This window comes from Paenibacillus humicola, from assembly GCF_028826105.1.
Lineage (GTDB): Bacteria > Bacillota > Bacilli > Paenibacillales > Paenibacillaceae > Paenibacillus_Z > Paenibacillus_Z humicola.
This window is the reverse complement of the sequence record NZ_JAQGPL010000001.1, coordinates 5,621,472-5,852,157: the sequence shown is the minus strand read 5'-3', so window position 1 is coordinate 5,852,157 and position 230,686 is coordinate 5,621,472. Positions and strand designations below refer to the sequence as shown.

General features: G+C 54.8%; 229 protein-coding genes and 7 pseudogenes (2 of these 236 only partly in view). 152 read left to right on the top strand and 84 right to left on the bottom strand.

The features are described 5' to 3' along the window. Both PD282_RS26945 and PD282_RS26940 read left to right on the top strand, forming a co-directional pair. Positions 1–2,188, top strand: partial view of a HigA family addiction module antitoxin gene (locus tag PD282_RS26945; RefSeq protein ID WP_274654881.1) — the 3' portion only. Its footprint begins 1,898 nt before the window's first position; the window shows 2,188 of its 4,086 coding nt (coding positions 1,899–4,086); its start codon lies off the left edge, out of view; it ends in the stop codon at positions 2,186–2,188. Between the two features lie 371 nt (positions 2,189–2,559). Next, a complete protein-coding gene (locus PD282_RS26940; protein WP_274654879.1) occupies positions 2,560–3,501 on the top strand; it encodes an Abi family protein in 942 nt (313 codons plus the stop codon). 510 nt (positions 3,502–4,011) lie between these two features. On the opposite strand, the pseudogene PD282_RS27535 reads toward PD282_RS26940, so the two are convergent. Beyond that, positions 4,012–4,149, bottom strand: a pseudogene (locus PD282_RS27535) (transposase); the annotation flags it as partial. A gap of 238 nt (positions 4,150–4,387) precedes the next feature. On the opposite strand from PD282_RS27535, the gene PD282_RS26930 reads away from it, so the two are divergent. From PD282_RS26930 to PD282_RS26920, 3 genes are all read left to right on the top strand, one after another. Continuing rightward, positions 4,388–4,942 carry a TIR domain-containing protein gene (locus PD282_RS26930; RefSeq protein WP_274654875.1) on the top strand — a complete coding sequence of 185 codons (555 nt, stop codon included), beginning with the start codon at positions 4,388–4,390 and terminating at the stop codon, positions 4,940–4,942. A gap of 14 nt (positions 4,943–4,956) precedes the next feature. Next, positions 4,957–5,787 (top strand): macro domain-containing protein, encoded by an 831-nt coding sequence (locus tag PD282_RS26925; protein WP_274654873.1) that lies wholly within the window; start codon positions 4,957–4,959, stop codon positions 5,785–5,787. Between the two features lie 258 nt (positions 5,788–6,045). Further along, positions 6,046–7,584, top strand: coding sequence for a hypothetical protein (locus PD282_RS26920; protein ID WP_274654871.1), 1,539 nt, complete (start codon positions 6,046–6,048; stop codon positions 7,582–7,584). Positions 7,585–7,784: 200 nt separating this feature from the next. On the opposite strand, the gene PD282_RS26915 is transcribed toward PD282_RS26920, so the two are convergent. Beyond that, positions 7,785–8,711, bottom strand: a complete 927-nt coding sequence (locus PD282_RS26915; protein WP_274654869.1) for an NAD-dependent epimerase/dehydratase family protein — start codon at positions 8,709–8,711, stop codon at positions 7,785–7,787. 116 nt (positions 8,712–8,827) lie between these two features. Here PD282_RS26915 and PD282_RS26910 point away from each other — a divergent pair, with 116 nt between their 5' ends. Further along, positions 8,828–9,658 (top strand): helix-turn-helix transcriptional regulator, encoded by an 831-nt coding sequence (locus PD282_RS26910; RefSeq protein ID WP_274654867.1) that lies wholly within the window; start codon positions 8,828–8,830, stop codon positions 9,656–9,658. A gap of 199 nt (positions 9,659–9,857) precedes the next feature. Here PD282_RS26910 and PD282_RS26905 read toward each other — a convergent pair whose 3' ends face one another. Continuing rightward, positions 9,858–10,172, bottom strand: coding sequence for an EthD family reductase (locus PD282_RS26905; RefSeq protein ID WP_274654865.1), 315 nt, complete (start codon positions 10,170–10,172; stop codon positions 9,858–9,860). 101 nt (positions 10,173–10,273) lie between these two features. On the opposite strand from PD282_RS26905, the gene PD282_RS26900 reads away from it, so the two are divergent. Then, positions 10,274–11,116 carry a LysR family transcriptional regulator gene (locus tag PD282_RS26900; RefSeq protein ID WP_274655478.1) on the top strand — a complete coding sequence of 281 codons (843 nt, stop codon included), beginning with the start codon at positions 10,274–10,276 and terminating at the stop codon, positions 11,114–11,116. Here PD282_RS26900 and PD282_RS26895 read toward each other — a convergent pair. Continuing rightward, positions 11,113–11,769 (bottom strand): NADPH-dependent F420 reductase, encoded by a 657-nt coding sequence (locus PD282_RS26895; RefSeq protein ID WP_274654863.1) that lies wholly within the window; start codon positions 11,767–11,769, stop codon positions 11,113–11,115. The two genes, PD282_RS26900 and PD282_RS26895, sit on opposite strands and share 4 nt — an antisense overlap. 397 nt (positions 11,770–12,166) lie before the next feature. Here PD282_RS26895 and PD282_RS26890 point away from each other — a divergent pair, with 397 nt between their 5' ends. Next, positions 12,167–12,562 carry a VOC family protein gene (locus PD282_RS26890; protein WP_274654861.1) on the top strand — a complete coding sequence of 132 codons (396 nt, stop codon included), beginning with the start codon at positions 12,167–12,169 and terminating at the stop codon, positions 12,560–12,562. A 233-nt stretch (positions 12,563–12,795) separates the two neighbouring features. Here the strand turns inward: PD282_RS26890 and PD282_RS26885 are convergent, their stop codons facing one another. Then, positions 12,796–15,924 (bottom strand): MMPL family transporter, encoded by a 3,129-nt coding sequence (locus PD282_RS26885; protein ID WP_274654859.1) that lies wholly within the window; start codon positions 15,922–15,924, stop codon positions 12,796–12,798. Positions 15,925–16,266: 342 nt separating this feature from the next. Here PD282_RS26885 and PD282_RS26880 point away from each other — a divergent pair, with 342 nt between their 5' ends. Then, entirely contained in the window at positions 16,267–17,433 is a 1,167-nt protein-coding gene (locus tag PD282_RS26880) for an iron-containing alcohol dehydrogenase (protein WP_274654857.1), read from the top strand. A gap of 49 nt (positions 17,434–17,482) precedes the next feature. Here the strand turns inward: PD282_RS26880 and PD282_RS26875 are convergent, their stop codons facing one another. Beyond that, positions 17,483–18,511, bottom strand: a complete 1,029-nt coding sequence (locus PD282_RS26875) for an ABC transporter substrate-binding protein (protein WP_274654855.1) — start codon at positions 18,509–18,511, stop codon at positions 17,483–17,485. Positions 18,512–18,778: 267 nt separating this feature from the next. Here PD282_RS26875 and PD282_RS26870 point away from each other — a divergent pair, with 267 nt between their 5' ends. After that, positions 18,779–19,732 (top strand): aldo/keto reductase, encoded by a 954-nt coding sequence (locus PD282_RS26870; protein ID WP_274654853.1) that lies wholly within the window; start codon positions 18,779–18,781, stop codon positions 19,730–19,732. A 63-nt stretch (positions 19,733–19,795) separates the two neighbouring features. Here PD282_RS26870 and PD282_RS26865 read toward each other — a convergent pair whose 3' ends face one another. Then, positions 19,796–20,404 carry a VC0807 family protein gene (locus PD282_RS26865; RefSeq protein WP_274654852.1) on the bottom strand — a complete coding sequence of 203 codons (609 nt, stop codon included), beginning with the start codon at positions 20,402–20,404 and terminating at the stop codon, positions 19,796–19,798. 276 nt (positions 20,405–20,680) lie between these two features. On the opposite strand from PD282_RS26865, the gene PD282_RS26860 reads away from it, so the two are divergent. Beyond that, entirely contained in the window at positions 20,681–22,126 is a 1,446-nt protein-coding gene (locus PD282_RS26860) for a DEAD/DEAH box helicase (protein WP_274654850.1), read from the top strand. A 177-nt stretch (positions 22,127–22,303) separates the two neighbouring features. On the opposite strand, the gene PD282_RS26855 is transcribed toward PD282_RS26860, so the two are convergent. Continuing rightward, positions 22,304–23,407: a UDP-N-acetylmuramoyl-tripeptide--D-alanyl-D-alanine ligase gene (locus PD282_RS26855; RefSeq protein WP_274654848.1), complete on the bottom strand. Its 1,104-nt coding sequence runs from the start codon at positions 23,405–23,407 to the stop codon at positions 22,304–22,306. Between the two features lie 195 nt (positions 23,408–23,602). Between PD282_RS26855 and PD282_RS26850 the strand changes: the two genes are divergently transcribed. Both PD282_RS26850 and PD282_RS26845 read left to right on the top strand, forming a co-directional pair. After that, positions 23,603–24,724 (top strand): aminotransferase class I/II-fold pyridoxal phosphate-dependent enzyme, encoded by a 1,122-nt coding sequence (locus PD282_RS26850; RefSeq protein WP_274654846.1) that lies wholly within the window; start codon positions 23,603–23,605, stop codon positions 24,722–24,724. After that, positions 24,721–25,671, top strand: coding sequence for a 2-hydroxyacid dehydrogenase (locus PD282_RS26845; RefSeq protein WP_274654844.1), 951 nt, complete (start codon positions 24,721–24,723; stop codon positions 25,669–25,671). The genes PD282_RS26850 and PD282_RS26845 overlap by 4 nt, the downstream gene beginning before the upstream one ends. A 62-nt stretch (positions 25,672–25,733) precedes the next feature. On the opposite strand, the gene PD282_RS26840 is transcribed toward PD282_RS26845, so the two are convergent. The 3 genes from PD282_RS26840 to PD282_RS26830 all read right to left on the bottom strand — a co-directional run bounded on the left by PD282_RS26840 (position 25,734) and on the right by PD282_RS26830 (position 28,512). Continuing rightward, positions 25,734–26,807, bottom strand: coding sequence for an LLM class flavin-dependent oxidoreductase (locus PD282_RS26840; RefSeq protein WP_274654842.1), 1,074 nt, complete (start codon positions 26,805–26,807; stop codon positions 25,734–25,736). Between the two features lie 242 nt (positions 26,808–27,049). After that, on the bottom strand, positions 27,050–27,517 hold the full coding sequence (locus PD282_RS26835; protein WP_274654840.1) for a heme-degrading domain-containing protein: 468 nt from the start codon (positions 27,515–27,517) through the stop codon (positions 27,050–27,052). 164 nt (positions 27,518–27,681) lie between these two features. Beyond that, on the bottom strand, positions 27,682–28,512 hold the full coding sequence (locus tag PD282_RS26830; RefSeq protein ID WP_274654838.1) for an aldo/keto reductase: 831 nt from the start codon (positions 28,510–28,512) through the stop codon (positions 27,682–27,684). Between the two features lie 163 nt (positions 28,513–28,675). Here PD282_RS26830 and PD282_RS26825 point away from each other — a divergent pair, with 163 nt between their 5' ends. The 9 genes from PD282_RS26825 (at position 28,676) to PD282_RS26785 (ending at position 37,128) form a co-directional block, all read left to right on the top strand. After that, positions 28,676–29,437 carry an SDR family NAD(P)-dependent oxidoreductase gene (locus PD282_RS26825; protein ID WP_274654836.1) on the top strand — a complete coding sequence of 254 codons (762 nt, stop codon included), beginning with the start codon at positions 28,676–28,678 and terminating at the stop codon, positions 29,435–29,437. Positions 29,438–29,814: 377 nt separating this feature from the next. Continuing rightward, positions 29,815–30,948, top strand: a complete 1,134-nt coding sequence (locus tag PD282_RS26820; RefSeq protein ID WP_274654835.1) for a PepSY-associated TM helix domain-containing protein — start codon at positions 29,815–29,817, stop codon at positions 30,946–30,948. A gap of 282 nt (positions 30,949–31,230) precedes the next feature. Continuing rightward, positions 31,231–32,247: an ABC transporter substrate-binding protein gene (locus tag PD282_RS26815; RefSeq protein ID WP_274654833.1), complete on the top strand. Its 1,017-nt coding sequence runs from the start codon at positions 31,231–31,233 to the stop codon at positions 32,245–32,247. 30 nt (positions 32,248–32,277) lie between these two features. Next, complete coding sequence (locus PD282_RS26810; protein ID WP_274654831.1) at positions 32,278–33,075, top strand: ABC transporter ATP-binding protein; 798 nt, start codon at positions 32,278–32,280, stop codon at positions 33,073–33,075. After that, complete coding sequence (locus PD282_RS26805) at positions 33,072–34,040, top strand: asparaginase (protein ID WP_274654829.1); 969 nt, start codon at positions 33,072–33,074, stop codon at positions 34,038–34,040. Before PD282_RS26810 ends, PD282_RS26805 begins: the two co-directional genes overlap by 4 nt. Before the next feature lie 23 nt (positions 34,041–34,063). After that, positions 34,064–34,873 carry an ABC transporter permease gene (locus PD282_RS26800; protein WP_274654827.1) on the top strand — a complete coding sequence of 270 codons (810 nt, stop codon included), beginning with the start codon at positions 34,064–34,066 and terminating at the stop codon, positions 34,871–34,873. Positions 34,874–34,905: 32 nt separating this feature from the next. Further along, positions 34,906–35,676, top strand: a complete 771-nt coding sequence (locus PD282_RS26795) for a GntR family transcriptional regulator (protein ID WP_274654825.1) — start codon at positions 34,906–34,908, stop codon at positions 35,674–35,676. Beyond that, positions 35,673–36,419: a sulfite exporter TauE/SafE family protein gene (locus PD282_RS26790; RefSeq protein WP_274654823.1), complete on the top strand. Its 747-nt coding sequence runs from the start codon at positions 35,673–35,675 to the stop codon at positions 36,417–36,419. The genes PD282_RS26795 and PD282_RS26790 overlap by 4 nt, the downstream gene beginning before the upstream one ends. A gap of 109 nt (positions 36,420–36,528) precedes the next feature. After that, positions 36,529–37,128, top strand: a complete 600-nt coding sequence (locus PD282_RS26785; RefSeq protein ID WP_274654822.1) for a uracil-DNA glycosylase — start codon at positions 36,529–36,531, stop codon at positions 37,126–37,128. On the opposite strand, the gene PD282_RS26780 is transcribed toward PD282_RS26785, so the two are convergent. After that, positions 37,121–37,537, bottom strand: coding sequence for a MarR family winged helix-turn-helix transcriptional regulator (locus PD282_RS26780; protein WP_274654820.1), 417 nt, complete (start codon positions 37,535–37,537; stop codon positions 37,121–37,123). The genes PD282_RS26785 and PD282_RS26780 overlap by 8 nt on opposite strands. A 150-nt stretch (positions 37,538–37,687) precedes the next feature. Between PD282_RS26780 and PD282_RS26775 the strand changes: the two genes are divergently transcribed. Further along, the gene (locus tag PD282_RS26775) at positions 37,688–38,143 is read left to right on the top strand and encodes a CBS domain-containing protein (protein WP_274654818.1); all 456 of its coding nucleotides are present in this window, start codon (positions 37,688–37,690) and stop codon (positions 38,141–38,143) included. Between the two features lie 62 nt (positions 38,144–38,205). Continuing rightward, positions 38,206–39,453, top strand: coding sequence for an MFS transporter (locus tag PD282_RS26770; RefSeq protein ID WP_274654816.1), 1,248 nt, complete (start codon positions 38,206–38,208; stop codon positions 39,451–39,453). 73 nt (positions 39,454–39,526) lie between these two features. On the opposite strand, the gene PD282_RS26765 is transcribed toward PD282_RS26770, so the two are convergent. The 6 genes from PD282_RS26765 to PD282_RS26740 all read right to left on the bottom strand — a co-directional run bounded on the left by PD282_RS26765 (position 39,527) and on the right by PD282_RS26740 (position 44,652). Beyond that, positions 39,527–40,318, bottom strand: a complete 792-nt coding sequence (locus PD282_RS26765; protein WP_274654815.1) for an MBL fold metallo-hydrolase — start codon at positions 40,316–40,318, stop codon at positions 39,527–39,529. A 71-nt stretch (positions 40,319–40,389) separates the two neighbouring features. Continuing rightward, on the bottom strand, positions 40,390–41,676 hold the full coding sequence (locus PD282_RS26760) for an MFS transporter (protein WP_274654813.1): 1,287 nt from the start codon (positions 41,674–41,676) through the stop codon (positions 40,390–40,392). A 60-nt stretch (positions 41,677–41,736) separates the two neighbouring features. Further along, positions 41,737–42,165 (bottom strand): MarR family winged helix-turn-helix transcriptional regulator, encoded by a 429-nt coding sequence (locus PD282_RS26755; RefSeq protein WP_274654811.1) that lies wholly within the window; start codon positions 42,163–42,165, stop codon positions 41,737–41,739. A gap of 212 nt (positions 42,166–42,377) precedes the next feature. Beyond that, the gene (locus PD282_RS26750; protein ID WP_274654809.1) at positions 42,378–42,746 is read right to left on the bottom strand and encodes a YciI family protein; all 369 of its coding nucleotides are present in this window, start codon (positions 42,744–42,746) and stop codon (positions 42,378–42,380) included. A gap of 185 nt (positions 42,747–42,931) precedes the next feature. Continuing rightward, the gene (locus tag PD282_RS26745; protein WP_274654807.1) at positions 42,932–44,221 is read right to left on the bottom strand and encodes an RNA polymerase sigma factor; all 1,290 of its coding nucleotides are present in this window, start codon (positions 44,219–44,221) and stop codon (positions 42,932–42,934) included. Next, positions 44,218–44,652: a YciI family protein gene (locus tag PD282_RS26740; protein WP_274654805.1), complete on the bottom strand. Its 435-nt coding sequence runs from the start codon at positions 44,650–44,652 to the stop codon at positions 44,218–44,220. The genes PD282_RS26745 and PD282_RS26740 overlap by 4 nt, the downstream gene beginning before the upstream one ends. A gap of 192 nt (positions 44,653–44,844) precedes the next feature. On the opposite strand from PD282_RS26740, the gene PD282_RS26735 reads away from it, so the two are divergent. Then, positions 44,845–45,303: a MarR family winged helix-turn-helix transcriptional regulator gene (locus PD282_RS26735; protein WP_274654803.1), complete on the top strand. Its 459-nt coding sequence runs from the start codon at positions 44,845–44,847 to the stop codon at positions 45,301–45,303. Positions 45,304–45,510: 207 nt separating this feature from the next. Here PD282_RS26735 and PD282_RS26730 read toward each other — a convergent pair. Next, a pseudogene (locus PD282_RS26730) lies at positions 45,511–46,044 on the bottom strand (cupin domain-containing protein); the annotation flags it as partial. 332 nt (positions 46,045–46,376) lie between these two features. On the opposite strand from PD282_RS26730, the gene PD282_RS26725 reads away from it, so the two are divergent. Further along, complete coding sequence (locus PD282_RS26725; RefSeq protein ID WP_274654801.1) at positions 46,377–46,808, top strand: NUDIX hydrolase; 432 nt, start codon at positions 46,377–46,379, stop codon at positions 46,806–46,808. Positions 46,809–46,881: 73 nt separating this feature from the next. On the opposite strand, the gene PD282_RS26720 is transcribed toward PD282_RS26725, so the two are convergent. Next, on the bottom strand, positions 46,882–48,255 hold the full coding sequence (locus tag PD282_RS26720) for a cytochrome P450 (RefSeq protein WP_274654799.1): 1,374 nt from the start codon (positions 48,253–48,255) through the stop codon (positions 46,882–46,884). A gap of 186 nt (positions 48,256–48,441) precedes the next feature. Next, the gene (locus PD282_RS26715) at positions 48,442–49,674 is read right to left on the bottom strand and encodes an aminopeptidase (protein WP_274654797.1); all 1,233 of its coding nucleotides are present in this window, start codon (positions 49,672–49,674) and stop codon (positions 48,442–48,444) included. A 452-nt stretch (positions 49,675–50,126) separates the two neighbouring features. Between PD282_RS26715 and PD282_RS26710 the strand changes: the two genes are divergently transcribed. From PD282_RS26710 to PD282_RS26690, 5 genes are all read left to right on the top strand, one after another. Further along, positions 50,127–51,341, top strand: coding sequence for a ParM/StbA family protein (locus tag PD282_RS26710; protein ID WP_274654795.1), 1,215 nt, complete (start codon positions 50,127–50,129; stop codon positions 51,339–51,341). Beyond that, complete coding sequence (locus tag PD282_RS26705; protein WP_274654793.1) at positions 51,338–52,021, top strand: hypothetical protein; 684 nt, start codon at positions 51,338–51,340, stop codon at positions 52,019–52,021. The genes PD282_RS26710 and PD282_RS26705 overlap by 4 nt, the downstream gene beginning before the upstream one ends. A 45-nt stretch (positions 52,022–52,066) precedes the next feature. After that, positions 52,067–52,525 (top strand): hypothetical protein, encoded by a 459-nt coding sequence (locus PD282_RS26700; RefSeq protein WP_274654791.1) that lies wholly within the window; start codon positions 52,067–52,069, stop codon positions 52,523–52,525. Positions 52,526–52,716: 191 nt separating this feature from the next. Continuing rightward, the gene (locus tag PD282_RS26695; RefSeq protein ID WP_274654789.1) at positions 52,717–53,406 is read left to right on the top strand and encodes a futalosine hydrolase; all 690 of its coding nucleotides are present in this window, start codon (positions 52,717–52,719) and stop codon (positions 53,404–53,406) included. Position 53,407: 1 nt separating this feature from the next. Next, the gene (locus tag PD282_RS26690) at positions 53,408–54,238 is read left to right on the top strand and encodes a 1,4-dihydroxy-6-naphtoate synthase (protein ID WP_274654787.1); all 831 of its coding nucleotides are present in this window, start codon (positions 53,408–53,410) and stop codon (positions 54,236–54,238) included. A gap of 192 nt (positions 54,239–54,430) precedes the next feature. Here PD282_RS26690 and PD282_RS26685 read toward each other — a convergent pair whose 3' ends face one another. The 4 genes from PD282_RS26685 to PD282_RS26670 all read right to left on the bottom strand — a co-directional run bounded on the left by PD282_RS26685 (position 54,431) and on the right by PD282_RS26670 (position 58,480). Continuing rightward, positions 54,431–55,102: a cyclase family protein gene (locus PD282_RS26685; protein WP_274654785.1), complete on the bottom strand. Its 672-nt coding sequence runs from the start codon at positions 55,100–55,102 to the stop codon at positions 54,431–54,433. Between the two features lie 75 nt (positions 55,103–55,177). Beyond that, positions 55,178–55,975 carry an aldo/keto reductase gene (locus PD282_RS26680; RefSeq protein ID WP_274654783.1) on the bottom strand — a complete coding sequence of 266 codons (798 nt, stop codon included), beginning with the start codon at positions 55,973–55,975 and terminating at the stop codon, positions 55,178–55,180. A gap of 391 nt (positions 55,976–56,366) precedes the next feature. Beyond that, a complete protein-coding gene (locus tag PD282_RS26675; protein ID WP_274654781.1) occupies positions 56,367–57,236 on the bottom strand; it encodes a hypothetical protein in 870 nt (289 codons plus the stop codon). A gap of 281 nt (positions 57,237–57,517) precedes the next feature. Next, entirely contained in the window at positions 57,518–58,480 is a 963-nt protein-coding gene (locus PD282_RS26670) for a ribosome-inactivating family protein (RefSeq protein ID WP_274654779.1), read from the bottom strand. A gap of 431 nt (positions 58,481–58,911) precedes the next feature. Here PD282_RS26670 and PD282_RS26665 point away from each other — a divergent pair, with 431 nt between their 5' ends. From PD282_RS26665 to PD282_RS26630, 8 genes are all read left to right on the top strand, one after another. Then, positions 58,912–59,274 (top strand): carboxymuconolactone decarboxylase family protein, encoded by a 363-nt coding sequence (locus PD282_RS26665; RefSeq protein WP_274654778.1) that lies wholly within the window; start codon positions 58,912–58,914, stop codon positions 59,272–59,274. Positions 59,275–59,424: 150 nt separating this feature from the next. Continuing rightward, on the top strand, positions 59,425–60,228 hold the full coding sequence (gene pdaA / locus PD282_RS26660) for a delta-lactam-biosynthetic de-N-acetylase (protein WP_274654776.1): 804 nt from the start codon (positions 59,425–59,427) through the stop codon (positions 60,226–60,228). Positions 60,229–60,456: 228 nt separating this feature from the next. Then, positions 60,457–61,428 (top strand): ArsR/SmtB family transcription factor, encoded by a 972-nt coding sequence (locus tag PD282_RS26655; RefSeq protein WP_274654775.1) that lies wholly within the window; start codon positions 60,457–60,459, stop codon positions 61,426–61,428. Between the two features lie 21 nt (positions 61,429–61,449). Beyond that, complete coding sequence (locus tag PD282_RS26650; RefSeq protein ID WP_274654773.1) at positions 61,450–62,772, top strand: ABC transporter substrate-binding protein; 1,323 nt, start codon at positions 61,450–61,452, stop codon at positions 62,770–62,772. 67 nt (positions 62,773–62,839) lie between these two features. After that, positions 62,840–63,736 carry a carbohydrate ABC transporter permease gene (locus PD282_RS26645; RefSeq protein WP_274654772.1) on the top strand — a complete coding sequence of 299 codons (897 nt, stop codon included), beginning with the start codon at positions 62,840–62,842 and terminating at the stop codon, positions 63,734–63,736. A gap of 4 nt (positions 63,737–63,740) precedes the next feature. Next, positions 63,741–64,577, top strand: coding sequence for a carbohydrate ABC transporter permease (locus tag PD282_RS26640; RefSeq protein ID WP_274654770.1), 837 nt, complete (start codon positions 63,741–63,743; stop codon positions 64,575–64,577). A 352-nt stretch (positions 64,578–64,929) separates the two neighbouring features. Next, positions 64,930–66,729 (top strand): glycoside hydrolase family 2 protein, encoded by a 1,800-nt coding sequence (locus PD282_RS26635; protein WP_274654768.1) that lies wholly within the window; start codon positions 64,930–64,932, stop codon positions 66,727–66,729. Positions 66,730–66,758: 29 nt separating this feature from the next. Then, the gene (locus PD282_RS26630; protein WP_274654766.1) at positions 66,759–67,700 is read left to right on the top strand and encodes a glycoside hydrolase family 43 protein; all 942 of its coding nucleotides are present in this window, start codon (positions 66,759–66,761) and stop codon (positions 67,698–67,700) included. Positions 67,701–67,960: 260 nt separating this feature from the next. Here PD282_RS26630 and PD282_RS26625 read toward each other — a convergent pair whose 3' ends face one another. Genes PD282_RS26625 through PD282_RS26615 form a run of 3 tightly spaced genes read right to left on the bottom strand, consistent with a single transcriptional unit; the run spans position 67,961 to position 70,780 of the window. After that, entirely contained in the window at positions 67,961–68,776 is an 816-nt protein-coding gene (locus tag PD282_RS26625; RefSeq protein WP_274654764.1) for a sugar phosphate isomerase/epimerase family protein, read from the bottom strand. A 21-nt stretch (positions 68,777–68,797) separates the two neighbouring features. Further along, entirely contained in the window at positions 68,798–69,682 is an 885-nt protein-coding gene (locus PD282_RS26620) for a sugar phosphate isomerase/epimerase family protein (protein ID WP_274654762.1), read from the bottom strand. Positions 69,683–69,700: 18 nt separating this feature from the next. Then, positions 69,701–70,780, bottom strand: coding sequence for a Gfo/Idh/MocA family protein (locus PD282_RS26615; RefSeq protein WP_274654760.1), 1,080 nt, complete (start codon positions 70,778–70,780; stop codon positions 69,701–69,703). Positions 70,781–70,931: 151 nt separating this feature from the next. Here PD282_RS26615 and PD282_RS26610 point away from each other — a divergent pair, with 151 nt between their 5' ends. The 4 genes from PD282_RS26610 (at position 70,932) to PD282_RS26595 (ending at position 74,057) form a co-directional block, all read left to right on the top strand. Then, entirely contained in the window at positions 70,932–71,792 is an 861-nt protein-coding gene (locus PD282_RS26610) for a helix-turn-helix transcriptional regulator (protein ID WP_274654758.1), read from the top strand. Between the two features lie 317 nt (positions 71,793–72,109). Then, positions 72,110–72,478, top strand: coding sequence for a GntR family transcriptional regulator (locus PD282_RS26605; protein ID WP_274654756.1), 369 nt, complete (start codon positions 72,110–72,112; stop codon positions 72,476–72,478). Continuing rightward, complete coding sequence (locus PD282_RS26600) at positions 72,478–73,368, top strand: ABC transporter ATP-binding protein (protein WP_274654754.1); 891 nt, start codon at positions 72,478–72,480, stop codon at positions 73,366–73,368. Before PD282_RS26605 ends, PD282_RS26600 begins: the two co-directional genes overlap by 1 nt. A 2-nt stretch (positions 73,369–73,370) precedes the next feature. Beyond that, positions 73,371–74,057 carry a hypothetical protein gene (locus tag PD282_RS26595; protein ID WP_274654753.1) on the top strand — a complete coding sequence of 229 codons (687 nt, stop codon included), beginning with the start codon at positions 73,371–73,373 and terminating at the stop codon, positions 74,055–74,057. Positions 74,058–74,192: 135 nt separating this feature from the next. On the opposite strand, the gene PD282_RS26590 is transcribed toward PD282_RS26595, so the two are convergent. The 8 genes from PD282_RS26590 to PD282_RS26555 form a co-directional block, all read right to left on the bottom strand. Next, the gene (locus tag PD282_RS26590; RefSeq protein ID WP_274654751.1) at positions 74,193–76,283 is read right to left on the bottom strand and encodes a multicopper oxidase family protein; all 2,091 of its coding nucleotides are present in this window, start codon (positions 76,281–76,283) and stop codon (positions 74,193–74,195) included. A 340-nt stretch (positions 76,284–76,623) separates the two neighbouring features. Continuing rightward, positions 76,624–77,073 carry a MarR family winged helix-turn-helix transcriptional regulator gene (locus tag PD282_RS26585; protein WP_274654750.1) on the bottom strand — a complete coding sequence of 150 codons (450 nt, stop codon included), beginning with the start codon at positions 77,071–77,073 and terminating at the stop codon, positions 76,624–76,626. 89 nt (positions 77,074–77,162) lie between these two features. Next, complete coding sequence (locus PD282_RS26580) at positions 77,163–77,855, bottom strand: class I SAM-dependent methyltransferase (protein ID WP_274654748.1); 693 nt, start codon at positions 77,853–77,855, stop codon at positions 77,163–77,165. A 170-nt stretch (positions 77,856–78,025) separates the two neighbouring features. Then, entirely contained in the window at positions 78,026–78,763 is a 738-nt protein-coding gene (locus tag PD282_RS26575) for a MerR family transcriptional regulator (RefSeq protein WP_274654746.1), read from the bottom strand. 111 nt (positions 78,764–78,874) lie between these two features. After that, positions 78,875–79,579, bottom strand: a complete 705-nt coding sequence (locus PD282_RS26570; RefSeq protein WP_274654744.1) for a response regulator transcription factor — start codon at positions 79,577–79,579, stop codon at positions 78,875–78,877. Continuing rightward, on the bottom strand, positions 79,557–81,140 hold the full coding sequence (locus PD282_RS26565; RefSeq protein ID WP_274654743.1) for a sensor histidine kinase: 1,584 nt from the start codon (positions 81,138–81,140) through the stop codon (positions 79,557–79,559). The genes PD282_RS26570 and PD282_RS26565 overlap by 23 nt, the downstream gene beginning before the upstream one ends. Before the next feature lie 5 nt (positions 81,141–81,145). Continuing rightward, complete coding sequence (locus PD282_RS26560) at positions 81,146–81,655, bottom strand: DUF2269 family protein (RefSeq protein WP_274654742.1); 510 nt, start codon at positions 81,653–81,655, stop codon at positions 81,146–81,148. Positions 81,656–81,764: 109 nt separating this feature from the next. Beyond that, entirely contained in the window at positions 81,765–82,868 is a 1,104-nt protein-coding gene (locus PD282_RS26555) for a helix-turn-helix transcriptional regulator (RefSeq protein WP_274654741.1), read from the bottom strand. Between the two features lie 162 nt (positions 82,869–83,030). Here PD282_RS26555 and PD282_RS26550 point away from each other — a divergent pair, with 162 nt between their 5' ends. After that, on the top strand, positions 83,031–84,827 hold the full coding sequence (locus PD282_RS26550; protein ID WP_274654740.1) for an ABC transporter ATP-binding protein: 1,797 nt from the start codon (positions 83,031–83,033) through the stop codon (positions 84,825–84,827). Positions 84,828–84,901: 74 nt separating this feature from the next. After that, positions 84,902–85,435 (top strand): hypothetical protein, encoded by a 534-nt coding sequence (locus tag PD282_RS26545; RefSeq protein ID WP_274654739.1) that lies wholly within the window; start codon positions 84,902–84,904, stop codon positions 85,433–85,435. A gap of 108 nt (positions 85,436–85,543) precedes the next feature. Here PD282_RS26545 and PD282_RS26540 read toward each other — a convergent pair whose 3' ends face one another. Further along, entirely contained in the window at positions 85,544–86,137 is a 594-nt protein-coding gene (locus PD282_RS26540) for a TetR/AcrR family transcriptional regulator (RefSeq protein ID WP_274654738.1), read from the bottom strand. A 143-nt stretch (positions 86,138–86,280) separates the two neighbouring features. Here PD282_RS26540 and PD282_RS26535 point away from each other — a divergent pair, with 143 nt between their 5' ends. Further along, positions 86,281–87,168 (top strand): ABC transporter ATP-binding protein, encoded by an 888-nt coding sequence (locus PD282_RS26535; RefSeq protein ID WP_274654737.1) that lies wholly within the window; start codon positions 86,281–86,283, stop codon positions 87,166–87,168. Then, entirely contained in the window at positions 87,165–87,971 is an 807-nt protein-coding gene (locus PD282_RS26530; RefSeq protein ID WP_274654736.1) for an ABC transporter permease subunit, read from the top strand. Before PD282_RS26535 ends, PD282_RS26530 begins: the two co-directional genes overlap by 4 nt. Before the next feature lie 130 nt (positions 87,972–88,101). On the opposite strand, the gene PD282_RS26525 is transcribed toward PD282_RS26530, so the two are convergent. The 4 genes from PD282_RS26525 to PD282_RS26510 form a co-directional block, all read right to left on the bottom strand. Then, positions 88,102–89,346: a serine hydrolase domain-containing protein gene (locus tag PD282_RS26525; RefSeq protein WP_274654735.1), complete on the bottom strand. Its 1,245-nt coding sequence runs from the start codon at positions 89,344–89,346 to the stop codon at positions 88,102–88,104. A gap of 196 nt (positions 89,347–89,542) precedes the next feature. Further along, positions 89,543–90,409: a pentapeptide repeat-containing protein gene (locus PD282_RS26520; protein ID WP_274654734.1), complete on the bottom strand. Its 867-nt coding sequence runs from the start codon at positions 90,407–90,409 to the stop codon at positions 89,543–89,545. A gap of 14 nt (positions 90,410–90,423) precedes the next feature. Next, complete coding sequence (locus PD282_RS26515; RefSeq protein ID WP_274654733.1) at positions 90,424–90,753, bottom strand: PadR family transcriptional regulator; 330 nt, start codon at positions 90,751–90,753, stop codon at positions 90,424–90,426. Positions 90,754–91,054: 301 nt separating this feature from the next. Beyond that, entirely contained in the window at positions 91,055–91,963 is a 909-nt protein-coding gene (locus PD282_RS26510) for a helix-turn-helix transcriptional regulator (protein WP_274654732.1), read from the bottom strand. A 138-nt stretch (positions 91,964–92,101) separates the two neighbouring features. Between PD282_RS26510 and fabF the strand changes: the two genes are divergently transcribed. Next, the gene (gene fabF / locus PD282_RS26505; RefSeq protein WP_274654731.1) at positions 92,102–93,346 is read left to right on the top strand and encodes a beta-ketoacyl-ACP synthase II; all 1,245 of its coding nucleotides are present in this window, start codon (positions 92,102–92,104) and stop codon (positions 93,344–93,346) included. 290 nt (positions 93,347–93,636) lie between these two features. Here the strand turns inward: fabF and PD282_RS26500 are convergent, their stop codons facing one another. The 4 genes from PD282_RS26500 to PD282_RS26485 form a co-directional block, all read right to left on the bottom strand. Further along, on the bottom strand, positions 93,637–95,493 hold the full coding sequence (locus PD282_RS26500; protein WP_274654730.1) for an FtsX-like permease family protein: 1,857 nt from the start codon (positions 95,491–95,493) through the stop codon (positions 93,637–93,639). Continuing rightward, positions 95,483–96,238, bottom strand: coding sequence for an ABC transporter ATP-binding protein (locus PD282_RS26495; RefSeq protein ID WP_274654729.1), 756 nt, complete (start codon positions 96,236–96,238; stop codon positions 95,483–95,485). The genes PD282_RS26500 and PD282_RS26495 overlap by 11 nt, the downstream gene beginning before the upstream one ends. Before the next feature lie 157 nt (positions 96,239–96,395). Next, on the bottom strand, positions 96,396–97,400 hold the full coding sequence (locus tag PD282_RS26490; protein ID WP_274654728.1) for a sensor histidine kinase: 1,005 nt from the start codon (positions 97,398–97,400) through the stop codon (positions 96,396–96,398). Then, entirely contained in the window at positions 97,397–98,104 is a 708-nt protein-coding gene (locus PD282_RS26485; RefSeq protein ID WP_274654727.1) for a response regulator transcription factor, read from the bottom strand. The genes PD282_RS26490 and PD282_RS26485 overlap by 4 nt, the downstream gene beginning before the upstream one ends. A 196-nt stretch (positions 98,105–98,300) precedes the next feature. Between PD282_RS26485 and PD282_RS26480 the strand changes: the two genes are divergently transcribed. The 6 genes from PD282_RS26480 to PD282_RS26455 all read left to right on the top strand — a co-directional run bounded on the left by PD282_RS26480 (position 98,301) and on the right by PD282_RS26455 (position 102,352). Then, positions 98,301–98,522 carry a hypothetical protein gene (locus PD282_RS26480; protein WP_274654726.1) on the top strand — a complete coding sequence of 74 codons (222 nt, stop codon included), beginning with the start codon at positions 98,301–98,303 and terminating at the stop codon, positions 98,520–98,522. A gap of 12 nt (positions 98,523–98,534) precedes the next feature. Next, the gene (locus tag PD282_RS26475; protein WP_274654725.1) at positions 98,535–98,783 is read left to right on the top strand and encodes a GNAT family N-acetyltransferase; all 249 of its coding nucleotides are present in this window, start codon (positions 98,535–98,537) and stop codon (positions 98,781–98,783) included. Next, positions 98,780–99,796 carry a S66 family peptidase gene (locus tag PD282_RS26470; RefSeq protein ID WP_274654724.1) on the top strand — a complete coding sequence of 339 codons (1,017 nt, stop codon included), beginning with the start codon at positions 98,780–98,782 and terminating at the stop codon, positions 99,794–99,796. The genes PD282_RS26475 and PD282_RS26470 overlap by 4 nt, the downstream gene beginning before the upstream one ends. Before the next feature lie 24 nt (positions 99,797–99,820). Then, a complete protein-coding gene (locus PD282_RS26465; RefSeq protein ID WP_274654723.1) occupies positions 99,821–100,570 on the top strand; it encodes an MOSC domain-containing protein in 750 nt (249 codons plus the stop codon). A gap of 70 nt (positions 100,571–100,640) precedes the next feature. Next, the gene (nudC, locus tag PD282_RS26460; protein ID WP_274654722.1) at positions 100,641–101,486 is read left to right on the top strand and encodes an NAD(+) diphosphatase; all 846 of its coding nucleotides are present in this window, start codon (positions 100,641–100,643) and stop codon (positions 101,484–101,486) included. Between the two features lie 293 nt (positions 101,487–101,779). Next, the gene (locus PD282_RS26455; protein ID WP_274654721.1) at positions 101,780–102,352 is read left to right on the top strand and encodes a hypothetical protein; all 573 of its coding nucleotides are present in this window, start codon (positions 101,780–101,782) and stop codon (positions 102,350–102,352) included. Positions 102,353–102,595: 243 nt separating this feature from the next. On the opposite strand, the gene PD282_RS26450 is transcribed toward PD282_RS26455, so the two are convergent. Next, the gene (locus PD282_RS26450) at positions 102,596–102,991 is read right to left on the bottom strand and encodes a VOC family protein (RefSeq protein WP_274654720.1); all 396 of its coding nucleotides are present in this window, start codon (positions 102,989–102,991) and stop codon (positions 102,596–102,598) included. A gap of 70 nt (positions 102,992–103,061) precedes the next feature. After that, positions 103,062–103,808, bottom strand: a complete 747-nt coding sequence (locus tag PD282_RS26445; RefSeq protein ID WP_274654719.1) for an RNA polymerase sigma factor — start codon at positions 103,806–103,808, stop codon at positions 103,062–103,064. Positions 103,809–103,995: 187 nt separating this feature from the next. Between PD282_RS26445 and PD282_RS26440 the strand changes: the two genes are divergently transcribed. The 7 genes from PD282_RS26440 (at position 103,996) to PD282_RS26410 (ending at position 111,208) form a co-directional block, all read left to right on the top strand. After that, entirely contained in the window at positions 103,996–106,359 is a 2,364-nt protein-coding gene (locus PD282_RS26440) for an ATP-dependent DNA helicase (protein ID WP_274654718.1), read from the top strand. 103 nt (positions 106,360–106,462) lie between these two features. Further along, complete coding sequence (locus tag PD282_RS26435) at positions 106,463–106,993, top strand: hypothetical protein (protein ID WP_274654717.1); 531 nt, start codon at positions 106,463–106,465, stop codon at positions 106,991–106,993. 223 nt (positions 106,994–107,216) lie between these two features. Continuing rightward, positions 107,217–107,891 (top strand): response regulator transcription factor, encoded by a 675-nt coding sequence (locus tag PD282_RS26430; RefSeq protein WP_274654716.1) that lies wholly within the window; start codon positions 107,217–107,219, stop codon positions 107,889–107,891. Continuing rightward, on the top strand, positions 107,881–109,245 hold the full coding sequence (locus PD282_RS26425) for a sensor histidine kinase (protein WP_274654715.1): 1,365 nt from the start codon (positions 107,881–107,883) through the stop codon (positions 109,243–109,245). Before PD282_RS26430 ends, PD282_RS26425 begins: the two co-directional genes overlap by 11 nt. A 71-nt stretch (positions 109,246–109,316) precedes the next feature. Then, complete coding sequence (locus PD282_RS26420) at positions 109,317–109,595, top strand: DUF2277 domain-containing protein (protein ID WP_274654714.1); 279 nt, start codon at positions 109,317–109,319, stop codon at positions 109,593–109,595. An 18-nt stretch (positions 109,596–109,613) separates the two neighbouring features. Next, positions 109,614–110,801 (top strand): glycosyltransferase family 2 protein, encoded by a 1,188-nt coding sequence (locus tag PD282_RS26415; RefSeq protein WP_274654713.1) that lies wholly within the window; start codon positions 109,614–109,616, stop codon positions 110,799–110,801. A gap of 38 nt (positions 110,802–110,839) precedes the next feature. Then, positions 110,840–111,208, top strand: a complete 369-nt coding sequence (locus PD282_RS26410) for a DUF4180 domain-containing protein (protein WP_274654712.1) — start codon at positions 110,840–110,842, stop codon at positions 111,206–111,208. A gap of 97 nt (positions 111,209–111,305) precedes the next feature. On the opposite strand, the gene PD282_RS26405 is transcribed toward PD282_RS26410, so the two are convergent. The 6 genes from PD282_RS26405 to PD282_RS27530 all read right to left on the bottom strand — a co-directional run bounded on the left by PD282_RS26405 (position 111,306) and on the right by PD282_RS27530 (position 117,170). Then, positions 111,306–112,304 carry an acetamidase/formamidase family protein gene (locus tag PD282_RS26405; RefSeq protein WP_274654711.1) on the bottom strand — a complete coding sequence of 333 codons (999 nt, stop codon included), beginning with the start codon at positions 112,302–112,304 and terminating at the stop codon, positions 111,306–111,308. Positions 112,305–112,619: 315 nt separating this feature from the next. After that, positions 112,620–113,378: an anti-sigma factor gene (locus tag PD282_RS26400; protein ID WP_274654710.1), complete on the bottom strand. Its 759-nt coding sequence runs from the start codon at positions 113,376–113,378 to the stop codon at positions 112,620–112,622. A gap of 2 nt (positions 113,379–113,380) precedes the next feature. Beyond that, positions 113,381–113,950, bottom strand: coding sequence for an RNA polymerase sigma factor (locus tag PD282_RS26395; protein WP_274654708.1), 570 nt, complete (start codon positions 113,948–113,950; stop codon positions 113,381–113,383). A gap of 143 nt (positions 113,951–114,093) precedes the next feature. Continuing rightward, positions 114,094–115,122 carry a cupredoxin domain-containing protein gene (locus PD282_RS26390; RefSeq protein WP_274654706.1) on the bottom strand — a complete coding sequence of 343 codons (1,029 nt, stop codon included), beginning with the start codon at positions 115,120–115,122 and terminating at the stop codon, positions 114,094–114,096. Next, positions 115,119–116,795, bottom strand: a complete 1,677-nt coding sequence (locus PD282_RS26385) for a plastocyanin/azurin family copper-binding protein (RefSeq protein WP_274654704.1) — start codon at positions 116,793–116,795, stop codon at positions 115,119–115,121. The genes PD282_RS26390 and PD282_RS26385 overlap by 4 nt, the downstream gene beginning before the upstream one ends. Positions 116,796–116,924: 129 nt before the next feature. Beyond that, on the bottom strand, positions 116,925–117,170 hold the full coding sequence (locus PD282_RS27530; protein ID WP_420832333.1) for an MmyB family transcriptional regulator: 246 nt from the start codon (positions 117,168–117,170) through the stop codon (positions 116,925–116,927). Here PD282_RS27530 and PD282_RS26380 point away from each other — a divergent pair. Next, a complete protein-coding gene (locus PD282_RS26380) occupies positions 117,141–117,647 on the top strand; it encodes a metallophosphoesterase family protein (protein WP_274654702.1) in 507 nt (168 codons plus the stop codon). The genes PD282_RS27530 and PD282_RS26380 overlap by 30 nt on opposite strands. A gap of 127 nt (positions 117,648–117,774) precedes the next feature. Here PD282_RS26380 and PD282_RS26375 read toward each other — a convergent pair whose 3' ends face one another. Continuing rightward, positions 117,775–118,653, bottom strand: coding sequence for a LysR family transcriptional regulator (locus PD282_RS26375; RefSeq protein ID WP_274654701.1), 879 nt, complete (start codon positions 118,651–118,653; stop codon positions 117,775–117,777). A gap of 151 nt (positions 118,654–118,804) precedes the next feature. Here PD282_RS26375 and PD282_RS26370 point away from each other — a divergent pair, with 151 nt between their 5' ends. After that, on the top strand, positions 118,805–119,686 hold the full coding sequence (locus tag PD282_RS26370) for a DMT family transporter (protein WP_274654699.1): 882 nt from the start codon (positions 118,805–118,807) through the stop codon (positions 119,684–119,686). A 127-nt stretch (positions 119,687–119,813) separates the two neighbouring features. On the opposite strand, the gene PD282_RS26365 is transcribed toward PD282_RS26370, so the two are convergent. Beyond that, positions 119,814–121,430 (bottom strand): PucR family transcriptional regulator, encoded by a 1,617-nt coding sequence (locus tag PD282_RS26365; RefSeq protein ID WP_274654697.1) that lies wholly within the window; start codon positions 121,428–121,430, stop codon positions 119,814–119,816. 212 nt (positions 121,431–121,642) lie between these two features. Between PD282_RS26365 and atzD the strand changes: the two genes are divergently transcribed. The 23 genes and pseudogenes from atzD (at position 121,643) to PD282_RS26250 (ending at position 144,595) form a co-directional block, all read left to right on the top strand. Continuing rightward, a complete protein-coding gene (atzD, locus tag PD282_RS26360) occupies positions 121,643–122,749 on the top strand; it encodes a cyanuric acid amidohydrolase (RefSeq protein WP_274654695.1) in 1,107 nt (368 codons plus the stop codon). Between the two features lie 86 nt (positions 122,750–122,835). Beyond that, positions 122,836–124,302, top strand: coding sequence for an amidase family protein (locus tag PD282_RS26355; protein WP_274654694.1), 1,467 nt, complete (start codon positions 122,836–122,838; stop codon positions 124,300–124,302). Positions 124,303–124,515: 213 nt separating this feature from the next. Continuing rightward, positions 124,516–125,367 carry a hypothetical protein gene (locus PD282_RS26350; protein WP_274654692.1) on the top strand — a complete coding sequence of 284 codons (852 nt, stop codon included), beginning with the start codon at positions 124,516–124,518 and terminating at the stop codon, positions 125,365–125,367. Further along, a complete protein-coding gene (locus PD282_RS26345; RefSeq protein WP_274654690.1) occupies positions 125,364–125,528 on the top strand; it encodes a hypothetical protein in 165 nt (54 codons plus the stop codon). Before PD282_RS26350 ends, PD282_RS26345 begins: the two co-directional genes overlap by 4 nt. Positions 125,529–125,589: 61 nt before the next feature. After that, complete coding sequence (locus PD282_RS26340) at positions 125,590–126,378, top strand: ABC transporter ATP-binding protein (protein WP_274654688.1); 789 nt, start codon at positions 125,590–125,592, stop codon at positions 126,376–126,378. Continuing rightward, complete coding sequence (locus tag PD282_RS26335) at positions 126,359–127,168, top strand: ABC transporter permease (protein ID WP_274654687.1); 810 nt, start codon at positions 126,359–126,361, stop codon at positions 127,166–127,168. The genes PD282_RS26340 and PD282_RS26335 overlap by 20 nt, the downstream gene beginning before the upstream one ends. After that, positions 127,165–127,980 carry an ABC transporter permease gene (locus PD282_RS26330; protein WP_274654685.1) on the top strand — a complete coding sequence of 272 codons (816 nt, stop codon included), beginning with the start codon at positions 127,165–127,167 and terminating at the stop codon, positions 127,978–127,980. Before PD282_RS26335 ends, PD282_RS26330 begins: the two co-directional genes overlap by 4 nt. Before the next feature lie 121 nt (positions 127,981–128,101). Then, complete coding sequence (locus PD282_RS26325) at positions 128,102–129,229, top strand: ABC transporter substrate-binding protein (RefSeq protein WP_274654683.1); 1,128 nt, start codon at positions 128,102–128,104, stop codon at positions 129,227–129,229. A 71-nt stretch (positions 129,230–129,300) separates the two neighbouring features. Next, positions 129,301–130,689, top strand: a complete 1,389-nt coding sequence (gene hydA / locus PD282_RS26320; RefSeq protein WP_274654681.1) for a dihydropyrimidinase — start codon at positions 129,301–129,303, stop codon at positions 130,687–130,689. 27 nt (positions 130,690–130,716) lie between these two features. Beyond that, positions 130,717–131,454: a FadR/GntR family transcriptional regulator gene (locus PD282_RS26315; RefSeq protein ID WP_274654679.1), complete on the top strand. Its 738-nt coding sequence runs from the start codon at positions 130,717–130,719 to the stop codon at positions 131,452–131,454. Further along, positions 131,451–132,422, top strand: coding sequence for a 2-hydroxyacid dehydrogenase (locus PD282_RS26310; RefSeq protein WP_274654677.1), 972 nt, complete (start codon positions 131,451–131,453; stop codon positions 132,420–132,422). Before PD282_RS26315 ends, PD282_RS26310 begins: the two co-directional genes overlap by 4 nt. Before the next feature lie 349 nt (positions 132,423–132,771). Then, positions 132,772–133,353: a TetR/AcrR family transcriptional regulator gene (locus PD282_RS26305; RefSeq protein WP_274654675.1), complete on the top strand. Its 582-nt coding sequence runs from the start codon at positions 132,772–132,774 to the stop codon at positions 133,351–133,353. 181 nt (positions 133,354–133,534) lie between these two features. Beyond that, positions 133,535–134,395, top strand: coding sequence for an NmrA family NAD(P)-binding protein (locus PD282_RS26300; RefSeq protein ID WP_274654673.1), 861 nt, complete (start codon positions 133,535–133,537; stop codon positions 134,393–134,395). Positions 134,396–134,426: 31 nt separating this feature from the next. Continuing rightward, positions 134,427–135,410, top strand: coding sequence for an aldo/keto reductase (locus PD282_RS26295; RefSeq protein WP_274655476.1), 984 nt, complete (start codon positions 134,427–134,429; stop codon positions 135,408–135,410). Between the two features lie 308 nt (positions 135,411–135,718). Further along, positions 135,719–136,447 carry a MerR family transcriptional regulator gene (locus PD282_RS26290; RefSeq protein WP_274654671.1) on the top strand — a complete coding sequence of 243 codons (729 nt, stop codon included), beginning with the start codon at positions 135,719–135,721 and terminating at the stop codon, positions 136,445–136,447. 391 nt (positions 136,448–136,838) lie between these two features. Continuing rightward, a complete protein-coding gene (locus PD282_RS26285) occupies positions 136,839–137,795 on the top strand; it encodes an aldo/keto reductase (protein WP_274654669.1) in 957 nt (318 codons plus the stop codon). Positions 137,796–137,973: 178 nt separating this feature from the next. Next, a complete protein-coding gene (locus PD282_RS26280) occupies positions 137,974–138,450 on the top strand; it encodes an SRPBCC family protein (RefSeq protein WP_274654667.1) in 477 nt (158 codons plus the stop codon). Positions 138,451–138,513: 63 nt separating this feature from the next. Further along, positions 138,514–138,894, top strand: coding sequence for a hypothetical protein (locus PD282_RS26275; protein WP_274654665.1), 381 nt, complete (start codon positions 138,514–138,516; stop codon positions 138,892–138,894). A gap of 23 nt (positions 138,895–138,917) precedes the next feature. Further along, positions 138,918–139,133 (top strand): annotated as a pseudogene (locus PD282_RS26270) (SRPBCC family protein); the annotation flags it as partial. 509 nt (positions 139,134–139,642) lie between these two features. Beyond that, positions 139,643–141,997 carry a hypothetical protein gene (locus tag PD282_RS26265; RefSeq protein WP_274654663.1) on the top strand — a complete coding sequence of 785 codons (2,355 nt, stop codon included), beginning with the start codon at positions 139,643–139,645 and terminating at the stop codon, positions 141,995–141,997. Between the two features lie 333 nt (positions 141,998–142,330). Continuing rightward, positions 142,331–142,876: a CYTH domain-containing protein gene (locus PD282_RS26260; protein ID WP_274654661.1), complete on the top strand. Its 546-nt coding sequence runs from the start codon at positions 142,331–142,333 to the stop codon at positions 142,874–142,876. After that, complete coding sequence (locus PD282_RS26255; RefSeq protein WP_274654659.1) at positions 142,848–143,468, top strand: nucleotidyltransferase family protein; 621 nt, start codon at positions 142,848–142,850, stop codon at positions 143,466–143,468. Before PD282_RS26260 ends, PD282_RS26255 begins: the two co-directional genes overlap by 29 nt. Positions 143,469–144,244: 776 nt before the next feature. Then, positions 144,245–144,595, top strand: coding sequence for a hypothetical protein (locus PD282_RS26250; RefSeq protein WP_274654657.1), 351 nt, complete (start codon positions 144,245–144,247; stop codon positions 144,593–144,595). A gap of 231 nt (positions 144,596–144,826) precedes the next feature. On the opposite strand, the gene PD282_RS26245 is transcribed toward PD282_RS26250, so the two are convergent. Next, on the bottom strand, positions 144,827–145,156 hold the full coding sequence (locus tag PD282_RS26245) for an antibiotic biosynthesis monooxygenase family protein (RefSeq protein WP_274654656.1): 330 nt from the start codon (positions 145,154–145,156) through the stop codon (positions 144,827–144,829). 560 nt (positions 145,157–145,716) lie between these two features. Here PD282_RS26245 and PD282_RS26240 point away from each other — a divergent pair. The 9 genes and pseudogenes from PD282_RS26240 to PD282_RS26195 all read left to right on the top strand — a co-directional run bounded on the left by PD282_RS26240 (position 145,717) and on the right by PD282_RS26195 (position 153,124). Continuing rightward, a complete protein-coding gene (locus tag PD282_RS26240; RefSeq protein ID WP_274654654.1) occupies positions 145,717–146,184 on the top strand; it encodes an alpha/beta fold hydrolase in 468 nt (155 codons plus the stop codon). Between the two features lie 652 nt (positions 146,185–146,836). Next, positions 146,837–147,397, top strand: a complete 561-nt coding sequence (locus tag PD282_RS26235) for a hypothetical protein (RefSeq protein ID WP_274654652.1) — start codon at positions 146,837–146,839, stop codon at positions 147,395–147,397. A 149-nt stretch (positions 147,398–147,546) separates the two neighbouring features. Beyond that, positions 147,547–148,008, top strand: coding sequence for a RidA family protein (locus tag PD282_RS26230; protein WP_274655473.1), 462 nt, complete (start codon positions 147,547–147,549; stop codon positions 148,006–148,008). Positions 148,009–148,713: 705 nt separating this feature from the next. Further along, positions 148,714–150,143, top strand: a pseudogene (locus tag PD282_RS26220) (MATE family efflux transporter). 80 nt (positions 150,144–150,223) lie between these two features. Next, positions 150,224–150,706, top strand: coding sequence for an NUDIX domain-containing protein (locus PD282_RS26215; protein ID WP_274654646.1), 483 nt, complete (start codon positions 150,224–150,226; stop codon positions 150,704–150,706). A 257-nt stretch (positions 150,707–150,963) separates the two neighbouring features. Continuing rightward, on the top strand, positions 150,964–151,413 hold the full coding sequence (locus tag PD282_RS26210) for a GNAT family N-acetyltransferase (RefSeq protein ID WP_274654644.1): 450 nt from the start codon (positions 150,964–150,966) through the stop codon (positions 151,411–151,413). 109 nt (positions 151,414–151,522) lie between these two features. Then, complete coding sequence (locus PD282_RS26205) at positions 151,523–151,936, top strand: DUF5071 domain-containing protein (protein ID WP_274654642.1); 414 nt, start codon at positions 151,523–151,525, stop codon at positions 151,934–151,936. A gap of 69 nt (positions 151,937–152,005) precedes the next feature. Continuing rightward, on the top strand, positions 152,006–152,497 hold the full coding sequence (locus tag PD282_RS26200) for an NUDIX hydrolase (RefSeq protein WP_274654640.1): 492 nt from the start codon (positions 152,006–152,008) through the stop codon (positions 152,495–152,497). A 117-nt stretch (positions 152,498–152,614) separates the two neighbouring features. Beyond that, positions 152,615–153,124 carry an AAA family ATPase gene (locus tag PD282_RS26195; RefSeq protein ID WP_274654639.1) on the top strand — a complete coding sequence of 170 codons (510 nt, stop codon included), beginning with the start codon at positions 152,615–152,617 and terminating at the stop codon, positions 153,122–153,124. Between the two features lie 159 nt (positions 153,125–153,283). Here the strand turns inward: PD282_RS26195 and PD282_RS26190 are convergent, their stop codons facing one another. Together PD282_RS26190 and PD282_RS26185 are read right to left on the bottom strand one after the other, a co-directional pair. Continuing rightward, positions 153,284–153,547, bottom strand: a complete 264-nt coding sequence (locus tag PD282_RS26190) for a RidA family protein (RefSeq protein WP_274654637.1) — start codon at positions 153,545–153,547, stop codon at positions 153,284–153,286. 34 nt (positions 153,548–153,581) lie between these two features. Further along, on the bottom strand, positions 153,582–153,767 hold the full coding sequence (locus PD282_RS26185; RefSeq protein WP_274654636.1) for a RidA family protein: 186 nt from the start codon (positions 153,765–153,767) through the stop codon (positions 153,582–153,584). A gap of 321 nt (positions 153,768–154,088) precedes the next feature. On the opposite strand from PD282_RS26185, the gene PD282_RS26180 reads away from it, so the two are divergent. From PD282_RS26180 to PD282_RS26170, 3 genes are all read left to right on the top strand, one after another. After that, entirely contained in the window at positions 154,089–154,688 is a 600-nt protein-coding gene (locus PD282_RS26180; protein WP_274654634.1) for a hypothetical protein, read from the top strand. Positions 154,689–155,436: 748 nt separating this feature from the next. Beyond that, complete coding sequence (locus PD282_RS26175; protein ID WP_274654632.1) at positions 155,437–156,468, top strand: alpha/beta fold hydrolase; 1,032 nt, start codon at positions 155,437–155,439, stop codon at positions 156,466–156,468. Between the two features lie 80 nt (positions 156,469–156,548). After that, on the top strand, positions 156,549–157,139 hold the full coding sequence (locus PD282_RS26170; RefSeq protein ID WP_274654631.1) for a TetR/AcrR family transcriptional regulator: 591 nt from the start codon (positions 156,549–156,551) through the stop codon (positions 157,137–157,139). A gap of 137 nt (positions 157,140–157,276) precedes the next feature. On the opposite strand, the gene PD282_RS26165 is transcribed toward PD282_RS26170, so the two are convergent. Continuing rightward, entirely contained in the window at positions 157,277–158,188 is a 912-nt protein-coding gene (locus PD282_RS26165) for a LysR family transcriptional regulator (RefSeq protein WP_274654629.1), read from the bottom strand. Between the two features lie 199 nt (positions 158,189–158,387). Between PD282_RS26165 and PD282_RS26160 the strand changes: the two genes are divergently transcribed. The 8 genes and pseudogenes from PD282_RS26160 to PD282_RS27520 all read left to right on the top strand — a co-directional run bounded on the left by PD282_RS26160 (position 158,388) and on the right by PD282_RS27520 (position 164,377). Continuing rightward, positions 158,388–158,852, top strand: a complete 465-nt coding sequence (locus PD282_RS26160) for a DinB family protein (protein ID WP_274654627.1) — start codon at positions 158,388–158,390, stop codon at positions 158,850–158,852. A 274-nt stretch (positions 158,853–159,126) separates the two neighbouring features. Next, positions 159,127–159,567 (top strand): GNAT family N-acetyltransferase, encoded by a 441-nt coding sequence (locus tag PD282_RS26155; protein ID WP_274654625.1) that lies wholly within the window; start codon positions 159,127–159,129, stop codon positions 159,565–159,567. 390 nt (positions 159,568–159,957) lie between these two features. Beyond that, a complete protein-coding gene (locus PD282_RS26150; RefSeq protein WP_274654623.1) occupies positions 159,958–160,146 on the top strand; it encodes a hypothetical protein in 189 nt (62 codons plus the stop codon). A 78-nt stretch (positions 160,147–160,224) separates the two neighbouring features. Further along, complete coding sequence (locus PD282_RS26145; RefSeq protein ID WP_274654621.1) at positions 160,225–162,027, top strand: RCC1 domain-containing protein; 1,803 nt, start codon at positions 160,225–160,227, stop codon at positions 162,025–162,027. 141 nt (positions 162,028–162,168) lie between these two features. Beyond that, entirely contained in the window at positions 162,169–162,489 is a 321-nt protein-coding gene (locus PD282_RS27525; RefSeq protein ID WP_420832332.1) for a helix-turn-helix transcriptional regulator, read from the top strand. Further along, the gene (locus PD282_RS26140; protein ID WP_338045239.1) at positions 162,486–162,812 is read left to right on the top strand and encodes a WCX domain-containing protein; all 327 of its coding nucleotides are present in this window, start codon (positions 162,486–162,488) and stop codon (positions 162,810–162,812) included. Before PD282_RS27525 ends, PD282_RS26140 begins: the two co-directional genes overlap by 4 nt. A 179-nt stretch (positions 162,813–162,991) precedes the next feature. Then, positions 162,992–163,921: pseudogene (locus tag PD282_RS26135) on the top strand (IS256 family transposase); the annotation flags it as partial. 303 nt (positions 163,922–164,224) lie between these two features. Beyond that, on the top strand, positions 164,225–164,377 hold the full coding sequence (locus PD282_RS27520; RefSeq protein ID WP_420832331.1) for an IS3 family transposase: 153 nt from the start codon (positions 164,225–164,227) through the stop codon (positions 164,375–164,377). Here the strand turns inward: PD282_RS27520 and msrA are convergent. Then, entirely contained in the window at positions 164,360–164,887 is a 528-nt protein-coding gene (msrA, locus tag PD282_RS26130; RefSeq protein WP_274654614.1) for a peptide-methionine (S)-S-oxide reductase MsrA, read from the bottom strand. The genes PD282_RS27520 and msrA overlap by 18 nt on opposite strands. Positions 164,888–165,871: 984 nt before the next feature. On the opposite strand from msrA, the gene PD282_RS26120 reads away from it, so the two are divergent. From PD282_RS26120 to PD282_RS26080, 9 genes are all read left to right on the top strand, one after another. Further along, complete coding sequence (locus PD282_RS26120) at positions 165,872–166,447, top strand: cupin domain-containing protein (RefSeq protein WP_274654612.1); 576 nt, start codon at positions 165,872–165,874, stop codon at positions 166,445–166,447. A gap of 476 nt (positions 166,448–166,923) precedes the next feature. Next, positions 166,924–167,727: a stalk domain-containing protein gene (locus PD282_RS26115; RefSeq protein WP_274654610.1), complete on the top strand. Its 804-nt coding sequence runs from the start codon at positions 166,924–166,926 to the stop codon at positions 167,725–167,727. Between the two features lie 296 nt (positions 167,728–168,023). Next, the gene (locus PD282_RS26110) at positions 168,024–168,485 is read left to right on the top strand and encodes a GNAT family N-acetyltransferase (RefSeq protein ID WP_274654608.1); all 462 of its coding nucleotides are present in this window, start codon (positions 168,024–168,026) and stop codon (positions 168,483–168,485) included. Positions 168,486–168,661: 176 nt separating this feature from the next. Further along, a complete protein-coding gene (locus PD282_RS26105) occupies positions 168,662–169,003 on the top strand; it encodes a DUF3221 domain-containing protein (RefSeq protein WP_274654606.1) in 342 nt (113 codons plus the stop codon). Positions 169,004–169,222: 219 nt separating this feature from the next. Continuing rightward, a complete protein-coding gene (locus tag PD282_RS26100; RefSeq protein WP_274654604.1) occupies positions 169,223–169,411 on the top strand; it encodes a hypothetical protein in 189 nt (62 codons plus the stop codon). Between the two features lie 638 nt (positions 169,412–170,049). Beyond that, positions 170,050–171,933, top strand: a complete 1,884-nt coding sequence (locus PD282_RS26095; RefSeq protein ID WP_274654602.1) for a heparinase II/III domain-containing protein — start codon at positions 170,050–170,052, stop codon at positions 171,931–171,933. A gap of 114 nt (positions 171,934–172,047) precedes the next feature. Then, complete coding sequence (locus PD282_RS26090) at positions 172,048–172,539, top strand: P-loop nucleotide/nucleoside kinase family protein (RefSeq protein ID WP_274654600.1); 492 nt, start codon at positions 172,048–172,050, stop codon at positions 172,537–172,539. A gap of 76 nt (positions 172,540–172,615) precedes the next feature. Continuing rightward, on the top strand, positions 172,616–173,254 hold the full coding sequence (locus PD282_RS26085) for an SGNH/GDSL hydrolase family protein (protein WP_274654598.1): 639 nt from the start codon (positions 172,616–172,618) through the stop codon (positions 173,252–173,254). 110 nt (positions 173,255–173,364) lie between these two features. After that, entirely contained in the window at positions 173,365–174,024 is a 660-nt protein-coding gene (locus tag PD282_RS26080; RefSeq protein ID WP_274654596.1) for a MerR family transcriptional regulator, read from the top strand. Positions 174,025–174,274: 250 nt separating this feature from the next. On the opposite strand, the gene PD282_RS26075 is transcribed toward PD282_RS26080, so the two are convergent. After that, positions 174,275–175,039, bottom strand: a complete 765-nt coding sequence (locus PD282_RS26075) for an SDR family oxidoreductase (RefSeq protein WP_274654594.1) — start codon at positions 175,037–175,039, stop codon at positions 174,275–174,277. Positions 175,040–175,596: 557 nt separating this feature from the next. Between PD282_RS26075 and PD282_RS26070 the strand changes: the two genes are divergently transcribed. The 4 genes from PD282_RS26070 (at position 175,597) to PD282_RS26055 (ending at position 178,687) form a co-directional block, all read left to right on the top strand. Continuing rightward, a complete protein-coding gene (locus tag PD282_RS26070) occupies positions 175,597–176,280 on the top strand; it encodes a hypothetical protein (protein ID WP_274654592.1) in 684 nt (227 codons plus the stop codon). Positions 176,281–176,482: 202 nt separating this feature from the next. Then, positions 176,483–177,505: an aminoglycoside phosphotransferase family protein gene (locus PD282_RS26065; RefSeq protein ID WP_274654590.1), complete on the top strand. Its 1,023-nt coding sequence runs from the start codon at positions 176,483–176,485 to the stop codon at positions 177,503–177,505. Between the two features lie 145 nt (positions 177,506–177,650). Beyond that, positions 177,651–178,193: a 2'-5' RNA ligase family protein gene (locus tag PD282_RS26060; protein ID WP_274654588.1), complete on the top strand. Its 543-nt coding sequence runs from the start codon at positions 177,651–177,653 to the stop codon at positions 178,191–178,193. Between the two features lie 200 nt (positions 178,194–178,393). Further along, the gene (locus tag PD282_RS26055; protein ID WP_274654587.1) at positions 178,394–178,687 is read left to right on the top strand and encodes a hypothetical protein; all 294 of its coding nucleotides are present in this window, start codon (positions 178,394–178,396) and stop codon (positions 178,685–178,687) included. Positions 178,688–178,777: 90 nt separating this feature from the next. Here PD282_RS26055 and PD282_RS26050 read toward each other — a convergent pair whose 3' ends face one another. The 5 genes from PD282_RS26050 to PD282_RS26030 form a co-directional block, all read right to left on the bottom strand. Then, positions 178,778–179,002, bottom strand: coding sequence for a hypothetical protein (locus PD282_RS26050; RefSeq protein ID WP_274654585.1), 225 nt, complete (start codon positions 179,000–179,002; stop codon positions 178,778–178,780). Positions 179,003–179,157: 155 nt separating this feature from the next. Next, positions 179,158–180,222: a sensor histidine kinase gene (locus PD282_RS26045; protein WP_274654584.1), complete on the bottom strand. Its 1,065-nt coding sequence runs from the start codon at positions 180,220–180,222 to the stop codon at positions 179,158–179,160. After that, positions 180,219–180,935 (bottom strand): response regulator transcription factor, encoded by a 717-nt coding sequence (locus PD282_RS26040; RefSeq protein WP_274654583.1) that lies wholly within the window; start codon positions 180,933–180,935, stop codon positions 180,219–180,221. The genes PD282_RS26045 and PD282_RS26040 overlap by 4 nt, the downstream gene beginning before the upstream one ends. Positions 180,936–181,026: 91 nt before the next feature. Continuing rightward, on the bottom strand, positions 181,027–181,632 hold the full coding sequence (locus tag PD282_RS26035) for a DUF3995 domain-containing protein (RefSeq protein ID WP_274654581.1): 606 nt from the start codon (positions 181,630–181,632) through the stop codon (positions 181,027–181,029). 33 nt (positions 181,633–181,665) lie between these two features. Further along, positions 181,666–182,205 carry a hypothetical protein gene (locus PD282_RS26030; protein ID WP_274654579.1) on the bottom strand — a complete coding sequence of 180 codons (540 nt, stop codon included), beginning with the start codon at positions 182,203–182,205 and terminating at the stop codon, positions 181,666–181,668. A 276-nt stretch (positions 182,206–182,481) separates the two neighbouring features. On the opposite strand from PD282_RS26030, the gene PD282_RS26025 reads away from it, so the two are divergent. Further along, complete coding sequence (locus PD282_RS26025) at positions 182,482–183,051, top strand: dihydrofolate reductase family protein (RefSeq protein WP_274654577.1); 570 nt, start codon at positions 182,482–182,484, stop codon at positions 183,049–183,051. 289 nt (positions 183,052–183,340) lie between these two features. Here the strand turns inward: PD282_RS26025 and PD282_RS27515 are convergent. Beyond that, a pseudogene (locus PD282_RS27515) lies at positions 183,341–184,062 on the bottom strand (IS3 family transposase); the annotation flags it as partial. Between the two features lie 144 nt (positions 184,063–184,206). Here PD282_RS27515 and PD282_RS26015 point away from each other — a divergent pair. The 5 genes from PD282_RS26015 to PD282_RS26000 all read left to right on the top strand — a co-directional run bounded on the left by PD282_RS26015 (position 184,207) and on the right by PD282_RS26000 (position 188,429). After that, on the top strand, positions 184,207–185,538 hold the full coding sequence (locus PD282_RS26015; RefSeq protein WP_274654573.1) for a spore germination protein: 1,332 nt from the start codon (positions 184,207–184,209) through the stop codon (positions 185,536–185,538). Beyond that, positions 185,426–185,656, top strand: a complete 231-nt coding sequence (locus tag PD282_RS27510; protein ID WP_420832330.1) for a spore germination protein — start codon at positions 185,426–185,428, stop codon at positions 185,654–185,656. The genes PD282_RS26015 and PD282_RS27510 overlap by 113 nt, the downstream gene beginning before the upstream one ends. A gap of 22 nt (positions 185,657–185,678) precedes the next feature. Next, a complete protein-coding gene (locus PD282_RS26010; RefSeq protein ID WP_274654571.1) occupies positions 185,679–186,767 on the top strand; it encodes a GerAB/ArcD/ProY family transporter in 1,089 nt (362 codons plus the stop codon). Continuing rightward, positions 186,764–187,846 (top strand): Ger(x)C family spore germination protein, encoded by a 1,083-nt coding sequence (locus PD282_RS26005; protein WP_274654569.1) that lies wholly within the window; start codon positions 186,764–186,766, stop codon positions 187,844–187,846. The genes PD282_RS26010 and PD282_RS26005 overlap by 4 nt, the downstream gene beginning before the upstream one ends. 70 nt (positions 187,847–187,916) lie before the next feature. Continuing rightward, positions 187,917–188,429, top strand: coding sequence for a CBO0543 family protein (locus PD282_RS26000; RefSeq protein ID WP_274654567.1), 513 nt, complete (start codon positions 187,917–187,919; stop codon positions 188,427–188,429). Between the two features lie 661 nt (positions 188,430–189,090). Here the strand turns inward: PD282_RS26000 and PD282_RS25995 are convergent. Together PD282_RS25995 and PD282_RS25990 are read right to left on the bottom strand one after the other, a co-directional pair. Then, positions 189,091–189,641, bottom strand: a pseudogene (locus PD282_RS25995) (IS66 family transposase); the annotation flags it as partial. Positions 189,642–190,196: 555 nt separating this feature from the next. Continuing rightward, on the bottom strand, positions 190,197–190,730 hold the full coding sequence (locus tag PD282_RS25990) for a dihydrofolate reductase family protein (RefSeq protein WP_274654565.1): 534 nt from the start codon (positions 190,728–190,730) through the stop codon (positions 190,197–190,199). A gap of 192 nt (positions 190,731–190,922) precedes the next feature. On the opposite strand from PD282_RS25990, the gene PD282_RS25985 reads away from it, so the two are divergent. From PD282_RS25985 to PD282_RS25975, 3 genes are read left to right on the top strand one after another with little or no spacing between them, the layout of a single operon-like run. Next, positions 190,923–191,285 (top strand): winged helix-turn-helix transcriptional regulator, encoded by a 363-nt coding sequence (locus tag PD282_RS25985; protein ID WP_274654563.1) that lies wholly within the window; start codon positions 190,923–190,925, stop codon positions 191,283–191,285. Positions 191,286–191,318: 33 nt separating this feature from the next. Next, positions 191,319–191,702: an FUSC family protein gene (locus PD282_RS25980; protein WP_274654561.1), complete on the top strand. Its 384-nt coding sequence runs from the start codon at positions 191,319–191,321 to the stop codon at positions 191,700–191,702. A gap of 26 nt (positions 191,703–191,728) precedes the next feature. Beyond that, on the top strand, positions 191,729–192,544 hold the full coding sequence (locus PD282_RS25975; RefSeq protein ID WP_274654560.1) for a VOC family protein: 816 nt from the start codon (positions 191,729–191,731) through the stop codon (positions 192,542–192,544). Between the two features lie 298 nt (positions 192,545–192,842). Here the strand turns inward: PD282_RS25975 and PD282_RS25970 are convergent, their stop codons facing one another. After that, positions 192,843–194,102 (bottom strand): CynX/NimT family MFS transporter, encoded by a 1,260-nt coding sequence (locus PD282_RS25970; RefSeq protein ID WP_274654559.1) that lies wholly within the window; start codon positions 194,100–194,102, stop codon positions 192,843–192,845. Positions 194,103–194,230: 128 nt separating this feature from the next. Here PD282_RS25970 and PD282_RS25965 point away from each other — a divergent pair, with 128 nt between their 5' ends. After that, entirely contained in the window at positions 194,231–194,812 is a 582-nt protein-coding gene (locus tag PD282_RS25965; RefSeq protein ID WP_274654558.1) for a helix-turn-helix domain-containing protein, read from the top strand. A 36-nt stretch (positions 194,813–194,848) separates the two neighbouring features. Beyond that, positions 194,849–195,208, top strand: a complete 360-nt coding sequence (locus tag PD282_RS27505) for a YrdB family protein (RefSeq protein WP_420832329.1) — start codon at positions 194,849–194,851, stop codon at positions 195,206–195,208. A 149-nt stretch (positions 195,209–195,357) separates the two neighbouring features. Here PD282_RS27505 and PD282_RS25960 read toward each other — a convergent pair whose 3' ends face one another. From PD282_RS25960 to PD282_RS25945, 4 genes are all read right to left on the bottom strand, one after another. Then, the gene (locus PD282_RS25960) at positions 195,358–196,476 is read right to left on the bottom strand and encodes a stalk domain-containing protein (RefSeq protein ID WP_274654557.1); all 1,119 of its coding nucleotides are present in this window, start codon (positions 196,474–196,476) and stop codon (positions 195,358–195,360) included. A 160-nt stretch (positions 196,477–196,636) separates the two neighbouring features. After that, positions 196,637–198,331, bottom strand: coding sequence for a M3 family oligoendopeptidase (locus PD282_RS25955; RefSeq protein ID WP_274654556.1), 1,695 nt, complete (start codon positions 198,329–198,331; stop codon positions 196,637–196,639). A gap of 66 nt (positions 198,332–198,397) precedes the next feature. Continuing rightward, positions 198,398–198,859 (bottom strand): hypothetical protein, encoded by a 462-nt coding sequence (locus PD282_RS25950; RefSeq protein ID WP_274654555.1) that lies wholly within the window; start codon positions 198,857–198,859, stop codon positions 198,398–198,400. A 185-nt stretch (positions 198,860–199,044) separates the two neighbouring features. Then, positions 199,045–199,692, bottom strand: a complete 648-nt coding sequence (locus PD282_RS25945; RefSeq protein WP_274654554.1) for a class I SAM-dependent methyltransferase — start codon at positions 199,690–199,692, stop codon at positions 199,045–199,047. A 351-nt stretch (positions 199,693–200,043) separates the two neighbouring features. Here PD282_RS25945 and PD282_RS25940 point away from each other — a divergent pair, with 351 nt between their 5' ends. The 4 genes from PD282_RS25940 (at position 200,044) to PD282_RS25925 (ending at position 203,330) form a co-directional block, all read left to right on the top strand. Further along, the gene (locus PD282_RS25940) at positions 200,044–201,036 is read left to right on the top strand and encodes a GNAT family N-acetyltransferase (protein ID WP_274654553.1); all 993 of its coding nucleotides are present in this window, start codon (positions 200,044–200,046) and stop codon (positions 201,034–201,036) included. A 25-nt stretch (positions 201,037–201,061) separates the two neighbouring features. After that, a complete protein-coding gene (locus PD282_RS25935; RefSeq protein ID WP_274654552.1) occupies positions 201,062–201,337 on the top strand; it encodes a hypothetical protein in 276 nt (91 codons plus the stop codon). A 283-nt stretch (positions 201,338–201,620) separates the two neighbouring features. After that, entirely contained in the window at positions 201,621–202,079 is a 459-nt protein-coding gene (locus PD282_RS25930; protein ID WP_274654551.1) for an RNA polymerase sigma factor, read from the top strand. 15 nt (positions 202,080–202,094) lie between these two features. Next, positions 202,095–203,330, top strand: a complete 1,236-nt coding sequence (locus PD282_RS25925) for a hypothetical protein (RefSeq protein ID WP_274654550.1) — start codon at positions 202,095–202,097, stop codon at positions 203,328–203,330. Positions 203,331–203,412: 82 nt separating this feature from the next. Here the strand turns inward: PD282_RS25925 and PD282_RS25920 are convergent, their stop codons facing one another. After that, complete coding sequence (locus PD282_RS25920; protein WP_274654549.1) at positions 203,413–203,706, bottom strand: hypothetical protein; 294 nt, start codon at positions 203,704–203,706, stop codon at positions 203,413–203,415. A 210-nt stretch (positions 203,707–203,916) separates the two neighbouring features. Between PD282_RS25920 and PD282_RS25915 the strand changes: the two genes are divergently transcribed. Both PD282_RS25915 and PD282_RS25910 read left to right on the top strand, forming a co-directional pair. Then, complete coding sequence (locus PD282_RS25915) at positions 203,917–205,569, top strand: S-layer homology domain-containing protein (RefSeq protein WP_274654548.1); 1,653 nt, start codon at positions 203,917–203,919, stop codon at positions 205,567–205,569. Between the two features lie 189 nt (positions 205,570–205,758). Continuing rightward, complete coding sequence (locus tag PD282_RS25910) at positions 205,759–207,783, top strand: GTP-binding protein (RefSeq protein WP_274654547.1); 2,025 nt, start codon at positions 205,759–205,761, stop codon at positions 207,781–207,783. Between the two features lie 383 nt (positions 207,784–208,166). Here PD282_RS25910 and PD282_RS25905 read toward each other — a convergent pair whose 3' ends face one another. After that, a complete protein-coding gene (locus tag PD282_RS25905) occupies positions 208,167–208,724 on the bottom strand; it encodes a class I SAM-dependent methyltransferase (RefSeq protein ID WP_274654546.1) in 558 nt (185 codons plus the stop codon). Positions 208,725–208,918: 194 nt separating this feature from the next. Here PD282_RS25905 and PD282_RS25900 point away from each other — a divergent pair, with 194 nt between their 5' ends. Genes PD282_RS25900 through PD282_RS25880 form a run of 5 tightly spaced genes read left to right on the top strand, consistent with a single transcriptional unit; the run spans position 208,919 to position 212,671 of the window. Further along, positions 208,919–209,647, top strand: coding sequence for an amino acid ABC transporter ATP-binding protein (locus PD282_RS25900; RefSeq protein ID WP_274654545.1), 729 nt, complete (start codon positions 208,919–208,921; stop codon positions 209,645–209,647). Between the two features lie 32 nt (positions 209,648–209,679). Beyond that, positions 209,680–210,540 carry a transporter substrate-binding domain-containing protein gene (locus PD282_RS25895; RefSeq protein ID WP_274654544.1) on the top strand — a complete coding sequence of 287 codons (861 nt, stop codon included), beginning with the start codon at positions 209,680–209,682 and terminating at the stop codon, positions 210,538–210,540. Between the two features lie 30 nt (positions 210,541–210,570). Next, the gene (locus tag PD282_RS25890) at positions 210,571–211,224 is read left to right on the top strand and encodes an amino acid ABC transporter permease (RefSeq protein ID WP_274654543.1); all 654 of its coding nucleotides are present in this window, start codon (positions 210,571–210,573) and stop codon (positions 211,222–211,224) included. A 13-nt stretch (positions 211,225–211,237) separates the two neighbouring features. Beyond that, positions 211,238–211,888: an amino acid ABC transporter permease gene (locus PD282_RS25885; RefSeq protein WP_274654542.1), complete on the top strand. Its 651-nt coding sequence runs from the start codon at positions 211,238–211,240 to the stop codon at positions 211,886–211,888. Between the two features lie 18 nt (positions 211,889–211,906). Continuing rightward, on the top strand, positions 211,907–212,671 hold the full coding sequence (locus PD282_RS25880; RefSeq protein ID WP_274654541.1) for a sulfite exporter TauE/SafE family protein: 765 nt from the start codon (positions 211,907–211,909) through the stop codon (positions 212,669–212,671). Here the strand turns inward: PD282_RS25880 and PD282_RS25875 are convergent. Then, positions 212,668–213,963 carry an MFS transporter gene (locus PD282_RS25875; protein ID WP_274654540.1) on the bottom strand — a complete coding sequence of 432 codons (1,296 nt, stop codon included), beginning with the start codon at positions 213,961–213,963 and terminating at the stop codon, positions 212,668–212,670. The genes PD282_RS25880 and PD282_RS25875 overlap by 4 nt on opposite strands. 205 nt (positions 213,964–214,168) lie before the next feature. Here PD282_RS25875 and PD282_RS25870 point away from each other — a divergent pair, with 205 nt between their 5' ends. Further along, on the top strand, positions 214,169–214,930 hold the full coding sequence (locus tag PD282_RS25870) for a nucleotidyltransferase domain-containing protein (protein ID WP_274654539.1): 762 nt from the start codon (positions 214,169–214,171) through the stop codon (positions 214,928–214,930). 279 nt (positions 214,931–215,209) lie between these two features. On the opposite strand, the gene PD282_RS25865 is transcribed toward PD282_RS25870, so the two are convergent. From PD282_RS25865 to PD282_RS25850, 4 genes are all read right to left on the bottom strand, one after another. Further along, positions 215,210–216,034 carry an ABC transporter ATP-binding protein gene (locus PD282_RS25865; RefSeq protein WP_274654537.1) on the bottom strand — a complete coding sequence of 275 codons (825 nt, stop codon included), beginning with the start codon at positions 216,032–216,034 and terminating at the stop codon, positions 215,210–215,212. Positions 216,035–216,197: 163 nt separating this feature from the next. Next, complete coding sequence (locus PD282_RS25860) at positions 216,198–216,893, bottom strand: ferric reductase-like transmembrane domain-containing protein (RefSeq protein WP_274654535.1); 696 nt, start codon at positions 216,891–216,893, stop codon at positions 216,198–216,200. Beyond that, a complete protein-coding gene (locus PD282_RS25855) occupies positions 216,890–217,963 on the bottom strand; it encodes an FAD:protein FMN transferase (protein ID WP_274654533.1) in 1,074 nt (357 codons plus the stop codon). The genes PD282_RS25860 and PD282_RS25855 overlap by 4 nt, the downstream gene beginning before the upstream one ends. Positions 217,964–217,992: 29 nt before the next feature. Further along, a complete protein-coding gene (locus PD282_RS25850) occupies positions 217,993–218,358 on the bottom strand; it encodes a hypothetical protein (protein ID WP_274654531.1) in 366 nt (121 codons plus the stop codon). A 204-nt stretch (positions 218,359–218,562) separates the two neighbouring features. Here PD282_RS25850 and PD282_RS25845 point away from each other — a divergent pair, with 204 nt between their 5' ends. The 3 genes from PD282_RS25845 (at position 218,563) to PD282_RS25835 (ending at position 221,985) form a co-directional block, all read left to right on the top strand. Continuing rightward, positions 218,563–220,488 carry a DEAD/DEAH box helicase gene (locus PD282_RS25845; protein ID WP_338045235.1) on the top strand — a complete coding sequence of 642 codons (1,926 nt, stop codon included), beginning with the start codon at positions 218,563–218,565 and terminating at the stop codon, positions 220,486–220,488. Between the two features lie 159 nt (positions 220,489–220,647). After that, positions 220,648–221,343: a VIT1/CCC1 transporter family protein gene (locus tag PD282_RS25840; RefSeq protein ID WP_274654527.1), complete on the top strand. Its 696-nt coding sequence runs from the start codon at positions 220,648–220,650 to the stop codon at positions 221,341–221,343. 117 nt (positions 221,344–221,460) lie between these two features. Next, complete coding sequence (locus PD282_RS25835; RefSeq protein ID WP_274654525.1) at positions 221,461–221,985, top strand: DUF2231 domain-containing protein; 525 nt, start codon at positions 221,461–221,463, stop codon at positions 221,983–221,985. Between the two features lie 164 nt (positions 221,986–222,149). On the opposite strand, the gene PD282_RS25830 is transcribed toward PD282_RS25835, so the two are convergent. After that, the gene (locus PD282_RS25830) at positions 222,150–222,716 is read right to left on the bottom strand and encodes a pyridoxamine 5'-phosphate oxidase family protein (RefSeq protein WP_274654523.1); all 567 of its coding nucleotides are present in this window, start codon (positions 222,714–222,716) and stop codon (positions 222,150–222,152) included. A 173-nt stretch (positions 222,717–222,889) separates the two neighbouring features. Beyond that, the gene (locus tag PD282_RS25825) at positions 222,890–223,633 is read right to left on the bottom strand and encodes a FadR/GntR family transcriptional regulator (protein WP_274654522.1); all 744 of its coding nucleotides are present in this window, start codon (positions 223,631–223,633) and stop codon (positions 222,890–222,892) included. Positions 223,634–223,769: 136 nt separating this feature from the next. Here PD282_RS25825 and PD282_RS25820 point away from each other — a divergent pair, with 136 nt between their 5' ends. From PD282_RS25820 to PD282_RS25790, 7 genes are all read left to right on the top strand, one after another. Continuing rightward, positions 223,770–225,185, top strand: coding sequence for an FAD-binding oxidoreductase (locus PD282_RS25820; protein ID WP_274654521.1), 1,416 nt, complete (start codon positions 223,770–223,772; stop codon positions 225,183–225,185). Next, positions 225,178–226,554 carry a (Fe-S)-binding protein gene (locus PD282_RS25815; protein ID WP_274654519.1) on the top strand — a complete coding sequence of 459 codons (1,377 nt, stop codon included), beginning with the start codon at positions 225,178–225,180 and terminating at the stop codon, positions 226,552–226,554. The genes PD282_RS25820 and PD282_RS25815 overlap by 8 nt, the downstream gene beginning before the upstream one ends. A 109-nt stretch (positions 226,555–226,663) precedes the next feature. Then, complete coding sequence (locus PD282_RS25810; RefSeq protein WP_274654517.1) at positions 226,664–227,614, top strand: M15 family metallopeptidase; 951 nt, start codon at positions 226,664–226,666, stop codon at positions 227,612–227,614. A 199-nt stretch (positions 227,615–227,813) separates the two neighbouring features. Then, entirely contained in the window at positions 227,814–228,617 is an 804-nt protein-coding gene (locus PD282_RS25805) for an SDR family oxidoreductase (RefSeq protein WP_274654515.1), read from the top strand. Positions 228,618–228,746: 129 nt separating this feature from the next. Continuing rightward, entirely contained in the window at positions 228,747–229,226 is a 480-nt protein-coding gene (locus PD282_RS25800) for a hypothetical protein (RefSeq protein WP_274654513.1), read from the top strand. Then, a complete protein-coding gene (locus PD282_RS25795; RefSeq protein ID WP_274654511.1) occupies positions 229,223–229,744 on the top strand; it encodes a hypothetical protein in 522 nt (173 codons plus the stop codon). Before PD282_RS25800 ends, PD282_RS25795 begins: the two co-directional genes overlap by 4 nt. A 119-nt stretch (positions 229,745–229,863) precedes the next feature. Further along, positions 229,864–230,379 carry a Crp/Fnr family transcriptional regulator gene (locus PD282_RS25790; RefSeq protein ID WP_274654509.1) on the top strand — a complete coding sequence of 172 codons (516 nt, stop codon included), beginning with the start codon at positions 229,864–229,866 and terminating at the stop codon, positions 230,377–230,379. A gap of 134 nt (positions 230,380–230,513) precedes the next feature. On the opposite strand, the gene hmpA is transcribed toward PD282_RS25790, so the two are convergent. Further along, on the bottom strand, positions 230,514–230,686 hold the 3' portion of the coding sequence (gene hmpA / locus PD282_RS25785) for an NO-inducible flavohemoprotein (RefSeq protein ID WP_274654507.1). It continues 1,051 nt past the right edge of the window; the window shows 173 of its 1,224 coding nt (coding positions 1,052–1,224); its start codon lies beyond the right edge, outside the window; it ends in the stop codon at positions 230,514–230,516.

The following is a 230,686-nucleotide window of genomic DNA, read 5'->3' as shown; positions in this document are numbered from 1 at the left end:
AGAAGCTGCGCCAGAGATCTTTCTCCAGATACTTGAAGAGGATTTGAATTCTAGCCAGCCACAGTCTCTTGGCCTCATGAGGTCTGTTCAATCAGGACTTTTTGGGCGCAATCCAAGAACCGGGTTACTCTGGGCTTTAGAGAGTATTGCTTGGTCACCTGAGTATCTTATTAGGACGGTCCGTATTCTCGCTGAACTTGCTCAACCGGTAATTAACGATAATTGGGTGAATAAACCGATCGAAAGCCTTAGCGCCATTTTTCGTTTTTGGATGCCGCAAACTACAGCGCCGCTAAAAGCTCGAATTGCAGTACTTGAATACTTAGTTAGGAAATACCCTAATATTACGTGGTCTCTTTGTTTTGAGCAGTTTAACGCGCACTCAAAAGTTGGTACTTACAGTTATAAGCCCCGTTGGCGAACTGGTGCTCACGGTGCCGGTGATCCGGTGGGGGGAGAAGAACGACAGGAATTTCGCTTAAAGGCACTCGAAATGGCATTGGACTGGAGATGGCATACAGCCGATACGCTCGGAGATCTTGTTTCTTGCATTGAGCAGCACCTCCCAGAGGAATTTGAAGATCGCATCTGGGAACTCATTGAGACCTGGAATCACACAGCAACTGATAGAGAGAGGGCCATTCTCCGGGAGAAAGTCCGTACTAGCGTCTTCACACGTCGTGCCAGGAAGAACAAAAATAAATCGCTTGAGCCTGATTCTCGTGCACATAAAATATATCTTCTTTTGAAACCAAGTGATATTGTCATACGGCACGAGTGGTTATTTAAGAAGCAGTGGGTCGAAGAATCCTATGATGAACTGGAAGAGGAGGTACCCGACTATAAGGCACGTTCTGCAAAGATCGAGGCTTTGAGGCGTAACGCTCTTACTGCGATAATGTCTGAACGAGGACTTGAAGGGGTACTCGATCTCGCATCTCGTGGAGAATGTGCAAACCTTATAGGAGGGCTGCTTTCTACCATTCTTGTTGAACATCATGAAGTGCTTAAACTCGGAGCGGATATTCTCGCACTAGGGCCATTGGCAGACTCACAGGTGCGTCAATCTGTAATTTCAGGGTTGTTGCATGGATTGGTGTATGGGGATAAGGCCGATCTGATTATACGATTAATCAAAGATCGGGAGATGTCTGAAATCCTGTCCCTGCTATTACAGGCACCATTCACTAGGGTCATCTGGGACATTGTTGAGACACTGGATACTGCCGCTCAAGGAAGCTACTGGAAAGCAGTTATTCCCAACTTTTCAAGAGACGAGGAACTTGGACACTTACAATATGCCATTGACCATCTCATTGGTGTGAACCGTCCTAGAGCAGCTTTTATACATGTCCAATACGACTTGGCAGCAATTCCTCCGAAGCTTTTGTTTAAAATGATAACAGCCATAGCCACCAATTCCGATGAGTCTCCGGGAACTTACCAACTTGATCGTTATCATATTGCTGAAGGGTTTAAATTACTAACAGAAAGTGGAGAGATTCCTGTTGATCAAATGGCAGGATTGGAGTTCCAATTTATTGAAGTTCTCTCAGGGGAAGAGACTGGGATTCCTAATCTCGAAAAGCACATTGAGGCGCATCCCGAACTTTTTGTTCAAGCTGTGGCGATGGCGTACAAGCGAACTGATGGTGGAGAGGACCCGAAAGAATTACGTGCACCAAACCAGCAGGTTCAGGAGCAGCGTGCTATAGCAGCATATAACCTTCTGGATAAACTTTCAGCAATCCCAGGCCATGATAAGCAAGGCGAACTGGACCACGAAGAAATAGAAAATTGGGTTCGAAGAGTTCGTGAACTGGCAGAAGAACTATCTCGCAGAGATATATGCGATATTTGTCTCGGTAAGCTATTCTCTAATGCTCCAATCGGTAAGGATGGCATCTGGCCATATGAGCCTGTTCGTGAGGCAATTGAGCAGATCGCGACGGATAAATTTTCAAGCGGTGTATGTACGGGTCTTTACAATGCCCGTGGTGTACAATGGCGTGGTGAAGGCGGGGATGAAGAGAGACAATTAGCTGAAAAGCACGACAACTGGGCTAAATCATTGGAATTCAGCTACCCTCGAGTCTCTGAGATTCATAGACAGATGGGTAAATCTTATCGGCGTGATGCGATGCGGGAGGATAATGAGGCTGAGGTGAGGAGACGTTTGCTGGATTAGGTCGGGAATGCGAGGTTCTGTGCACAGAGTTGTTATCTGGACGAGAGTTCATTAACAACTCTGAGCACAGAAAGCTTTCAACAAATGAGGACTTCCATTATTACGGTGCCCTCAATTTATAGACTTTGGGATGATAAGTAGAGACTTATCACAAATGAGGTGAAATGTTCTTGTTTCTAGGATCATTGTGTGGTTTTATAAAAAGTCCTTCTTAATTTTATAAAAGGTAGTTGTCATATTGCACCAGTATGGTATAATCAACTTAACCGTTGGAAGGCATGGGTAGTGCCTGAATCCAAATATTCCATTTGCGGGATTAAGAATGGTATATCCATTCTTTTTTTTGTTTGAAGGAGGAAAACATAACTTTTATGGAACTTCCGTTGAGTATTGATGATCAAATTTCATTAATGAAAAAATATGTTGTATTCATAAAAAAAGGTAGAATTAAAAATAAACTCCTTGATTCTGGATATTTTAGACTAAGTAGATATGGAAAATATCTACTCTCGTTCACATCTGTTTTAAGAACTAAACCTAACCAAGAGCTCCTATTCGGAATCTACAAATTTGATGTTGAGCTAAGAAAATTATTCTTTACATATACCCAAAATGCAGAGATTCAATTTAAAAGTCATTTATCCAATGCAATATCTCTAAAAACGAACGATTCAAATTTTTATTTGGATGACCAGTATTATACAAAGTCACGTGGTGAACGCGATAGACAAAAAAGAAATCTCCACATTAGGAATTATCCAAAATTCAAAAAGGCTATTGTGGACACTGAAAAGAACCTAAGAACTAATGTCAATAAATATCCTGAATTCACCAAATATAGACGTGGAGGTTCTCGTTATACCAAGAAGATACCTTGTTGGGCTGCATTTTCTTATTTTGAGTTCGGTACAATAACAAATATATATGCGTATCTAAGAGGGGATTTAAGAAAAGAAGTGCTCATATATGGGTATTCGAGAACTAGATATGGGAAAGAAATAACTAAGGAAATGGATACATGGCTAGATGCGATTAGAAATCTTAGAAATGTATGTGCCCATCATAATAAACTAGTAGGTAAAACATCATCAATTGTACTGATAGACAGTGAAGATAATTCTGCTGTGTTACCTAGCTCAACCGACTTATTCTCAAGGGTGTACGCATTAAAAAAAGTCCTGAGTGATAGTGATGGTATAAGTCTACAAAAAGATTTAAAGAAATTAGTTACGGCTTCAAAAATTGATATTTATAAATTGAATATTCTCCCTTCAAACTGGGAGCAACTATATGGACGAATAAAAAAGTTATAAATACATATACTGTAGAAATACCGCGGGAAGGCAAGGGTAATGCCCGAATCCAAATATTCCATTTGCGGGGGGGAGCAAAACACTGGTTTTGCTCCTTTTATTTTTCTGTAAATTAATAAGAAGAATATTCGCCTCCAAGATGATACGCTGAACCTTATCATAAGTGAGGCTAAATTTTTGGACATTAACCACTTTAAGGGAGCGAAAATTTTGCTCCGATCGGCAAGGGGCAGGGACATGAAGAAGATATTATTTTAAAGGTAACTTCTTTATATTGTGAACCATAGTTATATGACTCGTGGATCTCTTACATTGAAGAACTGAGAAAAAAACGAAAAAGAACCGGTCCTTTACCGGAAAGTTCAGTACCAGTAAACTCTGATATTATAAAATCTCATTCTGAATATATAAAAAGAAAACAAATTATGTTAAAAGGATTAGCCTAAAAAAAAGTAAAAGATCCGATAAACCACTGTTTTTCCTTGATCTCAAGGGGCTGTCCCATAAGGTCTAATTCTGGATCTTAGGGATTAGCCCCGTATTATGTAAGCCGCGAAGCAGGAAGCGCCGGAAACCCCGGTTGTTCTTCATTTGACCAAACACACTTTCCATTTCAATCATCCATCGGGGCCGCCTGCAGTTTCTCTTCGAGCTTCCGCACGGCCTTTTCCAATTGCCCACTCGTGACTTCGCCTCGTTTACCCAGCTCGAGCAGATCGTGGCCTTACTGTTCGGGCTCTTCTTGACGCTCGGCTTCTTCATCAGAATGATACGGAGAACTGTATCACAACTAAGAATAGGGGAATTTTTATCAGAGTAAGTAGAGATTTATGGTAAGGTATTTCCATGTTAGGAAGCAAAGGAAGTTTAAAGTGGGGGATGGATAATGGCAAATCGGACTGGAACCTATGTCGCTTTTGATGGTTTAGGAGAGGCAGACCCTACAAAGTCTGACTTCAAATACTATGCTACTCTACAAGCTTGGAGTGCGAGCAAAAACATCCAGTTTTCGCTGATTAATTGTCACGAGAAAACGTATGCCGTACGTGATACAAGTAAACGGGCAACATTGTATGCACGTATTCAGGAACGGCTTAGAGCATCGAAAAACATGCTCGTAATCCTTACGAGTAAAACTCGTTATACCGGAAGCGTGTTATCTTATGAGATCGAGCAGGCCATAGACACGTACAAAATTCCGCTTATTATCGCTTGCCCTGAATTCTCATCAATTTTGTATGTGGACAGCCACAGTGAAATTTGGCCAAAGGTACTTAAAGACTGTATAAATGATACCGGTATAGAAGCAATCCATATTCCCTTCGCTAAAGTGTGTATTTTGGATGCTATCACTCGTTTTTATGTGAACGGAGAGCATCTTAGCAGTGGTAAGAGTTATTACAATCTTGAAACACAAACTAAATGGGGCTTGATTCAATAATGGAGAAGATGCGAATGAATGTCCCTTTGTTCGATAAAAAGATAATACATACTTTCTACGGTTTTCTGAGTGTGATAAGCGTCATCACCTCTATTGTGTTCCTATTTGTTGAAATAGACCCTAAAAGCAAGATGGGCATTGGTGGGGGAACTCTGGCATTTCTGGTTCTTGTCTACACTGCAATTTGGATTCATGCCAACATGCGTCGAAGCATCAAACTAACGATTAACACCTCAGAGATTGAGGTGAAATTCGGTGATATATTTTCTGAGAAGGCTGATTTTAAAGCGATCGCTTTTAATGAATATTTCGATACGCTAGTAGACGAGAAAGTTATCTCAAGCAGTTCACTCAACGGAATATATATTAAGAAATTTTATCAGGGAAATACCTCTGTTCTAGATAACATCATTTCTTCTGACCCCCACTTGCCAGAAATGATCGTCTGTGAAAATGCGGGTAGAACTGTCGGGAAGAAGACTAAATATAGGCTTGGAACAATTTGCATGGTAGACGATTATCTCCTTACGGCGTTGTCACGTTTCGATGATAATAACAAAGCATATCTCGAGATGAACGACTATATTAACTGCCTGTTGAACTTCTGGAATGAGATAGACAGAGTCTATGCTGGGAGAACAGTTGCCTTGCCAGTTTTGGGATCTGGGATAACTCGCTTCAGAGGATACGAAAATATACTGGATCAAGAATTGCTTGAACTAATTATATTGACATTTAAAGTGAGCCGTATAAAATTTGCGTACCCTTCTAAGGTGAAAATCATTGTTTGGCAGAAAAAACAAGAAAAGATAAATCTGTTCGCGCTGAAGGATTTAGAATCGTGAATAGCACGTACCTGGTTAAATTGTAATGAACAGCTTCAGATTTAGAAAAGGGTTTTCTGATCAAAGGAAGTCCCTTCTACCTTTGATTCAGCGGTAAAGGTGCGTCGTCATAATAACACAACTTGATTTAGATCTAGATTGTGTCTGTCTGGTCATTCAAATGATGGTGATTTGTACGTACATCATGAGCGGAATGTGATCGCAATAGGATTCACAAGTTAAGTAATTAGTGATTTGTGAAAACAATGGAGGTTCCAAGTGGAGGCACTTCAGAATGTTTTTAATAATAGGGAGATTGCATTTGGCATTTGGATTATCATAGCAATAATAATCGGTCTCTTCACAAAAGCGGGGAGAAAGTTTTTAATAACTGTTTTGCCGATTATCTTCAGCCGCAAATTCGTTTTGTTTTATATAATCTTTCTTAGCTTCTTTTCTCTGACCGTTCTCTATCTCTTTTATAGTAAATTCTGGGATTTATATCTACTGAAGGATACTATATTTTGGGTAATATTTTTCGAAATTCCATTATTCGTAAAGTCAATAGATACAGCAAAAGATGGACGATTTTTTGCAAAACTGATTAAAGACAATCTTGCACTTATCGTAATAATCGAATTTATACTGAATAATTGGACATTTGATTTGGTAGTTGAGTTGGCAATTATTCCCATTACACTTCTTCTTGGAGGTCTTCTTGCATTTGCATCGAGAGAAGAAAAAACAGTGAGTGTTAAAAAAATCATAAATGGATTATTAGTTGTCTTTGGAATTGTAGTAATACTATTTACTGCGAGCAATTTGATACAAAGACCTGAAGAGTTACTAAATATAGATACTTTGAAAGAGTTTACGCTACCAATTATATTATTGTTTATGAATCTCCCAGTGGTATATGGGCTGGCCTTATATAATACATATGAACAAGTGTTTATTAGGGTAAAAGGTGAACCGAAAGAACAACAAAAAATGAAACGACTACTCTTTCAATTCGCTGGAATTAATTTGACGAGGGTAAGCTCAATAAGAAACAGTTTAATACGTACTATAACTATTAGCAGAACCGCCGAAGATTTAAAGCGCCATTTGGGTGAATTTGAGCAGTATTTGAACACCCGTATAGGAGATAATTATATGAAAAGATCGCGATTTTACATTCTATCTTGTATCCTAATGATTATTATCTGTCTAGCAGGTATTGTTGCATGTAATTCTAAAGTGGGTTTGAGAGACTTATTGACATTTAATTTTGTGTTGGATATACCGAAAATGAAGGAGATAGTCACAAATGTGTTATCAACAGGACTAGCTGGTTCAATATGCTTAATAATTTATTTCATTGGGTTTCGAAGAAGAAAGTATGAAGAGATTTCTCAAATTAAAAAGTTCGCTTTACACGATTTGCTGGTATTGGTTAGGTACCAAAGTAAGACGTTACAAGAGTTTCCACCAATTGAAGATCCTAAAAGGCTATTTATACAATACATAACTATCGCAAATGACATAAATAGAGAATGTAATAAGGCTGTTGTTTCATATGACAACTTATTTACTTATTGGGAACTTGAAGCCCTTAAGCGATTACAGACATACACGGTTTCATTAATATCAACAATTGGAATTGACAATATTGACAGTTACAATGCAGAGGATTTTGCGAAATTTTTCAACGAGAAAAAAAAGAGTGCAATTCAAAATGAAAAGATAAACATTTTCATTGACGACACTGAAAGAGGCATTAAGAAGTATTCAGAACAGATTGAACATTGCATGGAACAATTCAAAGACTGTATTTAGTATTTGCTAAACTCACCGAAGGAGAGTAACAATCATCAAATTGGCCATGGGAATTTAAGAGGGAGGACACAGTGGATTTTGGCTTCTACATATAAAAATCAGAGGTAGACTCTTAATCTAATTTTCCGTACTAACTCTTTTAGGTTTACTGCAATAGATCCCCTCTAATTTCGCGGTGATCCTTACCACAAATAAGAGTCTCAAACCTCATTCCCTGATTTTAACCAGCTAACATACTCGAAGATCCCTTTCTCGACGTCGTATTCGGGCTCGTACGCTATCTCCTGGCGGATCCTTGCGATGTCGAGAAACATGTCTAAGCAAGGCCCTTCGGGGAGTTCTAACTTAGCGCCGGGAATCACGCTCTTGATTGCCGCCACGAACTCCTGATTCTTAACAATTCTTCCAGAGCCGATATTATAGGTGTTGTGGTTCAATTTGTCCGCTACCTGAAGCTGTGCGATAGCTTGGGCGCAATCCTTCACATAACACATATCATAGGCATCCAAAACTTGGCCTGAAAATGTAGGTTGCAGCCCTCCTACCGCAGCATGCACAAGCTGGGAGGCGACGACCAGATTTGCTGCGGACTTTTGCAAAGGACCCCAGGCTCCTGAGATCCGTAGATTCACGATTTCAAAGCCTAAGCGCCCCGCGATATAAGTCGCAATCAACTCGGAGCTCTTCTTGAAAGTCGTGAACGGATTGTCTGCAGTCATAGTCAGCGGCATATCCTCTTGAAAAGGACATTCTCCTACGCCCATGTAGACACCAATTGCGCTTGCGAAGCTGACGCGGGTGACTCCCCATTTGTGAGCCGCTTGAAGAACGCTCTGCAGGCTATCCGTGTTCGCGCGGAAGTAATCGAACGGATCGCTCATTCCTGAGCCAGTCATGGCTAAATGCACGATACCTGTAATCTTATGACGTTCGCCGATGGAAAGAAACGCCGAAGCATCAGTGATGTCAACCTGTTCGATATACGCTCGTCTCCCAATTTCCGATTCGAGAAAAGAGGGGACCTTCGACTTTCGATACCTTGTAAGCACGCAAGACTCTCCCAAATCAAGCAGCGCACGCGCTGTGTGGCTTCCGATGAAGCCCAACCCGCCAGTGACCAGAATCATGAGGCCATCCTCCAACCTTTCATTCGCAAGTGTTATACTCAAATGACAAAACCGAAACCAAGCTGCCGCACTGTCGTTATCATAGGATCGACAGTATTAGCCTGAGGAGGCTTCACGTGAAGGAAAACTCTATGTCGGGACCACGCTCGCTCGGGGATTTTTTGCGGGCACGGAGAGAGCGGCTGACACCTGAGGAAATGGGGTTACCCTCATACGGTCGACGACGGACGCCTGGTCTTCGTCGTGAGGAAGTGGCTCAACTGGCTCATATCGGGGCTTCGTGGTATACCTTGTTGGAGCAAGGCAAAGTGTCCAATCCATCTGATCAGGTACTGGATAGTTTGGCAGTTGCATTACGATTGTCATCGGCGGAGAGACGTCATCTCCATAGGCTGGCAAAGCCGTTCGAACGGGAAACCGGCATTACGCAAGAAGTGTCGGCCGGATTGGAGCGAATGGTACTGGCCCTCGATCCGAATCCAGCGTTTATTCTAGGGAACGGTTGGGATCTCCTCATTTGGAATAAGGCTGCGGAATTGGTTTTTAGATTACCGGGTTTTTCGAAGCCTATGAGGGAGAAGCCGAATTGGCTGCGGAGATTCTTAACGGACCGAGTTATTCGTATGAATAGCACGGATTGGCAGGAGAAGGCGCAAGTCATGATTGCACGGTTCTGTGCGGATTATGCTCATTCTCTGCAAGACTTGAGGTTTAATGAATTAATTGAGGAATTTACTCAAACAAGTGAGATCTTCCGAACTTATTGGCCCAGGCAAGACGTCCAATTCGCTGTCGATTGCCATAAGCGATGGATCAATCCGGTGATTGGAGACATGGAATTCGAATATGTAACTTTACAGCAACCCGATCACCCGACACTTAAGGTCGTCATCTATGCCGCGGCACCGGCAACGGTTCTAACATTGAAGGGTTTGCTGAAAATCTAATAGAAACTTGCCGTTACGGAAAGCGCGGCGAACCGTATCACAAGTAACGGCAGGTTTTGTTGGTATCTCAAGAATCTAAAGGGTTGATGCGTATGCTAGTATAGGCCAAACGGTCTCGGTTACATAAACCAGTATAGTGGAGTCTAGAAAATGGTGTGGTTCGTGCGTCTACTCGACGGCTACCAGCTAGATGCGGCCGTCAAACATTAAGGTCCTCAACGATGTGCACGACGGGTAGCCGATGTAGATACGGGACCATATCCGCAGTATCCTGCTGGGCGGCCCTACCTTCCGCCGACGTGTAGGATAAGTTGAAGCTGGCTTCGTCGGCATACTCGAGCTCGGTAACAAGGTAAGCGGTGTCATCCGTATTCTGCGTGTTCGTCACTCGTTGTACACGATAATCAAGCAAATGGGGCAACTGCTTGATCAGAGGAAGATGCTTGGCGAAGTAATGCGCCTCGAAAAGTTCTATTTCTTTTGGCTCACTGTAGATCACTATCATTTTGAACATAGGGGTTCGCCTCCGTTTGGTCTATTCGATACTGGATTTTATTATATTCCCGGGTTAAGGTGTTCTTGAAACTGGAATTAAGGTGGTGATGGAACTTGAACATGGACTTCTTAATCGGATTTAGGGAAGCTGCTAGAAAGCAAAGCATAGCTAAAGCAAGCGAAGCCCTGCATATCTCGCATACTGCACTAAGCAAACAAATCAAAAGCCTGGAGCAGCGGTTTGACGTACAACTATTCATGCGGACCGCGCAAGGCGTGAAGCTGACGGATGCAGGGCAGATTCTGTACGAACGCTCGGGAGATTTGCTCGATCAAATGGCCGCGATAACGAGTTCCCTCGAGCCCTACAAAGAATGGCGTCACGTTCGGATCGGGACGATGCCCGACATCGCTTCACAGTACTTGCTGCCTTACCTTCAAAAGCTAGAAAAGCAAGGCCATATAGTCGAGCTGGTGTGCCGACAATCGACGAGAGAAGTATACCGAATGTTATTCGATGGAGAGGTGGAACTGCTCGTCGCGGAGCGGGCGTCCATGCATCCTTCGGTATGGATGGGCGACCTGCATCACGAACCTCTGATTGCGGTGATGACTGTTGACCATCCTTTCGCGGTCCAATCCAAGATTACTTTATCCGAGTTGGGCAGCCAGCCACTCATCCTCTACGTCGATGGATGCACGATCCGCGCGAAACTGACCTCGTTATTCGCATCGATGAATCTGCCCATGCGCATCAAGACGGAAGTTCGTTTTCATGAAGTCATCCTCGGGTACGTAGAGCATAGCTCGGAAGGTATTACCGTATTGCCGCAAGCTTCTGTTACCCGGATATCCGATCGATTGGTCACGGTTCCATTGGATCATCCCGATGCCCGCAGAACGATTTCCGTGTTCAGCTTGAGCCGGTCAAAAGGCGAGAAAATATGGCGGCTATTAAGTTAGTCTGCCGACGCTTCATCCTTCATTCCGAATACTCTCATCGATATATAAGGGTAAGTGCCATACCGGACGGCGAGTTCCAATTCGAGCAGCGTAAATCGTTCGATTGTCCGATTGTTGGCAAGCATGCCCGCCTGAATGAACCGAAAAGGGAGCGGACGCAGGAGCGAGATAAGGCGTTCAACGGAGGCCTCATCGTCCCCGGTGACAAGCACATCGCTCTGCTGTTTTTGAAATACCGGATTCTCCATCACTTTGAAGAACGTGTTCTTGAAAGCGCCGATGACGATCGAATCAGGCAGGGCGGCTTGCAACCGTTCTGCAGCGGATTCTCCCCACACTGTCGTAAATCCGCTGAAGTCGTCGTTGAAAGGATTGGAGATATCGACGATCTGTTTATCCTTGAGTTGAGCTTTGTGCTCGGCAGCCCATTCCAGCAATGCGGTGAATGGCAAGGCCGGAATGATGATGTCGGACCGGTAAGCTTCCTCGTAGTCCGAAGTCGCGACGTTGCTCAACTGCATTTTCTCCGCTAGTGATGCGACGCGATCCCTATCGCGGGAGCCCCAACTCACCTCAAGGTTGTTGTTGCTTGCCAATAGTTTGACGAGCGCCTTCCCCATATTGCCCGTTCCCAGAACGCTGATTTTTACCATGTTCATCACTCCCGTTAAGATTTGTTCTCATCTTATCGGAAAGTCGGACAGCTGAGAAGTTCAAGAAAATCGCACCCATGCCACTTTTGGTTTCGGCATGGAGAGATCCCGAAAGCCAGTCCGAAGAAAGAGATCACACTCTATCATGATGTCTCGTCAAACGTTTGTACGAATTAGTTCAAGAGATTACCAAAGAACGAATATCTGAAGTAATTGGTTTAGAACAGTCTGTCATAATTGGATGCCGGAGCGGTTTTCGCCGTTTTGACCGTTAAGATGAACCGTATCTTAAATAACAGCAATATTTTAACCTTTATCCCGCAATCGAAAAGAAATCTCTCCCTTAATATTGGGTTAAAATAACCTCACGAATCCAAAAAGAAAAGAAGGTATAAACATGGACGCACTCGGAGCAAGGAATATCGATGTCATTACCGTGTTTGTTGAAGATTTGCAGGGCTCGAAATCGTTTTATCAGGAGGTATTCGGCCTTGCGGCCATTTTTGAAGACCCCAACTCGGCCGTGTTCAAGTTCGGGAACATGTGCATCAATCTGCTGGATGTTTCCGCGGCGCCGGAGCTGATTGAACCGGAGCAGGTCGCCGTCCGTGAAGCGGGAGCGCGTTTCCAGTTTACGATCAGCGTGGAGGATGTCGATGCCCAATGCGAGGAGCTCCGGGCGCGCGGTATCGCTCTGCTTAACGGTCCCATGGATCGGCCATGGGGCGTACGTACGGCAAGCTTCCAGGATCCGGGCGGACATATTTGGGAGCTTGCGCAGCAGCTCAAGTAAATCGAACGCGGATTGAAGCATGATTTGAAATCCGTATGACCGCCGTTTCATCAACCCGCCGCGAGTGCGGCATTTCAGGTTTATCGAGGAGGTTTGGGGGCAAGGTGCTTTTCGTTGTCCCCACTCCGAGGCGAGCTGCGCGGAACCTTCCTGTTATAAGTACCGTCAGCTGCCTGTGCAGGATTCATTGCAATCCCCAGGGATGTTCCCATGACTATTCTAAAAGTTGCACTTCAGCTTCTGACGGTACTTTCCTCTTCGAGAGTCTCGTCACCCTCATTCTTACGGCTCCCCAAAGCGATCAAAGCCGGCAGAAACAGCGGGAGCAGCACGAGAGCGAGCAGAATCAGCCCGATGATGACGATCGTCGCCAGCTGGATCAGAATCAGGACGCCGGAGGGGTATAAGGCTCCGAACGTGCCGATCAGGATGATAACCGCCGAGGTAATGACGGATCCCATGTGCTTCAATGCCTTTACGATGGCTGCCTTCGGAGGCTCGTCCCGATATTCGCGGAACCGCATCAGCAGGAAAATGCTGTAATCCACGCCGAGCGCGATCAGCAGGATAAACGAGAAGAACGGGACGGCCCAGGACAATCCGGCATGGCTGAATCCGTGCGTATACATCAGCTCGGTCAGATGGATGGACGTAAAATACGCCAGGATCAGCGAGGCGATAACATAAATCGGCAGCAGCAGCGAACGGAACATGACGGCCAGCGCAATCGCGATTCCGCCGAGCATCAACAGCACCGTACGCGAAAAATCCTGCTGCTCGATCACCTGCAAGGAAGCATTTTGTCCGGTGACGCCGGCAGCCCCGTAACGCGCGCTGCTTAACTTCGTGCCGTCCAGCACGTTTTTCACATTCCGGTTGATCCGGTTGATTGTCGCAATGGCGTCCGTCGAATACGGGTCGCTGTCCAGTACAATCGTCCATTTGGCGATCTTCTTGTCGGTAGACAAATAGGCGTTCAAAGCCTTTTTGAACGCGTCGTTTTGCAGCGCGTCGTTTGGTGCAAAAAACGTCGTGGTATCGGAGGCGGCCAGCTGGTTCAGGTAGTGCTGGGCATCGGTCAGCCCGCCCGATACGGAGCCGAGGCCATCCGCGCTTTTTTTCAAGCCGGTTTCTAGATCTTGGAGGGAAGCGTCCAGCGTTCCCAGCCCCGCTTGCAGTTTGGATTGACCTTCATCAATTTGATCGATTCCGTTCTTCAGTGCGGCCATTTGAGTAACGATTTGCTGCTGCGCGCCTGTTCCTTTTTGCAGGCTATTCGATAATGAAGCGGCTCCTTCCTCCAATTGGGCAAGGCCGTCCCCCATCTTCTTCTGGCCGCTGACTAGCTGATTTAAACCCTGGTTTGTTTTGTCCAAGGAAGCGAGCACGCCGCCCAACCGGTCGTTCGCAGCGGTCATAGCGGTATGAAGGTTACCCAGGCTGTCATGCAGCGTCCTGCCCGTCGCCGACAATTTCATATAGTCCGGATCCCGGCTCAGCTCGGGATGCGTCTTGGCGAGCTGTTCCGAAGCCGATTGCACGGCAGCGGCCAGCTGCATGGATGCGTTCAACTGCGACGTAATGGACGCATAACGGTCATGAACCGATTGGAGCCCGCTTCGGATCTCCTGATATCCCGTAAGCAGCCGGGTGGAGGAAGACGAGAGTGCGCGGCTGCTCTGCTCCAGCTTCATCAGCCCGCCTGCGATGCTGTCCGCCCCGTTCGCCCCCTGCTTCATGCCGGATTCGACAGCGGCAAGACCGTCCGATATTTTGCCCAGGTCCGTGCCGATCGTTTTTGTTCCTTGCAGCAGCCGGTCCATGTTTTGCAATTGGGCGGATAGGGAGGCGGAATCCAGCTTGGCGCTTGCATCGGTTAACCCGCTTTGGATCGCCTTGATGCCGTCGTTCGCTTTATCCAAGCCGCCGCTGACTTCCTTGCTTTGATTCGAGACGTAAAATTGATCGAGCTTCTCGCCTTTCGGCCGCGTCGCACTGAACACTTGCTTCACGCCTTCGGTTTCGGCAATCGTCTCCGTAATTTGGTCCACCAGAGATAAATTCTCGGCCGTATCAAGCGAAGAGCCGGATTCCAGCATAAACGCGGTCGGAGCCGCTTGTCCGGGCGTAAAGGCGTCCGATACGAAATGATAGCCTTTGATTGAGTCGTAAGACGGATTTACTTCCGCCACGGAATTGAACGAAACGACGCCTTTGTATAAAAATACGTTCGGCACGGTGACGATCAATACGATCAGCAGCGACACGATCGGGGCGGCCACGGCCTTTTTCCCGAGCAATGTCCAGAGTTTATTTTCTTTGTGGGTATGGAGTTTTTTCGACGGCCAAAAGAGCCCTCCGCCAAAAATCGCCATTAAAACGGGTGTCGCCGTAAAAAGCGCGAGCAGCAGCAGGCAGACGGCAATCGCGACCGCTCCCGCCGATTGAAAGACGGAGAACTGCGACAGCAGCAGGGTGCTGAATCCGATAATGACGACGAGAATGCTGTAGAAGACCGTTTTTCCGGCTGTCCGGTACGTCGCTTGAATGGCCTTTAGAACGGATTCCTGCCGGGTCAGTTCCTCCTTAAAGCGCATGAACAGCAGGATGTTGTAATCCGTCCCGATCCCGAAGAGCACCATAATTAAAAACGACTGGGTGACCGAAGAGAGGGGGAAGCCCCACTTGTCCGCCAAAATCGAGACCAGCGACAGCGAGCCGACGTAGGTGAGGCCGATGACGAACAGGGAGACGAGCGGCGCAGTGGGCGACCGAAAAGTCAGGCCGAGCACAAGCAGCACGAACGCGACCGTAATCCATTCGGTTTTTTTCACGCCTTCGCCGGTCGATTTTAACGTATCCTCTTGGATAGCCGGACCGCCGGTCAAGTAATGCGGCGTCGACACCCGGTCCAAATACTCGTCGAGGTCTACCCGGATATTCTCCAGTTTTTCATTCCGGGTATCGACGGTCAGAGGCGCCAGCAAGGTCGTGCCGTCTTTGGACAGCAATTGTTCTTTCAGCGTCTCGTTCTCGAACGGATTCTCCATGCCGGCCACCGGAATACCGCTCTGCTTCCCTAGCGCGCCGAGGCTTGTCTTGATTTCGCCGAGCTGCGCGTCGCTGAGCGCCGTATCCGCGTGATAGACGACTAGAATATCCTGCAGCGTCGAGTCTTTCGGCTTGTGATTGAACCGGTCGAGTATCTCCTGCGCTTGAACGGACGAGTACGAAGACGGGATGCTCGGCTGCCCTTTTTCGCGAACCAGCTCTTGATAATCGGGGGCGGCTTGTTTGACGAGCATTGCGGCGATCAGCAGTAAGGGAATGATGACCCACTTGAGCTTCAATAGGATGTTCATAAGGGTAAGTTTTCCTACGGAGGAGCAAAATATAAACATGAACAATAATTCATATTCATGTAAAACGAATCCGTCGAGTTTATCGCGAGGTATGGGATGGACAATGCCGATTTGAACCCATTTGACACGGCGTCGATGATGAATAGATGATGAATATAAGTAAAATCAGGATCCGTTTCATTCGTACCGTCGCCGCCGCGGAATAAGAGCAGGGAAAGCGGGAGAAATGCCGAATTTCAATAGAGGCTCGGCATGCGAAGGCTCACTATTTCCTTTCGGATAAAAGGGGACTATGCCAGCCATTTAAAATCAATCATTTCAATAAAATTGGAGACATTGGACATGCTCAATTACAGCTATTATTGCAGTACGCGAATCGAAATGGGGATGGGGAAATCGCGCGAGCTGCCGGAGCTGCTGAAATCGCTGCAGCTCGGCTCGTCCATTCTGCTCGTCAGCGATCCGGGCGTGGTGCAGGCGGGCATCACGGCGCCGGTCGAAGCATCTCTGGAAGCGGCGGGCTTTCGGGTCGTCCGCTTCGATTCGCTCTCGCAAAATCCGCGGGATACGGAATGCTTGGCCGGGGCCCAGCTGTTTGCGGAGCATGGCTCGGACGCGGTAGTGGCCGTCGGCGGCGGCAGCGCGATGGATACGGCGAAAGCGATTGCGCTCCTGGGGCCGAACGGCGGCACGCCGCTCGATTACTGCGAAGGCCGAAGGGCGTATGCCAACATCGCCCCTGTCATTTGCGTGCCGACCACGGCCGGCACCGGTTCGGAAGTGACGCGGGGCGCCGTCATTACGGAGTCCGCGACGCACCGGAAGCTTACGCTGAAGCACGCTTCGATGCGTCCGCTGCTCGCCGTGCTCGATCCGCAGCTGACGTTTACCGTGCCGAAATCCGTTACCGCGGCGACGGGCGTCGATGCGCTGGTGCATGCGATCGAAGGCTATACGTGCAGGGTCACCAATCCGATTTCGCAGGCGCTTGGCGCCCGGGCGATGGAGACGATCGTATCGGCCTTGCCGGCCGCTTTCGCCGACCCGTACAACGGACCGACCCGTTACGCCATGCTCGAAGGCAGCCTGCTCGCGGGCTTATGCTTCGGCTCCGCCGACGTTGCGGCCGTGCACTGTCTGGCGGAAGCGCTCGGCGGGCTGTACGATACGCCGCACGGCGTGGCAAATGCGGTCTTCCTGCCGTACGTGCTGCAGTATAACGCGGAGGAGGAGAGGACGGTCCATGCCCGGCTGTCCCGGATCATGAAGTTTGCCTCCGAATCGGAGCCGGATGACCGGGCGATCGGCCGCCTGATTGACGGCATCCGCACGTTTACGGCAAAGCTCGGGATTCCGAAGCTGAGGGAGCTGCCGGGCGTCAAGCCGGAGGATTTCCCGCGGCTTGCCGAGCTGGCGGTTCAAAACAATTCGACACCGAGCAATATCCGGCCGGTCGGCAGAGAGGATTATTTGCACATCTTGAAGCGGGCATACGATGATGCGATGTGATGCAAGCGGATTAAAATGAAGCAGGCGCCCGAGTGGGCGCCTGATCTTTTTACCGGTATTCCCCGCTCCAAAGGTGATCCTTCAGAAACAAGTCCACATCCGAAATTTGCGTAATCTCGTATTTGTTGAGCATGTCGATGTAGGCCTTCAGCGAGGCGGGATCGGGCTGGATGTTTTTCACGTATACGGCCATCTTGTTCTGCAGCGAATATTCGATGACCGCCGGATCCAGTCCGACCGCTTTGTTCCACATGGCGGGAACCTCGTCCGGATGATCGACGATGTAAGCATTCGCCTTCGCGAGGGCGTCCACCATATCCTGCGTCAGCTCGGGATAATCTTCGGCAAAGCCGCGCTTCACCACCGTTCCTTCACCCAAATAATGCCCGTCCTTCAGCGGCATGATCTGATCGGAGCTGAGCAGTGTTTTTCCAGTCCCGTTCTTCACGGCTGTCGTAATGAAGGGGTCCCAGGCGATGAAGGCCGACAGCTGGCCGTTCTTGAGCGCCTCGGTCATATTGCCCGCATCCATCGAGATCAGGTTGATGTCGGCTTCCTTCATGCCGGCCTGTTCGAGCGCAAGCAGCATGAGGGGATACTGCTGAGACCCTTTGCCGGGAAAACCGACCGTTTTCCCTTTCAGGTCCGCGGCGGAAGCGATGTCCGGAGCGGCGATCAGCGCCGTCTCGTTCAGCACGTCGACGGAAGTCAGCAGACCGTCGGCCTTGTCCATGCCGACGATCGCCGGCGCCATGCCGTATTCCGCCCAGCTGATTTCGCCCGCGGCGAGGGCGTTGTTCTCCGGACCGCCGGATGCGAATTTGACAAATTCGATCGACGTGTTGTATTTTTTCTCGATTTCGTCGAAAAGCCCCAGCTCTTCGGCGATAAACGGGGGCTGCGTCGAGGGCTGGACGCCAAACTTGATGACGGACGGCGCTTTGCTTGCGCTTTCCGTTTTGGCGTCAGTATTTTTAACATCCGAACCGGCTGACGTGCCGGCCTCTTTTTTTGACCCGCACCCCGAAAGGACTGCAACGAAGATCAGAATAATGACCGAAATAAACCCTTTTCTCATGATGTCGACCACGCTCCTTTTTTGTTTCGATTGTAAGTGTTGTCATGACATCTTGTCAACAAGTAATGTTATGAAAAATGACATGAATAGCGAAAATTCGATAAACAATCCGATTCAGCTATAGTAATATGTTATTTATAGTGACATATTGGTGAATGGACGGGCTTTACAGGCTGCAGGGCGGGCGGCTTGGCCTTATTTCGACAGTTTCTTTCAAAGTTCCATGTTATAATACTGGAGAAAACCAAGCATTGGAGGGATTTGGACATGCGCTACCGGAATTTGGGGACAAGCGGTTTGGAAGTGTCGGTGCTCGGACTGGGGACGAATGCGTTCGGCGGACGTGCGGACAAGGAGACGTCGATTCGGGTGCTGCATCACGCGGCGGACAGCGGGATTACGTTCATTGACACCGCCAATATTTATACGGGTACGAAGTCGGAGGAAATTATCGGCGAAGCGTTCGAAGGCCGCCGCCACGAGGTGCTGCTGGCGACCAAGGTCGGCATCAAGCGGGGAGAAGGCCCGAATACGAGAGGCGCTTCGCGGCAGCATATTCTGAAGGAGCTCGAAGGAAGCCTGCGCCGTCTGCGCACGGATTATATCGACTTGTACCAGATTCATGCGTTCGACCCGAAGACGCCGCTGGAGGAGACGCTCCGCGCGCTTGACGATCTGATCACTTCCGGAAAAGTGAGATATGTGGGCGCGTCCAATTATGCCGCCTGGCAACTAATGAAATCGCTGGCTATCAGCGAAAGCCAGCACCTCAATAAATTCGTGTCGGTGCAGCCCGGCTATTCGCTGGCCGACCGGGGCGTGGAGCGGGAGCTCGTTCCGTTCTGCGTCGATCAGGGTATCGGCATCATTCCTTATTTTCCGCTGGCAGGGGGTATTCTGACGGGCAAATATTCGGGCGGCGCCGTGCCGAGCGGGTCGCAGCTCGACATGAACCCGAACTTTTCGAACCGGGTGAACGCCGCGCGGGTAGAGCTAGGCGATCAAGTGGCAAAAATCGCCGCGGAGCTCGGTACGTCGGCTACGGCGCTCTCGCTCGCCTGGCTGATGCATCGTCCTGCGGTCAGCACCGTCATCGCCGGCGCGACTCGCGAGTCGCAGATTGACGAAAATCTGAAGGCGGTCGATCTCGAGCTGTCCGAGGATGTGCTGAGCGCGCTCGACGAAGCCAGCAGCAGCTTCGTTTATTCGCCTCCGTTTTGAATTTCCGGCCTGCGCGCAGCGAAGGGCACCGATGGGTGCCCTTTTTGTTTGAACGGTAACCTGTTAACGACTCCGGGTCCTGCGCCGCAATATGAGGAAGATGAAAGCGACCAGGGCCAGCGAGACGATTTGCGAGGCGACCATGAACGTGCTTGTCGGCAGCGTCAGCGCCATCCCGACGTTTATCGCGGCATCGGCCGCAAGCACGGCACCGAGCCATACATTCTTGGAGCTGATCCTGCGATAAACCTCAGGCTGGTCCAATCGCCGCGGGTCTCCTTGCTTCGATGCTCGAAGCATAGGAATGAGCAAAGGTTTACCGACTGCTGACGAAATGAGAAAGAGAAGCCCTGCCGCTCCGGTTATCAGGGGGTGGGCCAGCTTGATCGGCAGGGAACCGCCGCCGCTGAGCAGTGACACGGCCAAGGAAACGGCGAAGCCTGCGATACCGATGATGCCGATCCAGTCCGCTTTACGCGATTTCGCCATCATGATGATTACCCAGACGACCGGGATGCAGCCGGCAATGGCAAGCGGATATGTATCGGCGACAAAATGACCGCTCAGCAAGTGATACACGATGAACGGAGCGATCCAGTTGACGGCAAGGCTCGGGACCTGTCTTTTCCGTACATCGCGCGAGCGGGGCCGCGATTCGGCTTGAACGAACATGTGATCAGCATCCTTCTTCAAATTTTTTTCGGCTTGAACGTGCATGTGATCGACATCCTTCCTGAAATTCTTTCCGGCTTGATAAGTAAAGCTTACTTCGTTTGCCCCCGGGAAACGACCAGCCCCGGTTATAAATCGGCATGCAAAAAATCTCTATCCACAGATAGAGACCCGTAAACCCCTTCATTTATCCGGCGATTTGTGGTATCCTTATTCGTCATGATGTAACCGGAAAGCGGATAAAATCGAACCCAATTGCAAGCATAAGGAGACGCTATGACCTTTAAAGAACTGAACCTCATTCCGCCTATTCTTAAAGCGCTGGACAAGGAAAACTATACGTCGCCGACCCCGATTCAGGAGCAGGCGATTCCGGCCGTATTGTCCGGCCGGGACCTGCTCGGCTGCGCGCAAACCGGCACGGGCAAAACGGCCGCATTCGCGCTGCCCATTATTCAGCTGTTAACCGCACAGCAGCGGCAGGCGCCGCGCCGCATTCGCTCCCTGATTTTGACGCCGACCCGGGAGCTCGCAATTCAGATCTGGGAGAACATGAAGGCATACAGCCGGTTTACGGAGCTGCGCTGCGTCTCCATCGTCGGCGGCGTATCGCAGAAAGCGCAGGAGCAGTCGCTGGCGCAGGGCACGGATGTGCTGATCGCCACGCCGGGCCGGCTGATGGATCTCGTGAACCAAAAGCTGGTCGACCTGCAGCATGTCCAAATTCTGGTGCTGGACGAGGCCGACCGGATGCTCGACATGGGCTTTATCCATGAAGTGAAGCGCATTATCGCGAAGCTGCCGGTCAAGCGGCAGACGCTGTTTTTCTCCGCCACGATGCCGCCGGAAATTTCCAGCCTCGTCTCGTCGCTGCTGGTCAATCCGGTGAAAGTCGAAATTACACCCGCAGCGACGACGGTGGACCGGATTGAACAGTCGGTTTATTTTGTCGATAAGGAAAACAAGCAGCGTCTGCTGGGTCATCTGCTGCAGGACGCCTCGATCGAGTCGGCGCTGGTATTCACCCGCACGAAACACGGAGCGGACCGCGTCGCCCGCGGGCTGACGAGGATGAACATCTCCGCCCAGGCCATCCACGGGGACAAGTCTCAGAATGCGCGCCAGGCGGCCTTGAACAATTTCAAGAGCGGCGCGACGCGCGTGCTGGTGGCGACGGACATTGCGGCGAGAGGCATTGACATCGACGAGCTGTCGCATGTGATCAACTTCAACCTTCCGAATATCCCGGAAACGTACGTGCACCGCATCGGCCGGACCGGGCGGGCGGGACACAGCGGGGTTGCCGTCTCCTTCTGCGAGAGCGAAGAGCTGCCGTATTTGAAGGATATCGAAAAGGTGACGAGGAAGAAGGTTCCGGTCGTTCAGCATCATCCTTACCCGATGGCGGCATCGGCGCAGCCGTCCATGTCGGAAGCGGCACCGGCTTCAAACTCGAACCGAAATGCGAGCCGGAACGACGGCCGCAGCGCGAATCCGAATCGCAGCGCGAATCGGAATGCAGACGCAAACCGGAATGCCAACGCGGGCCGCAATGAAAGCGCGAGCCGAAATGCAAGCACGGCAAGGAATGCCAATGCAGGCCGTAACGGTAACGCAAACCGAAATGCAAGCGCGGCAAGGAATGCCAACGCGGGCCGCAATGCTAACGCAAACCGGAATGCAAATGAGGGCAAGAAAAACATGAAGCCCGTACGTTCGTAAATGAACGAAGCGGGCTTCCGAACGGGATATACAAGTTGATGGACTGAGTCATCAAGACGTCACTGTGATCTCAGGCAGCAGCGGAAGCCGCGGCATCACCGGCCGATACCGCCTGTCTTTACGCTTACGGACATATAGACTTTTGCGCAAACGTTCGACCGGAGGATGCGGCAGCCGTTATTTTATCTTGGCGGATAAACGCTTTTTCAGAAACGCGACGGTACGCTCGAGCTTTAAGAGGTGCGTTCCTTTCACCAGAATCGCCGCGCCCGGCTTGATATCGGCGATCAAGGCCCGATGCAGCCCTTCCCGGGTTTGAAACAGCCGGATCCGGCCGGCGGGCAATCCGGCCGCACGGGCTCCATGTACGATATAACGGGCATGCTTCCCGATTGCATACAGCCTCGAAACCTTCTTCCGTGCGGCGTACGCGCCGACATCCTTGTGACCTTTGGCCGAATAGCGGCCCAAATCCTTCATATGCCCGACAACCGCATAGGTCCGGCTGCGACCGGCCTGGGCGAGCACGTCCAGCGCCGCCTTGGTCGCCGTCGGGTTGGAGCTGAAGGTGTCGTCGATCAGCGTAATGGCGCGCGGCAGCTCCGTCCGGACCAGCCTTCGGTAGGGGACCGGATACCTCGCCAGCCCCTTTCGGATCTCGCCCGCTTTAAACCCGAGACGGTGCGTGACCGCGATCGCATTCAGCGCATTATAGACATTGTGCTCCCCGAGACAGGGGATCGCAAACGCCTCGTCTTTCCCGTCCAGCTTGACCCGAAAACGCACCCCCCGGCGGCCCGCCGTAATGCCGTGCGCCCGGTAATCGGCCCGGTTGCGGATGCCGACCTTGACGAGCCGGCCTTTAAAATTCCGGTACGCGAGCAGCCGGGAATTCCGGTCGTCCGCGTTCAACACAAGCAGCCCGCTTGGCTTCATGTACCGGATCAGCTCGGATTTCGCCTTCGCGATGCCCTCCACCCGGTTGCCCACGTTCCCGATATGCGCGGTTCCCACATTCGTAATGACGCCGATCGTAGGCTGAAGCGCCTTGCAATGCGCCCGGATTTGGCCGTTCCTCAGCATCCCGTATTCCAGCACCGCGGCGCGGTGATAGGGCTTGATCCGTTTGGCGCTGCGCGCCGTTGCGCGCGGCTGGTTCCAGTTCGATTGCGTTTTGACGATGCGCCACCGCACGCCCAGTACGGAAGCGATCATCTCTTTGGTCGTCGTTTTTCCCGCGCTTCCCGTGACGGCGATAATGGAGCGTTTACGGCTTGTCATGCGAACCCTCCTTTGATAGTTCCGGCTCTGTAAGGTAGTCTATGATAGGCTAACATGCACGGAATGGGCCAAAACCCAAATTCAAGAATATCCGGCCGTGTGAAGTGGCGCCAGGGACAGTTATCGTATAAGGTATGGTAGCTGTGCTTCAGCGGAAACACCATTATCTTATAAGACAGGCGGGGGAATTCGTCTATGCGGCTGCCCAATTTGACAAGATACGAATCGATCGGCATCAACCGTGTATTCAACATGGCCGACGGCCATGCGCACCAACCGCAAACCGCGACCCAGCGGAAAATCGTCAGCCGGCTGCCCGAATGGTTTTACGAAGCGGAAACCGCGCGGCAGTCCGACCTGGAGGAGGAGTTTCGCGCCCGCTACTACGCCTTGGCGGGGCAGCATTCGGCGGCTTCGCTGACGAGAACGCTGTTCTGTTATTCGGCTTCGTTATCGACGGACCTGATCGCAACCTATTTGGCTTCCCGTCAGCTTAGCGTCGCGCTGCTGCATCCCTGCTTCGATAATTTGGCAACCATTTTGCGCAGGAGGGATGTGCCGCTCGTTCCGCTGTCCGAGCCGGAGCTGGCGCCGGAGCGGCTGGACGATACGTTTGCGAAGCTGAATGCGGACGCCGTCTTTTTGACGCTGCCGAACAATCCGACGGGATTCGAACTGCCGCGCGAGGCGATTCACCAAGTGATCGAGCTGTGCGGACGTTACGGCAAAATGCTGATTGTGGACTGCACGTTCCGTTTCTTTTCCCGGAATCCTCACTGGGATCTGTACGAGGCGCTGGAACAATCGGGGATCAGCTACCTAATCGTGGAGGACACCGGCAAAACGTGGCCGACGCAGGATCTGAAATGCAGCATCTTGGCGGCGAGCGCGGATTTGTACGACGGCATTCTCGATTTGCACAACGATATTTTGCTGAACGTATCGCCGTTTATTTTGAAGCTCTTGATCGAGTATTTGAAGGATTCCGCGGATGCCGGGCTGGCTGCGGCCATCTGGGAGCCGATCGACCGGAACCGGCGGCGGCTGAGGGAAGCGATTCAGGGCTCGTGCTTAAGGGTGGAATATCCGGCCTCGACGATCAGCGTGGAGTGGCTGCGGATTTTGGACCCGGACCTGCGCAGCGTCGATTTGGTGGAGAAGCTGCTTGACCTCGGACTCGGGACGCTGCCCGGCGACCACTTCTATTGGGCTGATCATGTGGCGGGCGAGCGCTTCATTCGCATTGCGCTGTCCCGGGATGCCGAAACGTTCTGGAAGGCGTGTCCGATCTTGATGGATGGGCTTGCCATCCGATGAAAATCGTCTACGTGGATGAACCGACCTACTTGCCGGACTCGTTCGTAAGGCGGATGGAGGAGAGGGGGGAATTCGAGGTTTACTATGACCGGCCGGATGAGGAGACGGCGGTACGGCGGCTGTCCGGCGCGGATCTGGCGATTGTGGAATGGACGCCGATTACGGCCCGGATGCTGAAGCGCATCTCCAGGCTCCGGTATATTGCGCTGGTGATGACCGCGTATGATTTGGTCGATTGCGAAGCGGCGGGAGCCGCGGGCATACCGGTATCAAACTGCCCGGCGTATTCCGCGGAGTCAGTGGCGGAGCACGTATTTGCCTTGTTGCTGGCGGTCAATCGCCGGTTAGGGGAGGCGGACGCGGCGGTGAGACGCGGCGAAAGCCATCTGTATGGTCCTTTTCTGGGCTGTCAGCTGGCCGGGAAAACCTTCGGCGTCATCGGCACCGGCCGGATCGGTCAAGCGGCGGCCAAAATCGCGGCAGGCTTCGGCATGAAGGTCATCGGCACGAATCGTTCCGGCCGGTCGTTACCCGGCATCGAGCGGGTTGAGCTCCCGGCGTTGATGAAGGAAAGCGATATCGTAACCCTGCATGCGCCTTCGAACCGGGAGACCAAAGGCCTGCTCTCGAAGAAGCTGCTGGCGCTGATGAAACCGTCGGCGTTCTTCGTCAATACGTCCCGTGCCGGACTGGTCGATGAAAATGAACTGTATGCGCTTCTCCGGGACCGGCGTATTGCCGGAGCCGGCCTGGACGATGTGTCGACGGTACGGGATAACCCCTTGTACGCGCTGGACAACGTTGTTCTCACTCCCGGGACGGCATGGTATACGGATACGGCGCGGGACGCCAACCTGGAGGAGCTGATCGCCAATATCGACAGCTTTCTGAACGGGGCGGAACGCAACATCGTGAACCGGGAATTTTTGAACGCTTCCAAACCGTAAGGTTCAAACCGAGAAGGGGATGCCTAAAGTCGCTGTCACACGGCTTAACGCATCCCCTTCGTTTATTCCTTCGCTTCGGACCGGGCGATTTCCAGGCGCACGATCGGCGCGACCCGCGTGCCGAGCAGCTCGATAGCGCGCATGACGTCGCGGTGCGGCATCGTGCCGACGTTGACGTGGAGGAAGAAGCGGGTCACCCCCAAATGGCGGCGCAGGAGCAAAATTTTCTCGGCTACATATTCCGGGTCGCCGACATACAGCGCGCCCCGCAGGCTGCGGGCTTCGTCATAGGTCGCCCGAGTATAGGCCTGTCCCCAGCCCCGCTCGCGCCCGATGACGTTCATCTGCGCCTGCGTCGGCGCGAAAAAAAGCTCGGCGGCCTGCTCGGTCGTATCCCCGACGAAACCGTGCGAATGCGTCGCGATTTGCAGCTTGGCGGGATCGTGCCCGGCCTGCTGCGCCGCCTTCTTGTACAAGGCGACGAGCGGGGCGAACCGCTCCGGCATGCCGCCGATGATGGCAAACGCCACCGGCAGGCCCAGCATGCCCGCCCGGATGGCGGATTCCGGGCTCCCGCCGGTTGCGATCCAGACCGGAAGGGGCTGCTGCACGGAGCGGGGATACACGCCGAGCTCCGGAATGGCGGGGCGATGACCGCCGCGCCACGTCACCTTCTCCGAAGCCCGGATTTTCAGCAGCAGCTCGAGCTTCTCCTCGAACAGTTCATCATAGTCGTCCAGGCTGTAGCCGAACAGCGGGAAAGACTCGATGAACGATCCCCGGCCGGCCATGATTTCGGCCCGCCCGTTCGAGATGCTGTCCAGGGTCGCGAACGCCTGATAGACGCGTACCGGATCGTCCGAAGAAAGCACGGTCACGGCGCTCGTCAGCCGGATCCGTTTCGTCATGGCTGCTGCAGCCGCGAGCACGACGGCGGGCGCAGAGCCTGCATAATCGGGCCGGTGATGCTCGCCGATCCCGTAAACGTCGAGGCCAACCTGGTCGGCGAGCGCGATTTCCTCGACCGCCTCGCGCAGCCGTTCGGCCTGGCTGATCACCTTTCCCGTTACCGGGTCCGGCGTCGTCTCCAAAAAGGTGCTGATTCCGATTTCCATTGTTGCTGCCGTGTCGGTCATGCTGCCTCCTCCTCTTCAATAGCACCAGTTTACTGAAATGTCGAACGTTTCTCAAATCGGGCGAGGCAGGCGCGTTTTGGAGAAACGGCCCGGGGCAAAAACGAAGAACCTTTCCCGGCCGCTTGGAAAAGGTTCTTCTGTCATCTGCACGAAAGGTTAACTTTTCGCTATTGTTCCTCTGCCAAAAAGCGGCGTCAGCCTGTCCTTCTTGATAAAGGCACTTTCGGCGCTTCCCTGCGGCACTACCCGTTCAAAATCTCGCGCAGCGCGCCGACGATAATGGCGTGGTCCTCCTCGCCGGGCAGGCCGGAGACGGAGATGGTGCCGACGATGCCTTCGTTCTTCAGGATGAGGGGAAAAGCGCCGCCCTCGGCCGCGTAATCCTTGGGATCGAGATTATGCGCTTCGACATTCGAGCCGGTCGATTTCAGCAGTACGTGCATGTAATAAGAGCTGTGCTTAAAGTGGCCGACCGTATTGTTTTTTCGCGCGATCCAGGAGTCGTTGTTGTCCGTTGTGCCGTTCATTCTCGCATAAAACAGCAGCTCGCCGTTCATCCGGATATTGACCGCGACGGACTTATCTTCCCGGAATGCCTTCTCCACAATGGCGGTCCCGACCTTGTAGGCGGTATTATTCGTAAATTCCGAAAACTGTAAATCGTTCTCCTGCTGCAGCAGGGTCTCGAGTAAAGCGCTCGTTTGTTCCAATCGAAGCACGCCCTTTGTTCCAGAATGGATTCCCAGACAAAATTATACCTGCTGCCCGGTTTAAAATACAGAGAAATCGGGGGAAACGGGGCGGCGGCAGCAAAAAAAGGCAATCCGGTTCTCGCAATGAGTCCGAATTGCCTTTTCTCACGTTCCCTGTCCGCTTAGAACAGGAGCTGATCCGGGTCGGGGCCGAACCGGCGGTTCTGATTCAAGCCGTCGAGCGCTTTCATATCTTCGTCCGAGAGGGTAAAATCGAATACGCCGGCATTCTCCTGAATGCGCGCCTGACGCACCGATTTCGGAATCGTCACGATCTCGTGCTGCAGATCCCAGCGGAGAATGATTTGGGCCGGCGTCTTCCCGTATTTCGCGGCCAGATCGGCGATGAGCGGCTGATCCAGCTTTCCCTGCATGAGCGGGCTCCACGCTTCCAGCTGGATGCCGTTCTGCCGGCAGTACTGCAGCAGCTCCTGCTGGTTCAGCAGCGGATGAAACTCCACCTGATTGACGGCGGGAATCGTATCGCTGCCCTGCCGGAGGCTTTCCAGATGGTGAACCTTGAAATTGCTGACGCCAATGGCGCGAATATAGCCGTCTTTATGCAGCTTTTCGAACGCTTTCCAGGTTTCCTTGTATTTGTCCTTGCCGGGCCAATGGATCAGGTACAGGTCGACATAATCGAGGCCCAGCTTGCGCCGGCTTTCTTCGAACGCGCGGAGCGTGGATTCGTACCCTTGGTCGTGGTTCGCCAGCTTCGTGGTGACGAACAGCTCCTCGCGCTGAATGCCGCTCTGCTTGATCGCGGTTCCGACGCCGGCTTCGTTCCGGTATCCCGCCGCGGTATCGATCGAACGGTAGCCGGCCTCCAGCGCATGCTGCACGGAGCGAATGACTTCCTCGCCTTCTTCAACCTGCCATACGCCAAGCCCAAGCCAGGGCATACGCACGCCGTTGTTCAATACCGTACAATCGGTGATTCGCTCAATGGTCATCGATCGTTCCTCCCTCGTCCCAATTTTTTCTTCTCCATCATTCTAGTTCAAACGGGGAATCTGCGCAATCGAGGAGGAGGTGCGGCCGCCTCTCTTGAATGTAGAAGGAGAATCGCTGCGTGACCGTCTCGTCTCAAATTTTCTTGTTTAAAGGAGTGCGAACATGTATCCAAGCTTTGATTTAACCGGAAAAATCGCCGTCGTGACCGGGGCCAGCATGGGCATCGGTTACGGACTGGCCAAGGCGCTCGCGCATGCGGGCGCAACCGTCGTGACGGCGGCTCGCAGTCTGGCCCCGCTTGAGGAGCTGTGCGAAGAAATTCGCGCGGAAGGCGGCAGGGCATACGCCGTCCGGCTTGACGTATCCGACGTGCCGCAGATTAAAGCGGTCATGAACCAAATCGCGCAGGACCACGGCCGCATCGATATTCTCGTCAACAACGCGGGTCTCGGGGCCAATCATCCCGCAACGGAAGTAACGGAAGCGGACTGGGATACGATGATGAACGTCAACCTGAAGGGGCTGTTCTTCTGCTGCCAGGCCGCAGGCTTGATTATGCTCGATCAGGGATACGGCCGGATTATCAATATGAGCTCGCAGGCAAGTGTCGTCGGCATCCGCGACCACGCCGTATACTGCGCGTCGAAAGGCGGCGTCAACCAGCTGACGCGGGTCTTGGCGCTCGAATGGTCGGCGCGCGGCGTCAACGTCAATGCCGTCGGACCGACATTCACGTATACGCCGGGGACGGCCGAGCGGCTGGACGACCCGCAGTATTTGCAGGGCGTGCTCGACCGGATCCCGGCGGCCAAAGTCGCCGGAATTGAGGATGTTGCGGGAGCCGTCATTTATTTGGCGTCCCCGGCGGGGGGCATGGTGACGGGCACGGTGCTGCTGGTCGATGGCGGCTGGACGGCTCAGTAGCGGCACCGGCGGCGCCGGTGTACGCTCCGCGATTTCTGGCGGAGCAAGCGCCGGATATTTTCGAACGCTGCGGAGATTTCCGGTGCGGTCAGTATGAAGCAGCGTCTATAAGGCAGGGCCGGAGCCAGGGGCGAATTACCCTAGGGAGCCGGCCCATTTTCACTTTAAGTTGGTACGATTCGTATTAAACGGCATTGGTACGAAGAATCAGATCGTTCGGAGCAGAACGATGCTCATGTCTCCCACGGAACTACAGCTTGTAAAAATAGGTTGACAGCCCAACTGATAATGATTATCATTGTAATCGCGGCAATAATTGAGAATGAGTATCAATATCATGTAGTGCCGCATGATCAAGCTGTCGGGGGAGTTCGTGCATGCGCAAAATCATATTAACGATTCACTTGTTTCTCAGTTTGACGCTGGGGCTGTTTATAGTCGTCACTTGTACGACGGGGAGCCTGGTACTGATTGAGCCCGATGTGGAGAAATTGCTGTATCCGATCGGGCAGAAGCCGTCGCCGGGCGACGTAGGGCCGGCTGCGATTCAGCAGCGGGCCGATGCGCTTCATCCGGATTTTAAGACAAGCCTGATCGAGTGGCCCGATAGGGACGGGTTCTACCATGTTCATCTTGAAAAAGACGGCAAGGACGAACGGGTCGTATACGCCGATCCCGGAACGGGAGCCGTATTCGGGCAGGTGGCGGAGGATCGCCGCGAGCCGTTCGCCACGATTTATAATTTGCACCGCTATTTTCTGCTGACGACCGTCATCGGCAAGCAAAACGCCGCCTCCTTCGTCGGCTTGCTCGGCGGCGGCCTGCTGCTCATCCTGGCGACCGGCATCTATTTATGGTGGCCCGGCATCAAGAAAATGGCGCTTGGCTTCCGCATCGTGCGAAGCCGCGGCCGTCTGATGCATAATATGAGCCTGCATAAAACGATCGGGATCATTTCGATTCCGGTGCTGCTGCTCGCCTCGCTGACCGGCTTGCTGAATGCGTTCGAGAAATCGATCCCGGGATGGGTCGGCTTCAATGCCCGGGAGGAAATCCCCAAATCGGCCATGCAATCTGCCCGGGCGGATACGGTCCTGCCCGTTGACCGGATCGTCGATATCGTCCGCAAATCGCATCCGGACAGCCGGCCGATCCGGATCCAACTGCCGCAGAAACCGGGCGACACGTATCAGGTCGGGCTGCGGGAAGGCTTCGGCACCTCGGACCGCATCAACAGCACGATCTATCTGGACGCTTCGAACGGCGAAGTGCGGTATAAGACGAATCCGAATTTGGCGATCAATTTGTACAACACATGGAGAAAGGATCTTCATTTTGCCGTCTGGGGCGGCTTGACGGTGCAGCTGATCACGTTCGCATTCGGCATGATGCCGCTCGTGCTGATGGTGACCGGCCTTGTGATCTGGCGGCTGAAGGCGAGGGCGCGCAAACGGAGCGGCAAGCAGCAGCGGAGCCAGCAGCTGCAGCGGCAGGAATCGTCGGCGATTTAAAGCGCCGGTTCAAATAGAAAACGATGTAAACGAAGGATCCGCTGCGGCGGATCCTTTTTTGGTTCTCCAACGAACGAGCTGCAAAGCTGTAAAGCTAGTAAAAGCATTTCAACAACATGAGAAGCCAGCCCGTCATGGGGAAAGAAAGAAGCTGTCGGATGATATCCGCTTCCACGTACCTTCCGCCGAATCCGATATGGTTTGTTAGAAAACATAACATATAATCGTTGACAGGATGTCATTACAACCGTATAATTTGAGCAAAAGGAGAGTGGGCCATCGATGAAAAGACAGCTATGGATCGGAATTATCGTTTTAACGCTTGTGTTAACCGCATGCGGCAAGAAAGAAACAACGGGGGATGTCACGAATTCTGACACAAAAAATACAGCCGCGAGCGGCCCTAAAGCGCCGAAGGTCATCAAGTTCGGCGTGCAGCCTTCCCTGCAGCCGCCGTATATCGCCGAGAAAGAGGGATTCTTCAAGGAAATCGAAACGAAATACAAGACGAAGATCGAATTCGTCAAATTCGATTCCGGCGGACCGGAGAACAGCGCCCTGGCGGCGGGCGAGCTGAGCTGGGCGCAATACGGCATGGCGCCGGCCATCGTGGGCATGGATAAAGCGGACAGCCTGCTGACCGCGATCGATATTTTGGAGCAAACCGCCGTTATCGCCGGTCCTTCCGTTACGTCCCTGGCCGATTTGAAGGGCAAGACTGTCGGGTTCCCGGGGAAAGGCTCCCAGCAGTACCCGCTCATGCTCAAGGCGCTTGAGAAAGCGGGCATGAAGGAGGACGACATCAATCTCATCTCGATGGATGCGTCCAACATGGCAACCGCGCTTGCAAACAAAGAAATTTCGGCGTTCATCGCCTGGGATCCCCATACGACAAAAGCGGTGCAGAGCGGAGCCGGAAAAATTTTGGTCCGCGCAGAGCAAATCATGCCGCTCAAAGAGGGGCACTACCTCGGCGAAGGCGTCGTGGTCAAACGGGATTTCGCCAAGCAGTATCCGGAGCTGACGCAGGATATCGTGAAAGCGATCGAGAAAGCCAACGGCTATATCGTGGCGCATCCGGATGAGCTTCCGGCTTTATGGAGCGATGCGATCGGGCTGGACCCGAACATCATCAAATTTTCGCTCGATAACAAGATGTCGATTTTCGTGGAGGATATCAAACCCGATGCCCAGGCGCTGAAGCCTTATATCGAAATGCTGAACCAATACGGGGTCACCCAAATCGCCGACGTCGACAAGTTCCTGGGGGAACATATTTTAACGGCGGACGCAGGCTGACCGTGGACAAGACAGGAGGATGAACGAGAGATGGAACAACCCGTAATCGAGGTGAACCGCGCCAATGTGACGTTTCCGACCAACAACGGCCCGTTCACGGCGCTATCCGACGTTTCCCTGCAAATCCAAAAAGGCGAATTCGTCTGCCTGCTCGGCCCGTCCGGCTGCGGAAAAAGCACGCTGCTGTTCAGCGTCGGCAAGCAGCAGAAGCTGACCTCCGGCGAAATCCGCTTCGGCGGGCAGCCGCTCCATGAAGTGGGCGCGTTCCACGAGAAGGTGAGCATCGTTTTTCAGGAGCATGCCCTGTTCCCGTGGCTGACGGTTCAGGATAATATTCAGTTTCCGCTGAAGGTGAAAAAGCTGCCGGATAAGCTCGCGAAGGAAACGGCCGAGCATTACATGCAGATGGTCGGGCTGTCCGCCTTCCGGGACCGCAAGCCAAGCCAGCTGTCCGGGGGGATGAAGCAGCGCGTGGGCATCGCCCGTGCGCTCGCGATGGAGACCGAGGTCATCCTGATGGACGAACCGTTCGGCGCATTGGACGCGCAGACGCGCTCCGCGCTGCAGGAGGAGCTCATCGCGATCTGGCAGAAGGAGCGGCGGACGATTCTGTTCGTGACCCATGGAATTGACGAAGCGGTGTTTTTGGCCGACCGCATTGTCGTCATGAAAGCCAACCCGGGCAAAATCAAGGAAATCGTACCCGTCGAGCTGCCGAGACCCCGGGATACCACCTCGACCGAATTCGTCGAGTACGAACGGCGGATCAAGTCGCTTCTTCATTATGAAATCATGAGTGCGCAGCGAGCCGGGGAACGGCCGGCATGAGCAGGGTAGCGCTCATCGCGACAGGCGGAACGATCTCGATGGATCTCGATCCGGTCACGGGCAAGGCGGTGCCTTCGCTGGACGGAAAGCAGCTGCTCGCCACGATTCCGAAGCGTTTGCTGCCGTGCGAGGTCGACGTGATCGATTATGGGCGGATCGGCGGCGCGCAGCTCACCCCGAATCATTTTCGCGAGATTGCCAAAAGGATTGAATCGCTGGAAGCGGTCGGGAGCTACGACGGCTACGTCGTCGTGCAGGGAACGGACGTCATGGAGGAGACGGCTTATTTGCTGGACCTGCTGCTCGATCTGCAGGCGCCCGTCGCGGTCACGGGGGCGATGCGCCATGCGGGAGAGGCCGGTCCCGACGGGGCGGCGAACCTGCTTCAGGCGATCGTCGTCGCCGGCAGCCGGGCGGCCAGGGGCAAAGGCGTGCTCGTCGTGTTAGCGAACGAGATCTATGCCGCCATGGATGCCGTCAAGACGCACAGCTTCCATGTCAAAGCGTTCGACGCTCCCGGCAAAGGACCGATCGGCGCAATCCTGAACGACCGCGTCGTGTTTTTTTACCAGCCTTTGCTGCGGCGGCACTGCAAACCGGACCATTTGGACGCACGGGTGTTTATCGTGAAATGCGGCATCGGCGAGAACCTGGATGACCTGCCGCTCGCGAAATACGACGGCTTCGTCATCGAGGGAACGGGCGTCGGCAACGGGCAGGTATGGATGGAGGAATGGATCGCTCGGCAGCACGCGGCGGGCAAGCCCGTCGTGATCACATCGAGGTGTCAGGGCGGCTGGGTCGATTCGGTATACGGCTATCCCGGATCGGTGTCGAAGCTGGCAGCGGCCGGGGCAATTCTCGGTCATGGCTTGAACGCGGTGAAGGCCAGGATCCAATTGATCGCCATTTTGGGGGAAACCCGGGATTTGAAGCGCATTGAACAATTTTTCGAATGGATGTAATGTGAAAGGTGGGAGCGGGACTTATGGAAAATACGAATGCAACCGGCGTCGAAGAAATGCCGGTTGTGTGGGAACGCCGGAAATGGCTGCCGTTTCTCCGCGGGTTCAAGAAAGCGGGGGGACTGGCCGTAACGGTCGCCGTCATTCTCGGCGTCTGGCAGCTGGCGTCGATGATGTCGAATAACGCGACCCTGCTGCCGGGGCCGGCCGTCGTCGGCAAGACGCTGGCGGATTTGTTTCATAAAGGACTTCTGATCGAGCATACGGCGGCGAGTCTGGGACGCATTCTGACCGCCTGGATTCTCTCGGCGATCATCGCCGTCCCGCTCGGCGTCCTCATGGGCAGAGTCGCCTGGCTGGAGAAGCTGATCCGGCCTTTTATCGAAATCATCCGGCCGATTTCCCCGCTGGCCTGGATACCGCTCGCGATTTTGTGGTTCGGTATCGGGCTGTCGGGCAAGCTGTTCGTCATTATGATCGCCAGTATTTTTCCGATTCTGCTCAACACGATTTCCGGCGTTCAGGAAGTGAACCCGACGCTGCTGCGGGCGGCGAAATCGTTCGGCTGCTCGCCGCTGCAGATGACGTTCAAGGTATGCATTCCGGCCGCGCTGCCGACGATCGCAACCGGCCTCCGTATTTCCTTCGGTAGCGCCTGGATGGCCATTATCGCGGCGGAAATGGTCGCTTCGAAATCGGGTCTCGGCTATATGATTATCGACGGTATGGAAATTTTGCGGTCGGACATTGTCATTGCCGGCATGGTCGTCATCGGCGTGCTCGGTTATCTGTTTGATATTATGTTCCGGATGGTGGAACGAAAAATGATGTAGCGTCCGCCGCCGTCCGCGAATGGAGGGAGCCTATGGAACTTAAAAACGGTCCGACGCCGTTATATATTCAGCTGAAGGAAATCATTCAGGAGCGGATCGACAACAACATCTATCAGGTGGGCCAGCAGATCCCGCCCGAGCTCCAGTTCGTCCAGGAGTTCGGCATCAGCCGGCCCACCGTCAGGCAGGCGCTGTCCGAGCTGATGCAGGAAGGGCGGCTGACGGTCAAACGGGGAATCGGCACCTTCGTGACCGCCAAGCCGATGAATACGAATGCGAACCGGTTTATTACGTTCGCGGAGCAGATGAAAATGTCCGGCATGAAGGAACGGGCCGTGCTGATGCGGAAAGGCACGATGCCGGCGACCCGGAAGCTGAGCGCGGAGCTTGGCATCGAGCCGGATGCCGAGGTGTACGAAATCATCCGCGTCCGGTACGGCGACGAGGAGCCGCTTGCGATTCGCTGCTCCTATATCGCGGTCAGCCTGCATCCGAACCTGCTTGACCGCGACCTGGAGCAGACGCCGCTGTTCGAAACGCTGTCCCGCGACTGCGGCATTGTCGCGACGCGGGCCAGGCAAACCTACCAGGCCGTGCCGGCGACGGAACTGGAAGCGAAGTGGCTGACCGTGCCGGAAGGCTCTCCCCTGATGATGAGCACCGGCGTCATTTACAGCGACCGGGGGCTGCCGATCGAAAGCGTGAAGGTGCTGTACAAAGGGAACCGCTACCAGTTCACGGTCGATCAGGCGGGCGACGGCGGATCGCATGTCCTGAACAACGAATGGATCGGGATGGCATGACACTACCGATCCCGTTATTTTTCGGCCTGCTGGGCGGCTCGGCCCTGCTGGCCGGCCTGCTCAAAAACGGCTTCGGCGTCGGCGCCGGAGCCTTCATCACCCCGATCCTGTCGCTCTTCATGCCGCCGGCCGCCGCTGTCGCAATGATGACTCCGATCCTGCTTATTACCGACGTGGACGGCATACGGCTGTATTGGAAGAAGTGGGACTCGGCGTTATCGCTCCGGCTGCTGCCTTCCGCGGCTGTCGGCACGGTCGCCGGTCTCCTGTGGTCGCACGCGATTTCACCGGACCTGCTGAAGCGAACGATCGGCCTGCTGACGATCCTGTTCTCGTTATACGTCATTTTTCTGAAAAATAGGGAGGCGAATTCCCGCCTAGACGTGTGGGACGCGCTGCCCGTCCAAATCGGCTGGGGGCTGGCCGCCGGCCTGATCGGCGCGCTGATCAACGCCGCGGGTATCGTGCTGACGATCTATTTCATCCTGATCAAGCTGCCGAAAGTGAAATATATCGGCACGCTGATGCTGCTCTTGACGGTGATGGACGCCATTAAAATCGTCTATTTCGCCCTGGTGGGCTCGATCGGGGGCAGCGGCTGGCTTAACGTCGTTTATGTGCTGCCGCTCGTCCTGCTGGGCGGTTATATCGGGCATAAGATCAACCTGAGGGTATCCCCTCAAAAATTCGAATCGATTTTGTTCAGCCTGATTTTCGTATCGGGCGTCGCCTTATTGCTGTAATCTCCTTTGAGCGTATAGCCTTCACGTAAATATGGACAGCCTAACATTGGCCGCCCGCCTTCGAAGCGGGCGGCCAGGCGCGTTTTCTGGCGAAAGGGGCAGACGCTGCATGACGGATTTCATACCGGAAATATGGGAGGAGGAAGCGCCCCCGCCGCATGCGGCGGTTTGCGGGCGATGCGAGCTGTCCCGGCACCGGAAGCGGGTGGTGTGGGGCGAGGGCAGCCCCTCGGCGCCGCTGTTCGTGCTGCTGGACAATCCGGGCGCGCGTGAGGATCGGGAAGGCCGGGCGTTCGTATGCGGCACCCGCGAGACGCTGCAGCTCGGCCTGCGGGAGGCCGGTCTCGCGCCCGGGCTCGTCTATGTGAGCTACCTGCTCAAGTGCCGCCCGGTGCGGGCGTACGACAAGCCGGCGGCGCGCGCGGCGTGCGCGCCTTATCTGCAGCTTCAGCTCGGGGAGAAGAAGCCGCGGCTGCTGCTCGGTCTCGGCAACACGGTCGTGGAGACGCTGTTTCCGGATATGGAGGCCGATGTGAAGAGCTTCAGGGGGAGACGGCACGACTATAACGGCATCCCGGTCGTCGTTTCTTACCATCCCCTTGCCGTCAGACGCAGGCCCGTGCTGATGAAAGCTTTCGTCGAGGACTTGCGGCTGGCGGCTGAGCTGGTCGGGAGGGAGGGCGGCGCGAATGGACGGAAGCTTAACTGAATGTCCGGTTGAACCGGTGGAGCAGCCGTCCGAAAGCTGCCCGATCCGCTTCGGGCCAGTCTTTCAGCAGCTCGCGGAAGCGGACGAAGCGGGCTTGCCTGCACTCCTCCAGCTCTTTGGCGCCAAGCTCGGTCATTTCCAGCACATAGGCTCGCCCGTCGTCCGGATCGGGGATTCGCGTCACATAGCCTTTCTGTTCGAGAGCCGCCGTCTGCCGGCTTACCGTCGAGATATCCAGATGAAATTCGTCCGCCAGCGTCTTCACGCCGGCGCGGCTGTGCGAGGCGATCTGGTTCAGCAGCAAATAGGCGGACCGGTCCAGGGTGCCCAGATTGCGCCCTGCGGAAGTCGCCCGACGGATGAGAATCGCCAGCTCCATCTCGATCGTTTCGATTGCGCGTTCATCCATTTTCCAATCCCCCGCTATCGTTTAATCGCTTCATTTATCGTATCATATGCCCCGTGCTTTTTAAAATTTGGCTGTTGCCCGGCAATGAATATAGTTGTATAATACAATTAAATGGTTGTATGATACAACTAATTAATGGAGGCGGTCGCGATGCTGGCGCATGAAATTATGATTGCTCAGGTGGTTAAAGCGAAGGAAGATGAAACGGTCCGTTCCGTCATTGAAAAATTTATCAAGCACCGGATCAGCGGCATGCCCGTCGTTAATGACCGGAACGAGATCGTCGGCTTCATCAGCGACGGAGACATTATGCGCTATATCGGCAAGCATGCGGACATCGTCGTCGGTACGATTTATTATGCGACGGTTCTTAAAGGGGATCATGAGGCTTTCGAGGAACGGACGCGCCATTTGCTTCAGCTGGGCGTGATGGACATCGCCAAGAAGAAGGCGATTCAGGTTTCCTGGGATGCGAACGTCGAGGACGTGGCCGCCATTCTTGGCCACAAAAGGATCAAAAAGGTGCCCGTCGAGCGAAACGGAGTACTGACGGGCATCATCAGCCGCGGCGACGTGATCCGGCATTCGTTTCAGTCGATTCTGTAACGGGTGAAGCTTATTCGATAGAACCGGACCCGATTCGTGCAAATAAAGGAGAGAGCCATCGTATGGCATTTACAGCGAGCTCCAATCGGGGGCATGTGAAGCCGAAGCCTTCGGCCGCGCCTGAGCCCGATCTTGCGAAAACAAGCTTATTGTCCCAGCCGCGGGCGGTATGGGCGGTCTTCTTCGCCTGCATCATCGCCTTCATGGGGCTGGGACTTGTCGACCCGATTATGCCGGCGATAGCAGGCAGTCTGCACGCGGCGAAAAGCCAGGTTACGCTGCTGTTCACCAGCTATAATGCAGTGATGGCGGTCGCCATGCTCATTACCGGCGCAGTTTCGTCCCGGCTCGGGATCAAGTGGACGCTGCTCACCGGGATCGTCGTGATCGCCGTATTCTCGGCGCTGGGCGGATTCTCGAGCGATATTTGGACGCTGGTCGGCCTGCGCGGCGGCTGGGGGCTTGGCAACGCGCTGTTCGTCGCGACGTCGCTTGCCGCCATCGTTTCGCTGTCGCGGAGCACTTCCGCAAAAGCGATCATCCTGTACGAAGCGGCGATCGGGCTCGGCATCTCGGTCGGGCCGCTGCTCGGCGGCTGGCTGGGCGCGATCTCATGGCGGGGGCCATTTCTCGGTGTGGCAGCGCTCATGGTGATCGCGTTTATTGCCGTCTTCTTCCTGATGCCGGGCACCGCGAGCCGCCCGAAGCGGCAGACGCTGGCCGACCCGTTCCGGGCGATGAAGCACCGCTCTTTGCTCGTGTTCGGCCTTACCGCCGCGCTGTACAATTTTGGCTTTTTTACGTTGCTTGCTTACGCGCCGTTCGTTTTGGGGTTGGACGCGCACGGGCTCGGGTTCGTGTTCCTCTGCTGGGGGGTCCTGCTGGCCCTGACCTCCGTCTTCATGGCGCCGGTCCTGCAGCGCCGCTTCGGTACCGTAAAATCGATGTGCGCGATGCTCGTGCTGTTCGCCGTCCTGCTTGCGGTCATGGGCATCTGGACCTCGACGCAGTGGGTCGTCATCGCCGCCGTTATCGCCGCGGGGGCCCTCCTGGGCAACAATAACACGCTGATCACGACCGCAGTGATGAACGCCGCGCCCGTGGAGCGGCCGACGGCTTCGGCGGCTTACAGCTTTCTCCGCTTTCTGGGCGGCGCCGTGGCGCCTTACATGGCCGGCAGACTGTCGGAAATCTATAACGCTCACGTTCCGTTCTACACCGGAGCCGCGTTCGTGCTTGTCTCGGTGCTGTTTATCGGCCTTAACGCCAAGCACGTCTCACATGTCGACCGTGCGGAAGCGGGCCATTGACCGCTGCAGGAAACGAAAAAACACCTGGTTCCCCTTTGCGAATGCAGCCCAAGGGGAAAAGGTGTTTTTGCGTTTATACGAGCTGAAAATCGTCGGATTTGTCCGAGCCGGATTTCGGTTTCGGTATGGCCAGCCGGTCAAAATGCCGCGCCAACTCGGCTAGGCCGTGCGCGAGCGCCTCGCCTTCCATCGGCTTACCGTGGCCGGTAATCGCCAGCCGCGGCTTCAGTTCATCCAGCCGTTTCACCGATTTCCACGCATCCTGCCAGTCGAAGGTGAAATACGGCGGCGGCCCGTGAATCTCTTCCTCCTGCGCCAGCACGGCGAACGCGGATGTCTGCTTAACGGTGATAAAAGCGTCGCCCGCGATCAGACTGAGGTCCTTCTCCCGGAACAGCGAGACGTGGCCTTTCGTATGTCCCGGCGTCGGCACCCAGCGCCATCCGGGCATCCCGGGAACGGAGCCGTCCTTCGGCAACGGCTGCACCCAGCGGGAAATATCGATGCCTTTATGCGGGTAAAGCGGAGAGATGCGCGCCATCAGGCCTCCGCCCACGCCGGGGTCCGCCTCGGGATAGTCGGCCATTCCCGTTAAATAGGGCAGCTCGTCTTCATGGGCAAACACGGGTACATTCCAGCGTTCCAGCAAAGCGTGCAGCGATCCGACATGGTCGAAATGCCCGTGCGTCAGCACGATGGCATGGGGCTTCTCGATGCCGAACCGGGCGTTCGCGGCTTTGGCGATATTGTCCGCGAATGTCGCGACTCCGGCATCGACCAGCACCCAGCTGCCGCTTCCCGGCCAGCCCGCGAGCGCCACGTTCGCGATCATCGTCCGCATATATGTCAAATCCGCCGGCAGCATCGGGTTCCCTCCTTCGTTTTCCCTATAGGTTGTTCGAAAGAGGTGAAAATATACTTTTGCGGCGGCGGGGTCTAGGCACCGACGCTTTCGTGAACGGCAGCGCGGACTTTGGCGATCCGCGTCGCCATCAGAGCCGCGAACAGGCAGACGAAGCCGGCGGCGGCGAACGGAATCGTATAGGAGCCGAGCCAGTCCCGCAGCACGCCAGCCTCGTACGCGGCGGCCGATGCGCCAAGCTGGTGGGCGACGACGACCCAGCCGAAAATCATGCCCGACCGTTCCTTGCCGAATTCCCTCGTCGCCAGCTTCACGGTCGGCGGCACCGTTGCGATCCAGTCGAGGCCGTAAAATACGCTGAAGATCAGCAGCTGCGTATGGTTCGAATCGAGTGCATACGGCAGATAGAGCAGGGCCAGCCCGCGCAGCCCGTAATACCAGAAGAGCAGCCAGCGGCTGTCGAACCGGTCCGTGAGCCAGCCCGACATCGTCGTGCCGATCAGATCGAACAGGCCCATGAGCGCGAGCAGCCCGGCGGCCGCTACTTCGGGGATGCCGTGGTCGCCGCAGGCGGGAATCAGGTGCGTGCCGATCAGGCCGTTTGTCGAAAAGCCGCAGAAGAAGAAGGTGCCGGCAAGCAGCCAGAACGTTTTGTTTCCAAGCGCCGAGCGAAGCGCGAGCAGCGGCGCGCCGAACAGGCTGCCGCGAAACGGCGCCGGTTTGACGACTTCATCCGAGCCGTAGGCGGCCGCTCCGACGTCATAGGGATGGTTTCGCATCCAGGCGGCCACGATCACAAACAGGACGCAGAGGACGCCGGCTGCGGTAAACATGGCATAACGCCAGCCGGCACTGACCGTAATGTGGGCGAGCAGCGGCAGAAACAGCAGCTGACCGGTGGCGGCGCTCGCGGTCAGCATGCCGACAACGAGCCCTTTGCGCTGGACGAACCACTGATTGGCGACGGTGACGCCGAGCACGTTCGCCATCATGCCCGTTCCGAGCCCGGAGACGACGCCCCACAGCAGATCGAACTGCCACAGCGCTGTCATCAGGGGCGTCACCGCCAGACTGCCTGCCAGTACGGCCAGCGAGGCGGCTACGACCCTGCGGATGCCGAAACGCGCCAGAAACGCTGCCGAGAACGGACCGATGAGGCCGTACAAAAAAATGCCGATCGATACGACGCCGGATATGCCGCCGCGGCTCCAGCCGAACTCCTGCTGAAACGGGAGCATCAGAATGCTCGGCATCGAGCGGATTCCCGCCGATACGAGAAGCGTTACAAACGTAATCAGGACCACAATCCATCCGTAATGCAGATGAGATGGCTTGGCTGCCGATTTTTCGGTCGAAACCATCCGGCCGTTCACTCCATTCTCACTATTTTAGGTGTACATACAAAAGTTAAAATGCAGGGATCACGGCTTTTTTTCCAGCAGGCTGCTTATACTTTCGTGCTCCTCCGTCATCTTACGGACCGTTTCCGTTCCGAGTATCGCTTCGTACCGTTCGCGAAACCGCCTCGACGCCTCGCGGATCGTCCCGACGAGCGCCTCTCCTTTGGGCGTCGGATAGACGAGCACCGTCTTCCCGTTCACTTTCCGCTCCACCAGCTGCTTGCCTTCCAGCTTGTCGACGAAGCGGGTCAGCGTAGAGGGCGTGATCGAGAGCTTCTCGGACAGCTCCTTCTGCGAAATGCCGGGGGCGGACACGACGAGACGGACCAAATAACCGTACATCGGCGTCAGGCCGGTCGACGCGAATTCTTCCTCTGCGATTTTGGTTATGATCCGGCTGAGCCGGTTCGACGTGAAAAATAAACAATTGGTCAGAAAGCTGTCGTCCATGTTTAAGAACCTCCATTCTTTTACTTTGTATGTACAACAAATATAAGCCGGCAGCCATTCGAAGTCAATACATCATTTGACTTGGGCGCTTGTTTCAATTGCATCGCATATGGAAGGAGGGACTTTTCGACCGCCCCTCCGTGTGCGTTATTGCTTTACGTTCTGCCAGGTGATGCCGAATTTATCTTCGATCTCTCCGTAATAGGTTTTTTTTATCCGGCTTCGATATCCGGCGTTTCTTTCACCTTCCGCAGCTCGATCTCGCCTTGGGCGAATTCGCTTAAAGGCAGGCGGAACGCCCACTCGACCGCTTCTTCCCGCGATTTCACCTCGATCAGTGCGAATCCGGCGATGAACGCCTTCGAATCGGGCGCAGGGCCGCCCACAGGAACCACCCTTCCCCCGGGCACGGGAAAAGCGAACCTCTCGTACGAACCCGAAAGCAGCTCTTCCGCGGCGAGCAGCACGCCGGATTTGGCCAGCTGTTCGTTATATTTCCGCATCGCATCGGCCAGCCGGGGAGCTGGAGGCCGGAAGGCTCCGGCGGCGGCCGCCGTCCTGACGATAATCATGAATCGCATCGTATTTTCCCTCCTTCTTTGACACGCCGCAGGAGCGGCCATTACTTACACGACGAACGGGAGAGGGGAAAATCGACCGCCGCCGTTAACGAAAAATCGCCCCACGGCCCGGCTGCCGGAGCCGGGGCGGAGAGCGATGTTCGATTTACGAGGTTTGAGCCAGCACGTTTCATCGTTACGGTATCTCAAGTATGATCCGGCTCGGGCATCGGCCCGGCCGGTCCCGCCGCGCATTCGGCCGCGCGCTTCAGCAGCAGCTCGCGCTCCCGCTCGTTGCCGGTCATCGCGGAGGCGCGTTTGAACTCCGCGCACGCTTCATCGCTTCGGCCCAGCTTCATCAGGAAGTCGCCCCGCACGCTGGGCAGGAGATGATAGCTGCTCAGCGACGGCTCCGCCATCAGCGCATCGACGAGCTCGAGTCCGACCGCCGGCCCGAACGCCATCGCAAGCGCAACCGCGCGGTTCAGCTCCACGACGGGCGAAGGCGCGATTTGTGCAAGCGCGTCGTAGAGCGCCGCAATCCGCACCCAGTCCGTCTCGGCGGCGGTGCGGGCGCGGGCATGGCACGCCGCGATCGCGGCCTGCAGCGCGTAGGGGCCAAGCGGGCCGCCAGCGCTCTCGGCGCGCTCCAGAGCGGCAAGACCGCGGCGGATCAGCAGGTGGTCCCAGAGCGCGCGGTTTTGGTCCATCAGCAGGATCGGTTCCCCGTCCGTGCCGACCCGCGCCTTAAACCGCGAGGCTTGAATTTCCATTAGCGCGACGAGCCCGTGAACCTCGGGCTCCGCAGGAGCGATTTCGGCCAGCACGCGGCCGAGCCGCAGCGCTTCCTCGCAGAGGAGCGGCCGGATCCAGCTCCCGCCGGTCGTCGCGGCATAACCTTCGTTGAACATGAGGTAGATGACCTCGAGCACCGAGGACAGCCGGGCGGCCAGCTCGTCCTTCGGGGGCAGCTCGAACGGTACGCGCGCGGCTGCCAGCGTCCGCTTGGCGCGGACGATCCGCTGGGCTACTGTCGGCTCGGGGACGAGATAGGCGCTGGCGATTTCTCCGGTTGTCAGTCCGCCGAGCAGGCGCAGCGTAAGCGCCACCCTGGCCTCGGCCGAGAGCACGGGATGGCAGGTCATGAAGATCAGGCGCAGCAGGTCGTCCCCGACGTTATCGTCCAGACCCGCATCCCAGTCCGGTTCGTTCTGCGTATTCATTTCATAGCCGATCAGCTCGTATTTGCGGTCGCGCGTTTTGTTGCGGCGCAGCAGGTCGATCGCCTTGCGCTTGGCCGCAGCCATCAGCCACGCCCCGGGGTTGTCCGGAATGCCGGTATCCGGCCACCGCTCAAGCGCGACAATCAGCGCATCCTGCGCCAAATCTTCGGCGATCCCGACATCGCGCACGATCCGCGTGAGCGCCGCGATGATTTTGGGCGATTCGATCCGCCAGATCGCATCGACGGTGCGGTGGACACCGGTATCCGTCATGAATGCCGCTTCCTCGTCACCTGCTCGCGCAGCGCGATCTCTTTGGCAAGCGCCTCCTCATCCTGCATGAGCTCCGGAGCTTCGAATATCTGGCGCAGCTCGATTTCACCTTCGCCGAAGCCGTGCGGATCCGGCATGCGCAGCGCCCATTCGACCGCTTCTTCCTTCGAATTCACTTCGATGATCGTAAAACCGGCAATGATCTCTTTGGCCTCCGTGAAGGGACCGTCGATTACTTTCGGCTTTGCGCCGGGGACGGGGTAAGAAATGCGAATAGCGCCCGAGCTTGGGTGAAGCCCTTCGGCGGCGACGAGGACGCCCGCTTTGACAAGCTCCTCGTTGTACTTCATCATCGCGTCGAGCAGTTCTTTGCTCGGCAGGACGCCGGCCTCGGAATCCTTCGTCGCATTGACAATCATCATAAACCGCATGTTCATTTCTCCTTCGCTAGCGTTTTGGGCTTTCAATAAAGACGACGAACGGCAGCGGGCAAAATCGACACCTGCCGACCGCCTGCAGGGGGAGAACGAGTTGTGGTAGAATGAGGCTGAAGCTTGTTTATCACGCTTAGGGTAAACAATGGTTTACGAACGGACAACGATTTCTAAAGGAATGGTTACGATTTGAGCAAAAACGCCGAAAAAATCGCCGGCCTATTCGTCCGGCTTCTCCCGCTCGTCTATAATCGGCTGAACAAGCCGTTCGCCAAGGGCAATCCGATCCCGAAGCCGTCCTCTTTGACGCACCTGCAGCTGCATATTCTGGAGGAGCTGTTTCATGCCGGAGAGGGGATTTCCATGACCCATTTGGCTCAGCAGATCAGCATTTCGAAGCAGCAGCTGACGCCGCTCATTTCGAAGCTGGAGGAAACGGGATTTGTCGTCAAGGCGCAGGATCCGCACGACCGCAGAGCCGTCAGGCTGTTCCTCGCCGATAAAGGGAAGGAAACAGTAACGAAGCATTGGGCGGAGTTCCACCGGCTGTTTGCCGAACGGATCGCTGCGCTCGGCGAGGACGATCTGCTCGATCTCGACTATGCGATAACCAAGATCATCCGGATTTTTGAGAAGATGGAAGTTTGAAGCGACCCGCTCACATGTGCGCTTACCCACAGCCCTCAATATACATGTTCTAAAAATGAGCCTTTATATCCATATATTAGAACCCGCGGTAAACCAATGCAAGCCGGCGACATGAAAAAAAGCCGTTCCCTCAAGGCAAGGGGAACGGCTTTCGGTTCACGATGCGGGCGTCCGCACCGCCCGGGGTGCCTTAAGCAGGCCGGCCGGTCAATATTTGACCACGGGCCATTTTTGCTTGCGGAGCGCACGCATCAGCTCCGGGAATGCATGCAGATTGTCTGCCACCTGCTGGTGCGGAGTTAAGGCCATCCATTGATTGAGCGATACGTCCTCGAACCGGCTGCTCTTGAACATTTCCAGAAACCACAAGCTTGTATTTCCGGTATTTTACACATAATGTCCGAATGCGAAGGGCACGTATCCGACGTCGCCGGCCCGGTAGTCGAACGTGCGGGCGTTGCCGTTCGCCGCAAAGACGGTCATGCTCCCCGTTCCGGACAAATAATACTGCCATTCGTCGTTGTTCGGGTGCCAGTGCATTTCCCGCATCGCGCCCGGTTTGATTTCGACCAGCGCGGCGGCAATGGCGACCGAGACCGGGAAATTGGATGAATCGACGATGCGCACGGTTCCGCCCGGCGTTACGATCGGTTTCTGCGCCAGCAGCCGGTGGGTGAAGCTTTGCGGCACGGTTCCGTACGGATCCGGCACATGCTGGGTCTCCAGCGGACCGGGTACCTGCGACGGCGGGACGAGCAGATCCGGATTTTCCAGATCGCGCATCACATACCGCGGTCCGAAATCGGGCGCCCCGGCCCCGTCCGGCCGGATAGGCTGGGGAATGCCCCCGCTGCGGTTAGGGGCGTTAGAAGGCTGATCCATGCAGATGGCTCCTTTGAACGAAAATAGACGCAACGCGTGAATCGCCAACGAATGATATATATGAGCCGGCCGTCGTTTATAGAAATGCAAAGGAGCGTGCGGATTCGGGCGGAAATGTGAAACCTTTTACAGCCGCGAGGCGTTAGGTACGTTAAATTGGGCAGTCCAAATAAGTGAAAAGGGGTGCTGTTATGCCGAATAAGTCGATCGGCGCGGCGGCGGTTATTTTGGATGACGCCGGACGTGTGTTGTTAGTTAAACACAGCTACGGGAAATTAAACTGGGAGCTGCCCGGAGGGAAAGCGGAGGAGAATGAGTCGGCACAAGAGACGGCGCGGAGGGAAGTGCTGGAAGAAACCGGGCTCGACGTTACGGTAGGGCAGCTGACGGGAATCTATTACGATCCCGAATACGACATGCACCATTTCGTTTTTTTGGCCCGATGCGGAGGCACCGGGAAGCCGCTGCCTTCCTCGCCTGAAATTACGGAATGCCGGTTCTGCGCCCCGGCCGATTTGCCCCGGCCGATGAGCGATTTTACCCGAAAACGGATTCGTGAAGCGCTGAAGCCGGAAGGGCGGCCTGACGTCCATGTCATCGGGCCGAGAAGATGGATCGAATAACGGCCCCCGCGGGAGACGGCCGTTCGGCGCCGGAATACGGCAGTTGGAAAGCCCGGGCAGACGATCCGATCGGCTAGGAGCCGGACTCCCGCTGCCGTACGCCGGGACAACGAAGGGGGACCATCGTCCGGCCGCCCTTCACGCGCAGCGAAACGAGCGGCTCGGGCTCGGGCTCGCCCTGCCCCGGCACGGACTTGAATTCGAATCGCTCGGCCAGCGTGCCGAGAAGGAGCACGGCCTCCATCATGGCGAACTGCGAGCCGATACAGCCGCGTGTGCCCCCGCCGAACGGGAAGTATGCGAAGCGCGGCCATCCCGCGGCGTTCTCCTCAAACCGTTCGGGCCGGAACGCGGACGCATCGCCGAATACCGCGTCGCTGCGGTGAATCGCGTACGGGCTGATCAGAAAGCTGCTGTTTGGGGGAAAGGTGTCTCCAAGCATGGAAATCTCTCCCTCCGCTTCGCGCAAAATCGTCCAAGCCGGGGGATACAGCCGGAGCGTCTCCTGTACGATATACCGCGTATAAGTCATTTCCCTGTAGCGGTCGGCGGCGGAAATCCGCGTGCCGGACTGCTTTTCCCGCTGCCGGATCGCATCCAGCTCCCGGCGCAGCCGGTTCGCCGCTTCCGGAGAATGCTCCAGACAACACCAGGCCCAGACGAGCGCATTAGCCGTCGTTTCGTGGCCGGCCAGCAGCATTGTCATCATCTGGTCGCGGATTTCGCGCTCCGGAATCGGATTCCCGTCCTCGTCCCTCGTGTCCAGCAGCAGCCCGAGAAGGCTGTCCGCATACCGGTCCGGCGCTTTCTTCGCGCGAGCAATCGTGTCGTACACCATCTTCTCCAGCGTCCGGATCGCCTGCTTCAGCGACAGATTGCTCCGCGTCGGCACGCCGAGCGGAAGGATGACCGGGGAAAAAATCATTCTCGCCGATTGCCGGATCGTCGCGTCCACGGCTGCCGCTAGCGCTTTTTTGTCCGCCGCAAGCTCGGTTTTGAACATGCTGCGGGCGATCACGCCGAGCGTCAGCTGCATCATCGCGTCGTGTATCGCAACCGGCACTCCGTCCTGAAGCGTATCGGCCAGCCGGTTTGCCTCTTCGACGACGATTTCGGCATAGGCGCCGATGCGCTCCTTGTAAAAGACCGGCGTCAGATACCGCTTCTGATGCCGGTGCGCATCGCGCTCGGCCGTAAGCAGGCCGTCGCCGATCGTCCGGCGCAGCACGCGGGAGCTTCTGCCCTTGCGAAGCTTGTCCTCCTGATGGACCAGCAGCTCCTGGACGAAGTCGGGCGAGTTGACGATGAATGTCGGGCGAAAAGAGCTTGTCCGCAGTGACACGACGTCGCCGAGCGGCAGCGCGTCGACCAGGAAGCCGAGCGGGTCGCGCCGAAACCGGAAAAAATTGGACACTCTTGAAGTGGGGATTTCGACGATGCGCGTCATGCGGCGCCTCCTTTTGTTGCCCGTCCGCCGGTTTGTGCGTCCGGCGGCGTTATATCCAGCGTAGCATGTTTAACGGATGGAGTTCAAACAAACCGGAGCGCGAAAAAACTCCCGGCCGGCAGGCTCGATAAGCAGCGGTCTGCCGCCGGGAGTTTTTGCGGTAGAATGGTTTTCGGCCGGATCGGCTCAGAACGCCCAGTTTCCGCCGCGGAATACCGCTTCGGCCGTGCCGTCCGGCAGCTCTCCGTCGATGTCCGTGTCCGCCGAGCCGATCATGAAATCGACGTGGACGAGGCTCGAGTTAAGCCCCCTTTGCTGCTGTTCTTCCTGCGATAAGTTCTTGCCGCCTTCGAGGCAGAACGCATACGCATTGCCGATGGCCAAATGGCTCGACGCATTCTCGTCGAAGAGCGTATTGAAGAAGACGAGGTTCGTATCGGAAATCGGGGAGCGGTGCGGGACCAGCGCCACTTCACCGAGGTAGGCGGAGCCCTCGTCCGTATTGACCAGCCGCTGCAGGACTTCAAGTCCCTCCGCCGCTTCGACGCCTACGATTTTGCCTTTCTCGAACGTAAGGGAGAAGTCCTTAATCAGCGTGCCGCCGTAGCTGAGCGGCTTCGTGCTGCGCACCTTCCCGTTGACGCCTTCCTTCAGCGGCGCCGTAAACACCTCTTCCGTCGGCATGTTCGCCACGAAGGTCGTGCCCGCCGCATTGACGCTTCCGCCGCTTACCCACAAATGTCCTTCCGGCAGCTCGATGCTGAGGTCGGTGCCTTCGCCTTTGTACATCAGCTTGCGGTATTTCTTCGCGTTCAGATGGTCCGCTTTGTCGTCCAGCGTTTTCGTATGCGCCTTCCATGCGCCGACCGGATCGTCCAGATTGACGCGCGTCGCGGCGAAAATCGCATCCCAGAGCGCGTCGACCCGGCGGTCCTCCCCAAGATCCGGGAACACCTTCTCGGCCCATGCGGGCGAAGGCACGGCGACGATCGACCAGCTGATTTTGTCGGACATGGCATAGCTTCTGTACTTCTGCATCGCTTTCCCGGCTGTTTTGTTCGCGTTTGCGATCCGCTCGGGGTCGATTCCCTTCAGCAGATCGGGGTTAGCGGCGATGATCGAAAGGAAGGCGGCATTGTTCTCGGCCAACTCCTCCATGCCCTTCGCGCGCCACATCGGGTAGTCGAAGAACGCTTCGTCCGGGGCGAGCTCGAATCTTGTGCGGGTTACCTCGTCGTCGTTCCATTCGACGTATACGTTTTTGGCTCCGGCTTCATACGCTTTCTTTACGACCAGCCGCACGAACGGCGCCGCTTCGAGCGTGGCGAGCACCACCAGATTTTGTTCGGGCTGTACGTTGACGCCCACCTGAACGGCCAGCGCGGCGTACTTTCCCAGCTTTTCCGAAAAATCGGTCATTGTTATTCCTCCCATCCGACAGATAGGTTTATTTTAACAAACTGGCGCCCTAAATAACCATACAACCTTAGGCTTATCAAACGTTTGCGAAAAGAATCGGTTCGGTGAAAATCACTGAAGTTTAACGTTTGACAGGTAAACTTTAAAGCTTAAACGTTGACGTTCAGCTCTTGAAGTTTAAAACTTAAAGTTTAACCGTTAAAGTTTAAAGCTGACCCAGCGCCAACCGGTGGTTAAGAGAAAATAAAAGCACAGCGCCGGAAACAAGCTTTAAGCTGCAAACGTTAACTTTTGAACGTTAAGGGTTAAAGTTTACCCTTCAAAGGTTAAACGCCGAGGTTTAAGCTCCATTAGAATTATTAAAAAACGGCCCGAACCGTCCGAAAACGCCTTCACCGCTTCGAAATCTTTTATATTGCATATCAATACTTATAAAAGAGAGGGATACGGACTTGGCAAAAAACGAGCTTCTCTCCACCAGCATTACGCTGTCTATCGATAACGGAAGCAGCCATGTGAAAAGCATATACGACGATTTGGAGCAAAGCTTTCTATTTCCGAGCGTTGTCGCTCAGCCGTTCGGGGAGCGGTTTCAGCTGATCGATTCGGGGGAGCCCCTCGACTTTCTGGACGTGCAGCTGACTTCGCCGGCAATCGGGAGCGAGCAGTACCGCCATGTCTATGTCGGCAATTTGGCGATCGGGGACGAAGGCATCGTGCACGAGATCGTCGGCGACAAGGCGGCGCAGAAAAAAGCGCAGCGGCCCGAGACGATGGTCACGCTGCTGACGGCGGCGGCCTACGCAGTTGCCGCGAAACACGCGAACGAAATCCGGCGCGGCAAGAAGCGCATCAAAGCGCTCGTCAACCTCGGAACCGGGCTGCCGATCAGCGAGGTGACGAAATTCCGCAGCGAATTCGCGGATAAAATTACGTCCGGCGTCCATTCGGTCACTTTCGTCACGACCCCGGTGTTTAAGGGCGTCACGGTGGAGCTGGAATTTTCGCTGCCGAACGATATCGGCATCGACGACGTGTCCGGCGTCTACGACATCGAGGCGCATTCGAAGTCCCGCTTGTCGCACAAAGGGTTCGGCATCGCGGATGTCGGCGGGGTCGACATGGACATCGCCTTTTTCCGGCCGGGCCTCGATCTCGATCAACGCCATTCGACGGGGACGAAAATTTACCTCAACGACGCGCTCGAAAGCATCCGCAGCGAGGTGAACTCGCAGGGGGAGGAGCTGATCGCGAGCACGGCGGAGCTGACCCAGATGCTCGTCAACAAGGAATACGAAATTTTCGCGGAAGGCAAGGTCGTATTCGACATGACGCCGCTTGTCAATCGGCATATGCGCATTTTGGCAGAAAAGGTGCTGAAGCTCGCAAGGAACTCATGGAAGCATGTGCGCTATGCAGGCGAATTCTGGTTTATCGGCGGCGGGGCGATCGTGCTGCAGCCGTGGATTGAGAAGCTGAACGCCGAGCTCGGGCTGCCGATTCGCTTCGATGCCGTCGAGCACAGCCAGTTCCGCAACGCAAGAGGCACGTTTCTGCTGCTCGACCATGCGCTGAAGCATGGCGGGGAAGCGGCGGCGGGCTTTGAGCCTGAGCCTGCCGGGTCCGAAAGCGGTGCCGGCGAAGGAAACGGGAGCGGGACGCCTTGAGAAAACGGCGCTCGACGGTATTCGTTCGTCCCGGCAGGGATTTGACGCTGTACGTCCCGTCGGACACGCCCCCCGAAGTGATCGATTATATGAACCGGCTAAAGGCGGAAGGGCTGTTCAGCCAAGGCATGATGGAGCTGATCGTCAAAGGGGTCATGCAGGAGCTGCAAGCCCCGCGCCGCCGGGAAGAGGACGCCGGTTCCGGGCTGCCCGGGATGTATCCTTCGGTAGAAGCGGGTACCGGGATAACGGCGGCCGCGGATCGTTACGAACACCCGGACGATCCTCCGGCGTCGCAGAAGCGCCCGGCGGAAGACGGCCGGCCGGAATGGGGCTGGCGGACGCAGGACGCCCTGCCGCGGACGAACGATGAGCGGGAACGGTTCGTCACCGGGCTGGACGAGACCGGCGGGAAGGCCGAGGGTTTAGACGGCGAGACGGTTTCGCGCCAATCGGCGGGAGACGCGCCATGGATGGAACGGAGCGCCGTGCGCGAACCGGGTCCGGCGGAACAGGCAGCGGTTATCGAGGCGGATTCGCCGGCAAAGCCAGGCGCGGCGGACAATGCGGACGAACCGAAAAAATTCAGTCTCGCTCAAATATTCCGTCAGGCGAAAACGAACGCGGGCAAGCTGGCCCCGGCGCCTCAGCGGGGGAACGGCGGCCAAAGCGAGCCGTGAGGCTCCGCCTGACGCCCGGACGGGAACGAGAAGGAGGACGACAACATGAATGGCGGACAATCCGGCGACAGCGCGCGCCATTTTACGCTGACGAACGAAGTGTTTCAAATCCCGGGACTCGATATCTACGCCCAGATGACATTTATTGTGCTTAAGGGCTGTTCGACGGAATCGCACCTTCCCGATGTTGCCGAGCTTTCACGGCTCGGCCGGATGACCGTTAAACAGACGACCAAAGCGCTGCAGAGCCTTGTCGAACTGAAAATTTTGCCGCACAAGCTGTACCGCCAGCTGGTCGACGTCTTCCGGGACGACCGCCTGTCGTGGACGGCGAAGGGGCTGCTGACGTACTGCGGGAAGCATCCGCAAATCAAGTTCAGCGACCTGCTCGAGCTGTCTGGCGATTCGGGGGAGGACGAGCAGACGATTCGCAAGGCGCTCAAGGAGCTGCGGGAGTATGGCTATTTGGAAGATTATCCGGAGTGGCAGCGGATCGCGAATTAAACGGCCGAATCGGCGGCGGTAGTATATGGCGCCGGGGGCGGTTTTGCACGGGCGAACTGAAAGCGGGCCTCCTTTGCTTATTTGGCGAAAGGGGGCTTTTTGGCCGTCCCATTTGATAAAAGCGTCTAATTCTGGTTCACTATACATAGCAGGCTGTACGAGATTGATGGCTGGATAGGAGATTCGGAAATATGAACGAACATGCGGACAACGGCCCGCTGCCCGGACGGCTGCGTCCGGGCACGCGCGTGCTGATCATGACCGCCGTGGAGGCGGAACGGGAAGCCGTGCTGCGCGGACTGCGCGGCGACGGCCGCTTTGATACCGCGCTGGCCGGCGTCGGCCCGGCAAGCGCGGCAGCCCGCACGGCCATGGCGCTGGCGGCCGGCGAATACGGCCTTGCCGTAAGCGCAGGCATTGGCGGCGGCTTCACCGGCCGTGCCGAGGTCGGCTCGCTTGCGGTGGCGACCGAAATCGTCGCCGCCGATTTGGGCGCGCAGACGCCGGACGGCTTCCTCGCGGTGGACGAGCTCGGCTTCGGCTCCTCGCGCATTCCCGCGGACGAGGAGCTGGCCGGGCGGTTCGCGGAAGCGCTGCGGGCTGCGGGGCTTGCGGCCTGCGCCGGTCCGGTGCTGACGGTATCGACGGCGACCGGTACGGCGGAAACCGCCGCCGAGCTGGCCCGCCGGGTGCCCGGCGCGGCGGCCGAGGCGATGGAAGGCTTCGGCGTGGCGGCGGCGGCCCAGCTGTGCGGCGTGCCGGTGCTGGAGCTGCGCGCCGTCTCGAATGCCGTCGGCCCGCGGGACCGGGCGGCATGGCGCATTCGCGAAGCGCTCGAGGCGCTGGAGGCGGCGAGCAAGATTTTAACGGAGGTGCTTTGACATGAATATTGCGTTTTCCCCATGTCCGAACGATACATTTGTTTTTCACGCCTGGGTGCACGGGCTCATTCCTGGAGCGCCCGAGCTGAACGTCACCTATGCGGATATCGACGTGACGAACGGCTGGGCGGCCGCCCGCACCGGGCCGGAGGTGCTGAAGATCTCGTACGCGGCACTGCCGTGGGTGCTGGACGATTATGCGCTGCTCCCCTGCGGCGGCGCGCTCGGCAGAGGCTGCGGGCCGCTCGTACTGACCGCGGGCGGCACGGCAGATCCGGCCCGGCTCTCCGGGAAGCGGGTGGCGATCCCGAGCGACCGCTCCACCGCATATCTGCTCTTCCGGCTGTGGACGGCCCGGCATGTGCCCGGCGGCATCGGCGAAATCGTCGTCATGCCGTTTCACGAAATCATGCCGGCGGTGAAGGCCGGCACGATCGACGCGGGTCTCGTCATCCACGAGGCGCGCTTTACCTACCCGAATTTCGGGCTGACCATGCTGGCGGATCTCGGCAGCTGGTGGGAGACGGATACGGGACTGCCGATCCCGCTCGGCGCGATTATCGCGCGCCGCTCGCTCGATGTCGAAGCGATCGCCGGATGGGCGCGAGCTTCGGTCGAATACGGCTGGACCCACCCGGAGGTTTCCCGCAATTATGTGATGCGGTATGCGCAGGAGCTCGATCCGAAGGTCGCGCAGGCGCATATCGACCTGTATGTGAACGACTTTACGGCTAAGCTGGGCGAAGACGGTTATGCGGCGGTCGAGTCGCTGCTCGGACGGGCTGCGGAGGAAGGACTTGTGCCGGAATTCGATTTGGCCAAGCTGCGTTAACGCCTCTATTCAGCGATGCAAGCAACATGCGTTTTCCTTGACCGGGCCCGCCGATGGCCGGCAGGCCCGGCCGTTTGCGGACGCAGAGCGTCCGGCAGCGGCCAGACTACAAAAATCGCCCTCATCCGCCTTGCCGGTATGGCAGAGGGGATGAGGGCGATATCTATTTTGGCTGCACTTTCAACGCAGCGCTTAATCGAATACCATGGCGACGGCGCGGACCGGAGCGCCGCCGAAGCCCTGCAGCTTGAGCGGAAACGCGCATAAGTACCAGCGGTCTTCCGTCAGCAGCTCCTCGGTCAAATTGAGCTCCTCCAGCGGCCAAATCTCGTTCGACAGCAAAATTTCGTGAGGCGGCCGCGCTTTCTCCTCGCCCCAGCCGCCGATGCTGAGGCCGTCGAGGCCGACGCCCTTGACGCCGCGATCGACCAGCCACTGCGCACCCTCGCCGCTCAAATACGGCCACTGGTTGTAATATTCCTTCGTGTAGCCGCGTTTCTTGCTCCAGCCCGTGCAGAGCAGCACGATGTCGCCCGGCTTGATCCGGTCGCCGTACGGCTCGAAATGGCTGACGCCGATCGGCGTATCGGCCTCGATGCCGAACAGATCCACCGGGACGGCTTCGCCCTGAAACCGCTCGACCGGAAACTGTTCAATCGTCTTGCCCTGCGGGAAAAAATGAAACGGCACGTCGAGATGCGTCGCCGTATGCACGTTCATGTTCAGCCGCTCGGCGGTAAAGCCGTCGACCGGATACAGCGCTTCGTAACGAACCTCCGTCATCTCGTAGGTCGGCCAGCCAGGACAGTTATGATAGACCGGCTGGGACAGATCAATGATTTTGCGAACGGACGGAATTGGCACACCGGTTCCTCCTCTGCAGTCCGCAGCCGCGAGCTCTCTCGGCGGCCGCAAACGAAATATGGCGGCTGCACGGGATCAGCCCAATCGATCGATCCAGCCCTGCAGCATCGCTTCTTCTTCGGCGTTCAGCGGCCCTTTGCGAACCGCATTCAAATTGTTCTCTACATAATCGGCGCGGCGCATGGAGACGATGACCGATTCCACGATGGGCTGATGGCAGACCCAGCGAAGCAAAATATCCGCTGTCCGCGCATGGTCGCCGCCGATCTCGTCGAGCTTGTAGCCGCGGATGAACGGGGAAAGCGCGATGCTGCGGATGCCTTTGTCCGCCGCTTTGCGGAAAACGTCAAGCGAGCCCTGATTAAAAGCGTTATACGGCGCAAGCACGTAAGAAACCGGATGGTTCTCCGGCAGCAGGTCCACGTCCTTCGCCCGGACCATGCCGAGCGCCGCCTCGCGAACCTTCCCTTCGGCAATCCAGCGGGACGCCAGTTCAAGCTCCCGGCTTTGCCGCTCCCGGTCGTCGTCGACGTGGATGACAAGCAGGTCGATGACATCCGTCTGCAGCTCCGACAGCATCTCGTCGATCCGGTGCGCCTCGTACGGCGAATAGGGCTGAATGACCTTGTCGTCCGCCGGATTCCGGAAGAAATTCCACGCCAAAATACGCGCTTCGCTGCGCCGTCCCAGCCGCTTCAGCACGTTTCCGAGCGCGACGCGTTCCTGATAGTAGGTCGTGTCAAAAAGGGTGATGCCGCTCTCCAGGCAGGCGCTTACGATCGCACACTGCTCGTCGAAGGACGCCGCGGGATCGTTGCCCAGCTCGCTGATGAACGAATGGCCGCCGAGCCCCAGCTTTTTTGCGATATCCATGGGTACGAGTCTCCTTTCTTCATCTAAAGGAAAGGTTACCTTTTCGCCTTTCTTTCTTCAATCGATGCAAGGGAACAAGCCGGCATTGCGCCAAAGGACGGCACCGGCCGGTCCCTCCTGTCTCCGGAAAAAGGTTCATTGTTCAAAATAACGAAACGCGTTCCTGTTATTGAACAATATTATCGAATATTATAGCATAGACTCTTCCATTTGAAGATAGGAGAATCATCCGATCGCAGGCAGCGCACCATCTTCACATCGACAAAAAAAGACCGGAGGGACAAATTCCCTCCGGACCGATGATGGACCGCCGTCAAGCGGCGCCGAGTCTCGTCGCCGGGAGCAATCGGTGCGTAATCGCCAAATGCGGACAAACCCCCCGGTCTACCGGTTAAGCCGCGCCGGCCGGTACGCTTTCCCGGGGTCCTATCAAGGCAAGGCGAAACGCGGCGATTCCGGCGGCGATTCCGGCCAGGAAGAAGGCGCAGGCGAGGAGCGGCAGCGGCGACCATTCGAGCACGGAGCGGCCGTTCATCGTCTGCCAGCCGATCGCGGCCAGGCCCAGCAAATAGGAAAAGCCGGCGGCATGCACGTACAGGCGGCGGATCCGCGCCGGGAGCCGCGTTCGCTCCGTCAGCCAGGCCATGAAAGGAACGGCCTGCAGGGCGTGAAAGCCGAGCCCGTGCAGCCAGATGATGTTCCCGCTGATGCCGGTGAAGCGGCCTGCGTTTACCGACATCCATACGCCCGCGGCAAAAGAGATCATCACGGCGAGCACCGCATAGCGGATGCCGAGCACCAGCTCCGGCCGGCTATCGGATGCTTTCCGGAAGAAAAAGCCGGCGGCGAAAACCAAATAGAAGATGATGAGCAGCAGCGCGACAAATGCGAAAATTCCGCCGACATTCTGATCGAACGGTGCCAAACCTTTGGCGAAACGCGGGTTGACGCCCCGAAAATTTTGCACCGTTTCCGCGAAATACGCGTACAGCACGAGGACGATAAAGGACCATCGGAAGAAAGCTCTGCCCTTCCTTCCAAAGGCGGACAGCGGACTGACCGCCGCTGTCGACAGCATAAAGATGCCGATCGCGGCGTCGAACGAAATCGCATTTACAAGGTTGCCGTTTGGCGCGACCGGGCCTCCGTACACGAGCGTCCATACCCCGCAGAAGGCCGCGAGGACAAACCCGAGCAAGCCGGCGATGACGAGCCATTTCTCCCCCGAAAACAGCTTCGGAGACGTTACCGATACCTGCATCCTGTTCCTCACCTTTAATAAATCCGTCGTTAGATCCATTATAAGGAGAAGGGTGGAAAACATCTTCCAGCTCAGGGATGAACGCCGGCTGGTCTCAGGTCCGGTGCCGGCTTGCGGCTGGAGGCGCAGACGCTTCTTGCGGCCAGGCGGTTCCCTAAAATCGCATTAAGCATCACGGATCAAACCGAAAAAAGCCCGATCGGCAACGATCGGGCATGACTTGGAAATTCAAATTCAGCGGAAAACTCGTTTCCCTAACTCCGCGATCGGCAGTACGCGCCTTACAGCTCCGTATGATCCCAATTGCCGGTCGTATCCTGTTTACGGTTGGCGGTATTTAACAACAAGGCTAAATAGCGTGCAACATCGCTCCAAGAATAAAGCGTCCCGACCCCGTTGATGTATTGCGGAGACGTGCTGGGATTGTTCGTGATGTTCGTGCCAAATGTCGAAATGTCCTGCCAGGCGTTCTCCAGATATTGCTGTGTCAACGGCAGGCCGTTATAGTACGCACTGTAACTATGCATGATATCGGACATGACCCCGTATACATCGTTGAAGCGGGCGGCTTCGGACGTGTATTGAATCATAAACTGGAGCGACCGGGCGACGGCTTGCTGGTTGTTGCCGAATGGGTTTGTTGTATACATCAGATTGAACATCGAATTCCACAGATCATTCCACGAGATCTGCATGGATTCCCGGCCTTGGCTCGCGGCTTGCCTTATACTGTTATAATTGCTTCCAAAACCGAGGAGGGTTACGGGCTGGTCGCGTCCGACCAGTGCCAAATGATATCTCAGGCTGTAATCGCTGTCGTTGAAGCTGAACGTCTGGCCGTAAACATTGGTAAATCCCCGAAGGTACATATCGCCTGGCGTAATCCACAGCGTAAGCGTATTACTCCCGGCCGTCAGTGTCACCATGACCAGACCCGTACCATAAATGTACGGAGACACGCCGTCTGACGCACGGGGAATATATTGAGTTATATTATCCGAAGAGCGGTAATAATGTCCCGCCGCTTGCCGAAGGCTCGAGATAAACGAACTGTACTGGCCTTGGGCCGTAAAACTGGGGCTGTTCAGATTAATATAAACATGGTTAATCTGTCCCTCGGGAACGTCTGCATGGGCAACGCCGCCCTTTGCGAAAAAGGTACCCGTGACGGCCATGACGATGGCCATAAAGGCAAACGCCGCGGTTCTGATTTTGCGCTGAAACTTCCGGTACATGGTTCTCATTTCATTCCTCCGTTTTGTGGTATTACCGCCGGATGCCTCATTTTCCCTCCTCTCGCCCGGCAAAAAGGTATGGTAATTAATTTTTTAATGTTACTTATGTAAATGCGCTTTCTATACTTATTTTACTCTGTAGCCGATGTTCGTCAAAAGAAAATGGAACTATTTTCAACGGTTTTCAAAGGGGATGCTGAAAGAACCAAAATCCGGCAGAGTACGCAGCGCCACCGCCAATTGAACCATTCGTTCTAGAAATTTGTGAAGGATATTCATTCCGATTTAGACAGTATATTGAAAAGAAAGATGGATGCGTTCGAGATGCGTCTCGGTCACCTGCGGTATGAAAGGATACCGTAAAACGCATGATGCCGCCGGCCTTTGGTAATCCTAACCATGCAGCTCGTGATCATAATAAGCAGAGAGGTTGTTGAGTTATGCCGGTAAACAAGGCGGACGAGCAAGTGGATGCCTATAAAAACGGAGTCGGCCATTTTAAGGAAACGCTGCCCGGCGTCGTCGAAGCTTACCATGCGTTCACCGGGGCATGCTTCGCAGCGGGCGCGTTGGAGGAAAAGCAGAAGCAGTTGATCGCGCTGGGAATCAGCTTATTTGCCAATAATGAAGTGTGTACGTTTTATCATGTGCAGGAGGCATGGAGTAAAGGCGCCGCCGAGCAGGAAATCATGGAGGCGGCTGCGGTTGCCGCGGCGATGGGCGGCGGGCATACGATGTCACAAGGAGTTACGAGAGTACGGCAGGCGGTAGAACGGCTCGCAGGGCAGAATCGTTTGCAATAACAATCCTCGTCATGATGCAGGCCAATATTTGTTAGCGGAAATCCCGAACCCGGGATGGACGCTTCATCATCCGCCGACATAAAAAGGCGGCATTTGCGGAATATTACTCCTTGCTGCAGCTATTTTTCTGGACAAAGGGGTACTTCTGCCATGAAACGATTGACCTTCGCGGCGGCGCTGCTGGCGCTGCTCGTTACGGCGGCGGGGCCTCAGCCGGCAAAAGGGGCGCCCGGCACGTATCATTTCGGCTTCAAGAAAAGCGTGGACGGAAGGCTCCCGTCGATCAACGAGGAAGGCTTTAAGGGCATCGTGGACCGGTACGGCGCGATTTTCCTGGGTGACACGGCCAAGAAAGAAATTTATTTGACCTTCGACAACGGCTACGAGAACGGCTATACGGCGCAAATTCTCGACGTGCTGAAGGCGAAAAAGGTGCCGGCGATCTTCTTCGTGACCGGCCATTACGTGAAGGATCAGCCGGAGCTTCTGAAGCGGATGGCGGCCGAAGGACATCTGATCGGCAACCATTCGTGGAGCCATCCGGACATGACGCAGGTGTCCGACGCGCAGATCGAGCAGGAGCTCGGGAAGGTGAAAGCCGCGGTCGCCGAGACGGCCGGACAGCGGGAAATGCTCTATTTGCGCCCGCCGCGCGGCATCTTCAGTGAGCGGACGCTCGCGGCGAGCGGCAAGCTCGGCTATACGAACGTGTTCTGGTCGGTCGCCTATAAGGATTGGGACACCAAGGCGCAGCGCGGCCGGCAGTATGCGTACGATCAGGTGACGAAGCAGCTTCACCCGGGCGCGGTTATTTTGCTTCATGCAGTATCGAAGGATAATGCCGAGGCGCTCGGCGGCATTATCGACGAAGCGCGGCGGCGGGGCTACACGTTCGCGAGCCTGGACGCGCTGACGGCGCGCAGGCAAGCGGTGCCGGAAGCCGGCGCGCATTAAATGCCAGGGAAGCGGTCTGACGGAATAGGCGTAACGCCATCCGTCCGGCCGCTTTTTCCGTTGAAATGGTAATCATTGCACCAATAATTGTTGTTTTAAATGGAAGTTTCATGCAAATTCGCTTCCAATGGAACAAAATATGTTGTTTAAAAACGGGTAATAAGCGTTTACAAACAAAAATAGATGTAGTATTATGATGCAGGAAATGTCGAAAAGGGGGGAAGATTGTTGAAAATTGAACGGGACTATTCGGATCACGAGAAGCTGAATCGGATTCTTTCAACAAATATTGATGAATTCATCCATATTGCGAAGGCGCTTTCAACCGACTTGCGCATCGAGATTTTCAAGGAGCTGCTGCACCGTTCGATGAACGTGGTGGAGATTTCGGAGAAATTCGGCATTCCCGCTTCAACCGCCGCCATCAATATCAAGAAGCTGGAGGACGCGGGGCTGATCCAGACCGAGATGATTCCGGGAACCCGCGGGACGCAGAAAAGCTGCTCCGCCCGGTACAGCCGGATCGTCGTCGATTTTTCGCATTTCAGAGCGCCCAAGACGCACCCCTTTGTCGAAGTATCGCTTCCGATCGGCCAATTTTTCGATTCGCAAATTTCCGCTCCCTGCGGCATCCTGAGCGATCAGTCGATCATCGGGGAAATGGACGAGCCGCGTTCGTTCTTCGAGCCCGAACGGATTCACGCCCAGCTGATCTGGTTTCGCCGGGGGTTCCTGGAATACCGGTTCCCGAACCGGGTTCCCCGGGGGGCGGTCATCCGAAATTTGGAGCTGTCGATGGAGATTTGCTCCGAAGCCCCGCTCTATAATTCCGACTGGCCCTCGGACATTACGCTGTGGATTAACGGGAAGGAGGTGGGCACCTGGACGAGTCCCGGCGATTTCGGCGGCGAGAGGGGGCTTCTCACACCCGATTGGTGGGGGACCGAGAATACGCAGTACGGACTGCTGAAAACATGGCGCGTTCATGGCGAAGGCTCGTTTATCGACGGAAGGAACATTTCGTCTTTGAACATCGACGAGCTCGAGCTGGACGACAAGCCATACTTGACGGTTCGCATCGGCAATAAACCGGATGCCGTGAACGAGGGCGGTATCAATCTTTTCGGCCGGAAATTCGGCAACTACGAAACCGACTTGAAGCTAAAGCTCGATTACGAAAGTCGAGCCGACAAAAATTAACAGAACAGGATGATGGGGAAAATGGCAGCGTTGAAACGGGTTCATCTATTATCTGTATCGGCCGTATTGGCTTTAAGCGCCGCTCTGGCGGGATGCGGCTCCTCCGGAAATTCCGGAAATGCCGCGAATTCGGGGGCGCCCTCCGATTCGGCAGCGCCCGCCGCGGACGCTTCCGCCGGCAAAAAAACGGAGCTGGTTTTCTGGTCGCCGTTCTCCGGCCCGGACGGCCCGTTCATGAAAAGCATCGTCGACGCGTACAACAAGCAGTCCGACAAATACGAAGTGAAGTTCCAGATCCAGCCGAACGGCGACTATTACAAGCTGCTTGACAATGCCTTCAGCACCAAGAAGAACATGCCGGACTTCATGATCATGCATGTCGACAACATTCCGACCTATACGAGCAAAAACCTGCTTCAGCCGGTTGACGACGTGGCGGCAAAAGCCGGCATCCAGAAGAGCGATTTCGTCGAGGCGCCAGTGAACTATGAGACGATTAACGGCAAATGGATGGGCATTCCGCTCGACATTCACCCGCTCATCATGTACTACAACAAGGATCTATTCAAGGCTGCGGGCATCGATCATCCGCCCGCTACGATGCAGGAGTTTATCGACGACGCCAAGAAGCTGACCGATCCCTCGAAGGGTCAGTGGGGCTATGTGCTGCCGACGCTGTGGCCGCAGCAGTTCCTGTTCCCGACGCTCATTTATCAGCAGGGCGGAGATCTGGCGGACGCACAGGGCAACCCGACGCTGAATACGCCGCAGGCGAAAAAGGCGCTCGATTTTCTGAAAAGCCTGATCTTCGAGCAAAAGGTATCGCCGGAGAAAGTGGCGCAGGACGGCGAAGTGAAGCTGTTCCTGCAGAACAAGAACGCGATCCAGTTCAACGGCCCGTGGATGAAGGACCAATGGGATAAAGCGAAAATTAACTACGGCGTAGCGCCGGTACCGGTCTTCTTCGACAAGCCGGGCGTATACGGCAGCTCCCATAACTTCGTGATCCCGGCGGCCGAGACGGACCAGACGAAGCTGGACGGCATCGGCGATTTCCTGAAATATGTTTCCGGCCATTCGATCGACTGGGCGAATTCGGGACAAGCCGTCGCATCCAAAGCCGTATTGGCCAGCGACGCGTTCAAGCAGCTGACCCAGCAGCAGACCGAAGTGGCCAAGGAATTCGATTACGTCCATTTCGCGCCGGCCGTTCCGAACTGGGGCGCTTACACCGGCGAGCTGTGGAAGCAAATCAACCTTGTGCTGCTGAACAACAGCGATTCGCAGAAGGCGCTTGACGACGCGCAGGCGAAAGCGGAGCAGGCGGCGGCAGCCAATAAATAAGCGAAGCCGGCAGTGGGGCGGGCGCCTGAAACCCGCCCCACGATTTCATTAAGGATGGTGACTTCCGATGACAAGCAGCTGGAAATCAAAGCTGACGTCCAGTTTGTTCGTGCTTCCCTATTTGGCGTGTTTTGCCGTCTTTCTGCTGTATCCGATCGTTTACGGGATCGTGCTGAGCCTCCAGAAATACGACATGCTCCAGACGCATCAGTTCGTCGGGTTCAAAAACTACGTCGACCTGTTTACGCCGGGCACTTACAGCCACGACCAGTTCGTGCGGGGCCTGCTCGGCACGGTCAAATTCGTCGTCTATTCGGTCCCCGTCCTGATCGTCGTCGGACTGGCCATGGCACTTCTCGTGAATGCCCTTCCGTCCAGGGGCAGAGGGCTGTTCCGGACGGTCTATTTTCTTCCTTATGCCGTATCGGCGACCGTTATGGCAACCATCTGGATCCGGGTATTCGATACCGACACCGGCTTTATCAATCTTCTTTTCGACAAGCTGCACATCCACCGGCAGCAGCATATCGGCTGGTTTACCGATACGCCGTGGGTTTGGATCGCGCTTGTGCTTTCCACGGTATGGTGGACCATCGGCTTCAATATGATGCTGTTCATCAACGGGCTTAACGAAGTGCCGGAGGAAATGTACGAAGCGGCGACGCTCGACGGCGCCAATGCCTGGCAGAAGCTGATGCATATTACGCTGCCTTCCATCAAAAACGTGAGCTCGCTCGTCGTGATCATGACGGTTATCGCTTCCTTCAACGTGTTCGCTCAGCCGAACCTGATGACCAGAGGCGGGCCCGGCAGCGAAACGACGGTGCTCATCATGAACATTTTCGACGTTGCCTACGGGCAGCATCAAGGCGGGGCCGCCTCCGCGATGGCGCTGATGCTCGGCGTCATTATGATCGTCGTTTCGGTCGTGCTGAACCGGCTTCTGTTCCGAAAGGAGGGTTGAGCGAGTGACGCCCAAAGTGAAAAAAACGCTGCTCGTCCTGCTGGCGGTCGTCGTCGGCCTTATTTTTATCGTTCCCATTCTCTGGATGCTGTCGATTTCGCTGAAATCGGATACCGAGGCGTTCCTGCCCTCGATCAGCCTCATTCCGGCCGATCCGACCTTCGCCAATTATACGGAGGCGTTTGTCGGCGGCAGTCTGGACGTGCCGATTGTCCGGTGGATCGGCAATTCCCTGCTTTCGGCGACGGCCGGCACGGTGCTGGTGCTCGTCGTGGACGCGCTCGCGGCCTATGCGTTCGCGCGGCTTGACGTGCCGTTCAAGAAGGTGCTCCTTCCGCTTGTGCTCAGCACGCTCATGATTCCGCCGATCACGTTTTTCGTTCCGCAATATATTTTGTTCCAAGAGCTCGGTATGATCGGCTCGTTCGGCGCGCTCATTCTGCCTTACTCGGCGGGAGCGTTCGGCGTATTTCTGCTGTACCAGTTTTACCGCGGCTTTCCGAAAGAAGTCGAGGAAGCGGCTTACATGGACGGCGCCAACAAATGGGTCATCTTCATCTCGGTGCTGCTGCCTTCCGCCAAATCGATCACGTGGACGCTGGCCGTCCTCACGTTCATGAACATTTTCAACGACTATATTTGGCCGTATTACGCCTCGGGCGGCGACAACGCGATGTTCACGCTGACCGCGGGCATTGCGGTCATGACCCAGGGCAGCTTCACCAATGCGCCGAACAAGCTGATGGCGCTCTCGACCATCGCGACGGTCCCGGTGCTGATCGTCTTCCTGCTGGCGCAAAAATCGATCGTCCGCGGCATTACGCATTCGGGCATCAAGTAACGGGCGAAGCGCAAAATGAAACGAAACCGTCCAGGGCGATTCGAATCCCGAGATCGGCGTTGCGACGGCGGACAAGCCGAAGGGGCCGTATATCGATCACGGGCAGCGCATCATGCCAGGGCCGGGCGTTCCAAATCGGTACAGGGACCCTATACGGATAAAGATGGCAGCGATATAATGAGGTCCGAGGGACGGCGATTTTGGAAGCGAATGCCGCCTGGACATGAACGGACGGCTGGCCGGCGGCGCGCCGGGCACCGGAGCCGCGAGACCGGGCCTTTTACGGGCAGCAAGCAGAATACAACCAGAGCTTTTTGCATCTGAAGACTATAGAGACGGTAGGAGTGGTACAATGATACGCCGCAGCGAATATCCGAGACCGCAGTTCGTCCGGAAAGAGTGGCAGAACCTGAACGGCACGTGGCAGTTCGATTTTGACGATGCGAACGCCGGAGTGAAGGAACGCTGGTTCGACACGGACCGGAAGCTGGGACGCACGATCGAGGTCCCGTTCGCCTACCAGACCCCGCTAAGCGGCATTCACGACGCTTCGTTCCATGACTGGGTCTGGTACAAGCGCGATTTTCAGGTTGATCCGGCGTTTAAAGGCAAGCGGGTGCTGCTTCATTTCGGCGCCGTCGATTACCGGGCCTGGGTCTATGTGAACGGCGCGTATGTCGGCACGCACGAAGGCGGGCACACGCCCTTCTCCTTCGATATTACGGAGCATCTGACCTGGGAAAACGAGCAGGTTGCCGTGCGCGTGGAGGATCCGTCGACCGACGAAACGATTCCGCGGGGCAAGCAGTATTGGATCGAGGAGCCGGGGGCGATCTGGTATACCCGCACGACCGGCATCTGGCAGACGGTATGGCTGGAGGCTGTGCACGAGATTCGTTTCGAAAGCGTAAGGTTTGTGCCGGATTTGGACAACGGGAACGTCGTGGCCGAATTTAATCTGCCGCCCGAAGCGGCGGGAGCGGAAATCGGCATCGACATTTCATTCCGGGGGCAGCCGGTCGTGTCCGACAGAATCGCCGTGCACGAGCAGTACGTGAAGCGGGCGTTCGATTTGCTGAACCTCCATATTTTCCGCACGGGATTTCATCACGGCGGCTGGACGTGGTCGCCCGAGCATCCGAATTTGTTCGATGTCTCGATCACGCTGCAGCATAACGGCAAGACCACCGACGAGGCCGGTTCGTATTTCGGGCTGCGCAAGGTGCATATCGAGAACGGCATGGTTTATTTGAACAACAAGCCTTATTATCAGAGGCTCGTGCTCGATCAGGGCTATTGGCCGGAAGGGCTGCTGACGGCGCCGAGCGACGACGCGCTGAAGCGCGATATCGAGCTCGCGAAGGAGCTCGGCTTCAACGGCTGCCGCAAGCACCAGAAGGTCGAGGACCCGCGTTTCCTGTACTGGGCGGACAAGCTCGGCTTCCTTGTCTGGGGCGAATGCCCATCCGCTCCGTCGTACCACCCGAATGCGGTGGCGCGGCTGACAAGGGAATGGATCGAAATCGTGGAGCGGGACGTTAACCATCCGTGTATCGTGGCCTGGGTGCCGCTGAACGAAAGCTGGGGCATCCCGATGGTGCGCGGCAGCAAGCAGCAGCAGCATCACAGCCTGGCGATGTACAGCCTGATCCATTCGCTCGATCCGACCCGCCTCGTCGTGTCGAACGACGGCTGGGAAATCACGACCTCGGATATTTGCGCCGTTCACAATTACAATCACGGTCAGCCGGACGAGACGGCCAAATACGAAGCGTTCAAGGAGTCCATTTCCACCAGGGAGCGGATTTTGCAGTCGCAGCCCGCTCTGCGCGATATCTATGCGAGCGGCTTCGCCCACCGGGGAGAGCCGATCCTGCTGACGGAATTCGGCGGCATCGCGTACAAGGTCGGCTCGGACAAAGGCTGGGGGTATACGACGGTCGGCAGCGCGGAGGAGTTCATCCGCGAATACCGCCGGGTGCTTGAGGCGGTGTACGCTTCGAAAGCGATCCACGGATTTTGCTATACCCAGCTGACGGACGTGGAGCAGGAAGTAAACGGCCTCTTGACATACGACCGCAAGCCGAAATGCGATCCGGAAGCGATCAGGCAGATCCATTCCATGTGGCATTCCCCAATCGTTTCTCAATAAGATAAGGTCAAAGGAGGCCGATGACCCGTATGGAAAAAGGGTTTCGCTCGATTAAAACGTGCCGCCTGGACGATATTCCGATGAGAGACCCGTTCGTTTACGCGAGCGCCGAGGAAGAGACCTATTATTTGTTCGGCACGACGTTTGCGGATGGCTGCGGGGATAAAGACCCGATCTTCGAAGTTTATGCCAGCGGAGATCTGGAGAGCTGGGAAGGGCCGTATGCCGCGTTCCAGCCGCCGAAGGGCTTCTGGGGCGTTCGGCATTATTGGGCGCCCGAGGTATTCCGGATCGACGGACGTTATTATATGTTCGCTTCCTTCAAAGGCGGCATCGGCGAGAACCGCGGAACCGGCATTCTGGCAGCGGACCATCCCGCCGGTCCGTACCTGCCGCACAGCGACGGTCCGGTGACGATCGCGGGCAGCGAGTGCCTGGACGGCACGTTCTACGAGGACGAGGACGGGCAGCGCTGGATCGTATTCTGCCATGAATGGACCGAGCTGTACGAGGGGAAAATCAAAGCGCTTCGGCTGACGAGCGACTTGAAGCGCTCCTTCGGGGAGCCGGTGGACATTTTGAACGCCAGGGATATGCCGTGGATCCGGCTGTTCGGCGACCCCCGAATCGAGAAAACGGGGTATTTGACGGATGCGCCGTTCATGTACAAAACGCGCAGCGGCGAGCTGCTCATGCTTTGGTCGAGCTATTCGGTGCCGGGCTACGGCGATTCGGGACTCGGCGGGTATACGGTGGCCGTCGCGCGTTCGAAGAGCGGGCGGATCGAAGGACCGTGGATGCACGACGCCGGGCTGTTCATGGACCGCAACGCAGGCCACTCCAGCTTGTTCCGCGATTTCGCGGGGCAGCTCCGGATCTCGACCCACTACCCGGATACGCCGCACGGGAAAGAGCGGCCGCTCTTTCTGAAAGTGGAAGAAACGGAGACGGGTCTGAAGCTGATCGATTAAGGAAGGGATTCGCAAAAGCAACGGCCGGGTCTCCCAACGGGGGACCCGGCCGTTGCCGTGTTCACTAAGCAGCCTCCTGCGCCCCTGTCAGGCGGGCTGGAGGGCTGCTTGTCGCGCCGCCGTCGTGCGTGGCTTGGAGGCTGCCTTGTTGCGCCGCTGTCATGCGTGGCTTGGAGGCTGCCTTGTGCGCCGCTGTCACGCGGAATGAAGGCCGCCTTGCCGTGCGCCGCCTAATCCGCTCGGGCAAACGGTTATCGCCGTCAGCGGTGCTCGTTCACGAAGCGGACGGCGCGGGCGGAGCCGTCGCGCTGCTCGTCGCTGCCTTCGTATTCGACGGAAAGCCAGCCTTCGTAGCCCGACGCCTTGAAGCGGGCCAGCAGCGCGGCCGCGCCGACGTCGCCTTCGCCGGGCACGGTGCCGATATAACGATCGCCGGAGAGCGACTTGTAGCCGCCCTCATCCGTCTGCTTGAAGTCTTTCACGTGGACGTGGCCGATAAGCGGCGCGAGCTGCTCCGCGGCATCGGCCGGCTGCTCGCCGACGAGCAGGAAATTGCCCATGTCGAACGTGCTGCGCAGCGCGGGCGAGCCCACGGAGTCGATAATGTCCCGTACCTGGCCGATTTTGCCGGCCAGCAGTCCGTGATTTTCGAGGCACAGCGTAACGCCGCGCTCTTCGGCATAAGCCGCTCCCCGGCTCAGCCCTTCGATAATCCACGCTTTTGCCTGTTCATAGTCGACGCCGGCGTGCAGATCGCCGGCAAATACGCGCACGACCGGGGCGCCGAAACGGACGGCCATATCCGTCGAGCGGACGATGTCCTGCACCTGCTCCTCGCGTTTAGCCGCGTCGGAGACTGCCAAATTGTTGCACGCCCCGAAGCAGGCGAGCGCAAGGCCGGTCCGCTCAAGCGCCGCCTCGACCGCGGGAATGTCGGCGTCCGGCTTCCAGAACATGCTGAGCAGCTCGACGCCTTCGGCCCCGATCGACTTGGCGAAATCGATAAAATCGGCGTTTGTCCAGGTGCCGTTCTGGATATATTTGTGACAGCTCCATATGCTTAATGCGGTTTTCATCTGCCTTTAGTCGCTCCCCTCTTATTGGAATGAACGGATGAACTCGACGGCTCTGCCGATATCGGCCGCCGGGTCGTCTCCCACCTCGCGCTCGACGGTCAAATAGCCGGTGTAGCCGATCTCCTGAAGCGCGGCGAAATAAGCCGGGAAGTCGACCGCGCCTTCGCCGGGCGGCACCTCTTCGAACGAGCTGCCGGATGCGGCCATCTCGGCGATTTTCTCGTGGCTCATCCCTTTGTCGTAGCCGAGGAAGCCGTAGACGTCGCGCGGATCGACCGCCCGCAGCCGCTTGCCGTCCTTGACATGCGTATGGACGATATAATCCTTCAAAATATGAACGCCCCGTACCGGGTCGTCCCCGGTCACCATCACCATGTTGGCCGGGTCGAAGTTGACGGAGACGCCCTTCGTTTCGAACGTGTCGAGAAACGCGCGCAAATGCGCCGAAGGCTCCGGCCCGGTCTCGATCGCGAAGAAGGCGCCCATCTGCGTGGCGTACCGCCCAAGCTCGTCGCAGGCCTCGTGCATGGCGGCGTAAACGGGGCTGTTCTTGTCGTCCGGCACGATGCCGATGTGCGTCGTTACAATGTTCGTGCCGAGGTCGAGCGCAAGGTCCAGGATGCGCTTCGATTTCTCGATCTTGGCCGGGTTGGCGGCGGCGTCCTGAAACCCGTGGCCGCCCAGATCGCCGCACAGCGCGCTGATCTCGAGGCCGAGGTCCTCGATGAACGCGCGCAGCTCGCGGCGCTTCTCCGCCGTCAGGTTCGCCGGGTCCATCTCGCCGGATACGGCGTAAATTTGCACGCCGTCGGCGCCGATGGCCTTGGCGCGCCGCAGCCCTTCCCGCAGGTCGAGACCGAAGCTGTCGACCATGACACCGATTTTATTGTTCAGCTTGATGCTCATCCGAACGCACTCTCCTTCCTAATCGAATCGGATTTCCTCGCCCTTGGCGGCGGACTCGTAGATCGCGGACAGCAGCTTGATGATTTCGACGCCGTCCTCGACCGGGCTGAGCGTCTCCGCCTCGCCGCGGCAGCAGCGGGCGAAATGGGCCGTCTCGCGGAAAAAGCTGTCGCCGAAATGGAACGCTTTGTGATCCGTCTGCGGCGTCATGTTGACGATCGTGTCATGCTTCTCGGAAACGACGTGCAGCTCGGGCTCGATCTCCACGCCGCCTTTGTCGCCGTACAGCTTGACCGAGATTTCGTCCTGCTTCGCATGCAGCGTGAAGCTGACGTCGACCATGAGCGAAGACCCGTTCTCGAAGCGGATGAGCGCATTGGCCAAATCCTCGACGTCGTTCTTCGAGGCGTCGTAATCGGACGCTTTATAGAAAGAAAGATTCTCGACGTTGCTCCGGTTGCCGAGCTTGCGGTACGTATTGCCGCTGACCGATTTCACCTTCGGACGGCCCATCAAATACCAGCACAGGTCGATGATATGCACGCCGAGGTCGATAAGCGGGCCGCCGCCCGAGCGCTCGATGTCGGAAAACCAGCCGCCCGGGTTGCCGAGCCGGCGCAGGCAGGATGCCTTCGCGTAATAGATTTCGCCGAGCTCGCCCGCTTCCGCGAACCGGCGCACGATGTCGGTTCCGGCCGCATAACGGCGGACGACGCCGACCTGCAGCACTTTGCCGGTGCGGCGCACCGTTTCCTCCACGCGCAGGGCGTCCGCCACCGTTTTGCACAGCGGCTTCTCGCACAGCACATGCTTGCCCGCTTCCAGAGCGGCAATGCTGATCTCCGCGTGGGTGTTGTTCCAGGTGCATACGCTGACCCCGTCGAGATCCGTCCGTGCCAGCAGCTCCCGGTAATCCGTATACACATGCGGAATGCCGTATTTGCTTGCGGCCGCCTGCGCGCGGGACTCGTTCAAATCGCACACCGCGACGAGCTCCACTTCTCCATTGCGTTTGTACGCATCCAAATGCGCCGATGAGATCGATCCTGCGCCGATGACGCCGATTCGCACCCGTTTCGTCTGCTTCCCCGTTTCCATCGCTTCCGCCACTTCTCCTTCCGTTTCGCCAAAGGTATAATGGTTGACAAGAAATATCTCATATAACCAAGAACCAAATTCGATGGAGCCCATTTCATAAGATGCCTAATAGTAACTATAGCACTCGATAAAAAGGGAGTGAATGCACAGAATGCCAACATACATGGATTATATGATCAGTCCCTACCCGATACGCACATTCGACTCGAAGGTCGATAAAAGCCGGCTGAAGGTAAAGTCGCTCGCCATCGTCGGCGCCGGCCATCTGCCGGGCCGGACGCTGCAGCGGGCGGATGCGGCATTCGAGCATTGGGCGTTCGTCTATATTGCGGGCGGACGCGGCTATTACCAGGTCGACGACGGTCCGCGGCAGCCGGTCGGCGCGGGTTCGCTGTTCTGCTTTTTCCCCGGGGCCGTTTTCCAATACGGGCCCGAGACCGGGGCGGACTGGGACGAATATTATTTTACGGTCGAGGGAGCGCGCATCCGGGAATGGACCGCGAACTGGTTCCCGCAGCCGTCCCAGGTGCGGCGTGCGCAGACCGACGAATCGGTGCGCGGCAAGCTCGAACGGATTTTCATGCTGATGGAAAGCGGCAGCCCGGTCCATCTCGATCAGGCGGCGCTGCAGCTCGAATCGGTGCTGTACGAGCTGGCCGTGCAGGCGTCGCCCGCCGAATCGGGCGGGCGCAAGCGGATCGTCGCCGCTGTCATCGACGATTTGACGAGCGCGCTCTACGAGCCGCTCGATGCGCGGCGCACGGCCGAGCGGCACCATATCGCCGTCTCGACGCTGCGCCGGATCGTCGAGGCGTATACCGGCTATCCGCTGAACGAGTTCGTCCACCGGCTGAAGACGTCCGAGGCGAAGCGGCTGCTGCTCAACACGGACCGCCCGGTCAAGGAAATCGCCGAGATGCTGGGATACAAGGACATGTTTTATTTTTCCCGGGTGTTCAAACGGATCGCCGGCCTGTCGCCGCGGACGTACCGCAGCCAGAACGGGCAGTAAGGCAAGCTCGGCGTCCGAACCGGGGGAGGGGTTTAGATGCTGCCGTTGCGGGGCGGCGCTTGCTGTACTGCGGCCGGAGCAGCCGGAATTTGGGCGCCGACCTTTTACATGAATGCACGGATGATGACTTGAAAGACAGCGGAACATTGCGCTTGCAGACCGTTTGCCTTGGGAATTCCCTTGGCGAGCGGTCTTTTTTGCAATACGGCCGGCCGCAGGCAGATCCGGAAAATTTTGGGCTTCAAACGTGTTGACAAATGAATGTCGAGGTTTTATAGTTAGTTACATGAGTAATTAACCAGTTTGGTGGTGAACAGATGAGCATGCAGATGGACGACAGCCGGCCGATATTCATGCAGATTGCCGAGCGGATTGAAGACGATATTATCGGCGGCGCGCTGCCCGAAGAAACGCAAGTGCCGTCGACGAACCAGTTCGCGGGGTTCTACCAGATCAATCCCGCGACGGCGGCGAAGGGCGTCAATCTTCTGGTCGATCAAGGCATTTTGTACAAAAAGCGAGGGATTGGCATGTTTGTGGCGGAAGGCGCAAGAGCGAAGCTGGTGGAGAAGCGGAAGGAGCAGTTTTACGAGCAGTATGTCATCACGATGGTCCGGGAAGCGGAGAAGCTTGGCATTACGGCCGAGCAATTGACGGACATGATCCGGAGAGGGGCGAAAGGATAATGAACAACGTGGTGGAAGTCAGGAAGCTGACGAAAATGTACGGCCGGACGGCGGCGGTGCAGAATGTCAGCTTCACGATGGAGGAAAACAAAATTTACGGCCTGCTCGGACGCAACGGCGCGGGCAAAACGACCATCATGCATATGCTGACGGCGCAGCTGTTTCCGACCGGCGGAGAGCTGAAGGTATTCGGGGAAGGGCCTTACGAGAACGACAGGGTGCTGAGCCGGGTGTGCTTTATAAAGGAAAGCCAGAAGTATCCCGACCATTTCCGCGTGGCCGACGTGCTGGAGACCGGCGCGGCTATTTTCCCCGACTGGGACCGGGAGTTCGCGTATTCGCTCGTGAACGATTTTCGTTTGCCGCTGCGCCGAAAAATGAAGAAGCTGTCGCGCGGCATGCTGAGCGCCGTCGGCATTATCGTCGGCCTGGCCAGCCGTGCGCCGCTTACCATATTCGACGAGCCCTATTTGGGGCTGGATGCGGTGGCGCGCAATCTGTTCTACGACCGGCTTCTTGGGGACTACGCGGAGAATCCCAGGACGGTCGTCCTGTCGACGCACCTGATCGATGAGGTCAGCCAGATTTTGGAGCATGTCCTTCTTATCGATAACGGCCGGCTGCTTCTCGACGAGGACGCGGAGCAGCTGCGCGGCCGCGCATACACCGTCGTCGGGCAGAGAGCGAAGGTCAATGCCTATTTGGAAGGGAAATCGGCGATCCACCGCGAATCGCTCGGCGGCCTCGAAACGGCCGCGGTGATGGGCGCGCTGAACGCAGTTGAACGAAAGCACGCCGAATCGCTTGGGCTCGAGCTTGTTCCGGTTTCCCTGCAGCAGATGATCGTCTACCTGACAAGCGGCAATCAAGTCCGAAAGGAGGCGAATTGAACATGAACAGAACGGCAGCGGTACTGAAGATGCATACAAGGGGGAGCGCCGCCTGGTTTTACGTCCCCTGGCTGATTACCTTACTCAGCTTTGCCATTAACTTAATCGTCAGCATATTCGTCCGCCAGGACGGCGGTATATACACCGGCGGTATGGGTTCCATGTTTATCTATTTGTTTGTGTTCGGGATCGTGGTCGTGAAAGACACGTTTCCGTTCGCGCTCGGGCTCAGCTTGAGAAGAACGGATTACTATTCCGGGACGGTCGGGATGTTCGCCGGATTCAGCTTGGTATCGGCGATATTGCTCGAGCTGCTGTCGATGGTGGAGAGCGGGACGTCCGGATGGGGAGTTCAGCTGCATTTCTACCACCTCCCTTATTTGAGCGACGGGGGGCCATTGACCGAGCTGCTGTTTTTTCTTATCACGATGCTGTTTATGCAGCTGTCCGGCTTTTTCATTGCCTGTATGCAGAGGCGCTTCGGTATAATAGGCCTGTTAGCGTTTTTCTTCGTGGCCGCGGTCCTGATCGGTATTTCCACTCTGCTCGTTACGCATTACGGCTGGTGGGGCAGCGTGTTCGAATGGTTCAGCAAGCAGACGGCGCTTGATCTCGCATTGTGGCAGCTGCCCTTCATTGCGGTGTTCCTGCTCACTTCGTTCCGGATGCTGCGGCGCGCAACCATATAAAGCTGCAGAACCGAAATACGCCCCGGACCAATATTCGCACCGGAGCGTTTCCGCGTGAATAAAGCTCGGCCGGCATCGGCAATGCGGCGCCTTGAAGCGGATAGGGATGTTTGCAAGTGGCGTCCCTTCGCCGGCTTATTCCGGATGGTTGACGGACTCGCGGCCGACGGTGAAGGGGGTATCGACGCCTTCGTACATCAAATGCATCGACATGCCCATGGCGGCGTGCGACAAATTGTGGCAGTGATCCATCCATAAGCCGGAATTATCCGCAAGGAACGCGGCTTCGTACGTTTCCCCCGGCTTTACGCTGAGCGTATCGGTCCACCACGGGCTGCCCGACGCCGCTTCCCCGTTCCGCGAGAGCACGAGCAGATGATGGCCGTGCAAATGCATCGGATGCTCCACCATGCCGCGATTGACGAACGTCGTCTTCACGAGGTCGCCTTCCTTCACCATAAACATCGGCGTATCGGGAAAAACGGCTCCGTTGATCGTATACTGCTGCCCGAATGTCCCGTTGTAAAAGCCCAGCCGGTTATCCAGCACCATGGTGAATTCGCGGTCGAACGGACTGCTCGCATCGAATGGCGTTGGCGCCGGCTTGCCGTAATGGAGCGGGTCGAAGACGGGAAGCTTCGCCGGCACCGCCGGCAGCTCGCCTCCGCCGTCCGGACTCATGAAGAGGCCGGGCAGCCTGCCGCCGCCGACGGCCAGATAGACCGGGCGGTCCGGCATCGTAAAAACCACATCGTACCGGCCGCCTGTCGTCAGCTCCAGGGCGGTGTCGCGGAGCTCGCCCGGCTCGTTCAGGTCGGTGCCGTCGATCGCAGCGACCTTGAACGGGGCGCCGATCAGCGTATAGCGCTGCAGCACCCAATCGTCGGTATTGATCAGCCGGAGACGGACGCTCGTTCCGGGCGCGACCGCGACACGCTTCGTTACGTCACTGTCCCCGACGGCAAATCCAATACCGTCCCATACGTGCGTGATCACGGTGATGTCTTTCGTTTCCGCGCCGTCCTCGGATGCCGTCCGCGGCTCCACGATCAGCGTTCCGAACAGCCCTTTGGATACCGCCTCGCTCGAAACCTGGTGCGAATGATACCAATAGGTTCCCGTCTGTTCGGCGCGGAAACGGTAGACATGCTTCTGACCCGGTATAACCGCGTCCTGGGTGACGCCCGCCACGCCGTCCTCGGCGTTCGGGACGTCGAGGCCGTGCCAGTGGATGGTGACGCCCTCGTCGATGTCTTTGTTCAGCAGCGTGACTTCGACCAGCTCGCCTTGCTTCACCCGCAGCTCGGGTCCCGGAATTTGGCCGTTATACGTCCAGGCATCCTCCGTTTTGCCGGAGGCAAGCTTCACGGAGGCGTGCTCCGCCGTCAGCGTAAACGTGCGGTCCGGCGTTTCGGCGCGCGGCCCCGTCAGCTCCGTGACGGAGACGGCCGCTTCGGCCGCCGCGGCTGTAACGGCACCATGCCCGGCGTGGGCGAGCACGGCGCCGCCGCCGAAATCGGCCGGCCCGGACGCCATGTCGATGCGGTCCGAAATGAGGCTGCTCTGCCGCGCCGAATAAAGCAGCAGGGCGCAGGCCGCGCCAAGTGCGGCCAGCATGCCGAGCTTGCCGAGCGCACGCTTCCAGCGCCGCGGCAGCACGGCGTCTTCGCGGGCGGCGTGCCGGCTCCGGCTGCCGTGCAGCAGCCATAACGCCGACGCGGCGAGCAGGACGACGAGCGGCGGCAGCGCCGCCTCCAGCGGGCGCAGCGGCACCTCGGGGACGAGCGCGAGATAGAGGACGGCCGCCGCCGCGAGCGGCACCGTCCGGAACGGGACGACGAGCAGCGGATTCGACGCCCTCTCCCGCAGGCCCGCATCCATAGGGCCGGAGCCGCCTTTTGCCGCCCGGAACAGCACGAACAGCTTCGGCACCGCCGCCAGCAGTACCGCCAGGACGGGCACAGCCAGCAGCGGCGCATGCAGCATCACTTTATCCTGCCAGAAATACAGCCCGAACGAATCGTAAAAGCGCCAAATTGAGGTTAATGCTCCCGCAGCGCACACGGCGACGACGCCCGCCCAAATCAGCAGGCTGCGCGTTTTGCGGCGCAGCCGCTCCGCCGTTCCCGCGTACAGCAGCCCGGCCGCTTTGCTTCCGGCGATCCACCCCAGAATGAACAGGAGCAGCACGGACAGCAGCTCCAATCCTACCCATAATTCATACATCGAAACGAAACCCCTCCGCCTTTTTGTCTTGAATGGCTTCATTGTAACCGTTCGATCTACAGCGTGTAACAGGCTGCGGGCGCAGCGGATGCCAGACTTAAGGTCAGGTCGTCAGCTGGACCGGGATCGGGTTGGAGAGGCGGCTATAGACGGATTTTTGCGGAAGCGGTTTTTTTTCAGAAGTACGGGGATCGGGCAGCGGGATGGGAGGGTATAGCTTCAAATCGGCCTATCGGAAGAAATCACGAGGAACGTCATCGCAGTCAGTTTACGGTGCAGCGGGCGCAAGAAGCAGGCCCAAAAAGCCGTCCGCGTACGGAAACGGTTAGGTGAGGCGCGGCTATTCGTCGAGCTTTTCGTTCAGCAGGCGGACCAGCTGCTCGATCTGTCCGTCAAGCGAGGTAAGCTGGGTGTCCGAGAAGCCCTCGAACAGCCCCAAATTGGATGAGGCGCTGATCTCGTGAAGCCTCGCCAGCGTTTCGCGCCCTTTGCCGGTCAGGCTGACGCGGGTGATTCTCCGGTCGTTCGGATCGTCCACCGTCACGACATGCCCGCCCTGCTTCAAGCGCTCGATCATGCCGGTCATGTTCTGCTTGGTGACGAGCGTATTGCGGCGCAGGTCCTTCAGGGACTGATCGCCTTCCCGCAGCAGCGCGCCCAATATAAACCACTGCTGCATGCTGGACAGCCCGACCTGGGCGGTCATTTTCCGGCCCATGCGCTCCAGCAGATTAGACGCGCGGAAAATGTTCAGCACGATGTTTTTATGTAACTCGTTGTCCGGATTCATGATCGGTCCCCCGTACTGATTGGCTTATCTAGATCGTAAGGCAGGTCCGTGAACGATGTCAAATGAACGGGCGGAATCCGCCCGCCGGTTTATGGAGCGCAGCGCCACCAGACGCCTGCGCATTCGGGCAGCAGGCTCATCCGGTTCGCGCGGACGGTATCCGCAAGCTCATCCCCGAAGAAGAACCGCGTCAGCGACTCGGCCTGTCCGGGATCGTCGAACCGGTAATCGGTCCGGATCCAGCGGTGCGCGAAGCCGTATTCCGACTCCAGCGCGGCATAATAAGGCAGCAAAAAGGCCGGAGGCTGCGGCGTCTCATGGCCGGTCCCCATCGTCTCGAAAATCACGACGGCGCCGCCCGGACGCAGCACCCTGCGGCATTCCGCCATAATGGCGGCCAGATTGTCCCGCCATTGCGGCACGTCTCCGCTGGCCGCGTAGCAGATGCTCCAGCCCGCCGTGGTCAGGTCGGCGCTGTCGTCCTCAAGCGGCAGCGCGCGGTAATCGGCGGCAACGGTCTGCCACCGGCAGGGCGGGGCGGCTGCGCGAAGCCGGTCCGCGTTCACGCGCAGCATCGCTTCCGAAGCATCGACCGCTGTGACCGAGCGCGCCTTCTGCGCCAGCACCGCCGTGAGCCGGCCGGTTCCCGCCCCGAGATCGACGGCATCCAGCCCGTGAAAAGGGATGATTTGTTCCATGAATTCCCCGAGCGGCGACTGCTTCGATACGAGCTGCTCGTATCGCTCCGCCTCGCGTAGATAGATCGTTGCATGATCAGGCATGTTCATTTTCTCCTTTCGGCGCTGATATAATTCCATCCTAAACGTTGACGCTGCGGCAAGGTCAAGCGGGCGGGAGAAAGAAGAATCGCCGGCCGGCGCAAAAACGGCCCCGAGCCTGCTTATCCGGGCAGTCTCGGGGCTGTTGCTTGCATCAATGTTCTAGACGCGCATTATTGCTTGGCCAGCGCGCGGCGGATATAATCGTACACTTTGACGTCCATGCCGAACTGCGCCGCCGCATCCGGATGGTTCGCGTAATACTGCTCGGATGCCCGGACGATTGCCGGATCGCCGCCGGAAACGAGGTCCGTCAGCTTCTTCCAGCGCTGCGCCAGCTTCTGCGCGGCCGGATTCTCCGGCGGCGTGCCTTTCGCCAGCTCGGCGCGCAGGCTGCCGAGCAGGACGGGCCATTCCTCCGCCATGGCTTTCTGCTGTTCCGGCGGGAGCAGATCGCCGCGCTTCTTGATCGCTTCCAGCTGCTCCGCCGTAAAATATTGGTTCGCTTCGTTCATATTGATCGCCTCGATGATTTGGATTAATTGTTCGGCCGTCACTTCCTCTCTCGCGCCGAGCATCGCGTCCAGCCGCTCCAGCCGCTCGCGAAGCGCTTCCTGCAGGCGGATCTGCTCGTTCAGCCGCTCCAGCTGCAGCCGGATGAGCTCCGACGCGTTAAATCGCGGGCTGCGAATCAGCTGCCCGATCTCCTCCAGGCCAAAGCCAAGCTGCTTCAGCGAAACGATCCGCTGCAGCATGGCGATATCGGTCTCGGTGTAAAGCCGATGGCCCGATTCCGAATGGCGCGAAGGCGAGAGAAGCCCGATCCGGTCGTAATGATGGAGCGTTCGTATCGTCATTCCCGTCCGTTTCGCCAGTTCGCCAACCTTCCAAAGCTCTCTTTTGACTGCCATCTCCCCGTTTCGCGCGAATGTGATATTGCCGGCACCTTCAGGGTACAACCTGACCCAGCGTCAGGTGCAAGAGGGTTTTAAACATTTTTTGCGAAGCACCGCATTCGCTGCCTAAACATTAAACCGGTACCCGACGCCCCAGACGGTTTCGATCAGCTGGGGCTTCGACGGATTGCGCTCGATTTTCTCGCGCAGCCGGCTGATGTGGACCGTCACCGTCGCGTTGTCGCCGAGCGCGTCGAGCCCCCAAATCTGCTCGAACAGCTCGTCTTTGGTGAATACCCGGTTCGGGTGGGAGGCCAGGTAGAGCAGCAGATCGTACTCCTTCGTCGTAAACACGATCTCCTTGTCGCCGGCGAATACCTTGCGCGAAGGCTTGTCGATCAGCAGCCCGCGGATGCGGAGTTGTTCCTTCGGGCGGACGGCAGGAGCCGTCTCCGCTCCCGCCGTGAGCCGCTCGAAGCGGGCGATATGCGCCTTCACCCGGGCGACAAGCTCGCCCACGCTGAACGGCTTGCTGATATAATCGTCGGCGCCGAGCCCGAGGCCGCGGATTTTGTCGATCTCTTCCTTCTTCGCGGATACGATCAGGATCGGGATGTCGGTCGTCTGCCGCACCTGCCGGCAAATTTCGAAGCCGTCCATCGACGGCAGCATCAGGTCGAGCAGGATAAGGGCGTAATCGCCGCCTTGGGCCAGCCGCAGCCCTTCGCCGCCGTCCGCCGCCACCTCGACCGCAAAGCCGCCGGCCTCCAAATAGTCCTTCTGTACCTCTGCGATAACCGGATCGTCTTCAATGATCAGCACCCGCTTCATTCGCGCCGCCCTCCTCCCGGACCGGCCCGCTGGACCGGTTCAAGGTAAAATAGATTGACGTGCCGGAGCCCGGCACGCTCTCCGCCCAGACGCGGCCGCCGTGCTCCTCGACGATCCGCTTGACGATCGCGAGCCCGAGCCCGCTCCCCCCGGTGCCCGGCGTCCGGGCCGCATCCTCGCGGTAAAACCGCTCGAAAATGTGCGGCAGCGCCTCCGGCTTGATGCCGGGTCCGTTGTCGCGCACGCCGACCGTCACCTGACCGGCGTTTCCCGCGGCGTCCAGCGTAAAACGAATTTCCTTCGCGCCTGCCGCGCCGCTGCCGGCTTCCATAAATTTCAGGCTGTTGTCGACAATATTCGTAACGACCCGCTGCAGCTTCTCGCGGTCGGCGTCCGCCATAACGGGCGGGCCGTCCGCCTCTGCAAACACGACCCGCACGCCGCCGTTCTGCGGGTTCAGGCGCAGATCCTCGGCGCAGTCGCGCAGAAACGCGCGCAGGTCGACCGGCTCGAAATGAAACGGCAGCCGGTGCAGGTCCAGCTTCGAGAACAGGAACAGCTCGTCGATGAGCCGGTCCATATCGCCCGCCTTTTTATGAATCATATCGATATATTTGATCTGCATCCCGGGCGCGGAGGCAATGCCGTCGCGCATCGCTTCCGCGCACGCCGTGATGGCGGTGATCGGCGTCTTCAAGTCGTGGGAAATGCTGGAGAAAAGCTCCTTTCGGTTATCCTCGTACTGCAGCTGCAGGCGGACGGACTCCTGCAGCCGGCGCCGCATGTCCTCGAAGGCGTCGCTCAGCTCGCCGATCTCGTCGCGTTTCCCGGGCTTCAGCTCGTGGCCCAGCTCGCCTTCTTTAATCCGCTCGGCCGCCCGCTTCAGCTCGCGCAGCGGGGGGATGATGCTGCGCGATACGAGCGCGGTCAGCAGCCCGTTGGTGAGCGCAATGGCCAGCAGCAGCGCCAGCAGAAGCAGCGGGACAAGCGTGCGGAAGAAGCGGACCGTCCGGCCGGTATCGGTCAGGAAGTAAACGGCCCCTTGGCTGCCGTCCGCGAAGGCGAGAGGCTGACGCTCCACCGAATACGAATGTCCGCCGATTGCCAGCTGCGGTCCGCCCCAGCCATTCGGGCCTTTCTCTTGGGACGAACCGTCCGGGCCTGCCTGTGCGGTGCTGCTCTCCAGGTTCGCGGCAAGCCCCTCCGCCGGAAGGGCGGCGGATGCGAAAAGAAGCCGTCCGCCGCGCACGACGGCGAGCGCGGAATCGAGCGGCTGCAGCGATTGGTCGGCATGCTGCAGGAAAGCGGGATCGGCCAGTTTGTCGGGATCGTACTCGGCAAACAGGGTGATGCCGTCCAGCCACTTGTTCCGCTCGGACATATAGCCTGGAAACTGCTGCGTTTCGCCGGCCGCATTCCTGCCCCAGATAGTGTGGGTATGAGGCCCGAAGGCGTCCTTGAAGAAGAACGTCACGAGCAGGAAAGAGGTCGCGATAAACAGCAGGAAAGGGATCAGGATCATGCCGATGTAGGACAAAATAAGCTTTTTGCGGATGGACATGGGCGTCAGTCTCCTTGTTTCGTTCGCTGCCCCCACGGCTTGAATACCGAAAGCAGGAACATCGCCGCCAGCGATGCGATTTGCAGGATAATGCCGGTCATGAGGGCGAAGCGGTTCGCGGCGAAGGCCGGGTCGTGCAGCGCTGCGAGCCCGTAGGTCTCGGTCAGCCGGACCGCCTTCAGCGACCAAAAATACATGCCGAACGGTCCGAGCGCAATGGACAAAACCGTCAGTACTTCCTTGGCTATTATCCAGTAAAAACGGAACAGCCCCCAGCGGGTAAGCAGCGACAGGGCGATGCCGGTGACGACCGTGCCGATCGTCGAAGCGCGGACGGAGGACGAGGCCAGGATGAGCATCGCGCGATAACAGGCGTTCAGCACGCCTTCGTCGCCCGTTGCCGCCGCCGTAAGGCTGAGGATGAGAAACGTGAAGGCCGTACCGAGCATGATCGCCGAGAACAGGATATGAAGGCTCAGCAGCCATTTTCGCTTCGCAGCGGAAAGTACAGTCATGGTTTTCTTGCCCCCTAAGCGATGCGTCCGCCTGCATGCGCGCAAGCGGTTCCTGGTAGTAGTGTAGTCTCCGCATCTTTCGAGGCCGTAAACCAATTCTAAACAATGTCTAAACTTTCTGGCCGTACTGCTCGATAATCGCTTCGGCGGCGTCCAGCAGCTCCCGGCGCAGCTCCGGCGGCCCGAGCACCTCGACATTCGGGGCGAGGGCGAATACCGCCGCGCGGGCGGCCTGCGGCGAGCGGAATTCGAGCTCCGCCTCCAGCCAGCCGTCCGGAAGCCTGCGGCTGCACCGCAGCATCCGCGCCCGTCTCTCGGGGGGAAGGTGCGGAAGAAACTCTTCCCGCAGCTTCAGCTGCACCCGGCTGTACAAACGGCTGGCGAGAAACTGCTCGGTCACCTGCTCCCAGCAGTGCGCGAGGTCGAAGTTGTCCGGCCGCTCGAACGTCTCGGCAAGCAGCTCGGCCCGGATCAGCCGCGACACTCGGTAATAGACGATGTCCGCTCCCGCGCGCGCAACCATGTACCAAATGCTCCGCTTGGCGACGAGGCCGAGCGGCTCGACGACCCTGCAAGTACCGCCGGCGGAGCCTTCAAAAGCGCCGGCCGTTCGCAACGCTGCGGCGGTGCGGCTCCCGTCGCCCTCATACGCTGCTGCGATCGTCCGGCCGTCCGGCGTCCGACCCGGCGGCGCATTCCGCAGCGGGGCCTGGTCCGGATTGTTGCTCGGCGGCTCCGGGTATTCGACTGCGAGCTTACGGCAGCTCCATATCGCCTGCTTGACGACGGACAGCAGCGGCACCTTCTCGATGGTGGCGTGCCATGCCGTTCCGTCAATATGAATCCGGTCGCGGAGCTGGCCGGCGTATTGGCGCAAACTTTCGGGCGAAGCCGCGAGCACTTTCTGAAACGCGCTCTCGAAATCAGCGCCGACGCCGAGGTCGACCAGCGCGACGGTCGGCTTCGCCAGCAGAAGCGAGAGCAGCTCCTGCTGCGTCATGCCCGTCAGCCGGTTTCGGTAGCCTTCGGAGAGGGCCCAGCCGCCGTGCGGCCCTCTGTCGGCGTAGACGGGAATCCCTGCAGCGCTCAAAGCCTCCATATCGCGGCAGATCGTCCGGTCCGATACCTCAAGCCGCTCCGCAAGCGCTTTGGTCGTTATTTTCCCTTCGTTCTGAAGATGCAGCATGATGGCGAGCAGCCGGTCCGCTTTCATGACGGGCGCCTCCTTTTTCCGGATGAAATGGTTCTTTCTTTCTCAGTATATATGACAAAAGATGTCGTATAAAGCGGCTACACTAAAAAATAGGAACATTTGTAAACGAATCTATCAGACCGGGACAGGGAGTCCCGTCCTGTATCAAAGGGAGGATCAATCATGGCGGCAAAAGCGAACGTTCATCCCGCCGGGGCGCCGGCCGAAGCGGATTACAGCCGTGTGCTGCGGCTGTTCCTGCCGTATTGGAAGCAGCTCTCGGTCGTGCTGGCGCTTGCGCTCGCGTCGGCGATCTCCGGCCTGTGGGCGCCGATCGCGATGCGCGCAATCGTGGACGAAGCGATCCCGAAGAAGGATATCCCGATGCTTGCGCTGTATACCTTCATCATGGTGGCCAGCCCGGTCAGCATGGGCGCTCTTAACGTCTGGCAAAGCTATTTGAACAACAAGGTCGGCCAAAGCGTCATGCGCGATTTGCGCTACGGGCTGTTTCGCAATCTGCAGCGGCAGTCGCTGGCGTTCTTCACCCGTTCGCGGTCGGGCGAAATCATTCAGCGCATTACCGGCGACGTGCAGTCGGTCCAGTCGACGCTGACGGGGACGATCGTCTCGGCCATTACCCAGTCGGTTACGATCGTCGCGACATTCATCATTTTGCTGCGGCTTGATTGGGGGCTGGCGCTGGTCTCGATGGTGTGGCTGCCCATGCTCATCATCCCGACACGCAAGGTGGCGCGCCTGCGGAAATCGCTCCAGCGCGAGACGCAGGCGGTGCGCGGGGAAATGTCGGCGATGCTGGCGGAGCATTTCAGCGTATCCGGCGTGCTCCTTACACGCCTGTTCGGGCGGGAACGCGGCCAGGAGCGCAGGTTCGTCGACAAGAACGAAGACGTGCTTGCCCGCGAGCTGCGGCTCGGTCTGATCGGCCGCTGGTTCGGCGTGCTGACCCGGGTCACGAGTCCGGTCAGCGCGGCGGTCATTTATTTATACGGCGGCTGGAGCGTGATGCACGGGCACATGTCGCTCGGCGACGTCGTCGCGTTCGTCTCGCTGGTCGGACGGCTGTACGATCCGATCACGACGCTGCTTGGCCTGCATGTGGATTTGTCCGCATCACTCGGCGTGATGGGCCGGATTTTCGAATACATCGATATGGAGCCGGAAATTAAAGACGGGCCGGACGCGCAGCCGCTGAAGGCAGCGAAGGGAGAGATCGAGTTCCGGCATGTGAGCTTCGCGTACCGGCCCGGCAAGTATGCGCTGCGAGACGTCTCGTTCCGGCTGGAAGCGGGCAAAATGCTCGCGCTTGTCGGTCCGAGCGGCGCGGGAAAGTCCACGCTCATTCATCTGATCGCGCGGCTTGCCGACGTGTCGAAAGGAGAGATCCTGATCGATGGGAGAGAGCTGAACCGGATTACGATGGAATCGCTCCGCGGGCAGATGGCGTATGTGACGCAGGACCCTTTTCTGTTCTATGGCACGGTCGAGGACAATTTGCGTTTTTCGAAGGAAGATGCGACCTTGGAAGAGATGGAGGAGGCATGCCGCAAGGCGTACATTCACGATTACATCGTTTCGCTGCCGGATGGTTACCAGACGATCGTCGGCGAACGAGGGCACCGGCTGTCCGGCGGCGAGCGTCAGCGGATGGCCATTGCGCGGGCGATTCTGAAAAATCCGCGCATCCTGATCCTCGACGAAGCGACCTCTCACCTCGATTCCCAGTCGGAGGCCTACGTCCAGGAAGCGTTGGAGCGGCTGATGGAGAGGCGGACGACGATTGTGATCGCACACCGGCTGTCGACGATTTTGGCGGCCGACCGGATTGTGGCGCTGGAAGCGGGAAGGATCGCCGAGGAAGGCACGCATGCGGAGCTGCTTGCCCGCGGCGGCTTGTACGCCATGCTGTACCGGACCCAGTTCGCCTCGGATGCGGCCGGGAAGCAGCCCGCCGGGTAAGGTGGACCTGCGCGAGCCGGACGGGTATGATAAGTTCTGACGGTTTTTGAAATCGGAAAGCGAGGCCAACTGCGATGTTCGACCCGACGATTTTTGAAAATTTGAAGGTCGCCTTCGAAAATCAGCTCTACGACCTGGACAATCTGTCCCGGCAGATCGATATCGTCGACCGGACCGACCGGCTCGAAATGTCCGTGATGTCGCGGACGTTTGCCCTGCGGTTCGGGCTGGCGGACAAGAAGGCGGTTACCGGCGAAATCCGGCTGGAGGCTTCGCTGCAGGACTTGGCCGCGGAAATCCTGGAGACGCCGAATGAGACGCCGGGCTGCACGCTGCTTGTCCGGTTTCATCTGCACGTCAGGGACGCCGCGGCGCAGTGCGAGGCCGTGCAGGAGACGCTGCAGCGGATCTGGCAGCCCGAAACCCCGCCTGTTCAGCGGCTAAGCTTCGTCTACGGCGAAGAGCGCAGCGGGTATTCGAATACCGCAGAGCTGCGCTTCGGACGCAAAATCAATGAAGACCAGATGGGCGATATCCCGGAGCTCGTCGACCATATTCTCCGGACGCTGGCCGAATTAAACGAGCGAGCCGCGGAAGAAAATTTATAGCCGCAGCCATTATTATTTTCGGAAAGAGATCGTGAATTAACAAGGCGAGAACGCGGGTCTGAGACCGGCGTTCTTTTGCAATTTCCTCCCGGCCTTACGGCCATATATTCACGGCTTCCCGCACAGCCCATAGAAGAACATGTGCACCATGCCGCCGAAAAACTTCTCCATGTCTCCGCTTTGCTGGGCCATTTCCAAAATCGTTTCATACTGGCTCATATAGATATGCATGAGCGCCAGAACGTTCTCGGCGGATACTTCATCCGAAATTTCCCCGCTGTCTTTCCCTTCCTGAAAAATCCGCAGGCTCAGCGGGATCGTATGCTGCTTGTACTGCTCGTCGATGTAGGAGGCGAGCTCGGGATCCGAGCTCAGCAGCTCCTTGAAGAGGCTGGGCGGGAACTGCGTATACGATTCCTTCTCCAAAACCAGGATATGCGCAAGCTTCTCCTTAAACGAATGCTTCTCGTTCATATAAGCCTCGAAATCGCGGAAGGTTTTTTCCGCAAACATTTTAACGGTGTCGCGGATCAGCGCTTCCTTGCTGCCGAAATAGTTGTAAATCGTCACCTGCGAAACGCCGGCCGCCTGGGAAATATCGGCAATCCGAATCCGTTTGGGACCCGTTGTCTTCAGCATTTCCAGCGTGGTGGCTATGATTCGCTCCTTGATTTCCTGCGCCCTTTTCTCGAATCCGTTCATTGCCGTTCATCCTTACTCCGAAATTTGATGAAATATTCCTGCATAAATATTTCATAAAACCATTGACGCCGTTCTTGCTCCAGTATAACATAACAGATATGAAATATTTTACGTTAATATTTCATTTTTATGGAGGTGCGGGAATGTTAACCGTTGATGGCTTGACAAAGCGGTTTTCGAACGGGAAGGGCATTTTCGACGTCTCGTTTACGGTGCGGGCAGGCGAGGTGTTCGGATTTCTCGGTCCGAACGGCGCCGGCAAATCGACCGCCATTCGGCATATCATGGGCTTTATGAAGCCGGATAAAGGAAGCGTGAAGGTAAAGGGGCTGGATGTCTGGAAGGAGCAGGGGAAGGTCCAGAAGCACATCGGATACTTGCCGGGCGAAATTTCGTTTATCGAAGGGATGACGGGCAAAACGTTCCTCGATTTTATAGCCGGCATGCAGGGGGTAAAAGACTTCGCCAAGCGCGCCCGCTTGATCGACCGGCTGCAGTTCGACGTGAACACGCCGATTCGAAAAATGTCCAAAGGCATGAAGCAGAAGGTCGGCATCGTGGCCGCGTTCATGCACGACCCGGAAGTGATCATCTTGGATGAACCGACCTCCGGGCTCGATCCGCTGATGCAGCGGGTTTTTATTGAAATCGTGCTGGAGGAAAAAGCCCGCGGAAAAACGTTCCTGATGTCCTCGCACAGCTTTGCGGAAATCGAGCGGACGTGCGACCGGGCCGCCATTATCAAGGACGGCGTCCTCATCGCCGTGAACGATATTCACGAGCTGCAAACGATGCAGCGGAAGCTGTTCGAGGTCACCTTCGAGGAGGAAGCCGAGGCTGCCGCGTTTCTGCATTCGGGGTTGACGATCGAATCGCACGATGGGAACCGGGTGCGGGTGGCCGTTCAGGGCAATTACGGCCGATTCGTGGAAGAGACGGCGAAATACAAGGTGCGGAACCTCGATATGTTCACCCAAAACCTGGAGGACATCTTTATGAATTATTACGACCGGAAGGGGGCTTCCCGGTGAACGTGACCTTGTATAAGCAGATGCTGAAGGTGAATCTGAAGGGATTCATGAGCTATGCGTTCGGATCGGCGTTCTATATCCTGCTTATGTTCTGGCTGTACCCCGGTATGGCCCAAAACACGAAAGCGCTCGACGAGCTGGTGAAATCCATGCCGGAGGGCGTGGGGAGAGCGTTCGGACTGAACGGCTTCGACAGCGCCGAAGCGTTCATTTCGGGGGAGTATTACGGGCTCATTCTGGTGCTGATTCTTGCGGTCGTCTGCGTCCAGCTGTCGACGAAGCTGATGGCGAGACTGATCGACCAAGGCTCGATGGCTTATTTGCTGTCCGCGCCTACGACGAGAGCGAAGGTGGCGTTCACGCAGGCGGTCGTCTTGACGACGGGGCTGCTGCTGATCATGGTCGTTACGACCGCCGCCGGATTTGCCGGCAAAGCCTGGTTTTTGCGCAGCTTCGAATTCGATACGGCCCGGTTCGTTCAAATGAACGCCGCCGCGTTTTTGCTGTTCTTCGCGGTGGGCGGCATTTCGTTCCTCGTATCGTCGCTGGCCAATGACGAGAAGAAGGCGCTTGGTATTTCCGGGTTGATCACGTTCGGGTTTTTCAGCCTGGATCTGCTCGGGAAGCTCAGCGAACGCATCGACTGGATGCGCAGGCTCACGATCTTCTCCTTGTACCAGCCGGGGGAAATCATTAACGGGCGCGTGGACTTGGCCGCGTCCTTCATCGCGCTTGCGGCGATCGGTCTCGTCTCGTTCGGCCTCGCCGTCGCGCTGTTCCGCAAACGGGATTTGCCGATCTGATTCGGAGCGGCTTGAGAAAAATAGTGAGAAGAAGCCCGAAAAAGGAAAACAGACCGATTTGTAATAGGTATCGGTCTGTTTTTTATAGGCATGAAAGATTCCGCACGGTTATATTTTAGCAGGCCCAGTGTCAGTCTTCGATTGCTTGGTAGACCGTGGTCCAGAAGTCGTGGATTACCCGTGCCGAATCGGCAGTGGTCATCCCGACCTGGGTGAGGAGGATTCCCGTAAGCCGGTTGTCCGGGTCGGCATAGGTCGAGGTGCCGCATCCGCCGTCCCAGCCGAACTGGCCGATGGGCGCGTAGTCGCCGCGGTAGGTGCGAACTGCCATCCCGAAGCCCCAGCCGCCGTGCTGCCCTTGGCCGAATGACACATGGACATTATTGCTGGCCATGGCGTTTCGGGCGGCCTGCTGCTCGAGCGTAAGACGGTTAGTGGTCATCAGCTGGACGGCGGGCCGGGACAGGATCCGTTCGGTCCCATGCATCCCGCTATTCAGGAGCATCCGGAAGTAGGCGTGATAGTCGTCGACTGTGGAGCAAAGTCCGCCCCCGCCGCCCTGAAAAGCCGGAGGCTGGCTGCAGCGCCCTCCCTTGGCCTCGTCCCACACGTTGAACTCTCCGGTCTGCGGGTCGGGGGCGTAGAGCGGCGGAAGCCGATCGAGCTTGTCGGCGGGCACGTGGAAACCGGTGTCCTTCATACCCAGGGGGCCGAAGATGCGTTCGTGCAGGAAGGTCTCAAACGACTGGCCCGTGACCCTGGCGACAAGCACGCCGAGCAGGTCGCTGCTGATGTGGTACTGCCAGCGTTCTCCGGGCTGGTGCATCAGCGGAAGCGTGCCAAGGCGGCGCATCCACTCATCCGGCCCCGGCATCGGCACGGGCAGATCGGGCGTGAGCCCCTGCTCGAAAATCGCGTTCATGATCGGAGTTCCCAGCGACGTCAAATCCATGCCGAGCCCGAACGTAGAGGTCAGCAGGTCCCTTACGGTGATCGGCCGGCGCGCCGGCACGATATCGTCCAGCGGGCTGTCGATCCGCTTCAGCACCCGCCGGTCGGCGAGTTCCGGCAGCCAAGTCTCCACCAGGTCATCCAGCCGCAGCCTGCACTCGTCGAGCAGGATCATCGCCGCCGCGATCGTAACCGGCTTGGACGTCGAGGCCATTCGGAAGATGGTGTCCCGGCGCATTGGCGCCCCGCCGTCATGGCGCATCGTGCCGATCGCTTCGACGTGCGTCTCATCGCCCCGGCTGACCAAAGCGACGAGCCCGGGAATCTTCCCGGACATGACATGCCGCGTCAGCACGTCCCGCATTCTGCTGAGCCCCGCTTCGGAGAAACCGCCGTTGCTTAGTTCCGCTGCACTCTTTTTCATGAGTTACCCCTCTCTTGCTTCAAGAATTTTGACCACCGTTGTCTTGCCCGCGCTGCCTGGAGCCGAGCAGGGTAAAAATACCGCCCTCCTCCACCTGGAAATCGATGCTTTTAAGAACTAAAAGCCGCTTGAAGGCTTATGCCGGCCGCCTTTCACTGGAATGGACCTGTACTGTACTGCGTATCCAATGCGCCCCTTATATCACCGTAACCTTGGACAAATCGGCATCCATGCCTTTAAGGGCGGCATAGGTCAGCTTATCCATCATCGCGCCGTCGAAGCGGACGGTTTTGATGGCACGGTAATATTTCTTGGTCAGCGTAAACCCGGGATGGAACGAAGTATCTTTCAGTATCGCACTTTTGAAAGAAGCTTCGTTCAGCGCCGACTTCTCAAAATTGACGCCGATGAAGGTCTGCTCGTCAAAACGCATTCCCCGCAGGTCGGAATATTTGAAATCCACGCCGGTAAAGCTGCAGCGGTCAAACGTTGTTTTTGTAAGGTCGGTCATAGTCAGCTTGACGCCGGTCAGTTTGGCTTCGGTAAATTTTGCACCGGCCAGCCACGACTTGTTGAAGTCGGTACGTACCAGAATCGACCGGTTGAAGCTCGAATCCCGAAGGTCATTGGCCGACAGCGTGCAGTCCGTCAGATTGGCATGGTCGAAATTGGCTTCGCGAACATCGCTGCTCGCAATGGTGCTGCCCGTCAAGTCGGCTCCCGAGAAGTCGGATCCCCGCAGCGTGCTCGCCGAAAATTTTCCTTTATGCGCGGTCACGCCCGCAAAATCGCTCGCTGTCAGGTTGCTCGAGCTGAGGTTTGTCAGCACCTGCCGCTCCAGCGAACGGGAGAGGTCGGCCACCTCCAGCACGGTTTGCTCAATGTCGCCGATGCTGTCAATGGTCATCTCAAACGCGGTTTCGTCGTCCTTGCCCTCGGCTTTGAGTTCGCGGAACCGCTCCTGCAAATCGGTCAGCAGGTCGTCCTTTAATTCGATGACGCTCTTTACCCCGTCGTAAGGTGCGAAAACGCCGTTCAAATAGTTCGCCAATTTCTCGTTCATACCATAAGCGCTCCTTATAATAAATTTTCAAGCACGCGTTTGGCGTACTCCCAGTTGCTTTTGTTGCGTTCGTAAACCGCCTTGCCCTTGTCGGTAATCCGAAAATATTTACGCCGTCCGCCCTGCGATTCGTCTCCCCAATACCACTCGATATCCCCGTCAGCCTCAAGCCGTCGGACGCTGGAGTACATCGTGGCTTCCTTTAATTCATACTCCCCGCCCGAGCGCTCGGCGATCAGCTTGACGATTTCGTAGCCGTAGCGGTCCGCTTCGGATAAGAGCCGCAATATCATCGTATCGGTATGTCCGCGCAGCAGGTCGGATGTAATTTTGTTCTCGCTCATATCATCACCCCGCATTTGTAGTGTACGGCATATTACTGTGTCAGTCAAGGTAATATTTTAATTATATTACTCGGCCTATAAAGTAAGCTGCTCAGCCGCGCGGCACTCTGTTGATGGAATTGGAGAAGGTGAGCTCGAAACGCCGTACCTAATGGCGATCTTTTGTGCAGTAGCCAGCATAAAAAAATCCCTTCGCGAAGGAAGGGATTTTTCTTAAGGATCGAACGAGTATTGCGAAGAACGGCTTTCCTTAATTCGGCTGTAAATGCCGACATTGCCCGCGATTTTAATTCCGCGCTATTTAATGTCCGGGGGTGAAATTCATTTCGCTTTCCCTCGCAGGCTGCATTTTCTCCGAGTCGCCGTCCGGTTCCATTAGCCGGATTAGCTTGCTCTCCGTTCCCGAGCCTTCCACCGGCGAATAGACGCTGCACCGCAGGTCGGTGCTGCCGTGCACCTGGAACGAGGTGAGCTCGAACAGCATTTTACCCGCGCGCGAGTGACGGAACTCAACCGTTACCTCCGGGGCGCGGCTCACCCGGCTGCGCTGCCACAGCGTTTGGAACTCGGGGTGCAGTCCGGACATCTCCCGTATGAACCGGTCGTACCACTCATCACCGACGTATTGGCCGTAATAAGTGCGGAAGATCGCAAGGAATCCCTCGACAAAATGCTCCCAGTTCACGGCCAGGCTGCGCAGCTCCTTGCGGGTGAACAAAAGGCGGATCAGATTCCGCTCCGCGAACGGAATCCGGTCGAAATCGACGAAGACGTGGGCCGCCGCCCGGTTCCAGCCGACGATATGGCATCTGCGGTCCGATAGGATCGTCGGACAGCTGCGCAGCTCGCGCAGCACGCGGCGCAGCGACGGAGCGATCTCCGGCCCGTCCTCCGCGGCGGCCGGATCCGCGCCGATGCCTTGTCCGTTTCCGAGCGCGAGCGCGGCCATATAATCGCGCTCGTCCTTCGTCAGCCGCAGCGCGCCGGCGATGGCGTCGAGCACCTGCGCGGACACGTTGATGTCCCGCCCCTGCTCGAGCCAGGTATACCATGTGGCGCTGACGCCCGCCAGCTGGGCGATCTCTTCGCGGCGCAGCCCCGGCGTCCGGCGCCGGGCGCCTGCGGGCAGACCGACCGATTGAGGCTTGATCGAAGCCCGTTTGGACCTCAGAAACGCTCCCAACGCTTCCAGCCGATGGGTATCGGGCATTGCAGACTTCTCTCCTTTGTTAAATGATTTTGTTATTTTGTTATTGTAGTATACTCAATACTAGAATAAGCGGCAACTTGTAATAGGATACAAGCTATGGAACAATGGGAGCAGCATAAGAAAAGCGAGGGAATGGACATGACAACAAGAATCGTGGTGACCGGGCTGGGCGTCGTTTCTCCGCTAGGCACCGGAATCGATACATTTTGGAATGAATTGAAGGAAGGCCGGTCCGGCATCTCGCGGATCGATACGTTCGACGTATCGGAGCAGAAAACGAAAATCGCCGGTCTGGTGCGGGACTTCGACCCTGAGGCGCTGTTCGGGCGCAAAGAAGCGCGAAAAATGGACCGCTTCACGCAGTTCGGACTCGCAGCGGCGGAGCAGGCGCTGGAGGATGCCGGGCTGCAGCTCGAGCGAATCGACCGCGAACGGCTGGCGGTCTACGTCGGGTCCGGCATCGGCGGGCTGCAGACGCTGCAGGAGAACGAAGCGCAGCTGCGCAAGCGCGGCCCGGGCAGAGTCAGCCCGCTGCTCGTGCCCATGATGATTCCCAATATGGCGGCGGCGCAAATCAGCATCCGGCTCGGCTCGCTCGGGCCGACGCTCGCGCCGGTCACGGCCTGCTCCATCGGAAATACGGCGATCGGCGAGGCGTTCCGGCTCATTCGGGCCGGCGTGGCGGACGTCGTCTTCGCCGGAGGGGCGGAGGCCGTCGTGACGGATATTTCGCTCGCCAGCTTCAGCGCGGCGACCGCGCTCTCGCGCCGGAACGACGAGCCCGAGCGGGCGAGCCGCCCGTTCGACGCCGGCCGCGACGGCTTCATCATGGCCGAAGGCGCAGGGATTCTCGTGCTGGAGTCGCTGGAGCACGCACTGCGCAGAGATGCGCGTATTTACGCGGAAGTAATCGGCTACGGGGCGACCTCGGACGCCTATCATATCGTCGCGACGCCTCCGGACGGGAACGGCGCGTTCCGGGCGATGAAGCTGGCGCTGCAGGAAGCCGGGCTGGAGCCGGGCGAGGTGGACGTCATCAGCGCCCATGCGACAAGCACCGAGGTGGGCGACCGTTCGGAAGCGGCCGCCATCAAGCGGCTGTTCGGCGAGGGAGGCCGGACGCCTGCGGTGACGGCGACGAAGTCGATGCTCGGCCATATGCTCGGCGCCTCGGGCGGCGCTCAGGCGGCGGCGCTGGCGAAAAGCCTGCAGGAGGGCGTTCTTACGCCGACGATCAATTTGGAGCAGCCGGATCCGGAATGCGGCGGGCTGGACATCGTGGCGAACGCTGGGCGCCGCGCCGACGCCAAGGTCGGCCTGACCAATTCGTTCGGCTTCGGCGGCCACAACGCCGTCATCGCGATGCGCAAGTACGAAGCGTAAGCGCCTTGCTAATTTTGAAGGCGGCTCTGCGTATGCGGAGGACGTAAATGGGTTAGCGCCGCTGGCGAATGCTTAGCGAAAGACAAGACTTGGAAAAGGACGGCTGCATGAGGTGCAGCCGTTCTCTTTTTGCTGTCCGCAGGCAGTTGGCGCTTGAGCCTAGCTGCTTCAAAGATGATTTCACAAGGGCTTTGCAAAAGGCTCGTCTTCCGGGGATCGGCCGGTTCGATTAACATGCCGGACCATCAAGCAGGCCGGCAGGCCTTTCAATAAGTGACCAGCTCCCGGCTTTAGTCGGCGGCAAGCTGTTTTCGGATTTCCTCCAAGTAATTTCGCCTGATAAACGCGTAATACAGGACTTGAAGGATCAGAAAGCTTCCCGTAACGAGGCACGCGGCGGCACCGACCTGAATGCGAAAGATCGACTGCAGCGCATATAAAGCCACAGCCGCGTGAACGGCGGCGACAAGAAACGGAAGCAGGAACAAAATGCCCGTTTCCCTTGTGACGGCCTTCCGGATTTCGCCGTAGGTGACGCCGATTTTATGCAGCTGCCGGTATTTTCGCTTGTCCGTTTCCGCATCCGCAAAAAATTTGTTGTACATGAAGCTTCCCGAGGTCACAAAGAAAAGGACGCCGATGAAAATGGACAAGAACATGATCGTTCCATAGGCCCGTTTTTCCGTCTCGTACACATGGGATTTCGACAGGAACAGACTGCTTGAGTCACCGCCGTACCGGGCCGAGTAATCGTCATAAACGGAAAAGGTGTTTTGCCAGTCCTTAGCGGCGAAAATATACAGGGGATTTGCGGGTTCGCTGTCGTTCACGCGGTCAAATAGCGAATCGGCGACGACATAGATGGCGGCGTATTGATCCGGCAGCAGCGTCCCCCGAATTTCATTCGTTACCGCGAGATTCGCTCCGCCGACCGGGATGCGGCTCGCCCCTCCGTCGCCGGAAACGGTGACTCGCCACGCTTGGTTCCCTTCAATCGATGCGGGTTTCAGCCTCAAATAAACCGCCAGCCGGCTGTAGACGCTTGCTTTCATCAGCGTGTACGAAGCGCCGTCCGCGCTGCCCGCGTTTTTCGTCTGCACGGCGATTTTCTCGTAGGCTAACCGGCGCGCCTTGAGCCGGTCTTCGATAAAGCGGATCTCGCCGGCGGCGGACGAGGCGTCTCCGAAATTCCGGTACGTAAAGGCGTACGGATATTTGCGCTCGATGTCCGAAGCGGTGTTGGACCAGAACGCGTAACAGGTTCCGATCGCAATAAATGCGGCCGCGGACGTGATGGCGATAATAAAAAACATCCGGGTATTGTCTTTGATCCGGTAGAGCAGATTGGATACCCAGATGAGGTTCACGCCGCGCCGGTAAAAGGGCCGGTTCTTTTTTAAGGCGGCGACGAAGAATACGCTGAATTGCGCAAACAACAAGTATGTGGCGAGGATGACCATTCCTATGATCGGAAGAATCATTTTATCCAGGCTTGATTTATCTGCTGCAAAGGATAAGCCGTAACCGCCCGCCAGCAGCGCTGCTCCGAGCACCGCTCCGATTTTGGAAGCGGCGGGCGCACGCCTTGGGGTCACGGTGCCTTTTATCAGCTTCAGGACGTTCTTTTCCCGGATAATGGACGAGGCGAATACGGAAATGCACGCGCCCAGCAGCATAAAAGAGGCCAAGGTGATCCCGATCGCTTTGCCCGGAAAATAAAACGGCAGAGAAGAAATTCGCAGCAGCTTCTCCACCACGAGCAAAAACAGCTTCGAGAAAACAAGCCCCGTCACAATGCCGCTGCCGGCCGCCGCGGCGCTGATGATCATATTTTCCAGAAAAATCATCCGCATCATTTGAGCCTTCGACGTGCCGAGCAAATATAAAATGCCGAATTCCTTGTACCGGCTTTTCAAAAATACGCTGATCGAATAGAAGACGAAAAAAAACAAAAAGAAATACGTGACGGTTTCCGCGCCGAGCAGCGACGTTTCGATATACGATTTGAACTTTCCTTTGTCCGGATGGAAAATGAACAGGCTCAGCGAGAAAAATAAGGCGGCGGAGACGGCCGTGCTCAGGAAATAGGCGAGATAGGCCCTCCCGTTTCGCAGCACATTGCGGGCGGCAAACGTCCTAAAATTCATGGACGACACCCCCCAGGAGCGCAAGCACGTCGATGATTTGTTGGTAAAACGGCTGCCGGCCGCCCCCCTTGTAAATTTCGCTGAAGATGGCGCCGTCCTTAATGAACAGAATCCGGCTGCAGTAGCTCGCGGCAAGCGGATCGTGGGTCACCATCATGGTCGTGACCTTTCGGTCTTTGTTCACTTTCTGAAACAGCTCCATGACGTCTCGCGAAGCCTTGGAGTCCAGGTTTCCGGTGGGCTCGTCCGCAAGCAGGAGCGCGGGCTCGTGAATCAGCGCCCGGGCCACGGCGGTTCGCTGGGCTTCGCCACCGGATACTTCGTACGTTCGTTTGCCCAGCAAGTGCTCGATGCCGAGCAGCCGGGAAACCCGCAGCAGCTTCTGCTCCTGTTCCTTGAGCGGGACCCGGTCCAGCGTTAACGGCATCACGATGTTTTCGCCGATGGTCAGTGTATCGAGCAAGTTAAAATGTTGGAAAACAAACCCAAGCTCCCTTCGCCGGAAAAGCGCCAATTGTTCTCCTTTGAGAAGGAGCGGATCGCGGCCTTTTATCCGGATCTCCCCGGCGGTCGGCCGGTCGATTGTAGAAATCATGTTCAGCAGCGTCGTCTTGCCGCTGCCCGACGGTCCCATTACGCCGACGAATTCTCCGGCTTCAATCGAAAAACTGACCTGGTTTAAAGCGTGATAAACGACTTGATTCCCATAGGCTTTGATTAATTGATGGACACGCAGCATTTCCATGCCGGCATCTCCCTTCTGCAGCTGGATTACCGTTCGCTTTCCTATGATAATCCGCCGGGGTCCGGCGAGCGATTTATTTTTCTTTCATATGGCTTACACTGGTGTAAGGTTCATGAAAGCGACAAAAAACATGCTCCGGGAATACGCATGTTTCCGATTATTCCTCATCGCGACGAAGGCCGGCGTCATGAAAGACGATGCTCGCCTTCGTTCCCCGGTTGACGTCCGATTCCAGAATCAAGGTATGATGTAAGCTTTCGCAAACCTTTTTGGCAATATACAAGCCCATTCCCGTCGACTCGCCTGCGCCTCTCCCGTTGCTGCCTGTGAAAAAAGGATCGAAAACCCTGCGAATATCCTGGGGAGGAATGCCGATTCCCTCGTCCTTCACCTCGAGCACAATGTCGTCCCCTTTCCTGAAGGCGGATAGGGTCAAGGACTTACCTCTGCCCTTGGAATATTTAATGCCGTTCGTAATGAGCTGCTCCAAAACGAACCCCAGCCATTTGACGTCGGTATACACCTCAAGATCTTCGTCCGCGTCGGCCTTGGGCAGAATGCCGCTCGCGATGAACAGCTTCTTTTCCCGGCTGATACTGCCGGCCATAATGGGCCGCAAACGCGATTTTTCGATGACAAAATCCTTTTCGAACGCATCCAGCCGCGCGTAGGAAAGCGCCATACTCAGCCCTTTTTCCAATTTGTACACCTCTTGGCCGATACTGTCGGGATCAAGCTCGCCGGCATGGGCTTCGAGCTGCAGCCGGATGACCGAAAGCGGCGTTTTCATCTGATGCACCCATCGGTTCATGAAGGTGAGATGCTCCCGGTGATGGTGCTCGGTCTGCTGCAGCTTCATCTCGTACAATCGGTGCAGCTGCTTGAACAGCTGGGAGAGACAGCGGCCGAGAAAGGAGTTCCCCCGATCGAGAGCGGCTTCATCGATCGTGCGAAAACCGTTACGGAACAAGGCGTAAACCGGTTTGGCCTGCACATATTTCCAGATCAAGAAGACGATCAATAGAAACGAATTGAATACCGCGATATATCCGGCATCGGACAAAGGCATGCTTCCGGCAAGCAGCCCGTAAAGCGCGGTCAGCAGGATGGACAAATAATAAAGCTGAATGTAGCCCCGATGCTCTTTCAAAAATAACCTCATTGGACACCATCCCGCCCGGTTTGTTGTAGTCGGTATCCCATCCCTCTAATCGTCTCGATGCTCGTGTCGACATCCAGATCCTGAAGTTTTTTTCGGAGCCGGGTCACGTTCACGTTAAGTGTATTTTCTTCGACGAAATGCGAGGGATCCCACAGCTTTTCAAGCAAATGATTTCGGCTGACCGCCCTCGGGTAGGCTTCCATCAGACACTCGAGGAGCAGAGCTTCCTTGTTGGCGAGTATTAAGGTTTTGCCCTTATATTCCACCGTCATACGTTCCGGGTATAGAGTGAGTCCGTCCAAACGGACCGTGCGGTCATGATCGATACGGGCGTAATCGCCGTAAGCCCTTCGAAGATGGCTTTTCACTTTAGCCAGGACAACCTCATAGGAAAACGGCTTCGTGATGTAGTCGTCCGCACCGTTTTCCAGGGCCATGACCTGATCCATTCCGCTTTCCCTCGCGGAAATGAACAAGATCGGGACCTTGGACAGCTCCCTTATTTTGCGGCACCAATAAAACCCGTCGAATTTGGGCAGGTTCACATCCAGCAGCACCAGGTCCGGACCAACGAGGCGGAATTCCTCCGCGATACGCTCAAAGTCTTCGGCAATCCGCGCCGTATACCCGTATTTCTCCAAATAAGCCTGCAGCAGTGAACAGATGGCAGCATCATCTTCCACGATATAAAGGGTATAAGACATGCCACACCTCCAAGCATCAAAAAGGAATACCCCCATTATAGATAGAACGACGGACTGATTTCCACAAAGCGATGCAGGAGCAGATTACGAGCTCAGCCGCGTTTGTTTAATTTTTGCTTTTTTCCGTCCGATGGCAGAAGGATATTGAAACGATGGGCGTAATACATAAAGAGACAGTGATCCTAAGGAGTTGCCCATGATCAAACTGGAAGAAGTTAAGCCGGATCATCAAGATTTGGCACGATTGATCCGGAAGCTGGACGATTATTTGCTGGAACGGTACCCGGCAGATGAAGTATTCGGCGTGGATTTTAACGATCCGTCCACGAAAGAGATGGTGTTTATCTTGGCCTATCTGGAGGGTCAGGCGGTCGGCTGCGGCGGAATAAGACCGCTTGATCGAGAGACCGCTGAATAAAATCGTTTTTTTGTGGATCAAGCTTATCGCAATCAAGGCATCGCTCACAGCATCCTTAACGAACTGGAAGCCAGGGCGAAGCGGTTGAAATTTCGTCAAATCCGATTGGAGGCCGGAGAGGTGCAGCCCGAAGCACTGCGTTTTTATAGGAAGCACGGGTTCTACGGAATTGAGAAGTACGGGGAGTACGTCGATTCGGAATCGAGCGTTTGTCTGGAAAAGCGATTAGGCGGACAAAAGGAGGAGGAAACCGGCCTATGATTCGTTATCCTTTTCTGAAGGAAGGGGCGGTTATCGGCGTAACGGCGCCTTCATCGGGTGTAGCGGAGCCTTTGCACGATCTGGTCAGGCAGGCGACCTTGCGATTGGAAGCGAAAGGTTACCGGGTCGTTTGCGGCGAGACCGTATGGACGCAGAAGAAAGCAAAATCGGCGCCCGCTCCCGTCAGAGCCGCGGAGCTGAACGCTTTTCTGCAAAATGATGAAATCGGCCTGATCTTCCCGCCATGGGGCGGAGAGTTACTGATCGAGATCGTCGACCGGATCGAATACGAACGGATGCAGCCCAAATGGATTCTGGGGTACTCGGACCTGAGCGTGCTTTTGCTGGCCGTTACGCTCGCTACCGGAATCGCGACGGCGCACAGCGCCAATCTGATTGATGCGCGAGGCGAGTATGCGGACGAGACGACTGCGATGTGGGAAACCGTTCTGGCGACACGCGCGGGCTCATCCGTCCGCCAGCTTTCGTCGAAGCTGTACCAGAAAGCCTGGGATCATGACCATCCTTCGCCTTGCGTTTTTCATCTGACGGAGCCAACCCTATGGCAAACGGTTCCGCAAAGCGATGTCCGAATGCGCGGACGACTGCTCGGCGGATGTATCGATGTGATTCGGCATTTAATCGGGACCCCGTATGGCGATGTCCGGACGTTCCAGCGTCAGTTTATTCATGGCGAGCCGATCCTCTGGTATTTGGAAAATTGCGAATTGAACGCACCCGACCTGCGGCGTTCGCTCGTGCAAATGAAGCTGGCCGGCTGGTTTGACCATTGCAGCGGCATTTTGTTCGGCCGAAGCGATGCGAACAAGCCCGTTGACGGTTACGAGGCGGCGGATGTGTACCGGGAGCTTGCGGAGGAGCTGCATCTGCCGGTCGTGTATGATATCGACTGCGGTCACGTACCGCCGCAGATGACGTTCGTCAATGGCGCAGCGGCGGAAATCGAAGTCACGAACGGGGCAGCCGTCCTGACGCAGTTTTTTGAGCCGTAAAGAGCGGCTGTCGCGCAGACGGTCATGCGGCTTGATTTTCTGAGCATTCCGATCAGCCGTTGCATCCCGCAGAGAGCGAAAACGATCGAATCGATACGCCAGATAGCGGAGCCTCCATTAAGCGAAGAGTCCCCGTTTTTTATTGAACAACTCGGCGGAAATGGTTCATACTGGTGTTATCAACGCTTATTTGGAGTGGAGGAGCTGCCGGTGGCAAATGACCTTGAGGTTCAAGCCGGAAAAGTCGTGTCGGTCAGTCGGAGCGAAACGCATTCATTCAGTAAGCAGCCTGTCGGCGCGATCAGGCTTATTGCCGGTTTGGGGGTGGAAGGCGACGCACACATGGGGCGGACGGTAAAGCATCGTTCAAGAGTTGCGCAAAACCCGAATCAGCCAAACCATCGTCAGGTTCATTTGATTCATTCGGAATTGTTTGATGAATTGCGGAATGCCGGTTTTCATGTCGAGCCTGGGCAGATGGGTGAAAATATAACGACTCGCGGAATCGACATACTCGGGCTGCCAACAGGAGCAAAGCTCACGATCGGTGAATCGGCGGTGATTGAGATTACGGGACTTCGCAATCCTTGTTCGCAAATCGACCGTTTTCAGTCAGGGCTCTTGAAAGAGGTACTGGATCAGGACGAGAACGGGAACCTGATTCGAAAGGCCGGTATAATGGGCGTCGTGTTGTCCGGAGGCGAGGTTCGGGTTAACGACCCTATTCAAGTCGTCCTGCCGCCGGAACCTTTTCGATCTCTGGAACGCGTGTAAAACCTGCCGCGTCATTGACACAGATTCGTAAGTCCATACTACAAGTAAACGAAGAAAGGTTGTTCCTACGATGTCACAGACGAACCTTTATCGGCGCTATCAGCCCGATGTGATCGCACAGCTTGAATACGCCGAGCCCGCTTGGTGGTTTATGTTTAAGTCCGGCCAATTACTTGTACAAGAACATGACGGAGCGGTAAGTCTTCCGGTATCCCGGACCGCAGAAGAACTGGGCATCCATCCCGTACGGACGCAGTACCTCGGAACGTTGGAAAACCGTCCCTGTTTTTCCGCCGAATTGGCCCCGGATACCCAGGAGCCCTTCGGAATGGAATTTCGAGGTCTTCGTTCCCTGTACGGAGCGATCGACGAAGATCTCTTCTATTTGGCCGGCCGCGCCGTTCAAATTGTAAACTGGGACCGGAACCATCAATACTGCGGGAGCTGCGGAAAGCCGACTGTTTCCTTGGAACGCGAACGGGCAAAGCGATGTCTGGACTGCAGCTTGACCAGCTTCCCGCGCCTCTCGCCTGCCATCATTACCGCGATTCTGAAACCGGGGCAAATCCTTCTTGCGCACGCTCCTCATTTTCCGGAAAAAATGTACAGCTTGATCGCCGGATTTGTCGAACCCGGCGAAAGCCTGGAGGAATGCGTGCAGAGAGAGATTATGGAGGAAGTGGGCATTAAGGTTAAAAATATTCGCTACTTCGGCAGTCAGCCATGGCCGTTCCCCGATTCCCTCATGATCGGCTTCATTGCCGATTATGACTGCGGCGAAATCGCCGTTGACGGTGTCGAACTCTCGGATGCGGCCTGGTTCAAATTCGGCAGTCTGCCCGAGCTTCCGCCATCCGTAAGTATTGCCAGGAAAATCATCGATTCGGTCGTCACGGAGCCGCTGACAAAGGTTTAGCTGGCAGCGGTATTCGGCGGACTTCTGACGAAAACGAAGAGGATCGTGAACGTGGAGCAGGCGCGGCAGCGGCCTGCTCCCGGTCGTTTATGCGGTACGGGAATTAGACCGCAACTATTGCCGGTGAACTTGCGTCTGAACGATCGTCGGAGGGATTTTCCTTTTTTGAAGGGGCTGGATAGATGCTCGAATCTGTTTTGGATTCAAGATCCCGAGGATTATGAATTTTTTGGTGCGCCATGCTCGGTGATCAGGAATCTGAAAGTGATTCGCTTCAATGGGGGATGCGTTTCATGATAAATAAACTCCGATTCGGGTTGTTCTTAACCATTGCTGCGATCGTCATGGCTGCCTTCATCATGAGCATTGGGGTAAAGGACGACAAGCGGGAAATCGAAAAGGCTGTTCTTACGCTAAACCAGCCGATGGCACACCTTGCGGATATAGAAGTACTCGAGCGTAATAAAGTGATCGCTTTTTACGAGTGGGGTCAAGGTACGGCATCAGGGGAGTATTTTGGGATTGCCGTATTGGCGAAAAATCTTTTCGGCGGCTGGCATTTTAGAAGCGGCGCAACTTCAGTAACGCCAGACGATTATAAGTTGGGCTGGTCGTTCCAAGACTTGAAACGGGAGTTTTCCGACTACACGGATATGATCTATGGAAAAATATTGGATGCGGATATAAAAAGCGTACTTGTGACGACCAAACAAGGAAAACAATATTCGGCAAAAATAATGGAGTACGATTACGGCGAACGGTTTTGGTTCCTCATCACAGACGGTGTAGACCTGGTAGATGCCACCATTAAGGGCCTTTCCATAAATGGCGAAACAATTGAACAAATCCCTAAATATAACCTGTAAGGGAGTCGGCTCGCCAGCAACATCAATCGAGCACGCAACAAAGGAGGTTCCCATTCTAAGAGATGAGGGACAAAAATGACGATAAAAGGAATCCGCGTTAGAGCTGCCATTTATAAAATGGGCCATAAACGAGTTGAGGCGCTTCTGCCGCTGCTATATCTGAAAAGCGCATGTTGAAAAACAGGCATTTCAACGACGTTGAAATGCCCGGAAACGCATGCCTTGTTGAATGGGCAACCCGTGTCATTCCTCTTTCGGCCAGCCGCCCCAGATGCCGAGGCGGTTGCCTTCGGGGTCGGCGAATTGGAAGCTGTAGCCGCCGCCTTTCTTGTAAACCATCTTCTCAACCTGGGTTCCCTTACGGATCATTTCCTCGCGGAGCTCCTCGATGTTATCCACTTGGAACGTAAGAACGGGCTTTCGTTCGCCTTGGGCCGAAACAAACTCCAGCTTCGGGATGTCGTTTGTCCGGACCAGACCGAATCCCATGCCGTTCAAATTCAGCCACGCCTCGTCGTCGCCTTCCTGATAAGGAAAGCTGAATCCGAGCCCGAACATCTCCGTATACCACTTGACTGAAGCCGCGACGTCTTTAACCGGCAGCTCGATGACCTGCAGATGAAGCGATTTTGCCGTCATAATTGCAGTTCCTCCCTTATTGGTTCTCCTGTCCTTATAACGAATTTTGAAAGGGCAAAGAAACGGTCAGCTAAAAAAGTTTGGCGGAAATTCGAATCAGATGGCCGTTCGGATCGGTGAAATCGAAATAAAGTGCCTCTTCCTTCTCCCATACCTTGACCACTTCCAGGCCGCCGCGGCGAAGCCGCAGGTACGATTCGTAGATTCGTTGGATATTGCCGCTGCGGAAAGCCTGGATAAATGTTTCCATCAGCTCCTGCGTGATCCGCTCTCCGGGAGCGATGTCCGTGCGCTTGCCGGCACCGGGCCCCGCTTCCGAACCGGGGCGAGAGAGCCGCAGGCGGGCACGCTTCAGCGCTTCTTTCACGGCGCCTTCCGTCGAGCCGGTCCGGCGCGCGGCTTCGCCCGCGGTAAATCCGAAAATATCGACCATGAGCAGCAGCACGGCCTGCCTGACGGACAATCGCTCGGCCAGCACCTCGAAGGCGTCCCGAATGTCGATGCCGCTTGTCCGGCTGTCCGGTGGATCGTCGCCTGCCAGCGGCTGCGCGCGAATCGTTCTTTTCCTGCTGCCGTCGATCCACGCATTTTGGGCAATCCGGAACAAATACGCTTTCGATAGCGGTATTGTAAGGTCCCTGAAAGCGCGGTAGGCTTTTTCCAGCGTCGCTTGCAGCAGGTCGTCGCCGTCCGCCGCGTTTCGGGCCAATTGGGTACAGTAGCCCCGCAGGGCGGGAAGATGGGGCTGGACAAGCTGTTCAAACATCGTCCGGACGATCGGAATCGCCGCCTTTTTCGTAGGATCAATATCTATCATAAACGAAATTTCCGTTCGCGGGGCCGGGAACTTTTATGGGATGACGGAAGCGGAGAGGTTGATCCGGCTGGCGGAGGGTGATTCGAACCGCGAGCTTGTTTGCCGTTCAGCCTTTACCGGCGAACGTTTGTTTGGTATAGTCGTACTACGACAAGTACATGCCCGGGTAAAGGGCGAGGAGAGAGTCATGCCGCAAACCGTGCAATTATCCGTTCGCGCGCTGGTCGAAAACGTTTACCGCAGCGGGGATATCGAAGCCGGCTTCAGGTCGGCGGCCTCGCTCGCGGAAGGGACGCGGACGCATCAGCAGATCCAGAAGCAGTACGGCGAGCAGGATGAGAAAGAGGTCTATGTATCGGCGGAGATCGCCTGCGAAGATCTGTTGTTTGTCATCGACGGGCGCTGCGACGGGCTGCTTCAGACGGAAGAGGGGCTGACCGTCGACGAAATCAAATCCACCTCCGGACGGCTGCCCGTCAGCATGGAGGAGACGTATCCCGTTCATTGGGCGCAGGCGCAGTGCTATGCGTATATGGTGGCTAAAGACCGGGAGCTGCCCGGGATGCGCATTCAGCTGACGTACGTGCAGAAGGACCTCGGGGACAGCCGCCGTTTCGGGCGTACGATGACATTCGCGGAGCTTGAGCGGTTCGTGCGCGAAACGGTGGCCCGCTATTATCCGTACGCCTCCATGCGAAGCCGGCATGCCGCGAGGCGCGATGCCAGCATCAAGGAGCTGGCTTTCCCGTTCCCGTCGTACCGGGCGGGCCAGCGCAAGCTGGCGGCGTCCGTATACCAGACGATCGCTGACGGGCGGAAGCTGTTTGCGAAGGCGCCGACAGGCATCGGCAAGACGATGTCGACGCTGTACCCGGCGGTGAAAGCGGTCGGGGAGGGGCTGCTGCAGCGGCTCTTTTATTTGACCGCCCGGACGACGACGCGCGCGGCTGCGGAAGAGGCGCTTGCGCTGCTGCGCGAAGGCGGTCTGCACCTGCATGCCGTTACGATTACCGCAAAGGAAAAGGTATGCTTCAAGGACGAGGTCCGCTGCACCGGCGAATATTGCGAATATGCGAAGGGGTATTACGATCGCATCGGCGAGGCGCTCCTCGACATGCTCGGCAGCGAGACGGGTATGACGCGCGCCGTCATCGAACGTTATGCCCGCAAGCACCGGGTTTGCCCGTTCGAATTTGCGCTCGATGCGGCTTATGCGGCGGATGCGGTTGTCTGCGACTACAACTATATTTTCGATCCCCGCGTCAGCCTGAAGCGGCTTTTCGAGGAGCAGAAGCGCCAGACCGCGCTGCTTGTGGATGAGGCGCACAACCTCGTCGACCGGGCGCGCGACATGTATTCGGCCGAGCTTCGCAAGGCGGATTTTCTGGCGCTGCAGCGCGCGAGCCGAAGCGTGAGACCGGACGTGTATCGTGCGGCGAAGGCGGTGAACGATTACTTCATCGGGCTGCGCAAGGAAATCGCCGCAGGCGGCGTGGAGACGGCGGGCGGTCCCTTTCAAGCGGGGGGCCCGGGCGCAGCCGGCGCGTCCGTGAACCGCGAGCTGCCGGAGCCGCTGATCGGTCTGCTGGAGCCGCTGGCCGGCGCAGCGGAGCGGCAGCTGGCGGCGGGCGACGCCGATCCGCTGCTGGCGGACGTCTATTTTGCCTGCCAGCATTTTCTGCGCACTGCCAAGCTGTACGACGAGCGGTTCGTTACCTATGCCGAAACGGAGCGGAGCGATGTACGGATCAAGCTGTTTTGCCTTGACCCGTCGCACCTGCTGCGGCAGTACGGCAAAGGCTGCCGGGCGCACATCTTGTTTTCCGCCACGCTGTCTCCGCTCCCCTACTTCATGGATATGCTTGGCGGAGATGAGGAAACGGATTACGCGGTTTCCATTCCGTCGCCCTTCTCGCCGGAGCAGCTCGATGTCCGGATCGAGCAGCTGTCCACCCGCTATCGGGACCGCGAGCGCACGATGGAGCGGGTCGCACTCCTGCTGCGCGGGATGGCCGGCCGGCATCCGGGCAATATGCTCGTGTTTTTCCCGTCCTACGCTTACATGAACGGCGTGTACGACCGGTTTATGGAGCTGGGGCTGAAGCAGGAGGAACAGTCGCCTGCAGCCGGGCGCGGCGGCATGCGAACGATCGTCCAAAGATCGAACATGCCGGAGGAGGAGCGGGACGCGTTTTTGACCGCCTTCGATGCGGGAAACGAGAGCACGCTTGTCGGGTTTGCCGTCATGGGCGGCATTTTCTCGGAGGGCATCGACCTGGCGGGGGATCGGCTGACCGGCGTCGCCATCGTCGGCGTGGGGCTGCCGCAGGTCGGGCTGGAAAGGAATATTCTAAAGGATTACTTCGACCGCCAAGGGAAGAACGGCTTCGAGTACGCTTACGTCTTCCCCGGCATGAACAAGGTGCTGCAGGCCGGAGGCCGGCTCATCCGCTCGGAGCGCGACCGAGGGACGCTGCTGCTGATCGACGACCGGTACGCGCAGCCGCAGTACGCCAGACTGTTGCCGCCCGAGTGGCGGGGAACGCATTGACTTTTTCACATCCTTTTTCCACATTTCGCCGCAATTTGTGCCGCACTCTCCGGTTAGACTGATTTTGCCGCCAAACAAAATCGAAATGAAGGAGAGACGAAACATGAAAAAGAGAATCGCGCTGTTGATCGCCTGCATGCTGACGTTAGGAGCGGGGAGCGCCTTTGCGGAGGCCGGGAACGGCACGCCGGCTGCGGGAAGCAGGATCGCGGCCGCCGTTTCGGCGGGTCACATCCGAAGCGGGGCGCTGCTGCAGCAATTTCAGGATGAGCTGCACAAAATCGATGCGCTGCGCGTCGAACGGCTCGATCTGAAATCGCAAATCGTACAGAAGCGGGACAAACTGATCGACCTGACGCTTGCCGCAAGAAAAAGCGGCGACAAGGCCGCGCTGCAAAAGGCCGCCGGCATCCGCAAGCAGATAACGGCGCTGAACGGCACGATCAAGCCGCTGCTGTCGCAAATGAAGAACGAGCGGAAGCAGCTTCGCGAAGCGGTCAAGGCGAGGGACAAACAAGCCGCGAAATCGGCGTTCGACCATATCCTCGCAACCTTCGGCCAAATCAACGATAAACTGAAGGAGAAATCCGGTCTTTACGATCAAATGATCGCTGCGCTGACCCCGGCCGAATAACAACACCGCCCGAACGATATTCATTCCGGCTGCTCCGCTAGAGGGATATCCGGTTTGGCGATCATCCGGAACCGGAAGGATACGGGACAGGAGAGCCTTGGGAAAAGGCAGCCTGTCCTTTTTTTTACAAATGGCCGGTACCGGAGAAGAGAAGCGTCCCGTTATGACGGGCCGATTCGGGTCCTGCTATAATAAAGCCAAAGAAAGACGGGGAGGACGGACCGTGAAGCATTTGTTCGTGGCGGATGACGAGAAGAGCATTCGGGACATTTTGAAAAAATATCTCGAAAGCGACGGCTACAAGGTCACGCTGTTCGACAACGGCCTTGCGGTGCTGGCCGAGCTGGAGCGGCTTAGACCGGACCTGCTCGTCCTCGATATTATGATGCCCGGCATGGACGGCATGGAGCTCTGCCGGCAAATCCGCCGCAGAAGCGAAGTCCCGATTATTTTCGTATCGGCCCGCGGCGAGGAGCTGGACCGCGTGCTCGGCCTGGAGCTCGGGGCCGACGATTACCTTACGAAGCCGTTCAGTCCGCGCGAGCTGACGGTACGGGTCCGGAACTTGTTCAGAAGGCTGGAAAAGGCGGTTCCGGAAGCCGCTCCGGCCGCGCTGCGGGATCTCGAGCTGTTGAAGGACAGAAGGATCGTCCGCAAGGACGGGCAGGAAATACGGCTGACGACGAAGGAGTACGAGCTGTTCGTTTTTATGGCGGACAACCGGGGGCTGCCGTTCACGAGGGAGCAGCTCATTCAGAAGGTATGGGGCTACGATTCCACGGGGGACGACCGGCTGATCGACGATTTGGTCAAAAGGCTGCGCAGGAAGCTGTCCGAGCATGCGTCGTCCGTTCAAATTACGGCGGTTTGGGGGTACGGTTACCGCCTTGACGCTTAAATGGAAAATCGGCACGAAGCTGCAGCTGAGCAATCTGGCTTTAATCGTAACGGTGCTGACGGTGACGGCTTTGTCGTTTCATCTGCTGTCGAAGCTGTATTTGATCAAGGAAGCCAGGCAGCAGATGAAGGCCGAAGCCGCGGCGATCGCCCAGACGCTTCAGGGAGCCGGCGTCCTGTCGGACCGGAGCGTCGCGGAGAAAATCGCGGCCCTGCGCGAGCTGCGCAGGGCAGGCGCGCTCATTCAGGCAAGATTGATCGTGTTCAACAACGCAAGCCGGGTCGTCTATACGAACATCGGCGCCGCCGAGCTCCGGCAGCTCCGAACGCTGGACGCGGGCAGCCATGACGGCTTTCTGATCGAACGAAGGCCGATTGTCGCGGCGGACGGGCGGACGATCGGGCGCGTTCTGCTGGCGACAAAAATCCGGGACGTGAGCGCCCTGACCCGTCTGCTGCGAGGAACGCAGCTGTTCAGCGCCGTCATCGGCGGCATCGCCGCGCTGGGGATGGGAGCGCTGCTCGGGCGGCATATCGCGAAGCCGATTCGCAGCTTGACGGCGGGCATGCGCCGCTTCTCGCCGAAGCGGGAGCTGCCGGAGCTGAACATACGCAGCCGGGACGAGGTCGGCGAGCTGGCGGAGTCGTTCAGAAGCATGGCCGAGAAACTGAGGACGTACGACCGGCAGCAGACCGATTTTTTGCAAAACGTTTCCCATGAGATGAAGACGCCGCTGATGGCGATTCAAGGCAACGCCGAGGCGATCCGGGACGGCATCGTAAGGGAAGAGGAGGCCGAGGAAAGTCTGGACACCATTGTCCGCGAGTGCCAGCGGCTGAAATCGACCGTGGACGAGCTCATTTTTCTCAGCCGGCTAGATCATGACGGGGTGACGGAGCTTTACCGCTTCGAGCAAACGGAGCTCGGGCCGGTCGTCAAGGAAGCGCTCGACAGCCTGCGCGGTCTGGCGGACCAGAAAGGCATCGCGGTCGCCATGACGGGCGAATGGAGAATCGAAGGCTCATTCGACCGGGAGAAGCTAAAGCGGGCGTTCATTAATATCGCGGGCAACGGCTTGCGGTACGCCTGCTCGGAGCTTGTCCTGCAGGCGGTTCGTTCGGAGGGCGGCGTGGAAATCGTCTGTACCGACGACGGCAAAGGCTTTGCTCCCGGCGAGGAGAAGCGCGTCTTCGACCGCTTCTATAAGGGCGAGCAGGGCGGCACGGGCATCGGCCTTGCGATTACCAGGGCGATTGTCGAAGGCCACGGCGGCACCATCGAAGCGCGGCAGGGAGAGCCGCAGGGAGCCGCGATCCGGATATGGCTGCCGCTTGGCAGGCAGGCGCAAGCTTAAAACGGTTGGGCAGTCCGCAATCGGATAGTATAATGAACATAAACCAACGGAAGGGAAAGGAGCAATACGCCATGTGCCGCAACATTAAAACGCTGTTCAATTTCGATCCCCCGGCGACCGACGATGAAATTCGGGCTGCCTCGCTCCAGTTCGTACGCAAGCTTTCGGGCTTTAATACCCCATCGAAGGCGAACGAGGAGGCGTTCCAGCGCGCTGTCGAAGAAGTGACCGGGGCCGCCCGCACGCTGCTGCAGTCACTTGTTACGAATGCCGGGCCGCGCAGCCGGGAGGTTGAAGCCGCCCGTGCCCGCCTGCGGTCGGCCAAGCGGTTCGGCACGCAGCCGGAATGAGGAGGAGGCGCAAACTCGATGGTTTTTGAGCTGATCGCGGCGGTTGTCGGGCTTGTCTCCCTGGCGTACTGGGGTTATCATTTGGCGATCTCTTACCGGGGCTTGAAGCTGGTTGAACGGCTTCCTGCGGGCAAAGCTTTAAAGCTTTATCCGAAGGTTTCGATCGTCGTGGCCGTGAAGGACGAGGCGCCCAAAATCGGAACAACGCTGCTTCGTTTGATGGAGCTGGATTACCCCGACTATGAAATCGTCGTCGTCAACGACCGTTCGACGGATGGGACCCAGCTGGAGCTGGACCGGCTGGTGCAGGCCGGCCATTCGAAGCTGAACGTCGTTCAAATTACGGCACTGCCTGAAGGCTGGCTGGGTAAAAACCATGCGCTGTATCAAGGCTATTTGGCTTCAAAAGGGGACTATTTGCTGTTTACGGATGCCGACGTGATATTTCAACCGAATGCACTGCGTGACGCGATGTCTGACGTGCTGCACGAAAAAATCGATCATTTGACCCTGTCCCCGCGCTTCATCTCAAAAACGCTGGTGCTGCGGCTGTTCGTCCATTACTTTATCTTTTTTATCATTCTTTACCTGCGGGCGTGGAAAGCAAACCTCGATACCCAGCGCAAAGAGGGCCTCGGGATTGGCGCCTTTAATTTGATTTCGCGCGACGCGTATCGAAAAATCGGCACGCATCAAAGCATCTCCATGGCCCCCGACGATGACCTGCAGCTGGGTACGATGGTCAAGAAAGCCGGACTCAAACAGAGATTTCGCATGGGAATCGGCCATATCGAAGTCGAGTGGTACGAGAGCTTTCACCAGGCCATGCGCGGTCTGGAGAAAAACGTTTACGCCGGCTTTCGCTATAACCTCTTCTTTGTCGCTTCGGCGATCATCGGCCTGCTGCTGTTGGGCGTTGCTCCTTATGTGATGGTGTGGTTCCTATCGGGATGGGTTCTGGCCGTTCACCTGTTAGCGATCTTATGCATGCTCGTTCTGTACGGGTACTCCTTGACGAAGGAAGCGGTCTATAAACCGGTCGAGATCGCGCTCTTTCCGGTTGCCGTTTTGCTTTGCCTATGGGTACTGGCTCGCTCCGCATTTCTGGCCGAGAAGCGAAAAGGCATGTATTGGCGAGGCACGTTCTATCCGCTGAACGAACTCAAGGAACATATGCGCCGCGTGGACCGGGTGAAGTTTGATTAAGCTTCGGACCGGTAAAATCACCGAAAGGCGGAACGCCCATGAAGATTACGGTCGACCAACAGGGTCAATCCAAGGTCGCAATTGTCGAAAGTGCCGATCTAATTATCCGCGATGCCCAAGATGCGCTGGATTTCATGGCGTCCCTTTCGTACAACCATGATTGCCATAAAATCATCATCAACGAATCGAATGTTACGAAGAATTTCTTCGAGCTGAGAACCGGACTTGCCGGCGATGTCCTGCAGAAGTATGCGAACTACAACGTGAAGCTTGCGATTGTTGGCGATTTCGATGCGTACAACAGCAAAAGTCTGAAGGATTTTATTTATGAGTGCAACAACGGCAAGCAGGTATTCTTCCTGAGCGATAGGCAGGATGCGCTTCGCGCTCTGCACGGTATCCGGTAACGGTCCTGGAAATCAGCTCAAATATGAAGATACAAAAGAATATGCGGCCAGATTTGATAAGTGGAAAAGGTAGCAATCGCAACGGAATCGAATCGAATCAAGTCGTTTTGGCCCAATACGTATCTTCCAGGTTTTTAAACAGTTTTTTTGCGATCATCCCGTGGACACCTTTGACGCCGTTTACCAATTGGGTGACTTCAAAATCGACGGCAAGGCTGGACAGGGCGTAAGCATCCATCGGAGACAGACCCATTCTCCCCGACAAAAAACGGATCGCTTCCTCTACGGCGATGCGCGCGGCAATATTCAGGTCTTCGTCCAGCCCCATCACGATAAAATGGGTCGGCGTTTCCGCCGTCGGCCACTGCAGCGAGGTTCCTTTGTGCAAAATAAACTCGAAAACGCCGATCAACGAGGTCTCCAGCCCGTTGATGTTGGCTTCCCCGTTTCCTTGCGCGCCGTGCGCATCCCCCGTGTAAAACAAACCGCCTTCAACCATAACCGGCAGAAAAAGCGTGGCCCCTTTCGTGAGCTCCTTCAAATCCAGGTTACCGCCGAAACGGCCCGGGGGACCCGAAGGGACTTTCTCAGTTGCAGCCAATCCCATCACTCCCATAAAAGGGGCCAGCGGGATGTCGATGTTTTCGTTGAAGAGGGCCGTATTTCTTTCCATGTCGTACGAAATCACCTTGGTATACGTCTCTTGAGCCAGATCGGGCAAAGCCCCGGCTCCGGGTCTGGCCCGGTTGACGGCATAAAGATCCCGCAGCTTGAGGTCCAGAATGCGAATCTCCAGCATATCGCCGGGTTCCGCGCCTTCGATATAGACCGGTCCGGTCAGAATATGCCCCCTCCCCTCCACGTTCTTCACGATGTCGACAATCGCTTGAACGGAATCGGAGAAGGGGATGCCCTGTTCGTTGAAAAAGCCTTCGGGGTCCTCCTGCGGCACGCCGGCACCGGTGACGGTATCGATCTGCACGGTTTCCCCCGGATAAATACGCAGTGCAGGCTTTACGAATGGAGACAGGTAACCTCTGACGACCGTATCGGGCGTTGATTGTAAAATATGGTCGGCGTGCGTTGAACGAGACATAAGACGATCACGCTCCTAAAGATGTTAAGTTTTATAACATCAATTCTACCATATTTTTTGGAAATGAGGAGGGTGAGCCATTAAATTTGTAAGGCGACCAACGGGATTTCCACCAATTATGTAATAAGGACAAACAATCGGTGAACCAGGCAGCACCGGAAGGCAATAAACGGCGGCTGATCGTTTTTCGTGTTAGATATGTTAACTTTCGTGAGGACCCGGACATCAAACAAGCGGCGGCCGGGCTTAAGCTTCTGCCCGGTCCGCCGATGATTTTTGACCGTGAAAACCGATTCCGGCCGGCATGGAGGACGGCTAGGACGAGGCGAACATCCGCTCGCCGCGCGGCGAGCTGCCCTTGTCGTCCGGCTCGAGCGTGATGCCGATCCGGTCGAAGGCGAGCCGATCCGAGGCGATCGGCATCGCAAGCACGCCGATGCCCCGGTCGTCCGCTTTGACGCGGAACGTTCCGGCGCTCTCGCGCTGGCCGTCTTTTACCAGCCAAACCTGGTAAGCCTGCGAGCCGCTGGTCGCCGCCGCGCCGAATACGTAAACGATAAACTGTTTATTGTGCCCGTTGTCGACGATGCAGGCAACCCCGTAGGCCCGGGACTCCGCCTCCGCCTGCGGCTTGAGCGGGACGAGCTCTTTGATTTGCGCGGCCGATGCGGAAAGCGCCTGCTCAATCGGAATCGGAGCCTTCGTCCGTTCGCGGTAAAGCCGGACGTTCCATACGGTGCCGGCAATGAGCAAGACCAGCAGAAGGGCGGAGACGGACATCAGCCGCTTTCGCAGCCTCGCCGAGCGCCTGATTTTTTGTTCGGCTTGAACGGCAAGCGACTCGTCCTCGGCAAGGACGGCGTCCATCACCTGGCGCTTAAGGTCCGCCGGCGGTTCGATCCGTTCCATATTGGCGTGCAGCGCCTCCCATACGACGCGCAGTTCCTCCATCTCGGCCCGGCAGGCTTCGCAGCCCGGCAGATGACGTTCGAAAGCGAGCCGTTCTTCATCCGTACAAATGCCGGATATGACGTCGAGGCACAAGCTGCATTCGGGCTGGACCTTCTTTTGCATCGTCATCCTTCTCCTTCCGCGACCAGATGTCTGCGCAATATTTTTAAGGTTTGGTGAAGCCGGTTTTTCACCGTACCCAGCGGTTCTTTATAAAGTGCGGCCAGCTCGCTGAGGCTGTATCCCTGCCAATAAAAATGCTCGACCAGCTCAATCTGCTGCTTGGACAAGTATTGATAGGCATCCCGGATTTGCTCCTTCAGCGCCTCCCGCTCGACGCGCGCTTCGGGCGAGGCATGGGCCGTATCCGGGAGCCGCTCGAGCTCCTCGGGCTCGAAAGGCACGATCCCTTCGGCCAGCCGCCGCTCCTTGCGCAGCCAGTCAGTCGTAATGTTGCGGGTAATCGTAATCAGCCAGCTCGTAAACCGGCCCTTATTCGGGTCGTATTCGGATTCGGTCGTCCAGAGCCGGACGAATACGCTTTGCACGATGTCGCGCGCCGCCTGCTCGTTCTTCAGCGACTTCCAGGCAAACGAGTACACAAGGGAGGCGTACCGGTCGTACAGCGCGGACAGCGCGTCGTGCCGTTTCCGTTTGACGAGCAGCATCAATTCGTAATCGGTAACATTGTGCATACCGCGTGGCCTCCAAGGGTAGGGTCGGTTAAAATGCAGCCCGTTTCATCATACCCGATCGGCAGCATGATGGCGAGACCGTTCGAGACGAAAGCAGGGCAGCCGCTTGTGCGGCCGCCCTGCCCGGCATGAACAGTCCAAAACTAACCGGCTTTCACGACAATGGTTCCCTTCATGCCCGGATGGGGCGTGCAGTAGTAGCTGAATTCCCCTTCTTTGTCGAAAGCGACCGTTTTCGATTCGTCCTTGGCCAGAAGGTCGGTGTCGAACGACTTGTCGTCGGCGGTGGCGGAATGCTTGATCTCGTCCCGGTTGATGAAGGTGACGGTGTCGCCCGGCTTGATCTCCAGCTTGTTCGGCGAGAAGCTGAAATTGACGATTTCGACGGTATAAGTCTTGCTCTTCCGGTCCGCCGGTTTGTCCGCGGCCTGGCCGGCGCTTGTGCCGGCGGACGAGCCGCCGCCCGCTGCCGTCCCGGTGGACGAGCCGCCGCCCGCCCCGGCCGTCTTGCCCGGGGATGAATCTGAATCGCCGGCCGTCCGGCCCGATGAAGCGGCGGTACCGTCCGTATGTCCGGCGTGCGAAGTGCTCCCGCCGGCGGCCGGTTTCGCCGGCGCCGGGCTGCCGCTGCCGGCCGTGCCAGCGACTTTGTCCGGCGCTCCCGCCGCCGGCTTAGACCCGGCCGAGCCGCTTCCGCCGGCCGCTCCTGCGGCGCCATTATCGGCCGCCCCCGCCGGCTTGGCCGCCGTGCCGCCGGTTCCGCCGGAAGAAGAGGCCGGAGCGGCGCCTTGGGTGCCGCTTCCGCCGCCGCCCGGCGTGCCGGCCGGCTTCGCGGCGTCCGCCGCTTTGCCGCCGGTATCGGCCGCGGCGCTTCCGCCGGCTGCGCCAGCCGAATCCGCGGCCGTGTCTTCGGCATTCGCGCCGCCGGAACCGGCTGTCGTTCCGCCGCCGGCGTCCGCGCCGCCCGAGCCGGCGGTTTCGGCATCGGCAGCCGCCGTTTGCTGCGAATCCGCCGCCTGCGCATGGTCCGCGTCCTGCCCGCCCGGCATATTCATGCCCGCCATATCATGGCCGGACGAGGTGCCGCCTCCGCCGCCGCACGCGGCGAGCATAAGCAGCGCGAGCAGGGCGGTGGCGGCAGCGATGGATTCCGGTCGGATACGCCTTATCATTTCACGATAATTTGGCCGGTCATAAAGCTTTTATGCGGCTCGCAGTAGTAATCGTAGGTGCCGGGCTTGTCGAGCGTGATCGTCGCGGACTCGCCTTTTGCCAGCAGCGGAATCTTGAAGCTGCCGTCGACCGCAACCGCATTGTGCTTGACGTCGTCCATGTTGGTGAAGACGATTTTGGAGCCGGCTTCGACCGTCAGCGGGCCTGATCCGAACGAATAATCCTTGATGTCGATATGGTACGTTTTGACGTTGGACTGATCGCCGGCGCTCGTTCCGCTTCCCGTGCCCGTTCCTGTGCCCGTTCCGCCGCCCGCGTTCGATCCGGACCCCATCATGTCGCCGCTGCCGGCCGGCATGAATTTGGCCGGATCGATAACGAACCAGACGCTGCCGACATTTTGGCCGGTCACGTCGCCGTGAGCCATATCTTTGACGAAATAATACAGCGGATAGCCTTTGAACGTCGCCTGCTTGGTGCCGTCGGCGCGCGTGATCGTGCCGAAATCGGCTTTATTCAGCGTAGACGGGACGCTGCCGCCCGATTTGCCGTATACCGGCCAGTTAGCGAGGCAGGTGCCGTCGCAGGCGCTCATGCCCGGCATGTCTTTCGTAAAATAGTACAAGGTGCGTCCATGATCGTCGGTCAAGTAGTTGCCGAGGTCCGTATTCGAGCCGAGCATGACGGAGTAATCGGATTTGGCGACAAACCAGACGCCGCCGACTCCTTCGCCGAGCACGTCGCCCGCTTTGGCGTCTTTCACGAAATAATACAGCGGCCAGCCTTTATACATCCACTGCTTCGTGCCGTCCGTGCGGGTAAGTACGGTAAAGTCAGCCGGGTTCAGGCCGGCCGGGATTTGCAGATGTTCCGATGCGAACACCGGCCAGTTGGCGATGCACTGTCCTTGGCAGGAGTTCAAATCCTGGGAGTCCTTCGAGTAGAAGTAAAGCGTGCGGCCTTTCTTATCCGTGAAATACGTGCCGAGCTTGGCGTCGGTCCGCATGCCGATCCGCTCGCCCTGCGGCATCGCCGCCGAGGCCGGAATCACTTTGCCGCTCTTCAGCATATCGAACAGCGTATCGCCGTGGGCGGTCGTGGCGGACAGCGCCTCGACCAGCGCGGTCGCGATATTCGAATTCGTAAGCGCATGTACGCCGGCAATTTGCGTCAGTCCTTTGCCGGCGGCGAACGTCTCGGTGTCGGCATAAGCGAAGTCCTTGCCGGACTTGTAGCCGGAAGCTTCAAGCAGCACTTTGTAAAGCTGCTGGGCGCTGATCGGCGAGAGCGGATCGAAGCGGTTTCCGCCGATGCCGTTCCAGCCGTATTCGGGGTGGTTTTTCAGAAAAGCCATAATCGCTTGGTTGCTTTTGCCTACAAGCTTGGCGTCGGCAAAATTGCCGCCCCCTTTGTAAGCGGTTGCGTCGCTCAGCTTGCCTTGAAGCCGGAGCGAGATGATCGCCGCTTGAATGCGCGTCGAGCCTTTGGCCAGATACGCGTCGTTCACGCCGCTGCCGTCCCCGGTCAGCAGCCCGAGCCCGGCGGCCGTCTGCGCGTCCGTCTTCACGTCGCCCTGGCCGGTCGTCGCCGCGTCCGCCGAGGCGAATGCCGTCGGCACCAGCATCGCGGCGCCAAGCGACAGCGCGAGCACAAGATTTCGGAACCGTTTCATAACGAATAAAACCTCCCTATGAAAGATGAAATAGCTTTCATAAAGAGGTAACGCCGGGCGGCTTCATCCGGTTTGAACGAACAACAAAATATTTTTATTAATAGAGTTCCCGGGCGGCTTGCGAAGCTGTTACTTCATTAATGCCGCCAATTTGTCTTTCGTATCCGTAAGAGGATCGGGCGTAAATACGGTCAGGATCAGGTCCGGAGCCTCGGCGACCGGGAAGCTGTTGTACTGCAGCGTCAGCAGTCCCGCTTTCGGATGCCGGTATAAGATCGGCGACGATTGACGGGCTGACAGCTGGTATAATGGAGATACAATCGATTGACAGGGGGGCTGGCCAGTATGAAAATCGTCGTCGTATCCGACACGCATATGCCGCGGATGGCGAAGAAGCTTCCGGACCGGCTGGTGCGGGATCTGCGGGACGCGGACGCGATCTTGCACGCGGGCGACTGGACGCAGCTTGCCGTATGGGAAGCGCTCAGCGCCTATGCGCCGACCGACGGGGTCGCCGGCAACAACGACGGGGACCGGATCACCGCGAAATTCGGACACCGCAAAATCCTGACGTTCGGCGGCGTCCGCATCGGTATCGTACACGGGCATATCGGCGGGGGCCGGGCTTCGACGGAAACGAACGCGTTTGCGGCGTTTGCCGGCGAGCGGGTGGACGCCGTCATATTCGGCCATTCGCATATCCCGGTGATGAAGGAGCGGGACGGCATCCTGATGTTCAACCCGGGATCCCCGACTGACAAAAGGAGGCAGAAGCATTACTCGTTCGGCATCTTCCGTATTGACGACGGCAGGCTGCGGGCGGAGCATATTTTGTACACGGACAAAAAATAAAATGCCGAAACAAGGGAGCATCCTTATCCGGCTAAGAACGACTTACGACCGGAAGCCCGTATTTAGGCGCGAAGGCCGCCGGTACCAACGTCCTCCGAAAGGGCTGGCAGCTTTAACCCGGCAGCGATTAGGCGCCGGACGAAACGGCCTCCGAGGCTTCGGCCAGCTCCTGCAGGAATGCCCGCAGCGCGCTGGACATAAACGCGTCCTTGCGCGTGACGAAGGTGACGTTCATCCGGCTGAAGGTCTCCGGAATCGCGTGAATGCGCACGTGCCCTTCGGCCTCCGCCTTGCGGACGACCGAGCGGGGCAGCAGCGAAATGCCGAGGCCGGCGGAGACGCCGCCGATAATCGTCTCCAGCGTGCCGAATTCCATCACGACTCCGGCGGGCAGCCCGCAAAATTGAAGCCACGATTCCAGCACGTTCCGGTACGAGCAGCCCTCCGTAAACACGAGAATAGGTTTCGATGCCGCTTCCTCGAGCGACGCGACGCCGGATGCCGAGACAAGGACCGCCTCCTCCTCGAACACCTTCAGCGACTGAAGCTCGGGGTGCTGCACGCGGGTTGCGACGAATGCGCCTTCCACCTCGAACTGCAGCACCTTCTCGGTCATTTGATCGGAATGTCCGGTCGTAAGCGACAAGCGGACGTCCGGATGCTGCTTGTGATACCGGGCCAGAATGACGGGCAGCCGAACCGCGGCGGTCGTCTGCGTCGAACCGATCAGCAGCGGGCCGCGCGGCTCGAGGTCGGCGCACATCGCTTTGGCGGCTTCGTCCAGCAGGCCGACGATTTTGTCGGCGTATCCGAGCAGCGTCACCCCGCCCGGCGTCGGTTTCATGCCGCGGTTGTGCCGGTAAAAGAGCACGGTCTGCAGCTCCGACTCCAGCTGCTGGATGCGCGCGGTCACATTCGACTGAACGTAACCGAGCCGAGCCGCCGCCCTTGTGATCGAGCCTTCCCGGGCGACCGCCTGAAAAATGCGCAAATCCGAGCTTTCCATGGTCATGCCTCCTATTCCGGTTTCGTGTTTCTGCTATCAGAATTAACGATTTTATATTTCGTTATCAATCATTTTACATGAAACCAAACGGGGCGTACAATAGCGTTAAGCCGGCCGGCAGACGGCCGGACCTGGATTGGAGGCAAAAGCCATGAATAAATGGGCATATGTGGGACTGATTCTTTTGACAACGTTTTTGATGGGCGTCTCTTTTCCCGTTGGGAAGCTCGGACTTGCGTTCGCGACGCCTTTTCTGCTGATGGGAATCCGGTTCGTACTGGCGGGGGGGCTGCTCGCGCTGATGACGGCGGGGAGGCGGCAGCCGCGCGGAGCGAAGCAGTGGCTGCAGGCGGCGGCCATCGGGCTGTTCCAGTCCGCCGGGGTCATGGGGTGCGCGTATTACAGCATGCACTGGATCACTTCGGGTGAATCGGCGATCATCACGTGCGTCAATCCGCTGCTCGTCGTGCTGTTCGGGACGGTGTTTGCCGGCTCGAGATACAGGCCGCTCCAGTGGTTCGGCGTCGTGCTCGGATTTGCCGGCGTCGTCTTCAGCTTCGGGCTTCATCTTGGGCTGCAGCCCGGCACCTATATCGGCTTCGCCGGTGCCGTCTCGTTCGCGGTCGCCACGCTGCTGACCAAACGATGGAGCCCGCAGTTCGACATGAACGTGCTCGCGGCGTACCAGATGCTGGCGGGCGGCCTGATGCTGCTGCTCCTCAGCCTGCTGACGGAAAAGCCGCATTTTGCGGTAAACGACGAGTCGGTTGCGGTCCTGCTGTGGCTGGCGCTCATGGGCTCGATCGTCCAGTTCGGCCTGTGGTATTACCTGCTGAAAAACGGGGATCCCGGCAAAACGAGCGCCTTCCTGTTCCTCGCGCCGATTTTCGGCGTGTTTATGAGCTGGATCCTGCTGGGCGAAACGGTCGGCTGGCAGACGCTGGCCGGCGGCGCGCTCATCTGCGCCGGCATTTTCCTAGTCAACCGGGACGGCGCGCAGCCGGTCCGCCGCGCGAGCAGCCCGGCCGCCTAAAGTCGGAGCCGCCGCCCAAGCGGAACTTCTGCAGACGGCGGCATAAGCGCGGCGGCGGTTGCCGGGCCTCCGGAACGCCCCGATAGCCGCCGCATCATAAAGACGTCCGAAGGGACGGCTCGCCCGGCTATGCGCCAAGCTTCCTGACCGCGGCCGCAAGCCGCTGCGGGTCGAGCTTTTTCATAAACTCGTACAGCCGCACCGCCAGCTGCAGCCGGAACGAATGCTCCGGATCTCTTACGGAGAGCTGCAGGATCGATTCGATGCGCTCCAGCCGGTACAGCACCGAATTGTAGTGGCGGTAAAGCGTTTTGGCCGTTTCCTTTACATTGCCGCTCGTCAAAATATAACAGGTCAGCGTTTCGAGCAGCTCCTCGTTCTGTTTGCTTCCGCCGCCGAGCAGCGGCTTCAGTATGAACAGCCCCGATGCGATCAGCTCTTCGCTGCCGGCGATGCCGTACAGGCTGTGATAGATGCCCAGCTGCTCGTAGTGGCAGAAGGTGCGCCCGGGGTCGATTGCGGAGAAGATCGCGAGCGCGTCTTTCGCTTCCCGGTAAGCCTCGCCGATGCGGTCGATCGGCTTTGCCGCACTGACGCCCAGCCGGACGGATGACAGCCGGGCGGCTTGCTTCAGCGCCTGCTCAAGCTGTGAGATGGAGAAGCCGCCGCCCGAATACAGCCTTTCCGGAACGAGGACGGCCAGCTGCCGGTCGATCGGAACGATCAGCAGCTCCTGCTGAACGAAGCTCTTATTGTGCATCAGCCGCTCCTGCAGGGGAAGTTCCCCGGTGATCGACGTCAGAATGAGCACGTAGTGCTCGCGCAGGGAAAGCCCGACGGAGGAGGCTTGCAGCAGAATGGTCTCCTTCTGCGTAATTTCGCCCAGGATCCATTTGCGCAGAAAAATTTCCTTGAACCGCTCCTCCACACGGGAGATGCCGTACTGGTTCGTCAGCTTCAGCGCCAGCAGCTTGACGGCATGCTGCAGGATCATGACGGCCGAAGGCGGCAGCTCCCCGCCGGCCCCCTCCTCATAAGCAAGATATCCGAGCAATTCCGTATTGCGTTCGACCGGTATCCAGCAGCAGCTTCTTGCGCCGCCGGAATACATGATCTTCATCCCCTCAAAGGCTTGTACCCTCGTTTGGCGGCCCGGCCGGAGGATTCCGTCCGGCCATTCCAGCCCCTCGACCGGTCGGATGCGTTCGTCCTTGTACGTCAGCAGCGAAAACTCGCGGCCCAGGTCATGCGACAAATGGTCCACAAACGTTTTCAGGCTTTCCCCCATGACGAGCAACTGCGTCAAATGATGGAGACTTTGATGCACCTCATTTATCATCCGGAGCTTGCGGCTTAACATTTCGTCATGCACCTCGGAAATGACGAGCGAGAAATTGGTATCCATGGAGAGATCGATAATGGGGATCCGGCAGCTGTCGGCGTGCTCCAGCATTTTTGGGGGAAGCGTGTGAATATAGCGTTTCCGCTTGATGGCGATCGCGGAAATGTTCCGTTCGGCCAGCCCGAGGATCAATTTCTCCTGGGCGGCGACGTTATCCTTGATCGAAAACCCGGTGGTGAGGAGCAAATCCCCGACGCGCACCTGCTCGTAAATATCCGGCACTTCCATCACATTGACGTTGGTGACCAGGCGGTGAATGCCGCTTTTGCCCGCCAGTATCGGCTGCTTGCCGAACAGATGGCTCCGCTTCTCCAGCAGTTCGCCGACCGAGATGCCTTCCATGGTTGATTCAGCCCCCTTTATGTTATGTTAATTAACAATCAGCGGGATTAATGGAGTCGGAATTTGCCGGTTATAGGTGATTAACAAAAAAATAGCTTCGATTTGTAGTTCAGTTCCAATGATTTAGCGCTGGTTATGTTATATATTATAACACAAGGTTGAGCGGATAGAGCAAGGACTACATGACGGCGAGAGGAGATGACGTAAGCAAAATGGCCATGACAATCGGCGTTCACAAGGTGGCGATGGATTCGCCGGGCGATACATCCGGGCTGGAGGCGCTTATCCGCAGCGGGGAAGTCGATCCGGGCGCCCTTATCGCCTGCATCGGCAAAACGGAAGGCAACGGCGGCGCGAATGATTTTACCCGAAGGCTTGCTTCGCTGAGCTTTCAGCTGATGCTGTCGGCGTATATCGGGAAGGAGCGCAGCGAAGCAATCGTGTTCGTCTGGTCGGGCGGAACGGAGGGCGTGCTCTCTCCCCACGCCACGTTTTTCACCAGGGTCGACGACGATTCGGTCGAGCCGGTTCCGGGCGAACCGGGCCTGGCCGTCAGCGTGCAGAACACGCCGGATATTCCCGCCGAGCATATCGGCCGGATGCCGATGGTGCGCGAGGTGGCGAAGGCCGTCGGGAAGGCGATGGAGGACGCGGGCGTAAGCGGGCCGGAACAGGTGCATTATGTCCAGGTCAAAGGCCCGCTCCTGACGCCCGCGCATCTGCGCGAAGCGGCGGCCGGCGGGAAGGAGCTCGTCACCCGGGACCCGAACCTGTCCAAAGGCTTCGCCAGGGGGGCGATGGCGCTTGGCGTGGCGCTGGCGCTCGGCGAAGTGCAGGAGGAGCGGCTGAGCGACGAGGCGATCAACAGGGACCTGTCGCTCTGCAGCGGCGTCGCCTCGACCTCTGCGGGCGGGGAAATGACGAACTGCGAAATCATTTTGATGGCGAATACCGGCAAAGGCCGCGGGCCGTACGCCATCGGCCATGCCGCGTTGAAGGACGCCGTCGACGCGTCCGGCGTCTACGCGGCGATGAAGGATGCGGGGCTGGCGTTCAAACAGGCGCCGCCCGCGGAGCTGCAGCGGCAGGTGGCTGCGGTGTTCGCCAAGGCCGAAGCGAGCCCGGACATTCGCGGCTGGAGAACGACGATGCTGTCCGACGCGGATATTCATTACGAGCGGCATGCCAGGGCGGCCGCCGGCGCCGTTATTACAAGCGTTGTCGGCAGTCCGGCCGTATTCGTCAGCGGCGGTACGGAGCATCAGTGCCCGCCCGGCTTCGCGCCGATCGCGTGCATTGTCAGAAGAGGCGGCGCGTGAATGCGCGGCCGCGGCGGCGGTCGGCCCTGCCCGCGGGCGCAGGGGCGCATTGAACAAGACGGAACGAGAAAGGAGCTGCGAAAAGCGTGGTGCGATCCAGTGGCGGACCCGACCGTTCGTTTTCGATTTTGGAGGCGGCCATTCCCGAGCTTCGGCGGGTGATGGATGAGGGCCTGCTTACGGCGAGGGAGCTGACGGCGTTTTATTTGGACCGCATCGAGGCCTGCGACCGCAAAGGGCCGCAGCTGCAGGCGATGCTTTCGGTGAACCCGCATGCCCTGAAGCAGGCGGACGAGCTGGACGAAGAGCGGGTACGGCAGGGACCGAGAGGACCGCTTCACGGCATCCCGATCGTCGTGAAGGACAATTATAATACGGCGGATATGCCGACGACCGCGGGGGCGGAAGCGCTGGCCGGCTTTACGGCTGCCGCCGACTGCCGCATCGTTCGGAATCTCCGGCGGGCCGGGGCGATCATCCTGGGCAAAACGAACCTCCACGAGCTCGCGCTGTTCGGATTGTCGCGGAGCGCGCTCGGCGGGCAGACGAAAAATCCGTACGACCTGACGAAAACGCCCGGCGGCTCGAGCGGAGGAACCGGCGCCGCCGTCAGCGCCAATTTCGCCGCGGCGGGGACGGGGACGGATGCCGTCAACTCCGTGCGTTCCCCGGCATCGGCGAACAATTTGGTCGGGATTCGGCCGACGAAGGGGCTGATGGACCTCGAGGGCATTTTGCCGGTCACGTTTACGCAGGATAACGCAGGTCCGATCGCCCGGACCGTGGAGGATGCGGCGATTTTGTTCGAGGTGATGGAAGGCGGGCGCTATCCCTGCCGCGCCGGACTAAGCGCACAAGGGCTCGCGGGCTGCAGAATCGGCGTGCTGCGCAGCTTTTTCGGCCGGTCCCGTGAGCATGAGGAAGTGAACCTGATCGCGGGACGAGCGCTGCGGCAGATGGAGGAGCTGGGGGCGGTCGTCATCGAGCTGGATGAGCCGATGCTGGATGCGGAAGAGCTGCTGCGGGAGCTCGATGTGCAGCGGTTCGAGGTGCGGCATGAAATGGAACGGTATTTCGCCGCTTACCGCGCTCCTGTGCAGACGCTGGAGGAGCTGCTGGCGGCGGGGAGCTTCGAGCCCCCGATCCGGGCATTTCTGGAATCGGCAATTGGCACCCCCGATATGCTGGAGCATCCGGAGTATTTGCAGCGGCTGCGAATGATCGGGGAGCTGCGCGATCAGCTGAACGCCCTGTTCGCCGGACATCGTCTGGACGCCTTGTTCTACCCGCACCAAAAAAGGCTGGTCGTCGATATCGGGGAAGATTCGCAGTACGAGCGAAACGGCATCCTGGCCGCGTTGACGGGATTCCCCGCCATTACGTTTCCCGGTGGGTTCTCCGCCCCGACCGAAACGGCTCCGATCGGCGTTCCGATCGGGCTCGAACTGCTCGGAAAGCCGTATGAGGACGCGAAGCTGATCCGGATGGCGTTTGCCTACGAGAAGGCGGCGAGTATGCGGCGGTTTCCTCCTTTTGCAAATGCGTCAGAATAACGGAAGAATATATGACATACATATAAATTCTGGGCGGAAACGGCGCTTATTTGTTTAAAACAGCGAATTGGAAATAAATAACGTCAATTATATGTAATATATTTTAACGTAAATTATTGACCACGAAGAATATGCGTTATATTATATAACAACAAAATATGGTTAGACCATTGGTCCATCACGGAAAATTTAGTATCCGGCCGGGTGATTGACGTGAACGAACAGAACTTCAGAAGAGAATTGGCGAGTGCCGGCAGAATCGACGAAGCGCAGGCCCGCGAGTGGGTAAGCGGCACGATCCCGATGGCTGCTCGTTATATCGAGCCGGCGGAGGCCGATACGCCGTTCGAGATACGAATGCATCTGCGTTTCGCGGAACCGTCCGCGGTTCCGCTCGGCCGATGGATGGGCTGCTATCCGGAGCTGATCGGCGGACAGGGCGATTTGACGATTATCGCGGACTGGTCCTTTTCGCTGTATGCGCAGTACCTGTCCATCGAAGCGGCATTTGAAGACGAAGCGGAAAGAACGGTGCTGCAGCACGCTTTTCTCGACCGCTCGCGGATCAAGATCGGCATCGCCAACGACGTTTATCAGCCGTTCGCGCCGCTGCCGGAAGCGTACAGCATGGTTCGGCATCACTCCCTCATGCTCTATATGTCGCTTGATTGGCTGACCCGGGAAGAAAAGGAACGGTGGACGGCGATCAGCCGCCGGGCGGGCGAGGCCGTGGCCGGCATGCTGGAGGAGAGCGCCGATCCGCTGGAGACGGTGCGTCGATGGGAGCACGACGGACGGCGGGTCATGCTGGAGACGGGCCCTATGACGGTATCGGCGGAAGGCATGGAACGGATTCTGCGGGATGAGGACATCATGCGGGACGTGAAACGCTACTACGCGCTCACCTACTTCGGAATCGGCGTGCTTGCATACGACCACGCCCGGGCCGGCGGAACCGAAGCGTGGAAGCGGGAGCAAATCGGGGCGCTGCCGCAGGCGGACTATATGGAGCGCCTCATCCTGGATTATCTTGCAGATTGCCGTAAAGGACGTGCGGCAAAATGAAAGTCCTTCTACGGTGTCCCGGGAAAATGGGCGAAGCCGTGGCTCGGCTGCTGCTGAAGGCCGGTCATGAACTGCTCGTGCTGAAGAACCGCAACCCGGAGCTTGTTCACCGGCCGGCCTCCGAAGGCGCGGCGGTCGTCTCCATTGGCACGTTTTATTAGGACGCTTCGAATATCCGTATCGCGGACGGCCGACGTCTGCGGGAAGAGGAGTGATTGGTCTATGGGAGCGGAAATCGTCGTCGATCAAGTCAACATGACCTTCGGGTCCAGGGAAAAAGCCGTCACGGCGCTCAGCGGGATCCAGCTTGAAATCGGGAAGGGCGAAATCGTGTCGCTGCTCGGTCCGTCCGGCTGCGGGAAATCGACGCTTCTGCGCCTCATGGCGGACCTGCTGTCGCCGACCTCGGGAAAAATTCTCGTCGAGAACGAAGCCCCCGTCCAGGCGCGCCTGCAGCGAAAATTCGGTATCATCTTCCAATCGCCGACTCTGCTGGAATGGCGGAACGTGGTCGACAACGTCTCGCTTCCGCTCGAGTTTCTCGGCCTGAAGAAGCGCGAGCGCAAACAAATCGCCATGGAGCAGCTGGCCATCGTCGGCCTGGAAAAATTCGCGGAGCATCATCCGTGGCAGCTGAGCGGCGGGATGCAGCAGCGGGTCGCGATCGCGCGGGCGCTCACCTTTAACCCGCCGATTCTGCTGATGGACGAGCCGTTCTCCGCCCTGGACGAATTTACGAAGGAACGTCTCCACCTGGAGGTGATCCGGATTCAGGATAAGACCGGGAAAACCGTCGTTTTCGTGACGCACAGCATTCCGGAAGCCGTTTTTCTGTCGCATCGCATCGTGGTGCTTTCCGCTCATCCCGGCCGGATCAACCATATTATGGACGTCGACCTTCCGGAGCCGAGGGATTTATCCGTGAGGGAGCATCCCAAGTTTTTCGACTACATGACCCAGGTGCGAAAATGCTTCGACGGGGGGGTTTACGATGAGGATCTTCTTCGTTAACCGCAGGAACATTCATTTTCTGTATTGGCTGATCGCCGTTTACGCGCTGTGGGAAGCGGCGGCCTGGGGCATTCGGAACGTGCTGCCGGTGAGCCAGCCGGGCACGAAATGGCCTTATATCTCCCATGTGATTCCTTTCATCATTCACAACCTGCCCCAGCTTCTCCAGCAAGGCGGCGTCACGTTCCTGAATGCCGTCACCGGCTTTTTCGCGGGCAGCCTGGTCGGGCTCGCCCTGGCCGTCATCATGAGCCTCTCCAAAACGATCGAACGCACGATTACGCCGTATATCGTCTCCTCGCAAATGGTGCCGATCATCGGACTCGCGCCGATTATCTTCGGCATCCTGCACAATGCGGATTTGTCGCGGATTACGATGGCGGCTTACGTGACGTTCTTTCCGGTCACGATCAACAGCCTCGCGGGACTGAGCAGCGTCAGGCAGGAGCACAAGGAGCTGCTGAGCTCGTACGCCTGTCCGACCTGGAAGTATTATTGGAAGCTGGCGCTCCCCTCGTCGCTGCCGCAGTTTTTTCTCGGCCTCAAGCTTTCCGCCCCGCTGTCGATCACCGCGTCGATCGTCGTGGAGCTGATGGGCGCGCCGAACGGGATCGGCGTCCTGATGGTCAGCAGCCTTTATTACGGGACCGCGCAATCCGACATGTTTTGGGCGACCGTCTTTTTCAGCGCCGTCATCGGGCTTGCGGCATTTCTGCTCATCTCGGTCATCGAGCGGCTCGTGACGCCGTGGCAGCCCGAATTTCGCGAGCGAGGGGGGCGGCAAGCATGAAGACGACGGACGGACAAGCCGTCATCAGCCGGAAAACCTCCGCAGCTCCCGCCTCGTTCCGGACATGGATCGCCGTCAGGCAGATGAGCTTCTACCCCTGGCTGGCCGGTATTCTGATCCTGCTTCTTTGGCAGCTGAAGCTGTTCCATCGGCTGCTGAAGCTCGAGCTGTACCAGCTGCCTATCCCTTCCGACATCTGGGGAGCGTTCCGCGATCAGTACGATCTGCTGCTGAACTATATGGGCTATACCGGAGTTGAAATTTTCGGCGGGTTTCTGGTCGGCTCGCTGCTCGGGTTCGTCATTGCGATCCCCGCCTCCTTGTATCCGAACGGGGGGCGCGGAGGGATCGCGATGATCGCGATGCTGAACGCCGTGCCGATCGTCGCGCTGGCGCCCGTGATGAACAACTGGTTCGGCGATGGCGTCGCCTCGCGGATCGGCGTCGTATCGGTGCTGACGATGGCGACGATGTGCGTCAACGCGTTCAAGGGCATGACCTCCATCGATCCCGCTTATTTCGAGCTGATGCAGTCGTATGCGGCTTCCAAATGGAAGGTGTTCTTCAAAATCCGCCTTCCCCACGGCCTGCCGAACGTCTTCGCCGCGCTGAAAATCAACATGACCACGAGCATTATCGGCGCGATCGTCGGCGAGTTCTTTTACGCTTCCCGCGGGCTCGGCTATTTGCTCTCCGACCAGATCAAGCTGGCCAACATGCCGCTCTCCTGGGCGTGCATCTCGCTCGCGGCGATTCTCGGCATCATCCTCTATTTCGTCGTCCAATCGACGGAGAGGTTCTTTATACCTTGAAAGAAATCTTACGGGGGAAAGAGGTAATCGCCAAAAAACGCGACGGCTAAACGGTAATGTTCTTCTAAGCTGCCCGGGTACAAGTCAAGCCAAATATAAACGTTCAGGGGTGGAGAGAAACATGAAATGGAAAAAAACGAGTTTGCTGTCGCTGGTCTTCGTGCTGATGATGTCGATTGTGCTGTCCGCGTGCGGCGGCGGGGGCAGCGGTTCGTCCGGCGGTAACGCCCCGGCAGGCGATGCGGGCGGCTCCGCGTCGGACGGCGGCTCCGGCGGATCTTCGGGCGGCAATTCCGGCGGCTCCGGCAGCGCCCCCAAAGACCTGACCAAGGTTTCCATTCAGCTGAAATGGGTGCCGCAGGCGCAGTTCGCCGGCATCTATGTCGCGAAAGCGAAAGGGTTCTTCGCGGACGAAGGCATCGACGTCGACATCCATCCGGGCGGCCCGGACGTCATCATCGAGCAGCAGGTCGTGAACGGAAGCGCCGATATCGGCATCACCGGCGTCGACAGCCTGCTGGTCAACCAGGAGCACGGGCTTCCGATCGTTGCGATTGCGCAAATTTTGCAGAAGAGCAGCCAGCTGCTGATGGCCAAAACCAAATCGGGCATCGATTCGCCCGAGAAGATGAAGGGCAAGCGGGTCGGCAACCAGGGCGGAAGCCAGCAGTTCCAGCTTCTCTCCTTCCTGGACAAGTACGGGATGAGCGCGAAAAACGTACAGCTCGTCAAGCAGGGCTTTACGATGGATCAGCTGCTGAACGATCAGCTGGATGTGGCGATGGGCGCCATTTTCAACGAATATCACGTCATTCTGGAAAACGGCTATAAGCCCGAAGACGTGCAGACGTTCAGCTTCGCGGATGCCGGCGTCGGCATGCTGGAGGACGTGCTGATCGCGAAACGGGATTGGCTCGCCAATAACCGCGATCTGGCCGTACGGACGACCCGCGCCATTCTGAAGGGCTGGCAGTACGCGATCGCCAATCAGAAGGAAGCGATCGACATCGTCATGAAGGAAATCGCCCAAGGCTCGTCGACGCGCCAGCATCAGGAGACGATGCTGCTCGAAATCGCCAAGCTGATCATGCCTCCGGGCGCACCGGCGAGCAGTCTCGGGCAGATCGATCCGGAAGCTTACCAGAACACGGCCAATATCGCCGAGAAATACGGGATCGTCAAGAAGAAGGTCGATCTGACGAAGGTTTACGATCAGACGATCGCACAGGACGCGGCCAAAGGGCTGTAAATCCATTTAGGCAGGGGACCGGGCGGGAGCATGGAGCTGTCCGGTCTCCGCAAGTTATGGAGGGGATAAGGGTGAAAACGCTCATTCAAAACGGCGTCGCCGTTACCGAAGAAGGAGCCCTAAAGGCGGATATGCTGATCGAAGACGGCAAAATCGCGGCGATCGGCAGCTTGCCGCCTGAGGAGTCGGCCGTGGATGCGCTCATTGACGCGCAGGGCTGCTACATTTTGCCTGGCGGTATCGATGTGCATACGCATCTGGACTGGAATTTCGCCGACTTGAAGACGGCGGACGATTTCGCGACCGGCTCCAAAGCGGCCGCCGCGGGCGGTATTACGTCGATTATCAACTTCACCAACCGCCGGGAGGGCCAGTCGCTCTACGGCGACCTGATGGAATGGAAGGAACGGGCGAAGCCGTGCAATGTCGACTACGGCTTTCATGTGATCATTAACGATTACAACGAAGCGATGCTGCAGGACCTGCCGAAGCTGGCGGAAGCGGGCGTCAGCTCGATCAAGCTGTTCATGGCTTATAAAGACGTGTTTCAGGTAAACGACGGCACGATGTACGAAATTATGAAGGAAACGGGCCGGCTCGGCATCATGACCAACGTTCATGCGGAGAACGGGGACGTGATCGAGCGGCTGATTGCGGAGCATCTTCGCGAAGGGAAGACGAGCCCGATCTATCACAGCCTTAGCCGCCCGCCCGAGCTGGAGGCCGAGGCTGCGCACCGGGCGATCGCCATCGCCGATCTGGCGAACGCGCCGCTTTATATCGTGCACGTCAGCAGCGCGCTGTGCATGGACGAAATCGCCGCGGCGAAAGCGGCGGGCAAACGCGTTTACGGCGAGACGTGCCCGCAGTATCTTGCGCTCGATATCACCGACCTGGAGCGGCAGGACGGCAGCAAATATATTTGCTCGCCGCCGCTGCGCGAGCGGTGGAACCAGGAGAAGCTGTGGGCGGGGCTGGCCGGCGGCACGCTGTCCACGATCGGTTCCGACCACAGCCCGTTCCATTACGCGGAGAAGGAACGGAGGGGCGGCGGCGACTTCTCGAAGGTGCCGAACGGAGTGCCGATGATCGAGGATCAATACGCCGTCGTTTTTCACCACGGGGTGATGGAAAACCGGATTTCGATCGAGACGTTCGTCCGCATTACGAGCACCAATCCGGCCAAGCTGTTCGGCATGTATCCGCGGAAAGGCGCGATCGCCGTCGGCTCCGACGCGGACCTTGTCGTGATGGACCCGAACAAAACCCGCGTCATTACGCAGGCGGCTCAGCAGCAGAACGTCGACTACAACGTATTCGAAGGGAAGGAAGTGCGCGGCCTGATCCGCTATGTTCTGTCGAGAGGCGAGCTTATCGCCCGGCAGGGCGCTTACGTCGGCCGGGAAGGGCGAGGCGAATATATACACCGTCAGCCGATCAATGATAAGATGAACGTGTAATTTATTTTCTTCAAAGGATTGGATGTCTTGAAACCTATCCCCAGAACGAATCGCAAATTCGAGGACGTTCTCCTGCGAATTCGGGATGAAATCGTGCAGAGCAACCTGCAGCCCGGCGACAAGCTGATGCCCGAGCGGGAAATGTCCGAGGCGCTGCAGGTCAGCCGGACGTCGGTGCGGGAAGCGCTGCGCATATTGGAATTTTTCGATGTCATTCAGTCGAAGCCTGGGGAAGGCACGACGCTGCGCAAGCCGAATATCGCCAATCTGCTGGCGAATTTTTATCCTTTCTTCCTCCTGCCGGCTTCCACGAACATCGAGCTGCTCGAAGCGCGCAAGGTGCTGGAGGGAGGCATTGCGGTGCTGGCGGCCGAGAGGCGGACGACCGCGCATATCGAACGGATGCAGGCGGCGCTGGAAGGGCTGCTGTCGGACGATCTGGACGTTCAGATTCAGTCCGATCTCGATTTTCACCAGGCGATGTCCGATGCGGCCGGCAACAAAACGCTGTCCGATATTTTATTCGTCGTATCCGACGTCTTCGAGAAAAACCTTCAGTCCAACCGGCTGCATCTGTTCAAGATGCCCGGCGCCAAAGAGACGCTGTACAACCTGCATGCGGCAGTCATCCGGGGCATCATCGACGGCGACGCCGGGAAAGCGAAGGCGGCGCTGGAGCAAAGCCTGGATTACGCAATCGAACGAATCAATCAGTCCGGATTTCACCGGACGAGCGGCCATAGAAGGGATGCGAAGCGTTCATGAAGCCTTACGTGTTTATCGACAGACCGATTCCCGGGGAAGCGGAAGCCCATATCGCCGGTCATTGCGATTATTCGATTTGGGACCGCAAGGAACCGGTCCCGCCGGAGACGCTTCGCGAGCAGCTGTCGCGGGCGAACGGCCTGCTGACGTCGGGCCGGAGAATCGACGCCGGCTTCCTGGAAGCCGCGCCTATGCTGAAGGCGGTCAGCACGATCAGCGTCGGGTACAATCACTTCGATACCGCAGCGATGAAAGCGCGCGGCGTAATCGGCACGCATACGCCGGATGTCCTGAACGAGACCGTGGCCGACCTCGTCTTCGCCTTGATACTGAGCGCCGCCCGCCGGATTCCCGAGCTTGACCGTTACGTGAAGGACGGGCTGTGGAAGCCCGCCGACAACGAGAAGCTGTTCGGCGTCGACGTGCATCACGCTTCGCTCGGCATCATCGGCATGGGCCGGATCGGCGATGCGATCGCACGCCGGGCGAAATTCGGCTTCGGCATGAACGTGAGCTACTTCAACCGGTCGCGCAGGGAAAGCGCGGAGCGGGAGTACGGCGCGGTCCGAATGAGCCTGGACGAGCTGCTGCGGACATCCGATTTTGTACTGCTGATGACGCCGCTTACGCCGGAAACGACCCGCATGATCGGCCGCGATCAATTCCGGATGATGAAGGAGAGCGCCATCTTCATCAACGCTTCGCGCGGACCGACGGTCGACGAGGAAGCCTTGACCGAGGCGCTGCGGGAGGGATGGATCCGCGCGGCGGGGCTCGACGTATTCGAGCGCGAGCCGGTCTCTCCGGACAATCCGCTGCTGGAGCTGCCGAATGTCGTCACGGTGCCGCATATCGGGTCGGCGACCGCCCGCACCCGATTCGACATGGCGATGCTTGCGGCCCGCAACCTCGTGCTGGCCGTTACCGGCGGCACCCCGCCGAATGTCGTCCCGGAGCTTGCCGATTAAGAGCAGCGCCGGCAGAGGCCGCTAACGGGGCCGAGGTGCTGTATTCGAATGGGCCGAATTCGTCGAAGGGAACGTGCAGGCGACGCTCTCCTGACCGGTTCGCCGGCGGGAGGCTGCCGGCAGAAGCCGCTCTTGCTTCGTGCGGAGTTTGCTTCGCACGGCTCTCGCAGATCCGCCTTTATCCGGCCTTAGTACCCGGGTAAGGGCGGATTGCCGTTTTCAAGACCCTCCGGACGTTTCGCTTGCGGCCGCCCCGGAAATTGCCGTTTGTCCCCTGCGGACGGTTGTGCTAAGATCGTTTTTAAAAGATCGATGCCCACGGCGTTTGGGAAAAGGAGGTGCAAGTCCAATGGCAGACGAAGTCTTGTCCAAAGAACGGATTCTGGATACGACTGAGGAGGTTCTGCGCAAATTCGGGCCTGCGAAAACGAACATGTCCGACATCGCCCGGGCGCTCGGCGTCAGTCACGCCGCCCTGTACCGGCTCTATGACAATAAAGCGGCGCTGAAGGAAGCCGTTGTCGAGCGGTGGCTGGAGCGTTCCCTCCCCCCGCTGATCGCGGTCGCCGAGGAGGACGGTCCGGCCGAGCTTCGGCTTTACCGCTGGCTGGATACCCTTCGCACCTATAAACGGAACCGCTCGAGGCGGGATCCCGAGCTGTTCGAGATGTACGCCGGGCTCGTCAAGGAAGCGCCGAGCGCTCTGCAGAAGCATCGCGACCGCCTGCTCGGCCAATTGGCCGCCATCATCGAAGACGGCATATCGCAGGAAACGATCGCGCGGCAGGACGTCCGTATGGCGGCCGAAGCCGTATATACGGCCACGACGCCATTTCATCATGCCGCCCATGCCTCGGAATGGGAGCTGCCCGAAGCGGACAGCCGCTTCGAAGCGATATGGCGCCTCATTTCGCACGGACTGTTTGCCTGACGTCATCGCAACGTACCGGACGGACATTTATTCATCCCGCCTGTTCTCCCTTCGGAAGCTACCCCGTCCGGGCAGGGAGAGCATATTTTTTTGCTTTTAAGTTACAAAAAAATTAAAATGTATATTGTAATTTATAATTTCTCATGCTAAGATGGACTCCATTACGAGGAGGCGATAAAATATGTTTGTTATAATGGGTGCTACCGGTCAAGTTGGAGGCGCGGCAGCCGAAGCGCTGCTGGCGCAGGGCAGGAAGGTCCGGGTCGTGGTCCGGAATGAGGAGAAAGCGAAGGCTTGGCGGGAGCGCGGCGCCGAAGCCGCATTGGCGGATTACCGCGATGCCGATGCTCTGCAGGCGGCTTTTGACGGGGCGGAAGCCGTGTTTTATATGAATCCGCCGGTTTTCTATCCGTCGGAAGGATTCCCCGAGACGAAGGAAACCGTCGGGGCGGCCGCCAAAGCGCTCGCAGCGGCCGGCGTGCCGAAATTCGTTGCGCTCTCGTCCGTCGGCGCTCACCGCACGCAAGGGCTGGGTATTATCGAATCGCTTCATATTCTCGAGGAGGAGCTTGCGAAGCTGCCGATTCCGTCCGCGTTTCTGCGCGCGGCCTGGTTTCAGGACAACTGCTTCTGGGACGTCGAGCCCGCGCGCGGCGGGCAGGTGTACAGCTTTCTGCACCCGCTGGACCGCAAAATCCCGATGATCGCCACGACAGATATCGGACAAATCGCGGCCGAGACGCTGCAGCAGAGCTGGGACGGGGTCCGGTATCTGGAGCTGCAGGGGCCCGAGCCTTATTCGCCGAACGATATCGCCGCCGCTTTCGCAAGGCTGCTGAAGCGCGAAGTAAAAGCGGTCGAGGTTCCGCGCAGCGAGTGGGCCGCCGCTTTTGTCAGCCAGGGAGGCGATCCGGACCGGCTTCACGGCCGGATTGAGATGCTGGACGGCTTCAACAAGGGATGGATCGATTTCGAGCGCCAAGGCACCGAGCTGATTTCCGGGCGGACCACGCTCGAAGAAACGCTCAAAAAATGGCTGTAACGCGTTACAGCAAGGAGGTTTTTGCCTAATGATGAAGAAACGTAATCTTGGCGGCGCGCTTGACGTATCGGCGCTGGGGCTCGGCTGCATGGGCATGTCCGATTTTTACGGCGGGCGGGACGAGGACGAGGCGGTTCGAACCCTCCATCGCGCCATGGAGCTTGGCGTCACCTTCCTGGACACGGCCGATATGTATGGGGTCGGGAAGAACGAGGAGCTGGTCGGCAAAGCGTTAAAAGGGCGCCGCGACCAAGCGGTGCTCGCGACCAAGTTCGGCAACGTGCGCGGTGCGGACGGTTCGTTTCTCGGGATCAACGGCAGGCCGGAATACGTGAAGTCCGCCTGCGAAGCGAGCCTGCGCCGTCTGGGCGTCGACTATATCGACCTCTATTACCAGCACCGGGTCGACCCCAATACCCCGATCGAGGAGACGGTAGGCGCGATGGCCGAGCTGGTGAAGGAAGGCAAGGTCCGGTATCTCGGCTTGTCTGAGGCGGGGACCGCAACGATCCGGCGGGCCCATGCCGTCCATCCGATCGCCGCTTTGCAGACCGAATATTCGCTGTGGAGCCGCGACGTAGAGGACGACATTTTGCCGGTCTGCCGTGAGCTCGGCATCGGCTTCGTCGCTTACAGCCCGCTCGGGCGCGGCTTTCTTACCGGCCAGATCCGGAAATTCGAGGATTTGGCGGAGGACGATTTCCGCCGCTCTTCGCCCCGCTTTCAAGGCGACAATTTCCGCAAAAACCTTGAATTGGTGGACCGCATCAAGGAGATTGCGGCGGAGAAAGGCTGCGAGCCGTCGCAGCTGGCTTTGGCCTGGCTGCTCGCGCAGGGCGACGATATCGTCCCCATCCCGGGAACGAAGCGCCGGAAGTACCTGGAGGAGAATGCCGGCGCGCTGGCGATCCGGCTGACGCCGGACGAATTGGCAAGCATCGACGCCGCCGCTCCGAAGGGAGCCGCCGCCGGAATGCGTTATCCGGAGCACTCGATGAAGAATTTAAGCCTGTAACCTTGGAAAACGGGAGGTACGCCGGCCGCGGGCCGTGTGTCCTCCCGTTTTTTAACTTTTTGCCGGGAAGAAACTTGTTCAACCACACGAAAATACGGCGTCGGCCGATACTTCTTGTTTTCGCCGCCGCGGGTTCCTCTTCGACTCATTTTCCCCCAAATACGGCTGCATTTGTCGCTCTTTCCGCTTCCAAATAATCCCCTTTTCAGAACTCCTTAAAGAAGCCTTGAATAATAATTTTCGTTTTCCCTGTTGACCCTCACGTTACGTGATACTCTATAGTAAGTGGTGAAGGGAGGACGGCGCAGATGAGAGTGAAGGAAGTCGCCGATTTGGTCGGCATCAGCGTGCGCACGCTGCATCATTACGATGAGATCGGTTTGTTGATTCCGGAAGAGACGACCGAGGCCGGCTATCGGGTGTATTCCGACCGAAATCTGGAAACGCTGCAGCAAATCCTTTTTTTTCGGGAATTGGGCTTCCCTTTAAAGAAAATCGGCGAAATTCTGAGCAGTCCGTCGTTTGACCGGGAGGAGGCGCTCGCGATGCAGCGGAACATGCTGCTGGAGAAGCGCAGCCGGCTCGACAAGATGATCGAGACGCTCGATAAAACGATTCGTCATGCGAAAGGAGAACTGGACATGACCCATAAAGAGAAATTCGAAGGCTTCGACTTCAGCCATAACCCGTACGAGCAGGAGGCGCGCGAACGCTGGGGAGATGAAGCGGTCGACAAGTCGAATGCCAAGCTGGCGGGCATGCCGAAGGATACCCAGGAGCGAATGAACAAGATTTATTGGGACCTGGCCGCGGTCCGGCATATGCCGCCGGATTCGCCGCAGGCTCAGGCTGCGATCAAATTGTGGTACGATTTCCTGAACGAGCTCGGCACGTATCCGCCGGAAGCGTTCAAAGGACTTGGGCAAATGTATGTGGACGATACGCGCTTTACGAAAAACATCGATAAATTCGGAGAGGGCCTCGCCGTCTTTATGCGCGACGCCATGGCCGTCTACGCGGACAATTTGAAAGCGTAAGGCCCGTTTGCAGATGAAGATCGAAACAGCGAAAGGGGAGCCGCGGCGGCGGCTTTCCTTTTTGCCGTTGCCCGCATTTTTCCCGGCTTGTTCCCTTCCTCGGCGAAAAGCGGCTATTGCCCTCTTGCGCGAATGGCTATATGGTGGAGAGAAAGAAGACCGACACCGGCGGTTCAAGTGACGATACGGCATTCGCCCAAGCAGGTGAAGCGGCAGCGGAAAACTGTAATTTAGGAGGCTTTTCGTAAAATCGTCCATCCGGTGCGGACGTGTTACCCATAATCGCAAGCTCGACCATGACCTTCGTTGCGATCAGGCAGGTTAACAATAGTAAGCGTCGAAATTTAGTGAGTAGTAAGGAACAAATAAAAAAGGAAGGGATGGAATAAACATGAAATATAGAGAATATGGAAACACAGGGTTGAAGATCTCGATGCTCGGGTTAGGCGGTCATGAATTTTATCCCGGTGGAAGAATTAAGGGATTTCAGGATGATTTTGAAAAGGCGGTCACACGCGGATATATTTTTCCCGATTTCGGGGGGAGCGTCCGTGAAGAAATTATGATCCATGCATTAGAAAGCGGTATCAATTTTTTTGATGCGACGATTGATTCGGAAAAAGAGGCACTTGGACGGCTGCTCAAAAAATTAGCCCCAAGCCAAGAGATACTGATTCAGACACGACCGGAAGGCATGTGCTACAGTTATGATCCGAATAATCGCCAGATGAGCGATTTTCAACTGCTGCGAATGGAAGTTATTCGTATATTGAAGCTGATGCAGCTGGAGAGGATCGATATATTGAATTTGGCTTTTATGAAAGAAGCTCTGGATGCCGATCCGGAATATCTGGATAAAATCTCGTACAATATTCAAGCCTTAAAACAAGAAGGTTTAATCCGATTTGCTAACGCAGATACTTTTTCCGGGAATGAGGTTTACCTGCAACAAATAAACAAAGGCTGTTTTGATTCGATTTACATCAACTATAATTTGGCTGATCGATATATGGAAAATGAGGTTGTGCCGGCCGCAAACGATAAATCGATGGGGATTTTAACAAGAGAATTGTTTATGAAAGGAAAGCTTTTTGCAGTAGGGGAGGAAGCCGGATTTTTTGACAAACAGCAATTAGCCCATATTTTCATCAAATGGAATCTGCAAAATACAAGTGTTTCGACCGCCGTTATCGGTGTTGCCACGGTGGATCAATTGAAATCGAATCTACAGGTATTGGACAATTTGACGCTTAGCCAAGAGGAGCACTTCATGATTAACAAAATGCTTGAAACGGAACGGTTTAAAGAAGAATCGAACACAAGAAAAAAGGCATTTTTTGCACAATAGCTTAAGGGTCCGACTGAGAGAGCGACTTAAGGGCGGCTGTGAGGGCGCAAGCTCCGAAAAGAATATGGCGATTTCCCAAAAAAGTAGAATCGCTCTATAGCTTCCCCGGTACGACAGCATAATGAAAAGGCTAAGGTTGTTCTTAGGATCCAATCGTGAAAAGACGGGGGAAACAAGGATGAAAACTTATCAAGTTTCGGTTTCACGCAGAATCGACGCGCCGCTCGAGGCCGTCTATCGCGTCGTTACCGACATGAAAGAACACCTTGGCATCCTGCCCAAACAATTCGAAACGATTGAGGTGCTGCAAGGAGGAAGCGGACCCGGCACCGTGTTTCGCCTGAAGATGAACGTCATGGGAGTGAGGTCGTCCTTACAAATGACCGTCACGGAACCGGAACCGGGGCGAGTCATTCGGGAGCGGGACGACAAGGCAGGCGTCACGACAACGTGGACGTTAGAGCCTTCCGGCGACGGCAGGCATTGCGATCTCCATTTGACGACGGAGTTCACCAGCAGGCCCGGGCTCGCAGGAACGGTAGAACGGCTATTTTCTTCGCCTATCGTCCGCTCCATCTACCGCCGCGAATTGAGAAATATACAGGTTTATTTGACGACGGGGCTTCCTGCTCGTAAGGACACACTCTCCAGCTGACGGGTACAAGAGCGATGAGGCGGACCGAGCCGGATTGAATGTTTTGGGGAGGTGCCGGAGTGGATGGCCGCTACGATTGAGATCGCGAGAACGTCGCAATGGGTCAATCGAATCCGGGAATATGTAATCCTGCTGAGCGATGTGCGGTTGGGGGAGGTCAAAGACGGAGAAAAGGCGCTGTTCGAAATAGAGCCGGGCGAGTATGAGCTTCAGCTAACCATCGACTGGTGCGGAAGCAACCGGCTGCCTTTTACGATCGCCGAAGGGGAGAGGCTCCTGTTTCGATGCGGCTGCCGGATTAGGGGCTTCGACTACTTTCATCCGTTCACGATGCTTTATTATGTTCTTTATAAGAAGGATCGTTACCTGTACGTTGTGGAGGAGACGCCCCCGCCGGCCAGGAAAGTTGACATTTTCATCGCGGGGCAGCGCTATGAACCTTGAGCGGAGGCCTTACGCCTGAAATGGAGCGGCCGCAGATTAAGCAATGGAGCAAGACTTCCGACGACTGGCACACGCCGAGAATGATCTGAAGGCCGGCGGTAAATTTGTTTCAAGAATGGAAGCGAAAGACGGCAGCTTTGGCTTTGATTTCGGCGGAGTCCATCGAGATGCAGCAGGCCGGCTGGCAGGCGATTTTAGACAACTTCAAAAAGTATGCGGAAGCATCTCGAGAAATATAATAGGCTCTTTGAAGTAGAAGCGCATGTCGATCCCGGCATGCGCCTTTACTTTGTTTTGCTATCGGGTAGATAGATAAAAGTGGTTATACGAATGGCATCCCTTTTAGGTACTTTTAAATCTTGAACCATACATTGATGGTCAATGAGAAAGAAAATTTAGGCTTGCGCAAAGCATTTATCTGTGTGCTTTTCAGTTGCCAATGAGACTATCTAGCATACAATAATAGACCTACTATTACAATTGACATATCTAATACTTTTCTTCAGACAATATATATATTCCTTAAGAGACCCGTGCTAGAGACTTGCCGGTACTATTAATCCGTTTTGTGTTTCATATGTTCGTGTTTCATATGTTTCGAATTATTCTCCACTAAACAAAATAGCTGAGTACAATATAATTTTTTTATCACGTCGATGTCAATGAATCTATTAAAAACATTCGAAGTGGCGTAATGTGCCATTCTAGTTGTGAGGGGGACAGTTTTAAAGATCGGAGGGCGATTCTTATGTATGTTTATGTTGAAAGTTTTCCAAGGATGGGCTCCGAAACTGACGACACAGAGCGAATAAAAAGGGCAATTGATAGCGCGGTTGAATTTGCGACCGTTCAATTCGATCCAAACGTATCCTATACAATAACGAATATTATCATCAATAAATCATTAACGATTGATTTGAATGGGGCTAGTTTGACCGTAGATCCCACTCCAGGAACAAGTTCGGACGGCGCACCGGTCTTCTGGTTCAAGGGAATACAATCTATTATTTACGCCGTGGCTGATCCTCAAATCAACCAAAACACATATACAATTAACCTTGAAAGTGGCTTGGGAGCGGACTTCTCTGCAAATGAATATATTTTAATTGGTGACTACCAAGTCATTTTTCCCTGGAATGCAAACCAAGATTTTCAAATCATCGGCCATCATGAAATAAATATGATCGTTTCGGTAAATGGTGATACGTTGACGCTGGCAAAACCAACTGAATGGAACTATTCTACAGGGCCTTATGTGCGAAAATTTTCTTTCATTCGAAAGCCTAAAATAATGAATGCCGGCCGGATACGTGAAGTTAACCCCGGCGGACCTTCAACTACGACCAGTTCAGGCGGGGCGCATATTTTTTCATTCTCGAATTGCATGATGCCGCAAGTTGAGAACTGCGTGTTCGAGGGATGGAATCTGCATGCAACCAATTTTAGTTTTTGCATTTATCCGATTATTAAGAAGTGTCAAGCCTATGACCCGTTCAGACCGCAATTTGGCGGCCATGGTTATTTTGTCCGGTTTAACATATGTTTGGGCGGGCTTGCAACAGAATCGTTTACGCGGCACGTTCGCCATATGGTGGACTGGGCGGAATCTTTGGATGGAAAGTCATCCAAGAACCTTGCCCTCTATCCATGGGGAACGGCTTTTTATATGCACGGAGTCGGTTCGAAACGTGTCAGCAGCACTAACGATACTGTTCTCGGTGGGGAAACCTCTGAAGCTTGGTGTATGGGTAATCCAACATACGGTGCAGATTTTGATTTTACGATTACAAATCCGACTTACTTCGGAAACCGCAGGGCTGTTACCGGTCAAACCAACTCTCGGGGGCTTAAAATCATCAACCCGATGTTCAAAACAACGTATGACACGGCTATTTATTTAAGCACGGGGATCAAGGATGTTACGGTTGTTGGAGGCGAAATTGAAATGCTTGGCGCTTCTGCGAATACAAAATTTGTTCGTGCGCTGGCTGCAGGTGGAGCTAATGTAGAAAACGTTACCATTGAAGGGACGAGATTTAAGGGTAATGGCGGGCTGCATCTTGACGCCATAGGGACAGTTATCGTCGATTCGTCTATTTTTCAAGACATTGCAGTGGTTAGTGATGGATTTTCTGCCTGTGTACGCGCAGGGGTTACAGTCCCTGCATCAGATTTAATTATTCGAAACATGATGGTTGATGGTTTATTTGAACGGGCTATATATGTAAGTCGTGCGCCAACTCGCAACTACGATGTTTCGAATAATTTCATAAACCGCGGATATACCAGTTTCGGCATGCATTTAGCCGTTTCTGATAATATGCGTCTTCGAAATAATACAATTTTAGGTGGCTCACAAGAATTCAGTTTTATCGGGGATTTTAACGCGGCGGTTACTAACGGGGCGATTATAACGGGAAATGTCCCTAATATTTACGATAAAAAAGTGACTGGAATGACTTTCTTTACTCCGAATACTGGCGGGAGCAGCGCAGGTTATTGGAGTCAAATTGGTAAAGTCGCAATTACTCAACAGTTTCAAGATTCAATGAGTACAATAAGTTTAATATCCGGGGACAGCAGTAATACAAACACTCAGAGGGCTCAGGTGTTTTTTAGAGTTAAACAGCAAGGAGCAATGGGTTCTCCACCAGTTATTGAACTGTATATTTCTAATCAAAATGGTATGCTCGGAACGGATTTAGCAGCAGTAGTCACTCAAAATGATCTTACCGCTACAGTCGTTCAACTCTATGTCAAAATTAATAATGCTTTCGAAACCATTTACTTTAATCCGATTCATTCTGCTGGGAGTGTAAAGGCAGGATGGACTGGCTACAATGCTTTGGTTCAAAGTCTACCGGGAGGAACACAAAAAACTGCGAGCTATCAAAATGGAATTGATGGTGTGACTATAATTAATGCCCGCGCTCCTTCTGTTACGGTAACTCACGGATTAGGGTATGCGCCCTCATCTGTAGTCTGTACCCCTCAAGCAAATATAGGGAGCGTGTGGGTAACTAACATCACAACTACAACATTCACGATTAATTGCTCAGTTGCTCCAGCAAGTAATACTGTAGTAAACTATCATGCTAAATGATAAGTTAAAAAACAAGTATCTAAGTGGGGAGTAAGCGAGTTCGTGAGAATTCATCAAATACTATCTGCGAAACAGCCGGATTAGAAGCTTTACGCATCATGTTCGATTTCAGTACAATGGGCTTGCCTCAACAATAACAATGACTTATTAAGCGAATACGTAAGCAGAATGGAGGCTGCCATAACGGCAGCCTTTGCTCGCCTAGCTGAGTAAAAGATGTCAGTGGGGTTGCAGAAGGAGAAGGATGAACGTACATTGCCTGGGAGACAGAAGACGAGCCCGTGTCTAACCGTTTTAATTGCAGTTTAGGCATTAGCGGGAGGAGAGGTGTTCATGGATGAACGTACTTCATTCGAAAAGCAAAATGGGATCGTGAAGTTAAACAGAAACCTGAAAGGGCTGTGCTGCAAGTTGGAGGAAGTCGCCGGCGTGCTGAGGCAGCTGGGGGCACATCCTCAGTCGACAGGGGTTAATCAGACGGATTATATTTTTCGGTTGCCGAGTCTCCTATCCGGAGAAAATACCCGACGAATCAAATTTCGGCTCGTGAATGGGGAACCTTTCGGGGTTTATCTCTATGACCGGTTTCTCGAAGGAACTGAAGCTACGTTCGAGTACATACGCCCTTCTGATCTAACGTTAGTTCATGCGCTGCAACGCTCGGAAGTTCCATATGTCCTCATTTCAAAAACCAGAACCCGCTTGGTCCTTGGAGACATCTTGATCCATCTAGACCAAATTCAAGGCTTGGGTGATGTCGTGGAAGTTGAAGCGCTGAATGGGTCAAACATCCCGGATGAAGTGATGGAAGCCATTGCCCCTTATCTTGTCGAAAAGCTGGAAGGCTCAAATGAAGATTACCTACAGTCGAACGCCTGAAAGGAAAAAAGCTATGAAAAAGGGAAAGAGCGTCGATCGGCTGATCGCGATCATCGAGAGCAGCGAATTGCTGAGGGAGATATTCAATAAAGCCCGAACTTTGGAGCTCAAATCGTATTTTATAGGTGCCGGCTGCATTACACAGACCGTGTGGAACCATTTTACGGGACGATCCTTGACGTACGGGATATCGGATATCGATCTTGTATACTTTGACGATGCCGATCTCAGCTTCGAAGGGGAGGATCGAATCGTAAAAAAGGCGGCCATGTGTTTCGAAGTCGTTCCGCTGCCTATCGATGTCAAAAATCAAGCCCGAGTCCATCTCTGGTACGAGTCGAAATTCGGGATCAGATTGAATCCTTATCGTTCGCTTGAGGAAGCGATTGCAACGTGGCCGACGACAGCCACCGCTTTAGGGGTGCGTATTGAACAACATGGCAAATGGCACGTGTACGCCCCTTTCGGGCTGGCGGATCTTTTCAGCCTTACGTTGCGGCCGAACAAAACGTTGATTACGGAAGACATTTATGATCAGAAAGTAACGAAGTGGAAAAGCAAGTGGCCGGAATTAAACGTTTCGGCATGGTGAAGGGAGAGAATGAGGCATAAACCCCTTGATATCAGTGGGTAATGAATTGTAAATATAATAATAGATTTCATTGGGGGCGGTATTCTGAAGTGGTTTTTTCTTGCGCTGGTAGTCTTCTTATTATGTTCTTGGAGCTTTCGTTGGTCAGAGGTGGGACCCAATCGACCGATAGAAGGAAATGCGTCTGTTGCCTATAAACTGGATCGGTGGACAAAACAAACGTGGGCGGTTTACTTCCCTCCGATGGGGATCGTTGCTGGGGGCATAGATTTACCGTTGATTTCTTCCGAACAACGATTTAATTCGAACGATGAAGTCGTGAAGGAAATTGAAAAACGTGCAAAGTCAGGACAGCTTGTCGAGGCCTGGCGGAAACGGGATTTAGCCGCTTATATATGGATTAACCTTACCGCGTTATCTTTAGTTGGTTTGTTTATTGGGTATTGGAGAGGCAGAAGACGAAAAAAATTATTTCGGAAATAACTGGATTGAAGTTTAAGCTGCTCATGCGTGGACAGGTCTTCCGGCTTCGAATCAATAAACACGAAGTCTGGTTGAAATTAAAATATTAGGGAGCGGAGAGGTTACCATCTCATGAGAATTGTTGTAACTGGCGGAGCGATTATAAGAGATCGCAAGGGTAGAGTTCTAATACCGTTCCGATCCTGTATAAAAGTTCCATGTTTATTCCACTGGGGTATTTGATTAAAAACCTTGACATTAAAAGCGAATGGGATTCCTCGAATAAACTGTACACCTTAACCGGTGACAACTTAATGCAAACCGACCTGATTAAAAATTATGAAGACCTTGATCATAGAGAAGGTCCTGTAAAGAGCAACAATGCTTTTATGCCAATATTCTACGTGTTGGATATGGCTAATTACAAAATTACAATTAAATCAAAAAATATAACAGGAACCGATTTACCAAAAGGTGTTGAAGACGTTCATCCTTATTTTTTATTTGGTAACTCCGCGCAATTAGACAATGCTTACCGAACACGCCCGGCTGTAAAGAAAGATGGCTCTGTTGAATATACATGGACTTTTACTCCATCCTTCATTAATAATAAACAGGAATCTTTAAAATACATTCTTGTTAAAGGTAGAGTATTTGATAAATAATGGCTGATGGTCTTAGTGAAATTAACGGATGCTACGGCAATAGCCTTTGTTAAATAAATGATGTGCGACCCTATCACGAGGCTGTGAGACATATGGAAACCGCATTCCCCTAAAAGGTAACTAATAATGGAGCATGCTGCCGCGGCGCAGCTGCTCCATTTTTCGCTCAACAATCGGAAGTGGGGTTATTGAACGCATTCGAATATATTCGTTAAAATGCTGGCGGGACTCTTATTCATTGGCTGGTTCAAATGTTTTGACGACTTCATACATGCCCGGTTCAAACGTGGCGATCGTCAATGCTTCCTGAAGATACGGAAGGGGTTTAGGGTCATTTCGCATTGCTTGGTAATCTTCCGCGCTTCTCCATTGAGCATACATGGTCACTTTAGTCCCGTCCGTGCTTCGATGGAGACTACAAGAAATAAATCCGGACGCGTGCCGCACTGAAACTTCTGTTGCAGTGGTAAGTAACTCGACTAGACGTTCCTGATTTTGAGGATCAACTGTGAATACATTAATCAGTGTAACAACGTGATTATTCATGGATATATGGGTCATAAAGTGGAACTCCCTTATTTAAATTTTAGTAACTCATGTTAAGCAACGCTTCCGCTCTCCTTATGTTGAGATTGACGGTTCCATTTTATACAATAAAATACTTCTAAGGGATCCGCATCATGTACATATTTTTCAACTCGATGTAAAAAGGAATTTATTTGGAACTGTGATTATCTGCTTGTACGGTTATAATGTTGTAAAAGCTAGACATCAGAGCATGAGAAAGTGGAGGAAGAATAATGGCGATTTTAATTGTTATCATATTTATAACCAGCATCGTGATCATGATCGGAAATCAATATTCGATGATAAAAAAGATGGACGAAATTAAAAAAATGATACTTGAAATAAAGGATAATAAAATGAATTAAGATTTGGATTGATAGCGGTTTCTTTGAACTGCATTCAGAAGTGCATCTCGCGCAGCGCTCTAATCCGAATTTTGAAGTGAAATTAAAACGAACCCTATAATCGCTTAGCTTCTTTATTCAGGCGGTGTATCTCGTGTTGAACTACTCGCCGCGCGGCAGTTTTAAATGAACTGACGAGGAGGTGTTTACTTGAATGCCTGGGAATCGAAAATGATATCTACCACTCGAGGATTATTCGAAGTGTTTATTGCAGGAGAAGGTAACCCTATATGCGTGACGCATTACTATTCAGCGTTTACGAAACGCGGGAATTATTTTGCAGACCTCTTCACGGAACAAGGGAAAGTGATTCTGGTTAACTTGAAGGATTGCGGGAACTCGGACCGCGCCGCAGAAGATAACGAGCTTAGCATGATGGAAACCGTTGAGGACCTGGAGGCAATAAGAACTTCGCTCGGTTATGAACAATGGTCGTTTGCGGGGCATTCAACAGGCGGGATGCTGGGACTTATCTATGCAATCCATTACGCGGATACCCTTGATCATTTAATTGTCGTAGGAGCTGCAGCTTCAAACGAGTACATGCGATCGAAAGTAGCATTTATTGCAGGGAAAACCCTAATAATTATCGTCTTCTTGAAATTTTCGCCATTCTAAAATCAACCGATTCAAGTAATGAATTAAAAGCTCATTCAGCACGAGAATGGACTGAAATGTCCTTGCATTATTCCGATAAATGGGACAAGTATTTCAGTAAACCGAGCAGCGGCAGAACCGTTCAAAAGCGGTTGGATTATTATAATCGGCATCTGGCTTCGTTCGATATTCGAGACAGCCTGAATTTAATTAAAACACGAACTTTAGTAATGTGCGGTAGGTATGATGTTCAGTGCCCGCTTGCTTTTTCGGATGAAATACATCGCCTAGTAGCAGGTTCAAAGCTTCATGTTTTTGAGGACAGCAATCATAGTCCACATCTCGAAGAACCAGAAAATTTTAAAGATGCAATTTATAGGTTTTTGAACTCCTGAGATTCACTCGTAATGCGTATTCTAAAACAAGATAACACAAAAATTAGGCGCAGCTTGAGCAGGTTTAAAAGGCTGTGTCTTTTTGGGTAGGAGATAAGGACGCTTTAGGTGCAGCCAGTTGTGGTAAAGCCAAGTTCGAAAAGCAAATTTATAGATAAAAAGGGGTGGAACATTGAAAATCTATAAGGTTGCAGCCATAATAGCCGTTGCATTATTAATAATTTCAGTAACAATCAATGTAATCAATTACAAAAACTCAAAGAAATATGAGGCTGCCGTTGACGCTGCTCTTGATTACGATGTTTCAAAATTACAGAATTGGTTCCATCCATAGGACACTAACTCAAGACATCGGTGATGGGAAAATATACTTTGGCGAAGTGGGAAGAGAATTCAATTATTACCAGAGGGATTTACAAGAGTTAAGCAATATGCATCGAGAATTAACTCTATTATATGGACCAATATATTCTTATTCCAATTATGAAAAAATTAGCAGCATAGGATCTAATAATATCTTTAATATGTTTGTGGATTTTTCGGTGTTCTTTGAAAATTTATATGATAATTATTCTGACTCGATTGTGGCTGAAGGTGAAGAATTGTACCTAAGCTTGAATAAATTAAAAGATGAAGAACGCAATGGAATCGAAATTATGGCCCTAATAACTGGTGGGCTTGAAAAAATAAGAAGTGAAAGTTATGCAAACAAAACCAGTGACGACAAAAAGGCGCTTAAGGATTACTTGATAAAAAGTGCGGAATACTTTAACACCCAGGAAGTGCAGGACAAAATTGATGTTATAGAAAATCTGAATAAAAATGATTTTCATCAATGAACAATTTAGTAAAAACAGTCAACGGTGACAGCTGAGCCGATTTCGGCCACCAGTAGTGGCGTTCCGCTTGGATTTTGCCCGGCGGAAAAATTGATCCTGCAGTTCCCGTTGATGGCGGTACAATGCGGATATTTAATTTTTCAATCCTAATGAGCGGGGGAAATAAGAGTGACAGCAGATTAGCAGCGATAGGAATCGTTCTACCCAATGCAAGCGAACCGGCAGCTAAGTACGCCAACTTCGTTAAAGTAAACGGGCTATTATTTGTTTCAGGCAAGGGGTCTGCAGGAAACCCTAAAGGTAAGCTGGGTCAAGATTATACAACCGAAGAAGGTTATCACTTTGCACGGCAGACTGGGATTGAAATTTTAGCTGTACTGAAATCGGCTCTAGGCTCTCTGGAGAAAGTGAAACGCGTGGTTAAAATTCAGGGTTTTGTCAATGCTGATGCTAATTTTGAAGAACATCATAAAGTGTTAAATGGCTGTTCTGATCTCATGCTGGATGTGTTTGGGGAAAAGGGTGTCCATGCACGTTCAGTGTTTGGAGCTGTCTCAGTTAGAGACAATCTTCCAATTATCATTGACTCCATTTTTGAAGTTGAGGAGTAGGAATAATAGTTTAAGTGATTTAGGCTAGTATCATAAAGACAGGCTGCTGCTTATCGATTAAAACAAAAGCTAAACAAGCGAAAACCCACCGCGTAATTAGGTTGGCTCCCTAACGGTGGGTCTCGCTTAGTTCATACTTTGCGCACCGTGGGTGTCCACAGCCTTTTTATCTTTAGAGTCTTTGCCGTTGCACGCGGCGAAGGCTCTTTTTCGTGTATGCCGAAATTTCCTTGTTCTGAACTCCAATACTACCGCTTGTCCAATGCTGAATCAATGGGCCGTGTTCTTTTTTGCTTTTATAAAGGAAATCACAATATTTTTGACGAAGAAGCGAATAAAGAAATTCTTCGAGATGGTATAATGAGGAATATTAAAAGAATCAATCGAGTACATCAAGCGTAAGTGGAATCCAAGAGGTACAGTAAATGGCTGAACCTGCTTTACTCCGCCCTTGTCCCAAGGCAGCGGTGTTGAAGTTGGCTGCACAATTAGGGACTGAAATGAGGGAAGAAGAAATGATCCCGCAATATTTGCTTGAATGCGGATAGGTTTTCATTACAAGTACAAATATTGAAGTCCTTCCAGTTCCAAGGGTTGACAGTCCCCCGGTGGCTCCGTTCAGCCTGGTCTGATCCCAAAAAGATTGCAAGAAGCCTATAGGAAGCCTTATCAATAATAATAGGATAGGGGGAGACTCCCATTGATATGCCAAAGCTTCAAAAACAATTAGGGGTTGTACAGAAGCGTGTGAAACCGAAAAGCAAGCGATTGGAACCAGACGAGATCCCCTCGTTAGAAGCCGGGGGCCCGAAAGTCATTCGAAAACGGTTGATGCAATTGGCGGCTCCCTCTTTAACCGAAATGATTTTACTGAATTTCGTTCAAATGATTAATATGATGATGGTAGGACGCGTCGGTCCTGAAGCCGTGGCGGCTGTTGGATTAACGAATCAACCGGTGTTTTTTTCATTAGCCATTTTTACTGCATTAAATGTTGGGACCACTGCTATCGTAGCACGCTCCATTGGTGCCGGACAATTTGAAGAAGGCAATCGGGCGGCACAGCAAACTTTTCTGCTTAATCTGTTTCTCGCAATTCTGTTAGTTTGCTTAGGTACCACTTTTGCAAAACAGTTGCTTATTTTATGGGAGCGGCCCCTGAAGTTTTGGCTGAGGGAGTCAACTATACGCGGATCATCTTTTTTTCGTTAGGGTTTACCACGATTGCCATGAGTTTGTCGGCGGTCCTGCGAGGCGCTGGTGATACTCGGACACCGATGAAAATTAATGTACTGTCTGATATTTTGATAGTTCTGTTAGGATTTCCGTTGATTTACGGATTGTTTGGGGTCCCGAAAATGGGTTTAGCCGGGGCGGCCATTGCAACAACGGTGGCCCGCATCATCGCCGCTATCTGGATGATTTATGTATTATTTAGCGGAAAATTTACGGTGAAACTATCGCTGAAAAACTTTTGGATTTTTGATCGCTCGGTGATCGGCAAAATTTTTAAGATTGGTCTTCCTTCTGCAGGTGAACAATTTGCGATGCAAGGTGGACAAATCATTTTTGTTAAAGTTGTTGCAGGTCTTGGAACAATCACTTATGCTGCAACCCAGATTTCATTTAGTGTGCTGGGATTGACTTTTATGCCGGGTATGGCTTTTGCGATTGTGGCAACCACATTGGTTGGCCAAGCATTAGGGGCTAAAAAGCCGGAACTGGCCGATAAGTTCGGCTGGGAAACAGCTAAATTAGGTATGCTGCTTGGGGGGACAGTGGGCATTTTATTTCTCTTGTTTGCTCCTTACATCATGATTCCTTACACCAATGATCCAGAAGTGATCAGGCAGGGGGCCATCGCCTTGCGTATGGTAGGGATTGTACAAGTGGCCCAGGCCGCCCAATTAGTATGTTCCGGGGCCCTAAGAGGAGCAGGAGACACGAAATTCCCGCTTTACTCCACTTTTATTGGCGTCTGGGGATTCCGGGTGGTTCTAAGTTTATTGTTTGTGAATTTATTTAAATGGGGGATTTTAGGGGCTTGGATTGCAATTGCAGTTGACCAGTCGATCAGGTCATTCTTAATTGTATACCGTTATAAAAAGGGAAAGTGGAAAACGATCAAGGTATAAAAATGCGGTGTGGACAGGTGATTCTGCCACACCCTTTACTTTTTCATTGAACCAATTGCTCGGAAATGAGCTCATTCAACTTGCATTTAAAATTAGTGAAGTACGTGAAGCGAGGTAAAGATTTATTGAAAATTGTTCGGAAAGAGAAGAATGCTGACGGAATACCATTGCCAAATGAAACTTATTTAGTCATTTCGGATCTCCTTCCCATTGAAGAAAATATAACCTGTTCGTTTGTTCTTGCTTTTCGAGATCATGAGCTATTATTAACAAATCTAACCGACAGAGGCTGGGATATTCCAGGAGGACACATTGAACCGGGGGAGACTCCATTTGAAGCAATGAAAAGAGAATTATTTGAAGAAACTGGCGCGAGAATCGAATCTGCAGAACTCATCGGACATGAGCTCATTAGGTTAAATGGTGAAAAGCCTCCACATTGGAAATATCCTTACCCAGAAAGCTATATGGTTTTTTATACGGCTAAAATTATAGGATTAGATAATTTCGAAAGTAACGATGAAACGAAGGGAAGAGGTTTTTCGATCCGGGTCAGGCATTAAATATTCCCTGGGTAAAGGCTAATCTGGCTTTATTTCAAGAAGCTTTACGTAAGAAAGATCTCATGAATTAACGGATACAAGAGTTCAATGCGGGGGGCCCGGGATCGAGTGGCACCTTCACTGTACTAACAGAGCGGGATACTAATAATTGGAATCGAATTCAAGTGAAGGGAATTCCAACTATGCGGATAAGAGGCAGCTCCGAAATGGAGATACGCCGATTATGTCACCAGGAAGTAAGAGATGTACGAGCGCTAATGATGGATGTAATTTCTCGGATTTCTTCCCAAGATCTTTTTGCTATGGATGACGAAGAATATATAGACGAGCACATTGAAGAAAAAGGCGAAATTTACGGTGCTTTTCTTAATGGGATTTTCGTTGCATATTCTGTTCTGGCATTTCCCGGTATGAGCGAGCGTAATCTTGGGAGGGAATTCGGGGTGCCAGAGAAGGAATTGTCCAAAGTTGCCGTACTGGATTCAACGGTAGTCCATGAATCTGCACGAGGTCTCGGTTTACAAAGATGCTTTCATGACTTACGGGAAAAGCGGGCAAGGGAGAAAGATTGTTTATACTTATATTCAACTGTTCATCCTGAAAATGTTCCGAGTATAAAGAATCTGGAAGCTGCAGGTTTTACCCTCCAGTTTACCCGACCGATGTACGGGGGAAAGGCTAGACATTGTTATGCGAAACGACTTTGAGAAAGGAATTTCAATAGCTCTGTTATTGTGTGAGTCTTAGCTGCCGATTCAGGCAGCCCGCTTCAACGGAAACGATATTTAAACTATTCAAATGACTTGAGGTGTAGAAATGGATGTAAGGGAACTTATTCCTAAACATAAACATGATTTTGATCGAACAAAAGAATTAAAAAAACTTGATAAGGATACTATTCGGCCAATTATTGCTGAACTACTGGTTTGGCTTCAAGATGGGAATTGGCCTGTAGCAACTGAGATTCGGGATATTTTGCTTCCATTCAATCAGGAACTGGTACCACACATCAAAACAATACTACAGACAAATGATGGAGAGTGGAAGTTTTTCCTTCTAACCGTCTTGGTACGTGAACTACCCCCAACAACTGTATCAGAATTAAGACAAGATTTAATTGATATTGCATATAACCATAACCCCAGCAAATCCGACAGGGCTAGTGAAGTAGATGAAATATCCATAGAATTATTGAAAATGCTTGATGATAGCAATGCAGTTGACGCTTAGCTAAGGAAGGCATTTTGAATTATATTCGAACAGAATGTATATGGAAATAATGTGGAGAGAAGTGGTTAAGTGCTTCAATATACGATATGTTTCGTCAAACAAAATAACAATTTGCTTTTGTTAAATAGAGATTTTGTTCCAGCAAAGGGACTCTGGAACGGTGTAGGAGGTAAAATTGAAGAAAACGAAACACCGTTAGAATGTGTAGTGCGTGAAACATTTGAAGAAACCGGAATTGAACTATTGAATATTCAATATAAAGGAATCGTTACGTGGGATATCGATGGAAGGCATTCAGGAGGCATGTATGCATTTTTAGCGGAACTACCACACGAATATGTCTATTTGACTCCTTCAAAAGTAGATGAAGGTATTCTAGATTGGAAACCAATAGACTGGATTTTATCTGAGGGTAACTTTGGTGTTGGAGAAATGATTCCTCATTTCTTGCCAGCAATATTGAGCAATGAAAGGTGCTTTGAACATAAATGCATCTTAAATAATAATAGGTTAGTCAGCTATACAGCAATACCTATAACTCAAGAAGTTGTGGTGTACTAACGAAAATTAAGCCGCCGCGGCGGAGCTGCTCTATTTTTCACTCAACTGTTTGGCAGTTTAGCAGACAGATAGACATATCCAGTATATTGTGTTTATCCGGCTAAATGGAGGGTCACTATGGGCATCAAGAATTATTTGATTGAAGGCGTTTCCGGCACAGGCAAAACTTCAGTCTGCAAAGAATTGCACCGGCGCGGCTACCATGCCATTAATGGTGACCGTGAATTGGCTTATCAAGGCGATCCGGAAACGGGTACACCGACGGATGGCGTCACGCACGAGCACCACATTTGGCATGTAGATAAAGTAAAAGCGTTGATCGCCAACCAGGATGAGGCGGTAACTTTTTTCTGCGGTGGCTCGAGGAACTTTTCAAAATTTTTAGACCTATTTGACGGCGTATTTGTCCTCGAGGTCGATCTTGATATATTGAACCGGCGGCTTGACGGGCGACCGGAAAATGAGTGGGGCGGAAAGAAGGCGGAACGGGAACTCATTATGCGATTGCACCATACGAAAGAAGACATTCCGAAAAACGGAATCATAATCGACGCCACCGCACCGATCGAGCACGTCGTTGACGAGATCATCCGTCAAAGCGAAGAAATTAAACGCCAACGACAGTAACTTTTGGTCGCTCACGGACAGCCCAATACAGCGGTGCACCTAAATACGAAAGGAACCATCCAGTCGATTTATCGAAACATAAATACCTAAACTGTAATCAAGATGACAATCCTCAGATTATTCGCCGAGACGCAAGGATTGTCATCTTTTGACGGCCGTTTATTTTTTCAATGCCAGCTCCGCTGCAATGACGACTGGGCAGCTCAGCGGCGTAGCTGCAACGCCCATCGCCGTGCGGGCGTGCTGAGCGGCTTCGCGCCCGAAAATATGATGAAGAAGGGCAGAACAGCCGTTTACCACATTCGTCGTCCTATTGAAGTCTGGCGCCGCCAGCACATATCCGTCGACCCGCAGCCAGGCAGCAATGCGGTCCAGATCGCCGATGGCGCGCTTAACACTGCCCAGCACGGCGAGTGTGGCCAACCGTGCCGCCTCTACAGCCTCCTCCGGTGTCACCTCAGCGCCGACGCGCCCGAATGGACCTATCTACTCTGCCATCGGCGGCTTGTGGGCTATGTCCCGACACGTACACCCTGTCCCCATACACACGGGCCCATGCAAAATCCAATACAACATCGGCTGGCACTTTTGCAGGCTCCGGCAGATACAGACCCATTTCATTGATCCGTTTTTCGATTTCCATTGAATATCCTCCCTTTATCTCACATGACTGTTTTATTTCAGCAGAATCAAGAGTTCTTCCTTCCCAATCCCCAGATCGTTGGACTTGAATTGGTTATCCAATCATCGGAATCGTCAGTGACGGCTCTTGTTATACAGAAGAACATTGCGGTGAACCGTACCGTAGGGAAGTAAAGGGCGCTAACTTATCGGATACAAGAGACAAGGCTCCGCGGAATCGACGGCGGCTTCTCTCTGCTAAGGGCCAGAATTGCGCAACAATATGAGGCTAAATTCGTCTAATAATTATATGGAGGAGATTTCCACCGATGGAGTGATAAAAATGTGGAAAAGAACAACAAAGGTCGTACTGATTTTTTTGTTCGTGCTTGGTACGTGGTTTGTCGTCAAGCCTTTCACTGTCAATGCATGCTCTTGTGCAAAATCCCCAAGTATAGAGGATCAGTTGAATCGAAAGACCGCTATTTTTACGGGCAAAGTATTGAATTTGACAAAACCCGATAAAGGGAAGACTTGGTCCTCCGCAGATCCTGTCAAAGCCCAATTCGAAGTGAAAACGGTATGGAAAGGAGAATTGAGTTCTCAAACGACTGTTTACACAGCATCGAGTTCAGCAAGTTGTGGATATGAGGGATTCGAAGTAAATGAAGAATATATCGTTTTTGCTTACGGTGATCCGGATCGACTTGAAACCGGACTCTGTGAAGGAACTAAGAATCTTGCATCCGCACAAAAAGAACTTAAAGCATTGGGAGCAGGATATGAACTCTCTAAGATAACTATCCCTCAAGAAGTTCCTTCAGAAATACCTTCCATTAATAAAGAAACGGATAATCGATTCATCATAATCATTTTAGTTCTTGCAATTTCTCTACCATTGTTCATTTTGCTGAACATGTCATTAAGAAGGCGACGTCGATGAAAGCATTGCGACTGCCCTATAACGAAAGACAAGAGCTCAATGAGGCGGCCGCGGAAACACGCGGTGGCCTTACTCCGCTATCGGGCGGTTATTTAGAACAATTTTCAGTTATGTTGTGGTAGAATATGTTATCTGTCATAGTGGACGAGGTGAACAGAGATGAATTTTGATGCAAAAGTAAGACTAGCATCTTTAACCGATGCAGAAGAACTTTCTAGGCTAAATCAAGAGTTTAACGGTGATGTAAAAAGAGCTCCAGCTAAGATAATGGAAAGCCGGTGTTATTGTCGTAAATTACGAACGTGCAGGCGAAATCACAACCGGAAGTTTATGATGAACGTTAACGAAACTGCGGAAGCCGGCGCCGAAGCAGACTACCGGCCGTTTTCCGCATAGGAAAGAAACCAACTCCGACGTCCATGTCTCCGCTGGTTGTTTGTGAATCTTCAGGGTGAAGTCGTAAACTAGACAACTTATTTAAAACAAAAAGGGCAGCCGCGCGCGGCTGCCCTTCACTCTGCTGCCGGGGCAGAATTCCTTAGAGCGTACTCCTGTATAAAGGGATTTAAGGGCTATGACCCGTTGCGTACTCCCATCGTACCGAGGCGCTCGTTTTGTGGCAAAGCGGAAATTTAACGCTCTACAGGATGGGCGGTTTTACTGCAATTGGAAAATCGTTTGACAGGTTTTAAAAAAGATGTTACTTTTAATGAGTAAATGACTCACTCATAAAAAGGGGATGTCTACCATGGCCAAGACTAATATTCTGCCTGATTTGCTGATGAGAAAAAGAAACCAACGAAAGAATGCCCGCATCCTTCGCATACAAGCGCCGAACGGCATCGCCGAAGGCTCTTATGTGAGAATCGGGGGTATTGATCAATGGGTGACCATTCGCGGTGAAGCACGCGACAATCCCATTCTGTTGTTCGTTCACGGAGGTCCCGGATCGACGTACTCCATTTTTCACCCCATTCTGCGCCCTTGGGAAAAATACTTTACCATTGTGCATTGGGACCAGCGCGGTGCAGGCAAGACGCTTCGCCGCAACGGCCAAAATGGCTGCGGAACGATTACTTTCGACCGGATCGCTGAAGACGGGGTCGAGGTCGCGGCGCATGTGAGCCGAAAGCTCGGTCAGGACAAAGTGGTTCTCATCGGAAGCTCCGCCGGGAGCCTGCCGGCTATCCTCATGGCGGCACGCTGCCCCAACTTGTTCCATGCTTATGTCGGAACGGATCAGAATGCGCCAGACCCTAAACACCTTGCACAAAACCTTGCCTTGGAGGTCATGCGTGCCGCGGGAATGGAAAAAGGCGCCCGCTTGCTGGAACGGATGGGGCCGGATCCTTCCCGTTGGGCACTTCCGGATTTTGATAAACGAAATCGTTTTATGGTAAAGATTCCTCAGCATGTTCCGAACTTTGTAATGGACCTTGTCCTGCCGGCTCTTCTCGCCTCTCCGGATCACAGTTTCCGGGATATTATCGATGTTTTCAAAGGGATGAAATTCTCGTTAGAGCACTTGTTCCAGGAGTTGGTTACCTTCAATTACGGCCAGCTCGGGAAAAGGTTTGAATTGCCTTTCTTTATTTTTCAAGGGGACTCCGATATCATCACCCCGGTTGCTGCGGTAAAAGCGTTTTTCGAAGAGATTGAAGCTCCTCATAAAGAGTTTGCGCTCATTAGAAATGCCGGCCACCTGGCATGCTTCTCCCGTCCGGAACAATTTCTCGATGAGTTGAACAAGCGGGTGCGCCCGATAGCAGTCACACGATAGAATCTGCCATTAGGTGCAATCTTGAAGCTTGAGCTATAATAAAAAAACAATATTCTCTAAAAGAACGGAGTATGAGAGATTTGTCACCTTTAAACAAGCGGCAGCTGGAAAAAATTCGCGACGACCGTCGGGAGCAGATCAAGCAAGCGGCGCTTAGGCTATTCGCCCGCCGCGGCTTCAGCGGCACCAAAACGAGCTTGATTGCTGAAGAAGCCGGGATTAGTGAAGGATTGATCTATCGCTATTTCTCTTCCAAAGACGAGTTGTTCACCGAACTCGTGGAGGAACTGATGGATGAGGCGGGCAAAGCGATTCAGTCCATTCAGCTGCTGCCAGGCACTCCCTACGAACAGATTAGCGCATTGACCCGAGACATGCTGGACGAGAACAACAAATACGCCTTTATGTTCATTCAGCAGGCTCGTCAGTCGGAAAATATTCCGGAGAAGGCTTCGCAGATTTTGAAGCTGCATTCCGGAAATGCTCTAATCGAGCAGCTCCTCCCGATTTTCGTGAAAGGGCAGGAAGCGGGTGAGTTTTCGGCAGGGAATCCCCGGGAACTGCTGTCCTGGTATCTAATGATCATCAATAGTTTGGTTCTGCTGACTCGCGGGGATGAAGAGTTTGGGCTGCCCCCGGCGAAAGCTTTGATGCGCGTGTTGACGGAATAACAATGGAATGTCAGAACCTAAAGCCCTGCTATGATTACGCTAGCGGATTACGATAGCTGAATAAAGAAACGACGACAGTCGAGCTGCCATGTTCACGCAGCCGGCTATTTTTGTGTGGGCCAACCCGGCGCCTTATTTTACCCCAACGACCGAGCGGAAAGATCCATTACACTTTGAACGAAAGACTGCAGCTCGTCGATGAAAATTTTTGCAGCTTGCCCCATATATTTATCCGTTCGATATAGGATGCAAATATCTTGGCTTGGCGTTGGATTGACCAGCTTTACGGCTGAGATGTTATCGCGTTTGAGGAAATCTAGCAGCAGCCGCGGAAGAATGGCCGCTCCTATCCCTTGTTCGACTAAGGACAGAAGCGTCGATAACGTGGGGGTTACGATTGAATGGTCTAATTCGATCCCCTTTTCTTGGCAGCAAGTATGAATGACCTTCGTAATCTGATGGTCCGGACCGAACATGACCATCTTAAGCTGCTGTAATTGTTCGAAGGGGATCGCCTTTGACTTCGCAAAGGGGTGATCCGAATGGATGGCCAATGCAAACTCCTCGTGGAACAAAGGAATAATCGAGATGCGATCATCCGGATTCGCAGGCACAATAGTAACGCCAAGATCTCTTGTGCCGTCAACAACCTGTTCGTACACATCCACACTCTCCGTAACTTGTATAGAAAGCTTGGGATATGTACGGTGAAAATTGATCAACAAATTATCGAACAGTAAATCTCCATCTCCGGGAAGAATCCCGATGTCCAGCCTGCCGCCTTCCATACGCTTTAGATCCGTAATCGCTCCCTTGATATAGTCGATGCGTTCGAAGATGATATGACATTGATCAAGCAAGATTTTACCCGCTTCCGTCAATGCAATCCGTTTGCCAATGCGATCGAACAGAGGCATCCCAAGCTCTTTTTCCAAAAACTTGATCTGCTGACTCAGATTCGACTGTGTCGTGCATAGTTTCTCGGCCGCTCTTGAGAAATGCATTTCCTTACAAACGGCGGCAAAATACTCAAGCTGCCTAAACTCCACTCCTCGTTCCCCCTTTTCATATTCGGTCTCCATTCATCATTATAAACGAGAATCCAGTTTATCCCAATCGCTTGTTCAATCATTACTGAAACCGATCAATTGAATCGGAATCTCGTGATTGTTGCTTTGTAGAGAGAGAAGTACACTTTGGATGTGAAAGCGATACACGGACAACAATTTAACAGGAGGCATTTTAACCATGGCCAATTCGATTATTTCAAGCGGAAAAGTTCTGCGTCAGATCGTGATCGGGCAGCTTCAGGGCATTTCGGAGGATCAATTCGATGTTCAAGTGAAAGGCTTCAATAACACGATTCGTTGGAATGTCGGTCATATGGTGTATTGGATGGATAAATACTCCACTTTATCCTTCGGACTCCCGTCTGCAATTCCGCCTCATTATGAATCGTTGTTCGGCTCTGGAACAAAACCTTCGGAATGGACGATGACTCCGCCCTCGAAGGAGGAGCTGACCGAACGATTAATGGCGCAGCTTTCCCGTCTCTCCGAACTGACGACCGAGATGATGGATAGGAAGCTGCAATCGCCATACGTCATGGGTCCGTTCCAATTCCTGACCTCCGGCGAGTTGTTCAACTTCGCTCTGATGCACGAAGCCATACACCTTGGCATCATTTCGAGCCAGCTTAAAGCCATGCAATAAGATGTGGCCATGTCGAACAGCAGGTGGATCTAACTTTTGAAGGGGCAGCCGCTCGGCTGCCCTTTTCCCAAGTAACGGGCATTTTGGCTCCAATTAAAGTTTCTCTTGTGGAATCAGGGTGCGTTTTGAGATAATTTTTTCACTCACATTAAACGTGAACGGAGAACAAGAGTTCAATGGGGCTGCCGCGAATCGAGCGGCGGCCTCACTCCGTTAACCGGAATAATTATGCAGTCTACAATTACTTGGTACAATGAAATTGGAGGGATAAACGATGGCGTACAAATTAGACATTGTCTTAGAAACACAACCTGATCTTTCCATTTTTTTAAACAACATGATCAAAGAATTCAATAATAAACATTCCGTTCATCATCTTGAGAAAAGAAAACAAGGGGCCGTCCAACCAATCAACATTATGGTTTCGGATGACAATCATAACTGGGTTGGCGGCCTAACGGCAGAAGTATACTGGAACTGGCTTGAAGTTAACTATCTTTGGGTTCATGAAGACGATCGCGGTGAGGGACTAGGTTCTACATTACTTGAAAAAGCAGAAGGAATTGCAAAACAGAAAGGTGCCGTACAAGCGAAATTAGCGACTTTTGATTTTCAAGCTCGTTCGTTCTATGAATGTAAAGGCTACAAAGTTGTGGGGGAGATTAAAGATTATCCGCCTGGCAGTTCGTTTTACATCATGGTGAAGGTGCTCTAAAAATCAATCGATTGAGCTATCGAAACACGATTGCTCAATAAAGGGAGGACCATTGTTGTCCTCCCTATTCTCCATTTCACCTCAAAATGACCGCAGAGTGAAGATCCCCGAAAACGCCCTTATACTCAGGAAACACCTGATCCAAAACGTGCCTAGTAGGATTCCAGGATTTCTTTTGCTAACAGAAATAAAGTGATAAATCTTGTTTTGAGTAATTATGCCCCTTTTTTAAAGGAGGGTTCTAGGTAGAACAGAAACATAGGCACATAGCCCAATACGTAAATCCAATTTTTGTAATATATATGGTAGTTTGGAATTAGTACATTAAGCAGGATTATCACATTCCATATTATGTTACACTATTAATATATCGCCATTTGGGGGGCTGTGATGAAACGACGATTTATGCTGCTGGCTTCGGGATGGATGCTTCTTATGCTGCTTCTACCTGTCCAAGCAACCGCTGCGAGCAAACAGCTGCTTTACCAGTTTAACGGAACCATCACCGACTTCGACCAAACCCGTATCGTTTGGAAAGAAACCGTTCGGCTGACCTTTCTTAATAATCGGGATACGTGATGAATGCCAAAATCGGATTCATGTATTTTCTCAATATAGTAGATTAAGGTGTACATTCAAAGATGGGAGTGAAGATAGATGAAACGACAGTTGATGCTTTTCATTTTCGGAATGTTGTTGCTGACGCTGCTTTTGCCCTTTCAGGCATTCGCGGCCGTGTCCAGTTCCACGGTGGTAGCAGAGAGTTCGAAATCGGGGGTAACGATGATTGATGCAGGAGGTCCTCCTCAAGCTCTTACAACGGACGGATCCGTTTGGCAGTGGTCGCCAAGATTTCAAACCCCCGCTAAGCTACAAGGTCTCGGTTCTGTAGTCGCCATATCTGTAGGTATTCAGAATAATTTGGTGCTCCAAAGTGACGGAACCGTCTGGGCGTGGGGCGATAATTACGAACGCCAACTTGGCTTATGCGATCCAACGGACGGTTCTGATCGAACGACTCCCGTTCAAGTATGCAACCTCAGCTCCATGGTCGCCATTGCTTCAGGGGATATTCATAATTTGGCACTCAAAAGCGACGGGACCGTTTGGACGTGGGGCGACAATCGATGGGGCCAACTCGGCGATGGTAGATATTCATCGAGCGATGGATGGGAGCCCTCTGATATTGCGGGTCCCGTTCAGGTGCAAGATCTTCGTTCGGTAGTCGCTATTGCAGCGGGAGAAGATCATAGTTTGGCACTTAAAAGCGACGGAACCGTCTGGGCATGGGGCAGTAATGCGTACGGCCAACTAGGCATTGGAAGCAGGGCAACCTACACTTCTAATATTCCCGTTCAAGTACAAGGTCTCAGTTCGGTGGTCGCCATAGCCGCGAATGGTTACCATAATTTGGCCGTAAAGAGCGATGGGACGGTATGGCAGTGGGGATTTACTACAGGCGGGGAAATGTATCGTTTTACTCCTGAAGAAGTGCAGGGTCTCCATTCAGTGAGCGCCGTTGCTGCGGGCTATGATCATAATTTGGCGCTTAAAACCGACGGAACAGTCTGGGCGTGGGGAGATAATTCTTCTGGCCAACTGGGCGATGGAACAACGACACGCCATTATTATCCCGCTCAAGTGAAGGGTCTCGGTTCGGTGGAAGCCATAGCTGCGGGAATTGAAGACAGCTTGGCACTCACAAGCGACGGAACCGTCTGGAATTGGGGATGGATTGGGATTAACGCCACGACTCCCGTACAAGTCCAAGGAATTGGCGGATCCACTCCTGAAACGCCGCAGTGGCCTAAGGATGACGTGCTGACAGTTACCGATGCGACCTATAACAGCGTACAGCTGAATTGGCAGCCGGCCATGGATGATACGGGTGTAGACAAGTACTTGGTGTACCGGGACAATACGCTGCTAGCTACTCTGAACGGGGACGTGAACAGCTATGAGGTGAAGGGGCTGTCTCCAAAAACATACTACCTCTTTACAGTGGTCGCCGTCGATGCCGATAGCAATCAAAGTCTGAACCAAGGAGTGATCGTCACTACGGCTGCCGTTCCGACTTCCGGTTCTTTTCAGCTATCCGATTCCAAGACATATTCGGATGACCAGCACACGTATCGGGTTTCGTTATATTATGGGTACCTTTCGTCGCCAAACCAAGTATTGAGCGGATCTTGGACCTTCCCGAAAGGCGAGCATGGGAAAGTGAATGTCTCCATGATTTCTCCGGAAGGCAAAAATTATGACCTCCGTATGGAGACCGCGGGTGACGGTCACCAAATACCGATTACGGCGAAGGAGCTCCCGGATGGTACCGAGTATAGCGCTGCCGAAATACCTGAAGGGTACACCGCATCGTGGAGCGTTAAAGGACATACGGCCCAAGATTACAGTCCGAATAAAAAGGTTTTCGTATATGTGAGTATCCAGTCTGACAATCACTGAGATACTTAATAGGCTGGCCGCGAGGTATCCTCGCGGCCTTCTTTGTACCCGCGACCTGCTTAGACTGGAGCTGCCTTTTACTTCATTCTATCCGTCTATTTGCAAAATGGGCTCGGATTCGTTCCGCTGCAATCCGCCTATGTGTTTTTCCCAATTGGCGTCGGTGTGCTCGATGTTAAGCACCGTATCGAGAAGTTTCATACCCCCGAACGCAAACAGACAGCCGGCTTTCTCGATATTCTGCTTGAGGCGGCCATTAGGCAGCAGGCCGTTGTCATCACATATGGAGTTGATCCGGAAGGAGACCGGGTTATTCAGCCGATCGGGATATACGAGGACGAGGGATTCTGGTTCTGCCCGGCCTTTTGCTATAAGCGGAAGGCGTTCCGATTATTCCGAGCGGATAGGATCAGGTCGGCGGCAAGGGCGGGGGAGGAAGAGCGTCCGGCACCGGTCACTTGAGAAAGGTTAATTTAACGAATTGGGGTCCTTATTTTCATGAGTCCTTGAAGAGGACTTATTTCAGAGCCAAACTGAGCAAACGGGGCGTAGAGAAGGTTCAGGAGAAAAGATGGCTATTTCCGTTGCCCGAGGTGGTGATGCAGCCGGACGGATCGGGTGTACTGGAAGGGACGGTACCGGAGCAGGAGTTCGCCTTTTTTGCGGGCTATTTCTTCTCGTTGGGGCGCGATGCGGTCGTGCAGGAGCCGGAGGAGCTTGCTTCCGCCGTGAAGACGATGTTTGCCGAAGCGTTGAAAGCCTATGAACGCCAAGGCGATGAATAACTTTACTATCGGCGATAAAAAAGTGGCACAAGACCACTGAAAATAGACCATACAAAACTAGGCGCAGCTTGAACAGTTTTAAAAAGGCTGCGTCTTTTGGTCATGGACCTCTAACAGGTAAAGTAGTTCCTAAAACGCTTAAAAATACCATTACACTGTGGTAAAATATGGATGCCCCGAAGCATCAGTCGAATGTCACCGGCATCGAGGATCAGATCGTAGCGCTCTACGCGAAAGGCGTCAGCACGCGGGAGATTCAAGACCATCTCGCTAACCTGTACGGCATTGACGTGTCCCCGACGCTCATTTCCAATGTGACCAACAAGATCGTGCCGTTCATTAAAGAATGGCAGAATCGGCCGCTGCAAGGTGTGTATGCAGTCGTCTTTCTCGATGCCATCCACTTTAAAGTGAAGCAAGACGGAGCCATTGTCAATAAGGCGGCGTACATGGTCATTGGCATCGACTTGGATGGAAACAAGGACGTGCTCGGCATGTGGATCGGCGAGAACGAATCGGCGAAGTTCTGGCTTAGCGTGCTGAATGAGCTGAAAAACCGCGGCGTACAGGACATTCTCATTACGTGCGTCGACAACCTGACCGGCTTCTCGCAGGCGATTTCCGCTTGCTATCCACAGACCGAAATCCAGAAGTGCATCATCCATCAAATCCGGAATTCAACCCGGTATGTCTCGTACAAGGACCTGAAGAAAGTGACGGCGGATCTGAAGCCTATCTACAAGGCGACAACGGAGGAAGCAGCACTCGTTGAACTGGATCGTTTTGAAGAAATCTGGGGCACGAAGTACCCGCTCATCATCCGTTCCTGGCGCAACAACTGGAGCGAACTGGCGACCTTCTTCAAGTATCCTCCCGAGATCCGCAAGCTCATCTACACGACGAACATCATCGAAAGTTACCATCGCCAATTACGGAAAGTGACGAAGGGCAAGAGCATCTTCCCTTCGGATGAAGCGCTCCTCAAAATGCTCTATCTCTCCACGATGGACGTTGTCCGCAAGTGGACAGGCCGCGTTCAAAACTGGGGGCAAATGCTGCTCCAGCTCTCGGTCTTCTTCCCGGATCGAGTCGGCCAGCACTTACGTTAACGGGCCAATTCCCCCTCCGGGGGAATTCCTTATAAATGAGTTTACACAAATTTCTTGACAGACCCTACATGTTTTCGGCTTGTATCGACGAGTGTCGGGTGACAAGAACATTACCCCATAAAAAGCTGCGTAAATCGCAGCTTTTTTATTTTATGACATCAAGTTCTTGTCACGAGCCAATGACAAGAACCTAATGTCATTCCCGACGGAGCAGCTCCAAGCAGACTTTGTTAAACTCCCTCGAAATGATTCCGTTTCCTCACTCAGGCTCATGAATTCGCAGGGGTTCACCCTGTAGTCAGAATGAAGAAGGGACAGAATCAGATCATCGATGAGGTCCACCGGTACATTCACTTTTACAACCACAAGCGGTTTCAGAAGAAATTAAACAACCTTAGTCCGGTGGAGAACCGAACTAAGTTGCTTAGTGCTCTTATTTCATTGTTGTCTACTTGACGGGGCGCCACCGGCCTCCCGCCTGGGAAGGACCCAGTTGGGGCGCGGGAAGTGGCAGGTATAGCCGCTCGGATAGCGCTCCAGATAGTCCTGGTGCTCCGGCTCTGCTTCCCAGAAGTCGCCGACAGGCGTCACTTCGGTGACGACCTTGCCCGGCCACAGATCCGACGCGTTTACGTCGGCGATCGTCTCCTCCGCCACCTTTCTCTGCTCGTCGCTCGCATAGTAGATCGCCGAACGGTAGCTTGTGCCGATATCGTTGCCCTGACGGTTCCGCGTCGTAGGATCGTGGATTTGAAAGAAATACTCCAGGATGCGTCGGTAGCTTGTCTCCGCTGTATCGAAGACGATTTCAATCCCCTCCGCATGAGTGCCATGGTTGCGATAGGTCGCGTTCGGAGTGTCACCGCCAGTATAGCCGACGCGAGTCGAGACGACGCCGGGAAGCTTGCGGATCAAGTCCTGCATTCCCCAGAAGCATCCCCCAGCGAGTACAGCGCGCTGATGCATGTTAAACCTCCTCAATCTGATCGAGATATTTGCCGTAGCCCTCGCTCTCCATATCATCTCGATGGATGAATCGGAGCGATAAGAATTGATGCAGTAGCGTAGACCACCGAGATGGCTGTCGCCGTGAGTGGATCTAACTTCGGTCCTTATCATCCCCTGGGAGGTTTCCCGCAACTCGTTGATGTTTGCGGAACGATCGGCTTCGTGAAACTTGGCCACCCAAAGGAGGACTAGACCCAAGCCGCATATCGGTGATCTCTCGAAGCTCCATGTCTAGAATGTCCCATATCCGCATTGGAAAGGCAATGTTTTTCCAACTAACTTAGAGCTTCGTGAGATCCTCAACCATTATACCCGCGGTATGCGTGACTCAAACCTGATGTTTTTTACTGTTGAACTAGTACATTTGCCGCGTCCTGACTTACCAGATCAGAGAGCAACTGGATACCTTGTCCGGATTTTGCGGGAGCCAACGTACTGCAAAAAAACGCGCAAGGCCTAGATACGAGGTTGTGGATAGATGACACCGATCTCACCGAGAAAACAGTAAGATGCTGGCACTGATGCCTCGTATTTAAAGTAGCTTCTTTGCGTAATTAGGGATATGTCGGATGACAAGAACATAGTAACATTGAGCCGCATAAGTTGCGGCTTTTTGTTTTAATGTTATAAAGTTCTTATCAAACTCGAATAACAAGAACTTTATAACATTCCCGACAAATACGATAAGCGGGATCAGCTGACGAGCATGACAAAGCGGAATGGCAGCAACGTGACATATACAATCGATAACTTTCAGCCGTTTACAAGTCCATCCAAGTCAAGGATAATATCGCTGCTGGAAGCATCCGTTTGACGCCTAATTATAAATACAGTAAATGAAAAGTATCTTGTTTATTTCCATTCTCGAATGACGCACGTGTATCTGGGCAAGTGAATATATTATGTAATCAATCTCCAATCCAGAAAGGCGGGATATTACGAATGTCATCCAACAGCGCCATGGATGCACTTAATTCTCCTTCTTTGAATCTATCTTTTGATTTAAGAACATCGTTATTATTCCAGCAAAACGCTCAAAACTTCATTCTTCAGCAATTCGCTAAGCAGTTACCCGTAATGCAAAACCTTGGCTTACTCGACGTCTATCTGAGTAAAGGCCATAGCGTAGAGGCCCATTGGCACCCAAACGCATCCGAACTTCAATACGTAGTACAAGGAGAAGTTGCCGTCTCCATTCTCAACCCCTTTTCCCGGCAGATACTTAGTTACCGCGTCAAGCCCGCCCAGACGGCTTATATCCCGATGGGCTGGTGGCATTGGCAAACCGCGACGATGGATAACACCCATTTTGTGGCTGTTTTCGACAATAATGCCGCGCAAATCGTATTCGGGTCCGATATCCTTAGAAAGACACCTCCCGAGGTGTTCCAGATGATCTATGGCGTGAATGCGGCCCAACTTGCTGATGTGCTCAAGCCTATCGACCAGACAGTAGTCATAGGTCCGCCTGATTCAAGAGATATCCAATTGAGGATAGGCATGCAAGGCCGTTATTGAATCACTCTTCATAAAAAATCTGGACGAAGAAGCAATTTTTTTTACGACTGACGTCACGAGTGCTTGCTTCTTCACATTTCGTATGCCCATAGAAATAGTGGAATCTCAAGTGTACCTCAGTCAATAAAATGGACAGGTAGAATCGAGAAAATCAAGCGGCAGATCGGTACGAACGCTCGCACTGGTTGTGGAATGGATGCGTACAGTTGTAAGGCGTGAGACTGACTTAATGACCGAATACAACACCTACGCGGGTATGGGCATACTTGGAATGATATTTCCAATTTCAGCTCCTGATGTTGATGGTAAGCAGTCCCCTGTATTTTAGGTTCGTTTCCTAAACTAACAGAGACAAGAGCTGAATGAGGCTGCCGCAGCGGGATCGCACGGCGGCTTCATTTAGCTAAACGGGCGCAACAAAACCACTGTCGTATTCGTATTAACGTTGAGCGATTTTTATAGAAGAGGGATTACCAATGAAAAAAACTTCTTATGTGTCACTGTTGTTCCTATTTCTGTTTGCTATTATTTTAACTGTTCAATCTGGAAGGGCAAACGCAAGCCCGAATAACACAGCCATCAACCTGAAGATTGGTATGTTCTACATCCTCTATACGAAGCCGGCGGCACCGTATGTTGATGAGAATCAACGATTGCTTGTTCCCGCCCGAACGCTTGAAGATCTGATGGGAGGACATGTCGCTTATGATGCCAAGTCGAAGACCGCAACTGTCACCTGGTTAGACCACGTGTACAAGTTGACCATCGGTTCATTAAGAGCCCATGCAGATGGTACGGAAGTCCGAATGGATACGTCACCTGTCCTGCGAGATGGTGCGATGTTTTTGCCGATTCGTCTATTCTTGGATCACTCGAATGTTCAGTATAGCTATTTGACCAATCAGCATCTTCTTCATGTCACAGATACACGGGTTGTGGTAGGCGAAGCTTTCGAACAGTTTCGTGACAATGATTATCCAGTCGCCAATAAAGATGGTGAACTTGCATTGACTAATTTCCGTTATATCAAGACAAAGGAAGGTAGGTTAGGTATCCAGTTTGAGGGGCGCAACTTAACGGACCGTGACATTCCCGAAGGGAATGCCGATATCATGCCATTCGTGAAGGAAAAAGATGGCTCGTTCGCGATGGACAGCTATACCCGACCTATTAATAAGCCGGTTCCCCTAATAGGTGCCGAAAAGTCCTTTACGGTCACTCGCCTGATCGGCACCACGGATGCTGCATACATCTTCACAGTCGCTCGAACAGCTGAGTAGATACAAACATGTTTAATAGGCTAACGGATTAAGTTAGTGAAAGTTCCAAGGAGCAGTTTGCCGCCGCGGCAGCTGCTCCTTCTGTCATTAAGCTAATACATTCCGTTAACGAAGACGATAGCGCGGCGATGGAACCGATCCATCGCTTGTTTTCGTTTCTGAACGATCCGCTCAACAAACGGGGCAGGATAACGCAGAAAAACACGTCATAAAGAAGGAAATAAGAGGGGGGTATCGGGAACTGTAAAGGGCAAAAGAATTCAATTTCAATATCATCAGAAAATGGAGGGATAGTTATGAAAATTACCCAAACTACAGATTATGAAATGCTTGCACGCTTAAATAAACACATACACGAATTACATGTAAAGTTATACCCAGAGTTGTTTGTGCCATACAACTTCGAAAATATTCGAGAATCATTTAAGAAGTTGGTGAAGAATGAGAATCGGGTTTATTTAGTTTTGGAGGATATGGAAGAAGCACTTGGCTACGCATGCGTTGAAATCATCGAGTATCCCGAAGATACCATAACGAAAGAGAGAAAGTCAGTATTAGTGCATGATATCAGTATCATAGAAGGGCAAAAAAGGCGAGGGTATGGAACGCATCTTATGAGTCATATATATGACATTGCCAGAAGTAAGGGAATAACCCTAATTGAACTAAGTTATTATGTTAATAATGAACATGCGAGTAATTTCTATAACAAGCAAGGGTTTGTGGTTTATAGGAAAATTGCATACAAAAAGCTGTAAGTCTTTTTTGACGAGGCACACGCAAGCGGATACGATAGTGAAATTGGAGCAGGCGCCACGGCGACCTGCTCCTGGCTATTGAAGTAACGGGGCAAATAGTGCAGCTAACGGAACTTTTCAGATTTGACTAGCGTCTAAACGATTAGGGGTTGCGATGAACCATTGGAGGTAAAAAAATGAGGAAAAGCTTGGTGTTTCTGTATTTTCTGTTAACGGTAATTTTAACAGGCTGTTCATCTTCAAGCAATTCCGATGAACGTTGGGATTACAATGAAGGTTTCGTTGTCTCAAAAGAAAGCGGGAGAATCCTCGTGGTCCGTAACAAGCCGTCCGATTTCGAAGCTCCCCTTAACGAAATATTGAAAAACGCCGATCCGAACGCGATGTGGATCTCGGTTGAACAAGTCGATTATGACGCGGTCGCGGCAGGCGACCACGTGAGTATTAATATTCCGGACGGTGGCGGTGTTGACCAATCTTACCCAGCACAAACGACGGCAGACGTGGAAATAAAGTAATACAGACTAATCCACCCGCTGATTTCGCGGGCTTTTTTTTAGGCGCGCACTAAATCAAGCCAGGCTGCGTTAACGGGTGCGATAGCGCGGCGATGGAACCGATCCATCGCTTGTTTTCGTTTCTGAGCGATCCACTCAACAAAATTGGCAGTTTAGCGTCGTAATTGAGAGTGATTGTACAATGAGTTATGATTGGGGCAGTGGATAATTATTTAGAAGGTGGTAGCGATTAAAACCCCTGAACTTTTTGAATTAGAATACCTATTTGAGTGTGATGCTGAGTTTATGGATGAGGGATTCCCTTGGCAATACACGACCGTTTCCTTCAAAATAACTCGTGGTAATTTAATTGCTGAATTTGATTTTGAAGAGGCAAGTAAATGTGGACAATTAAGAGTGCACACCTAAAGGAAGAAGAAATAAACAAGTTTTACTTAGAGAACATTCAAAACCTCATTATAAAACGGATAAATGATTCCGAAAGTCTAATCATCGAATTTGATAAAGAGAACTTTGTTATTCCGTTGGAATTACAAACCAAACCGACAATTAAGATTAGTTGGGGAACATCATTAGAATTACAACGGTAAAGTATTGAGTTAACGGGTACGATAGTGGAGCAAGTGCCACAGCGCAGCCGCTCCGTTTTCACTCAACGATTGGGCAGGATAGCTTAATTATTCGGACGATAAGTAATGGAACATTACAAATTAACATCTGGCTCAAGGCACTAAGATGGTTACCGGTTCCGAGTTGTTTTGTTTGAAATTAGGGCACAGAATGTACATTCTGTGCCCTGTTTAGGTTGTTTCTAGCTGCAGAATACGTTACTCTAGTGGCGTCTAAGTCTCTTCATTTTATCTTTGGCAACTTCGATTAATCGGCGATCCTATAGCCCAGATACGGCAGTCGACGGTTATTTAAATCGTTTAATGTAGATATTACCCATTCACGATCTTCATTTTTTTCAACGTATCCAACGTCAATTGTTTTGATTAGTGAATAGTCCTATGTAATTAATATATTGAAAAGAGGTCGACGTTTCGATGCTAGCAGAGCGATTTATTAATGATAGCCTTAGAAAGTGTTTGCTTATTCGGGAACAATACAGACCGTTTCCTACAATCGAAGACCGAAACCAGTGGAATCAATTGCCATTAAATCTTAGGTCGTTTTGGATTAATAAAGGTGCAAGTAAACTCAATTATTCATGGCCTACCATAACTGCCACTCAATATATGGATTATAGCAGAACGGGTAATCGTGTTCATTTTGACGCTGCTTCATGGACAAGAAGAGAGGTTTTGGCTTCTTTAGTCATAGCCGAATGTTTCGAGAATCAGGGACGCTTTATGGATGACATCATCAACGGAATATGGTGCATATGTGAAGAAACATTCTGGGGGATCCCTGGTCACAGCTATATGATGAAGAGGCAGGATCCCCTTCCAGACGTATCGGATCAAATCATTGAATTGTTCTCTGCCGAAACGGCAGCTCTGCTCGCATGGACGTATTATCTGCTGAAAACAAAACTGGATGGGATTAGTATTATGGTATGCGAGCGTATACAGTTCGAAGTGAAAAGGAGGATTCTCGATCCTTATTTACAGCGGACTGATTTTTGGTGGATGGGTTTCAATCAAGAGAAGATGTTAAACAATTGGAATTCATGGTGTAATTCAAATTGCTTAGCGGCGTTTATTCTGTTGGAGGACGATCCGAATCGACGAGAAGCAGCGGTGATAAAGGTGATGAGAAGTTTGGATCAGTATATTTATAGACTCCATTCAGATGGCGGTTGTGAGGAAGGTCCGAAGTATTGGATGTATGCCGGAGGAACGATTTTCGATTGTCTGGAACTGCTTTACGGCGTTTCAGGCGGAAAAATTGACGTGTACCAGGAACCCCAAATTCAACAAATTGGTCGTTACATTTACAAAGCTTTTATTGATGATTCGTATTTTGTCAACTTTGCTGACAGCCCGGCACAAGTACATATCCCTGCAGAACTTACGTATCGTTATGGCCGTCGTATTGGAGATGAGAGGTTGTGTGAACTTGGAGCAATGGTACAGAAAAAGAAGCAAGAAGAAGCAATCCGTTCAGAGTTTTCATCCATGTTTCGCCTATTACCCGCTTTATTTCATTATACGGAAGTGGAGCAATATTCCGGAGAATCACCTTACATCAGAGATGCGTGGCTTGATGGAATTCAAGTGATGGTGGCACGAGAGCAGGAAGGGTCGTCCAAAGGGCTATTCCTGGCTGCTAAGGGCGGGCATAACGATGAAAGCCATAATCACAATGATATTGGACAATTCATTATATATTGCAATGGCTCCCCTATGATTATAGATCCCGGGTTATTGACTTATACATCTAAATCGTTCTTCTCAGAGAGGTATTCAATATGGGCGATGCAATCAGGATATCACAATCTGCCTATTGTAAATGGGGTTCATCAACAGAATGGAAGACAATTTAGAGCCGATGATGTCGAGTATAAACTTGAAGATAAGGTCGCATCGTTATCGATGAACATCGCGGGAGCCTACCCCGACTCCGCCAAAATAAAAAGCTGGATACGGACAATAAGTCTCATTCGTGATTCGTCCCCGTATATTGAAATCCATGACAATTTCCTTTTAAATCAAGTGACGGATGATATTACACAGATTCTCATAACGCCTCACCCTCTTCAAACCCAAGGAAACGGAAGCTTTGTCTTGCAAGATGATAATCACAATATGGTAATAATACAATATAACAGCGAAATGTATACTGGCTCGATAGAGAAAATTTCACTCGAGGACGAAGTCATGAGAGAAATGTGGGGAGATGAATTGTATAGGATTAAGCTTAAAGCCATTACACCCGCCGCTCAAGGTGAATGTTCAATCAAAATAAGCAAGACAGAGTTACGATAGCTCCTTAAAAAGGGATCTTAAGGCTTCCGCGGCGGGCGGCCTTTCTTCAACGATCCGGATGTTTAATGCAAAACAATGTGTAACTATCCGTTTATAATAAGGAGGTGGAATCACGTGGCGACACTTCATTTAATGGTTGGTCTCCCGTGCAGCGGTAAGACCACACTGGCTCGACAACTTGAAACGAAATACTCCGCCCTTCGCCTTACTCCTGATGAATGGCATATCAAATTATTTGGGCATGATTTCGGGGAAAACATGACGGAATCTGACGAAGCTAAGCATGATTCCAGACATGATTCCGTGGAATCCCTAATGTGGGATGTGGCGGCGAGCGTTTTAATTCTTGGTGTTGATGTCATTCTGGATTTTGGATGCTGGGTTCGAAGTCAACGAGACGAGTTTCGTAATAGAGCCAAAAATTTAGGGGCGGACTTTAAAATCCATTTTGTAGATGTGCCTGAAGAAGAGTTATTTGAACGTCTAAAAGCTAGAAATGATATGCGTACAGAAGGAGCTTTTTTCATACCAAAAGCAAAACTTCAAGAATGGATACAAATTTTTGAGCCGCCTTCATCGGACGAGCTTGATTCCTCAAACGATTGACCTACCGAGCACGATAGTGCAAACCAGAGCAGGCTGCCAACCGGAAACAAAATTTTCTATACCAGGAGTGATCGTTATGAACCATTCCAAGCTGAAAGAATATCGCATGCTGAACCGGCACGCCAAAAAAGGGCAAATCCTATTTGTCGGATCTTCCTTAATGGAAGGATTCCCAATTTATGAAATGCAGCTGTCGTCGAATCTTGCTCTTGATCGCGTGATCTATAATCGTGGAATTGGTGGTACGACAACCGTAGATCTGCTGCAATCGATGGATACCTGCATTTTTGATTTAGAGCCAAGCAAGCTCTTTATTAATATCGGTTCGAATGATATCGGAGCCTCCGTGAAGGAAGGGTACAGCAAAGAGACCCTGCTTAAGAATTACAATCACATTTTAAGCCAGATTAAAGCTCGATTGCCGTTGTGTGAGGTTTTCGTGATGGCCTACTATCCGGTCAATGCGGAAGCGGACTTCGGACTTGATCGATCCGATAAAGAATTGATGTTTGCCACCCGAACAAACGCCAACATTTTAGAGGCCAATGAAGCCATCGAACAATTAGCCAAGCATCATGGGTTTTCTTTTATTAATGTGAACGAAGGCTTAACAGACGAGAAAGGAAATTTGAAGCCGGAATTCACCGTAGAAGGCATCCATTTGTGGCCCAACGCTTACACGGTTATTCTCAATAATTTGAAAAGGTATCTGTAAACTGTAGGCTAAGGCTGACCGGGAGTGGGGTAATTAGCAAAGTTCTTGACTATGACGTTAGGTCATAGTGCATAATTCTCTCTAAGAATGCATGACTAGGAGTGAGAGAGATGAACATAAAATCACTGCGTTCAGATCATATTTATCAAAAAGTCGCCCACGCAGCTTGGAAAAAACTTCAAACCATTCTAATCTTAAAGGAATTGGATTTTTCCTTGAACGAAATTGCGGACATTTTAAAGCTGACCAAGCAAGAACAGAAACAAATATTAAAGAAGCAGAGACAAACGTTATTATTGAGAAAACAAAGATTGGAAAACATCATGACTGCGCTCGATGAATACGTTTCGGGGAATGATATTAGCCATTTGCCCCTTTTTAACCGCTCTTCCGTTTTGCCATTGAAAGAACAGTACGCCTATGAGGCAAGATTCATTTATGGCGAAACAGAGGCGTACAAAGTGTATCATGAAACGATGGAAAATTTATCCTCAGGTGAAAAAGAGAAACGTTTTTCCGCTATTGAAGAAATATATAAACAACTTGCGTCTTATATCCATCAGGACCCTTCCTCCGATGAAGTGCAGCGATTAATCGAAGAGTGGAAAGAAAATCTCATGCCATTCATGACATGCGATGCAGAATTACTGGCTTGCATTGCCCATACCTACAAATTCGATGCCAGGTTCAAAAGCTACTTTAATCAATATGGCAGTGAGCATTTTGCAGATTTTTTTTACAGCGCAATTATTCAAAATATCAATCGGTAATCACTAGTCGTGCCCCTATTTTCTATACCAACTCGGATGGATGTTTCTCCCTGCAGATTGGTATTGGTTTCTGCTTGGGGAAAGTCTAAACTGGCTTTATGGACTGAATATGAACGACTAAGCTCCCTCGGTACGATTTAGTTTTCTCACAAAGCAGAAAGACAGTCAGGCTAATTTCTGCCCGACTGTTTTTACATGGTCCTCCACGGCTAGTACCTTAAGCAACGATCTTCGTATTGGTGTCCGTAAATTACAAATGTGAGCCGCCGCTGGCGTCGATGCACTGGCCTGTTACCCAGCTGCCATCCGACGAGGCAAGGAATGCTGCAATATTCGCGATGTCTATAGGCTGCCCCCACCTACCGAAAATGGAGAAGTCGGCACCGAACTGCCTCGCCTCTGTATTTTGCAACATCCCTGCATTCATGTCGGTTTCCACAAATGCCGGACAAATCGCATTGACCGTGATCCCGCGCTGGCCCAGCTGTTTTGCTAAAGTTTGCGTTAGTGTGTTGATCGCTCCCTTGGACATGCTGTAGGCGAGAATATCTGGAATGGCAATCCGGGTTACAGCGGAGGATGTGTTAATGATGCGTCCGTCTTCTTTGAGCCGAGGCAACGCTTGTTGAATGAGGAAGAACGGCGTTTTCATATTGACCGCCATCATTTGATCGTAATCGGTTTCCGTTGTATTTTCGATGGACGATATCAAAGCAGTCCCCGCATTGTTTACAAGGATGTCGAAACGGTTCCCGTCAGTGCGCTCTTGAAGCTCGGCATCGAGCGCTTCAAACAGCATTTCGATGCTGCCCGCAATGTTAAAATCTGCACCGATAGCAAATGCCGATCCCCCTTGCAGCTCGATACGGCGAACTGTTTCTTTCGCGGCGTCCCGATTGCTGCCGTAATGGACAGCGACCAGTGCGCCATCCTGCGCCAGCCGCAGCGCAATGGCGCGTCCCATCCCCCGGCTAGCTCCCGTTACCAATGCGATTTTGCCTTTCAATGTGCTCATGATTTCAGCTCCTTATGCTCAATGTAGACGACACCAGAATAACTTCACTTGCTCTCGGTTCGTCATACTTTGTTATACCACGGAGCATATTTCGAAATGCTGCTGTCTTATTTTCGGTTAGGTTATGAATGTGTGTTCTTAATGTGTGGCTTGTCTCCATTAATGGCATGCGAAATATAGTTATTAGACAACACTGAGCAGGGACAACTGGTACCTCCGCTTGCGAGCAGCGCGTCGCGTATTATAGAGAATTTCCAATTCATCTTGTTTGTGGTAAAGTAGTTGAATTGAAGGCACACCGGGATCATGAGGGGGGTTGAACTCTGAACAGATTTGTACTCTATATAATCGCATGTATTGCGTGTATCATATTTCCAATATTAGGCGTCTTGTATGGAATAGGGGATGGCAACCGACCTAAAATAGGACCCGTGGGGAACGGAAATGCATCGCCAATGTTATTTCAACTGCTACCGATTATTAGCTCCTTTATTTTAGGAGTCATAAATTTACCCATTGCAATTAATCGTTATAAAAAACATAAAGAATCACATATTGTGAAAAGCTATTATTACATCGGTGGTATTATAACAGTATTCATATTCAGCATATTTATCGTAACTAATAATTCTACTCAATCAATATCAAAGGAAAAAGCGGAGAAAATAGCTCTTATTCAAGCTGGAAAAGACGGCTACAGGGATGTCAAGGTTTGGACCCGATTCAATTCACAAACAAAGTTAGCATACACTTTTTCATCTACAAAAAACAAGGATATTCAGGTGTGGCAGGTTAATATTGATGCGGCACATAATCCTCCAATTAAAAATACTTATGCTGCCTCGTACTTCATTGATAAGAAAGATGGATCTGTTGTTTCAGTAATAAAGGGTCTGACGCAGGCAGGTATGGATTTAGAAATCAGCGGGACAGAGCTAAAGGGAGACAAATACCATTTTAAATTAAGAAATAATGGGAAGACAGATTATAATATTGAATGGATAGAACCCTTCATGAATCCAAAATATGAAAGCAGTTTGAAGATGACAACACCTAAAATGGAATTCAAGAATATAATTCCTGTTAATACTACACTCTCTATTATTGACCACTTTTTTAATAAATCAGAACAGTTTAAGGCTAAGAAAGATACTATTCTCGGTTTTACAATAAAATTAAAAGAAGAAATTGGGCCGGTTTTGATAATTGACAATAAATATCTCAATGCAGTTGATGTTTAAAATATCCATGATTAAATCATCGTAATTCCACTAACAGATAACGATAGTGCAAAGACCAGGAACAGATTGCCGCGGTTGGCGACTGTTCCTTTTTTCATAGAACGTGGAGAATAGTTATAACGAAACTCTTCCCAAAATAAGGGATTACATTTGATATAATCATCTAAGCACTTCATTGACAAAGAAGAAAATGGAGGAATACATGAATATTAAACTTGAAAAGCTGATTTATGCCTTAAACCAACGGTTCAAGAAGGATATCATCGCGGCTGACTGCCAGACTATGCCGTTACAGGGTGGAACCGTGGGAAATGTGTACCTGGTATCAGGGACCGCGGAAACCGCGGCTGGCGAAAAACTACCGTACCGAATCATGCTGAAAATCCAGAGGAAATGGGAGCGTTACGGCGATCCGGGTTCATGGCGCCGGGAGTATGATCTCTTTGCTTCTGACTTAAAAGCAACGTTCTCGGATGTCTTCCGCTGGCCGACATGCTATCACGCTGAAATCAATGCTGAAGAAAATGAAATCCAGCTATGGCTGGAATATATCGATGGCGTAACCGGTTTAGACTTGACCGGTGACATGTATGAAAAGGCCGCGCTGGAGTTAGGGCGCTTTCAAGGCAGGCTGTATGCGGAGCAACCCGCCGTGCTGCAGAGCCTGACCAACCTGAGCCATGTGGATTTAATGAAGAATACGTATTTGCGTTACCGGTCATGGCCGGTCGTCTACGATTATATACGGTCGGAGGACTGTGAATTGCCGCTGAACGTGCGGCAAATGCTCATCGACATTGATGAGCAAGCAGATGAGATATTCACCCGTATTGAAAAATTGCCCCTCGTGCTATGTCACCGGGACTTCTGGGTTTCCAACCTGATCTATGCTGACGGAAATTTTGCGCTCATCGATTGGGATACCAGCGGATGGGGCTACCTGGGCGAGGATATCGCAAGCCTGATCGCGGATGAAGCGGATATCGATCACATGGTCGAACACTACCGGCGTTGTATCCCCATGTATTACAAAGGCTTTTCCGAGTATGCGGATGTGTCCCGAATTTCCGATCATTGTGTGTACGAGATAATCCTTCACTTATTCGGGTACAGGCTTGTAGAGAGGTATCTCCACACAGAGGCTGAAGACGAGAAGACAAAGCATGTCCTTACTCTCCAAAAAATCCATATTATGAAGACCATATCCTTATCTATGGTTACATAGCCATAGCCTAAACAAACGGGAACGATAGTGGAGCAAGCTGCCGCGGCGCAGTTGCTCCATTTTGCTCAACTATCGGGCAGGATAGTTCCAATATGTGGTATTATGGTGTCATTCAGTTAAAGGCGATTTTGTAGGGGGAAGAGAAATGTTTGCGGTAGTCGCCCACTTTGATCAAAAAACTGAGCAGGCTATTAATGCTATTTGGGAAGGGTTAAGTGATAGTTCAATATCAGACTATGCCTACGATATTTCTGATAGGAAACCACATATTACTATTGCAGACTACTCAGATATCGATGATGAATTTTTGTTAGCCTTTCAGGCTCTATATCGTTCAAAGGTCAAAATTCAAATCGTTTTTAATGCTCTTTCTACATTTTTGAATACAGGCACCTTGATGTTAGCCCCTGCTCCATCAAAACAACTCATTGATCTACATACAGATCACCACGCAAGATTTCGTGAATACTCAAATCCAGAATCATTTTACTTACCAAATCGTTGGACGCCTCATTGCACTATCGCAAACAGATTGAGTCAAACTAGGCTTAATGCAGCATTTGATTACTGTTCAAAACACCTGGTCACCCTCCATTCTGAGATTGTAGAAATAGCAGTAATTAAAATTGCTTATGATAAAAATAAAGCGGTTGGTGTATCCATAATCAGCAACGAAATATTACACTAACGAATGACGATAGTGGAGCAAGTGCCGCAGCGCAGCCGCCCTATTTTCACTCAACGATTGGGCAGATTTCGCCCACGTGGAATTATGGACCCAATTTTAATTTCACCCTTTTCGGAGGTCAATCTCTTGATTTTGTTGCAGATTTTTATCGAAAACAATTTCATGCTAAAAAAATTGGATTCCCAGATCAGTATTATGTATTGAGCGCCAATGAAGCAGAACTACGTAAACGCAAAGAAGGTGACCATACAAGAAGACGCGGTGGATTCGAAATGAATCTAACATGTGTTGAGCCGCAGAAACATTACTTTAAAGCTCTAAATTCATTCCTTCCAAACTTAGTACGTTTTATTGAATCTGTTTCCGTTGAAGAAAATGTGAAGCAAATTAATGATTCTCTTCCTTCTCGGGAGCAAGAACATACCTATTCAACAGAGCTGTTTGAATTTATGATCGATTGGCTAAGGAAAAACCATGTATCAGATTTTGCATGAAAAGCTAAATGGATACGGATAGCACAATGCTGAAGGGCTGCCGCGCGGCAGCCCTTCATGTAGGAAAATAACGAACACTGTGGATATTTTTTATTCATTCGTTTTCTCATCATCTTTATCTTGAAAGAAATCTTGAACATTTTTTAATGTCTCATCGAAAACTTCGCCGAACATGGCATTGGGGTTTGGATCGCGAGTGGGGTGTTCTGCATTTTCAATTCCGTTGACTCCAGGTTGACCGTCGGATTCTTTTACAACGGGATTGACCTTCTCCCCGAGTTGATCGTACCAAGCTTTGTCATTGCTTTTTTCCATAGGACAACCTCCCTTTTGAATATTTAGGCTGTCCTAATAAATGAGATTTTATTCCAAAATACTGCGGATAAGCTGAAGTCGCTTTTCAATTCATATGAAAGCTTGGAGATTTCAGATAAAAGAGGGTACAGCGTGCCGAAGGAAGACCGGAGTGGTTATTTCCGCGGCAGTTTGATGGTTAAGGAGGTTCCTTCGTTCGGCTCACTGTCGATGGTCAGCTGTCCGCCGTGTGCCTCGATCAGCTGCCTGGCGATGGTGAGACCCAGCCCCGGCCGTCCGGCGGATGCTGCTCGTGTGTCGTTCATACCGACTTTGCCGCCAAATCCGATACCGTTATCCACAATTCGAATCTCGACCTGCTCGGGACGATATACTTGAACCGATACCGATATTTCGGTTCCTTCCGGATTATGGACGACGGCATTGACGAGCAGGTTGCGAATGGCGCGAGTCAGCAGCTTGGGGTCGCAGGGGACGGCAACAGGAATGGAAACCGATTCCATCGTAAAGGAATATCCGGCCGCCCAGGGCGCACTGCCAACATCCGCCACCGTTCTGCGCAGCAATTCCGCGATATCCGTTTCCTCCGTTTTCAGAGGAATCTCGTTGGACACCGTTTCATTGAGATCCTGCACGAGCTCCTGCAGATGAGCGGCCTTTCGGTGGATGACAGACAGGAACTCCTTCCGTTCTTCTTCACTCCATCGGTATTCGTCGGCGGACAGCATGGAGGAATAACCGGATATATACGTCAGAGGTGTTTTCAAGTCATGTGAAATTCCGCGGATCCATTCCTGTCGCATCTGTTCCGACAGCATCTTTTCTTTATTGTTTTGCTCAAGCGTATGGGCGAGCAGTTCGAGATGATCGAATAATTCCCTATAAACGGCATAAGGCAGCCTCGGCGAGCCGTTCTTCCGGGTATGGATTTCGGCCCAGCGCGCCGGCGATTCATAATTCCCTTCGGCAAGGCGTCTCAACCAGACAATGGCGAAATAAACCGGTTTCCCCAGATACCAGCCGATCAGAAGCAGAGTCAGAAGAAAAAGAACGGCGCATAAGACTAAAATGTAGATCTGAATTTTATTGATGCTGCTTCCGTCGGAGGCCGCATCCGGCCATAAAATCCGCACGGCTACAATGGAAGCGGCCTGAATGCATACGAACAAAATAATAAAACCGATCAGCATTTGCAGCGCCATGCGAAGCATTACGTTCATAATTGACCCCTGAGAGGCGGTACGAACTTGTAGCCGATGCCTCTTAACGTAACGATCAGTTGGGGAGCGGACGGATCGGTCTCCAGCTTCTTTCTCAGTCTGGAGATATGGATGACGACGGTCTTTTCGTCACCTTGCACCATTTCGCCCCACACCTGTTCATACAGCTGCTGAGCGGTGAATATACGATTCGGGTGCTTGCAAAAAAAGAGAAGCAGCTCGAGTTCCTTGGCCGGACAAGGCGTATCGGCTTTGCCAACGATCAGCTGCCCGGTCGATCGGTTGACGGAAAAAGATTCGTACCGGTACACTTCCTCGTTATTTGAAGCTTCGGACGCATAGTGATTACTGCGTCGTAATTGCGCGTGGATTCGCGCGACGACTTCCATCGGATTGAACGGCTTCGTTACATAATCGTCCCCGCCCAGGTATAAGCCTTGGAGCTTATCTAAATCGCTGGAGCGGGCGGTAAGGAACAATATCGGGGTGGTAACTGTTTTGCGCAATTCCGAGCACAAGTAAAACCCATCCCGATCCGGCAGCATAACATCGAGTACGATCATTTCGAATCGGGTCGTTCTCGCTGCCATCAGAGCCTCGGCGGCAGAACCGGCTTTTACGATATGGGAATACCCTTCTTTACGAAGGATATTTTCCAGCATGGTTAGAATGCCTTCCTCGTCATCGACCAGCATTATCGGCTCGTCACGCATGCTGTCACCTCATTTCATATCATTAAAGCGCGAAACCCGTTTTATTAACTATACCATTCCCAATTTTGCGCTGTACAGGATGCTTATAATTTTAGAAATCCAATATAATGAGAAATACAAATAACGCAATTAAGAGAGAGACCAGAGTCAAAAAAAGGACGGTGCACCTTCTTCGTACGGAAAGCGGAATACCGGAAGCCCGCGCATAATGGTACGCCGTCAGACCGGCCAATATTCCCATGATGATAAACCAAGGCTCGTAGAATAAAACATCCCACAGAGCCAGTCTGCGGTCATCGAGCTCCGCCCATCCCGGATAATGAATGGTAATCACGTCCGCCATTGCAAGAAATTTTGTTATTTCCCCGCCAAATCCGTGAGCGAGTGCGAACGCGGTGCCGGCAAGCGTAGGGATCAACAGCACGAAAGGGCGAATCTTTTTGCCTCCGAATAGGGGCATCCACATAGGCGCAATTTTTCCCCATGGCTTGACGAGTGCGAGCAGAACGAATCCGGCGATCATGATGAAGACCCCCGCGATGTAACTCGCCCTGAAAAATCCTTCGGGATTCTCGAATTTTCCCGGCAAACCGGCCGTTCCGCCGGCCGCTTGATAAAAGCGCACAAAGACCGCGTACATTAACGCCCAGAAAAATCCGGCATAACCGGGCCAGTTCGATCGTCTTGACTCATTCATTTGTATGCTTACCTCCTTGGAAATAAATCGGTATTATCGGACCGTCGGCGTCTTCGCATCGTAACCGTTCTGGTGGGTACGCCGATAAGTTCGGATGGAGCAGGACAAGGCTGCCATGCAGATGGCGACGCCCCATACGAGGAAGCCTCCATAAACCGGGAGCAGCACCCAAGGATCGAATTCGGGAAAATCGGAAAAACGGATGGAACCGGCCACTAGTTTATAGAAGGTTATAAGGCAAATGGTAACGAAAACCGATCCGCCTAAACCGGCTGCGGCGATCAGTACCCAGCGCAACCGATTGCTTCTCCAATCCCGAACCAAAGCGAGCGCTAGAAGGGAAGCGATCAGCGCTAAAACGGCGGTAACGTCGATACCGTAACTGTAAAAAAATCGGCTGATCGGATCATTTTCGGTTTTCATGGATGCGTGAAGCTCAGCAATGCCTTTCCCGGAAGCGAGAAAGATGATCCCGTTCGCCCAAAGCATTTTGATAACGGCATAGGGAATGAGGGCCGCGGACGACACATATCCCCATTTTTTCGACAGCCGCCATTCATTTTTCCAGGTCATCTCATCACTCCTTCCTGAAGGGGGATAGCTTTATTTTAAGGAGCGCAAGTAAACAGAAGGTAAACGGGTGATAAACTTCATCCTAAATATGAAGCATGTAAATGGACCTCGTTGTATTATGAGTGGCCGCAGCAATATTGTTTTCGAATAAAATTGAGATTTCCACTTGAACCTCACGTAACGTAACGATTTATAGTGGACGTAAGAGCAGGACGAAACACGGGCCTACTGCCCAAAAATCGAACCACTAAATTCGAAATCGGAGGAGAAGTAACCATGAGAAAACTCGTATTGTTCATGCATGTGTCGCTGGACGGGTATGCGTCGGATTCGAACGGAGGACTAGATTGGATTCCGTACAACGAGGAATTAGAGAAATATGCCGAGGAGGTCGTAGCCGAAGTCGGATCTCCCGTATACGGACGCACGACGTATCGGATGATGGAGAGCTACTGGCCCACGATGCTGGACAATCCGAATGCGTCGCGGCACGCTATGGAGCATGCCAAATGGCTGCAGGATGTGAAGAAAATCGTCATTTCCGGCTCGATGGACATTGTGGAATGGAACAATACGATGCTGATCAAGGATAACATCGCAGAGGAGATGAAGGCGCTCAAGGAGCAGCCTGGCAAAAATCTCGTTATCTTCGGCAGTCCGGGGGCGGCGAAGACGCTGCTTGAGCTCGGCCTGATCGACGAATTCCTGCTGACGATTTGTCCGGTCATTTTGGGCAGCGGAAAATCGGCATTCCACGGCGGCGATGAGAAAATCAGGCTCAAGCTGCTGTCCAGCCGAACGTTCAAGTCGGGCATTATCGCGGCCCGCTATGGGGTGGAGAAATAGCCGTGCCGTACAAGGCGGCGCCTATGGAGATGTGGCGGCGGATTGAGCAAAAGGATGGAAAATGTGTTTCAATTTCGTATTCCAGGACTCCAAGACTCCAAACCATACCGGATAAACTTACTCTTACAGTTATCGATAAACTGTATACCAATGTGATTTGGATGGTCCAAATGAAAGAGTAATCTGTTGTGGCCACGGTGAACCAGTAACGAACTTATTTTTCTTCACTCGGTTAAGGTAGGTATGGTTGAACGATAGTATCATGACGAAGGGCTGCCGAGACCGGCAGCCTTTGCTGCACGCTGTGGAAGGATTCGATGCAGGCGTTATCGTAACAATTTCCTTTACGACTCATACTTCCGATCATCTGGTATTTCTTCAAACGCTGCTGGTAATCTGCCGAAGCGTACTGGCTTCCACGATCCGAGTGATGTAGAAGCCCTGGAGTTGGCCGTTGACGGTTGTAGGCTTAATCAAGCGCCGTGATTACGAGTACTTTTGTCATTCGTTCGTCCATGTGGAAGCCTATGATTTTACGGGTGTATAAATCCATGACACTGGCGAGATATAACCAGCCCTCGTCCGTCGTGATATAGGTAATGTCCGTCATCCAGACCTTTCCCGGTGCCTCAGCGGTAAACGTTTGATCGAGCACATTCTCGGCTACAGGCAGATGATGATTCGAGTTCGTTGTCGCCTTGTATCTCTTCACGGTACGTGATTTCAGACCCATCCTTTTCATCGCACGCGCGACGGTTTTTTCGGAGACCTGAACGCCTTCCTTTTCAACATTTGCCAGATCCTCGGACTGCCGTACAAACGTCTCGAATCCAGGAATATCCGCCTGATGTGTTGCTCCAGCTTTTCTCGACGCTTGGACCGACTGCTTTTTTGCCGCCGCGTCCATTCATAATAACCGCTTCGAGACACTCGGAATAGGGCGCACATCTTCACGACACGGAGCTTGGAGCGGTGATCGTGGATAAACGGGCAGATCAGCGCCGGCCTCCTACCCGATTTCGGCCAGGTTGCCGGAAGATCTGCTATGGCGAAGTTGGCGGCATCTATTGGCCTTTCTTCCGGGCGCATAATTGTCTGCGGCATGCGGGATAATAATTCCAAATTACAGCCCGGGAAAGAAATGGTGATTCGTTCATGAATTCAGCACCTCCAAAATGGGAAGCGCTTATGGAATCCTCAGATTTTGTTTATTTCCATCATAAAACCAAAAATGAGCCCTATTGTATTGGATATTTTAAATCCCTTACGGATTCAAGAATCTTGCAAGAGCATATCCTTAATTCCTTCAGCAACAATTCGGATATATCCTGGCATGATTTGTTCCATTCCATCCCGATTGCGGAAAAAGAAATATCCTCCGATTGGAATGACATTCAAGATAAATTATTGCGGGGATATGTAGCGATTCAACATGGTCGTCACAATCCTGCCTGTATATTGATCAATGCCGTCTTATCCAAGGGCCGCGAAGTAACCATACCGGAAGTCGAGTTTAACGTGGAAGGCCCCAAGGAGGCCTTTGTTGAATCGCTGGATACGAATCTTAACCTGATCCGCAAACGTATTCCCCTTCCCCAGTTGCGAATCAAAGAGATCACGGTAGGCAGTATTTCCAAAATGAGAGTAGCCGTTTGTTACCTCGACGGAATTACGAACGAACAATATGTCCATACCTGTATCCAGCGACTGGAGGGTATACAGTTTGACACAGTGGCTGACATTGCCATTCTTCAACAGATCATCGAGGATAATTCAAACTCCATCTTTCCTCAGCTGCTTGGATCCGAAAGAACGGATCGCGTTGCGTGGAGCTTGACAGTGGGACAGGTTTGCATTTTGGCCGACGGGTCCCCAACTGCAGTTCTGGGGCCAGTTTCGTTTTGGATGTTTTTCACCTCCTACGAAGATTATTATTTGCCATGGGTCGTCGGCTCTTTCATTCGTTTGATCCGCATTATTTCGATTGCGTTTTCCGTCCTGGCATCGGCCGTATACGTTGCTGTTCTAACCTATCACGGTCACGGTATTTCAAATATTTTTTTGCCCACGATTATTTCTTACAGAATCAATGTGCCTTTTCCCCCTGTCGTGGAGGTACTCATTATGGAGCTTGTCATTGAACTATTGCGGGAAGCGGGCGCCAGATTGCCTTCCAAAATCGGACAAACCATCGGTATTGTCGGAGGTATCGTACTCGGTACCGCGGCGGTTGAGGCCGCCCTGACCAGCAATTTTTTATTAATTATTGTGGCGTTGTTGGCAATGGCTTCCTTTACAACGCCCGTTTTTCAGGAGCAACACGATACGAATTCTTCGGTTTCCGTTTATTATCGCCGCCCAAGTATGGGGGTTATTGGGGGTGTTTATTTGCGCCCTTGCCGTTATTACCCATCTGTTGCGGTTAACCTCGCTCGGCATGCCTTATCTGGTTCCTTTTTATCCATTTCGCCCTTCCAGCCTGGTTGATACGGCAATACGCCCTCCGATTTCAAAATTCCATCATCGGCCAGGTTTTCTAAGGTCCAAGAAGCCCGTAAGATTCGATAAGAAAAATGCAAATTTAAAAAAGGACATCGACGAATGATTCCGCTCCGGGAGTGCTGCCGATGAATGCGTCAGACAGCAACAGGTTTACCGTTTCGCCCTATCTGATTTTCGTTGTCATTCAATCGATGCAGTTCGGGTTAGGATTCGTGTCCATGTCGGTCAAACCTATTCGGTTGGCCGGCCAGGATGCCTGGGTTTCCGTCATCCTGTGCGCAATCGGTATCCATATCGTCCTGTTTATGATGTATCGAATTCTTAACCATAATGAGACGGACCTTATCCAAATCCATCAACAATTTTTTGGGAAATGGGCCGGCGGAGGGCTTAACCTTCTCTTTATCCTCTATTTCCTGATGATTTCAATTTATCAATTACGGGTTTTTATTGAAGTTATACAAGTATGGATATTTCCTGAACAGAAGACTTGGCCGCTGGCTTTGGCTCTGCTCTTGCTTGCGTATTACATGGTTGCGGGGGGATTTCGAGTTATCGTCGGCATCTGTTTGTGTAGCTTTATTAACCATATTCTTTTTATATCCATGGTTTTTACGGCACCCTTTCTTCATTTCAACAACTTATTGCCCGTCATGGATCACTCGCCAAGCGAAATCATCAAAGCGGCAAAGGAATTGACTTTTTCTTATATGGGCGTGGAGATCCTGCTTTTTTGTTACTCGTTCATCAAATCGCCAAAAAAGTCGCAAAAATGGGCGCACTGGGCAATTGTCGGCATGACGATCCTTTATATAGTCGAGATTCTCTTTACCTTGTTATTGTTCAAGTCCGAGCAATTATCAACCGAAATTTGGCCGGCATTATCTAAATATAAATTCGTTCAATTTCCTTTCATTGAACGTTTTGAATTTATCGGCGCATCGGCAACGACATTTAGGTTATTTCCGATCTTATGCTTATGTCTTTGGGCTTCAAGCCGCGTGATTAAGCTGACGTTCCCTGTAAAACAACGGACAGCTCTGCCGATTTTTTTGGTTCTGCTTTTCATTGCCGTATGTTTAATTCCGGATCGAAACGAAATTGAATTTATTCAATCCTGGTTATCCACGATCGGAGTATGCGTGATTTTTGTGTATATCCCATTTCTGTACGTATTTAATTCCATCCGAAAGAAAGTGAGAAGAACGACATGAACCGGGTTTTATTCGTCCTGTTGGTTATCTGCTTATTGCTGACCGCGTGTGTGAAGCAGCAAATTTTGGACAGAGTCACCCTCTTTCTTGTCTCTGCCCTGGATGAAACACCGAATCATCAGCTTGAAGTTACGCTGGCGGTGCCCAAGTTTCAGTCCGGAAAGCCAAGTTCGGTTTCAGACGAATTGATCTCGGAAGCGGGGCATACAAGCTCCGGTATCGCCGATTTAATGAATATGCAGCTGGAGCGGCCCATGAATCCGGGAAAGCTATCCGTGGTCTTGTTTGGAAAAGATAAGGCGGCAAATGGTTTGGCACAAGAAATCGATGTCATTTTACGAAATGCCCAATATTCGCGAAAAATGTACTTGGCCGTTGTCGACGGAAGGGCAAAGCAGCTGTTGGAAGCAAATTTTAGTTCAAAGGAAGAGAAAGGGATGTTCTTGTATAATTTATTTCAAACCAATACACGCGAGGGGATCCTTCCCAGCCGAAATCTTCACGAATTTGATTACTCGCTTGCAGGTAAAGGAATGGACCCTTATTTACCGCTCCTTAAATTGCAGAACGATAAAGTCGTGATTGCCGGTTTAGCCTTATTTAAGGATGATAAATATGCCGTATCCATCAACGAGAAACAAACGCGGATCATGAAACTGCTTGTCAGTAATACGAAGCACGGTGTCTTTGAGGTAAAACTTGACGATGGGTCTTATGTTTCCTTGGACAATGTCGGATCAAAAGCGAGTTACCGAATCAGTCATGATCATGATGCAAAAAATATGAAGGTGATCATCAACCTTGTCGTAAACAGCAAAGTTAGAGATGCACGGAAGGTTCGCTTTCCGAACCAGAAGCTCCACCTAATTAAGGATTCTTTGGAACATGATATTCAAACGACCGGACTGAATCTAATCGGGTTATGTAAAAAGGAAGAGATAGACCCGCTCGGATTAGGGGATTTCGTCAGGAGTAAAACACGACAATGGAACGAAGAGGCATGGAAAAAAGATTATCCTACACTAAAAGTGGACTTGAATGTCAAGGTGAATATCTCGGAAATGGGAATCAAGAAATAAACGGACGGTTTATGAATGTGACGGGAGACGGCCTGTTCGGCTTCGTCCTGCGGCTAGGGAGATGGTGTAAATGTACATTATCGTACGCATGTTGTTATGGATTCTTGCTGCATGGCTTTGGGGAGATTGGCGGAACTGGAAGAAATATCAGTCCACCTTTCTCTTCGTCATTCTGCTGGACCTGTTATATAACGTTCTTACCTACAATTATCCGTTGTGGACCTATGCCCCTACGGATATCATTCCAAATCATACGTATAACAATCTGCTTGTAACGTTTCTCTCTTATCCAGCCATTATGTTTATCTATTTAGGACGGTTTCCGACTGGATGGATAAAACAGGTTGCCTGGATGATCATCTGGGTGGCTCTTTTTTCTGCCGTCGAATTCGTTAACTACAAAATGGGATTAATGAGTTACCATAACGGTTGGAGTTTCGGCTGGTCTGTGGTCTTTTACCTTGTTCAGTTGCCGTTCATACGGCTCCATTATAAAAAACCGCTGCTAGCCTACGGGCTAAGCGTACTGATCATTGCAGGACTTTTAGTGCTCTTTAAAGTTCCTGTCAGCCTTATGAGATAAAAATACCTGTTGGTTGAATATCAATCGAGGTAAGATCCAAGTCGCCTCATAGCTGACAGGCAACTGGTGGAGAGATCCTAAGGTTGAAGCCCTGTGACAAAGTAACTCCGAGAGGAGTGCGAGCAAAACAGCAGGCCTAACATCAAGTGAATCCTGCCGCGTCGTCAAAAGAGACTCGAAAAGGACAAGAGAGAGTCGAGCCTCGGGAATATGGGCGAAGACCACGGAACGCGTGAAGCCCTTGGAAGAGCAGAGCGGAAAAACTCACCGGCGTATTAAAAGAATTAAAAGAGCAAATGCAACAAGAGCTTTCTGTCGGATATTACAATAAGGGGTAGTACCAGCGTCTAACTTTACCCGAGAGAGCTTAATCCTTAAGGCTAGATATGAAAGGACGGGTGGGTCTTATCGAGGAACAGATAAGGACGAAAGTTGCGCAATATACCATCCGAATCTTGCGCCTTTCTCAGCTTTTGCCTCGTCCCTCAGAATGGTAAACCGATCCTCGTTGCCGCGGCAGCGGATCTAATATTCCAGCCAGACCGGTCAAAACGTTTCGGTTATTTTCGAGTTTTTGCTTTTCCTTTTTTAGCATCTCTGTAAGCGTCCCATCACGTACAACTAGCTCCATCTCCATTTAAGACCAAAAGTTTTGTGATACCTATCCCATAACGCGACAAGTAATCGGAAGCATAGATGACCATGGCAAATAAGGCTCGAGCGCCTCTGGATTTTGTGAATCCGGAAGCTGCGGAAGCTGCTCGAACAGGTACTTTAAATATTGAATAATTACGAATGGCTTGATCGATCGCTCACTGCGATTATTATCGATCTCGAGCAGACCATCGTTCAGGAAGGCAGTCAATTTCCCCCACTGATTCAGGCTGTAAGCAATCGCTTTTCCAACCAGACTCTTTGGCAGTGTTTGAGAGTGCTGTTGCTTGAGCCATACCGAACAAGCCTCCAGGATCGGAAGGCTCCGCTTCTTTCGCTCGGCATATCGTTCTTCTGGCGAAGCATCCTTCAGCTCGCGCTCAATGGCGAAGAGAGCATTGCAATAAGCCAGTCCTTGACTAGCTACCGAATCCTTGTTACCTCTCGTCGCTGACGGGGCTGCTTTCAACGCTTATCGTATTTACGCCGCGCATGTGCCCAGTACCCCACAAGAATCACACTAGGAACCTTATGATAACCCGCATAACCATCGACATGCCGAACGCTCAACTCGGGCATTATCACAGCCTTCTTTAAAGACAACTAAATTGCGGCACAAAATTTTAATACATATTGCTGCCTTTATTTTAGGAGCAATATTGTTGGGATTAACGGGGAGTTTGGTGGGCATGTAGGGTGGGTGTTCTTATTTCTATTTTCAGATGACGAGGTGTTTTTTGAGGAGAAGGGTGAAGGCATTCTCTTTCAGTGTGAGGTCTCCGATTTGCCTTGGATGGCGCACAAGCTCGCTGGCCTTGGCATGCCTTTCATCATCAAGCGGCCTCAGGAATTGTGTGAAGTGATCATGCAGTATGCTCAACAGCTAACTAACTATGCACAGCAGTTGCCGAACTAACGAAAGACGATAGCGCAGAAAATAACAACATGAGAACGCCGTAGATAAATTCAGACGGCCCCATTAAGCTAACCGATCCTCCGCGGAGAACCGTATCACAAGTAACGATCTGAAGACCCCTCAACTAAAGGGGCCTTGTTTCCGTATCATTTGGCTTATCCTCGCTGTAACCAGTTACTGAAGGAATTTCGCATCTATCAGTCAATCGCATACCGCAGCTGAACGACATCGCTGCCGAGAGGTTTGCAGCCTAGCAATCGTACAGCCTTGAATCGGTAATTGTCTTTGTCGATTAGCAGATTTAACCCTTTACCTTCTAATACAGGAGCCACATTGAAAATCACTTCGTTTACAAGTCCTTGTGCTAGAAACGAATTGTGAATATTCGCACCGCCGCTAATGAGAGCGGTTTGGTGTCCTTTCTGCTGGAGGCAGCTTAAGGCTTCTTGTGGCGACTTTACCACCGTTACGCCGGGGATGTTTTCAATGTTCTTAGACAAAACAACGATGTCGATCCCCTTGAAAGGACCTTCCGCGTTTACCTGTTCCTCTTGGGATACTCTGCTTGGGTCTGTCATTTCCTGAAACGTCTTACGTCCGACAATGAAATTCCCTGCTGCCTTTGCTTGCGCTGCGAAGTCGTCCAACGCTTCCTTTTTCGGTGGGTTATCGGGGCTGGATTGTGCATAATTGCCGTTAGCAGTTAGGGTTGCCCATAAAGTGGTTTTCATTAAACGTTCCTCCTCAATTTCGATTCAGTTACTTCAGGTTAGCACGATTCCCCGATTCGGATGTTCGTATGATATTAATCATCCTTCAGGGTCTCGCCTTTCCATTCACATCGTAATCGATCTGTGGTACATTTGAAAAGTAGTTACATTTTAGTGCAATAGTTTCAAATAATGAACTATGGAGTGATCGCGATGATGGATCGTACCTGCCCTGGTACCGTTGAACCGATCCTAGAGATTTTGGACGGAAAGTGGACATTACTTCTTTTATTCGAATTATTTAACGGAACCAGACGTTTCGGGGAATTACGCCGGAGGTTGCAGCCCATTAGTCCGAAAACTTTGACAGATCGCTTGCGACTGTTAGAGGAAAAAGGAATCATCACACGTACGCTTTACCCAGGCATACCACTACATGTCGAATATGAACTTACGGAGAGCGGGCTAGGTTTGCAGCCGATTTTCGCCGCAATGTGGACGTGGACACAAGAGCATGGCGCATATTTGCGGAAAAAGACGGATGAAATGGGCCAAGATAGCAATAAAGTGATGTGATTGTGCTAAGAAGTTTTAGAAAGGCTATCCCGCATGAACTGCACCCCGTCAAGTAGACAGACCCTGGCTATTGTCCTCAAACGTGATTTAGCCTATTCACAAAGACGCATTTTTCAAAGAGGCATAGGTACAGCGGTAGGTGTACTACTCGGAAGCTGTTTATTGCTGTGGTCTCTGCCGCAATGGAATAGTGTAGTCGTTATCGGATTACTTGGTGCGCTTCGCCCCATTTTTAAAAACCGAAGTTATGCGATCTATGCCATGCTTATGACACCGTTAATGTTAATGATGTTCAGCACCGGCAGTCCAGTGACAGCACATTTGTTAGAATATCGATTACTCGATACAATGATTGGCTGTGTACTTGCTTATGTTCTTGGTTTTTATATATGGAAAAACGCCTCTCAAGTAAACTAAGGATATTAATGGAAGGGGGAATGGATTTGGCGCTTGCACATTTTAAATGGGACGGCGGGATTATCCTGATCCAAAGTCAGTATTTTGATCCAGCCGTGGATTGGTATTCGGAACATATGGGATGGACTTGTAGGGAAAGACACAAAGATTATCACGGTGAGAAAGCTTTCTTTTTAATGCCTGGCGGTGGGCAGATTGTTTTAAAGGCTGTTGACTCTACCTTTGAACACCTCAGTTTAGTTGGTCGTCATGATGGTGATGCGCGTTTCTGCTTTGCGGTTGGAGACTGGGATTTAACGCTTGATTACTTTAAGCAGCACGGCATCAAACATACCGTTCCGAAGATTGGGCCGGATGGAAGAAGGCACGTGGATGTCTATGCTTTTGATGATACGAGGATAACAGCCGTTCATCTAAAAAAGTTCGAAGGATTGTTTCCAAATTCTCGTCTTGTTTCGTACGCAGATGTTCCAGTTAGGTTTGGAGTTACTGATTTGGAAGCTTCCACAGCCTGGTACACTCATTTCTTAGGTCTTATTCCTTCGGAACGGGAAGTGCCTAGCGGATATGCTTTGCTAAAAGGGAAGAGTCCCTACCAAGATTCTTCTTTTTATGGAGATCGCGTTTGGTTAGAGAAAGTGAAGGAAGTAACTCAAAGAACCAATTCAGCAGCTAGACCTTATTTTTATCTGGAAAAGGAAACGTTCCTGGATATTCATAAGCGGTCAAAGGAGCTCAATATCGAATGCTCTCCCATCGTGGGTGATCCAGTATGGTGGGCAGCATTTCACTTTTTCGATCCAAATGGAAACCGTATAAACGTCTCGACATGCAGACTATGATGAGTGTTCAACAATTTGCTTTCCGTACCGGAATATCTCCCCAAGAACAACTCGCTTTTCCAGTACGAAAAGAATACGACGAGGTCGACTATCCTACCATATTCAAGGCACCGAACCAAAGACAATCGACGCTTTAAGACAAAATACGGACTGCATAAATATGTATCTTCACGGGTTGCCAAATGAAAGGGACAGCCGCGCGGCTGCCCCTTACTCAAGTAAAAGGCAGCATCGTACCATTCGACGAGACGGAAAGTGCGCCGGTTCGCGGCTTTTTCCCAAATGTCGTCGGAGGGGGTTAAGGGGTGAGCGCCTCGGCGCTCTCGGACTCTTCCCGCCGGTCTGCGGATTGGGCTTCCGGGATAAAGGTGTCCCTGCCTGCTCCGACGCCGGCGAGGAGAACAAGCGCCGAAGCGGCGACCATCAGCCATAGGATGAGCGGCCATGAGCCGGTCGCGTCATGGAGATACCCGAGCAGAACCGGTCCGGCGGCGGCAATCAGATAGCCGATCGACTGCCCCATGCCCGACAGCTCGGAGGCTTGAGCGGCGTTGCGTGTGCGCAGAGCGAAAAAGGTGAGCCCCAGGCTGATGTTGGCGCCTTGGCTGAGCCCGAGCAGGCATACCCACAGCGCGACCGGTCCGGATGTCAGCAGCCCGCCGAAGCCGACGATCGATGCGATCTCAATCACAATGACCAAACTGCGCTGGCTGCGCCGGCGGCTGGCCAGAATGGGCAGGAAAAACGAGGCGGGCAGGCTGACGAACTGCATGAGCGACAGCATCCATCCTGCGGAAGCCTCGCTCATCCCCCGGGCTTGCAAAATGTCCGGCAGCCAAGCGATGGTCACGTAAAACAGCAGCGACTGCAGTCCCATGAACAGCGTAACCTTCCAGGCCAGCCCGGAGCGCAGCAGACTGCTCCTCTTGGGCGGCTTGGCGCTGGCCGCACTGGCGATGGCGACCTTCGGGAGACGGATGCTCCGGACCCGAGGAATCCATACGAGAAAAGCGGCGGCGCTCAGAAGTCCCCATACAAGGAGCGATAGGCGCCAGCCCAGCTGCCAATGGAGGGCGAGCGGAACGCTGACGCCCGAGGCCAGCCCGGCGAACGTGCTCATCGTGACGGTGTAGGAGCCCGTCATCATTCCTACGCGAAGCGGATAATCCCGTTTGATCAGCGCGGGCAGCAGGACGTTGTCGACGGCGATCGCGAAGCCGAGCATCATCGTTCCGGCGAATAGCGCGGCGGTATAGGGCAGGGACCGGGCGGCTATGCCGATTGTCAGGACGAGCAGGCTTGCCAGCAGCGTCATTTCGATCCCGAAGCGCTTCGCGAGCTTTGGCGTCACCATCGACATGATCCCGAAGGCAAGCGGCGGCAGTGAGATTAGCAGTCCGGCCAGCACGTTGGACAGCCCGGCATGCTCGCGAATTTCGCCGATGAGCGGTCCGACCGCCGTAATCGGAGCGCGCAGGCACGCGGCGATCAGCAATATTCCCGCCATCGAGGCAAGTGTGAGGCTGCCCCGAGCGCCTGTATATTCGTTTTTACCCACGATGTATTCCCTCTTTCCAACCTGAACGATGATTTCCCAATTGATAAGCGCATTTATAGTACGTTATACTATACCAAAATTGAAAATAAGTAAACTATAGTTTTCTTCTATGAAGGGATGTTCGCAGGATGGAAGATCAGACGGAGCATATCGATGAGCGAATGAAGGGGCTTGTGCGCAGCATCGGCTCGATTTTGCGCCGGACGCGCAAGGAGCGGGGGCTCAGCATGGAAGAGCTTGCGGGCCGGAGCGGCGTAAGCAAGCTGACGCTCGGCAAAATCGAGAGGGGCGAGACGAATCCGAGCCTGTCCGTCCTGTGGCGGATAGCGGACGGGCTGTCCGTGCCGCTGTCCTTCCTGCTGCAGGACGAGCAGCCGGCGGAAGTGTCGCGGAGCGGCGAAGGGGTTCATTTCACGGACGGCCCTTGGCGGGTGGAGCCGATGTTCGGCAGCTCTGCGGGATCGAGGACGGAGACGTACAGGGCTTTTTTGCAGCCGCACAGCTTCTACGAGCCGGAGGCTCATCCCGCCGGAACGATCGAGACGGCCGCCGTCATGTCGGGAACGGTAACCATTACCGTTGCGGGTACGAACCATAGGCTCGGACTGTACGACGCGCTCCGTTTCCGCGCCGATGCCGCTCACCTGTACCGGAACGATACGGACCGGCCGGCCGTGCTGCATTTGACAATCGAATATTCAGAGCTCTGACAGGCGGCGCTTACATGCTGCAAGTCGATAGCGGAGGTGAAGAGATCTGATGAGTCCATTAAAATCGTTCGTGCTGCTCGTTTTTTCTTGCTTGAATTAGGATCCTTGGCATCATACGGCTATTGGGGCTTTCATGCGGCAGACGGACAGCTTCTTCGTATCCTTCTGGGGATAGAAACGCCGCTTGTGGTCACCGTCTTTTGGGGCGTCGTTCTCTCTCCTAAAGCAAAAATACCCGTTAAACCCCCGCTCCGCCTGATTCTCCAGTTAATTGTCTTCACCGGGGCGTCATGGGCGCTATACGCAGCGGGACAATCGGCGCTTGCTTTTGTATTGCTTGCTGTAACGATTCTCACCATGATCCTTACTATCCTTTTAAAGACGTACCAGAGCTAGCGGCAATTGGAGGGCACGGAAACTGCTCAGAAGATCGGCGTGATGAATATGCGGGCGGTCAAATTTCGTTATAAGATTCAAGAAGATTGCCAGCACAAAACAGAAGGCTTGCAGGGACCTTAACAGGGTCCAGGCAAGCCTTCTTGCTATTATCTTCTCGGCATGTAGCCAATCAGCGTCTTCGAATCCGGATCGAACGCCAGGGTGAGGGGCCCGAGAAGCGTGTCCTGATCCGTATTGTACGTTACGAGCACGAGCTTCCCTCCGGCTTCCTGCAGCTTCTGCAGCGCCTGCTTCTGCTCGTCGGTGGATGCAAGCACGCCGGAGTCTTTGGCGTCCACGACTTCCACCTTCGCCTCGTCCTTCTTCGTCGTCACATGCGGCTTCTGCTCGGAGGGAATGGTTTTCCAGCCCAAATCGCGGAATTCCGCTTCATCCGCCGGCACAGGCTGCCCGTTATCCGACAGAACGACCAGGTAAAAGAGCGGACCCTGCGGCGGGATGCTCTTCGTCAGGTCCGGACCGTAGAAGGCGCGCACTTTCGTGCCGGCTTTCAGATCCTCCCACTTCACGTCTTCCGCCAGCGACGTCAGCAGCGTTGTTTCCTTGCCGGCCGTCAGTGTCAGGTTCGGCGCGAAAACGCCGTTTTCCGTCTCGCCGAACTGGATCTGCCAGCCGTCGTCCGTATGCTTGACCGACCCCAGTACATCTTCCTTGACCAGCTCATCGCCGAGCGACACGATTTGGGCGGCATGAGATTGCCCCGGGTAGCTCATCGCCACCATCGGACCGTATTCGGCTATGACTTGCGTCCCCGTCTTCAGGCTGCCGGCGGCTATCGGCTTGCCGTCCTTATCCTTCAGCTGCGTGTCTTTGTCCGCGGTCAGGATCATCCAGCGGGCGTCGCCCCTGCCCATCAGTTCGATCCGGAAGGTGCCGTTCCCGGCCGGCTCAATGCTTTGAATGACGCCCGTCATCTTCATATATTCCGCCGCTTCTTCCTGGCGCTTGTGCAGCTCGAGCGCTTTGTCCTTGGCGTCATAGGTCACATCGTAACCGAGCGCCTCCGCCTCGCTGCGTGCCGGCAAATAGGCTTGGCCGTTAATCATAACGGGCTTCATCGAGGTGCTTGCCCCGTCGACGGTGACCGCAATGTCATTCCGCAGAAGACCGCTCACTTTGCCGATCAGGCCCGAAGCCTCGGCAGCCGCCGTCGTTCCGAGCAGTCCGGCGATTGCCGCCGCTGCGATGACTTTCTTTTTGCTCATGTTCAAGTCGAGTGCTCCTTTCAAACTTACGAATTGTCGTTTGCTGACATCCTCTCAAACGGCAGTCGCAATGAAAAGGTTGCACTCTTTTTCCAAGCTATCGCTTTTAGCGAACGCGAAGCGTTCCACTCAGCCCCGAACAAATGGCGGATGACCTGCTTCACAGCTTCAGATCCTCCACACCGTCCAGCCATTGCTCGATTCCGCCGACGACGGATTCGACGCAGCCGGATTCGAACGGCGAGGTCAGCCCTGCATATTCGACCAGCTCGAGGAAAGAGCGGCTGCCCCCGGCGCGGCACAATGTCAGATAGCTGTCCCAAGCGCTGCGGTAGTCCTTCTGCATCCGGTCCCAGTATTGGAAGGCGCACACCTGCGCCAGCGCATAGTCGATATAATAGAACGGATAGTGAAAAATATGAAGCTGACGCTGCCACAAACCGCCCCGCTCCAAATAATCGACCCCGTCGTAATCGCGGTGCGGCAAGTATTTTCGTTCGATGCTTCGCCAAGCGCTCTTGCGTTCAGCCGGCGTCGCCTCCGGATTGCCGTAGACGAAATGCTGGAATTCATCCACGGCCGATATGTACGCGACGCCGAGCAGGGCGGTCGACAGATGGCTGAAGCGGTATTTCTCCGCATCCTCCTTGAAAAACCGTTCCATCCACGGCCACGCGAAAAATTCCATGCTCATGGAATGAATTTCGCACGCCTCGAAAGTGGGGAAGAAATATTCCGGAATGCCGAGCTGCCGGCTTTCATACACCTGGAAAGCGTGGCCGACCTCATGCGTCAAGACGTCGATGTCGCCGGAAGTTCCGTTAAAATTCGAGAAGATGAACGGCGCGCGGTAATCGGGCAGGAACGTGCAGTAGCCGCCCCCTTGCTTGCCTTTTTTGCTCACCAGATCCATCAGTTCGTTCTCCGTCATGAAGCGGAAAAACGCTCCCGTTTCCGGAGACATGGCCTCGTACATTTCGGAGCCGCCTGCTACGATCCAGTCCGGATCGCCTTTCGGCTTCGGATTGCCCGACGGAAAGCTGAAGCTTTCGTCGTAAAATTTCAATTGATCGACGCCGATGCGCCGGCGCTGACGTTCTTTCAGCCGCGTCGCCGCCGGGACGATATGCTCCGCCACTTGGCTGCGGAAACGATTCACCATGTTCTCGTCGTAGTCTGTGCGGCTCATCCGGGCATACCCGAGCGGTACGAAATTGTCGTACCCCAGCTTCCGGGCGATAGCCGTTCGAACCTTGACCAGCTCATCGAAAATCCGGTCCAGCTCCTGCTCGTGCTCGGCCATAAACCGGTACCGGCATTCCGAAGCCCGCCGTCTCATCGCCCGGTCCGTCGACTGTTCGAAGGGAGTGAGCTGCGGCAGTGTCCGCTCTTCCCCTTCAAACGGTATTTTGGCCGATGCCATCAGCTGCGCGTATGCCGAAATGAGCTTGTTTTCCTGCTGCAAGTCCTCGATGATTTCAGGGGTGAACGTCTTTAATGACATTTCGGCCAGACGAAACAGCTGGCTGCCCAGACGGGCTTCCAGTTCGCCGCGGAAGGGCGAATGGACCAGCGCCCGGTAATAATCGCTCACATATTCCTGAACGACCGGCTTGTTCTCGTCCATGAAATCCTGCTCGGCTTTGTAGAACTCATCGGTTGTATCGATGGAATGGCGGATTTCCACCAGCTGACCCAGCGTTTCGAACCGGTTCCGGAGCCGATTGACGCCTTCCATGGCTTCGATCTGCGCCTCGGCGGTTTTCGCCTCGTTCATCGACCGGATCAGCTCCTTGAACTGCTGCTCCATTTGCTTCACATCGGGCCGTTCGTAAGGCATCTGGCTGAACTTCATGAGCGGTCACACCTTTCAATAATTAGGATGGGATTTCAAAAGACTTGTTTTTCTTCACGGCAAGCTTCAGATCCATCTTTGAAAAGCCTGATCGACCAGCTTGACCCGGTTCCGTTCGGCCCAAGCGGCAAGATCGGCAATCCCGTTTAATTCGTCGCCGGCAAATCGGAAGCACATCCGGAGGGGGACGATTCTTCTCCCGTGCGGCTTAATGCCAACCGTGGTACTGAACGTTCCCATTTTCATAATGGCCTGAATTTCTTTTGCTCGAATGGAAGTCCCGTTCAAAAGAAGGGTATCCTCGTGCAGACGGAGCCCCGTCGGTTTCTGAAATGACAGGATAAGGGATTGGATGAAAGCCGCTAAACAGCACAGAAACAACGCCGCAGAAGCATATAGATCCCAAGAAGCTTCCTTTTCCTGAACATGCCGAATGACATTGCCCAGTGAAATGAAACCCAAGACGATCATAGATATCATCAGTTTGAGCCGTGAAGGGTTTCGAACGGAATGTGTAATCAATTCCAATTATGGAACCTCCTTTTACATCCAGCATAGTACATTTGATTTCATTTGAAAACCACGATAATCCGTTTGCGATAACTTGTCGGTACGCAAAATCACGCTCCCCAAGGTGAATTTGTTCCTCTAAAAATGGACTGAAATTGCCTCTCGGCTCACGTCTTTCTGAGCGTCCTTTCAAAATCATGCCGTCATTTCACCGCCTGCACCGACAACCATTGCGGAAGAGCCGCAAGAGGGTTGAGCTTCCAATTGCATCTATCCGCAAGCTCTTGCTCGGACAGGGGCGCAGCGTCATCCGACGATTGATCCTCCCAGAATGAACCGTTCTCTGCGTACATCTCTTCCATATGCCGGATGCTCAGGCCCGAACTCATCATCGCATTGATCATGTCCTGCACACGCCAATGAAAGGTGGGCGTAGCTTCGAATGGACCGCCGGCGTCGTAAGGTTTGACCACTTGGAGAGCATGAGCGGAAGCCGTTCCGAACGGGCGCATGAAGGGATGAACGTCGAACATGATATACGTCCCGCCGCCTTTCAGAATGCGATGAACACTCTGATACATGGCATTGAGGTCAAAGATCCATACGTGAACGCCGTTCGACGTATAGACGAAATCGTAGGCATCGCTGTCCAATTGGCAGAGCTTCATGGTGTCTGCGCAAATAAATTCGATATCCCAGCCGTGCTTTTGAGCGATGCTGGAACTGTTTTCCAGCTGTCTTTCCGAAATATCGCATGACGTGACTTGCGCCCCCATGAGGTGAAAAGCGTAAACCGCATGATTGTCGCCGCTTGAAGGGACGCAAACGCGTTTTCCCTCAAAGTCCGGCATCGCCCTTTGAATCATGGCGTACGTTGTTGAATGGAACGCGGACTCCGGACGCCGGATAATGGCCGAAATCGCCTCTTCCGTCCGGTATTTGAGATACCAGGAATCCGCCCACTCGTTCCAATTGCGCCTGATGTTTTCGGTGTAGTTCTCGTTCATCTCACGCCCGCCTTTCCGAATCGCATCCGTTCTATGATTTACATTACAAGGAGCACCTGCGAAATAAAAGGGGAAATTCGGTTTAACTGAAATTATCCGGAAACTTTTTCTATACCCGGACTTTACCGTGCCGAAGGCTTCCGGTCATGGGATAATGGTCACGGAGCGGTTTGACGCGCGCTTGGAGGTGGGACGATGAAAAAATTTACGATTCGAAATATGAGGCAGCCCGACGATTTTGCGGCGGCTGCGCCGCTGCTTAATTTGATTTGGTCGGAGCCGACGACGGCTGAGCGGCTTAAAGAAGACGAAGACAAAATTCCTCCCGGCCGGCTGGAGTACAACGATGAGGGCAAGCTGACGGGATGGGACCGGCCCAAATGGGTGGCGGAAAACGAGCACGGGCAGGTTGTCGCTTATACCACCGCCTGGCGGGCTCCTTGGACGGAACCGGGGGAGCTTTTCCTTACGCTTGTCGTTCATCCGGAACATCGCGGGGGAGGAATCGGCAGCGAGTTATATGAAACGGTTTACCGATGGGCAGTCGAAGTCAAAGCTTCGAAGCTGACTCTTTTTGTTCGGGAAACGGACGAGAACGCGGTCGCGTTTGCGGCAAGGCGCGGTTACGTGAAGGAACGCCATATGTTTGAATCCGTTCTGGATTTGGGAGATTTCGATGGCGGCGAGCTGGACCGTGCGATCGGCGGCGCGGAACGGGCCGGCATCCGTTTCATCACGCTGGCGGAGGAGCCGGGCGAAGAGAGCGAGCGCAAGCTCTACGAGCTGTATAAAGTGACGGCCGTGGATATACCCGGTTATTCGGGGAGCTACCCCTGGTTTGAAGAATGGAAAAAGTGGACCCTTGAGCTGCACGGCGTCCGCCCGGAATGGATTCATATCGCGAAGGACGGCGACCGGTTCGTCGGTGTCGTCACGCTTCAATATAACGAACAGACGCGGGCAATGTACCATGAATATACGAGCGTGCTCCCCGAATATCGCGGGCGCCGCATTGCGCTCGCCCTGAAAATGCTCGGCACCCGGACGGCTCGGGCGGGCGGCGTAACTTATTTAAGAACACACAACGATTCGATGAACGGGCCGATGCTGCACATCAACCGCGATCTGATCGGCTTCCGCGCGGAGCCCGGCAATTTTAAGATGGTGCATGAGCTCGCCCGTTCTTGAGTGCGGGAAATGAGGAATCACATATATGATCCAGCTTCATCACCCATACACGTATGAAAAATGGCAAGAATCACGGCAGGCCGAGCTGCGGCAGCGGCATAAACATACCTGGACGCTGGCGGATTGGGGACTGCGCGGCCTGCGGAAAAGAAGATATTCGTTTCATCTTCAAAGAAATCGAAGCGATGTTTTGAAACGGGAAGCGCTCCATGTTCTTGAGGAGATGCTGCAGCATGAGAACGGCGAGCTTCGCCTGCGCGCAGCCGAGCTAATCCTTCGCTTTTCCCGTAGTAAGTCTTAAACGCTTAGACGGCGGGGAACCTCCGGCACCTCGGCAGGAGGCGCAAATGTTTGCAATAAGGCAGTCTGTCAACGGGTTTCCCGTCCCGGCAGGCTGCCGTTTCCTTTTCAATCGATCGAAAAACTCGCTATATCGCTTGTTCCGCACTTAGAGTCAGCGTCAGCCGTTTCTTCTTTGAAAAAATTTTTTCGGCCGCCGCCAAACACTTTACCCGTCTCGAACGTTATACACATGACAAACGAACACGGTGCGAAAATCCGGTATCCAGATTGGAGCTTCCACGATGATCGAAGAGCTGTATAACCTGCACAAGGCGGAGCTGGAGCGGTTCGCGAGGTCGATCGCCGGGAATGAGAAGACCGCGGAGGACCTGCTCCAGGAAACGTTTCTGCGGGCCATGACCCACTGGGCCACGCTTCAGCGGCTGGCGGACCACAGCCGGCGGGCTTGGCTGTTCAAGGTCATGCGAAACCTTCATCTCGATCTGCTGCGAAGAGACCGGCACGTGGTCGGCCTGCCGGAAGGGCATGAGCCTGGGAGCGAGGTCGATTACGTATCGGGCCTTGCCGCGGAAGAGCTTTTGCAGAGTCTGCCCGCCCCGCTCCGGGAGCTTGTTCGAAAGCGCTTTCTCTATGGCATGAACAGCAGGCAGATCGCGGATTCGCTGGGCGTTCCTCACGCCACCGTGCGGACCCGGCTTCACACGGCCATGCGGCTGCTCAGAAAACAGGTTGACCAGTAAAAGGAGGAGAACGACGTGAGCAAAACGATCAAAAACGTGAACGTGCTGGACATTACCGCTGCAACCGAACAAACCTTGGAAGGGGTAAGCCACCTCAAAAACATTAATGTGCTTCTCTACAGTAAGGCTACATCAAGCTTACTTGCAGGCATTTCGCAGAAAAATATCAACGTGCGGGCCGAAGTGCCCGAGAATACCGTGCTGAGCACGGTTAACGGCCGATACGAGATCGCTTCGCTGAATAACGAAAAGCCGATGTTTATCATGGTGAATGGAGACGTGGTCATCCGTCCGGAAGCGGACGAGGAAGCGCTGAAGCTGAAGGTCGCGGGCATGATTGTAAACGGAAAAATGTGGTGCCCGGAACGTTTGAGCGGCATTGTGCAGCAGAAAACCGTGAATCATAACGGGCGTCTCATCTCGTTTATGAACGATGCGGAGCTGGTAACCGAAACCGTTCGGCTTAATAATCTTTACCTGCACACACTCGCGGATAACGCCCGCATTTCCTTTGCCGGAAAGGTCATCATGCTTGACGATGTCGACGCCTCGCTCCTCAGCGGCAAACTGCAGGCCGTCGAATTTATGGACCGGCTCGTTATTCGGGAGGATCTGCTCCCCGCCGTAACGGAGAAGATCGTTCATCTTCACAAAGCAGCTATAAAGACGATCCCCTTGAATACGTATTATGTCGAGAACGACCTTACTCTGGATAGCAATCTGCTGAAGAGAGTCCGGAACAAACGCCTGCATGCCGAAGGAGTCATCCGGATCGACAGCGGCGTCTCCCCGGCAGCCTTGGGCGAATCGGGCATCAGCCTGCACTCCGATGCCATGATCCTTTGCGGGGATGAGCTGACGGACGAGGTGCTGGCTATAACACCGGATCCCGCTGTGCAGGTCGTGGGCTGCAAAGGAAAGCTGCGCGTCGTGGAGGGCGAATACAGGCTGACCGCTGCGGAATTGAAATATACGGCCGAAACGCAGGCTTTTATCGTCCAGGGCGTGCTGAACATTTCGCCGGATGTCGAGCCGGAGCTGCTCATGAACGCGGCCGGGTCGATCGTCAATTTCGGCGTTATTAACGGCAGCGCCGAACAATGCGGGATTGTGCGCACCAAGCTGCTCATCAATAAAGGCGTCGTCGGCGAACCGGACAGCATGGAAGAGCATGACGGCGATACGCCGCCCGAGGCCGGACAGGAAGACGACACGGTTTATATTAAGAATGCCAATTATTTGAAGCTGTAAACGACTCTCGAGTGAGGAATAAAATCAACGGCAGTCTAAGGCGGGTTTCCGCAGCAGACTGCCGTTTCTTGCTTCTGTTCGTTCAATTGTTAATTAGCGATTTGAAAGCGCCTGAAATAACAAGCGTCAGACCGGCCATGTTCGTCCAGACCGCAAACTTCATCACATACACCGCCCATCCTTTTCTGCGCCAGGCAAAATCGCAGATCACGGCTGAACCTGACAGATTGGCAGCGATTTGAAGACCGGAAGATTTTCCAATGCCGGAATCGAAGAAGATTAGAATCGTATTCACGACTCCAAACAGAACGAATAAAGCGAGATATAGCTTGAATATCTTTTCCTTTTTTCGATATTCATGCGTTAACAGGTACATAGATACCTCAATAAATAGATTTTATAACCAAAATAACAGATCGAAAGAGTCAGGACGAGTGGAAATTATTTTCAGTCGTTGCCAACGGCATTCCGCTTTTCCAAAATACTTCTGGATTACCAATAGAAAATACATATGCGGTTTTTGCCTGCGATGCTATATTATTCATGCGTTCCAAGTCAACATCTTTGAGAGGGGTATACGAAAGGAATGGGGAATCGCAAGCCGCTTTATCGTATTCGATGGGCCGTGGGGAGTGTGCTGGCCATGCTGCTGGTGCTGACGGGCTGTGTATCGAATGCGCCGATTTTATCGGAAGCATTATCGAAGGGAACGGAGGTCACCGCTTACGAGTCGAAAAGCCTGCTGACCGTCGATACCAATTTGCCCGTTCAGGACGAGCAGACGAAACGGGTGCTGCAGACGCTGAAAAGCGGCGTCATCATCATGGAGCAGCAAAAGGATCTTCAACACGCGCATGCCGAGGTTACTTTGAAGGGCCCGGGCCCGATTCTGGAAACGGGACTGTGGCCGGGCACGAAGGCTCCTGCGCTGGATTTGTATCTACAAGGAAACGATATATTCGCGAAGACGTCGGCCGACAACAAGTTCCTCGGTATTCATAATGACTCGGCGGCGTCTCCGGACGAAATGTCGGAGCAGCTGAAAACGCTCGTGGAGCAGCTGATCAAGCAAAATCCGCTTACGCTCCGCCATGTCGATATTGTGGGCAGTGAAACGGTCGATCTGCCGGACGGCAGCAGCGAGCCGGCCACGCATGTCCGCATCAGCATGGATTTTAAAGAGATGGTGGACGCGGTAACGGTATTCCTGGAGAAGCTGAGTCAAACGCCCGATCTGGACCGGCAGCTGACGGACATCCTGGGCGAAACGGTTCCGCCCGAAGCGCTGGAGCCCGGTGCCGGCCTCAATGAGGAACTGGCGAAGCTGGTCGAAGAACTGAAGACGGTGAACGTCGAAGAGTTAAAATCGACCGGCTGGGACGTGGATTTGGCACTCGATGTCTGGATCAATGCCGATAAACGCATCGACCAATTCGATGCGGCGGTCGGCGTTAAGATTCCCGCAAGCCTGGTGTCGGAAGCGGGGCTGAGCGCTCCGCAAGGCCTGACATTCGTCGATTTCAATGTGAAGCTTCACCGCCAGACCTGGAACGTGAACCAAACGATTACCTATCCGGTTCCTCCGGCCGATCAGGTGATTACGACCGAGCAGCTGGAAGAGGATCCCTCGCTTGCGGCGGAATTCGGGGAAGCAAGCGTAATCGGTCCGATCGCGTCCATGATGACAATGCCGCCGGAAGAACCATTTGCGGATCTGTCCGAAGAACACTGGGCCTATGAGCCGGTCTCGGCATTGCGAAGCACCGGTATCGTGACCGGATACGAGAACAACGAGTTCCGGCCGAATCAAGCGGTTACGCGATCGGAATATATCGCGATGACGGTGAAAGCGTTAGGGCTGGAATCGGACGGCAAAGAGCTTGAGTTCGCGGATCGCAGCGACATTCCGGCGTGGTCGGAGGCATATTGGCAGGCGGCGGTCGAAGCCGGAATCGTCAAGGGCTATGCGGATGGCACGCTGAAGCCGAACCGGAAGGTAACGCGTTCGGAAATGACCGCGATTTTTGTGCGGGGCATGCAGGAGCCGCTGCAGAATGACAACCCGTTAAGCTTTAAAGACAGCAGCAGAATTCCGTCTTGGGCCGTTCCTTACGTCAAAACGGCAGCGGCCAAAGGACTTATTCACGGAACCCCGGATAACCGCTTTGCGCCGCAGCAATATGCGAGCCGGGCGGAAGTGGCGTCGCTCCTGTATAATTTCATGTTTGGGGAAATGTAAATTTCTTGGCGGGAAGCCTGTGCAGCGGCACGGGCTTTCTTTTTTTCGCCGGACGTGCGGGAAGGGCTGGAGCGGATTGCCGGTTTTCACCGATGCCGAACGCCTTTTATGTTGCCGCGATGGGCCGCCTCGGGTAAGCTAGAGCTACCGGATTTGACGTTGTGACGAAAAAAGGAGACGTACGGGCAAATGAAAGGGCAAACGAACCTGCGCAATGTCGGCATTTTCGCTCATGTCGATGCGGGCAAAACGACGACAACCGAACATATGCTCTACTTGAGCGGCCTGACCCGCTCGCTCGGCAGCGTCGACACCGGCACGGCGCAGACGGATTGGCTGGATGTCGAACGGGAGCGGGGCATTTCCGTCCGCGCGGCGGTAACCCGGCTGACGTGGAAGGATACGCCGATCAACCTGGTCGATACGCCGGGACATGTCGATTTCCTGTCCGAGGTGGAGCGCTCGCTGCGCGTCATGGACGGGGCGGTGCTCGTCGTGTCGGCCGTCGAGGGCGTGCAGTCGCAGACCGAGGTGATTTGGCAGGCGCTCCGGGAGCTCGGCATCCCGACCATCCTCTATGTGAATAAAATGGACCGGATCGGGGCGGACGCGAGCGCCTTGCTCGGGCAGCTTCACCGCTTCCTGTCGCCCGGAGCGGTTCCGATTGAGGCTCCGGAAGGCGCGGAAGGGGCGTTCGTTGGCGCGGTCAGTCTGCTGGGCGGCGGCGAAGAGCCGGGTTCAGCCGGAACGCCGGACGCGCTTGATGAGCTGCCCGAATGGGCGGAGCCGTACCGGCTGCGGCTGATGGAAGCCGTCGCGGAGCTTGACGACGAGCTGATGATGAAATATCTAGACGAAGGGCCGCTTTCGGCACGGGACATGCTGCCGGTGCTCGTCCGCTGCGCGCGCAAGGGCGAGCTGTTCCCGGTGCTGTTCGGGGCGTCGGGCAAAGGCATCGGCGTGCGCGCGCTGCTCGATGCGATCGTGCGTTATTTGCCGTCCCCCGGCGGCTCGGAGGAAAAGCCGGCAGCCGGCGTTATTTTCAAGATCGAGAAGGACCCGGCGATGGGCCGGATTGCTTATGTACGCCTGTACGAAGGCGTTATCCAAAACCGCGATACGGTCGTGAACGTCACGCGTGAGCTGCAGGAGAAAGTGACGCAAATCCGCCGCCTGCAGGGGCAGAAGACGGAGGACATCGGCGTGCTGCGGGCGGGCGACATCGCCGCCGTCTACGGCTGGAACCGCGCGCGCATCGGCGACATCGTCGGCTCGCCGGAGGGCGTGCCGGGCGAGAAGCGGCTTGCCGTGCCGCTGCTTACGGTGCAGGCGAAATGGCGCAATGAGGCGGAATATCCCGCCGTCGTCGCGGCGTTTCAGGAGCTGGCGGACGAGGATCCGCTGCTCGACCTGCAGTGGCTGCAGGAGGAACGGGAGCTGCACCTCAAGGTGATGGGGCCGATCCAGATCGAGGTGCTGACGCACCTGCTGAGGAGCCGGTTCGGCCTCGAGGTGGAATTCGGCGCGCCAACCGTTATTTATAAAGAGACGCCTGCGTCTGCAGGGGAAGGCTATGTCGCGTACCTGGCGCCGAAGCCGTGCTGGGCGATTTTGCGTTTTCGGATTGAGCCGGGCGAGCGGGGGAGCGGACTGCGCTACGAATCGGTTGCGAATCGCGAGCGGCTGCTCGAGAGCTACCAGAACGAGGTGGCGCGGCGCGCGCCGGAGGCGCTGCAGCAGGGCCTGCGCGGTTGGGAGGTGACCGATCTCAAGGTGACGCTGCTTGAAGGCGAGCATCATATCTGGCATACGCACCCGCTCGATTTTGTCGTGGCGACGCCGATGGGCATCATGAACGGGCTCGCTAACGTCGGCACGAAGCTGCTCGAGCCGATTTTGCGCTTCCGCTTGTCCGTTCCCGAGGAATTCGGCGGGAAGCTGATGAACGAGCTGGTCGTCATGCGCGGCGAGTTCGATACGCCGGTCGTCCGCCGGGAGCGGATGGAGCTCGAAGGGCTGCTGCCCGTCGCGACCTCGCTCGATTTTCCGGCACGGCTCGGTTCGCTGACGAAAGGGCGCGGCACGCTATCGACGTTTTTCCACGGCTACCGCGAAAGCCCGCCGGACGTAACCGCCGAGCGTCCCCGCCGAGGTGTGAATCCGCTGGACGAGGCGAAATACATTCTGGCCGTGCGCAATGCGCTCACGCAGTAGCGCCGGCGGACGATACTTGAGAAAGCGAGACGGGATATTGTTGCCGCGCCGTTAATCTTACGCACCCAGGAGGGCAAACAGGTCCATTATGCATATATGACCCTATCCAGGGTCATATCCTGCAGGGTTTCGTGGAGCGCCGTGGGAAGCAAGGGGATTAACGAGCAGCAAATGGAATACAAAAGCTCTACATCGGCTGGATGTAGAGCTTTTTGTGATTTTGCTGAGGCATGTTAATTATTTTTGGGGGAAATCAATGTACTTTGCTGCATTAGAAGACGATCGTTTTTTCCAAGTAACAGCAGCTCCAATTGCTTCGGAAAATGAACCGTAGGTTACATAAAAGTCTGCGAGAGTAAACTCCATCTATCTTAATGCTCCGATTATCTGGAGGGCTTGCGGGCATCGGCGATGAGCGATACGAAGCCGAGCCTGCCGTCCCGGTTGCGGTGGTCGAACCTTTTGGACCGGTAGATGAAGCCTTCCGTTTCATCCCACTCGGCCGCGTGAAAACGGCCTTCTTCATCGCAATATTCAAGCAGCTCCGCCTCAAGTCCGGCCGCCTCGAACATGGCCGTGAGCGTTTTCCGCGTATGCACGATTTGATGCGTTGCGGCGGGGTGATCGGCCGGGCCCGGGCCGCCGATCCGCACCAGCTTCTGATACGCCTCGTCCGGAAAATTTCCGTCCGGCACCGCGCACCGGATATACCCGCCCGGCTTTAAAAATTCGGCGCACAACGCTGCGGCCCTCACGCCTTCGTCATAAGTCAGATGCTCCCATACGTGCTCGGCCAGGATCGCATCGATCGAGCCGGGCGCGAATGTCCGCTCCCAATCGGCCCTTCGCAGCAGGCCGAGCTCATCTTCCTCCGTGTGCAGCCACCCCGGATTGTTGCAAATCCCGCCGGCTCCGATGACCACTCTGAGCGGTTGACTCATCCTATCCGTCACGTCCTTCCTTTTCTTTTGATCTTATTATAAATCCTTTAGGCCGCATAAGGCATGGCTTTCATGATGGTTCGAAACGCCTGACACTACGGCATGTAGGGAACGTTATTCTGCGAAACAGGCCGCTTGCATATCTATGGATAAATAAAGTGAGCAAGCAGCCGATGCGCGGAAGGAGGGAACCTATGATTACGTTTCGGCGGGTAAACAAGCATTTCGGTCGTTTCCACGCATTAAAGGACATCGATCTGACGATCGGCCGGGGAGAAGTAGCCGTAATTGTCGGCCCGTCCGGATCGGGCAAAAGCACGCTGCTCCGCTGCATCAACGGCCTCGAGCCGATAACGGACGGCGAGCTGACCGTCAACGGCAAGCGTGTCAACGGCAAAGGGACCGATCTCAATCAGCTGCGCAGCGAGATCGGCATGGTTTTTCAGCATTTCAATCTGTATCCGCACAGGACCGTCCTCGAAAATATTATTCTGGCGCCGATGAAGGTGCGCGGCATACCAGCCGCAGAAGCCCGGGAATCCGCACGAATCTATCTGCAGAAAGTAGGCATTTCCGAGAAGGCGGACGCCTATCCTTCGCAATTGTCGGGTGGGCAGCAGCAGCGGGTGGCCATTGCCCGCGGGCTGGCGATGAAGCCGCAGATCATGCTGTTCGACGAGCCGACGTCCGCGCTCGACCCGGAAATGATCGGCGAGGTGCTGGGCGTCATGAAGACGCTCGCCGGCGAAGGGATGACGATGGTCGTCGTCACGCACGAGATGGGCTTCGCCCGCGAGGTCGGCGACCGCGTCGTCTTCATGGACGAAGGGCGGATCGTCGAGGAAGCGCCTCCTGAGCAATTTTTCGCGCATCCGCGGGCGGAACGGGCGCAGCTGTTTTTGAGCCGTTTGCTTCAGCATTAACCGATAAAAATCAAGGAAACGAGGGGATCGGAATGAGAAACCGGAAAAAATTTTTCGCCGCCGGGCTGGTAGGGCTGGCGCTCATGCTGGTTACCGCGGCCTGCGGCGGCGGCAGCGGCAAAACGACCGGAAGCGGAGAACCCGCCGGCGGGGAAAGCGAGGCGGTTTCCGATGCTTCGGTTGTCGATACGATCAAGGAGCGGGGCAAGCTGATCGCCGGCGTCAAATTCGACACGAAGCTGTTCGGGCTGAAGGACACGGGATCGGGCCAGGTCGAAGGGTTCGATATCGATATCGCCAAAGCGATCGCCAAGAAGCTGCTTGGCGACGAAACGAAGCTCGAGCTGAAGGAAGTGACGTCGAAGACACGTATTCCGATGCTCAATAACGGCGAGATCGACCTGATTGTCGCGACGATGACGGTGACGGAGGAGCGCAAAAAGGAAGTCGATTTCTCAGACGTGTATTTCAAGGCCGGGCAGTCTCTGCTCGTCAAGAAAAGCAGCCCGATCCGCAGCCTGGACGACGTGACGAAGGATACGCAGGTGCTCGGCGTCAAAGGGTCGACCTCGATCAAAAACATCGAGGACCGCGTGGAAGGGCTGCGCGTGAAGCAGTACGAAAATTACCAGGAGGCGTTCACTGCGCTTCGCGCCGGGCAGGGGGAGGTGTTGACGACCGACAACGCCATCCTGTACGGCATGGCGCAGCAGGATCCGAATTTCGAAGTGGTTGGCGGCACCTTCACCGACGAGCCGTACGGCATCGCCGTGAAGAAAGGGGAAGCCGGGCTCGTCCAGCAGATCAACGAGGTGTTAAACGAACTGAAGTCGAGCGGCGAGTACGACAAAATCTATGAAAAATGGATCGGAGAAAAACCGGCGGCCGCATAATCCGTCGGCGGAAGGAAAGGAGGAGCGCGAATGATCGACATTTCCATTTTGACCGAGCATCTGGACTTATACCTGGAAGGCGTCCGCCACACGGTTCTCGCCAGTCTGCTCGCGCTCGCCGGGAGCTTCGCCATCGGCACGGTCATCGCCGTGATGCGCATCGCGCCGTTCCGGGCGCTGAATGCGGCCGGGACGGTGTATGTGGAGTTTTTTCGCAACGTTCCGCTGCTGCTGGTGGTATACTTGTTTTATCTGGGGCTTCCGGCGCTCGGTCTGGTGCTGAACGAATTCGTGTCCGGGACGCTCGGCCTGATGGTCTATACCTCCTCTTATATCGCGGAGGCGATCCGGGCGGGCATTCTGTCCGTTTCGCGCGGACAGATGGAGGCGGCGCGCTCCTCCGGGCTCACGTACAACCAGGCGATGCGTTACGTGGTGCTGCCGCAGGCGGTCAAGATCGTCGTGCCGCCGGTGACGAACCAGTTTTTGAACCTGGTGAAAAACTCGTCGATTCTCGGCGTGATCGCGGGACTCGACCTGATGTATTTCGGCGATCTCATCAACTCGGAAACGTACGATACGATCAGCACGTACGCCTTCGTCGCTTTATTCTATCTTGTGCTCACGATTCCGCTCAGCTTCGCGTCCCGCATGCTCGAACGCCGGCTGGCGCGAAGCGGGTAAGGGGGCGGGAGACATGGATTTCGGGGCGGCTTATTCGGCGGACAATCTCGCTTTTTTGCTTGAGGGCTTCGGCGTGACGCTGCGGCTCGCGTTTCTGGCCATCGTGTTCAGTTTCCTGGCCGGGTGCCTAATCGGCGCGCTCCGTTACGCGCGCATTCCCGTACTGTCCGCGCTGCTTGGCGCTGCGGTCGAGCTGGTGCGGAACCTGCCGCTCCTGCTGCTTATTTTCTTCGCCCGCTTCGGCCTGCCCGAGCTCGGTATCGCGCTGCCGCCGTTCTGGGCGGCGATTACCGCACTCACCGTCTTCGAAGCGGCGATGATTGCCGAAATCGTGCGCAGCGGACTCGGCTCGGTCGAGAAAGGGCTGACGGAAGCGGCACGAGCCTCCGGCCTGTCGTATATGCAGACGCTGCGCCACATCGTCCTGCCGATCGGCCTGCGGCGCATGGTGCCTCCGATCGTGAGCCAGTTCATTTCGCTGCTGAAGGATACGTCCCTGACGGTGATGATCTCGCTCGGCGAAATGATGCATCACGCCAACATTATTATGGGGCAGGGTCCGAAGATCGTGTTCCCGATTCTGATTCTGGCCGCCGGTTTATATTTTGCTGTCAATTACGGGCTTTCGCTGGCCGCGCGCCGGCTCGAAGCCCGGCAGACGTAGCGGACGCGAGGGAAACGAATGGAAGGTTTAACGCTAGATCTGATATTGCTGGTTGCGCTTGGCGGATTCGCCGCCGCGTTCGTCGATGCGGTTGTCGGCGGAGGCGGGCTGATCTCGGTGCCCGTCCTGCTGATGGCCGGCCTGCCGCCGCACCTGGCGCTCGGCACGAACAAGCTGGCGGGGACGATGTCTTCGCTGACCAGCACGCTTTCTTTTCTGAAATCCGGCCACGTCGAGCTGAAGCTGGCCGGCCGGCTGCTCCCGCTCACGCTGCTCGGAGCGGGAGCGGGCACTTATGCGCTGCAGCACATTCCGTCCGGCTTCCTGAAGCCGCTCGTCATTGTGCTGCTGCTTGCCGTTACCGTCTATACGCTGCTGCGCAAAAGCTGGGGAAACGTGCGGACCTACCGGGCGCTGACCCGGCGGTCCGGTCTGTGGATGGCTGCCGCCGCCCTGCTGCTCGGCGGCTACGACGGCTTTTTCGGCCCGGGAACGGGATCGTTCCTGCTGTTCGCGTTCCTGCTGCTCGGCTTCGATTTCGTATCCGCCGCAGGCAACGCGAAGGTGCTTAATTTCGGCAGCAACGCCGCGAGCCTGGCGGTTTTCCTGCTGCTTGGCGGGGTGGACTACCGGCTCGGGCTGATCATGGGCGCCGCCATGGTGCTCGGTTCTCTGATCGGCTCGCAGGTGGCGATCCGAAAGGGCGCCCGTTACGTGCGTCCGCTGTTTGTCGCGATGACGCTGCTGCTCGTCGGCAAACAGCTGTGGGATCTGATCGTCTAGCGGAACCTCTCGACGGTTCTTGACGCGCGGCCAGCCTGCTTGGGCACGGTTCCGGCCGATGCCTTTACCGCCACGGGATCTTTCACCTTAAGCCGGACCCACAGCATATTCAGCAAATAGAGCATGCTTGTAATTCCCAGCATCCAGCGGATGCCGAGCGCGGCCGAACCGAATCCGCCGAGCAGGGGCCCGGCGAACGAGCCGAGAAAGGTCGCGCTGGACGTCAGCCCGAATACCTGGCCTCGCTGGTGCGCCGGCGTCAGCCGTCCGACAAGCGCGTTCGCCGTCGGCAGGATGCCTCCGATGAACAGCCCCAGCCCGAAGCGCGACGCGATAAACACCCAGATGTTGGGCGCCAGCGCCTGCGGCAAATAAAAAAGCCCCGCGCCCGTCATGCAGATCGTGAGCACACGCCGGTAGCCGAGCTGATCGCTGCGTTTGCCGAGAAAAGGCGACGCGATGAGATCGGCGAGGCCCGTTACGGAGAACGCGACGCCCGCGATCGTCCCCAAAAGTCCGGTCGTTCCGCTCATCAATTCCTTCATGAATACCGGCAGCACCGGCTGCACGCTCATGACCGAGAACTGGGTAATGAACAGCACGAGAAACATCGTATGGACGGATTTCAGCTCCTTCACGGCGCGGAACTGCCCGGCCAGCGACATTTTGCGTTTGCCGGCAGCTTGTTTCCCCGGAAATTCCTCCTTCACGAAAATGAGCGTTACCAGGAAGGCCGCGACCGCAAACAAGGACGTCAAATAAAAAACGGCCCTGTAGCTGTGGACCGTATCCGCCAGGAATCCGCCGACGAGCGGGCCGGCCAGCGATCCGACCATCCCCGCCGATTGGGTCCAGCCGAGCGCGAAGCCGAGCTTTTCTTCCGGAATGGCCGTGCTGACGAGGGCGATTGCCGCTGCGGAGAAGCCGCTGAACGCGCCCTGCATCGCGCGCAGTCCGAGCAGCTCCCACGTATTTTGCGAGAATCCGACCAGCACATTGAAGAAGGCGATGGCAATGGTCGAGCGGAGCACCATCATTTTGCGCCCGGTCCGGTCGGACAGCGAGCCCCAGATCGGCGACACCAGCGCCGCAAAAAGCGGAGTCGAGCACTGGATGACGCCTGACCAAATGTCGACTTTGTTCATATCGTGCACGCCAAGCTGTTCGATGTACAGGGCCAGGAACGGCGAAGCGCTGGTAAAGGCCAGCATCATAATTCCTTGCACGGCGGACATCACGATCAGCATCGTTTTCCAGGACGACGACTTTTTCTCCATCGTTTTCTCGCTCATGATTCCACTCCCCGTTTTGTTCGGTCCCTCCATTTTACCATAGATTGCTTAACACGATTGACCGTAAGGTAATGAAAAAACGGTGAAACTGCCGGCGGTGAGCATCGAACCTTTCGCGGGTGGGGAACCGGGTGAAAACGATTTAAACCGAACGTTACCCGCAGCCGGGACGGCAGTTCCGGTAAAATAAAACCGGGGTGATGAGATGGAATATTCGACGGATGACGCGTTTATCGCTTATATTGCAAACCGTCTGGCCTCCGTTTCGGGCGTCCGGGCGGTTGCGCTCGGCGGTTCGAGGGCTACGGGGGAGCACCGTTCCGGCAGCGATTACGATTTCGCTGTTTATTACCGCGGGACATTCGAGCCGGATGGCATTCGCCGGCTGGGCTGGCCCGGCACGGTCTTCGGGACGGGAGAATGGGGCGGCGGCGTCATGAACGGCGGGGCCTGGCTGACGGCGGACGGCCGGCGCGTCGATGTGCATTACCGCGACCTTGACGAAGTCGAGCGCCATCTTCAGGCAGCGGAAAAGGGGCGATTTCAGGTGGAACGGCTGCCTTTCTACCTGGCGGGCATTCCGACATACGTCGTCGCTGCGGAGCTGGCGCTCGGGCGGACGCTGACCGGCTCGCTGCCGAAGCCGGAATATCCCGAATTGCTTCGCGAGGAAGCGTGCAGGTTCTGGCATGATTCGGCCTTGCTGCATCTCTCCTACGCGGAGGAAGCTTATGCGGCTAACGGCGATCCGGTCGGCACGGCAGGCACGTTGGCAAGGGCGATTATCGAAGAATCGCATGCCCGGCTGGCGGCCCGCGGAGAGTGGGTGTTGAACGAAAAGCGCATCGCCGCTCGCGCGGGGCTCGGCCATCTGGCCGCGAAGTTTATCGATTTGTCGCGCGATCCGTCGAAGCTGATAGCCGCCGTACGGGATGTGCGCGAACAATTTACGGCTTGCCCCGACTAGCGGTCAGGCAAAAAAGACGATCCCTATTCCAAGCTTGGCGCAGAAGAGCGCTTCGGCACGGAATGGGGATCGTTTTTTTCGATCTAGGAATGGATTATAGCTTGCTCCCAGAGGACGGCGTCAGCCGTTTCCTTTTGTGAGGAAAGGAACGGTGTATTCTTTCAGCCGGTCTTGCATGCGGTACGGCCAGTACCGGTTTATTTGCGTTTGGCCGTTTCCGCGGTTCGGCAGTACCGATTTATTTGCGGTTGGCTGTCTCCACAGTTCGGCAGTACCGATTTATACGCGATTGGCCGTCTCCGCGGGGCGGGCGATCCGGACGTAGCAGCGGCCGTCGTGGCGTTCGGCGGCAACCGGCGAGTCGAAGAATGCGCTCAGCGTATCGCCGGTCAGCATCTCCTCCGTTCGGCCCTGCCGGAACACTTCGCCTCTGCGCAGCAGCAGCGCATGCGTGAATACGGGCAGGATCTCCTCCGTATGATGCGTGACATAGATCAGCGTCGGCGCATCGGCCTGCTCCGCCAGAGCTGAGATGCTGTCCAGCAGCCTCTCGCGCGAGAACAGGTCGAGCCCGTTGCAAGGCTCGTCCAGGATAAGCAGCCGCGGATCCGCCATCAGCGCGCGGGCGATGAGCAGCTTCTGCTTCTCGCCCTGCGAGCAGGTCCGGTATTCGCGGTCCCACAGATGAGCGCAGCCGAGCGTCCGCATCAGCTCCTCCGCCCGGGCGAAATCCCGTTCGTCCGGGCGGTCGTACAAGCCGATCGTCGCATGCTTGCCGCTGATGACGACGTGCTGCGCTTTATCGGTGCCGTACAGCTTCTCCTGCAGGGAGGAGCTGACCCAGCCGATCAGCTGGCGCAGCTGCCGGAGATCGACCTCGCCGAAGGTGCGGCCAAGCACGCTGACCGTCCCCGATGTCGGCCAAATATAACCGGTCATGATGTTGAGCAGCGTCGTTTTGCCGGAACCGTTCAGCCCGAGCAGCGCCCAATGCTCGCCCGGGCGGATCGTCCATTCGACGTCCTGCAGCAGCTGCTTGCCGTCCCGGTTCCACGATACCCCGCTGAGCCGGACGGCGGTATCCGTCGCATTCATTTCATTCATCGTTATTCGACCTCTTTCGCATGATCCCGCTGCCGCACCGCGGTCACGGCGCCGATACGAGCACCGGCGCAAGGCTCCGCGGCATCCCGGCAAACGGTATATCCGTCTATTTTAACCGATAACGGGAAGGTTGTCGCCGGGGCAAAGATAGTGGCGGGCCGGATTAACCTCGCGGCGGGGCATGCCGCGTATCGCGAAACCGCTCGCTGCGTCTGCTCGCATTGCCGGGCGAGACGAGCTCGGGCTCCGGCTGCCCGGGCCGAGAAGGCTGCGTGACGGGCGTGTTCCGCGAAAGCGGAGCCTGCCTGGACACCCGCATCCCGCCAGCCGGCCCGAACGCCGAGCGGAGAAGCGACATCAGGACGACCAGCACGATAGATGCCAGATACAGGAGGCGAATGCCGGGGAAACGGCTGTCCGTTCCCATAAAGAAGCCGTGTATGGCCGCCATCGCGAAGATCGGGTAGGACAGCAGGTGGAAAGCGAGCCATACTCTGCGCTTCAGCAGGTTCCGCAGGTCTGTCGTCAGAATGACAAGCAGCATCGCATAGCCGCACAGCGTGCCGAGCCCGCTAAGCACCGGATCGTAATGGGCGGTAAAAGGGACGAGCAGCTCGCGCCAGGTATACGGAACGTAGGTGTCGATAACGGTAACGGCGCCGTGCAAGAGACCCAGTGCCGTGCCTGAAATCGTGGCGAAGGAATGGATTTTGTACAGCACCGTTTTCATTTTCCGGGGCCATAACGGCAATCCGTAAGCAATGCCGAGCGCAACGCCGAGCGTCAGCAGGATATAGGAGACGATGCCGGTGACGCGAATGATTTGCCAAGTGGGCAGGTTGACGAGGAACGAAATCAACGGCAGTCACCTCCAACATGTCGGGATTCGGCGGAATTGCGCTTGACCGGGAGAAGCCGGACGTCCGGAATGTTCAGCCACCTGCGTTCCGGCGATGAAAGTTTCCCGTACAGCAGCACGCGCCGGTCCGCCGTAAAAAGCAGCGCCTCGCAGCCGGGGTCCGCCTTCTCCGCAAAGAGAGAGAGCCCTCTTGTGGCTCCGGCGATGCAGATCGTTTTGGCCCAAATTTCGCATTCCACCGCATAGCGGCCCGCGACCGTGCACTGCACGATATCGCTGTCGCTTGGCGACAAGGAAACGGGGTCAATCAGGTGATGCTTCGGGCCGTGCGGCGACATCCAGCGCCGTCCGAGCGTGCCGGAGGTCGCGGCGGCCCCACTGTGCAGCAGGAGCAGACCGGCGTCGGCTTCCATCGTCCACGGATGCTCGATCGCGATGCGCCAAGGTCCCGCTCCGTCCGCCGGATCCCCCCAGGCGGCGAGATCGCCGCCTGCATTCACGAGACCCCGGCCGATGCCGCGGCGGTTCCGGTAATAGGCGGCGAGCCGCTGAGCGGACCAGCTTTTCACGATGCCGCCGAGATCGATCGGGGCATGCGGCGGCAGCCGCAGCGATCCGATGACCGGATCGATTTCCATCCGCAGCCGCCGGCCGGCCTGCTGCGGTCCGCTCTCCGTCCGGACGGGCGGCGCATCGGCGGACGGGCGGAGTTTGACGATATCGAACGTTTCGTCGTACCCGGCTTCAAGCAGCGCATCCAGCACGAACGGGTCGAACAGCCCTTCCGTTATTTCCGTATATTCGTGCGCGAGCTGCAGCACGTCCGTCATCGCGGCGGAAATCATGCAGCGCTCTCCGGCCAGACGGTTCAAATGGCTGAGCTCGCTGTCCGGGCGGAAACGGCTGAACCGCCGTTCGGCCGTTCCAAACCAATCCCGCGCCAGCAGCTCCAGTTCCCCGCGCTGGGAAGCCGGGCACTGCAGCGCGCATTCGACCGACGTGTTCATCGCTTTAAACCGAAATGCATGCAGCGGCTCCTCTCCGGGAGCGGATGCGGTGTGCGGTTCCATTTTATATGCACCTCTCTTGAGAAAATCGTTCAGGACCGCCCGGTTCTGGAATGGGCGCCGGATCGCCCGCTTCCAAGCGGGCCTCCGTCGCCGAACGGTTCGGCAGGTGCCGATCCGCCGCCGTACAGGCTGCCGCCGGACGAACCGTCGTTCGATCCGCTTCCATACGAATCGCCGCCCCGGAAATGTCTCCCGCGAGCATGCTGCCCTCCGTTTTCCCACTCGTCGAAGACCGGATCTTGCTGCTGCTGCATGCCGGGCCGATCCTGCGGGGAAGCGGCTGCCGCGACCTTCGCTTCGTAAGGTGCGCTTGTTCGTGCCGCTTGGAACATGACGGCAATGCCGGCTGCAAAGACCATGCCTGCTTGCCATTTCATCCATTTATTCTTTTTCACCCGAGGCTCCTCCCGAAAAGTATCGATGTCCATCCTCGAAATCTTTCATTCGATGATTCGAGTATATCGGTTCATTATGAATTGATTTTGAAGATTCGCTGAAAAGAGGCTGAAAACCGCTTTTCGGTTTCATTACATGGCGGGGCCGGGTTTGTGGTACGATAGGAAATACCGATTGTTGCAGCGGTGGAACCTATAAATGAGGTGGATTTGTTGGCTGGATTTGAAAAATTGGGCATTTCGAAGGAACGTGCGGCAGCGCTGAGCGGCGAAGGTATTCATGAGGCGACGCCGATTCAGGAAGGCGCGATTCCGGTTATTTTGGAAGGAAAGGACGTCATCTGCCAGGCGCAGACGGGTACGGGAAAGACGCTGGCTTTCCTGCTGCCGATGCTGGAGAAGATCGATCCGGCCGGCGACGAGCTGCGCGGGCTGATTTTGACCCCGACGCGGGAGCTCGCGCTGCAAATCACGGCGGAGCTGAAGCGGCGGCTGCTGCCGGAGGAGGGCTTTCGCGTGCTGGCCGTCTACGGGGGGCAGGACGTTGAGGCGCAAATGCGCAAGCTGCAGCGTTCGGTGCATTTCGTTGTGGCGACGCCGGGCAGGCTGCTCGACCATATGCGGAGGGGAACGATTTCGCTGGACCGCGTCTCGATGCTCGTGCTGGACGAAGCCGATCAAATGCTGCATATGGGGTTTCTCAACGAGGTGGAAACCATATTAAGCGCGCTTCCTTACCGGAGGCAGACGATGCTGTTTTCCGCAACGATGCCCGGAGCGGTACGATCGCTTGCGGCCCGCATCATGCTTGACCCGCAAAATATTACGGTGCGCGCTCCGCAGGTAACGGTGGCGGGAACCCGCCAGCTTGCCGTTTCGACGACCGACCGGGGCAAAATGGCGGCGCTGTGCCGGGTGATCGACGAGCAGCGGCCCTACCTCGGCGTCATTTTTTGCCGGACGAAGCGCCGTGCGGCGGCGCTGAACGAGGCTTTGCAGCAGCTCGGGTACAGCTCGGACGAGCTGCACGGCGATCTGTCGCAGGCGAAGCGGGAGCAGGCGATGCGGCGCTTCCGCGAGGCGAAGCTGCAGCTGCTCGTCGCGACGGACGTGGCGGCGCGCGGCCTTGACGTGGAGGGCGTCACGCACGTGTTCAATTACGACATCCCGCAGGATGCGGAAGGCTACATCCACCGGATCGGACGGACCGGCCGCGCGGGCGGGGAGGGCGTCGCCGTCACGTTCGTGACGCCGCGCGACCGCATGAAGCTGGCGGCGATCGAAAGCGGCATCGGCCAGTCGATCCCGGGCGAACAGGGCGCGCCGGAGACGGACCGGGGCCGGCGGAGCGCCCCGGCGGAGCCTGCTGCGCGCGGCGAGCGGGAGCGCGGCGGCCGGCGCGAGCGCGCGGCGCAGGGGCGCGGCGAAGCCGCCCCGCGCGGGCGCGCGGGCGCGGAGCGCAGCGGCGCCGGGAGCTGGCGCGAGCGCGTGGAGGCGCAGGGGCGCGGCGAAGCCGCCCCGCGCGGGCGCGCAGGCGCGGAGCGCAGCGGCGCCGGGAGCCGGCGCGAGCGCGTGGAGGCGCAGGGGCGCGGCGAAGCCGCCCCGCGTGGGCGCGCAGGCGCGGAGCGCAGCGGCGCCGGGAGCCGGCGCGAGCCCGCGGAGGCGCAGGGGCGCGGCGAAGCCGCCCCGCGTGGGCGCGCAGGCGCGGAGCGCAGCGGCGCCGGGAGCCGGCGCGAGCGCGTGGAGGCGCAGGGGCGCGGCGAAGCCGCCCCGCGCGGGCGCGCAGGCGCGGAGCGCAGCGGCGCCGGGAGCCGGCGCGAGCGCGTGGAGGCGCAGGGGCGCGGCGAAGCCGCCCCGCGCGGGCGCGCAAGCGCGGAGCGCAGCGGCGCCGGGAGCCGGCGCGAGCCCGCGGCCGTGAGCCCGCGCGAGCTGGCGAAGCGGTCCGCCCGCGAAGGGCTTGAGGCGCGCACGGGCGTACGCCCCAAGAAGAGCGCGCGCCCGGGCGGCGGCCCGGCGCAGGCGCGGGGAACCGGAGCGCGCCAGGGTGCCAAGCGCCCGGACGGCGGCGGACAAGGCCGCAAAGGCGGCGGAGCTTCCGCCGGTCGGCCGGGCAAGGGCCGGACGCGTTAACGCAGGACAAGCGTTCGGGGTAAAAGCCCCCTTTTCGTTTTGTAGATACTCCGCGGGATTTGAATCCGCTTCTTGGCATGCTGCCGTCGACAGGACGGCAGCATGTGTCATTTTCAGGGTAAAGATAACGATTTTCATTGTCAAAGGGAGGCGGATATCATGCATCGAAACGAACATGTGGAAAAGCATTTTGAGGCACCCGAAATCATCCGGGATATCGTCATCGGCATGGCGGACGGCCTGACCGTACCTTTTGCATTGGCGGCCGGCTTGTCCGGCACGGTTTCCAATACGCATCTTGTCGTCGTGGCGGGGCTGGCGGAAATCGCGGCAGGCTCGATCGCAATGGGCCTGGGCGGTTATTTGGCCGCGCGGACGGACCGGGAGCATTATTTGGCCGAATTGGAGCGGGAGCGGCGTGAAATTATCGAGCTGCCCGAATGCGAACGCGAAGAGGTGGCCGAGGTGCTCAGAAGCTGGTCGATACCCGAGGAAGCCGTTTCTTCGGCGGTCGATGCCATCAGTCGGGACCATGAGCGTTGGGTTGATTTTATGATGAAGCACGAGCTGGGCCTGGAAGAGCCGAACCCGAAAAGAGCCCGAAACAGCTCGCTGACCATCGGGCTCTCTTACATTTTTGGCGGGGCGATCCCCTTGTCGCCTTATCTGATTTTCGCTCACTCGCTCGATGCCTTGCTTATATCGGTCGTTATAACGCTTATTTCACTGTTCGTTTTTGGATGGGTAAAAGGAAAGTTTACGGGATCCCGTCCCGTCAAAAGCGCGTGGCAAACCGCATTGATCGGCGGCGCGGCAGCCGGTGCCGCCTACCTGCTGGCCAGATGGATCTCGTAATCAAGTTCGCTCCCATGCGCAATCGGCAGGGAAATGGGGCATATCCGCTTTCTCATGAGATTTTAAGACTCAGGTGCTATAACGGATATCAAGTCTTGAAAAAAGGGAGAGCCACTCATGAGCTACATCATCCAAAACGCGCATTTTCTAGTCATCCATATTCCCATCGCCATGCTGCTGTTCAGCTTCCTGTTTGATCTGGCGGCCGTGCTGATCAAGCGGAAGGATTGGCACACAGCCGGTCTTTTGTGCCTGATTGTCGGAACGGCAGGTGCGGTCCTGGCCGTCATGACCGGACCGGAAGGTGAACGCGATCCGCTGTTTCCGCGGCACGAGCTGTTCGGCAAGCTGACGATGATACTGGCAATCGCCCTGTCTGTCGTCAGGCTTGGCGTCTTGTGGAAGAAAAAATTCGATATCGGCAAAACAATCGTATATTTGCTCGTGATGCTGGTAGGAGCCGGACTTGTTTCGTATACCGGTCATCTGGGCGGAGAAATGGTGCACCCCGACCGAAGCAAGATTCGCGGCGAACGAGGGTTCGGGGCATTTAACGGAGCGAACGGCGGAAACGGCGGGAACGGTCAGCATGGTGAACGGCGATCCAGGGAGGGGGAGCCTTCCTCGGCTGCGCAGCGGTGATTGCCGTCTCCCAGTGCAGTGCCACAGCCGGCAGAATCGACCTCACCAACAGTGCAGGGGCAAACGTTTTTCGGCAGGCGGACAAGCGGCAAGAAGAACAAGCCGATGTCGAGGCCTAAGGCCTAAGGCTGTTCCGGCGATGATAAGTGACCCGTTCGCCTTCGTTACGGCCGGACACCGAGCCCGATGCCGATCGGCGTCGGCAGGCCGTCCATGCTGGCGGCATTTTTCGTCCGCCGGTAATCGGTTATTTCGTCGTCCGCCTTGTTTTCGGCCCATTTCAGCAGCGTGTCGCGTTCACCCGCGTAGTCGAAGAACGGAACGCTGAAGCCGCACGAGGTTTTGACCGCATGCACCTTGGCGCAAACAATCTGGCGGGTGCCGGGATACAGCGTGAAATGCGGGGCGAGCGCTTCCCATTCGGGCGTGCCGGGCAGCACGACGCTCCCGGTCCCGTACAGGCGGAGAATCATCGGCGGGCCTTCGAAAGCGGCGAACATGAAGGTGATTCTCCCATTCTCCAGCACATGCGCGCTTGTTTCGTTGCCGCTGCCCGTCACATCGAGGTACGCGACCTCCGTCGGGGAGAAAATGCGCAGCACATCGTACCCTTTCGGTGAAATGTTAACATGACCGTCCGCCTGCAGCGGCGCGGAGCCGACAAAAAAGATCCGCTGTTTCCGGATGAATGCCTCATGTTGGGGCAGCATCGCCTCAAACATTTTTCCCATTCCGTTCCCTCCTCAACGACCAATGTCATCCAATTTACCCCTATTATGCGCGCCTCCTTCATAAGTGTAAAATATTTATTCCTTATCTGCTTATAGGTAAATCATATAAACGCCGTATGAATTCTGATGCGCGGACCCGACCCCCGCAGATGGCCGTCCTCAAGCGACTGCTATTACTCTTCCGCAGACTCGGCCGAGACCGCGTCTCTGAGCGCGGGCTTCAGCACGTTCTCCACCTTCGCCAAGTGGGCGCCGATGCGGGCGGCGGCCGCTTCTTTGTCGCGGACTTCGATGGCGGCGAAGATCGATTTATGCTCCTCGAGCAGCCGCTCCGCCGTCGCCTGCTCCTCGTAAAACCACAGCTCGCGCGTGCGGCGGATCGAATCGCCGAGCCGGAGCGAGATCGATTCCATCAGCTGCAGCAGCAGGGAATTGCCCGAAGCGGCCGCGATCGCGGTATGAAACTGCACGTCCGCCCGCTCGCCCTCGGAGGTGTCCGCGTCCAGCATCACCTGCTCCATGCGCAGTAAAATCGCCCGCATTTTCCCCAAGTCCTCGGCGGTCCGCCGCTCCGCGGCCAAGGCGGCCGCCTCGGTCTCAAGCGCCTTGCGGACCTCCAAAAGCTCCAGCACCGATTCGGCGTCCTTGAACAGATCGGCCGTATCGCCGCGCGCTCCGGCCGGGAGCACCGGGCTGACGAACGTGCCGCCTCCGTGGCGGACATCGAGCCAGCCCGTCGCTTTCAGCGCGCTGACGGCTTCCCGGATCGTGGAGCGCCCGACGCCGTAAGCGGCCGCCAGATCGACGACCGAGGGGAGCTTCTGCCCGGGCTTCAGCTCGCCGCTCTCAATGCGCTGCAAAATATGGCTGGCGACAATTTCATGGCCCTTGCGGGCCTCGATTTTGATAGGGCGCACGGCGATCGAACCTCCAATATGCAAATGAGCGGACAAAAAAGGTCTATACGTCATTAGTAGCATAAGCTATACTAAAACAAAAGTCATCAGATGACCTGAACTATTTTTTATAGCCAAAAAAGGGAGGCTGCATTTCATGATACATCCGGAGGCGGCAAGGCGGCTGCGGGCGATTGTCGGAGAGACCTGGTACCGCGACGATCAGGAGGCGCTGGTCGCGCATTCCTACGATGCGACGCCGATGCTGCAGTCGATGCCGGACGGCGTCATTTATCCGTCCTCGACGGAACAGGTATCGGAGATAATGAAAGTGCTTTCGGAGCATGGCATCCCGGTGATCAGCCGCGGATCGGCTTCGAATTTGTGCGGGGGGACCGTTCCCGTTCAAGGCGGGGTCGTCATGGTCATGCACCGGATGAACCGCATCCTGGAGGTCGACCTCGAAAATTTGACCGCGACGGTTCAGCCGGGGATCATTACGGCCGAATTTACGGCCCATATCGAATCGTTCGGTCTTTTTTATCCGCCCGATCCGGGCAGCATGCGCATTTCCACGATCGGCGGCAATATCGCGGAATGCTCCGGGGGTCTTCGCGGACTGAAATACGGGACAACGAAGGATTATGTGATCGGGCTCGAAGCGGTACTGGCCAGCGGCGAGGTGATCCGCACCGGCGGCAAGCTGATGAAGGACGTTGCCGGTTACGATCTGACAAAGCTGCTGATCGGATCGGAAGGGACGCTCGCGATCATCACGGAAGCGACGCTGAAGCTCGTGCCGCCGCCCAAGGCGAAGAAAACGATGCTTGCCATGTACCGCGACTTGTACGGCGCGGCGCGGACGGTTTCGAAAATCATCGAGTCGCGGATCATCCCGGCGACGCTCGAATTTCTCGACAACCCGACGATCCGCGTGGTCGACGATTTCGCGAAGCTTGGCCTGCCGCTCGATATGGAGGCGATCCTGCTGATTGAGCAGGACGGCGACCCGGAGACGGTCGAACGGGACATTGCACGGATCACCGAAATTTGCGAGAGCGAGCATGCCGACCGCGTTGAAGTGGCGGCGACGCGCGAGGAGGCCGAGAAGCTGCTGACGGCGCGGCGGAGCGCGCTCACGGCGCTCGCCCGTCTGCGGCCGACGACGATTCTCGAGGACGCTACGGTGCCGCGGTCCAAAATCGCCGACATGGTGCTGCGCATCAACGAGATCGCGCGCAAGCACAACGTGACGATCGCCACGTTCGGGCACGCGGGCGACGGCAACCTGCACCCGACCGCCACGACGGACGCGCGCGACCGGGATGAAATTCACCGGGTCGAAGAAGCGTTCGCCGAAATATTCGAGGCGTCCATCGAGCTGGGCGGCACGATTACGGGGGAGCATGGCGTCGGTCTCGTGAAGGCTCCTTATCTGGAATGGCGGGTCGGCCCGGCCGGCCTTGGCGTCATGAAAGGCATCAAGCAGGCGTTCGACCCGCACAATTTGCTTAATCCGGGAAAAATGTTCGCCAAAGAAACGAGGAAAAGGGTGGTGGTTCAGCATGGATAAGCTGACCGCAGAGAGCGCAAAACCCGCCGTCCGGCACGAGAACCCGCTTGCCCGGGCGCTGGCGGAGAAGCTGAACTACGACCAGCTGACGAACTGCATGCGCTGCGGCTTCTGCCTGCCGGCCTGCCCGACCTTCAAGGAGACCGGCATGGAGCCGGAATCGCCGCGCGGCCGCATCGCCCTGATGAAGGCGGTCGCGGACGGCCTGATGGACCCGGATGAGGCGTTTCAGGAGCAGATGTACCATTGTCTCGGCTGCCGGGCTTGCGAGCCGGTATGTCCGGCGGACGTCAAATACGGCCAGCTGATCGAGCAGGCGCGCGACTCGATCGAGGATCACGCCGATCATTCCGTGCCGGTCAAAGGGCTGCGGAAGCTGTTTTTCGACGGCGTCTTCCCGCATCGCAGCCGGCTGAAATGGCTCGGGCGATCGCTCGGCTTTTACCAAAAGTCTGGCTTGCGCCGCATTGCGCGGGGGACGGGGATCATGCGCCTGTTTCCGGAGCATATGCGGGATATGGAACGGATTTTGCCCGAGGCGACGGCGCGGGGCGTGGTCGAGCGAATCGGTGCGTTTTATCCGGCTAAAGGGAAGATGATCGCGCGCGTCGCCTTGTTCCGGGGCTGCATTATGGACGTCCTGTTTGCCGAAACGAATGTCAATACCGTGAAGCTGCTGTCCGAGGCGGGCTTCGAGGTCGTCATCCCGGATTCGCAGGTTTGCTGCGGGGCGCTGCATGCGCACAGCGGCGAGCTCGGCAAGGCGAGGGAGCTGGCCCGCAGCAATATTCGAGCCTTCAAAGAGGCCGGGGTGGACTATATCGTGTCCAATGCCGGAGGCTGCGGCGCGCTGCTGATCGAATACGATCATTTGCTGCACGAGGACGACGATTGGCGGGAGGACGGCGCCTGGTTCGCCTCGCGGGTCATCGACGTCAGCCGGTTGATCGCCGAGAAGGGCCGCGTCCCCGATTTTGCCGAGCCGGCTGGGGAAGACGGACGCGCGCAGCAGCTGCTTATTACGTACCAGGATTCGTGTCATCTGCGCAATGTCATGAAAAGCGGTGGGGCGCCGCGGCAGCTGATGAACCGCGTCGGAAACGTGCGGTTCGTGGAAATGGCCGACGCCGGCAGCTGCTGCGGCTCGGCCGGCATTTACAATGTGACGCAGCCGGAGATGGCCGGCAGGGTGCTGGAGCGCAAGATGGACAACGCGAACCGGACGGAGGCGCGCTATTTGCTGACGAGCAACCCCGGCTGCCTGCTGCAGATGAAGCTCGGCATCGAGAAGCACGGCGCAGGCGGGCAGATGGAAGCGATGCATATCGTCGATTTCCTGGCCGAGCGGATGGCTGCGGGCAAAAGCTGAGGCTGCGCGGGCGGATATGCGGTATTGATACAAGTTCGAAATGTTTCCTGCATCTTCCCGAAACATTTTGCCGTTATGATTCGTCTATAGAGTCTCGGGAGGATGAAAGATGAGAAAAAGAAGACGCGGCCTATGGGCCTTTCTGATCGTAGCGGTTTGCGCGATCGCAGTTGTGGTCAAATTTCAGGATATAAAAGGATTGCTGCAGGAACCGGGTACTTCTTCGAATGCGGAGCAGACGCCGGCAAATAATCAGGCTGCGGATTCCGGTTCCGATTCGAATTCGGCGGCCCCTCCGGACGCGAATTCCGGTACGGGGGACACCGGTCCCGATACGGCCGGCCAACAGAACACGAATCCGTCCCCGCCGGCCCAGCAAGAGGGCGGAGGCGATTCGGACGGCGACGGCGCCATGCATGTCGTGGCACAGCCGGACAGCATCACCGCCCTGGTCAATAAACAGAACGAGCTGCCGGACAATTACGAGCCGCCGGATCTCGTCTATCCGGATGTGCGGTTTATTTTCAAGGAGAAAATCGACAAGCGGAAAATGCGCAAGGTGGCGGCGACGGCGCTCGAGCAGCTGTTTGCGGGAGCCAAGAAGGACGGCATTTATCTTGCCGGCGTATCCGCCTACCGGTCGTACGCGACGCAAAAAGCGGTGTTCGAGAACTATGTGAAACGGGATGGGGAAGCGAAGGCGCGTACGTACAGCGCCCTGCCCGGCACAAGCGAGCACGAAACGGGGCTTGCGATCGACGTGTCCGGCAGCGACGGCAAATGCGCCGCGACCGACTGCTTCGGCGGCACCCCGGAAGCCGAGTGGCTGGCGAAGCATGCGTCGGAGTACGGCTTTATTATCCGCTACCCGAAAGGGAAAGAGAAGATTACCGGGTACAAGTATGAGCCGTGGCACATCCGGTACGTCGGAAAAGATATTGCGCAGGTGATCGCCGAGAAAGGCCTGACGCTCGAGGAATATTACGAGCAGTACGGCAAACCGGACGACGGCTCGCAGCAGGTCGTGGCGGACGCGTCCGGAGACGGACAGAAGCCTTAAGACGGCCGGTGAAAAATCAATACCTGTCATTTGTTAACAGCGGGTTTTCACGTCCCCGCCTTTGCCTGAAAAGGCCGAGGCGGGGACGTTTTTTTGGCGTAAGGTCATGCATAGCCGACTTGTTTTAGGAAATAACAAATGGGTGAAGAACGGTTAAGCCGGAAAGCCGGCGAGCCAAACGGAAGGAGGATGTCACGCGATGGCAGATGCGAATGGACAGGGAAGAGTACAGGGCAAGGTGGCGTTCGTGACGGGCGCCGGCTCCGGGATCGGCCGGGCGGCTGCGGTGCGGCTTGCGCAGGAAGGAGCGAAGGTGACGCTGGTCGACAAGAAGGAGGACCGCGTTGCCGAGGTGCAAAAACAGATCGAGCAGGCGGGCGGCGAGGCGATCCCGGCCGAAGCGGATATTTCGAAGCCGGAGGATATCGAAAGCGCCGTACGCAAAACGGTGGACGCATGGGGACGGCTCGATATCGTGTTCGCTAACGCCGGCATTAACGGGACGCTAACGCCGATCGAAGATATGGCCCCCGAGGATTGGAGCACGACGCTCGACATCAACCTGAAAGGGACGTTCCTGACGGTCAAATATGCGGTGCCGGAGCTGAAGAAAAACGGCGGCAGCATCGTCATTACGAGCTCGATCAACGGCAACCGCGTATTCTCGAACTTCGGCATGAGCGCATACGCGACATCGAAAGCCGGTCAGGTGGCGTTCATGCAAATGGCGGCGCTGGAGCTTGCCCAGTTCGGCATCCGGGTCAATGCGATTTGCCCGGGGGCGATTTCGACGAAGATCGACCAAAATACGGAGCGGAAGCCGGAGCTGAAGGAGATTACGATCCCCGTCAAGTTCCCGGAAGGCGACCAGCCGCTTGAGGACGGGCCCGGCAAGCCGGAGCAGGTCGCCAACCTCGTCCTGTTCCTTGCATCCGACGAATCGAGCCACATTACGGGCACGCCGATCTATATCGACGGAGCCGAATCGCTGATTCGCGGCTGATAGCGGCAGCTCTTATTGGCCCCGCCGGAACAGCCCCCGACCGAATCCCGGTCGGGGGCTGTTCGACTATTTCGGGCAGTCTTGGAACATAATGAAACGGTATCGGCTTGGCGGAAAGGAGGACCCGGTTTGCTTCTGTTCGTCTGCATGTCCACTGCTAGCGCCGCGGCGCTGGTTTCCGTCAAATGGCTGGCCAGACGGCTCATTTGGCCGGAAATCATCGCCTATTGGTCGTTTGTCTCTTCGTTTGAGCAGCTGTCTTTCATTATCGTCAGTTTTAATATGAAAGCCGTTCATTTCAATACTGCCCGGCTGGGGTTCTGGACGCTCAGGCAGTCGGGCGTGCTGCTTATTCCGATTCTGATCGTATGGTTTCTCGCTTTGGCGGCCGACCGTGCGGTCGGCCGCGCGATCAAGGTTCTGGCCGCGGCAGCCGTGCTCGCGCTGATGCTGCTGCTCGACTATTTGTACTGCCTTACGGGACTGCTGACGTTCGTCAATTGGACCTTTTACGATTCGGCCCTCCTGTTCGCGGGGCTCATCGGGATATCGGGCTGCTTTATGGCGCTGTACCGGGTCATAATGAGAAGGGGCGGGATCCGGGGATGATTTTGTACGGACCGGTCAAATTCGACGACAACGAGTGGTTTTTCATCGTCTCGTCGCTGATCAGCTGGTCGCTGATCGTGCTGCTGCCGAAGCGGCTGGCGCCGATCGACATCGTCAGCCTGTGGGTGCTGAATTACGCGCTGGCGCAAACCGCGGATTTTACCATTTCGGTGCCGCCTTACGATTTTTACGATGTGAACGATAGGCCGCAGATGGAAATCACCGACTTCCTGTTTTATTTCTTTACTTATCCGCCTGCCGGTTATTTCGTTGTATATATATATTCCATGCTGAGACTCAGCGCCGTGCGGCTCGGGGCTTACCTGGTGCTGTGCGGGTTTATCGCGGAAATAATGGAATGGGGGGCCGCCCGCTGGTTCCATGTGTTCACCTACAAAGGCTGGTCGCCGTGGTATTCGGGTCCGGTCTACATCCTGGTCTTTCTGCTGAACCTTGCGCTGTACAAGCTATTGCGGCGTTATGCGCCCCTGCTTGATAGGGAGCGGCGCGCCGAATAGCTGGAAGCGCCGAAAAGAATGGTGCCGCCGCAGCCGGATACGCTACAATAATAGAAAAAAACCGGAAGGCGGAGATGGCGATATGACAGCGAGAACAGGGACGGATGGGGCGGCGGAGCATGCGGCTTCATAGAGGCGAGACGCTGTTCCGGCAGGGCGAATCCGGGCCGCTATACCGCATCGACGCCGGACTGCTTAAAATCGTGCGGACCGATCCCGGAGGGACGCCGTTTATTTTCAACATCATTGCGGCGGGAGAGACGATTCCTCACCATTCGCTGATCAGTCCGAAGGAATACCACGGCACGGCCATTGCGCTGACCGCATGCGAGATCACGATGATTCCGGCGAAGGAATGGTACGGCGAACTGGAGCGCGAGCCCTCCAAATACCGCGAGACGGCGCTGCTGCTGCAGAGCAGGCTGCGCACGATGCAGCAGCGGATCGACCAGCTTACCGCCCTCGAGCCGGCGGAAAAGCTGAAGCGGCTAAACCGCTGGTTCGCATCCTATGTACCGGATGCTCCGCTTGGCGAACTGCTGACGCAGGAGGAGATCGGGCAGCTGCTGGGCCTGCGGCGCGAAACGGTCAACCGGCTGCTGCGCAGGCTGCGGGCGGAGGAAGGAAGCGGCTGAAGCCGGCGGACGAGTGACTTGGCGCCGATCGCAGGTGACGCTGCTGATCCCATCGCAGAAGGCGGAACGATTCGTCCCGGACCCCCCGTCATGCCGCCGGCTTAGGGCCGGTACAGAAGCATGCGCTTCAAGCGTCAAGCGTCGAGGCTTCCGGAGGGACCGAAAAATTCATAGCGGATATCGGACGGAGCGGCGCCCAGGCCGCGCAGGTCGCGGTAGATCCGCTGCATGAACGAAACGGGGCCGCAGAAATAAAAGTCGGCATCCGGAGAAGGGACGATCGTCTGCAGCCAAGGAAGATCGATTC

Coding starts and splice junctions, on each gene's coding strand:
- PD282_RS26310 (WP_274654677.1), top strand. CDS start 131,451: ATGAAGCCTTACGTGTTTATCGACAGACCGATTCCCGGGGAAGCGGAA.
- PD282_RS26755 (WP_274654811.1), bottom strand. CDS start 42,165: ATGGACGACAGCTTTCTGACCAATTGTTTATTTTTCACGTCGAACCGG.
- PD282_RS26815 (WP_274654833.1), top strand. CDS start 31,231: ATGAAAAGACAGCTATGGATCGGAATTATCGTTTTAACGCTTGTGTTA.
- PD282_RS26010 (WP_274654571.1), top strand. CDS start 185,679: ATGAATGCGTCAGACAGCAACAGGTTTACCGTTTCGCCCTATCTGATT.
- PD282_RS25930 (WP_274654551.1), top strand. CDS start 201,621: ATGATCGAAGAGCTGTATAACCTGCACAAGGCGGAGCTGGAGCGGTTC.
- PD282_RS26160 (WP_274654627.1), top strand. CDS start 158,388: ATGGCCAATTCGATTATTTCAAGCGGAAAAGTTCTGCGTCAGATCGTG.
- PD282_RS26025 (WP_274654577.1), top strand. CDS start 182,482: ATGAGAAAACTCGTATTGTTCATGCATGTGTCGCTGGACGGGTATGCG.
- PD282_RS26390 (WP_274654706.1), bottom strand. CDS start 115,122: ATGATAAGGCGTATCCGACCGGAATCCATCGCTGCCGCCACCGCCCTG.
- PD282_RS26290 (WP_274654671.1), top strand. CDS start 135,719: ATGAGAGTGAAGGAAGTCGCCGATTTGGTCGGCATCAGCGTGCGCACG.
- PD282_RS26785 (WP_274654822.1), top strand. CDS start 36,529: ATGACGGATTTCATACCGGAAATATGGGAGGAGGAAGCGCCCCCGCCG.
- atzD (WP_274654695.1), top strand. CDS start 121,643: ATGGCCATGACAATCGGCGTTCACAAGGTGGCGATGGATTCGCCGGGC.
- PD282_RS26940 (WP_274654879.1), top strand. CDS start 2,560: ATGGAACTTCCGTTGAGTATTGATGATCAAATTTCATTAATGAAAAAA.
- PD282_RS26720 (WP_274654799.1), bottom strand. CDS start 48,255: ATGACGCGCATCGTCGAAATCCCCACTTCAAGAGTGTCCAATTTTTTC.
- PD282_RS26575 (WP_274654746.1), bottom strand. CDS start 78,763: ATGGCAGTCAAAAGAGAGCTTTGGAAGGTTGGCGAACTGGCGAAACGG.
- PD282_RS26625 (WP_274654764.1), bottom strand. CDS start 68,776: ATGAAAACCGCATTAAGCATATGGAGCTGTCACAAATATATCCAGAAC.
- PD282_RS26375 (WP_274654701.1), bottom strand. CDS start 118,653: ATGGAAAGCTCGGATTTGCGCATTTTTCAGGCGGTCGCCCGGGAAGGC.
- PD282_RS26465 (WP_274654723.1), top strand. CDS start 99,821: ATGCGGCTTGATTTTCTGAGCATTCCGATCAGCCGTTGCATCCCGCAG.
- PD282_RS26890 (WP_274654861.1), top strand. CDS start 12,167: ATGGACGCACTCGGAGCAAGGAATATCGATGTCATTACCGTGTTTGTT.
- PD282_RS26470 (WP_274654724.1), top strand. CDS start 98,780: ATGATTCGTTATCCTTTTCTGAAGGAAGGGGCGGTTATCGGCGTAACG.
- PD282_RS25810 (WP_274654517.1), top strand. CDS start 226,664: ATGAGAAAAAGAAGACGCGGCCTATGGGCCTTTCTGATCGTAGCGGTT.
- PD282_RS26110 (WP_274654608.1), top strand. CDS start 168,024: ATGAAAATTACCCAAACTACAGATTATGAAATGCTTGCACGCTTAAAT.
- PD282_RS26665 (WP_274654778.1), top strand. CDS start 58,912: ATGCCGGTAAACAAGGCGGACGAGCAAGTGGATGCCTATAAAAACGGA.
- PD282_RS25940 (WP_274654553.1), top strand. CDS start 200,044: ATGAAAAAATTTACGATTCGAAATATGAGGCAGCCCGACGATTTTGCG.
- PD282_RS26790 (WP_274654823.1), top strand. CDS start 35,673: ATGACACTACCGATCCCGTTATTTTTCGGCCTGCTGGGCGGCTCGGCC.
- PD282_RS25835 (WP_274654525.1), top strand. CDS start 221,461: ATGAGCTACATCATCCAAAACGCGCATTTTCTAGTCATCCATATTCCC.
- PD282_RS26015 (WP_274654573.1), top strand. CDS start 184,207: ATGAATTCAGCACCTCCAAAATGGGAAGCGCTTATGGAATCCTCAGAT.
- PD282_RS26175 (WP_274654632.1), top strand. CDS start 155,437: ATGGCCAAGACTAATATTCTGCCTGATTTGCTGATGAGAAAAAGAAAC.
- PD282_RS26885 (WP_274654859.1), bottom strand. CDS start 15,924: ATGAACATCCTATTGAAGCTCAAGTGGGTCATCATTCCCTTACTGCTG.
- PD282_RS26380 (WP_274654702.1), top strand. CDS start 117,141: ATGAAAATCGTCGTCGTATCCGACACGCATATGCCGCGGATGGCGAAG.
- PD282_RS26550 (WP_274654740.1), top strand. CDS start 83,031: ATGGCGGCAAAAGCGAACGTTCATCCCGCCGGGGCGCCGGCCGAAGCG.
- PD282_RS26680 (WP_274654783.1), bottom strand. CDS start 55,975: ATGGATATCGCAAAAAAGCTGGGGCTCGGCGGCCATTCGTTCATCAGC.
- PD282_RS25840 (WP_274654527.1), top strand. CDS start 220,648: ATGCATCGAAACGAACATGTGGAAAAGCATTTTGAGGCACCCGAAATC.
- PD282_RS26840 (WP_274654842.1), bottom strand. CDS start 26,807: ATGACCGACACGGCAGCAACAATGGAAATCGGAATCAGCACCTTTTTG.
- PD282_RS26050 (WP_274654585.1), bottom strand. CDS start 179,002: ATGGAAAAAAGCAATGACAAAGCTTGGTACGATCAACTCGGGGAGAAG.
- PD282_RS25890 (WP_274654543.1), top strand. CDS start 210,571: ATGATCGACATTTCCATTTTGACCGAGCATCTGGACTTATACCTGGAA.
- PD282_RS26060 (WP_274654588.1), top strand. CDS start 177,651: ATGTTTGCGGTAGTCGCCCACTTTGATCAAAAAACTGAGCAGGCTATT.
- PD282_RS26875 (WP_274654855.1), bottom strand. CDS start 18,511: ATGAGAAAAGGGTTTATTTCGGTCATTATTCTGATCTTCGTTGCAGTC.
- PD282_RS26105 (WP_274654606.1), top strand. CDS start 168,662: ATGAGGAAAAGCTTGGTGTTTCTGTATTTTCTGTTAACGGTAATTTTA.
- PD282_RS26385 (WP_274654704.1), bottom strand. CDS start 116,795: ATGAAACGGTTCCGAAATCTTGTGCTCGCGCTGTCGCTTGGCGCCGCG.
- PD282_RS26600 (WP_274654754.1), top strand. CDS start 72,478: ATGAACAACGTGGTGGAAGTCAGGAAGCTGACGAAAATGTACGGCCGG.
- PD282_RS26750 (WP_274654809.1), bottom strand. CDS start 42,746: ATGCGATTCATGATTATCGTCAGGACGGCGGCCGCCGCCGGAGCCTTC.
- nudC (WP_274654722.1), top strand. CDS start 100,641: ATGTCACAGACGAACCTTTATCGGCGCTATCAGCCCGATGTGATCGCA.
- PD282_RS26195 (WP_274654639.1), top strand. CDS start 152,615: ATGGGCATCAAGAATTATTTGATTGAAGGCGTTTCCGGCACAGGCAAA.
- msrA (WP_274654614.1), bottom strand. CDS start 164,887: ATGCATCAGCGCGCTGTACTCGCTGGGGGATGCTTCTGGGGAATGCAG.
- PD282_RS26185 (WP_274654636.1), bottom strand. CDS start 153,767: ATGGAAATCGAAAAACGGATCAATGAAATGGGTCTGTATCTGCCGGAG.
- PD282_RS26510 (WP_274654732.1), bottom strand. CDS start 91,963: ATGCCCGATACCCATCGGCTGGAAGCGTTGGGAGCGTTTCTGAGGTCC.
- PD282_RS26450 (WP_274654720.1), bottom strand. CDS start 102,991: ATGACGGCAAAATCGCTTCATCTGCAGGTCATCGAGCTGCCGGTTAAA.
- PD282_RS26445 (WP_274654719.1), bottom strand. CDS start 103,808: ATGATAGATATTGATCCTACGAAAAAGGCGGCGATTCCGATCGTCCGG.
- PD282_RS26605 (WP_274654756.1), top strand. CDS start 72,110: ATGAGCATGCAGATGGACGACAGCCGGCCGATATTCATGCAGATTGCC.
- PD282_RS26905 (WP_274654865.1), bottom strand. CDS start 10,172: ATGTTCAAAATGATAGTGATCTACAGTGAGCCAAAAGAAATAGAACTT.
- PD282_RS25820 (WP_274654521.1), top strand. CDS start 223,770: ATGATACATCCGGAGGCGGCAAGGCGGCTGCGGGCGATTGTCGGAGAG.
- PD282_RS25895 (WP_274654544.1), top strand. CDS start 209,680: ATGAGAAACCGGAAAAAATTTTTCGCCGCCGGGCTGGTAGGGCTGGCG.
- PD282_RS26670 (WP_274654779.1), bottom strand. CDS start 58,480: ATGAGAACCATGTACCGGAAGTTTCAGCGCAAAATCAGAACCGCGGCG.
- PD282_RS26560 (WP_274654742.1), bottom strand. CDS start 81,655: ATGACTGTACTTTCCGCTGCGAAGCGAAAATGGCTGCTGAGCCTTCAT.
- PD282_RS25985 (WP_274654563.1), top strand. CDS start 190,923: ATGATGGATCGTACCTGCCCTGGTACCGTTGAACCGATCCTAGAGATT.
- PD282_RS26255 (WP_274654659.1), top strand. CDS start 142,848: ATGAAGATTACCTACAGTCGAACGCCTGAAAGGAAAAAAGCTATGAAA.
- PD282_RS25880 (WP_274654541.1), top strand. CDS start 211,907: ATGGAAGGTTTAACGCTAGATCTGATATTGCTGGTTGCGCTTGGCGGA.
- PD282_RS26820 (WP_274654835.1), top strand. CDS start 29,815: ATGCGCAAAATCATATTAACGATTCACTTGTTTCTCAGTTTGACGCTG.
- PD282_RS26395 (WP_274654708.1), bottom strand. CDS start 113,950: ATGCACAATGTTACCGATTACGAATTGATGCTGCTCGTCAAACGGAAA.
- PD282_RS26155 (WP_274654625.1), top strand. CDS start 159,127: ATGGCGTACAAATTAGACATTGTCTTAGAAACACAACCTGATCTTTCC.
- PD282_RS26545 (WP_274654739.1), top strand. CDS start 84,902: ATGTTCGACCCGACGATTTTTGAAAATTTGAAGGTCGCCTTCGAAAAT.
- PD282_RS26230 (WP_274655473.1), top strand. CDS start 147,547: ATGAGCGGGGGAAATAAGAGTGACAGCAGATTAGCAGCGATAGGAATC.
- PD282_RS25980 (WP_274654561.1), top strand. CDS start 191,319: ATGAACTGCACCCCGTCAAGTAGACAGACCCTGGCTATTGTCCTCAAA.
- PD282_RS25805 (WP_274654515.1), top strand. CDS start 227,814: ATGGCAGATGCGAATGGACAGGGAAGAGTACAGGGCAAGGTGGCGTTC.
- PD282_RS26495 (WP_274654729.1), bottom strand. CDS start 96,238: ATGGAAATGCTGCGTGTCCATCAATTAATCAAAGCCTATGGGAATCAA.
- PD282_RS26330 (WP_274654685.1), top strand. CDS start 127,165: ATGAAGACGACGGACGGACAAGCCGTCATCAGCCGGAAAACCTCCGCA.
- PD282_RS26250 (WP_274654657.1), top strand. CDS start 144,245: ATGCAAACCGACCTGATTAAAAATTATGAAGACCTTGATCATAGAGAA.
- PD282_RS25875 (WP_274654540.1), bottom strand. CDS start 213,963: ATGAGCGAGAAAACGATGGAGAAAAAGTCGTCGTCCTGGAAAACGATG.
- PD282_RS26535 (WP_274654737.1), top strand. CDS start 86,281: ATGTTAACCGTTGATGGCTTGACAAAGCGGTTTTCGAACGGGAAGGGC.
- PD282_RS25830 (WP_274654523.1), bottom strand. CDS start 222,716: ATGGGAAAAATGTTTGAGGCGATGCTGCCCCAACATGAGGCATTCATC.
- PD282_RS26280 (WP_274654667.1), top strand. CDS start 137,974: ATGAAAACTTATCAAGTTTCGGTTTCACGCAGAATCGACGCGCCGCTC.
- PD282_RS25935 (WP_274654552.1), top strand. CDS start 201,062: ATGATCCAGCTTCATCACCCATACACGTATGAAAAATGGCAAGAATCA.
- PD282_RS26150 (WP_274654623.1), top strand. CDS start 159,958: ATGAAACGACGATTTATGCTGCTGGCTTCGGGATGGATGCTTCTTATG.
- PD282_RS26405 (WP_274654711.1), bottom strand. CDS start 112,304: ATGTCTCGTTCAACGCACGCCGACCATATTTTACAATCAACGCCCGAT.
- PD282_RS26915 (WP_274654869.1), bottom strand. CDS start 8,711: ATGATTCTGGTCACTGGCGGGTTGGGCTTCATCGGAAGCCACACAGCG.
- PD282_RS26690 (WP_274654787.1), top strand. CDS start 53,408: ATGAATATTGCGTTTTCCCCATGTCCGAACGATACATTTGTTTTTCAC.
- PD282_RS25865 (WP_274654537.1), bottom strand. CDS start 216,034: ATGAATGAAATGAATGCGACGGATACCGCCGTCCGGCTCAGCGGGGTA.
- PD282_RS26900 (WP_274655478.1), top strand. CDS start 10,274: ATGGACTTCTTAATCGGATTTAGGGAAGCTGCTAGAAAGCAAAGCATA.
- PD282_RS26300 (WP_274654673.1), top strand. CDS start 133,535: ATGTTTGTTATAATGGGTGCTACCGGTCAAGTTGGAGGCGCGGCAGCC.
- PD282_RS26275 (WP_274654665.1), top strand. CDS start 138,514: ATGGCCGCTACGATTGAGATCGCGAGAACGTCGCAATGGGTCAATCGA.
- PD282_RS26325 (WP_274654683.1), top strand. CDS start 128,102: ATGAAATGGAAAAAAACGAGTTTGCTGTCGCTGGTCTTCGTGCTGATG.
- PD282_RS26410 (WP_274654712.1), top strand. CDS start 110,840: ATGAAGATTACGGTCGACCAACAGGGTCAATCCAAGGTCGCAATTGTC.
- PD282_RS26040 (WP_274654583.1), bottom strand. CDS start 180,935: ATGCGTGACGAGCCGATAATGCTGGTCGATGACGAGGAAGGCATTCTA.
- PD282_RS26825 (WP_274654836.1), top strand. CDS start 28,676: ATGTATCCAAGCTTTGATTTAACCGGAAAAATCGCCGTCGTGACCGGG.
- PD282_RS25885 (WP_274654542.1), top strand. CDS start 211,238: ATGGATTTCGGGGCGGCTTATTCGGCGGACAATCTCGCTTTTTTGCTT.
- PD282_RS26075 (WP_274654594.1), bottom strand. CDS start 175,039: ATGAGCACATTGAAAGGCAAAATCGCATTGGTAACGGGAGCTAGCCGG.
- PD282_RS26800 (WP_274654827.1), top strand. CDS start 34,064: ATGGAAAATACGAATGCAACCGGCGTCGAAGAAATGCCGGTTGTGTGG.
- PD282_RS26620 (WP_274654762.1), bottom strand. CDS start 69,682: ATGAGCATCAAGCTGAACAATAAAATCGGTGTCATGGTCGACAGCTTC.
- PD282_RS26765 (WP_274654815.1), bottom strand. CDS start 40,318: ATGCTGCCGGCGGATTTGACATATATGCGGACGATGATCGCGAACGTG.
- PD282_RS26830 (WP_274654838.1), bottom strand. CDS start 28,512: ATGACCATTGAGCGAATCACCGATTGTACGGTATTGAACAACGGCGTG.
- PD282_RS26500 (WP_274654730.1), bottom strand. CDS start 95,493: ATGAATTTTAGGACGTTTGCCGCCCGCAATGTGCTGCGAAACGGGAGG.
- PD282_RS25815 (WP_274654519.1), top strand. CDS start 225,178: ATGGATAAGCTGACCGCAGAGAGCGCAAAACCCGCCGTCCGGCACGAG.
- PD282_RS26855 (WP_274654848.1), bottom strand. CDS start 23,407: ATGACAAGCCGTAAACGCTCCATTATCGCCGTCACGGGAAGCGCGGGA.
- PD282_RS26260 (WP_274654661.1), top strand. CDS start 142,331: ATGGATGAACGTACTTCATTCGAAAAGCAAAATGGGATCGTGAAGTTA.
- PD282_RS25960 (WP_274654557.1), bottom strand. CDS start 196,476: ATGAGCAAAAAGAAAGTCATCGCAGCGGCGGCAATCGCCGGACTGCTC.
- PD282_RS26930 (WP_274654875.1), top strand. CDS start 4,388: ATGGCAAATCGGACTGGAACCTATGTCGCTTTTGATGGTTTAGGAGAG.
- PD282_RS25915 (WP_274654548.1), top strand. CDS start 203,917: ATGGGGAATCGCAAGCCGCTTTATCGTATTCGATGGGCCGTGGGGAGT.
- PD282_RS26775 (WP_274654818.1), top strand. CDS start 37,688: ATGCTGGCGCATGAAATTATGATTGCTCAGGTGGTTAAAGCGAAGGAA.
- PD282_RS26565 (WP_274654743.1), bottom strand. CDS start 81,140: ATGTCCATCCGCAAAAAGCTTATTTTGTCCTACATCGGCATGATCCTG.
- PD282_RS26340 (WP_274654688.1), top strand. CDS start 125,590: ATGGGAGCGGAAATCGTCGTCGATCAAGTCAACATGACCTTCGGGTCC.
- PD282_RS26865 (WP_274654852.1), bottom strand. CDS start 20,404: ATGTTCGTTCAAGCCGAATCGCGGCCCCGCTCGCGCGATGTACGGAAA.
- PD282_RS26415 (WP_274654713.1), top strand. CDS start 109,614: ATGGTTTTTGAGCTGATCGCGGCGGTTGTCGGGCTTGTCTCCCTGGCG.
- PD282_RS26000 (WP_274654567.1), top strand. CDS start 187,917: ATGTACATTATCGTACGCATGTTGTTATGGATTCTTGCTGCATGGCTT.
- PD282_RS25990 (WP_274654565.1), bottom strand. CDS start 190,730: ATGAAAACCACTTTATGGGCAACCCTAACTGCTAACGGCAATTATGCA.
- PD282_RS26590 (WP_274654751.1), bottom strand. CDS start 76,283: ATGTATGAATTATGGGTAGGATTGGAGCTGCTGTCCGTGCTGCTCCTG.
- PD282_RS26715 (WP_274654797.1), bottom strand. CDS start 49,674: ATGACCGATTTTTCGGAAAAGCTGGGAAAGTACGCCGCGCTGGCCGTT.
- PD282_RS26455 (WP_274654721.1), top strand. CDS start 101,780: ATGATAAATAAACTCCGATTCGGGTTGTTCTTAACCATTGCTGCGATC.
- PD282_RS26480 (WP_274654726.1), top strand. CDS start 98,301: ATGATCAAACTGGAAGAAGTTAAGCCGGATCATCAAGATTTGGCACGA.
- PD282_RS26580 (WP_274654748.1), bottom strand. CDS start 77,855: ATGCCTGATCATGCAACGATCTATCTACGCGAGGCGGAGCGATACGAG.
- PD282_RS25900 (WP_274654545.1), top strand. CDS start 208,919: ATGATTACGTTTCGGCGGGTAAACAAGCATTTCGGTCGTTTCCACGCA.
- PD282_RS26540 (WP_274654738.1), bottom strand. CDS start 86,137: ATGAACGGATTCGAGAAAAGGGCGCAGGAAATCAAGGAGCGAATCATA.
- PD282_RS26065 (WP_274654590.1), top strand. CDS start 176,483: ATGAATATTAAACTTGAAAAGCTGATTTATGCCTTAAACCAACGGTTC.
- PD282_RS25795 (WP_274654511.1), top strand. CDS start 229,223: ATGATTTTGTACGGACCGGTCAAATTCGACGACAACGAGTGGTTTTTC.
- PD282_RS26245 (WP_274654656.1), bottom strand. CDS start 145,156: ATGACCCATATATCCATGAATAATCACGTTGTTACACTGATTAATGTA.
- PD282_RS27520 (WP_420832331.1), top strand. CDS start 164,225: ATGAAGAAGGGACAGAATCAGATCATCGATGAGGTCCACCGGTACATT.
- PD282_RS26335 (WP_274654687.1), top strand. CDS start 126,359: ATGAGGATCTTCTTCGTTAACCGCAGGAACATTCATTTTCTGTATTGG.
- PD282_RS26810 (WP_274654831.1), top strand. CDS start 32,278: ATGGAACAACCCGTAATCGAGGTGAACCGCGCCAATGTGACGTTTCCG.
- PD282_RS25945 (WP_274654554.1), bottom strand. CDS start 199,692: ATGCCGGACTTTGAGGGAAAACGCGTTTGCGTCCCTTCAAGCGGCGAC.
- PD282_RS26035 (WP_274654581.1), bottom strand. CDS start 181,632: ATGAATGAGTCAAGACGATCGAACTGGCCCGGTTATGCCGGATTTTTC.
- PD282_RS26205 (WP_274654642.1), top strand. CDS start 151,523: ATGGATGTAAGGGAACTTATTCCTAAACATAAACATGATTTTGATCGA.
- PD282_RS25905 (WP_274654546.1), bottom strand. CDS start 208,724: ATGAGTCAACCGCTCAGAGTGGTCATCGGAGCCGGCGGGATTTGCAAC.
- PD282_RS26305 (WP_274654675.1), top strand. CDS start 132,772: ATGGCAGACGAAGTCTTGTCCAAAGAACGGATTCTGGATACGACTGAG.
- PD282_RS26085 (WP_274654598.1), top strand. CDS start 172,616: ATGAACCATTCCAAGCTGAAAGAATATCGCATGCTGAACCGGCACGCC.
- PD282_RS26095 (WP_274654602.1), top strand. CDS start 170,050: ATGCTAGCAGAGCGATTTATTAATGATAGCCTTAGAAAGTGTTTGCTT.
- PD282_RS26700 (WP_274654791.1), top strand. CDS start 52,067: ATGAATGGCGGACAATCCGGCGACAGCGCGCGCCATTTTACGCTGACG.
- PD282_RS26420 (WP_274654714.1), top strand. CDS start 109,317: ATGTGCCGCAACATTAAAACGCTGTTCAATTTCGATCCCCCGGCGACC.
- PD282_RS26345 (WP_274654690.1), top strand. CDS start 125,364: ATGAAAGTCCTTCTACGGTGTCCCGGGAAAATGGGCGAAGCCGTGGCT.
- PD282_RS26880 (WP_274654857.1), top strand. CDS start 16,267: ATGCTCAATTACAGCTATTATTGCAGTACGCGAATCGAAATGGGGATG.
- PD282_RS26030 (WP_274654579.1), bottom strand. CDS start 182,205: ATGACCTGGAAAAATGAATGGCGGCTGTCGAAAAAATGGGGATATGTG.
- PD282_RS26370 (WP_274654699.1), top strand. CDS start 118,805: ATGAATAAATGGGCATATGTGGGACTGATTCTTTTGACAACGTTTTTG.
- PD282_RS26845 (WP_274654844.1), top strand. CDS start 24,721: ATGAAAATCGTCTACGTGGATGAACCGACCTACTTGCCGGACTCGTTC.
- PD282_RS26795 (WP_274654825.1), top strand. CDS start 34,906: ATGGAACTTAAAAACGGTCCGACGCCGTTATATATTCAGCTGAAGGAA.
- PD282_RS26650 (WP_274654773.1), top strand. CDS start 61,450: ATGGCAGCGTTGAAACGGGTTCATCTATTATCTGTATCGGCCGTATTG.
- PD282_RS26570 (WP_274654744.1), bottom strand. CDS start 79,579: ATGAAGCGGGTGCTGATCATTGAAGACGATCCGGTTATCGCAGAGGTA.
- PD282_RS26265 (WP_274654663.1), top strand. CDS start 139,643: ATGTATGTTTATGTTGAAAGTTTTCCAAGGATGGGCTCCGAAACTGAC.
- PD282_RS26675 (WP_274654781.1), bottom strand. CDS start 57,236: ATGCAGGTATCGGTAACGTCTCCGAAGCTGTTTTCGGGGGAGAAATGG.
- PD282_RS26615 (WP_274654760.1), bottom strand. CDS start 70,780: ATGGAAACGGGGAAGCAGACGAAACGGGTGCGAATCGGCGTCATCGGC.
- PD282_RS26005 (WP_274654569.1), top strand. CDS start 186,764: ATGAACCGGGTTTTATTCGTCCTGTTGGTTATCTGCTTATTGCTGACC.
- PD282_RS26365 (WP_274654697.1), bottom strand. CDS start 121,430: ATGGAAGGCATCTCGGTCGGCGAACTGCTGGAGAAGCGGAGCCATCTG.
- PD282_RS26695 (WP_274654789.1), top strand. CDS start 52,717: ATGAACGAACATGCGGACAACGGCCCGCTGCCCGGACGGCTGCGTCCG.
- PD282_RS26645 (WP_274654772.1), top strand. CDS start 62,840: ATGACAAGCAGCTGGAAATCAAAGCTGACGTCCAGTTTGTTCGTGCTT.
- PD282_RS26895 (WP_274654863.1), bottom strand. CDS start 11,769: ATGGTAAAAATCAGCGTTCTGGGAACGGGCAATATGGGGAAGGCGCTC.
- PD282_RS26485 (WP_274654727.1), bottom strand. CDS start 98,104: ATGTCTTATACCCTTTATATCGTGGAAGATGATGCTGCCATCTGTTCA.
- PD282_RS26400 (WP_274654710.1), bottom strand. CDS start 113,378: ATGCAAAAGAAGGTCCAGCCCGAATGCAGCTTGTGCCTCGACGTCATA.
- PD282_RS26740 (WP_274654805.1), bottom strand. CDS start 44,652: ATGCGGTTTATGATGATTGTCAATGCGACGAAGGATTCCGAGGCCGGC.
- PD282_RS26745 (WP_274654807.1), bottom strand. CDS start 44,221: ATGACGGATACCGGTGTCCACCGCACCGTCGATGCGATCTGGCGGATC.
- PD282_RS26080 (WP_274654596.1), top strand. CDS start 173,365: ATGAACATAAAATCACTGCGTTCAGATCATATTTATCAAAAAGTCGCC.
- PD282_RS26115 (WP_274654610.1), top strand. CDS start 166,924: ATGAAAAAAACTTCTTATGTGTCACTGTTGTTCCTATTTCTGTTTGCT.
- PD282_RS26630 (WP_274654766.1), top strand. CDS start 66,759: ATGGAAAAAGGGTTTCGCTCGATTAAAACGTGCCGCCTGGACGATATT.
- PD282_RS26435 (WP_274654717.1), top strand. CDS start 106,463: ATGAAAAAGAGAATCGCGCTGTTGATCGCCTGCATGCTGACGTTAGGA.
- PD282_RS26635 (WP_274654768.1), top strand. CDS start 64,930: ATGATACGCCGCAGCGAATATCCGAGACCGCAGTTCGTCCGGAAAGAG.
- PD282_RS25920 (WP_274654549.1), bottom strand. CDS start 203,706: ATGTACCTGTTAACGCATGAATATCGAAAAAAGGAAAAGATATTCAAG.
- PD282_RS26210 (WP_274654644.1), top strand. CDS start 150,964: ATGATGGATGTAATTTCTCGGATTTCTTCCCAAGATCTTTTTGCTATG.
- PD282_RS26440 (WP_274654718.1), top strand. CDS start 103,996: ATGCCGCAAACCGTGCAATTATCCGTTCGCGCGCTGGTCGAAAACGTT.
- PD282_RS26595 (WP_274654753.1), top strand. CDS start 73,371: ATGAACAGAACGGCAGCGGTACTGAAGATGCATACAAGGGGGAGCGCC.
- PD282_RS26555 (WP_274654741.1), bottom strand. CDS start 82,868: ATGAAAGCGGACCGGCTGCTCGCCATCATGCTGCATCTTCAGAACGAA.
- PD282_RS25870 (WP_274654539.1), top strand. CDS start 214,169: ATGGAATATTCGACGGATGACGCGTTTATCGCTTATATTGCAAACCGT.
- PD282_RS25965 (WP_274654558.1), top strand. CDS start 194,231: ATGGAAGATCAGACGGAGCATATCGATGAGCGAATGAAGGGGCTTGTG.
- PD282_RS26045 (WP_274654584.1), bottom strand. CDS start 180,222: ATGAACGTAATGCTTCGCATGGCGCTGCAAATGCTGATCGGTTTTATT.
- fabF (WP_274654731.1), top strand. CDS start 92,102: ATGACAACAAGAATCGTGGTGACCGGGCTGGGCGTCGTTTCTCCGCTA.
- PD282_RS26490 (WP_274654728.1), bottom strand. CDS start 97,400: ATGAGGTTATTTTTGAAAGAGCATCGGGGCTACATTCAGCTTTATTAT.
- PD282_RS26120 (WP_274654612.1), top strand. CDS start 165,872: ATGTCATCCAACAGCGCCATGGATGCACTTAATTCTCCTTCTTTGAAT.
- PD282_RS26520 (WP_274654734.1), bottom strand. CDS start 90,409: ATGAACGAGAAATTGGCGAACTATTTGAACGGCGTTTTCGCACCTTAC.
- PD282_RS26805 (WP_274654829.1), top strand. CDS start 33,072: ATGAGCAGGGTAGCGCTCATCGCGACAGGCGGAACGATCTCGATGGAT.
- pdaA (WP_274654776.1), top strand. CDS start 59,425: ATGAAACGATTGACCTTCGCGGCGGCGCTGCTGGCGCTGCTCGTTACG.
- PD282_RS25910 (WP_274654547.1), top strand. CDS start 205,759: ATGAAAGGGCAAACGAACCTGCGCAATGTCGGCATTTTCGCTCATGTC.
- PD282_RS26180 (WP_274654634.1), top strand. CDS start 154,089: ATGTGGAAAAGAACAACAAAGGTCGTACTGATTTTTTTGTTCGTGCTT.
- PD282_RS26725 (WP_274654801.1), top strand. CDS start 46,377: ATGCCGAATAAGTCGATCGGCGCGGCGGCGGTTATTTTGGATGACGCC.
- PD282_RS26295 (WP_274655476.1), top strand. CDS start 134,427: ATGAAGAAACGTAATCTTGGCGGCGCGCTTGACGTATCGGCGCTGGGG.
- PD282_RS25790 (WP_274654509.1), top strand. CDS start 229,864: ATGCGGCTTCATAGAGGCGAGACGCTGTTCCGGCAGGGCGAATCCGGG.
- PD282_RS26610 (WP_274654758.1), top strand. CDS start 70,932: ATGCCAACATACATGGATTATATGATCAGTCCCTACCCGATACGCACA.
- PD282_RS27530 (WP_420832333.1), bottom strand. CDS start 117,170: ATGCGTGTCGGATACGACGACGATTTTCATACTGGCCAGCCCCCCTGT.
- PD282_RS26515 (WP_274654733.1), bottom strand. CDS start 90,753: ATGAGCGAGAACAAAATTACATCCGACCTGCTGCGCGGACATACCGAT.
- PD282_RS26285 (WP_274654669.1), top strand. CDS start 136,839: ATGAAATATAGAGAATATGGAAACACAGGGTTGAAGATCTCGATGCTC.
- PD282_RS25955 (WP_274654556.1), bottom strand. CDS start 198,331: ATGAAGTTCAGCCAGATGCCTTACGAACGGCCCGATGTGAAGCAAATG.
- PD282_RS26525 (WP_274654735.1), bottom strand. CDS start 89,346: ATGAAAAAGAGTGCAGCGGAACTAAGCAACGGCGGTTTCTCCGAAGCG.
- PD282_RS26585 (WP_274654750.1), bottom strand. CDS start 77,073: ATGAATCCGGACAACGAGTTACATAAAAACATCGTGCTGAACATTTTC.
- PD282_RS26850 (WP_274654846.1), top strand. CDS start 23,603: ATGCGGCTGCCCAATTTGACAAGATACGAATCGATCGGCATCAACCGT.
- PD282_RS26780 (WP_274654820.1), bottom strand. CDS start 37,537: ATGGATGAACGCGCAATCGAAACGATCGAGATGGAGCTGGCGATTCTC.
- PD282_RS26760 (WP_274654813.1), bottom strand. CDS start 41,676: ATGGTTTCGACCGAAAAATCGGCAGCCAAGCCATCTCATCTGCATTAC.
- PD282_RS26860 (WP_274654850.1), top strand. CDS start 20,681: ATGACCTTTAAAGAACTGAACCTCATTCCGCCTATTCTTAAAGCGCTG.
- PD282_RS26770 (WP_274654816.1), top strand. CDS start 38,206: ATGGCATTTACAGCGAGCTCCAATCGGGGGCATGTGAAGCCGAAGCCT.
- PD282_RS25855 (WP_274654533.1), bottom strand. CDS start 217,963: ATGGAACCGCACACCGCATCCGCTCCCGGAGAGGAGCCGCTGCATGCA.
- PD282_RS26925 (WP_274654873.1), top strand. CDS start 4,957: ATGAATGTCCCTTTGTTCGATAAAAAGATAATACATACTTTCTACGGT.
- PD282_RS26870 (WP_274654853.1), top strand. CDS start 18,779: ATGCGCTACCGGAATTTGGGGACAAGCGGTTTGGAAGTGTCGGTGCTC.
- PD282_RS26145 (WP_274654621.1), top strand. CDS start 160,225: ATGAAACGACAGTTGATGCTTTTCATTTTCGGAATGTTGTTGCTGACG.